Below are 227,959 nucleotides of genomic sequence, written 5' to 3'. Positions count from 1 at the left end.
GGACCAAAGACGTCTTTGCGGGCCGCACGTATGAGGCTTCCGACTATGTTGTGGATGCGCTTTTGGTTTGGTGGCTCCCAGGTTCCGGGTAGGGGGGTAAGCCATAAAATGGAGTGCTCCATTCGGATATCGTCAAGCCTGACGATTGGTTGATGCCCTGCAGCCTCATAGGTGTCTAAGAATCGGAAAAAGTCTCTCAGTGCTGAGATGGCGCTGAGAAATGCACTTGGCTTTCTGCCTGCCAAATGGTGGCGTAGAGGGTGCCATAGGGCATTCGCAAGCTCTGGGCGACCCAAGATGTCACCCTTCCAGTTGAATCTACGTTCAGGCCCCATCTTTGATGTGCCATTCCAGAACTCGGAAAAGTCCATGGAATGGCTCAGGTGATCCGGATGTGTGCACTGAATGAATTTTGCTGGGAATAGCGGTTGGCCAGTGATGTGCATTGGCTAATCGCTCGCTTGGTCACAGAAGTTTTGCCAACGAATCGCGGGGTGCCCGTACTCTTGCGCCAGGCGTGAATGTGCTGCTTTCAGATACAGGAGAGTCGTCTCTGCGCTAACGTGTCCCATCTTTGGGGCGAGTATCAGGCTGATCTGATCTCTTGCAACTGCCAAGAGCCAGGACATCTCCGGAACGTCTGATGTTCGCCGGGAGGCTAGATCATTGCGCAACCATTCGACGACAGTTTCCACAGCGAAGAAGTGTCGGCCGCGGTGAGGGTGCCATCCTCTGGGGCGGCCTGGAGCGGTGGTCCAGGCGTTGTATAACTGATTCTTGTCAAATGGCTGGTTGGAAAATTCGGATAGCCAAAGATGGATGGGCTTTTGTGCGCGGATGCGCCTTGTGCGACCGTCAGGGGTTTTATCTGCCTTTGTCCAGCGTAACAGCTGAGTTGGGCGAGTGACGGTGGCGTAGTGATTGATTCGGAGCGCGAGTTCAATGGGAATCTCAATGTCTCGAGGTCTAGCCGAAAGCGTGCTTCCTGGGGTGACCTTGGGTCCTTTGATTCCATGGCGAAGGACTACGGTGACCTTGCCGTCGCGAATCGTCCATAGTTCCTTGTGTGGAAGTGTGTCGATGCGCCACTCGCAACATTCGCTGAGCCTTATGCCAGTGGCAAGGATGAGCTCAGCCATCAATGCCTTGACCGGGTAGCGTGATCGCATGCCCAGCATCCAGATCCCCACCTCCTCCGGAGTCGGAAGAAGGAACTGGCCTCTAGTAGAGGCTAGGGCCCCTACGCGCGATTCCACGCTGCGCCTTCTGTCACCGCTGGCGCTTGTTCCTCTTGACGTCGAGACCGAAACACTATTGGTCACCACGTTGAATGGTTCTCTCAGGCCACGAAGTGGATCGCCGGCCCAAGTTAGGAAATAGCATGCCTCGCTAATCAAAACGTTTGCAGCGTCGTGACTAAGTGGTTTGCCCGATTTGCTTGCCTCACCAGAAAGAAGTTTAGGCTGCCATGCCAGTATTAGGTCATCAAAATAGCTGGCTTCTCGCCAATCACGTTTGGTCTCTTCACACCAATCTAGAAACGCTCCGATACGCCAGGCGACGGCATGGGACGTTTGGGCTGTCAGGAATCGCCTGCCGGATCGAGATGGCGCAGACTCGTTCCCCATTTGCAACTGCCATTCACATAACGAACGGACGCGAATGTACCTGTTCGCTTCATCAGGGTAGGTCCCGTCTTCGTGAATTAGAAATGGGACGTGGACCAGCGACGGATAGCCGGCAGCTTCTAGCTGATGTGGATCACGAGCTATTACACGCATGCCGGCGGTCCCGCGGGATGTCGACCGATCCTAGGCCACCGGGACGGATGGAGCAAGTGGCATCACATCTTAGTTGCCATGATTGATCCCACGTAGTTGCGGTTCCACGGGCGCATGCGCAGCTCGACGTCGATCTGCCGGTAGTCGGCGGTGATGCGGGTGACATGGATGCCGGTGAACAGGAACGGCGGCCACAGGTTGATGCCGAGACGGAAGGTGCTGGCTTTCATGCAGGTGCGGGGCAGGGGGCGAGGTCTTGAGTCTAACCATTCGCTACCGTATGTTGAACCCCGGGGCCTTGTCGGGTCGCGCGGGATGGCCGTCTGCCGAGCGTCCTCCTGCTTTCGTGGCATCGCGCCCGCTCCACGGCTTTGCATTTGACCCCGCTTTGGTAGCGTCGAGCTTGCTCGACGGCTTTTGATCCCGCTTTGGTAGCGTCGAGCTTGCTCGACGGCCCCTGTCGGGAAAAGACAGTCGAGCAAGCTCGACCCTACGAAAGCGGCCAGCGACACCATGCATGGGGATATTCCCCCAACCGTTGCGCCAATCCTGCCCGCACGGGATTGGCGATCACGTACAGGGCCTGCTGGCGGACATCGCGCTCGTCACGAATCCAATGGTCGTAGTACCCCCGCTGCCACACCGACGCATGGCCGCCCAGCGCAGCATTGATGGCAATGGCCGACTGCGATTTCAAAGCCTGCACGCATCGCCCCAGCGAGCCCTCGCGCAGTTGCATGACCCAATGGAAATGGTCGGGCATGACCACCCAGGCACAGGAGCGTGTCAGCCCCTGTCGGTCGCTGTGGCGGAAGGCGTCTTCCAGCAGGGCGGCGCGAGCAGGGTCGCGAAACAGGCAGTGGCGATCTGCCGTCACGCTGGTGATGACATAGAAGTGACCGATGGCTGAGCGGCGATGGCGCAGGAGCGCTGGGCTGGGCATGTCCCAGAATGCTTGACGCCGGCGGGGCACTGCTGTCAGGCAGCTCTGATTCTTCCGTCGGTAGAGTCGAGCTTGCTCGACTGCTTTTCGCCGACATCGCGCGCAGAGCAGTCGAGCAAGCTCGACTCTACGGGGATGGCGCAAAGAGCAGTCGAGCAAGCTCGACTCTACGGGGATCGCGCGAGGGGCAGTCGAGCAAGCTCGACGCTACGAGTATCGGGCGGGGGGGGGTCAGGCGCCGTCCATGGCGTAGCCGTCGCGGCCGTTGGCCTTGGCGCGGTACAGTGCGGCGTCGGCGCCTTCGACGAAATGGTGCGGGTGCAGCTGGCTGTCCGGTACCCGCGTATAGACGCCGATGGTGAGGGTGATGCGGCTGTCGTCGCCTGCTGCCGGCGCGGGCAGGGCGCGTACGTCGGCAATCAGGTCTTCGATCACCTGGCGCGCGCCGCTGGTTGGCGTGTCCGGCAGCACCATCGCGAATTCGTCGCCGCCGTAACGCGCGGCCATGTCGCGCGGGCGTCGCGCATGGGCGGCGATCAGCGCGGCCACGTCGCGCAGCACGCGGTCGCCCAGCTGGTGGCCATGGCGGTCGTTGTGCCGCTTGAAATGGTCCACGTCGATCAGCACCAGGCTCAGCGGTTTGCCACTGCGCCGTGCGGCGTCGCATTCCTGTTGAAGCGATTGTTCGAAGCGCAGGCGGTTGCCCAGCCCGGTCAGCGCGTCGCGGTTGGCCTGGCGGTGCCAGGCAGAAATGCGCCAGACCGCCCATACCAGCAGCACCATCAGGATGCCGAAGGTGGCTGCGGCCGGGGCCCACCACAGGCTGGCCGTGCGCAACAGCAGCCAGCTGGTTGCCAGGCCCATCGGCAGCGAACACAGGGCGGCCAGCCAAGGCAGGCGCAGGCCCAGCAGCAGCACGCACAGCGCGGCCAGCAGACCGGCCACCAGGTCCTGCACCAGCGGCGGAACTACCTGGATCTGCTTGCCCTGCAGCAGCATCGAGGCGATGTTGGCCTGGTATTCGCTGCCGCTCATCCAGTACTCGCGCGTGGTCGGGGTCAGCAGCCGCGGGGCAATGCCACTGGCGGTCATGCCGACCACGATGCGGCGGTCGCGCAGCAGGGCGGCATCCACCTGGCCATCCAGTACATCGGCATAGGACACCTGCGGCAACTGCTCCGGCGGGCCGGCGTAGCGCACGCGCACGTAGTCATCGCGGCGCCACTGGTACGGCGATTCCAGCGCCGGATCGGGGTCGGGCAGCCCGCGCGCGGCGTGCACCGGCAGGTCGGCCAGGGCCAGCCCTAGCGCCGGCCAATGCGGTTGGCCGATGCCCGCATGCAGGTAAACCCCGCGGGCCACGCCGTCGCCATCCACTTCCACATCGCTATGGCCCAGCGCCGCAGCGCTGTCGGCAATGAGCGGGATGGGCAGCAGCTCTTCGGCCATGCGATCGCCGGCGGCGGGCGCCGCCAGCACCGGCAGCACCACGCGTCCATTGCGGCGGATGGCGGCGGCCAACTCGGCATCCTGGCGGCTGTCGCGCCGGTCGGGCTCGGTCAGCATCAGGTCCAGCGCCACGCGTTCGGCACCGGCATCGGTCAGGCGGTCCAACAGGCGTGCGTGCACCGAACGCGGCCACGGCCACTGGCCGATGCGCGCCAGACTGTCTTCGTCGATGGCCACCACCAGCACGCTGGGGTCGGGGCGGTAGGTCCAGTCGCCGACCATCAGGTCGTAGGCCGCTTCATCCTGCCGCCACAGCCACTGCCCGTGGCTGGCCACGGCGGTGGCCACGAAGGCCAGCACGGCCAGCATCAACCGCCGCGACCAGGGCAGCGGCGAGCGCCTCACAGCAGCAGCCAGAGCAGGGCGGCACCACCGCCGGCGCCGTAGCACAGCCGGCACGGCAGGCTGACCTGCTGCGCGGGCGAGAACGGGCCGGCGTGGCCGTCATCATCAATGTACTGCACGCGCACGTGCAGGGTGCCGTGCCAAGGGCGCTTGAAACTCACCTGGGGCTGCTCGACGGTCTGGTCCAGCCATGGTGCCTCGAATGCACCGTTGCGGGAAACCTGCACGCGGTAGGTCTGGCCCGCGCTGCCCGGTTGCCAGCGCAGGGTCAGCGCCTTGCCGTCCGCTTCCGGCGGCTGCAGGGCCGGGTCCACCGGCAGGTCGGTCAGCTGCAGGGGCAGCGCGTCCCCGTACGGCCCTTGCCGGCCCTGGCCGTCGCGCGAGGCCACGCGCCAGAAATACTGGCCCGGCGGCAACGGCTGGCGCAGGCGCAGATCGGTGCCGGTGGTGGCCTGCTCCTGCAGGGGCGACAGGAACTGCGGTTCGCTGGCGATCTGCAGCACGCTGGCCTGCGCGCCCGGGGCCCGGGTCCAGCGGAATCGCGGGCGGTCGCTGTTGACGTCCTGTCCGTGCAGCGGTGCGACCGTCAGCGGCGGTGGCGGCTGGTCGTCCAGGCTGAAATCGGCGCTGGCGTCCAGGCCTTCCACGCCCTGCGCGTCGACCGCGCGCAACAGCAGGCGGTGTTGGCCGGGCGGCAGCGCGGCAATGGTCAGCCGCGGGTCGGTCGTGGTCGTGGCGAACAGCAGAATCTCGGCCATCGCCGCCTGCACCACTTCAATGCGGTAGTGGTCGGCGCCGTCCACCGGTTGCCAGTGCAGCTGCAGCGGCAGGCCGGGGCGCTGCAACGTATCTACAGCCAAGGACGGGGCGGGCAGCAGTGCCGACGCCGCCATCGGCGCCGCATCCATATCCGGCGCCATGCTGGCCTGGCCGGGGTGCACCAGTTGCTGGCCGCGTCGATTGCCGACCTGCACCTTGCCTTCCAGCACTTCGGTGGCGGCCGGCTGCCCGGCCTGGCCGGCGCTGACCCGGAACACGGTGCCGCGCACGCTGCTGGTCGCGGTGGGTGCATCGATGATGTAGCGCGATGCCGGGCCGCGTGCGGGGGTGACGCGGTTGCTGGCACGGCCCTGCTGCAGGCGCATGCGGGTGTCGACCATGCCGGTACGGCCGTAGCGGCTGAGCTGGTCCAGCCGCAGCCGCGAATGCTCGCGCAGCTGCAGGCGCGAGGCATCGGCAAATTCCAGGGTCAGGCTGGCATCGGCGCCGGTCTGCACCACATCACCGATATGCAGGTTCTCACCGGCCTGCAGTGCGCGGGTGGCGGCGCCAGTGCCGGCGGCCAGCTGCACCGGGCCGCGCACGGCCAGTACCCGCGCCGGCGCCGGTTCCACGCGCAGCCAGCCGATCGGGAAGCGCAACGGCTGGCCCGGGGGCAGGCGGTAGGGGTTGTCGATGCGGTTGTGCTGCTGCAACTGCTGCCAGGGCACGCTGGGTTTCAGGTACGCCCCGCCCAGATCCCACAGGGTGTCACCGGGGCGCACCCGGTAGGTCCAATCCTGCGCGGCTGCGCTGGCGGGCAGCAGGGTGGCGGCGGCAAGCAGCGTGGCGAACACGCGCACAACGACAGACGAGATCCCAACGGTCACGGCATGCAGTCCCGGCAATGCGGGGGCCAGCGTGCAGACCCCATGGCCCTGACTTATTCCCCCCGGAATGGATGCCGGCTGCGCAAAAATGCGGCCGGCATCACATTATTGCCCGGTGCGTGGCTGGAATCCTGAACGAAAACAGCGGCCTCAGAACAGCAGCGACGCCATCTTGCGACGGTAGCGGCCCACCAGGTCTTCGTCGGCGATGACGTTGAAGGCGTCGATCAGCGTGCGGCGCGGCAGGTTGTCGTCATAGCCGCGGTCGATGCGCAGCATTTCCAGGAACTGTTCCAGCGCGGCTTCATCGTGGCCGCCCAGCAGCAGCTGCACGCCGCGCAGATGGCGCGCCTGCAGGTCCTTGCCGTCGGCGGCAATGCGCGCGTCCAGCGCATCGGCGGCCGGCGCATCCTTCAGTGCGGTGGCGAAGGCCAGGCGGGCGCGGCCACGCACGGCGCGGTCATCGGTGGCCAGGTTGGCCGGCAGGGCGTCGATCAGCTTGCCTGCTTCGTCCACCCCGCCGATCTGCAGCAGGGCCAGCGCCAGGTCCAGCTTCAGTTCGTCCTTGTCCGGCTCGGCGGCGATCTGCGCGCGCAGCACGTCCACCTGACCCTGCGGGTCCAGCGGTGCCTCTTCTTCGCTGCTGGTATCGCCAACGTCGGCCGGCACGATGCCGTGCTGGGCCAGGAATTCGCGCAGCTGGCCTTCCGGAATGGCACCGGGGAAGCCGTCCACCAGCTGGCCGCCCTTGACCAGGAACACGGTGGGCACCGAGCGGATCTGGAAGGCCGCAGCGATCTGCTGCTCGGCATCCACGTCCACCTTGGCCAGCTCGAAGGCGCCGTTGTACTCGGCGGCCAGCTTTTCCAACATCGGCCCCAGGGTCTTGCACGGGCCGCACCAGGTCGCCCAGAAGTCGACCAGCACCGGCGTCTGCAGCGACTTCTGCAGGACTTCGGCCTCGAAGGTCGCGGTCGTGGCGTCGAATACGTAGGTCGTCTCGGTCATGGGGGCACATCGTTCGGCAACAGGAGACCGATTCTATGGTGTCGATCGATGACGGTCTCAACCCTTTCCTCACGTCGCGGCTTGGCGCCCCGCGTGCCGGCCGCGACAATGGGCGCTTCTTCTGTCGTACGGGTAGGCACCATGTCGTGGGTCCGGATTGATCGTTGGCTGGGGCTGTGCGCCGCACTGCTGTTCATTGCCGCGGTGGTCGGCTTCGGTGCGGGCCTGGGCGGCTATGCGCAGGCGGTGCACCCGGTTGCCCTGCTTGGCGCGCACGGGGTGCCGCATGCCTGGGCGTTCAACCTGCTGGGCTTCGTGGCGCCGGGCATGCTGGCGATGGTGGTGGCCGAGCGCCTGCGCCGGCGACTGCCGGCCACCGAAGGCTGGGCGGGCCGGGTGGGCAGCCAGATGCTGCTGCTGGCCGGTCTGGCCTTCGCGGCCATGGGCGTGCTGCCGCTGGACCTGGACGATCTGCATGGCGGCGCCAGCCAGTTGCACGCCAGCGCCTGGATGGTCTGGGTGCTGGGGTTCGTGGCCGGCGCCTGCATGCTGGGCGCCAGCCGCCTGCGCGACCCCGGCGCACGGGCGCCGGGCGTGCTGGCGCTGGTGGTCGGCATTGCCGCGGCGGTGGCCGCTTTCGGCCTGCAGGGGGTACTGCCGGCGCCATTCGCGCAGCGCCTGGCGTTTGCCTGCTGGGCGGTCTGGCTGGCGCTGGCGCTGCCCCTGTCGCGGGGGCGCTGAGACTGCCACCGATGAGCGGGATTGGAGACGTTTGCCGCACTGCGGTACGCTGTACCGCTTTGCCGCCGCATCCGCGTGTTCCATGACCAGCGCTGAACCCATCGCCTACGACCCGCAGCAGGTTGAATCCGCCGCCCAGCAATACTGGGACGCCACCCGTGCCTTCGAGGTCAGCGAGACCTCGGACAAGCCGAAGTACTACTGCCTGTCGATGCTTCCGTACCCGTCCGGTGCGCTGCACATGGGCCACGTGCGCAACTACACCATTGGCGACGTGATCAGCCGCTACAAGCGCATGACCGGCCACAACGTGCTGCAGCCGATGGGCTGGGACGCGTTCGGCCTGCCGGCGGAAAACGCGGCCATCAAGAACAAGACCGCGCCGGCGGCGTGGACCTACAAGAACATCGACCACATGCGCAGCCAGCTGAAATCGCTGGGCTATGCCATCGACTGGTCGCGCGAGTTCGCAACCTGCCGCCCGGACTACTACGTCCACGAGCAGCGCATGTTCACCCGCCTGATGCGCAAGGGCCTGGCCTACCGCCGCAACTCGGTGGTGAACTGGGACCCGGTGGACCAGACCGTGCTGGCCAACGAGCAGGTGATCGACGGCCGCGGCTGGCGTTCGGGCGCGCTGGTGGAAAAGCGCGAGATCCCGCAGTGGTTCCTGCGCATCACCGATTACGCCCAGGAACTGCTGGACGGCCTGGATGAACTGGACGGCTGGCCGGAATCGGTCAAGACCATGCAGCGCAACTGGATCGGCCGTTCCGAAGGCCTGGAAATCCAGTTCGACGTGCGCGATGCCGATGGCAGCGCGCTGGACCCGCTGCGCGTGTTCACCACCCGTCCGGACACCGTGATGGGCGTGACCTTCGTGTCGATCGCCGCCGAACACCCGCTGGCCCTGCATGCGGCCAGGAGCAACCCGGCGCTGGCCGCGCTGCTGGCCGAGCTGAAGCAGGGTGGGGTGACCGAGGCCGAGCTGGAAACCCAGGAAAAGCGCGGCATGGACACCGGCCTGCGCGCGATCCATCCGGTCACCGGCGAACAGGTGCCGGTGTGGGTGGCCAATTTCGTGCTGATGGGCTACGGCACCGGCGCGGTGATGGCCGTTCCCGGCCACGACCAGCGCGACAACGAGGTGGCCAACAAGTACGGCCTGCCGATCGTGCAGGTCATCGCGCTGAAGGATGCGCGCAACGACGACGAGCGCACCTGGGACGCCACCCGCTGGCAGGACTGGTACAGCGACAAGAGCCGGCAGACCGAACTGGTCAACTCGGCCGAATTCGACGGCCTTGATTTCCAGGGCGCCTTTGAAGCCCTGGCCGAACGGTTCGAGCGCAAGGCCCAGGGCCAGCGCCGGGTGAACTACCGCCTGCGCGACTGGGGCGTCAGCCGCCAGCGTTACTGGGGCTGCCCGATTCCGGTGATCTACTGCGACAAGTGTGGCGCGGTGCCGGTGCCGGAAGAGCAGCTGCCGGTGGTGCTGCCGGAAGACGTGGCGTTCTCGGGTACCGGTTCGCCGATCAAGACCGACCCGGAATGGCGCAAGACCACCTGCCCGGACTGCGGCGGCGCGGCCGAGCGCGAAACCGACACCTTCGATACCTTCATGGAATCGAGCTGGTACTACGCCCGCTACACCTCGCCGGGTGCGCGTGATGCGGTGGACAAGCGCGGCAACTACTGGCTGCCGGTGGACCAGTACATCGGCGGCATCGAGCACGCGATCCTGCACCTGATGTACTTCCGCTTCTACCACAAGCTGCTGCGCGACGCGCGCATGGTGGACAGCAACGAACCGGCGCGCAATCTGCTGTGCCAGGGCATGGTGATCGCCGAAACCTACTACCGCCCGAACCCGGACGGCTCGAAGGACTGGATCAACCCGGCCGACGTGGACGTGCAGCGCGACGAGCGCGGCCGCATCACCGGCGCCACCCTGGTGGCCGACGGCCAGCCGGTGGTGGTGGGTGGCACCGAAAAGATGTCCAAGTCGAAGAACAACGGCGTGGACCCGCAGGCCATGGTCGGCAAGTACGGCGCCGACACCGTGCGCCTGTTCTCGATGTTCGCCGCGCCGCCGGAACAGTCGCTGGAGTGGAACGAGGCCGGCGTGGACGGCATGGCCCGCTTCCTGCGCCGCCTGTGGACCCAGGTGCACAAGCACGCCGAAGAAGGCGTGGCACCGGCCCTGGACGTGGCTGCGCTGGATGCCAACCAGAAGGCGCTGCGCCGCAAGACCCACGAAACCATCGGCAAGGTCGGTGACGACTACGGCCGCCGCCACAGCTTCAACACCGCCATCGCGGCGGTGATGGAGCTGATGAACGCACTGGCCAAGTTCGACGATGCCAGCGCGCAGGGCCGTGCGGTGCGCCAGGAGGCCCTGCAGGCCGTGGTGCTGCTGCTGAACCCGATCACCCCGCACGCCAGCCATGCCCTGTGGCAGGTGCTGGGCCACGGCGAAACGCTGCTGGAAGACCAGGCGTTCCCGCAGGCCGACAGCACTGCGCTGGTGCGCGATGCGGTCACCCTGGCGGTGCAGGTGAACGGCAAGCTGCGCGGCACCATCGAGGTTGCCGCCGATGCCGCGCGCGACCATATCGAAACGCTGGCACAGGCCGAGCCGAACGCGGCCAAGTTCATGGAAGGCCTGACGGTGCGCAAGATCATCATCGTGCCCGGCAAGATCGTGAACATCGTCGCTGCCTGATGTGTCCGGCACCGGCCGCCCGTGTGGCGGCCGGTGCGTGTTCCCCACGCCGGCGTCAGCGGCCGATGGCCCTGCGTTCACGCGTGATCGGGCAGGCTGTCTGTTGCCGTGATCGCCCGGCTCCGCCAGACTGTTCCCATGACCCGAATCCTGCTTGCCCTCGTCCTTGCCCTCGGCCTTGCCGGCTGTGGTTTCCATCTGCGCAACAAGCTGATGCTGCCCACCGATACGGCACCGGTGAAGGTGGTCTCCACCGCGCCGTACAGCGAACTGGTCAAGCTGCTCAACCGCAGCCTGCTGGCGTCCGGGGCCAAGCTGGCCGACGACGAAAGCATCGGGCCGAGCACCCAGCTGCAGGTGTTGTCCGAGCGCTGGGGCGATCTGCCCATCGCCATCGATGCACAGGGCCGTGCCCAGGAATACAGCCTGCGCTATGCGGTCATCTTCATCTTCCGCCGCGAAGACGGCAGCGAACTGGTGCCGCAGCAGGTGATCGAGCTGTCGCGCGATTACGTGTCGCCGCCGACCGACGCCACCGGTACCACCACCGAACGCGAGATCCTGGCCGATGAACTGCGCCGGGAAATGTCGGCGTCCATCATCCGCCGCATCGACAGCGTGGTGCGCGCCGAACTGGAACGTGGCGGCAGCCTGGCAGCGCCCAAGCCGGCCGCGGCCCAGGACGTGCAGCCCACGCCGGCACCGCCGGTCGAGCGCTGAGCCGGCGCAGCGATGGAACTGCGTCCGGAGCAGTTGGCCAGCCAGGGCGGTGATACCGCGCTGGCGCCGGTGTACCTGATCGCCGGGCCGGAAACCCTGCGTGTGCTGGAAGCGGCCGATGCCGTGCGCGCACGCGCGCGCGCCGCCGGCATTGGCGAACGTGAAGTGTTCGATGCCGATGGCCGCGACTTCGACTGGAACCAGCTCGACGCCAGCTTCAATGCGCCCAGCCTGTTCAGCGCCCGCCGCCTGGTGGAAGTGCGCCTGCCCAGCGGCAAGCCGGGCAAGGACGGCGCCGAAGTGATCAGCCAGTTCTGCGCCAACCCGGCGCCGGACGTCGTACTGCTGATCACCGCCAATGAATGGAGCAAGGCCCACCAGGGCAAGTGGGCCGAAGCGGTGAACCGCGTCGGCGTGCTGTCGGTGGCCTGGGCGATCAAGCCGCACGAACTGCCCGACTGGATCGAGCGCCGCCTGCGTGGCAAGGGCCTGCGCGCCGATCCCGCCGCGGTGCAGCGCCTGGCCGAACGCGTGGAAGGCAACCTGCTGGCGGCCGCGCAGGAGATCGACAAGCTGGCACTGCTGGCCGACGGCCAGCCGCTGGACGTGGAACGGATGGAATCGCTGGTGGCCGACGCCGCCCGCTACGACGTGTTCCGTCTGCTGGAAGCCACGTTCTCCGGGCAGCCGCAGGCAGTGTTGCGCATGCTGGCCGGGCTGCGCGGTGAAGGCGAGGCGGTGGCCGCGCTGATGCCGATGGTCATTCGCGAACTGCTGGCCGGTGCCGGCCTGGCCCGGGTGCAGGCGCGCGGCGGCAATCTGGCCGCGGAAATGAAGTCGCGCGGTATCTGGGAATCGCGCCAGGCGCCCTACAAGCGCGCGTTGCAGCGCCACCCGGAAGGCAAGCGCTGGGAACGTTTCGTGGCCGAAGCCGGCCTGGTGGATCGCATTGCCAAGGGGCGCGCCGACGGCGATGCCTGGCTGGCGCTGGAGCGGTTGCTGGTGGCGGTGGCCGAGGCCCGCGCCGTGCGCCTGCTGGCCCGGGCCTGAGCCATGAGCCTGCGCATCTATTACGGGGGCACCTTCGATCCGGTGCACCTGGGCCATCTGGCAATCGCCCGCGCCGCCCGCGATGAACTGCAGGTGGCGGTGCGGCTGCTGCCGGCGGCCGACCCGCCGCACCGCGCGCCGCCTGGGGCCACCGCCGAGCAGCGCTGTCGCATGCTGTCGCTGGCCATCGGCGACGAGCCGGGCCTGCTGCTGGACCGGCGCGAGCTGGAACGGGCCAAGCGCTTCCCGGGTCGCCCTTCCTACACCGTAGACACCCTGCGCGAACTGCGCGCCGAGCTGGGGCCGAGCCGGCCGCTGGCCTGGCTGGTCGGCGCCGACAGCCTGCTGGCCCTGCCGGCCTGGCACGAGTGGCAGGCCCTGTTCGACCTGGCCCACTTCATCGTTGCCGAGCGCCCGGGCAGCCCGCTGCAGGATTCGGTGGATGGCGCCCTGGGCCAGGCCCTGGATGGCCGCTGGGCCGACAACGAGCAGGCCCTGTTCGCCAGCCCCGGCGGGCGGGTATTGCGCCTGCACCACCCGTTGCGCTCGGAATCGGCCAGCGCGGTGCGTGCGCAGATTGCCGCGACCGGCCCGTGGCGGGCCCTGCTGCCGCCGGCGGTGGCCGATTACGTGGTCGACCACGGCCTGTACCGGCCGGCCACCCCGTGAATGCCGCGGGCGCGCCTTGCCCGTATAATCGCCCCCACGTTTATCGAGTCGATCCGTTTTGAGCAACCAGACCCAGCCCCAGACCATCAAGGTCGAACTGCCCAGCCCGCCGCCTTCGGTGCCGGAACTGCTGGCCAGCGTCCGCCAAGCCACCGAAGACCTGAAGGCCAAGGACCCGGTCGAGATCGACGTGCGTGGCAAGTCCAGCGTCGCCGACTACCTGGTCATCGTCTCCGGTACCTCCACCCGCCACGTGAAGTCGATCGCCGATGAAGTCGTGCGCTTCGCCAAGAAGATCGACGTGATGCCGCTGGGCGTGGAAGGCGAGCGCGAAGCCGAATGGGTGCTGGTGGACCTGGGCGACGTGATCGTGCACGTAATGCTGCCGCGCGTGCGCGAGTTCTACGCGCTGGAGCGCCTGTGGACCGTGGGCGACCAGCCGCCGACCAGCGACGACGAAGTGGCCTGAGCCGCGCGTTGACGCACCCCTTCGACGGCGCCGATGGCGCCGTCGACGTTTGTGGAGGACTGTTTGATGAAAGCCCGTCTGATCGCCACCGGCGAACGTGCCCCCAGCTGGGTGGCGCAAGGGTTTGCCGAATACCAGAAGCGGCTCTCGCACTGGTTGCCGTTTGAACTGGTGGAAATCGAACCCGGCCTGCGTGGCAAGGGCCGCGATGCGCGCCGTGCCACTGAAGACGAAGGCAAGCGGGTGATCGCGGCATTGCCGAAGAACGCCTACGTGGTGGCGTTGGATGTGCCCGGTCGCCAGCTCAGTTCAGAGCAGCTGGCGCAGCGCCTGGAGCACTGGCGCGGGCAGGGCAGGGACCTGGCTTTCCTGATCGGCGGCCCGGAAGGGCATTCGTCGGAAGTGTCCGCGCTGGCCGACGAGAAATGGTCGATCGGCCCGCTGACCCTGCCGCACATGCTGGTACGGCTGGTGGTGGCCGAGCAGTTGTATCGGGCTGCGGCAATGATTGCCAATCACCCCTACCATCGCGCGTGAAGAGTGGTTATACTAGTCGTCTGCCCGAATAGCTCAGCCGGTTAGAGCACTTGACTGTTAATCAGGGGGTCGTTGGTTCGAGTCCAACTTCGGGCGCCACCTTTGAAAACCTGCATCGCGAGATGCAGGTTTTTTTTTGTGCGTGATGGCTGCACTTCGTAGAGTCGAGCTTGCTCGACTGTTGTGTGCACGATGAAAGAGCCAGTCGAGCAAGCTCGACTCTACAACGTCAGTGCGCCGCGCCAGAATGCGACCAGGGTGGCGATCGCTACCACCACGATCGCGCCGAACAATACCGCTTCCCAGCGGGTGAACACGGCCTGCCCATGCTGGCGCCGCGTCAGCGCGAATAGCACCACGCCGGGCACATACAGCAGCACCGACAGCAGCAGGTTGTCCACGCCGCCGGCATAGACCAGCCACAACGCGTAGGCGCTGGCCAGCAGCGCAACGCCGAAGTCGCGCCAGCGGACTCCGGTTTCGCCGGCATAGGCCTGGCCACGCCAGGCCAGCTGCACGGCGAAGGCCGCCGACAGGAAATACGGCACCAGGCTCATCGATGCGGCCAGCAGCACCAGGCTGGTGTAGCTGCCCGAATTGAACAGCACCAGCAGCAGGAACAGCTGGATCAGGCCGTTGCTCATCCATAGCGCATTGGCCGGTACGCCGCGCGCGTTCTCGCGGCCCAGGAAGGCAGGCATGGTGCCATCGCCGGCGGCGGCATACAGCACTTCACCGCACAGCAGCACCCAGGCCAGCAGCGCGCCGAGCACGGAAATGATCGAGCCGATGATGATCACGGTAGCGCCCCATTCGCCGACGATGGCGCGCAGCACATATGCCATCGAGGGATTGGGCAGGCCGGCCAGCTCGGCCTGCGACAGCACCCCCATCGACAGCAGGCTGACCAGCACCAGCAGCAGCCACACCCCGACGAAACCGATCACGGTGGCGCGGCCGACGTCGGCGCGGCGGGCCGCCCGCCGCGAATAGATGCTGGCCCCTTCGATGCCGATGAACACCCACACCGTCACCAGCATCATGCCGCGCAGCTGCGCGCCCAGGTCGCCCAGCGCAGGTGTGCCGAAGAAGTCGGCGCGGAACACGTCCATGCGGAACGCCCCGGCGGCCAGCACCAGGAACAAGGCGATCGGGACCAGCTTGGCCACGGTCACCAGGCCGTTGATGATGGCGGCGGTGCGCAGGCCCCGCAGCACCAGCAGGTGCACCGTCCACAGCAGCAGCGAAGAGGCGGCGAAGGCCACGGGGGTGTTGCCCTCGCCGAACACCGGCAGGAAGTGGCCCAGGCCGCTGAAGATCAGCACGAAGAAGCTGGCATTGCCCAGCACCGAGGCCACCCAGTAGCCCCACGCGGCGGAAAAGCCGATGTAGTTGCCGAAGCCCTCGCGCGCATAGGCGTAGATGCCGGTGTCCAGATCGGGCCGGCGGTTGGCCAGCGCCTGGAACACGAAGGCCAGCATCAACATGCCGGCGCCGCTCAGGGCCCAGCCGATCAGCGCTGCGGCCGGCCCGGCGCTGCGGGCCACGTTCTGTGGCAGCGAGAAAATGCCGGCGCCGACCATCGAACCGACGACAAGCGCGGTCAGCGCGGCCAGGCCCAGGCGTTGCGTGGAAGACGGCATGCGGTCGTGCCTCGCGCGGTAGGCCTTCATCATGGCCGCGCGCATGTGGTGAAAAAGCAAAGGCCCGGGACATGCCCGGGCCTCTGCAGTGCGGTTGACCTTCGTGGATCAGTTGAAGGTGTACTTGGCGCCGACGGTGAAGTAACGACCAATGGCACCGCTGAAGTGCAGCGGGTTGTAGTTGACCGCGCCGTAGGTGGACGGGTCGAGCGGGGCGATGCGGTCGAACACGTTCTGCACCGAAGCGTTCAGTTCAAACGCATCGGTGATGTTCCAGCGACCGGACAGATCGAAGGTGGTGAACGAAGAGATCTTCTCCACCGGCGAGCCGTCTTCATAGAAGGCCAGGTAGTCGCCACCGCGGCGATCCTTGTTTTCCATGCTGTCGATGTAGTTCACCACGCCGCTCACGCTCCACGGCCCCTGCTTCCAGGTGGTGCCGAAGTTGATGCGGTCCTGCGGGGTGCCGATGCAGTTGGTCACGTCGCAGTTGCCGTGCGTGCCCACGTAATCGACGGTGGTGTCACCCTCGGTGCGCTCGAACTTCAGCAGATGGCTCCACTGCAGGTCCATTTCCAGCTGGCCCGGACCCAGGTCGAAGGTCTGGCGGATATCGGTATCGATACCGCGCACACGCGACGAGTTGGCATTCACGTACTGCGTGTTGACCGCCAGGATGGTGCCGCTGTTGGCCACGCCGCCGATGTTGTTGCTGTCGCGCAGGACGTTGCCGGCGGCGATGGCGTCGGCGGTGCTGCCCTGGGCGATTTCGTTGGTGCGCTTGATTTCCCAGGCATCAACCGTCAGCGAGGTGCTGGAGGTCGGCTGCAGCACGATACCCACCGAGTAGCTCTTCGACTCTTCCGGCTTCAGGCCGGAATTGGGGCGGGTGATGATGGCCACCGAACGCGCGGTGCACTCGTTGTCCGGGTCGATGGCGCAGCGCACCGGATCGCGGGCATTGGAGAAGGCGGCCAGGCCACCGTCGCCGTTTTCGGCCGGGTTCGGCGCACGGAAGCCTTCGGCGTAGCTGGCGCGCAGGGCGATCCAGTCGGCCGGGGTGAACTTCACGCCCAGCTTCGGGGTGGCCTTGCCTTCACCGCTTTCGTACTTGTCGTAACGCAGTGCGGCCGACAGTTCCAACTGCTCCAGCACCGGCGCGGACAGTTCGACGTAGCCGGCGTACACGTTCTGGGTACCGTCATAGGCCGAGTAGCCCAGGCCGATGATGTCACCCTGGTCGGTGTAGGTCTGCGGGGTCAGGCTGTTGCTGGTCTTGCGCCATTCGGTACCCATGGCCAGGCCGAGCGGGCCGCCCTTCAGATCCATCAGGCTGCGGGAGACGGTGAAGTCGAACATGTCCAGGCTGGACTTGGCGCGGGCACTGATGGTGGGCGAGATGTAGTCGTACAGCGCCTGCGAATTCAGGCCGGCGTTGTCGCCGATGCGCCACACGCCGCCGGCGCAGGCCGGGTCACCCAGCGCGCACTGCACGGCGCTGTAGCGCAGGAAGCCGGTGCGCTTGTTGACCAGGTCGGTGCCCGAATGCAGGTAGGCGGTGTCGTAGCTCCAGTCGCCCCAGTTGCCCTTCACGCCCACCAGGAAGCGGTTGAACTCGTTGGTGTTGTTGGTGACGCGCGGGCCGACATCCCAGGCCGAATAGCGCAGGCGCGACGCCTGGCCCGGAATCGGGTTGTCCGGATGGGTCGGGCTGAGCACCACGGCACCGTCGCCGCTGCTGGCGTTGACCGGGCCGCCGGGGTAGCCCCAGCCACCGGAAACCCCGGACGGCGTGTTACTGAAGATCGTTTCCTTCTTCGAGTAGCCGATCTCGGTGTACACCTCGCCGCCTTCGCCGAAGGCAAAGCTGGCGCGGCCGAACACGTTCACGTACTTCTCTTCCGGGCTCAGGTCGCGGTACAGCTGGGCCGGATTCCACAGGCAGCCCTGCGCCTGTGCGGTGGCATCGCTCTGGCCGGGAATGGTGGTCAGGTCGGCGCAGCCCGGAAGTGCGACCAGGAAGGCCGGGTTTTCATCGTCCACGTTGCGGTCATCGAACACCGAACCGTTCGGGCCCACGCCACCGGCGGTGCCGCCGGACAGGTAGGCGCCGCCAAGGAACTGCGCATCGGCGGCGTCGTATCCCCAGCGACGGATGTCACCGGTGCCGATCCACTTGCGGTTCTTGCGGTCGCTGATCTTGATCGCGTCGGTCTTGCCGACGTCCAGGCTGAAGAACGCATTCCAGCCGTCGCTGGACAGGTCACCGGTACCGGCGGTCAGCGTGGCCTTCTTAGCATCGCCGTCGCCATCGCCGGATACGCCGTAGGAACCGCGCAGGATCGCACCCTGGAAGTCGCTGCGCAGGATGATGTTGACCACGCCGGCGATCGCATCGGAACCGTAGATGGCCGAGGCGCCGTCCTTCAGCACTTCCACGCGCTCGACGGCGTCAAGCGGAATGGTGCTGAGGTCGGTGAACACCTTCTGGCCGTCATCGGCCAGGCCGTAGGTGGCCATGCGGCGGCCGTTCAACAGCACCAGCGTGGAGCCGGCGCCCAGGCCGCGCAGCGAGATGCCGGCGCCACCGCCGGCAAAGCCGTTGCCGAAGGTCTTGGGAATGGAACCTGCACCGTCGGAGGTGAGCGTCTGCAGGTATTCGGCCACGGTGGTCTTGCCACTGCGGTCGATTTCCTGGCGGGTCACCACCTGCACCGGCGAGGGCGTTTCGGTGTTGGTGCGGGGAATGTTCGAACCGGTCACGGTGATCCGGTCGAGGTTGGTGGCCTGGTCCTGTGCGAAGGCAGGGGAGACCACGGCGCCGGCCAGCAGCAGAGCGCCGCCGGTGAGGATGTGGGTAATGGAAAATGCCAGGTGGTTTTGGCGGCGGCTGGCGGGCCGTTGGATCGGGTGTTTCACAGCTTCTCTCCTGACTGGAAAACTCGAGCATCGAGGGCTGTCACCGGTGTGCCCCGGGACGCGTCAATCTAGGTTTCTGTCAGGTGACGGCGTTGTGAAGTTTCACTGAATTCGTAACAGAAATGTGATCGCGACTGAAGAATTGGAGGGTCATGGCCGGGTTGTGGCGCAGCCCGCGTTGGAGCCGGCCCGGCAGGTCGCCGGGCCGGTCCATGGCTCAGTCGGGCAGGCTGAACTGCACCGGCACCATGCCGATGGCGGACACCGCCTGGCCATCACGCTCGGCTGGGACGAAGCGCCAGTGGCGCAGCACCTGCTGGCGGGCGGCCTGGTCCAGGCTGCGCGAGCCACTGCTGCGTTCAATGCTGACGTTCACCGGCTGCCCATTCGGGTCCACTTCCACCCGCAGCAGCACCGTGCCCTGTTCGTGGTTGCGCAGGGCCGGCACCGGATAGCTCGGCGGCGGCGCGCTGCGGTACTGCAACTGGGCGCCGGTGACCGGTGCGCCCGGCTGCAGCGTGGGCGGCGCTTCCACCGCCACCTCGGCGGCCGCCGGCAGGATGATGCCCTGGGCCTCGTCCAGTGTGGCGGTGGGCGCAGGCAGGGGCGGGGTCACGGTCGGCACCGGCTGCGATTTCGGCACCAGCTTCACCACTTCCGGCTTGGGCGGCAGCGGGGTGGGCTCGAGCGGCTTGGGATCTTCCTTGGGGATGAAACGCACCGTGGTGTCGTCGCGGGGCAGGGCGCTGATGGCCTGGTAGGTTGCCGGGATCAGCAGCAGCAACAGCGCGAGCAGGTGCAGGGCAATGGCCGCGCTCCAGGCGGCAATGCGGGCGGGGTCGAAGTGCAGGGATGCAGCGGGATACGTACGAACCATGGTCCACCTCCATGCCAGTGTTGAAGTCCTCAACGCACCAGGGCCGCCATCGGGGTTGCCGCACGCGGCTGGCAGTTCATCATTAGCTCCAGCCACCGGCCACTGCCTAGAGTCAGGTGCGACGCCGTTGGGCTGGGCTTCATGAAGCTGCGCTCGCGGGGCATGGCCCCGCGCTACCGGTGGGTCGTGTGCTTCGTCAGGTAGCGCCGGGCCATGCCCGGCGGCGGTTGCGGTGCCGCTGCGCTCGCGGGGCATGGCCCCGCGCTACCGGTGGGTCGTGTGCTTCGCCAGGTAGCGCCGGGCCATGCCCGGCGGCGGTTGCGGTGCGGCTGCGCTCGCGGGGCATGGCCCCGCGCTACCGGTGGGTCGTGTGTTTCGGTAGGTAGCGCCGGGCCATGCCAGGCGGCGGTTACCGCCCCAGTTCGAAAACGACGTCCAGGTTCACCGACACGGTCGATTCGCCCGGTGCCACCGGGGTGGCCTTGTCCATGGCGGCGCCGGCGGCCATCGCGCGCATCATCGGCATCGGGCGGAAGCCGCCATTGCTGTTCTCGGAAATGCTGACGATGCGGCGCACCTGCAGGCCCAGCGACTTCGCATAGGTCTGGGCACGAGCCTGGGCCTTCTTCAGCGCGGCCAGGCGGGCTTCGTCGTAGACCGGCTCGGGCTGGTCGATCTCGAACTGCGGGCCGTTGATCTGGTTGGCGCCCTGTGCGGCCAGGGCATCGAGCACCTTGCCCAGCTTGGCGATGTCACGCACCTTCAGGCTGACTGTGTTGCTGGCCTGGTAGCCGGTGATCTTCGGCGCTTCGTTGTCGGCGTAGCGGTACTGCGGGTTCAGGCTGACGCCGCTGGTCTGCACGTCGCGCTCGGCAATGCCGGCGGCCTTGATCGCGGCCAGCACCTTGTCCATCTGCTGTGCGTTCTGGCGCATGGCGCTGTTGCCGTCGGCGGCCTGGGTGACCACGCCGGCCGACAGGGTGGCCACGTCCGGCACGCGGGTGGCTTCGGCGTTGGCCGAGATGTTCAGCAGGGTGCCTTCGGCGGCGGCGACCGCGGGCGGCGGCGGCGGGGCAGCATGGGCGGTCATCGAAGCTCCAAGAGCGAGGGACAGGGCAAGCAGCAGCGGGGTGGCGGTGCGGCGCATGGGATCTCCTTGGTGTGCCGGTGAGGGTGGTGTCGTAGCGATGAACGCGCTGTGAGTCCGTTCGGGGTTGAAGCCGTTCAAGGCGGGGTTGCCGACGATTCAGGTGGCGGCCTCAGGTTATGCTGTGCCGATGCTCTATCTCGCTTCCCGCTCGCCCCGACGCAACCAATTGCTGGCCCGACTCGAACGCCCCTTCCAGGCCCTGGACCTGGAGGTGCCCGAGCAGCGTGCGCCGCAGGAAAGTGCCGAACAGTATGTATGCCGGGTGGCCGCCGACAAGGCGCGCGCCGGGCTGGCCCGGGTGCTGGCCACCGACCCGCAGGCGCGGGTGCTGGGCTCGGACACCGAGGTGGTGCTGGACGGCCAGGTGTTCGGCAAGCCGGCCGACGCGGCCGAGGCCTGCGCGATGCTGGCGCGCCTGGCCGGGCGTACCCACCAGGTGATGACCGCCGTGGTGGTCGTGCACGCGCAGGGCCTGGAGACCGAGCTGGTGGTCTCCGAGGTCACCTTCGCGCCGATCGCCGCGGCCGACATCGCCGCCTACGTGGCCACCGGCGAACCGCTGGACAAGGCCGGCGCCTATGCCATCCAGGGCGGCGCCGAGCGCTGGATCGAACACCTGTCAGGCAGCTATTCCGGTGTGATGGGGCTGCCGTTGCTGCACACTGATCGCCTGCTGGCCCGCTGCGGCGTGCCGGCCCCCACTGCCCATGCCGCCAGGGAGGCTGCCGATGTCTGAGGAAATCCTGGTCAATGTGACCCCGCGCGAAACCCGGGTCGCGGTGATCGAAAACGGCATGCTGCAGGAACTGCACATCGAGCGCGGCTGGCGCCGGGGCGTGGTCGGCAACATCTACAAGGGCAAGGTGCAGCGGGTGATGCCCGGCATGCAGGCCGCGTTCGTGGAAGTGGGCCTGGAGCGCGCCGCGTTCCTGCACGCCAACGACGTGGTGCGGCCGGCCCCGGTGGCCAGTGCCGATACCGAGAACACCACCCTGCCGCCGCCGTCCAGCGTGCCGATCGTGGAACTGCTGCGCGACGGCCAGGACATCGTGGTGCAGGTGGTGAAGGACCCGATCGGCACCAAGGGCGCGCGCCTGACCACGCAGATCAGCATTCCCTCGCGCTACATGGTGCTGCTGCCGCAGTCGAAGGTGGTGGGCGTTTCGGCGCGCATCGAAGACGAAGGCGAGCGTGCGCGGCTGAAGGCGCTGGTGACCGAACTGTCGGCGCAGCACGGTGGCTACGGCTACATCGTGCGCACCAATGCCGAAGGCCAGCCGGCCGAAGCCATTGCCGAGGACATCGCCTATCTGTCGCGGGTCTGGAACGTGGTCGAGCGCCGTGGCCGCGAGGCGCCCTCGTGCAGCAACATCTATGAAGACCTGAGCCTGCCGCTGCGTTCGGTGCGCGACCTGATCCGCAAGGACGTGGACAAGGTGAAGGTCGATTCCAAGGAAACCTTCGCCCAGCTGCAGGCGTTCGTGGCCAAGTACATGCCGGTGCTGGCCGAGAAGATCGAGCTGTACAGCGGTGATCGCCCCATCTTCGACATGTTCGGCGTGGAAGACGAGATCGGCCGCGCGCTGGACAAGCAGGTGCCGCTGAAATCCGGCGGCTACCTGGTGATCGACCAGACCGAGGCGATGACCACCATCGATGTGAACACCGGTTCGTTCCTGGGCCAGCGCAACCTGGAAGAAACCGTGTTCCGCACCAACCTGGAGGCCGCGCAGGCGGTGGCCAGACAGCTGCGGCTGCGTAACCTGGGCGGCATCATCATCATCGATTTCATCGACATGGACGATGCCGAGCACCGCCGCCAGGTGCTGCGCACGCTGGAAAAGGCGCTGGCCCGCGACCATGCCAAGACCACCGTCTACGATTTCTCGCCGCTGGGCCTGGTGGAGATGACCCGCAAGCGCACCGTCGAAAGCCTGGAGCGCCAGCTGTCGGAAACCTGCCCGCAGTGCAGTGGTCGCGGCAGCATCAAGACCACCGAAACGGTGACCTACGAAATCTTCCGCGAGATCACCCGCGCCGTGCGCCAGTTCGATGCCGCGCGCCTGCTGGTGATCGCCTCGACCAAGGTGGTGGCACGCATCACCGAAGAGGAATCGGCCGCCGTGGCCGAGCTGGAGGAATTCCTCGGCAAGAGCATCCGTTTCCAGGCGGACGAGCAGTACCTGCAGGAGCAGTTCGATGTGGTTCTGCTCTGATCCACGCCGGCTGCGGTCCGGCGCTGGCCGATGAGCGCTCCGCCGCGCCTGCGACTGCGAAGGATCCGCCGTCATCTGATTGCCGCGTGCGCGGTAGGCCTGGTCGTGCTTGCCCTGCTGGTGGGCACGCTCAGCCAGCTGTTGCCGCTGGCCGAGCGCCACCCGCAGCAGATCGCCGCGTGGCTGAGTGCGCGGGCCGGCCAGCCGGTGCGCTTCGAGCGCCTGCAGACCGCCTGGACGCGGCGCGGTCCGCTGCTGCAGTTGCAGGGGCTGCGTATCGGCGCCGGGCAGGGGTTGGCCATTGGCGAAGCCGAAGTATTGGTATCGATGTACAGCGGGTTGCTGCCGGGGCGCTCGTTGACCGAACTGCGCCTGCGCGGGCTGTCGCTGGACCTGCAGCAGGCCGCTGACGGCCGCTGGAGCGTGCGTGGCCTGCCGCAGTCGAGTGGTGCGGGCGATCCGTTGGATGCGCTGCGCCGCCTGGGCGAGTTGCAGGTGATTGGCGGACAACTGGCCGTGCATGCGCCCGCGCTGGGCATCGACGCCACGCTGCCGCGCATCGATCTGCGCCTGCGCGTGCAGGGCGATCGGCTGCAGGTGGGCGTGCGTGCCTGGGCCCAGCCCGAGGCCTTGCCGCTGACGGCGGTGCTGGAACTGGACCGGCGCAAAGGCAACGGCCAGGCGTGGCTGGGGGCCGACCCGGTGGACTTCCAGGCCTGGGCGCCGCTGCTGGCCGGTGCCGGCGTGCGCCTGCGCGAAGGCAAGGGCGAGTTGAACCTGTGGCTGACCCTGCGCGATTTCGCGCCGGTGGCGGTCACCACCGATTCGGACCTGCGTGGGCTGCGTATTGAAGGCGCATCGATGCCGGGCGTGGCGCACCCGCAGGTGCAGCTGCAGCGCCTGCAGGCACGGCTGCGCTGGCAACGCCAGGCCGATGGCTGGGTGCTGCAGGTGCCGAAGCTGCGCCTGCAGGGCGAAGACGGCGCCCAACAACTCGATGGCCTGCAGGTGCGCCTGGGCCGGCAGCTGCAGATCAGCAGCGGTGCGGTGCAGGCCGGCACGGCCGTGCGCGCGCTGGCCCTGAGCGACCGGCTGGACCCGGGCCTGCGCCGTTGGCTGTACCTGGCCCGGCCACAGCTGGACGTGGCCGCGCTGCAGGTGCGGGGTGAACGCGATGGCCCGCTGTGGGCGCAGGGCGAGCTGCAGTCGCTGGGCTTTGCCAGCGTGGCCGGCGCGCCGGGCCTGCGCGGCCTGGGCGGGCGTTTCGAAGGCGATGCCAATGGCTTCAGCCTGCAGCTGCAGCCGCAGCGGCAACTGCAGTTCGATTGGCCCAGCGGTTTTGGCGTGCGCCACGACCTGCACCTGGCCGGGCAGGTGGTCGGCTGGCGCGATGAAGCCGGTGGTTGGCGCATCGGCACCCCGGCCCTGCGCGTGCAGGGCACCGATTACGCGGCCGACGTGCGTGGCGGGCTGTGGTTCCAGGGCGACGGCACGCGGCCGTGGATGCAGCTGGCGGCGAAGCTGGACGATGTGCCGATGACCGCCGCCAAGCGCTTCTGGATCCATTCCAAGATGAGCAAGGGCGCCACCGACTGGCTGGACATGGCCCTGGCCGGCGGGCAGGTGCGGGGCGGTATCGGTCTGGTCAGTGGTGACCTGGATGACTGGCCGTTCGACAACAACGATGGCCGTTTCGAGGCCACCGGCCACATCAGCAACGGGCAGATCCGCTTCCAGCACGACTGGCCGTTGATGGGCCAGGTGGATGCCGATGTCGCCTTCATCGGGCCGGGTTTCCATATCCAGGGCCGTGGCGACCTGGCCGGGGTGGCGGTGCAGCACTTTGAAGCCGGCATTCCCGATTTCGGCCAGCAGCCGCTGTACGTGCGCGCCGACAGCCGCAGCGAAGCGGGCGCGCTGCTGGCCATGCTGCGCCAGAGCGGCCTGCACAAGGAATACGGCGACACCCTGGACAACCTGAGTGCCAGCGGCCCGGCCAACGTCCACTTCGATCTGCTGCAGCCCCTGCACCATGACGAAGGCGGTGGCCACCTGCAGGGCACGGTGGATCTGGCCGGGGTGAAGCTGGCCGACAAGCGCTTCGATGTGGCATTCGATGGCATGCACGGCCAGGCCCGCTACAGCAACGCCGGGTTCGCCGCCGAATCACTGGCGGTGCGCCACCTGGGCCAGGACGGCACGCTGAGCCTGCGCGCCGGTGGCTTCGTGCGCGATGCGCGGCTGGCCTTCGAATCGGAGTTGTCGGCCAGCCTGGATGCGGGCGTGCTGATCGACCGCGCGCCGGAAATGGCCTGGCTGAAGCCTTACATCAACGGCACCTCGCCGTGGACGATCGCGGTCAACCTGCCGAAGGTCGCCCCCGGCAGTGCCGCCCCGCCCAGCGAGCTGCGCCTGCGTTCGGACCTGGTGGGCACCCGCCTGGATCTGCCGGCACCGTTGGACAAACCGGCCGCCGAGCCGCTGGCCACCACCGTGGCCGCACAGCTGCCGATGGGGGCCGGACGCATTGATGTGGCCTTTGGCGACCGGCTGGCGCTGGCTGCGCGCAGCCACAACAACCAGACCGGTGTGCAGGTCACCCTGGGCAGCAGCCAGGTGGACCGCGAGCCGCCGCCCAGCGGGCTGACCATCAATGGCCGCAGCCCCACCCTGGACGCGCTGGAATGGATCGGCCTGGCCCGTGGTGCGGGCGGCGATGGCGACCCCATGCCGCTGCGCACGGTGGATGTGCAGGTGGGCCAGCTGATGCTGATCGGCGGTGTGTTCGCGCAGACCCGGCTGCAGCTGCACCCCGGGCCGCAGGCGCTGGATGTGCGCATGGACGGCCCATCGCTGGCCGGCCGCCTGAGCGTGCCCAATGCCGACGGTGGCACCATCAGCGGCACGCTGGACCGTGTGTACTGGCAATCCCCGCCTGCCGCCGCCGGCGCGGCAACGCCACCCGCCGCGAACGTGCAGGCCGGTGCCGACGACATGGACCCGGCCAAGCTGCCGCCGTTCGCGCTGGACATCGCCGACCTGAAGTTCGGCAAGGTGGTGCTGGGCCAGGCGGTGCTGCGCACCCGCCCGCTGGCGCAGGGCCTGAGCGTGGACGAGCTGCGCTTCCGCGCGCCGGACCAGGAAATCGACATCACCGGCCGCTGGCTGGGCAAGAGCGCCGGCGCCCGTACCGAACTGAACGCCCAGGTGCGCAGTGAGGATCTGGGTGGTCTGCTGCAGAACTTCGATTACGCCGGCCAGTTGCGGGGCGGCTCCGGCCAGGCCCAGCTGCAGGCCTCGTGGGCCGGCGGCCCGTCCGACTTCCAGCTGGGCAACCTGCAGGGGCAGCTGGACATCCATGCACGCAACGGCCAGCTGCTGGAACTGGACCCGGGGGCCGGCCGCGTGCTGGGCCTGCTGAGCGTGGCCCAGCTGCCGCGCCGGCTGATGTTCGACTTCCGTGATTTCTTCTCCAAGGGCTTTGCCTTCAATCAGATCGAGGGCGGCATGCAGTTCGGCAACGGCATGGCGCGCACCGACAAGGTGCTGATCGAAGGCCCCGCAGCGAACATCACCATCCGCGGCCAGACCGACCTGCGCCAGCAGCAGTTCGACCAGACCATTGATGTGAACCCGCGCGCCGGCAACCTGCTGACCGTGGTCGGCGCGGTGGCCGGTGGCCCGGTGGGCGCCGCCCTGGGCGCGGCCACCAATGCGGTATTGTCCAAGCCACTGGGTGAGATCGGCGCGCGCACCTACCGGGTGACCGGGCCGTGGAAGGAGCCCAAGGTGGAAGTGATCGAGCGCAACCGTGACCGCAGCCCCGCGCCGGCCCCGGTGCCCGTGCCGGTTCCGCCGCCGACCGTGACCGACCTGCCGCGCCCGCGCTGAGCGCGGCGCCCCTGTTCATCGCGTGGCCTTGCCTGGCCACGCCAGCACCCCCAGATCGAGACCATGACTGATACTGCCCTGACCCTTGCCCACGACCGCCTGCTGCGCCCCGGCGGCCTGGATACCGCTGGCCTGGAGCGCGCCTTCGGCCAGCTGCTCGGCCCCGGCGTGGACTTCGGCGACCTGTACTTCCAGCACGCCCGGCGCGAGAGCTGGAGCGTGGAAGACGGCATCGTCAAGGACGGCGCCCATTCCATCGAACAGGGCGTGGGCGTGCGCGCCATTGCCGGGGAAAAGACCGGCTTCGCCTATTCCGACGATATCCATGCCGATGCACTGCTGACCGCGGCACAGTCGGCGCGCGCGATTTCCCGCGAGGGCGGCGCACAGCAGGGCCGTTCGCTGCTGCGCGGCAACGCCCGCGCGCTGTACCCCACGCTGGACCCGATCGACAGCCTGGGCAATGAAGCCAAGGTAGACGTGCTCAAGCACCTGGATGGCTACCTGCGCGCGGCCGACCCGCGGGTGAAGCAGGTGATGGTCAGCCTGTCCGGCGGCGTGGACACCGTGCTGGTGGCCCGCACCGACGGCGTGCTGGGCGCCGACGTGCGCCCGCTGGTGCGCCTGAACGTGCAGGTGATCGTGGAACAGAACGGTCGCCGCGAATCCGGTTATGCCGGTGGCGGCGGCCGCTATGGCTACGCCGAACTGTTCGCCGATGGCCGCCCCGAAGCCTTCGCCCGCGAAGCGCTGCGCCAGGCGCTGGTGAACCTGGAAGCGGTGCCGGCCCCAGCCGGAGTGATGCCGGTGGTGCTGGGCCCGGGCTGGCCCGGCGTGCTGCTGCACGAGGCGGTGGGCCATGGCCTGGAAGGTGATTTCAACCGCAAGGGCACCAGCGTGTATGCCGGCCGCATCGGCGAACGCGTGGCCGCGCCGGGCGTGACCATCGTTGACGACGGTACCCTGGACGGGCGCCGCGGTTCGCTGAACATCGACGACGAAGGCCACCCCAGCCAGTGCACCACGCTGATCGAGGACGGCATCCTGGTGGGCTACATGCAGGATGCGCTGAACGCGCGCCTGATGGGCATGGCCCCGACTGGCAACGGTCGCCGCGAATCGTTCGCGCACCTGACCATGCCGCGCATGACCAACACCTACATGCGTGCAGGCCAGCACGACCCGCAGGAAATGATCCGTTCGGTGAAGAAGGGCCTGTATGCGGTCAACTTCGGCGGCGGCCAGGTGGACATCACCAGCGGCAAGTACGTGTTCTCGGCCACCGAGGCCTACCTGATCGAAGATGGCCGCATCACCGCACCGGTGAAGGGTGCCACGCTGATCGGCAACGGTCCGGAAACCATGCAGAAGGTGCGCATGGTCGGCAACGACCTGGCCCTGGACGAGGGCGTGGGCATCTGTGGCAAGGATGGCCAGAGCGTGCCGGTCGGTGTCGGCCAGCCCTCGCTGCTGATCGACGGCCTGACCGTGGGCGGTACCCAGGCCTGAGCGCGGCGATGGCCAGCGCCCATGCCCGGACCGGCGGGGACTCAGTCCTCGTCGGCTTCGTCGGTGCCGACGTCGTCGGCCTCGTCGGCCGCGGCCTTCAGGCCCAGCGCCGCCGGCAGCATCAGCGCGCGCAGCACCTGGAAAATCTCGCGGTAGGCGCGCGGCGGCTTGTTCTTGGCCTTTTCGGCCTGGGCGTTGCGCACCAGCGTGCGCAGCTGCTGGCGGTCGGCCTGCGGGTAGTCGTCCAGCAGGGCGGCCAGCGCCTTGTCGCCCTCGGCCAGCAGGCGCTCGCGCCAGTCTTCGGCGCGGTGCATCATCGCCACTTCGCGGCGGCCGGTTTCACTGTTGGCGTCCAGCGCATCGCGGATCGCGTCCAGCGTGGCCTCGTCCTCGCGACGCATGTGCTTGGCCAGGAACGCCAGCTGTCGCTTGTGGGCGATGTGGGCAGTAATGCGCTTGCACTCGGCGATGTGCGGCAGCAGGTCCTCCGGGATCGGCAGGCGCGCCAGCTGGGCCGGGGTCAGCGACACCAGCTTCTCGCCCAGGGCCAGCACGTCAAGTGCATCGCGCCGGTTCTGGCTGCGGCTCTTGTCGTGGAATTCACCGGTTTCTTCGTCGCGTCCGCGCATCGTTCCTACCTGATCTCAAAAAAAGTCGCCCGGCGTGATGCCGGGCCCAACCTGTACAGGATAAAGCATTGAACGTGATCGCCCCTGAAGTCGCCACCGGCGACGACAGCCTGGCCCGGCTGGAACGGCTGGCCGACCTATCCCAGCAGCTGATCGACCGCGCCCGCGCGCTGGGCGCCAGCCAGACCGAGGTGAGCTGCAGCGAGGACCGCGGGCTGGAGGTCAATGTCCGCCTTGGCGAGGTGGAGACCGTGCAGTCCACCCGCGACCGCGGCATTGCCGTGACCGTTTACTTCGGCCAGCGCAAGGGCAGTGCCAGCACCGCCGACCTGAACGAAGCGAGCCTGCAGGCCACGGTCGAGCAGGCCTGCGCCATCGCCCGCCATACCGAGGACGACCCGGCCGCCGGCCTGGCCGACGCGGCGCTGATGGCCCGCGATTTCCCCGATCTGGACAGCTGGCACCCGTGGGCGCTGCAGGCTGACCAGGCGGTGGACCTGGCCCTGGCCTGCGAGGCCGCCGGCCGCCAGGCCGATGCGCAGATCCGCAATTCCGACGGCGCCTCGGTGTCGAGCATGCAGAGCGTGTCGGTGTACGCCAACTCGCATGGCTTCATCGGTCGCGAGCGCGGCACCCACCATTCGATCGGCTGCGCGCTGATTGCCGGCACCGGCGATGGCATGCAGCGGGACGGCTGGTACACCGGCGCGCTGGCCCGCGAAGATCTGGAAGACCCGGCCCACGTGGGCCGTCGCGCTGCCGAGCGCACCGTGGCCCGGCTGCAGCCGCGCTCGCTGCCCACCGGCAGCCTGCCGGTGCTGTTTGCCCCGGAAGTGGCGCGCAGCCTGGTCGGCCACCTGCTCTCGGCCGTGTCCGGTGGTGCCCTGTACCGCCAGGCCAGCTTCCTGCTGGACAGCGTGGGCCAGCGCCTGTTCCCCGAGTGGATGCAGATCGAAGAGCTGCCGCACCTGCGCCGCGGCCTGCGCTCGGCCGCCTTCGACGGCGATGGCGTGGCCACCCGCGCCTCGGCCCTGGTGACCGACGGCGTGCTGCAGCGCTACGTGCTGGGCAGCTATTCGGCGCGCAAGCTGGGCCTGCAGACCACCGCCAATGCCGGCGGCGTGCACAACCTGCAGCTGGCCGCCAATGCCGGCTCCCTGCACGAGATCGCCCGGCAGATGGGCAATGGCCTGCTGGTGACCGAACTGATGGGGCAGGGCGTGAACGGGGTGACCGGTGACTACTCGCGCGGTGCCGGTGGCTTCCGGGTCGAGAACGGCGAGATCCAGTTCCCGGTCGATGGCATCACCATTGCTGGCAACCTGCGCGACATGTTCGCCAGCATTGAAGCGGTGGGCAGCGACGTCGACCCGCGCTCGCACATCCGCACCGGCTCGATCCTGGTGGGGCGGATGACGATCGCCGGTAATGATTGATGGCGTTGATGGCGTAAGCTATGCGCGCCTGACGCGACCGGCCCGCAGCTGGTCGCGCATGACCACCCAAAAAAAAGGAGTTTTGTCGTGAGCGATTTCGATAACGTCCCGGCGGCCGGCAACGCGCCGTCCGACCAGCGCACCATGGCGCTGGCCGCGCACCTGCTGGGCATCTTCACCGGTTTCATCGGTGCCCTGATCATCTGGCTGATCAACAAGGACGACGCAGGCAAGTCCTTCGTCACCGACCAGGCCAAGGAAGCGCTGAACTTCCAGATCACCATCGCCATCGCGATGTTCATCTGCATCATCCTGACCTTCGTGATCATCGGCGCCATCCTGGCCCCGATCGTCGGCCTGCTCAGCCTGGTCTTCAGCATCATCGCTGCGGTCAAGGCCAATAACGGCGAGCTGTACCGCTACCCGTTCGCGCTGCGCCTGATCAAGTAAGCTGCAACGATCCATCGCGCACAAAGAAGCGCCCGGCAATGCCGGGCGTTTCCATTTGGGGCGCGAAGGTAGCGCCGGGCCACGCCCGGCGAGCGTACAGCGCGATCAATGATCGCGTTCCACCGCCAGCGTGGCCAGCGCACGCAGCGCGTCGGCTTCTTCGTGGTAACCGGCCAGTGCCGCCTGCATGCGCGCGGCCAGGTCGCGCAGGTGCGCCTTGGCCCCGTCCATGCCCAGCAGCGCCGGGAAGGTGCTCTTGTCCTGGGCCTGGTCCTTGCCGGCGGTCTTGCCCAACTGCTCGGAACTGGCCTCGACATCAAGGATGTCATCGCGCACCTGGAAGGCCAGGCCCAGCGCATCGGCGAAGCCGTCCAGCTGCGCCAGCACCGGCGCCGGTGCCTGGCCACACAGCGCGCCCATGCGTACCGCCGCGCGGATCAGCGCACCGGTCTTCAGCGCGTGCATGCGGGTGAGCGCGGCCAGCGACTGCTGCTGGCCAGTGGCGTCGATATCCAATGCCTGGCCGCCGCACATGCCGGCCGCGCCGGAGGCGTGGGCCAGGGTCTGCAGGCAGGCCACGCGCAGGCTGGCCGGCAGCGCGGCATCGGCCAGCAGGCCGAAGGCGCGGGTCTGCAGGGCATCGCCGGCCAGGATCGCGGTAGCTTCGTCGAATGCGATGTGCGTGGTCGGCTTGCCGCGGCGCAGGGCGTCATCGTCCATCGCCGGCAGGTCATCGTGTACCAGCGAATAGGCGTGGATCAGCTCCACGGCCATCGCGGCCGCATCCAGTTGCTCCAGCGGCGCGCCGAACAGGCGGCCACTGGCGTAGACCAGCAGCGGGCGCATGCGCTTGCCGCCGCCCAGCACCGAATAGCGCATGGCTTGGTGCAGACGCTGCGGCGCATCGGCCGGCGAGGGCAGGGCGGCGTCAAGCTGGCTTTCAATACGGTCGCGCCAGTGCGCGAACAGCGCCTCAACCGTCATGGCTGGGCGGGTCGAACGGTTCGGCGGTGTCTGGCTGGGCCGGATCGCTGAGCAGGCGTACGCGCAGTTCGGCCTGCTCCAGCGCCTGCTGGCACTGGCGGTACAGACCCACGCCACGTTCGTAAGCACTGAGCGAGGCTTCCAGACTGAGCTCGCCGGTTTCCATCTGCTCCACCAGCTGTTCCAGCGATTCGAGCGACTGCTCGAACTGGGCGACCGGGGAGACGTTTTCGGGGGACTTCTTGGCCATGCGACAAGTGTGGACGGCAGCCGCGCGGGGGTCAATTCACCAGCCGCCGGGGCGCCACTGCAACTGCGCGTCGTGGGCCTGCAGCCACGCCTGCAGGGGGGCGGAAACCACCACGTCGGCGGCGGCCAGCAACTGCTCGCCGTCGAACAGCAACGGCAGCTGCGCGCGCCGCCAGGGCGCCAGGTGCTCACGCTGCAGGCAGTCCTTCAGCGCGTGTGAATGGGTGCGGCCGGGCAGCAGGATGCGCTCGCCGCCCTGCCGTGCGCGTACCTGCAGTGGCTGGGAAAAGGCCTCGCAGCCCATCAGGCGCAGTTGCCCGCCGTCGGGCAGCAGCAGCGGCGCGCGGCCATCCCAGGTGACCTGCCAGTCGGTCGGCAGCGTGGGCAGCACGGCCGGCAGCAGATAGGCATGTCCTCGCCATTGCTGGATCGCGTGGTCCTGCCAGCGCACCTGCGCCTGCCGATCACTGGGCGCTGCCAGCAGTTCCTGCTGCAGCTGCTGCAGCACCGTGGCCGGCAGCGGTGCGGCGCCGTGCGCGCGCACCCAGGCACGCAGCACGCGTGCGCCGCGCGCAGGCGACACCTGGCGCAGCAGCTCCAGCGACAGCACGCGCGGTGCCACTTCCAGGTGCGCGATCAGTTCGGCATCTTCTTCGTCCAGCATCACGCGGGTCTGCGCGCAGTGGTCGGCGCTGCCGGCCAGCGCCGCGGCTGCGTGCGGCCAGCGTTGGCGCAGCAGCGGCAGCACCTGCAGGCGCAGGAAATTACGGTCGGCGTGGTCGTGGTCGTTGCTGGGGTCTTCGATCCAGCGCAGGGCATGCTGCTGCGCGTAGTCGTGCAGCGCGCTGCGCGCGGTGTGCAGCAGGGGCCGCCACAGGCGGTGGCCGTGCAAAAAGCTGTCGGCCGCGATCGCCGCCAGGCCATCGATGCCGGAGCCGCGCAGTGCGCGCAGCAGAAACGTTTCGGCCTGATCATCCTGATGGTGGGCCAGGGCGAGGTTTTCGCCCGGCCGCAGTTCGGCAGCAAAGGCGGCGCGCCGGGCCTGGCGCGCGGCACCTTCCAGCCCCAGGCCGTCGGCCGTAGCGACCTGTACGCGATGCACGGCCAGGTCGATGCCCAGGGCATCGCACTGCTGCTGGCAGTGCCTGACCCAGGCATCGGCATCGGCCTGCAGGCCGTGGTGGACATGCACCGCGCGCAGCGGCGTGACGCTGGCCTGCGCGCAGCGCCAGAGCCAATGCAGCAGCACGGTCGAATCCAGCCCGCCGCTGTAACCGACCAGCAGCGGTGCATCCAACGGGACAGGGGCAGGGAAGTGGCTCACGGCGGCAAGTATAGGGTGGGGGGCTGGCAGGGCTGCGCCCTGCACCTGCTCAATGCAACGTCAACGTCAACGTCAAAAGCCGGGTTTCCGTGGGATGGCGGGGTGGGTCCGGTTGCGGGGGACGCCGTGAATCCGTCCGTGGAGGCTTGGCCGCGGCATCCATGCCGCGGACACCCCCGCAACCGGACCCACCCCGCCTTCGACAGTTTTCCGCGATCTTCCGGAACGGCGTTCCGCTCTGGTAGGTGTCGACCTTGGTCGACACAGTAGATCCACGCCATGCGTGGATGAAATTGTCAGATATCGAAGAATGTGGGGTCAGAGCCCGTTGCGAAGCAACGGGATCCGACCCCATGCCCTCTGTCGGAACGGCGCTCCGCTCTGGTAGGTGTCGACCTGGGTCGACACAGTAGATCCACGCCATGCGTGGATGAAATTGTCAGATATCGAAGAATGTGGGGTCAGAGCCCGTTGCGAAGCAACGGGATCCGACCCCATGCCATGCTCTGGTGGGTGTCGACCTTGGTCGACACAGTAGATCCACGCCATGCGTGGATGAATCTGTCAGATATCCAAAAGAATTCTGGGGTCAGAGCCCGTTGCGCAGCAACGGGATCCGACCCTATGCCATGCTCTGGTGGGTGTCGACCTGGGTCGACACAGTAGATCCACGCCATGCGTGGATGAATCTGTCAGATATCCAAAAGAATTCTGGGGTCAGAGCCCGTTGCGCAGCAACGGGATCCGACCCCATGCCATGCTCTGGTGGGTGTCGACCTCGGTCGACACAGTAGATCCACGCCATGCGTGGATGAATCTGTCAGATATCCAAAAGAATTCTGGGGTCAGAGCCCGTTGCGCAGCAACGGGATCTGACCCCATGCCATGCTCTGGCAGGTGTCGACCTGGGTCGACACAGTAGATCCACGCCATGCGTGGATGAATCTGTCAGATATCCAAAAGAATTCTGGGGTCAGAGCCCGTTGCGCAGCAACGGGATCCGACCCCATGCCATTCCGACAGGTCGCGGGAATCTGTCAGAGGTGGGGCGGTGTCGGATTGCGGGGTGTCAGCCGCATGGATGCGGCTGCCAAGCCTACACGGACGTACTTGCGGCGTCCCCGCAATCCGACACCGCCCCGCCATCCCACGGAATGCCGCTTTTGACGTTGACGTTGACGTTGACGTTGCATTGAGCAGGTGCAGGGCGCAGCCCTGCCGAAAACCCTACTTCAGCCGACGGCCGCTGCGGTCGATGCGGAACCAGTCGCCGCCTTCCATCGGGGTGTGCCCGTCAGCAGCGGGCGTGCCGCGCCGGCAGCCGTTGCAGACTTCGGCCACGCCGTCCTGGAACGGCCAGGCAAAATCGAAGGTCGGTTCGATCACCTGCCGCAACGCCACGTCGAAGTAACCGATGCGCTCACCCACGCGGCCACGCAGCAGACCTTCCTGCAGCGTGTCCGGGCCGTTGTCCCAGGTGATGACCGCCAGGCTGCGACCAGTGCGCTCCACGTAATGGAAACTGCCGCCGGCATGAACTACCGCCAGCCCCTGCGCGTCGTAAGGCAGGGCGGCCAGCGCAGTGGCGTCCAGCCGCGGCTGACCTTTGGCCACGGTGCAGCCGGGCAGTGCCACCAGCCCTTCGCTTTCAGTCAGCAGTTGGCACGCAGGCGGCTGTGCCTGCGCACCGGCACTGGCCAGCACGCCCAGCAGGGCCAGCCACCGCGCAACGCGGCGACCGGCCCAAACGGCAGGGGCTGGCTGCGGCCTCACTTGGCCTCGGCCTTGCGCTCGAAGGCGTTCGGCGCCGGCAGCTGCACCGGCACGCCCTGCGCATCGCAGGTGCCGGCCTGGCACAGGCGTGCGCGCAGCGCAGGGGCCGCCTGCACGATCATGTGGTAGATCGCGTTCTGCTCCAGCGTGCCGCGGATCGCCTGGCTGCCCGGGCCACGGGCCCAGATGCCCACGTCTTCGCCGCCGTGCGATTCGGACTTCATCGGCACCAGCGCTTCCTGCATGTAATCGGGGTGCTCGGTGTCCACCGCGTGCAGGTCGGGGCGGCCCTTGGCCTGCTCGAATGTGCTGGGGTTGTGCGGGTAGCGCTTCGGTCCGGCCGGCTGCTGGTTGGTGGCGCCGGTGTGGCCGGGGCCGTTGGCGTAGCTCAGCGTGGTGTAGGGCTGGCCATTGCCGTCCAGGGCGTTGTCCAGCTTGCCGGCACCGTCTTCGCCGCCCTTGTCCTTCACCTTGCCCAGGATCGGGTTGCCACGCGCCGGATAGCCGACGAAGTTGAGGGTGTGCGAGTGGTCGGCGGTGACGATGATCAGCGTGTCATCGGCCGAGGTCAGTTCGTTGGCCACGCGCACGGCATCGGACAACGCAACGGTTTCGGTCAGCGCGCGGTAGGCGTTGCCACTGTGGTTGGCATGGTCGATGCGCGCGCCTTCGATCATCAGCACGTAGCCTTCCTTGTGCTGGGCCAGGTTCTTGATCGCCGCGGCGGTCAGTTCGGCCAGGCTCGGCTCGCCGGACGGATCCTGCGGGCGTTCATACTCGTAACGCATGTGGTCCGGCTCGAACAGACCGAGCAGGGCGGGGGCGTTGGCGGCGGCGGCCAGCTGCTTGCTGTTCCACACGTACGCACCCTGCGGATGCGCCTGCTGCCATTCCTGCACCAGGCTGCGGCCGTCCAGGCGCTGGCCGACCTTGTCGTCATACTCGGGGTCGCGCTCTTCCACGGTGGTGAACTCGCCACGACCGCCGCCCAGGGCGACCAGCGGACCGCGCCCATAGCGCGAGGTGGACAGCAACTGCTGGGCGATGTCCTGGCAGCCGGCGGCCTCGGCTTCCTCGGTCAGGTCGGTGTCGTTTTCCCAGTTGCGCTCGGGCGAATGGGCATAGGTGGCGGCCGGGGTGGCGTGGGTCAGGCGCGCGGTTGAAACGATGCCGGTGGCCAGGCCGGCGCTGTCGGCCAGCTGCAGCCAGGTCAGCAGGCCCTTGGACAGGCTGTCGGCGCAGTCGGTGCGGCTGCCAGCGCTGACGCCGATGGCGCCCATGTGGGTCTTCACGCCGGTGGTGATGGCGGTCATGGTGCCGGCCGAATCCGGCGTCTGCGAATCGGTGTTGTAGGTCTTGCTGAACGCCGTGGCCGGGAAGCGCTCCCACGACAGCAGGTTCTCTTCGCCGGCGCTGCCCTTGCGCTGGCCTTCATAGATGCGCGCGGCGGCCACGGTGGTCAGGCTCATGCCATCGCCCAGGAACAGGATGACGTTCTTGGCCTTGCCGGCCATCGCGCCGTTGGCTGCGGCCTGTGCGGCGCCACTGCGGTACCACCACTGCGGGGTTTCGCCGGCCGGATGGGCGACCGGATCGACGGCGACCTTCAGGCCGGCCGGGGCAGTGGCGGGGGCGGTGCTGGCGCAGGCGCCCAGCAGCAGGGTGGTGGCGCAGGCGGCCAACAGGGAGACGGAACGACGCATGGACGCTGGGATCTCACAAACTGTAACGGGACGTTCATTATGCCCGGCCCAGCAAGGCACGCCGATGACACACTGATTTGCCGGTGCGGCGGTCGTTCCCGCGGCGGGCTTGGGCTATCGTGGAACCATCCCTTCCTTCCCCTCTGGATTGCCTATGAAGCTGGTCTCTGCCTGGCTGCGGATTCCATTCTGGCAGCGCGTGGTCGGTGGCTTCGTGCTCGGCGCGCTGGCCGGCTGGGCGCTGGGCCCGGCCGCGGAAACGTGGTTCGGCCCGCTCGGCGAACTGTATGTCACCCTGATCAAGATGATCGCGGTGCCGCTGGTGTTCTTCGCGGTCATCAACGCGATCTCGTCGCTGCATGGCCAGAAATCGGTCGCCGCGCTCAGTGGCCGCACCTTCCTGTGGTTCGTGATCACTGCGGCGCTGGCCGTCTGCGTGGGCCTGGGCGTGGGCACGGTGCTGCAGCCTGGTGCCGGTGGCCTGCAACTGTCGATGGCCAGCAACTACGTGCCGCGCGAAGTGCCCAGCGTGGTGCAGGTGCTGCTGGACGTGGTGCCGTCCAACGTGTTCTACGCGTTGTCGGGCATCGGCACCAAGGTCAACGCGGCCGGCGAGACCGTGCTGGCGGCCGGTCGCGGTTCGATCTTGCCGGTCATCTTCTTCGCCGGCCTGGTGGGCTTTGCCATCGTCAAGCTGGGCGAGAAGGTGACCGAGGCGCGCAAGCTGGTCGGGCAGATGAGCGACATCATGATCCAGGTGACCCGCTTCGTGCTGGAAGTCACCCCGATCGGTACGTTCGGCCTGATCGCCGGCCTGGTCGGCAGCTACGGCTTCGAGAAGCTGCTGCCGCTGGGCCATTTCGTGCTGGCCCTGTACGTGGCCTGCGCGCTGCACATCGTGGTGGTCTACAGCGCGCTGCTGCTGTCGCACGGCCTGAACCCGCTGAAGTTCTTCCGCGGCGCGGCGCCGGGCATGCAGGTGGCCTTCGTCAGTTCGTCCAGCTTCGCGGCGATGCCGGTGGCGCTGCGCTCGATCACCCACAACCTGGGGGTGAACAAGGACTACGGCTCGTTCGCCGTTCCGCTGGGCGCCAGCATCAAGATGGACGGCTGCGGTGCGATCTACCCGGCGCTGTGCGCGGTGTTCATTGCCCAGTACAGCGGCGTGCCGCTTACCCCGGAACAGTACGTGGTGGTGCTGATCGCTTCGGTGCTGGGCAGCTTCGGTACCGCCGGCGTTCCGGGTACCGCGGTGATCATGGCCACCGTGGTGCTGAGCGCGGCCAACCTGCCGCTGGAAACCATCGGCTACCTGTATGCCATCGATCGCATCCTGGACATGATGCGCACGATGACGAATGTGACGGGGCAGATGCTGGTGCCGGTGCTGGTGGCCAAGGAAACCGGGCTGCTGGACCAGAGCGTCTACGACAACCCCAGCACGAATGTCGGTATCGACGATCCCGACCCGACCCCGCCGCGCAGCTGAAGCGGGGCTGCAACGGGCTGTATCAGCCCCTGTAACAGGACTGATACAGCCCCCGCGCAGCCCGTGAATCCTGCGTTTCGCGCGCGTTAAGCCCAACGAAATCCCAACGCCGCTGTAACACCGCGGCATCAACCGGCGCCCTTGCGCGCACGCGCAGGCCTTGTGCAACGGGCCTGCGGAAGTTGGCACGGAAACTGCTCCCTCCCTGCGCATACGCAACGGGAGAGCGGCATGGACGGCAGCAGCATCCTCATTGGTAGCCCGGTCCGGCAGATGGCACTGCTGCTGGCCCTGGCCTGCCCGCTGGCCGCCGCCGCTTCCGGTGCGCGCCAGGGCGTCAAGGCGCAGCCTGGCGAAATCGTGCTGCTGCGCGATGTGTCCACGCGCCCGGCCTACCGCATGGCCCCGCCCGGCGTGGCGTTGATCGCCGACCCCAAGCCACAGCGCGAGATCGCCGGTGCACTCGGCAGCAGCGGCGCGCACGGTGGCATGGATGAACTCAGCGACGATGACTACGCCGGGCTGGGCGCTGGGCAGACCCAGCAGCTGGCCGCGCCCGGTGGCACCACGGTGGAACGGGTGACCCACCAGGCGCTGGGGGGCACGCTCGGGCGTTCCGGCGACAGCATGATGAGCGGCAGCAACCTGAGCGGGGCGATGAGCGGCCCGCTGGGTGCGGTGGGCAACACCACCCGCGGCATCGGCGATACGGTGCGCGGCGCGCTGTCGCAGTTCCCGCTGGGCGCACCGGCGCCGGGCGGTGGCAAATGATGCGTCGCACGCGGGGCCTGCTGCTGGTGGTGGTGCTGCTGCCGGCCACCGCGCTGGCCGACGACTACAGCGGCATGCTGGCCTACCTGGATATCGCCCGCATCGACGGCCGCGCCCTGGCCGGGGCCAGCGGCGCCATCGCGGTGAACCAGGCCGCGGGCGATCTGAACATCCAGGCCAATCTGCAGGGCATGGCCAGCGGCGACCAGGCCAACGTGGCCGTGGCCGCACGCCAGCAGCGCGGCGGCAACGTGGTGCTGTCGGCACCGTTGCAGGCCAGCGCACATATCGCCGGGGAAGCATTGGCCGGCGCCAGTGGTATCGCATCGATCAACCAGGCCAGCGGCATCGCCAACACGACGCTCAACGTCGTCAGCGCGACGCTGGCCCGGCAAGGGATACGCGAATCCGATGACGCGGCATTGGCCGCAGCGGATATCGCGTCAGCAGGGGGGCAGGGCGACACCGGTGACGGTGTTGCGGCGGGTATCCGCAGTGTCGGCGTCGCTTCGACGGCACTGCGGGGCTTCGACGGTGTCCTGCAACTCAATCAGATCGCGGGAGCGCGCAATGACACGGCCAACGTGCTGACCATGGCCGTGCAGGGCAACCCGTGAGCAACAACCACCCGATGTATCACCTGATGAGAGAGAGGGCACCATGAACGCGAACCTGAAAAGGACCGTGCTTGCGATGGCGATTGCCACGGCCTCCACTGCGGCTGCGGCCAACGGCTGGGACAACCAGAACGCCAACGCCAACATCAACCACAACCATGTCGTGACCGAAACCCGCAACGACACCCACAACCACACCGACAACGAGGTCCGCAACTGGACCCGTACCAGTACCACGGTACGCAGCAACACCGACAGCTCCAACATCACCCGCAACCGCACGGTGAACGAGCAGGTACAGAAGAACAGCAACATCCAGGCCGACGAGCGCAAGGAAAAGAACAACCACGGCGTCGACGTGAACCTGGAAAAGGACCTGCGCCTGAGCTCGGACATCAGCTTCTCGGGTGACCCGGAAGTGACCGGCACGATCGACCTGGATTCGGCCGCCATCGCGGTCATCGACAACCGCCAGTCGATCAGCAACAACCTGGGCTCCAACAGCCTGGTCACCAACAGCGCGTCCATTGCCGATGACGTCGGCGCCGGTGCGTCGGGCAACCTCGGCTTCAACGTGGTGGCCGGTGACAACAACGCGCAGGACAACGCGGCCTCGCTGTCGGCGGCCGACGCATCCTTCAGCTTCGGCATGGCCGATGCGGAAGTCTTCGTCAACCAGGCCGGCTTCAACAACACCACCATGAACTCGGGCGTGACCAACGCCGCCAGCCTCGGTGGCAATGCCTTCGGTGGTGCGTCGGGCAACATTGGCGTGAACATCGCTTCGGGCAACAACAACGAGCAGAAGAACGCGCTCGCTGCTTCGGTGGCCACCAGTGCCATGGCCCAGTCCAGCATCAGCTCCAACCAGGTGTCCAGCGGCAACGCGGTATCCAACGCTGGCTATGTGCAGTCCTACACCGACACCGTGGAAGTGGGCATGAGCGGTGGCGTGGGCGGCCTGACCCTGGCCTACGGCGCCGGCACCTACAGCGGCCGTGGCAACGCTTACCAGATGGCGAACTACTACCTCGACAGCTGGGATGGCGACCTGCCGCATCCGGACGGCAACAGCACCGGGCACATCGATCTGGACAACGAGATCCAGAACGCAACGATGAACCCGTACCGTCAGGGCGTGGGTGGCCTGGGCTTCGACACGCGTGAAAGCGGCACCAGCCAGTTCGTCGAACTGGGCATTGCCGACCTGTACGCCAGCCTGAGCGGCACCGTCACCACCACCCGTTGGGTGAACGTCAACGCCACCAACACCTCGGCGCTGTCCGGCAGTGCCTTCTCCGGGGCGTCGGGCAACATCGGCGTGAACGTGGCGTCCGGCACCGGCAACCTGCAGGCCAACAGCCTGGCCCTGGCCGTGGCCCAGCCCAGCACCGGCGGTGGCGGCGGTACCGGTGGCGGCGAGTAACACCGCGCGTGACCGCTTTCGCAGCTGACCTGCGTTGAGCGCAACAAGCCCGGCCGTCCGCCAATGGCCGGGTTCCCCGGGAGCCCCTGTCCCTCCTCCCCCTTGGGGCAGGGGCTCCTTCCTTTCCGTGGAGAGCACCATGGCCGGTTCCCGTTGGTGGTTGCGTGTTCTGACCTGCCTGCTGCTGCTGGGCAGCGCCGGTGCCTGGGCGGGGGACGTCGCCTTCAGCGGCGTGCTGCCCAACGGTGCGCTGATGCAGCAGAAGGTGGAAAGCATGCAGGAGCGGCGCTACCGCAACCTGGTGCGGCAACACACCGACTACAGCTGTGGGGCTGCCGCGCTGGCCACGATCCTGCGCTACGCCTACCACCTGGATACCACCGAAGCCACGGTGATCGAGGGAATGATGGGGGTTTCCGATCCACAACTGGTCAAGGAGCGCGGTTTCTCGCTGCTGGACATCAAGCGCTATGTCGAATCGCTGGGCATGCGCGGCCGCGGCTACCGCATTGATGAAACGCGCCTGCGCACCCTGCGGGTGCCGGGGCTGGTGCTGATGGATGTGCGCGGCTTCCGCCACTTCGTGGTGCTCAAGCAGGTGCGGGGCGGCGTGGTGGAAGTGGCCGACCCGATCCTGGGCAACCGTGCGCTGCCGCTGCCGGAGTTCCTGGAAGCCTGGCCGTCGCGCGCCGTTTTCGTCGTCATCGGCAGCGACTTCGATCGCAATACGGTCCTGCTGCAACCGAGCGAACGGCCCAGTGCACGCGCGCTGTATGCGCGGCAGGGACCGATCACCGATGCCGAGCTGGTCGACTTCGGCTTCAGCCATGCCGACCTGTTCTGAAGGAGGCACGATCATGTTCTACCAACGAGTACTGATTGCTGCGCTGCTGGTACTTCCTGCGTTGCCCGCCTGGGCGGCAGACGGTGCACCGGGGCGCGGCCTGAAGGAAATCCCCGATCCGGAGCTGAACCTGATGCGTGGCCGCTACACCGTGGGCGGCAACAACGTGGCCTGGTTCGGCGTCACCATGATTTCGCAGTGGAAGGGCAATGACGGCGGCGCGGTGCAGGGTGCGCTCACCCTGGGCATGGATTTCCGCCAGGGAAGCACGCCCAAGCTGACCTTCCAGCCCAGCGTGCAGGTCACCGCCGCCGATGCACCGCTGCCCGATACCAGTGGCCGCAGCATCGACAGTACCGGCCTGGCCAATGCCAGTGGCCTGGTGCAGAGCGTGCAGGTGGCGGGCGATGGCAACACCGCGCGCAATGTCACCTCGCTCACCATCCGTGATGGCGCCGTGCCCGTGGCCGGCAGTGACGACGGCACGCGCATCGCCCAGGTGCAGCAGGGTGGCGCTAGCGCCAGTGCGGTGCTGGACGGCAACCAGGCACGCCTGCTGTTGCAGGTCGATGGCCAGGGCATGGTGCAGCAGTGGATCCGCAATGGCAGCGTCGGCCAGGGCATTGCCCTGAGTGGCGACGGCCAGAACGCCAGCAACCGGCTGCAGCTGGAGCTGGTACGCAATTCCGTGGCCGGCAACCTGCCGTTGAGCCAGAACGTGGCCCAGGCAATCGCGCTGAACCGCGGCATGGGCCCGGGCCAGTAAACCGGTCCGGTCAAGGGGGACGAACGTTCAACGCAGGTCACTGACATGCATACCTATTTGCGGCTTACCCCGCTGGCGCTGGCGGCGCTGGCGGCCAACGCCTTCGCCCAGCAGCCGGCGGCCAACGATACGGCCGACGTGCAGGCACTGATCGGCCAACTGGAACAACTGAAAGCCAACTACGCGCAGGAGGTACGGCGCCTGCGCGAACTGGACATGCAGGTGCAGGCCATGCAGGCCCGCCTGAACGGTCGTGCCGGCGCGGCATCCACACCGGCGGCGCCACTGGCCCCGGCGGCCGCAGCCGCAGTACCGCCCAGCAGCGAGGGCTATGCCAGCACCGCCGCCGAAGCGCAGCAGGCCAAGCAGGAAGCGCGACGCAGCGTGGACGATGTGAAGCAGCAGCAGGCGGCGCTGTTCTCGCGCAGGTTCACCCTGGAAAACAGCCTCACCTATGCCCGCTACGACAGGAAGCAGCTCACCCTCAATGGCTTCCTGGCGCTGGATGCAATCTTCCTGGGCAACATCGCCATCGAGAACGTCGAATCCGATTCGCTCACCTACAACCTGGCCGCGCGCTGGGGCGTGAGCCCGAACCTGACCCTGAACGCCGATGTGCCCTACCTGGCCCGGCGCACGGTGTACCAGAAGGGCGGTGCCGGCGGTGCCGCCGCTGCGATCGCGCAGGAAGAGACCAACGGCAATGGCCTGGGCGATGTGAGCGTGAGCGCGAACTACCGGTTGTTCGGTGAACGCGGCTGGCGGCCGGAAACCGTGCTGACCGGCGGGGTGACCGCGCCGACTGGGCGTGCCCCCTACGGGCTGGACTGGAAGGTGATCGAGCGCGACGACGATGACTACATCCGCTTTGCGGTGCCGCGCGAACAACCCACCGGCAATGGCGTGTGGCAGGCCAACCTGGGTGTGTCGATGGTCAAGACCGCCGACCCGGCGATCCTGTTCGCCAATGCCGGTTACATCCATTCGTTCCCGCGTGGTTTCAGCGACATCGACAGCAACCCGGACACCACCAACCCGGGTGACGTGAAGCTGGGCGGATCGGTGTACTTCGGCGCGGGTGTGGCATTTGCCTTCAACGAGCGCACCAGCCTGAGCATTTCCTTCAGCGACAAGATCACCGCGCGCGCCTCGACACGGTTCAAGGGCGGGCAATGGGTGAAGGTGATCGGCAGCGATGCCAATGCCGCCTCGCTGAACCTGGGCGTGACCTATGCGTTGAACCAGAACACCACGCTGGTCACCCTGCTGGGCATCGGCCTGACCCCCGACGCGCCGGACTTCACCCTGGCGTTCAAGGTGCCGTACATGCTGTAGCGAAGGGCTGACGCCATGCATCGGTAGCGCCGGGCCATGCCCGGCGTTTCTTGTTGTGGTGGCGCTCACGCATGGTAGAGCCGGGCCACGCCCGGCTGCTGTTTTCCGCGACCGCGGAGGGTTGTCACTTTCTTTGCTTGTGCACCGTGCTGCAGGAGCAGCGCGGAACGGCGCAGCCGGCCCGTAGGGTGGCGCACATGGATGTGCGCCATCAAGAAAGTAACCAAAGAAACACACCGCCGTCGGCGAGCCGGCGCTGCGCGCCGGTACCCTGCGCTCCTGGGCTCGCTTCAAGGCGGATCCAAATCACCGTCAACGGCAACGGCAACGGCAGCCGGGCATCAGCGCTCCGGGGGCAGTTCCAGGCGGTGCTTGCGGCACAGCCGGTAGACGGTCACGCGCGATACCTGCATGTGCCGGGCGCAGGCGGAGACGTTGTAGCCGTGCTGGCGCAATGCCTGCAGCAGCAGATCGCGTTCCACCTGGCCACGGGCATCCTGCAGCAGCGCACGGGGTTCGGGCAGTGCGTCGTCGGCAAGTTCGAGGTCGGCGGCGGTGATCAGTTCGCCCTCGGCCACGATCGCCGCGCGCTGCACGCGGTTCAGCAGCTCGCGCACATTGCCGGGCCAGCCGAAACCACGCATCGCTTGTCGGGCGCCGGTGTCGAACCCCCGCGCGCGGCCGGGATGGCGCTGGCGGAAGCCGCGCAGGAAATGATCGGCCAGCAGCAGCACGTCGCTGCCACGCTCGCGCAGCGGGGGCATCGGCAGGCGCAGCACGTTCAGGCGGTAATACAGGTCGCGGCGGAAGCGGCCCTGGGCCACCGCCTGCTCCAGTTCGACATGGGTGGCGGCCAGCACGCGCACATCCACCCGCAGCGGCTGGTTGCTGCCCACGCGTTCGAGCGTGCCTTCCTGCAGCACGCGCAGCAGGCTGGTCTGCGCATCGCCGGGCAGGTCGCCCACCTCGTCCAGGAACACGGTGCCGCCATGGGCCGATTCGAACAGGCCGATGCGGCGCTGGGCGGCGCCGGTGAACGCGCCGCGCTCATGGCCGAACAGCTCCGACTGCACCAGGTTGGCGGGAATGGCGCCGCAGTTCACCGCCAGGAAGGGTTTGCCGGCCCGGCCAGAGAGTGCATGCAGGGCCTGCGCCGCCAGTTCCTTGCCGGTGCCGGTTTCGCCGGTGACCAGGACCGGCAGATCCACCGGCGCGAATTTGTGCAGGGCCGCGCGCACGGCCAGCACGCGCGGGCTGTCACCGATCAGGGCGGGCAGGCCGCCGCCATCGCAGGCGCGTGCCGGGTCGGCTGTGTCACCGTCGGCCTGGCGCTGCATGGTGGACACCATCGCGCCCAGTTCAAGCGGCAGGGTGAACTGGTTCTGGCAGGCCAGCAGCACGTCGGTCCAGGCGGGGGGAGGGCTGTGTACGTCCGCCGGCAGCACCGCCAGCCAGGGCAGGTGCTGGTGCTGCTGCACCCAGGGCAGCAGCGCCTGCAGCGCGTCCAGATCGAGGTGGCGCAGGTCGATCACCGCGACCAGATGGTCGCGACCGCGCAGGCCGACGGCCATCGCCGGCCCGGGCGCCACGCAGCGCAGCTGCCAGCCGGCGGCGGCCAGCGCGCCACGCTCGGATGCCTGCGGCTGTCCGAACCAGATCACGCAACGTGATGGAACTTCCAGGCTTGCTGCCATTCCTTTCCCCCCGGCACGCAGACAGCGCGGGCGGGGTCTGGCTGGGTATCCCGGCATGCCGCCCCACGCCGGGTTACGCAGGCCGCGGGCTGGCGGCCGGCCGCGGCCCAACGGACCGTGACATCAAGCACCAACGCACGGGGCGGCGGCCAGCGGCCAGCGGCGCAACAACGAAAAAGCCGCTGCAGGGCAGCGGCTTGGTCGTTCAGACGGTGACGGGGCGGGCGGCGGTCAGAGATCGACCCGGCGCGCCTGCATGAACTTGTTGCCCCAGTAGCCGCTGAGCAGGGTGTCCACGCGCACGTCCTTGCCGGTGCTCGGGGCGTGCAGGAAGCGACCTTCGCCCACGTAGATGCCGACATGGTCGACCCGGCCCTTGCGGCCGAAGAACACCAGATCGCCGGCGGCCAGCGAGGCGCGGTCGTTGATCAGCTGGGCGTTGTTGTCGTGGGCCATTTCGCGCGAGACGCGCGGCAGTTCGATGCCCAGTGCCGAACGGAACACGTAACCCACCAGACCGCTGCAGTCGAAGCCGCTGTCCGGGTTGCTGCCGCCCCAGCGGTACGGGGTGCCCAGCAGGGTCATCGCGCGGCGCAGCAGCGACTGCACCTTGCCGTTGTCGGCTTCGCTGCCGACCACGACGCTGCCATTGGCGGCGCTGCTGGTGTCGTAGTTGGCAAGCAGGCGGCTGAGGTCGCCGGCAACCATGGCCGAGCGGTCCATCAGCGGAATGGTGTCGTTCGCGGCCAGGTGCGGCAGCAGGGCGGCCAGGGTGGCGCTGGCGGCGGCATCGGCGCGGCTGCGCTGGGCGGCCGGTTCGGCCTTGGCGGCCGGCTTGGCGGTGGCTTCCACGGAAGCCGGTGCCGGTGCGTCGGAACGGTTCGGAGCGGTCTGCGCCCAGGCCGGAAGGCTGGAGAGGCAGAGTGCCAGGCCCAGCAGCAGCGGGCGGACACGATGTGAAGGAACGGCGGTCTGGCCTTGGCCTTGCAGGTCGTCAGTCGTCACGCGTCGGTCACAGAAAAAAAACGATGGGGCATCATGCCCTGTAAAAGCCGCGATAAGTTAAAAATTCCGTTATAAAAACGTTATTTTCATAGTGATGCGCGTCACAGTTTTGAACATATCGCCTGTTCAGTTTAGCGAAGGACGCGTTTCGCTCCTGTGTAGTGGTCTTTCCAATAGGCGCCGCTGAGCGAATCCAGGCGCACCGTGCCGCCGGTGCTGGGCGCGTGCACGAAGCGGCCTTCGCCGACGTAGATGCCCACGTGGGTCACGTTGCCGCGACTGCCGAAGAACACCAGATCGCCAGTGGCCAGGCGCTGCGGGTCGATCTTCGGGCCCTGTACGGCGGCCAGGTCGCGCGAGGTGCGCGGCAGCTTCAGGTCGACCATTTCCCGGTACACATAGGTGACCAGGCCGCTGCAGTCGAAGCCCGAATCGGGGGTGTTGCCGCCATAGCGGTAGGGCGTGCCGACCAGACTGATCGCGCGCATCAGCACCGAATTGGCGGCCTCGGGGTTGTCCGGCGTGGTCGCCGGCCAGTGCGCCGAGGGTGGCGGCGGGGCGGGGCGAGTGGCCTTGCCGCCGCCGCAGGCGGACAGCAACAAGGGCAGGGCCAGCAGCAGGGCGGGCGCGAAGAGCCGGCGCGGGCCGGACGAAACTGGCGTGATGTGCATGATCTCCGGATAATGCGCCACCTTGGATTGGCCGTCATGATGGCGGCGTCCCCGCCGGGCGACAACCCGCCCCAACCCGCCTGCCTCCGGCAGATCCAGACAGAGTTGCGCATGAAGATCGAAAAAGACCGCGTTGTCCGCTTCCACTACACCGTTTCCGAAGTCGGCCAGGCGCCGATCGAGTCGTCCAAGGACCGCGGCGAGCCGCTGGCAATCCTGATCGGCCACGGCAACATCATCCCGGGCCTGGAAAACGCCATGATGGACCAGGAAGCCGGTGCGACCTTCAGCGTCGACGTGACCGCTGCAGACGCCTACGGCGAACGCCGCGAGGGCCTGTCCCAGCGCGTGCCGAAGAAGCACTTCGGCAATGCCAAGCTGGCCCCGGGCCAGCAGGTCGTGCTGCAGACCAACTTCGGCCCGCGCGCGGTCACCGTGCAGAAGGTCGGCATGAGCGTGGTCGACGTTGACCTGAATCATCCGATGGCCGGCAAGGACCTGCATTTCGACGTGGAAATCGTCGAAGTGCGCGAAGCCGGCAAGGAAGAGATCGAACACGGCCACGTGCACGGCGACGGCGGTCACCAGCACTGATCGCTGCGCGATCGTGATGCCCGCAACGGCCCGCTTCGGCGGGCCGTTGTGTTTCCGGGCCGGGCTGCGGGCAGGCCCGCAGTGCGCCCGGCAGCGGCATAATGACGGACCTGTCCACCGGATGTTCCGTGAACGCCGCACTTCCTCCCCTGCAGCCGGTTACCTCCGGCGAACGCATCGCCGTGCTGGATGTGCTGCGCGGGGTGGCCCTGCTGGGCATCCTGCTGATGAACATCGAGGCCTTCGCCGGCCCGCTGGAGTTGGCCTTCACCGGCATCGACACGCACTGGCAGGGCATCGACTACTGGGCCGATGCCTTCGTCTACGTGTTCGTGCAGGGCAAATTCTTCACCCTGTTCTCGCTGCTGTTCGGTGCCGGCTTCGCGGTCATGGCCCAGCGCGCCGAAGCGGCCGGCCGTGATTTCGCCCCGTTCTACCTGCGCCGCAGCGCGGGCCTGCTGCTGATCGGGCTGTGCCATGCGCTGCTGGTCTGGTCCGGCGACATCCTGGTGCTGTATGCGCTGGCGTCGCTGCCGCTGCTGGCCTGTCGTGAAGCCCCGCGCAGCTGGCTGCCCTGGATGGGGGCCACGGTCTATCTGGGCGGCGTGCTGCTGATGCTGCTGGTGGGTGCCATCGTGTCGATGGCCACCCCGCAGGACGTGCAGAAGATGCTGGCCGACGCCCAGCAGAGCATCGACCAGCAACGCCTGGTGTACGGGCAGGGCAGCTGGCTGCAGGCCAATGGCCAGCGCCTGCACGAGTTCGGCGTGGCGCTGGGCGGCATGATCATTTCCGGGCCGCAGGTACTGGGCATGTTCCTGCTCGGCAGCTGGTTCGCCAGCAGCGGTGCACTGGCCGCACCGGAACGTTTTGCGCGCCTGTACGCACTGCTGCGCTGGGTCGCACTGCCGCTGGGCCTGCTGCTGACGCTGGCCGGCACGTACTGGAAGCCCTACCTGCAGCCCGGTGCCTACGATCTGCCCACCACCGCCGCCATGGCCCTGGTGGCGATAGGTGCGGTGCCGATGTGCCTGGGCTATCTGGCGTGGATCGTGCGCTGGCGCGTGGCCCTGCGCGGCCTGGCCGCGGTGGGGCGCATGGCGCTGACCCATTACCTGCTGCAGTCGCTGCTGTGCACGCTGCTGTTCTACCACTATGGGCTGGGGGCGTTCGAGCAGGTGCCGCGCGCCTGGCAGCTGCTGCTGGCGCTGGCGCTGTTCGCGGCGCAGGTGGCGATCAGCCACGTGTGGCTGCGTCGTTTCCGCTTCGGGCCGGTGGAATGGCTGTGGCGGGCGATGACCTATCGGCAGTGGCCGGTCATGCGCCAGGCCCGCGCGGCCGACTGACGTGCCGTATCACTCACGCTGAACCGCCGGCCTTCCGTGGCATGCTGGCCGCGTGCGCGTGGCGTACCCCGATGATGTTGTTGTTTCCCCAGACTGCGAGCGATTGCCATGAGTACTGCGCCCTTCGACTATGACCTGATCGTGCTGGGCGGTGGTTCTGCCGGCTTGGCCGGCGCGATCCGCGCCGCGCAGTACGGCAAGCGGGTGGCGCTGCTGGAACCGGGCGAGCTGGGCGGTACCTGCGTGAACATCGGCTGCGTGCCGAAGAAAGCGATGTGGCTGGCGGCCGATCTGGCCGAGCGTATCGGCCTGGCGCACGCAATGGGTTTCGATGTGCCGGCGCGTCCTGCGCTGTCCTGGAAGGAGCTGGTGATCCACCGCCAGGCCTACATCACCAACATCCACAAGAGCTACCACGCGCGCCTGGACGAGACCGGCGTGGTGCGCATTCCTGCGCGCGGCCACCTGTTGGATGCGCACACCGTGGCCTGCACCGATGGCGTGCGCTACAGCGCCCAGCACATCCTGATCGCCACCGGCGCGCACCCGCAGCGGCCCGACGTGCCCGGCGCCGAGCTGGGCCTGGTATCGGATGATTTCTTCGATCTGCGCGCGGCGCCGGCCGAGGTGGCGATCGTCGGTGGTGGCTACATCGCCGTGGAACTGGCCGGCCTGCTGCAGGCACTGGGCAGTCGGGTCAGCCTGCTGGTGCGCGGGCAGCGCCTGCTGGACCGGTTCGACCACGAACTGACCGAGCAGCTGGCCGAAAACCTGCGCCAGCAGGGCGTGCGCATCTGCTTCGAATTCGACCTGAAGGCACTGCAGCGCGACGGCCAGCAGGTGCGCGTGGTGGGCGCGCAGGGGGCGCTGGACTGCGCCTTCGATGCGGTGTTCTTCGCTACCGGCCGCCGCGGCAACAGTGCGGATCTGGGCCTGGAAGCGCTGGGCATCGGCATCGGTGAGCACCGCCAGGTGCAGGTCGACGAATGGCAGACCACGGCGGTGCCGAGCGTGCACGCGGTGGGCGATATTGCCGGCAAGGTCGGGCTGACCCCGGTGGCAGTGGCTGCAGCGCGGCGCCTGATGGACCGCCTGTTCGGTGGCAAGCCGGAATCGAAGATGGATTACGAAACCGTGCCCAGCGTGGTGTTCTCGCACCCGCCGCTGGGCGCGGTCGGAATGAGTGAACAGCAGGCGCGCGAATGCTTCGATCAGGTAACGGTCTACCACAGCCGGTTCCGGCCGATGCTGCAGGCGCTGGCCAACGGCACCCAGCGCAGCCTGTTCAAGATGGTATGCGCGGGCCCGGAAGAACGCGTGGTCGGCATCCATCTGCTGGGTGAGGCCGCCGATGAGATCCTGCAGGGCTTTGCGGTGGCGGTGAAGATGGGGGCGACCAAGGCACAGTTCGACGCCACCGTGGCGATCCATCCCACCTCGTCGGAAGAAGTGGTGTTGATGCGGTAACGTCGTAGAGTCGAGCTTGCTCGACTGATCAACCTTGCTCGACTGATGGATCGCGCATAGTCGAGCAAGCTCGACTCTACCGCGGGCGGCCCGCCGCGCGTGCGACAATGGGTGCCCCACGATTGCCCTTGGCCGCCCCGCGCGGCCTGTTGCCGTTCCCATGTCCAGCCCGTCTTCGCGCATCGCCACCGCTTCGCCCCGCATCGCGCTGGGCGGCATCGGGCTGGCCGCGATAGGTGCCGTTGCGGCCTCCGGCAAGGCAATCATCGTCAAGCTGGGCCTGCGCCATGGCGTGGATGCGACCACGCTGCTGGCCCTGCGCATGCTGATGGCGCTGCCGCTGTTCGTGCTGATGGCGCTGTGGAGCGCACGCCGCGCCGAACCGCTGTCCTGGGCGGACCGTGCGCGCGTGTTGTGGCTCGGCTTCACCGGCTACTACCTGTCCAGCCTGCTCGATTTCCAGGGGCTGCAGTACATCAGCGTGACCCTGGAACGGCTGATCCTGTACTTGAACCCGACCCTGGTGCTGCTGATCAACGTGCTGCTGGCACGGCAGCGGCCGGGGCGCTGGCAGATCGCCGCGCTGGTGCTCAGCTACCTGGGCGTGCTGCTGGCCTTCGGCCATGACCTGCAGCGCGAGGGCGGGCAGATCATCATCGGCAGCCTGCTGGTGCTGGGCAGTGCGCTCAGCTATGCGCTGTACCTGTTCGGCAGCGGGCAGGTGGTGGCGCGCGTGGGCGCGGTGCGGCTGACCGCCTATGCCAGCTGCGTGGCCAGCGTGCTGGTGCTGCTGCATTTCACGGCAACCCACCCGCTGCCGCTGCTGTGGCAGGCACCGGCGCCGGTGCAGTGGTTGTCGCTGGTCAATGCCACGGTGTGCACGGTGCTGCCGGTGCTGGCGATCATGCTGGCGGTGCAGCGCGTGGGTTCGTCGCTGGCCGCGCAGGTGGGTATGCTGGGCCCTGTTTCCACCATCGTGATGAGCCTATGGCTGCTCGACGAACCGATGGGGCCGGCGCAGATCGCCGGCACCGTGCTGGTCCTGCTCGGCGTGCTGCTGGTGACGCGCCTGCGGCGCTGACCCCGGAGCAGGCGCGCGCGCGCATCCTGCAGGTGATCCATGCCATTCCGCCGGGCCAGGTGATGGGCTACGGCCAGGTCGCCATGCGTGCCGGTCTGCCCGGTCGTGCCCGCCTGACCGCACGCGTGCTGGGCCAGAACGACGATCCCAGCCTGCCTTGGCACCGCGTGCTGCGTTCGGATGGTCGCATCGCCATGGCCGAAGGCTCGGCGGGCTGGCGCGAACAGGCGCAGCGCCTGCGTGCCGAAGGCGTGGTAGTCACCAACGGCCGCGTGCGCATGCCGGCGATCGACCCGGCCGCCGCCTTGGACGCGGCGCTGTGGGGCCCGGCCTGATCATCGCCGCCGGCTGAACCGGCACGGCGGCGGCGTCGTCAAACCCACACCCTGCACCGGCTATGATGGAGTTCGTTCCATGCCGGTCATCCCATGTTCCCGCGACTGCCCACCGTTACCAAGGCCCTGCTGATCGCCAACGCGATCCTGTTCCTGCTGCAGCAGCCGTTCCTGCTCGGCATGCAGACCTTTGCCCCGTTCATGCTGCAACCGCTGCAGCAGGGCTTCGATGCGTTTTCGCCAGGTGGCAATTTCCAGCCCTGGCAGCTGCTGACCTATGGTTTCCTGCACGGCAGCTTCGGACACCTGTTCTTCAACATGCTGGCCGTCTTCATGTTCGGCGCGCCGCTGGAACAGACCTGGGGCGAGAAGCGGTTCCTGATCTATTACCTGGTGTGCGTGGTGGGCGCCGGCCTGTGCCAGCTGCTGGTCGGCTCGCTGCTGGAAAACCCGGCACCGGTGCTGGGCGCATCCGGCGGTGTGTTCGGCCTGCTGCTGGCCTACGGCATGCTGTTCCCGAACCAGCGGGTGATGCTGCTGTTCCCGCCCATTCCGATGAAGGCACGCACCTTCGTGATCCTGTTCGGCGTGGGTGAACTGGTGCTGGGCATGACCGGCTGGCAGCCGGGCGTGGCCCACTTCGCACACCTGGGCGGCATGCTGTTCGGCTGGCTGCTGATCCGCTACTGGCGCGGCCAACCGCCGTTCAACAAGCGCCGCCCGCCCGGCCCGCCAAAGCGCCCGAACCACCTGCGCAGCGTCAAATGATCCGAAGGATCATTTGACGCGGGTAGGTGCCGACCGTTGGTCGGCACGAAACGTCCGGTAGGTGCCAACCTTGGTTGGTACACGCAAAGGCGTGCCAACCAAGGTTGGCACCTACCCATGCGGGCCACCTCACAGATCCTGCAACACCACCTGCGCAGCATTGTGCCCCGGTGCACCAGTCACGCCGCCACCGGGATGGGTGCCCGACCCACACAGATACAGACCGGGCAGGGCGCCGCGATAACCGGCCTGGCCCACCATCGGCCGCGCTGAAAACAGCTGGTTGGCGCTGAGCGCGCCATGGAAGATGTCGCCGCCGATCAGCCCGAAGGTGCGCTCCAGATCCAGTGGAGACAGCACCTGCCGGCCCAGCACGCTGGCTGCGAACCCCGGTGCATGGCGATCGACGGTGGCGATCATCAGATCGGCCACGGTGTCACGGTGATCATCCCAGTGCATGCCGCCTGGCAGCACCGGCGCGACGTGCTGGCAGAACAGGCTGGCTACGTGCTGCCCCGGCGGCGCCAGCGAATCATCCAGGGTGCTGGGAATCAGCATCTCCACGATCGGCTCGCGCGACCAACCATCGCGGCGCGCATCCAGCCACGCGCGATCCATGTAGTCCAGGCTGGGGGCCAGGATGATGCCCGCGCTCAGGTGTGGGCCGGGACCGGGCAGGGCACGGAAGTCGGGCAGCGCAGACAGCGCCACGTTCATGCGGAAGGTGCCCGAGCCACAGCGCCACTGCGCCATGCGCTCGCGCGTGGGCGACGGTACCTGCTGCGGTTCCAGCAACTGTTCGTACAGCAGTTTCGGGTTGACGTTGGCCACCACCGCATGGGCGCGCTCGCTGCTGCCGTCGGCCAGCACCACGCCGACCACGCGCCCGTGTTCGACCTGCAGGTGGCGCACGCCGGCATCGACCCGCAGTTCGGCGCCGGCCTCGCGTGCGGCCGCGGCAATGGCCTGGCTGATCGCACCCATGCCACCGATCGCGTGGCCCCAGGCGCCCTTCACCCCGTTGCACTGGCCGAACACGTGGTGCAGCAGCACGTAGGCGCTGCCCGGCGTATACGGGCTGGCGTAATTGCCGACGATGCCGTCGAAGCCGAACAGCGCCTTGATCGGTTCGCTCTCGAACCAGCGGTCCAGGTACTCGGCGGCCGACAGGGTGAACAGGTCCAGCAGTTCCTGCCGCAGCGCCGGGTCCAGCGCCGCCAGCTCGCGGCCCAGCCGGCCCATCTGCCACAGGGCCGGCAGCGCACGCCAGCCGGCGTCCACGCCCAGGTCGGGCGGCGCGCGCAGTGCCCAGGCGCGCAGCACGTCGGCGAAGATTTCCAGGCGGGCTTCATAGGCGGGCAGGGCCTGCGCATCGCGCGCGGAAAACTTCGCCACCTCGGCCTGGGTGCGGCCCGGTGCTGCCAGCAGATAGCGGCCATCGGCCAGCGGCAGGAAGTTGTTCACCGGCCGCGCAACGATGCGCAGCCCGTGCTGGTGCAGCTGCAGGTCGTCGATCACCTTCGGCTGCAGCAGCGACACCGTGTACGAGGCCACCGAGTTGCGGAAACCCGGGTGGAATTCTTCGGTAACGGCGGCCCCACCCAGCACCGCGCGTCGTTCCAGCACCAGCACCTTGTGCCCGGCGCGGGCCAGATAGGCCGCGCAGACCAGGCCATTGTGGCCGCCACCGACGATGATCGCGTCCCAGTGGTTCATGCCTGCGCGATGGCCGCTTCGATGGTGGCGATGTCGATCTTCTTCATCGGCATCATGGCGTTGAACGCGCGTCGCGCCAGCGCCTTGTCGCTGCTGGTCACCGCGTCCATCAACACGCGCGGGCTGATCTGCCAGGACACGCCCCAGCGGTCCTTGCACCAGCCACATTCGCTTTCCTGGCCGCCGTTGCCGACGATGGCGTTCCACAGCCGGTCGGTTTCGGCCTGGTCCTCGGTCTGGATCTGGAACGAGAACGCTTCGCTGTGCTTGAACGCCGGGCCGCCATTGAGGCCCACGCAGGGAATGCCGTACACGGTGAATTCCACCATCAGCACATCGCCCTCGCGACCGTCGGGGTAGTCACTGGGTGCGGCATGCACGGCGGTCACCGCGCTGTCGGCAAAGGTCTGGGCATAGAAGGTGGCCGCCGCCAGGGCGTCCTTGTCGTACCACACGCAGATGGTGTTCTTGTGGGCCATGGTCGGGCTCCGCAGCGGACGGTGGCGCAGCGATAGCACGGCGCCCGTTAACACCGGATCGTGCTGCGCTGCAGGAGCGGCAGGCAGCGCGCTACCATGGCGCGACGACACGACAGGGAAGGCGCGTGAAGATCCTGGTTCTGGGTGGGTATGGTGTGTTCGGTGGGCGCTTGGTGCGGTTGCTGGCCGATCTTGCGCAGTTGGAGCTGTTGATTGCCGGCCGTAACCTGGCGGCGGCGCAGGCGTTCTGCGCGGCCCACCAGGGGCAGCCGCGGGTACGCCCGCTGCAGGTGGACCGGCGGCAACTGGCCCCGGTACTGCAGGCCGAGCGCCCCGACCTGGTGGTCGATGCCTCCGGCCCCTTCCAGGATTACGGCGAACACCGCTACAGCGCGGTGGAAGCGTGCATCGCCGCCGGCATCGATTACCTGGATTTCGCCGATGCCGCCGACTTCGTGTTCGGTGTGTCCGCCTACGATGCACAGGCCCGGGCGGCCGGTGTGTACGTGCTGTCCGGGGTCAGCAGTTTCCCGGTGCTGACCGCTGCGGTGCTGCGGCAGATGGCCACGCGCATGGACATTGTGCGGGTGGAAGGTGGTATCGCGCCGTCGCCGTTCGCAGGCATCGGCCTGAACGTGATGCGCGCGGTGGTGGGCTATGCCGGTTCGCCGGTGAAATTGCGCCGGCAGGGCCGCGAGGGCCACGGCGTTGGTCTGGCCGAGAGCCGCCGTTTCACCGTCGCGGTGCCGGGGCGCCTGCCGCTGCGCAACCTGCATTTTTCGCTGGTGGACGTGCCGGACCTGCAGGTGCTGCCGCCCGAACACCCGGCCATGACCGATATCTGGATGGGCGCCGGCCCGGTGCCGGAAGTGCTGCACCGGGTGCTGAACCTGCTGGCGAAGGCGCGCTGGCGCTTCAAGCTGCCGTCGCTGGAGCCGTGTTCGCGCCTGTTCTACACCGTGCTGAACCTGATGAAGTTCGGCGAACACCGCGGCGGCATGATCGTGCGTGCGCAGGGCACCTGCAACGGCGCGCCGATGGAACAGAGCTGGCACCTGCTGGCCGAAGCCGATGATGGTCCCTACATTCCGTCGATGGCGATCGAAGCGGTGATCCGCAAGCAGCTGGCCGGTGAGCGGCCGGCACCGGGCGCGCGCGCGGCCACCCACGCGTTGGAACTGTCCGACTACGAACAGCTGTTTGTCGGCCGCACCATCCACACCGGGTTCCGCCGCGACATGCCCGGCGCCAGCCTGTACCAGCGCGTGCTGGGCGATGCGTATGCGCGATTGCCGGCCACCGTGCAGGCGCTGCACGCGCCGGGTGCGGCGCAGCGCTGGGTGGGGCAGGCGCAGGTGGAGCGCGGGCGCGGCGTGTTGTCGCGTATGCTGGGCAGCATCTTCGGTTTCCCCGCCGCCGCTGCGAACGTGCCGGTGACCGTGCAGTTCAGCCCCGAAGCGGGCGGCGAGCGTTGGTCGCGCACCTTCAACGGGCAGCGCTTCTCTTCGCTGCAGACCGAAGGCAAGGGGCGTGACGAGGCGCTGCTGGTCGAGCGCTTCGGTGCCGTGGCGGTCGCCTTGGCGCTGGTGGTGGACGGCGGACGGCTGCAGCTGGTGCCGCGCAGCTGGTCGGTGCTGGGCATCCCGCTGCCGCGCGCACTGCTGCCCGGTGACCAGAGCTTCGAGTACGAGGCGGATGGACGTTTCGTGTTCGACGTGGAGATCGGCGCGCCGGGGGTGGGGCGCATCGTGCATTACCGGGGCACGTTGCAGCCGGGTTGACGGGCATCCACGCATGGCGTGGATCTCCCTTCGGCACATGCGGAAAAGGCGCCCGAAGGCGCCTTTTCCGTTACTGCATCACCGCTGCCTTCAACGCCAGACCTTGATCTGTTCGGCGTCGGTGCGCTGCATCGGCTGGCCGGCCTTGCAGCTGAAGGTCGCGCCGAAGGCCGGCAGGTTCGACAGCGGCCCGTTGGTGCGCCAGCGGCCCGGTGCACGGATGTCGGCGGTCAGGCGGCGCGCGGCTTCGTTCGGCGACAGCTGCTGCGGCCACAGCGCGGCCCAGGCGCGGAAGAAGCCCTGCTGCTGGGCCGGCTTGGCCTTCGGTTCCTGCGCGGTGTAGGCGGCCCAGGCCAGTTCCAGGCCGGCGATGTCGGCCAGGTTTTCTTCCTGGGTCAGCGTGCCGTTCACCTTGGCACCCTTCACGCCGGGGAATTCATAGGCGCCGTACTGCGCGGCCACGCGGCTGCCCAGCAGGGTCCAGGCGGTCTTGTCAGCGGGCGTCCACCAGCTGCGCAGTTCGCCCTTGGCATCCACCAGCGCGCCCTTGGCATCGATGGCGCGGTTCAGCTCGTGGCCGACCAGGCCGCCGAAGCTGCCGAACTTGTCGGCGGCGTCGGCCTTGGCGTTGAACACCGGGCCCTGCAGGATGGCGGCGGTGACGATCAGGCGGTTCTGCGCCAGATCGTAGGCCAGCGACGGCTGCTGCGGCAGCACGTCCCAGCGGCGGTCGGCGTTGCCCTTGCCGATGCGCTTCATTTCTTCGCGGTGGCGCCAGGTCGAGGCGATCAGCATGTTGCCGCCGAACGAGCCACGGCCCATCGGCTGCACGCTGTAGTCCAGGTCGCGCAGCGGGGTGCCGATCTCGATCTTCAGCGCGGCCAGCTTGGCCTGCGCTTCGGTCTTGGCCTCGGCGCTCATCCAGGTGCTGTTCTTCACCGCCTCGATCTGCACTTCACGCACCTTGTCGACAATCCACGCCGCCTGGCGGCGGTCTTCGGCCGACAGGTAACGCGCGGCATATTCGCGGCCGACCATCGGGCCGGCGGCCACGTTGATGGCGTCCAGCACGCTTTCCCAGCGCTGCGGCGGCAGGGTTTCACCGCGCAGCACGCGGCCGCGGAATTCGAATTCCGCATCGCGGTAGGCCTTGGACAGGTACGGCGCCATCGAATCACCCACGCGCCAGCGCAGGTAGGCCTTCCACTGGTCCGGCTTGAGCTTGGTGACCATGCCGTCGAGCTGCTTGAACAGCTGCGGGTCGGCCAGCGAGACCAGGTCGTCGTTCACACCCTGCGCCTTCAGGAAGGCATCCAGCTGCAGGTTGCGGTAGCGGCTGTTCAGATCCTTGGTGGAGATCGGCGCGTAGTTGTTGAACGGGTTGTTGATGCCGGCCAGCGACTGCGCGTTGCGCGCCAGTTCGGTTTCCAGCGCGATGACCGACTGCGCTTCGGCATCCAGCTTGGCGGCCGGGGTGCCGGTCAGGGCCAGGATCTGCTTCACGTAGTTGCGGTAGCGGCCCATCAGGGCCACGGTGTCGGCGTCGGTGCGGGTGTAGAACGCCGGATCGGGCAGGCCCATGCCGCCCTGCATGAAGTAGCCGATGTGGCGGTCCAGCGCCTTCAGGTCCACGTCCGGGCCGAAGTTGAAGGCCACCGGGATACCGACCTGGTGCAGCGCGGCGATCGAGGCCGGTACATCCTTGGCCTTCTTGATGGCATTGATGCGGGTCAGCAGCGGGGCGATCGGGTTCGAGCCGTCCGCTTCCACGGCGGCTTCGTCCAGGCCGCTGGCCCAGAAGTCGCCCAGCAGCTTCTGCACGTTGCCCTGCGGCGCCTTCATCGAGGCTTCCAGCAGGTCACGCTGCTGCTGGCGGCTGCGGTCGACCAGCTGGCCCAGCGCGGTCGCAGCACCGGTCTGCGGGGCCGGGTTGGCCTTCAGCCAGCCGGCGTTGGTGGCGTCGTAGAAATCGCTGCACTGGGCGCTCACGGCAGGCGCGCGCGCGGCCTTCTTCTTGGCGGCGAATGCATCGTGGGTCGGGACCAGGGTCGCCAGGCTGATGCCCAGGGCGACGGCAAGCGGACGGAAGTTGGGCATGTAGAACGAATCCGTGATGGATTGAGGGCGGGCGAACTATAGCAAGCCGTGCATGGGCACGGCATGCACGCGTCACGCGGTGTGCGCCGGGCATGGCCCGGCGCTACCGGGGGTCATGGCATGGGCACGGCATGCACGCGTCACGCGGTGCTGCGTTTGCCCACATGGGGTCGGAGCCCTGGCGCTGCGCGCAAGGGATCCGACCCCGGCAGTAGATCCACGCCATGCGTGGATGGGGTTTGCGTGCATGGGGTCGGAGCCCTCGCGCTGCGCGCAAGGGATCCGACCCCGCGGCAGTAGATCCACGCCATGCGTGGATAGCGTTGCCTGCAAGGGATCCGACCCCCGGAAAAACAAAGGCCCGGGACGTCCCGGGCCTTTGCAGGTCTACCGCAGCCTCAGCCGTGGCTTACCAGATCACGACCTGCTGATCGCCGCTGCGGGCCATCGGCGAACCGGCCTTGCACTGGAACGCTGCGGCGAAGGTCGGCAGGTTCGACGGCGCACCCATGGCGCGGAACTGCGCCGGGGCGTGCGGGTCGGTGGCCAGGCGGACCTTGGCGTTTTCCGGGGTGTACTTGGTGCGCCACACGGTGGCCCAGTTGAAGAAGAAGCGCTGGTCGCGGCTGAAGCCATCGACCTTCGGGTCTTCCTTGCCGGCGCTGGCCTTCTGCAGGGCGTCGTAGGCCGTGGCCAGGCCGCCCAGGTCGGCGATGTTCTCGCCCAGGGTCAGCTTGCCGTTCACCGCCTGGCCGTCCACCTTGTACTGGTCGAACTGCTTGACCAGCTTGCCGGTCAGGCCCGCGAAGTTCTTCGAATCGCCTTCGGTCCACCAGTTCTCGAAGTTGCCGGTCGGCCCGAAGCGGCTGCCCTGGTCGTCGTAACCGTGGGTCATTTCGTGGCCGATGACCGCGCCGATGCCGCCGTAGTTCAGGGCGTCGTCGGCCTTCGGGTCGAAGAACGGCGGCTGCAGGATGGCGGCCGGGAACACGATCTCGTTCTGCAGCGGGTTGTAGTAGGCGTTGACCGTCTGCGGGGTCATGCCCCACTCGGTCTTGTCCACCGGCTTGCCGATCTTGGACAGGTTGTACTGGTAGTTGAACGCGGTGGCCGCGCGCACGTTGCCCAGGTAGCTGTCACGGTTGGTCTGCAGGCCCGACCAGTCGCGCCACTTGTCCGGGTAGCCGATCTTCGGGGTGAAGGTTTCCCACTTGGCGATGGCCTTGGCCTTGGTTTCATCGCTCATCCAGGACAGGCCCTGGATGCGGTCCTTCAGCGAGGCGGCCAGGTTCTTCACCAGGTCTTCCATCTTCGCCTTGGCTTCCGGCGAGAAGGCCACCTTCACGTACAGCTGGCCGAAGGCTTCGCCGGCGTCGCTTTCAATGGTGCCCAGCACGCGCTTCCAGCGCGGCTTCTGTTCCTTCTGGCCGTTCAGGGTCTTGCCGTAGAAGTTGTAGCTTTCCTGCACGAAGGCTTCGGACAGGTACGGCGAGGCGCCATCCACGGTGTGGAAGCGCAGGTAGGCGCGCCAGATCGACGGATCGGTATCGGCCAGGGCCTTGCTCACTTCCTGGTGGAAGGTCGGGATGGCCAGCGAGAACTTCTCCGGCGCGGCGACGTTCTGCGACTTGAAGAACTCGGTCCAGCTGAAGTTCGGGGTCAGCGCGTCGGCCTCGGCCAGGGTGACCGGGTGGTAGAACAGGGACACGTCGCGCGACAGTTCTTCGCTCGACTTGGAGGCCTTGGCCAGGCGGGTTTCGAACTTCACCACGTCCTCGGCCTGCTTGGCCGCATCGGCCGCAGCCACGCCGGACAGTTCCAGCACCTTGGCCACGTGGGCCTGGTAGGCCTTCAGCTTGTCGGCGTTCTTGGCGTCGGTGTAGTAGGTGGTATCGGGCAGGCCCAGGCCGCCCTGGCTGGCGTAGGCCATGTTCATGGCCGAGTTCTTGAAGTCGGCTTCGGCGCCGAAGCCGAACAGCACGTTCTCGCCCTTGGCCGCGCTGCTGCGCAGGTAGTCGGCGATGGCGGCCTTGTCCTGCAGGCCATCGATGGCGGCCAGGTCGGCCTTCAGCGGCTCGATGCCCTGGGCGTTGATCTTGGCCTCGTCCATGCCGGTGGCCCACAGGTCACCGACCACCTTCTCAATGTGGTCCGGGTTCTTCACCTGCGCCACCTGCTCGACCAGCTGGTGCTGCACGGCCACCGAACGCTCGTCCAGGATGGTGAAGGCGCCCCAGCTGGTGCGGTCGCCCGGAATTTCGTTGGCGGCCAGCCACTTGCTGTTCACGTAGTCGCCGAAGGCGGTGCAGGCGTCCTTGCTGGCGTCCAGGTCACCGGGCTGGAAGGCGTTGTAGGCCGGCAGCTTGCTCTCGTCCAGCTTGTAGGCGGTGGCGGCTTCGGTGGCGGCCGGCGTGGAGGCGGTGGCGTCCTTTGCCGGGGTATCAGTCTTGCCGCAGCCGACCAGCGCGGCCGAAACGGCCAGGGTCAGCAGCACGATCTTGGGAGTACGGGTCACTTGAATGGCCTCCAGGCCGAGTGAGTCAGGGAAAGGCCGCATGGACGGCCGTGGGCCGAACAATACGCCTGCGGCCCGGCCTGCAAGGGTGTCGAAGGTCATGGCCGATTGCAAACCCCCCAGCCGTTGGCCGGACCGCCAGATACGGAAAAGGAAAGGGCGGCTTGCGCCGCCCTTTCCGGGTACTGCCTGAAGCGCTATCAGAACTTGTAGGTCACGCCCAGGTACATGTAGCGACCAATGCTGTCGTACAGCGCAGCACCGGCGTCAGCACCGAAGTAGTTGACCGGCGGATCCTTGTCGAACACGTTGTCCACGCCCAGGTAGACGTCGATGCCCGAGCCCGGGAACTTATAGCCAACCTGCATGTTGTGGTACAGGTACGACGGGTTGCGGATCGGGCTCTGCGAACCCGGGTTGGAGTTGTAGCTGTCCGGGGTCACGCGCAGGTTGCCGTCAACGTAGGTCATGTCCCACGACGCGCGCCAGTCACCACGCTTGTAGGTGGTGCTGAACTGACCGCGCCAGCGCGGATCGGTGTAGTAGGTCACGTATTCGGTGAACTCGTCCGGGAACGACTGGAACGCCCATTCACGCGACTGGATCAGACGGGTACCGACCAGGCGCAGGGTGGTGAAGCCACCCAGCAGATCGAAGCGGTAGTCCATTTCCAGATCGACGCCGACGCGACGCGACTTGGCCAGGTTCTCGGAAATAGCGGTCCAGTTGTAGATGCTGTATTCCGGGAACGGGGTGCCGGTGGGCGAGGTGTAGCCACCGACCGGTGCGCGCTTGATCGCATCGCAGAACGGGTTGTTCTGCACGCCCCCCGGCGAATCCACGCAGCGGGTGGCCAGGGTCTGGGCACTGACCGAACCGATCGCGTCGGTCAGGGTGATGCGCCAGTAGTCCATCGACATGCCGAAGCCCGGCAGGAATTCCGGCTGCCAGACAAAGCCCAGCGACAGGGTCTTGGCTTCTTCCGGCTTCAGGTTCGGGTTACCACCGCTCACGCCCGGGCGGTTCGCGCTGTAGGTGTCCACCCAGTTGTTCGGAATGCCCAGCGCGGCGCAGTTGGCGGCACGCAGGCTCGGATCCTTGGCGGTCGCCGGACGGTTGGCGTTGGTCGACAGCGTGTTGCAGGGATCGGAGATGGCGGCGAAGTTCTGCGACTGCGGGTTGTACAGCTCACCGATGCTCGGTGCGCGCACCGCGCTGGCGTAGGTACCGCGGATACGCAGCGAGGTCAGCACTTCCCAGTCCAGGCCGACGTTCCAGGTCTTGGTGTCGCCCACCGAGGTGTAGTCCGACCAACGGCCGGCCAGGTCCAGGTTCAGGCGGCGGATCAGCGGGATGTCAGCCAGCAGCGGGATCGAGGTTTCAGCGAACACTTCGCGCACGCTGTACTCACCACCACGGCTGGGGATGGCGTTGAGGAAGGTCAGGCCCAGCGCGGACAGCGCGTCGGTGTTTTCCTGGCTCTGTTCCTTGCGGTACTCGACGCCGCCGGCGAAGCCGACGTCACCGGCCGGCAGCGAGAACAGCGAGTTGTTGGCCACCGAGGCACTGAACACCTGCTGCTTCAGCTTGGACTGGTTCAGCGAACGGGTGTTGAACCAATCAGCTGCTTCCTGCGAGATCGCACCGTTGCCGAACACGCTGAACGGCACGCAGCCAGCGATCAGGGCCTGGTTGTAGCGCTGCCCGGTGTTCGGGTTGATCGCATTCGGGTCCAGCGATGCGCGGCAGACGAGGTTGCCGCTGGCATCACGGGTCACGTCCATGCCCGCATGCCAACGCTCGTTGATGCGGTTGTTCACGTTGATGCGGTCGATGGTGGTCTGGCCGAAGTTGGCCGAGGTCTCGTAGGTCCAGTCCTCGCCCAGGTTGCCTTCCAGGCCGAACACCACGCGGCTGGTCTGGCGCTCGATCTGTTCACCGCGACGACCTGCGTCGACGTTGAAACGGTTCATGACCAGGTTGCTTTCGGCGGCATTCGGGTCGCGCGAAACGGCACGCACGGTGCTGGTGCCATCGCGGTTCTGCACGCGCACGGTGCGCGCATCGAGCACGGCGCCCAGCTCGTTGGAGATGTAGGCGTTGTCGCGACGGATGCGCAGGCCGGTGTCGAAGGCCGGCTGGCCATAGAACTCCGACTCGGTCTTGGTGTACTTGCCTTCGAAGAAGAAGCGGTGATCGTCATTCAGATCGAAGTTGACGATGGTGTTGAAGCTGAAACGGTCGAACGACGGCTGCAGGTCGGCCACGGCGTTCAAGTCGGCGAAGTCGCAGTCCACGCAGCTGCTGGTGCTGACGATGGTGCCGTCGTAACGGTTGCGGCGGAACGTGCCGTCATCGTTGAACAGGTAGCGGCTGTTGCGGTTGAAGGCGATCGAGCGGGTGCCGGTGGGCGAGATGGTGATCTGGCCCAGGTCCATGGTGCCGCCGTAGGACGTGGAATGGTTACCACCCGGGCTGGCCAGGACCGTCTGCGGATTGCGCTCGCTCGGCGGCTGGCTCGGATCGAAGTTCGGGTTCGGTACCGAGACCTGGTAGCGGCGGCCGATTTCACGATCACCACGGCCAAAGCGGCCCTGGTCGCTGTATTCCATTGCGATGGCGGCGTTACCACGGCCATCGGCAAACGGCTTGCCAGCGGAGAAGCTGGCGAAGCGGCGGTCGAAGCTGCCTTCGTCAGCCTTGCCGGTCTGGCCACGGAATTCGTAGCCGTCGAACGACTTCTTCATGATGAAGTTGACCACGCCGGCCACGGCGTCGGCGCCGTACACGGCCGAGGCGCCACCGGTGATGACTTCCACGCGCTCGATCCATTCCACCGGAATGGTGTTGACGTCGACCGAGGTCGAGCCCGGGCTGGCGCCAACGTGGCGGCGGCCATTGACCAGCACCAGGGTGCGCGACGGGCCCATGCCACGCAGGTCCATCAGGCCCAGGCCGGCGGTGCCGATGAAGCGCGTGGAGTTGCCCAGCGAGTAGCTCGGGGTCAACTGCGGCATCTTGTTCATCAGGTCGCCGATGTTCAGCGCGCCGGTGGTGCGGATTTCTTCGGCAGTGATGGCCGTCACTGGAGAGGGGGTGACGAAGCCGGTGCGCGCGATACGCGAGCCGGTCACGCTGATGCGATCCAGATCAACCGGGTTGGAACCCGGGGCGGCTTCCTGTGCCAGGACGGGTGCGGCGGCGGCGAACATCAGGCCGGCCAGCAGTGCATTGGTCAGCGGGTGGCGACCGGGCAAGCGATGGTGCGTCATCAAGTGAATCCCCCTAAGAAGTGTGAAACGCCGGACTTCCCTGCCGACGTTCTGCAAATGTTCATGCGTCATCCTGACGTCACCGGAACCTAACACGGTCTTAACGGGAAATGTACGGTTGTGTCACAAGAGTTTGCTAAATCAATCGGTTCGATACACAAAACTGCAACAAATACAGCGTCTTAGTCTCAGTTTCCTTTGCAACTTCTGGCGGCCTGAGTGGTCGATGAATGGGGGTCTTCGCTTAACAATGCGCAGCACAACCGGTCCTGCGCTCCGATGGCCCTGGCGTCAGGCAAAAAAAAGACCCCGCCGAGGCGGGGTCTCCAGTCAACGCGTTATGGGTGTGGCTTACTTCGCGCCGAAGTCGTACTTGGCCTGCACGTAGATCGCACGCCCGTAGGCGCTGTACAGGTAGTTGTTGTACGGCTGGCCGCTGGTGCCGGCGTAGCTGAAGCGCTGGTTGTCAGGCAGCTTGTTGAACACGTTGTTGACCATCAGCGACAGGGTCAGGTTGTCCATCGCGCGGTAGTTCACGCTCAGGTTGTAGGTGGTGTAGGAACCCCACTTGCCGGCCTTGTAGCCCGAGCTGTGCACGTAGTCGTAGCCGTTGCCCGCGTAGGCCATGTAGTTCGGCGTCTTGCCGATGTAGTTGGCGTACAGGGTGGTGGTCCACTTGTCCTTGGCCCAGGCGATCGAGCCATCGGCGCGCACCTTGGCGTAGGAATCGTAGACCCACATCGCGTACGGGTCACGCAGCAGGTCCAGGTACTCGTCGCCCGGCTGCGGCTGCAGTTCGCGCTTGAGCATGTTGGTGTAGTTGCCCGAGAACTGCAGCGAACCGAAGCGACCCACGTCCTGCACGTACTTGAAGCTGGCCGTCAGTGCCTGCAGGTTCTGCCGGGCGACGTTCATCTTCGGCGTGTAGATCTCATCCAGCACGCCCGAGGCATCGCGGGTGATCCAGTCGCTCACGTTCTGGCAGCTGGCCGAGGTGTTGTTGGTCTGGCCGTTGCGGCAGTAGTACTCAGCCAGCAGCAACTGGTCGGAGCTGAGGGTGTTGACCTCGTTCTCGATCTTCCAGTTGTAGTAGTCCAGCGACACCGACAGGTTGTTGATCGGTGCCCAGACCACGCCCGCGTTCCAGACGTCGGCGGTGATCGGTTCCAGGTCCGGGTTGCCGGACTGGGTGCCGAACACCGACACGCTGTCGTACGGGCAGCCGGTGGTGTCAACCGGGTTGAAGCCCAGCTGGCCGCAGCGGTAGTAGTCGGTCGAACCGTTGGCGTAGTAGCCGCTCTCGCCCTGGAAGGCGTCGGACAGGGTCGGCGCGCGGAAGGCGGTGCCGTACTTGCCGCGGAACAGCAGGCTTTCGATCGGACGGAATTCCAGGCCCACGCTGTAGGTGGCCTTGTCGATGGTGTTGCCACCGATCTTGAAGGCGTCATAGCGGCCCGAGCCGGTCACGGTGAGCGAGTCGAGCAGCGGCAGGCGCAGTTCGCTGGTCACCGCGTAGCTGCTGCGGTGGCCGGCGCCGGACACCGCCGTGGTGCCCCACACGCTGCCATCGACCAGACGGGCATCGGGGGTGTAATCCCAACCTTCGCTGCCGCCTTCCACCACCACCGCGAAGCCGGCATCACCGCCGGGCAGGCTGAACAGCGAGCCGTTGGTGACCTGCGCGCGCAGCAGGTTCTGCCAGGTGCGGCTCTGGCTGTAGGTGTAGCCGGTGAAACTCTGGAAATCACCCGACGGCAGCGGCGAGTAGAACGCATCCCAGTCCGGGCTGTAGATGTTGTAGCCCGTGCTGGTGGTGCCCAGCACCGGACCCAGCACACGGTTTTCGAAGTAGTCGTTGATCGGGTCGGCCCAGCGCACGAAGTTGCGCTCGGTCAGCTTGTACTCGCCACGGGTGAAGCTGGCGCTGTAATCCCAGTTGCCCGCCGTGCCACGACCGCCCAGGGTGACCTGGTAGGCCTTGTTGCGGTCGGTGTTCATGATGTCGCGGTAGCCGGCGCCGCCGATGTCCTCCGGCGCGAACACGCGCTGCAGGTTCATGTACTGGCCGCTGTCCTGGTCGTAGAAGCGACCCCAGCCGGAGGACGTGCCCCACCAGGTGTAATTCGAGCCGGTGGCGTACTTCACTTCTTCCAGGCTGTACAGCGCGTCGCCGAACAGCTGGAAGTTGTCAGTCACATCGAAGGTGGCCGAGCTGTAGATCTGGCCGCTTTCCTTGCCGTTCTTGATGGTCTTGTAGCCGGTGCCGTAGACCGAGCCGCAGGCCTGGCCGGTGGGGCGGGTGCCCAGCACGGTGGTGCCACCGAACTGGCCCGCCACGTCGGCGCACAGGTCCGGGTCCATCATCGCGTAGCGGTTGCCGTTGGCCGGCAGCAGCACCAGGAAATCGTTGGACACGTACTGCGGGCTGTAACCGTCGGGGTTGTTGACCTTGGTCAGGTCACGCTGGTAACCCCAGATCGGGCTGGTCTTTTCGTACTGCACGTTCACCAGCGCGTTGAAGCGGTCATCCTTGGAATTGAAGCCGCGCGCCGCGCTGAAGCGGAAGCTGTTGCCGCCGCCTTCGCTGTAGGCACCGCCGCGCACGCTCACCGTGCCGCCGTCCATGCGCTCCTTCAGGATGATGTTGACCACGCCGGCGATGGCGTCCGAACCGTACAGCGAGGACTGGCCGCCCGGCAGGATCTCGATGCGCTCGACGATGTCGATCGGGATGCCGCTGATGTTGTTGAACGTATCGCTGCCGTTGTACAGCGCCGGATACGAAAGCATCGGGCGGCCGTTGATCAGGTACTTGGTGTAGCCCGGGCTGAGGCCGAACATGCCAGCCGCTTCAGCGCCCTGGGTGAACGAGGCCGAGGTCTGGCCGCCCTGCAGGCCGCCGGTGGACAGCGAGGACTGCTGCAGCACATCGGCCACGCTGGTGAAGCCGCGGGTCTGGATGTCTTCGGCAGTGACCGTCAGGACCGGGGTGTGGTTCTCGATCTCGGTCTGCGGAATCAGCGAGCCGGTAACCGTCACGCGGTCCAGCTGGGTGGTGGCGCCGTCCTGCGCCGCGGCGGCGCCGCTGGCCAGCAGGGTGCCGATCAGGGCGAGAGTCAGTGGGTGACGCGAAAACGCATTGCGGTGGCTGTGCATGAAGGATCCCCATCGAAACAGATCAAGGCGGTGTCATCCATGACGGCTTTAAGGTGTGTTCAGTTGCATTCCATTCATCTGGACCGTAACACGGCTTTAACAAGCTCCACACGTGCCTGTCACAGCTGTTCGGCAGCGGCGTCTTGAAAACGTTTTATCAATCAATGACTAAGCGGATTATTTGGAAGTGTGTCAGTTTGTTGCGGTGCGCAATACTGTGTTGCGGCTTCAATAAAAGGCTTATTGTTCAATGGCTTGCGTATGTAGCCAAGCGTGCGGTCGCCGCCGCCAGGGAGCCGGGTGGCCCAGCTTGTATGATGGCTGGCTCTCAATTCAGATCTCTTCGGAGTCCGCAGTGAACAGTCCGACCCGCCGTCCCCATGCCAGCCAGGTCCAGAAGGGCCTGACCCCGCATGCGCGCATCCGCAACGTGATCGCGGTGGGCTCTGGCAAGGGCGGGGTGGGCAAGTCCACCACCTCGGTGAACCTGGCCGTGGCGCTGCAGCAGCTGGGCGCACGCGTGGGCGTGCTCGATGCCGATATCTATGGCCCCAGCGTGCCGGCCATGCTGGGCCTGTCCGGTCGCCCGGAAAGCCCGGACAACAAGAGCATCGAACCGATGCGCGCGTTCGGCGTGGACACCATGTCCATCGGCTACCTGGTGGAAGACGAGACGCCGCTGATCATGCGCGCGCCGCGTGCCACTGCAGCGCTCACCCAGCTGTTCGAAGACACGCTGTGGGATGACCTGGATTACCTGCTGATCGACCTGCCGCCGGGCACCGGCGACATCCAGCTGACCCTGGTGCAGAAGATTCCGCTGGCCGGTGCGGTGATCGTCACCACCCCGCAGGACATCGCCACGCTGGATGCGAAGAAGGCACTGAAGATGTTCGAGAAGGTCGAGGTGCCGGTGCTGGGCGTGGTCGAGAACATGGCCGTGCACACCTGCAGCAACTGTGGGCATGTGGAGCACCTGTTCGGTGAAGGCGGCGGCGAGCGCATGGCCGCGCAGTACGGCGTGCCGCTGCTGGGCTCGCTGCCGTTGCAGATCGATATCCGCGAACAGGGCGATGCCGGTACGCCGATCACCGCCGCACAGCCCGATTCGGCCACCGCCCAGGCCTACCGCCAGGCCGCGCAGCGGTTGATCGAGGAAGTGGGCAAGCGCCCGCGCGGTTCCATTCCGATCCTGTCTTCGCTGCTGTAAACCTGCATGCCCTCGCGCAGAAAAAGAACCGCCGGCGCAAGGCCGGCGGTTCCGTAGGTTCAACGCCTGGGATACGGCTTACCAGTCGTACTGCACCTGGAAGCGCACGTAGCGCGGGTCGTTGAAGTACTTCGGGGTGTTGTAGTTGTAGTAGGTACGGATGGTCGGTGCCGAGCTCGGGCGACCGTACTTGGTTTCGTACACCTGCACCGGCTTGATGTTGTTGAATGCATTGAGCACCGACACCTGCATGCTCAGGCCTTCCAGCCAGTTGGGCGTGTAGGTGATGTTCGGGCTGACGGTGAACTGCCACGGCGTGCGGCCCGCGCTGCCGACCTTGGCGATCTCGTCGGTGCCCTGTTCGCAGGTGTGGAATACGCCGTTATAGCCGTACTCGGTGTCGAAGCTGCCCCAGCCGCCGCCCAGGCAGCTCTTGGGCGCGCCGGACTGGGCCAGCACGTTCACGCCCACCGACCACTCATCGGTGAACTTGAAGCCGCCGTACAGCTTGAAGCTGTGGCGATGGTCGTTGAACAGATAGCCGTTGGCGCCGTACATGATCTCGGCGAAGTCGAAGTCCGAGGTCGTGCCGGTGTCGTCCTGGCCGTTGGTGCTCTTGACCAGGCCCTCGTAGTTGCCTTCCAGCTTCGACCAGGTATAGGACAGGCTGGCGTACCAGCGCTCGGTCTGCTTGTCGGCGCTGAGGGTCACCGCCTTGTAGCTGCGCTTGGCCTTCGGGCCCAGGGTTGCACCCGGCACCGTGATGTCGTCTGCGTTGCCGTCGCCGTCCACGTCCAGGGTGACGTTCAGATCGCTGCCCGGGTTGTAGATCCAGCAGCCCGGCAGGCCTTCGGGCACGGTCCAAGGATCGGACCAGTTGGACAGGTCGTAGCCCGCCGCCACCGCCGCGTTGTACAGCGAACGCGAATCGCAGGTGTCATCGATCACGTTGTTGATACGACGGTAGGTGGCCTTGATGCCCACGGTCCAGTCGTTCAGGAAATCGATCGACGAGCTGATCTGCTGCTGGTAGCCCAGGATCACTTCATCCTGGGTGTACGGCTTCAGGCCGCGCGAGGCCACCGCACGCGGATCCGGGGTCGCACCGCTTTCGCCATTGATCACCGCGTCGTAGGCGCCGTCCTCGTAGCTGCCGGTGATGATCGGCGAGCCATTCGGGTTGATGCCGCTATAGGTGAAGTATTCGTCCAGGTAGTAGGACGCGCTGGCCGCGCGCAGTGCCACGTTGGCCGCGATGGGCAGCGAGTAGCGGCCGACCGAGGCAAAGAGCTTGCTGCGGCCATCGCCCAGGATGTCCCACGAGAAGCCGGCACGCGGCTGCCAGATGTCATCCTGCTTGACGAAGGAAATGCCGTCGGAGTTCTTGTTGTCGAACGAATCGTTGCGGATGCCCGCGTACAGCATGAAGTTCGGCGTGATCTGCCAGTTGTCCTGCAGGTACCACGACTGCTGCTTGATCTTGATCGAACCACCGTTGCGGAAGTTCACCCGCTCGGCGTAGTCGTCTTCCAGGTACCACAACGCGCCGCCCGAGTACGAGGTGCCCTGCACCGAGGTCCACTTCTCGTCGCTGTAACCGAAGCCGATCTTGTGGTCGCCCAGCTGCCAGTCGAAGTCCAGGCGGGTGCCCTTGCGTTCGTTGCTGCCACCGAAGATGCCAACCGTGCTGGCCACGGCGCAGCCGATGCGACGGCCGGTGCCGCCGGTCTCGGTACGGTAGTCCAGTACGTAGGGGCAGCTGCCTTCGGGGCTGTTGATGTCACCGTTGTAGGTGCCCATCACGCCATCGGGGCTGATCGTGTGCTCCGAACTGCGGTTGCGCATCTGCCCGTACTGGACCGAGGCGGTCAGGTTGTCGGTCAGGTAGCTGGTCCACTTGAACACGTCGGTCTGGCCGCCGGTCTTGCCCACCAGTTCGCCCAGGTAGCTGGTCTTGGCCGGCTCGCCGCCGCTGCTGGCATCGTCGTAGGCGGCGTTGTAGTAGTCGTAGTTGTAGCGGCGGCTGTTGTCGAAGCCGGTGTATTCCAGGTGGTTGCTTTCGTTCAGGTACCAGTCCAGCTTCAACAGCCAGTACGGGGTCTTGGACTCGTAGTCGTAGGCGGTGGTGGACAGCGCTGCGGCGGTGGGCGGTCGGCCGTTGGTCGTGTACTGCGAGCCGCGGCTGCTGTAGCTGCCGGTCTTGGAATTGCTGAACTGGCCCATGGCGAACACGAACAGCTTGTCTTCGATCAGCGGGCCACCGGCCCACACGCTGTAGACGTTGGAACTGCTGCTGTTGCGATCGTAGGAGCGGAAGATCGAGCCGTCGTTGTAGTAGGTGTCCGGCTCGTTCTCGCGCAGCGAATCCGGTGCGCCGGTCCAGCTGAAGCCGCCCTTCCACTCGTTGGTGCCGCGCTTGACGTTGACGCTGGTCACGCCGCCGGTGGAGAAGCCGTACTGCGCGCCGTAGCCGCCGGTCTGCACGTCCAGCTGGTCGATGGCCTGGTACGGCACCTCGGAGAACGACAGGCTGTCGTACAGATTGGTGACGTTGAAGCCGTTGACGTAGTAGCTGTTTTCCGCCGCCGAGGCGCCGCCGAACGAGGCCGGACCGAAGTAGCCACTGGCCGCGACGGTGCCGGGGGTGAGCAGCGAGATGCTGGTGATGTCACGCGCCACCGGCAGCGAGTTGAGCTTGTCGGCGGTGAACGTGGTGCGCGATTCAACGCTGCCCAGGTCGATGGTGTTGGCCGCGCCCAGGGCGCGCACGTTCACCGTATCCAGCGAGGTGGCCGCACTGCCGTTGGTGCTGGCGAAAGTGGTGACCGACGACTGGCCGGCAACCACGGTCACGCGGGTGGTGGCGGTGGGCGTGCCGTTGCTGACCGTGGTGACCTCGTAGGTGCCGGTGGGCAGCTGTGAGACGCGGAAGCGCCCATCGGCGCTGACGTTCACTTCACGGGTGGCGCCGGAGGACAGGCTTTTCACCTGGACCTTGTCGGCTGCAGTGACGCTGCCGATGATGTCGCCGGAAGTGCTCTGTGCGTAGCTGGTGCCGGCCAGTGCGCTGAGCATTACCGCCAGGGCGGTGCGCTTCAGGCTGCGCCGTTTGTTGTTCACAGTCATCGTGTTCCTTGGCTGGAGAGCGGGGACGGATACCGCGTTGAGTTGCCTGAACGGGTTGTTCAGGCTGAATGGAAACGTAACGAGCACGTCTTCTTCACGCAACATTGCTGCGGCAGTGCAGCACGCCAGGGTCCGGAAATACCTGTGCAACACGTTGAAAATACAGGTGATTTCAATTTGCAACGAAATGTATCGAATGGCCTTGCGGTACTGGCGAACACGACATATTCGTGCTAAGTGAAAATATATGGGAGAATAAGTATCACTTGTTAAGCGTCGTTCGCGGCGCGCGCCCGCCGTGGCCGCCATGCGGAGGCGGGCTGTAGAATCGCCGCCTCGGGTGGCGTCCCGAATTTCTCGATCAACCAGGACAAAGCATGAGCATCAAGAGTGACCGTTGGATCCGCCGCATGTCCGAGCAGCACGGCATGATCGAGCCCTTCGAGGCCGGGCAGGTGAAGCAGGCCAACGGCGAGCGCATCGTCAGCTACGGTACGTCCAGCTACGGCTACGACGTGCGCTGCTCGCGCGAGTTCAAGGTGTTCACCAACATCAACTCCACCATCGTCGATCCCAAGCACTTCGACCCGGGCAGCTTCGTGGACATCGTTGGCGATGAGTGCATCATTCCGCCCAACAGCTTCGCGCTGGCGCGCACCGTCGAGTACTTCCGCATTCCGCGCGACACCCTGGTGGTGTGCCTGGGCAAGAGCACCTACGCGCGCTGCGGCATCATCGTCAACGTGACCCCGCTGGAGCCGGAATGGGAAGGGCACGTGACCCTGGAATTCAGCAACACCACGCCGCTGCCGGCGCGCATCTATGCCAACGAAGGCGTGGCGCAGATGCTGTTCTTCCAGGCCGCTGCCGATGACGTCTGCGAGACGTCCTACAAGGACCGTGGTGGCAAGTACCAGGGCCAGACCGGCGTGACCCTGCCGCGTACCTGATCAAGATATCGGTAGCGCCGGGCCATGCCCGGCGTTTTCGTATGGGCCGCGTGGTTCATTCGCCGGGCATGGCCCGGCGCTACCTTACTTGCCGCGCCCGAACAGCATGGCGATGCCCACGCCCACCAGTGCCACCGGCCACCAGGTCAGCAGCAGCTTGGACAGGTTCAGATGCGTCCAGCCCAGGTTGCTGGCAAGCATGAACAGGCCGATCAGGATCAGCAGGATGGCGGCGACGAGGTTGAATCGCATCGGGTCGGCACTGTCTCAGGAGTGGGCCGGATATCCTAGCCGTTCCTTCCAGTAGGCGACATGCTGGTCCAGTGCCGCCGGGTCGTAGCGGTGGGCCGGGCCGCTGCCCCAGACCGGGCCAGGCCAGGCCGGATCACCGTCGTGGCGGCCGATCACATGGAAATGCAGCTGGCGCACGATGTTGCCCAGCGCGCCGATGTTGATCTTCTCCACCCCGTCCGAGCCCTTCAGGGCCTTGCAGGCGCGGTTGAGTTCGGTGCGCAGCTTGTCCTGCTGCTCGCCGTCCAGCTCGATCCACTCGGTCACCCCGGCCAGGCGCGGTACCAGCACCAACCAGGGGAAGCGTTCATCGTTCATCAACCGCACTTGCGACAACGGGCCTTCGGCGACCAGCACGCTGTCGGTGGCCAGGCGTGTATCCAGTTCGAACTCGCTCATCCAAGATGCTCCGTGAAGAAGTCCAGGGTGCGTTGCAGCGCCAGGGTGGCGCTGTCTGGATCATACGCATGTCCGACGTCGCGGTTGAAGGCGTGGTCGGCCGGATAGACGTAAGTGGGCATCTGCGGCAGCTTTTCGCGGTGGGCCTGCACCGCCTCCGGCGGAATGCTCTTGTCCTGCGCGCCGAAGTGGAAGATCACCGGGGCCTTGGGCGTTTCGTCCAGATAGTGCACGTTGCGGCCGCCGTAGTAGCTCACCGAGGGCAGGCCCAGGCGCATGGCCGCCAGCAGGGCCACGCTGCCGCCCCAGCAGTAGCCGACGGTGCCGACCTTGCCGTACGGGGCCAGCCGGGTGGCAGCGGCGCGCACCACTTCCAGGGCCTTTTCCATGCCCAGGGTGTTCACCCGTTCCAGCCCGTCCTTCACGCCTTCGGCGGTGTAGGGCAGGGCATCGGTGTCGGCCTCGGCGCCATCGACCAGATCGAAGAACGACGGCGCCAGCACCGCATAGCCCTCGGCGGCGAAGCGTTCGGCCACGCTGCGGATATGCGGGTTGGCGCCGAAGATCTCCTGCACCACCACCAGGCCGGCGCGGGGCTTGCCGTCGGGCAGGGCCTGCCAGGCGCGAACCGGGCCGTGGTGCGTATCCAGGGTGATCCATTCGGACATCGTCGGGAACCTCGTTGCAGGGGACAGGCCTGCATTGTCGGTGCTGGCCGGGTTAGCGGCGCGTCAGCGGCTGTGCCCGATCAGGCGGCTGGCCGTTCAGGCGCAGGCGCCAACCCCGGTATACTGGCGCCCTTTCAGGCCCCGGCCCCCAGGTCCCCCTGCCATGCCGGCAGGGGCCCAGGCCCCCAGAGTCCCGCGATTTCCATGTCCCAGCTGAACCCCAAAGTCGGCTTCGTCAGCCTTGGCTGCCCGAAGGCCCTTGTCGATTCCGAGCGCATCCTCACCCAGCTCCGCTCGGAAGGCTACGACATCGTCCCGTCCTACGATTCGGCCGACGTGGTGGTGGTCAACACCTGCGGCTTCATCGATTCGGCGGTGACCGAATCGCTGGATGCGATCGGCGAGGCCATGAACCAGAACGGCAAGGTGATCGTCACCGGCTGCCTGGGCAAGCGCCCGGAACAGATCCGCGAGGCCTACCCGAACGTGCTGGCGGTCTCTGGCCCGCAGGACTACCAGAGCGTGATGGAAGCGGTGCATGAAGCGCTGCCGCCCAAGCACGACCCGTTCGTGGACCTGGTGCCCGACTACGGCATCAAGCTGACCCCGCGCCACTACGCCTATCTGAAGATTTCCGAAGGCTGCAACCACCACTGCAGCTTCTGCATCATTCCCTCGATGCGCGGCAAACTGGTCTCGCGCCCGGTGGATGACGTGCTGCGCGAAGCCGAGCGGCTGGTGCGCGGCGGGGTGAAGGAACTGCTGGTGGTTTCGCAGGACACCTCGGCCTACGGCGTGGACGTGAAGTACGCCGAAAAGATGTGGCGCGACAAGGCCTACCAGACCCGCCTGAAGGCGCTGTGCGAAGGCCTGTCCGAGCTCGATGCCTGGGTGCGCATGCACTACGTCTACCCGTACCCGCACGTGGACGAGGTGGTGCCGCTGATGGCCGAGAACCGCATCCTGCCGTACCTGGACATCCCGTTCCAGCACGCCAGCCCGCGCATCCTGCGCCTGATGAAGCGCCCCGGTGCGGTCGAAAAGACCCTGGAGCGCGTGCAGAACTGGCGCCGCATCGCCCCGGACATCACCGTGCGTTCGACCTTCATCGTCGGTTTCCCCGGCGAGACCGAGGCCGAGTTCGAAGAGCTGCTCTCGTTCCTGGACGAGGCGCAGCTGGACCGCGTGGGTGCCTTCGCCTATTCGCCGGTGGAAGGTGCCACGGCCAACGCTCTGCCGGACCCGGTGCCGGAAGAAGTGAAACAGGAGCGCCTGGCGCGCTTCATGGAAAAGCAGGCGCAGATTTCCGCTTCGCGCCTGGAAGCCAGGATCGGCACCGTGCAGCAGTGCCTGGTCGATGCCATCGAGGGCGATATCGCCGTGGCCCGTTCGCGCGCCGATGCGCCGGAAATCGACGGCCTGGTGCATATCCAGAACGCCGACCAGGTGGCGCTGCGCGTGGGCGAATTCGTCGACGTGGAGATCACCGAAAGCGACGACCACGATCTGTACGGCGATGCGCTGCCGCCGAGCACGCGCCCGGCGTTCGACCTCAAGGTTCTGTGACAACAGCGATGGCCGCCGACGCCGGCCATCGACGCTTCGTGCCGCCGCCGCGTGCGGCGGTGACCGCAGCGGTCTTCCAGCATCCTCTGTATGCCGGCTTGGCGGCTTTCGCTGACCTGCTGGCCGCACCTGGTTGGCCCGGCGTGCCTGCGCTGGATGCGCGCCTGGTCGTGCCGGGCCTGCAGCTGGTGGAACAGGACGCCGCGCTGCTGGCCGATGGCCTGCACTACGAAACCCGCATTGCCCAAGGCCGCCTCGCCACCCGTGCGCAGAACTGGCATGACCTGTTCAACGCCCTGGTCTGGGCCAGCCAGCGGCCGTTGAAGCGGGCACTCAATCGCCAGCAGTGCCGGCACATCGCCGCGATGGCGCCCGGCCAGCGCAACCGCGCGCAGGCCGCGCTGACCCAGTTCGATGAAACCGGCGTGGTGGTGCGGGTGCGCGACCCTGCGCTGCTTGCTGCGTGGGACGCGCATGACTGGTCGGCACTGTTCGCGCCCGCACCCTGGAAGGCGGGCGCTATCGCGGTGGCGACCGTGTTTGGCCATGCGTTGATGGAGCAGGCACTGCTGCCCGGGCGGCGACTGGTGGGCAAGTGCGTGGTGGTGCGTGGCGATGAAGACAGCGCCTGCATCGAAGCGGTGGTGCAGGCAATCGAACACGGCCAGGCGCTGACTGATCCATTGCAGCTGCGCCCGCTGCCGCTGGCCGGCATTCCCGGCTGGCACGGCGTGCAGGACGCCGCCTTCTACGCCGATGTCGATTACTTCCGCCCGCTGCGCGCAGGGCGCCAGTACCCACCGCCGCTGCACAGCGCCGGGTAGAGTCGACTGTCAGTCGACTGTTTTTCCTGCAATCTGCATCCACGCATGGCGTGGATCTACTGTCGTTGCTTTTCCTGCAATCTGCGAAAGCCCCGCGCTGCGCGCTAGTCGACTGACAGTCGACTCTACCGGGGCGGGTATTCCACCCCGATCACCGCAAACGTGAATTGCCCGCCGGGCAGCTCCACCGAAAACTCATCGTCGATGCGCTTCTTCAGCAACGCCCGCGCCAGCGGCGAATCAATGCTGATCCAGCCCAGTCCGGCATCGGTCTCGTCCGGGCCGACGATGCGATAACGGCTGGTCTGCCCGCTGTCCACGTTTTCCAGCTCCACCCATGCGCCGAAGAACACCGCCTGCGGGTCGGTCGGGGTGGTGTCCACCACGCGCAGTGCGTCCAGGCGCTTGGTCAGATAGCGCACCCGGCGGTCGATCTCGCCCAGCTGCTTCTTGCGGTAGGTGTATTCGGCGTTCTCGGAACGATCACCCTCGGCCGCGGCCGCGGCCAGCGCCTTCACCACCTCGGGGCGGCGCACGCGCCACAGCTCATCCAGTTCGACTTTCAGCCGGGCATGGCCGGCGGCGGTGATCAGGGCAGTGCTTTTTTCTGCGGGGGGACGCCAACGGGACATGCAGTACGGATTCTTTTCAGGAGTAAGGAATGGGGTCGGAGCCCTCCCTGGCGGGAGGGATCCGACCCCGGGGTCAGATCCCTTTCCCACGGAAAGGGCTCTGACCCCGGCAGCGAACGCTCAGCGCTTGCCGCCGAAAATGCCGCCCAGCAGCCCGCGCACGATCTGGTTGCCCAGCTTGGTGCCCACGGTGCGGGTGGTCTGCTTGGCCATGGTTTCAATCATGCCCTGGCGGCGCTTGGTGCCGAAGATCGCATCCTTGATCGCCTGGCCGAAGCCGCCTTCCTGCGCCTCGTCCTGTTCGCGGCTGCGTGCGGCCGGGGCCTCGACCTTCTCCACCGCCTTCTGCGCGCGCTGGGCCAGCAGCTCGGCGGCCGATTCGCGGTTCACTGCCGTGTCGTAGCGGGTGCCCACCGGGCTGCCGGCGCGCACCTGCGCGCGTTCGGCCTCGGTCACCGGCCCCATGCGGCAGCGCGGCGGGGCGATCATGGTCTGCTGCACCGGCATCGGCACGCCCTTGTCCTGCAGCGTGGACACCAGCGCCTCGCCGGTGCCGAGCTGGCCCAGCGCCTTGGCCACGTCCAGCTTCGGGTTCGGCACGAAGGTCTCGGCGGCGGTCTTCACCGCCTTCTGGTCGCGCGGGGTGAACGCGCGCAGCGCGTGCTGCACGCGGTTGCCCAGCTGGCCCAGGATGTTGGCCGGCACGTCGTCGGGGAACTGCGAGCAGAAGTACACGCCCACGCCCTTGGAGCGGATCAGCCGCACCACCTGTTCGATGCGCTGCACCAGCGAGGCCGGCGCGTCGTCGAACAGCAGGTGCGCCTCGTCGAAGATGAAGACCAGCTTGGGCTTTTCCAGGTCGCCCACTTCGGGCAGCTGTTCGAACAGCTCGGACAGCAGCCACAGCAGGAAAGTGGAATACAGCTTGGGCTTGAGTACCAGCTGGTCGGCGGCGAGGATGCCGATCACGCCGCGCCCGTCGTGATTGACCCGCATGATGTCGGCCAGCTCCAGCGCCGGCTCACCGAAGAAGCCTTCGCCGCCGTCCTGGGCCAGGCGCAGCAGCGCGCGCTGGATGGCGGCGATCGACTGCGCGCTGACCAGGCCGTACTCGGTGGAAATGTCCTTCCGCTCTTCGGCCACCAGGCCCAGCAGGGCGCGCAGGTCGTCCATGTCCAGCAGCAGCAGGCCGCGGTCGTCGGCCAGCTTGAACACGATGTCCAGCACGCCGGACTGGGTGTCGTTCAATTCCAGGATGCGCGCCAGCAGTGTCGGGCCCATTTCGCTGACGGTGGTGCGTACCGGGTGTCCCAGCTTGCCGTACAGGTCCCATAACACGGTGGGACTGCCTTCCGGGGCGTAGTCGGCCACGCCGATCTGCGCGGCGCGCTGCAGCAGGCTCTCGCTGCCCGTGCCGGGCACCGCCAGGCCGGAGACATCGCCCTTCACATCGGCCAGGAACACCGGCACCCCGCGCCGTGAGAAGCCCTCGGCCAGGGTCATCAGGGTCACCGTCTTGCCGGTGCCGGTGGCGCCGGCCACCAGGCCGTGGCGGTTGCCCAGTTTCGGCAGCAGGGTAACGGCCACATCGTCGGTCATGCCTTTTCCCAGCAGAATCGGATCCATGGTCCAGCCCTTGTGGTGAATGCGGTCAATGTTAACCGGCGGCGGCAGCCGGTCGCCGGCCGGGTTGCCCGGACCTTGGCGGCACCGCTACTCTGCCTGCCTGTTTCGCACACAGTGCCACCAATGCCCGTTCCTGTCCTGATTTCCCGCACCTGGCCGCTGCTGGCCCTGGTTGGCCTGGTTTCCCTGGCGCCCGACGCCCATGCGCAGCGGGTGTCGGCGCGGGACAAGGTGAAAGTGGACGCGCTGCAGCAGCGCATGGCCGCGGCCGAGAAGCGCTATGGCGACGCCCTGCTGCTGGTGGCCAATGCCGATCCCAAGGGCAGCAACGAGGCCGATGCCGCGCTGGAGGACATGGAAGATGTCATCAGCGAATGCGTGAAGCAGAAGGGCTGCCAGATGGGCAGCATGCTGGCCACCTACAAGCGCCTGCTGAAGCGCGATGCCGACGCCGCCAGCGATGATGACGCCACCGCCGACGCCGGCGACCGCCTGGAGGCCGACCCGGACCACGTCGGCCCGTTGGCTGCCGATGTGCCCGAGGCGGCGCGCGCGGCCGCCCTGCTGAACGACAAGCGCCATGCCTTCGACAACATGGTCGAGTACAACCCGGCCGTGCAGGCCGGCATCCGCCGCTGGCTGACCGACATGCGGCCGGCGCTGATGACCACCTACGAAAACTACCAGAACCTGCGCGCGGTGATGTGGCCGGAATGGGAAAAGCGTGGCCTGCCCGAGGCCCTGCTGTTCGGCATCATGGCCAAGGAATCCAATGGCCGCGTGCATGCATCTTCGCGTGCCGGTGCGGCCGGGTTGATGCAGTTCATGCCGGCCACCGGCCGCCGCTTCGGCCTGGGCCCGGATGGCACCGGCTTCGATACCCGCTTCGATGCACGCAGCGCGGCTGAAGCCAGCGCGACGTACATCAACGAGCGCATGCGTGAACTGAACAACAGCGTTGAGCTGTCGCTGGCCGGTTACAACGGCGGTGAAGGCCGCGCCGCACGCGTGGCCCGCGAAAACCCGGGGCAGAGCTTCTGGGTGGACCGCGTGTACAACCAGTTCCCCGGTGAAACCAAGGATTACGTGCCGATGGTGATCGCCGCGGCATGGATCTACCTGCACCCGCAGCAGTACGGCGTGGAATTCCCGAAGATCAACGCGCAGCCGGCCACGGTGCGCCTGGCCCGTTCGACCACCATCTATGAACTGACCATCTGCCTGGGCAGCCACGGCACCCGCGATGGCTACATGCGCGCGCTGCGCAACCTCAACCCGCGCTACGAGGCCGACGGCTGGATTCCGGCCGGCACCCTCATCAATGCCACCACGCGCATCGCCAGCCTTTACCAGCGCAACTGCGTCAGCGGCCCGCGCGCGGACCTGGCGCGCACGCTGATCACCGCCGATCTGAACGCGGCCATCGTGCGCCCCAGCGCGACCACCTACACCGGCAGCGTCGCGGTGGGTGGGCTCGTGCCGGTGGCCGATCCGAACGCGGCCAGCCCGGTGGCCACGACCCCGAGCGCGCCGGTGGCCGCACCGCGTCCGGCCCCCGCGCCGCGCGCCAAGCCGGCACGCAGCTACAAGGTCGGCAAGGGTGACACCCTGGGCCGCATTGCGGCCAAGTTCCAGTGCGACGTGCCGGTGCTGGCCCGCGCCAATGGCCTGAAGGCCCCTTCCTACAGCCTGCGCCAGGGCCAGACCCTGAAGCTGCAGGGCTGCGACAAGTAACTGCCCGGAGACCCCACCGCATGGACCTGCAAGCCACCCGCGACCTGTTCGAGAACCTGCGTGAGAACACCGACTGGGATCTCAGCGTGCCCCTGCTGTGGGGTTACTACTTCGTGCATTCCACCCCCGAGCGCCTGCAGGCGCTGGCAGCCAGCCTGCAGGAGCAGGGCTACACGGTGGTGGACCAGTTCGAGCAGGAGCCGGAAGAGGGCGATGCGCCCTTCCACGTGCTGCACGTCGAGCGCGTCGAGGTGCACGACGAAGCCTCGCTGGACCTGCGCAACCAGGAGCTGGCCGCACTGGCCAGCCAGCTGGGCGTTGAAGACTACGACGGCGTGGACGTCGGCCCGGCCCCGACCCTCCAGTAGCGTCGAGCAAGCTCGACTGCTCGGGTTTTGTAGAGTCGAGCTTGCTCGACTGCCTTGGCATGGCGTCAGTCGAGCAAGCTCAACTCTACGACGGCATTCCCGGCATTCCGGGAATGCCCGGGATTCCGCCGCCCACCACCCTCAGCGCAGCGTTGCCAGCGCCTGGCCCAGCTGCACCGGGCTTTCCGCGCCCAGCTGCGGGGCGAACTCGGCCACGCCCGGCGGCAGCAGCACGATCACCGTCGAGCCGTAGTTGAAGCGCGCCATCTCGGCGAAGCGCTCCAGCACGATGCCCTGGCCGCGGTAATCCTTGCGGGTAATGCGATCGCCGTAGGCGGGAATTTCTTCACCACTCCAGACCGTTTCCACGCCCGACACCAGCAGTGCGCCGACCATCACGCTCACCATCGGGCCGAAGCTGGTGTCGAAATGGCAGACCAGGCGCTCGTTGCGGGCAAACAGGCGCGGCACGCCGTTCACCGCCGCCGGGCCCACGCTGAACAGTCGGCCCGGCACGTGCACGGTTTCGCGCAGGGTGCCGGTCCAGGGCATGTGCACGCGGTGGTAGTCGCGCGGCGACAGGTACACCGTGGCGAACAGACCTTCGTTGTACGGCTTGGCATCTTCAGCGCTGCCCAGCAGTTCGGCGGCGGTGAACGACTGGCCCTTGGCCTGGAAAATGCGGCCGGCCTCGATCTTCCCCAGCTGGCTGATGCGGCCGTCGGCGGGCATCACCAGGCGGCGCGGATCGGCATCGGCCACGCGCGCGCCCGGCTTCAGTGCACGGGTGAAGAACTGGTTGAAGGTGGCGTAGCTGCGCGGGTCGGGGTTGGCCGCTTCGTCCAGGTTGACGTCGAACTTGCGGGTGACTGTGTCGATCAACCAGCGTGATACGCGCGGATCGTCCGAGTACGCCAGCGAGCGCGCCATCGAAGACAGCAGGCGGTGGGGCAGGGCATACGTCAGGGCGGTGGTCAGGCTCATGGGGCGGATTTCTCGGTCAGCTTCTGCAGGTCGCGGGCAATGGCCGGCGCGTTGAACGGGGGGCGCACCAGGCCGGCAAGGCGGCCCTGCGGGTCAAGCACGGCCAGGCTGGCCGAATGCTCGACGGTGTAATCCTCGGGGTTTTCGTCGAAGTGCTTGCCCGGCACCTTCTGGAACACGAAGCCCAGCGAGGTGGCAAATCGCTCCAGTGAGGGAATGTCGGCGCTGGCGGCCAGGGTGTCCTTGTGGAACCCGTGCACGTACTCGCCCAGGCGGGTGGCGTTGTCACGGTCCGGGTCAACCGAGACGAACAGCACGCGCGGGCGCAGCGTGTCCGGCAGATTCTCCCACTGGTTCTGCGCGCCGGCCAGCTCGGCCAGGGTGGTCGGGCACACGTCCGGGCAGAACGTGAACCCCAGGAACACCAGTGTCCAGTGGCCCTTCAGCTCGCCCGGAATCAGGCGGGTGCCGTCGGACTGGGCCAGGTTGAAGTCGGGCAGGGGGCGCGCCTGCGGGTACAGGGTGATCGCCTCGGTGGCCGGCTGGTTGGCCGCCGGCTTCGGCGCGAACACCTGCTGCGCGGCCAGCAGGCCCAGGCCCGCGGCCAGGGCGATCAGCAGGATGATGCCGACGTTGCGATTGAACATGGGGGCTCCCGCGCGAAGTGGGCCCCATCATACCGGCTGTGGCCGGATCGTTTCCGTCGCAACGGATGCCGGCGCAGGCCGCAAGCCCTATAATCGTGGGCCACTTTGCCCGCAGTACCGCCATGACCGCTGAAACGGCCGCCGAACTCCACACGATCATCGACCTGATCCGCTACGGCACCAGCCGTTTCAACGCCGCGGGCCTGACCTTCGGGCACAGCTACGACAACGCCCTGGACGAGGCCACCCAGCTGGTGCTGCACAGCCTGCACCTGCCGCACGACCTGGGCCCGGCCTACGGCCAGGCGCGCCTGCTGCAGGAAGAAAAGCTGCGCGTGCTGGAGCTGTTCCAGCGCCGCATAGACGAACGCATCCCCGCCGCCTACCTGACCGGCGAGGCCTGGTTTGCCGGGCTCAGCTTCAAGAGCGACAAGCGCGCTCTGGTGCCGCGCTCGCCCATCGCCGAGCTGATCGAGTGCGGCTTCGAACCGTGGCTGGCCGGCCGCGATGTCAGCCGCGCGCTGGACCTGTGCACCGGCTCGGGCTGCATCGCCATTGCCATGGGCCACTACTACCCGAACTGGGAAGTGGATGGCGTGGACCTGAGCGATGACGCCCTGTCGCTGGCCGAAGAGAACAAGGAGCGCCTGCAGGCGCACAACGTCACCCTGCTGAAGTCGGACCTGTTCAACGGCCTGACAGGTCGCCACTACGACCTGATCGTCACCAACCCGCCCTACGTCACCAACGACGAGACCGATGCCCTGCCGCAGGAATACTCCTACGAGCCGGAAATGGGCCTGCGCGCCGGCGACGACGGTCTGGACCTGGTGCTGAAGATCCTGCGCGACGCGCCGCTGCACCTGAGCGAAGACGGCCTGCTGATCTGCGAAGTGGGCGAGTCCGAACAGCACCTGATCAAGCTGCTGCCGGAAGTCGACTTCGCCTGGATCGAATTCAAGGTCGGCCAGATGGGTATCTTCGCGGTCGAATGCCGTGAACTGATCGCCCACAGCGCCCGCATCACCGAACTGGCGGCGCAGCGCCCGTGAGCTCCAATTCGTTCGGCAAGCTGTTCACCGTCACCACGTTCGGCGAATCGCACGGGCCGGCCATCGGCTGCGTGATCGATGGCTGTCCGCCGGGGCTGGCGCTGGATGCGGCCGAATTCGCCCACGACCTGCAGCGTCGAGCCACCGGCAAGAGCCGGCACACCTCGGCGCGGCGCGAGGCCGATGAGGTCGAGATCCTGTCCGGCGTGTACCAGGGCCTGACCACCGGTACCCCCATCGCGCTGCTGATCCGCAACACCGACCAGCGCAGCAAGGATTACGCCAACATCGGCCAGCAGTTCCGTCCGGGCCATGCCGACTACAGCTATTGGCACAAGTACGGCATCCGCGATCCGCGCGGTGGTGGCCGTTCCTCTGCGCGCGAAACCACCATGCGCGTGGCTGCCGGCGTGGTCGCCAAGAAGTGGCTGGCCGAGCGCTTCGGGGTGACCGTGCGGGGCTACCTGTCGCAGTTGGGCGAGATCCGTCCGGCCGGTTTCGACTGGTCGGCGGTGGAAGACAACCCGTTCTTCTGGCCGCACGCCGAACAGGTGCCGCAGCTGGAGGCGTACATGGATGCGCTGCGCAAGTCCGGTGATTCGGTCGGTGCGCGCGTGGACGTGGTGGCCGACAACGTGCCGCCGGGCTGGGGTGAACCCATCTACGGCAAGCTCGATGGCGACCTGGCCGCCGCGCTGATGAGCATCAACGCGGTCAAGGGCGTGGAGATCGGCGACGGTTTCGCCAGCGCCGCGCAGAAGGGCACCGAACACCGCGATCTGCTGACCCCGCAGGGCTTTGCCAGCAACCATGCCGGCGGCATCCTCGGCGGCATTTCCACCGGCCAGCCGGTGGTCGCCTCCATCGTGCTGAAGCCCACCTCCAGCCTGCGCCTGCCGGGTCCGTCACTGGATACCGAAGGCAATGTGGTGGAAGTGGTCACCACCGGCCGTCACGATCCCTGCGTGGGCATCCGTGCCACCCCCATCGCCGAGGCCATGATGGCCCTGGTGTTGATGGACCAGGCACTGCGCCACCGCGCCCAGTGTGGTGACGTCGGTACCATCACCCCGCGCATTCCCGGGCAGATCGATGGCTGATACGCGGCCGACGGTATGGGTGAGCCAGCCGCTGATCGACGCGGCCATCGCGCCGCTGCGCGATCGCGTGCGGCTGCTCGCCACCGAAACCGTCACCGCTTGGTCGCCGCAGCAGATCGCCGAACAGCTGGCCTCGGTCGACGGCGCCATCATCACCCTCAACGAGCGCATCGGCGCGGCCCAGCTGGCCGATGCCGCGCAGCTGCAGGTGATCGCCAACGTCGGCGTGGGCTATAACAACCTGGACGTGGACGCGCTCAGCGCGGCCGGCATCCTGGCCAGCAATACCCCCGATGTGCTGACCGAAACCACGGCCGACCTGGGCTTTGCCCTGCTGATGGCCACCGCACGTCGCATCACCGAATCCGAGCGCTGGCTGCGCGAGGGCAAGTGGGGGCAGTGGTCGTTCCAGACCATGCTCGGTGCCGATATCCATGGCAGCACCCTGGGCATCCTCGGCATGGGCCGCATCGGCCAGGGCATTGCCCGCCGTGGCGCGCACGGGTTCGGCATGAAGGTGCTGTACCACAACCGTTCGCGCCTGCAGGCCGACACCGAGGCGGCACTGGGCGCGACCTACGTGGACCTGGACACGCTGCTGGCGCAGTCCGACCACCTGGTCACCGTGCTGCCGTACACCCCGGCCTCGCACCACATCATCGACGCCGCCGCGCTGGCGAAGATGAAGCCCTCGGCCACCCTGGTGAACATCGCCCGCGGCGGCATCGTCGATGAACTGGCCTTGGTCGATGCCCTGGCCAACGGCCGCCTGGCCGCCGCCGGGCTGGATGTCTACGAGGGCGAGCCCAAGGTGCGCCCGGAACTGCTGGCGCTGCGCAACGTGGTGCTGACCCCGCATATCGGCAGCGCCTCGCTGGCCACGCGCACGGCCATGGTGCAGCTGGCGGTGGACAACCTGCTGGCCGGCCTGGGTCTGTCGGGTAGCCCGACCGCCATGCCGAGCGCGATCAATGCCGACGCAGCCCTGGCTGCGCGTGCCGTGCTGGGTAAAAAAAGCGGGAAACGATAGGGAACCTCCACGCGCCCCGTCCGAGGAGGTTCCCCGAACCCAGCTGTCGTGCGTGAGTTTTCCCCTTCCCGTTTTTCGTGAGAGTTCCCCCATGAGCAATGCACAACGCAGCTTCCACGTCGCCATCGTCGGCGCCACCGGTGCGGTCGGCGAGACCATGCTATCCATCCTGGCCGAGCGCGGCTTCCCCGTCGGCACCCTGAGCCTGCTCGCCTCCGAGCGCTCGGCCGGTGGTGAAGTCGAATACGAAGGCCAGAAGATCAAGATCCAGGACCTGGCTACCTTCGATCCCAGCGGCGTTGAAATCGCCCTGTTCTCGGCTGGCGGCAGCGTGTCCAAGGAATATGCACCGAAGTTCGCCGCGGCGGGTGCCGTGGTGATCGACAACTCCTCGGCCTTCCGTTACGACGACGACGTGCCGCTGGTGGTGTCCGAGGTCAACCCGGACCAGGTCGGCAATCGTCCGCGCGGCATCATCGCCAACCCGAACTGCTCGACCATGCAGATGCTGGTGGCGCTGGCGCCGCTGCACCGCAAGTACGGCATCGAGCGCATCAACGTGTCCACCTACCAGTCGGTGTCCGGCGGTGGCCGTTCGGCGATGGAAGAGCTGGGCAAGCAGACCGGCCAGCTGCTCAGCTTCCAGGACATCGATCCGCAGCGCTTCCCGGTGCAGATCGCCTTCAACCTGATCCCGCACATCGACGATTTCCAGGACAACGGCTTCACCAAGGAAGAAATGAAGCTGGTCTGGGAAACCCGCAAGATCCTCGGTGACGACAGCATCCTGGTGAACCCGACCGCGGTGCGCGTGCCGGTGTTCTACGGTCATTCCGAATCGGTGGCGATCGAAACCCGCGACAAGGTCACCGTGGCCGAAGCGCGTGCGCTGCTGGAACAGGCGCCGGGCGTGGAAGTGGTGGACCGCCATGAAGCCGGCGGCTACCCGACCCCGGTCACCCATGCCTCGGGCACCGACGCGGTGTACGTCGGCCGCATCCGCGAAGACCTGTCGCACCCGCGCGGCCTGAACCTGTGGATCGTGTCGGACAACGTGCGCAAGGGCGCCGCCCTGAACGCCGTGCAGCTGGCCGAGCTGGTCGCCGCCGAACAGCGCTGACACCTGCTGTCCTGTAGAGCCGGGCCATGCCCGGCTGCTTCTGCCCTTCGTAGAGTCGAGCTTGCTCGACTGCTTCTGCTCGCCTGCGTTCAAGGCAGTCGAGCAAGCTCGACTCTACGGGGCATCGCCGCCACCCGATGGGCGCGTATCGCCCCACCCGATGGGCGCGTATCGTCCCATCCGGTGGGTGCGGCCCGTCCCATCCGGTGGGTGCGGCCCGCCTCAATCGGTGGGTGCGGACCTTGGTCCGCACGCTTTATAGTGTCGCCCATGAACAAACGGGCCAAGGGCGCGCGCCGCCCGCTCACCTATCTTTCCGCAGCGCTGCTGGCCCTGGCCAGCAGTTCGGCCATGGCCCTGGGTCTGGGCGACATCCGCGTGCTGTCGCGCCCCGGCCAGCCCTTGCTGGCCGAGATCCCCGTCGTATCGGCCGATCCCTCCGAACTGGAAAACCTGCGGGTGGCGCTGGCCTCGCCGGTCACCTTCGAACGCGTGGGCCTGCAACGGCCGACCGGGCTGGTCAGTGAACTGCAGTTCGAACTGACCACCAATGCGCAGGGCAGGGCAGTGGTGCGGGTGACCTCGCAGACCCCGGTCGAGACCCCGTCGCTGAGTTTCCTGATCGAAGCCGACTGGGGCCAGGGGCGCCTGGTGCGCGAATACTCGGCCCTGGTGGATGCGCCGGCCAATGCCCTGGCGGTGGCCGAACCGGAAATCGTGGCGCCGGCCGGCATGTTGCCGGACACCATCGTCCGCGACGCCCCGGCACCCACGCCGCCTGCCGCTGCGCCGTCTGCGCCGTCTGCGCCCGCCAAGGCGCCCACGCGTGCGACTGCGACGGCGGCACCGCGCGCGGCAGCGCCGGCCGCCAATGGCAGCGTGACCGTGCAGCACGGTCAGACCCTTTCGCAGATTGCCGACGCGGTCGCGCGTGGCAACCAGGTCAGCCGTGACCGGGCGATGATCGCCCTGCTGCGCGCCAACCCCGAAGCCTTCATCCGCGGCAACGCCAACCTGCTCAAGCAGGGCGCGGTGCTGCGGGTGCCGGACGCGGCCGCGCTGGCTGCCGTCGATGCGGCCGAAGCGGCGGCCATGCTGCGCGAACACGCCGCGCAATGGCGGCAGGCACGCACCGTGCCGCAGCCGGCCGGCGCGCCGGCGGCGGTCGCCACTACCGCATCGGCTGCACCGGCCCCCGCCACCGGGGCGCGTCTTGAGATTGCTCCAGCGCTGGCGGCCGATGCCGCCCACGCGGGCACAACGACCGGCACCGCTGCCGGCAGCGAGGGTGACATGCTGGGCAATGAACAACTGCGACAGGCCAAGGAAGACATCGCCACGCGCGATGCCGAGATCGGCGAGTTGAAGCAGCGCGTGGCCGAACTGGAAAAGCTGAAGGACCAGCAGCAGTCGCTGATCGCCCTGAAGGACAACGACCTGGCCGCTGCGCAGCAACGCCTGGAACAGCCGGCGGGCGCAACCAGTGCAGGCACACCGTGGTACTGGCTGGGGCTGCCGTTGCTGCTGCTCATTGCAGGTGCGGCCTGGCTGATGCGCCGGCGCAAGCCTTCGCCCCTGCCGCCGCTGCGCGACGAGAGCGATGCGGCCGCCCTGGCCGCAGCGGTACCGGCCGGTGCAGCGCTGGACACCCTGGCCGAGCAGTCGGCGTGGGCGTCCCCGGCGTCCGGCGATGCCCGCCAGGAGCCGGCGATGCCGGAATGGGCCACCGCGGCCGACACCCACCAGGACGCAGAGGACACCGTCTCCGCGCAGGCCGACGCGTCCGACGCGACCACGCCGCTTGAGGACACCGAAAGCGAACTGCCGGCGGCCGTGGCCACGCCGCCGCAATGGGATGCGCTGGAGCCGGAACCGGAACCGGAAGCACAAGCTGAGGCCGCGCGGCTCGATGCGGTCCCTGCGGAAACCCAGGCCGTGGGCGTACCCGACTACGCCCTGCATGCCGAGCAGCAGCCGCAGTTCCGCGGCGTGTTCGACCTGCCGGCCGAGCCGCACGAAGACCCCGCCGTCGCAGCGTCCGACGCCGCTGATGACGTGGAGGAAGTGCCGGTTGCCGCGCAGCCCGATGCACACGACTGGGCGCCGCGCCCCGGCCAGGAGCGGCTGGAACTGGCCATCGCCTATCTGGACCTGGGCGATGCGCAGACCGCGCGCACCCTGTTGCAGGAAGTGGCCGAGCAGGGCGACGTGCACTGCCAGGCGCAGGCACGTGAACTGCTGGCACGCTTGGATTGATTCCCCATGACGGACACTGCCATGACCCGCGAGCGCCGCATCGACTACGTTGAATTCGCCTCCAGCGATCCCGCCGCCAGCCGTGCGTTCTTCGAAGCGGTATTCGGCTGGTCGTTCGTCGATTACGGCAGTGATTACACCGCGTTCGATGATGGCCGCCTGCAGGGCGGCTTCTTCCGCGCAACGCCGCAGCAGGCCAGCACCGGCGCGCCGCTGCTGGTGCTCTACGCCGACCAGTTGCTGCCGGTGCAGAGCGCGGTCCAGCAGGCCGGTGGCCGCATCGTGCGCGAGGTGTTCTCGTTCCCGGGTGGCAGCCGCTTCCAGTTCATCGAACCGGGTGGCAACGAACTGGCGGTCTGGTCCGAACGCGATCCGGCCTGACCGCACCCCCCAAGGCAAGATCGAGGTAGCACATGCGTTACGCGCTTGGCGTCGAATATGACGGCAGCGATTTCAGGGGCTGGCAGAACCTGGGCGAAGGCGGTCCCAGCGTGCAGGCCAGCCTGGAACAGGCCCTGTCATCGGTTGCCGATGCGCCGCTGCAGGTGGTCTGTGCCGGGCGCACCGACGCCGGCGTACACGGCCAGTGCCAGGTCGTCCATTTCGACACCGATGTCGTGCGCGATCCGCGCGCGTGGATGCTGGGCACCACCACCCGTCTGCCGCGGTCCATTGCGGTGCGCTGGTGCGTACCGGTGGCCGACGATTTCCACGCCCGCTTTTCGGCCCGGGCACGGCGTTACCGCTACCGCCTGCTGAACCGCGAGGTGCGCCCCGCGCTGGACCGGCAGACCCTGAGCTGGGAGCGGCGCGCGCTGGATGCTGGCCTGATGCACCTGGCCGGCCAGGCCCTGCTGGGCGAGAACGACTTCAGCGCCTTCCGTTCGGTGCAGTGCCAGGCCCTGCATGCGCGGCGCGAGCTGCAGTCGCTGCAGGTCAGCCGCCAGGGCGAGGTGATCGAGGTAGCGGTGCAGGGCAATGCATTCCTTCATCACATGGTTCGCAATATCGTCGGTTCGCTGATCCTGGTCGGCAGCGGCGAAAAACCGGTGGAATGGATCGCCGAACTGCTGGCCGGACGCGACCGCACCGTGGCCGGGCCCACCGCTCCCCCGCAGGGACTGGTGTTCCTGGGGCCACTGTACCCCGACAACTGGCACCTGCCCGCCGAGGTCACTCTATGAGCCGCTCGTACTACCGCACCCGCATCAAGTTCTGTGGCATGACCCGCGCCGGCGACGTGCGCCTGGCCGGTGAACTGGGCGTCGATGCGGTGGGGTTCATCTTCGCCCGTGAAAGCAGCCGCCGCGTGGCCCCGGCCGAAGCCCGGGCGATGCGCCAGGCGATCGCGCCGATGGTCGATGTGGTGGCCTTGTTCCGCAACAACAGCAAGGAAGAGGTGCGCGAGGTGCTGCGCACCGTGCGACCGACCCTGCTGCAGTTCCACGGCGAGGAAGACGAAAGCTTCTGCCGCAGCTTCAACATGCCCTATCTGAAGGCCATTGCCATGGGCGGTCGTGAGGAGGTCAACGCACGCACGCTGCAACTGCGTTACCCCAGTGCGGCCGGCTTCCTGTTCGACAGCCATGCGCCCGGTGGCGGCGGCGGTACCGGCGTGGCCTTCGACTGGGCGCGCATCCCCACCGGCCTGCACCGTCCGTTCCTGCTGGCCGGCGGCCTGACCCCGGAGAACGTGAAGGAAGCCGTGCTGGCGACCCTGCCCTGGGGCGTGGACGTATCCAGCGGCATCGAAGTCGAGCCGGGCATCAAGGACGGCTACAAGATGCGCACCTTCGTGGAAGAAGTCCGCAGCGCCGACTGCACCGTGCTGGATTGACCGCCACGGGGCGGGGGCGGCCGCAATGGCCGCTGCCCCGCGTCTTCACATTTGTCCCTGCACGTCCTCTTCACATAGGATAAAAGGGAACGCTGCGGCCATGAGGGCCGCGGCGGGGATCGACGGGGCCGCCACCGGCGGTGTCCGAACGGGCGTATCGCGCCCACAGCCCTGGAAGGCAAGCGATGCAGGAGTTCCTGACCGTAGTGTTCGGTTACCCGACCCTGCCGTACAGCGTGGTGCTGTCGGTGGCGCTGGTGTATTGGGGGCTTGCTGCCTTTGGCCTGGTCGATGACGGGTTTGGCGATCTCGGCGCCGATGGCGCGCTCGACGGTGGCACCGATCTGCATGGCCTGTCGGCCCTGCTGCAGCGCTTCGGCCTGGGCGGGGTGCCGGTCATGGTGGTGGTCACCCTGCTTGCCCTGTTCGGCTGGGTACTGACCTATTTCGTCCATCTCTATCTGCTGCTGCCGCTGCCGGACCTGCTGCGCTGGTCCATCGGCACCGGCGTCGCCCTGCTGGCACCGCTGCCGGCCGTGCCGCTCACCGCCCTGCTGCTGCGCCCGATCCGCCGCTTCCTGCTGCGCCTGCGCCCGGTACCGCAGGCCTCGCTGCTGGGCCGCATCGGCGTGGTGGCCTCGCCCAGGGTGGACGCACGCAGCGGCCACGCCACGGTCGATGACGGCGGTGCCGGGCTGGTCCTGCAGGTGCGCAGCGACATCGAACTGCAGCGTGGCGAGCGCATCGTGCTGGTCGAGCACGTGGCCGAACAGCATTACTACCGGGTGGTCCGCGCCGAAGCGGTCGCCCTCGATTTCCAGGACAACCTGCTTCCGGGCAACAAGGAGAATCACCCATGAGTTTCAGTGGCGCGGCCCCGTTCCTGATCATCCTGATCACCGTCGTGGTGGGCCTGCTTGGCCTGGCGGGTCTGTTCAAGGCGTTCTACCGCAAGGTTGACCAGGGCGTGGCCCTGATCGTCAACGACATGAGCTCCACGCCCAAGGTGCACTTCACCGGCGCGCTCATCATTCCGGTGCTGTACCGCGCCGAGCTGATGCGCATCAGCCTGATCACCCTGCAGATCGACCGCCGCGGCAAGGAAGGCCTGATCTGCCGCGACAACATGCGCGCCGACATCGCCGTGGCCTTTTACCTGCGGGTGAACGAGACCCAGGCCGACGTGCTGCGCGTGGCCAAGGCCATCGGTGCCGACCGTGCCTCGGACAAGCACGCGGTGGACGAACTGTTCAACGCCAAGTTCTCCGAGGCGCTGAAGACGGTGGGCAAGAAGTTCGACTTCACCGAACTGTTCGAAAAGCGCCAGGAATTCCGCGACGAGATCATCGCGGTGATCGGCAACGATCTGAACGGCTATGTGCTGGAAGACGTGGCCATCGATTATCTGGAGCAGACGCCGAAGGCGCTGCTGGACCAGTTCAACATCCTCGACGCGCAGGGCATCCGCAAGATCACCGAGCTGACCGCCGCGCAGAACGTGGTGACCAACGAGCTGGAGCAGAACGAAAAGCTCGCCATCACCAAGAAGAACGTGGAAGCGCGCGAAGCACTGCTGGCCCTGGAGCGCCAGCAGGCCGAGGCCGAGGCGCGGCAGAAGCGCGAGATCGAAACCATCCGTGCACGCGAGGAAGCCGAGACGGCCAAGGTGCAGGAAGAGCAGCGCCAGCTGTCCGAGAACGCGCGTATCGAAGCACAGCAGCTGATCGAGATCCGCGACCAGAACCGCCTGCGCGAAGTGGAAGTGGCCGAGCAGAACCGCCAGCGCGCGGTGGCCATCGAAGCCGAGCGCGTGGAGCGCGCCCGCCAGCTGGAGCAGGTCACCACCGACCGCGAAGTGCAGCTGCAGGGCGTGGAGCGTGACAAGGTGGTCGAGCAGGGCAAGATGGACGTGGCCAACATCACCCGCGAACGCATCTCCATCGACAAGACCGTGGCCCAGGAAGAAGAACGCATCAAGGAAGTGCGCGAAGTCTCCGAAGCCGACCGCCAGAAGCAGGTGCTGATCCTGGAAGCCGAAGCCAAGGCGCAGGAAGCGCTGGTGCGCGAAGTGAAGGAAGCGCAGGCGCGCGAAACCGCCTCCAAGCACCGCGCGGTGGAACTGACCACCCTGGCCCAGGCCGAGCACGAAGCAGCCGGCAAGCAGGCCGAGGCCAAGCGCCTGCTGGCCGATGCGTTCCGCGCCGAACAGGCCGCGCCGGGCCTGGCCGAAGCGCAGGTGCGAGAAGCCTCGGCGCTGGCCATCGAGAAGGTCGGCATTGCCGAGGCCCGCGTGATCGAGGCCAAGGCCGATGCCACCCTGAAGCAGGGCAGCAACGAAGCACGCGTGCTGGCCGAGACGCTGCAGGCACAGGCGCAGGGCGAAGAGAAGATGGGCCTGGCCCGTGCCACCGCCACCGAATCGCTGGGCAATGCCGAAGCCGGCGTGGTGCAGAAGAAGCTGCTGGCCGAGGCCGAAGGCCTGGTGCGCAAGTTCGAGGCCATCGCTTCGCTCAGCGACCAGGCACGTGGCCACGAAGAGTTCCGCATGATGCTGGACAACAGCCTGAAGCAGGCGTTGGCGTCGATCGAGGCAGGCAAGGAAGTCTCGCGCGAGAACGCCAACGTCATCGCCAGCGCCCTGCGCAACGCCGACATCGATCTGGTCGGCGGCGACGGCGGCATGTTCGAGAACCTGGTCAAGGCGGTCTCGCTGGGCAAGTCGATCGAAGGCTTCGCCGGCAAGAGCCCGATCGTGCAGGAGCTGATGCAGCGCTACCTGGGCGTGGCCGTGGCCGAACCGGCAGCGCGGCAGATCGCCGAGGACGCCGACGCGGTGCCGACCGTGTCGGCCACCGTGGTCGACAGCGCCCGTTGATGCACCGTGCGGTGGCCGTCCTGGCCACCGCACGTCCACGATGGCCGCCGCAGCGGCCGTCCATCCGTGAGCGGGAAGCCTGCTGATGTCCGAAACGAATTCAACCGCCGACAGCGCCACCGCGGCGGCGGCCGACACCGTCGACCAGGCCGTGGCCCAGGGCGGTGCCTACGAAGTGCTGCGCCGCCGCCTGGTGGAACAGGGCCAGCGTCTGCAGGCCCTGGCCGACACCCTGAACCGCCAGCGCCTGGCCGAGTTCGGCGACAGCCGCCTGGAGGTGGTCGGTCGCTTCCGCATCCGCAGCGAGAACAACTGCGTCGGCCGCGACATCGTGCAGGTCGGCCCCGATCGCCTGCTGTTCGGCTACAACGTGTTCATCGGGCTGAAGACCCAGACCCGCATCGAGGATGTGTTCGGTCTGTACCGCCTGGTGCAGGGTCCCGATGGCTACGACGTGGCTGCGCTGGAGCTGAAGGGCAGCTTCCTCGACCAGCCCGGCTTCGTGCACGACTTCAACGAACTCTATGCCTACTACAAGCACGCGCGCCTGCTGCAGCTGATCGTGGTGGGCGACAAGCTGCTGGCCTCGTTCCAGATCGGCGAACGCAGCAGCGATGTGCGCGTGTTCCGCTGGGCGCTGTCGCGCGATGGCGAACTGACCTACCTCGATGCGCGCGGCGAGCGTGACATCGCCCTGCCGCCGCCGTTCGATTTCGAATGGACCAAGGCCACCCGCGACCTGGCGGTGAACGGCCGCCATTCGCACCTGAACATCCTCGACACCCTGTTCGTGGAAACCACCGGTGGCGACCTCACCATCAAGGTGGAAAACAACACCGAGACCGGGCAGGGCATCTACAGCGAGCCGGTGGAAGACAGCACCCAGTCGCTGGACGATGCGCAGTTCGAGTTCGCCCGGGTCGGCTCGCTGCTGCTGCTGAAGGTGCTGCCGTACCGCGAAACGGTCTGGCGCGGCCTGATCTACAACACGCTCACCGGCGCCATCGTGCGCAACGATGCCATCGTGCAGGCCTGCGTGCAGCTGCCCGAAGACCACGGCGTGATCTTCCCCGGCGGCTATTACCTGCAGGGCGGCGAGCACAAGGCCTTCGATGCCTCCATGGCCGGCATGCAGTTCAAGCGCAGCATCCGTTCGCCCAACGGCGAGGACGTGCTGTACATCTTCTACGAGCGCGAAGGCGGCCGCTCGGCCCTGTTCGTGTACAACACCATCCAGCGCGTGCTGCAGAACCCGGTGTTCGGCCACGGCTACGCGTTCATGCAGGATGGGCGCATGGTGCTGTTCAACGCCGAAGGCACCGAACCCACCCGCATCCATCCAATGCAGGTCTGGCAGACGCCCTTCAGCAGTGACGAATTCGCTGCCAGCCGGCCGCCGGGCAACACCTTCATGGGCCGCATCGGCAACGCCGAACTGGTGCGTGGCATCTCCAACCTGTTCAACCTGGCCCGCGAGATCGACGGCCAGGACGTGTCGGTGCAGCGCTACCAACGCCTGGTGGCCGATACCCGCCGCCTGTTCGACGCCCACCACTGGCTGGGTGACGAGGCCTGCGACGGCGCCGAGGCCCTGCTGCGGCAGATCAGTGCCACCGGCGAGTCGGTGCTGGACGAATACGAGAAAGTACAGTCGATCCGCCAGCAGTCGGCGCAGGCCATGGCCGAGGCGGAAGCCGCCTACAAGGCGCTGCTGGGCCGCCTGCAGCCGGAGAACTGGAACGAGGTGCAGGCCTTCGTTGAGGCGCTGAACGCGATCACCGCGCTGCGCGGCCGCCTGCTGACCCTGCGTGAACTGCGCTACATCGATACCGACCGCATCGAAGCGATGGGCGCCGAACTGGTGCAGGCCCACGAGCGGGTGGGTGCGGCTACCGGCAGCTTCCTTGCCGGCGATGCGGCCCTGGCACCGCTGGCCGCGCGCCTGCAGGCGCTGGATGAAGCGGCCCAGCAGGCCGCCAGTGCGCGCCAGCTGGACGAACAGTTGCAGGGGCTGCGTGACATGGCCGCCGACCTGGACATGCTGTCGCAGCTGATGGCGGGCCTGAAGGTGGACGACGCCACCGCACGCACGCGCGTGGTGGAAGCCATTTCCACCCTGTATGGCCGCTTGAACCAGGCCCGCGCGCGTGCCGAACAGCGCAGGAAGACCCTGGGCAGTGCCGAATCGGTGGCGCAGTTCGCCGCGCAGTTCGCCCTGTTCTCGCAGTCGATCACCAGTGCGCTGGCCATGGCCAGCGATCCGGAAAAGGCCGACGACCAACTGTCGCGCCTGCTGGTGCAGCTGGAAGAACTGGAAAGCCAGTTCGGCGAGCACGAGCAGTTCCTCGGCGACATCCTGAGCAAGCGCGAAGAGCTGGTGGAAGCCTTCGACACGCACAAGCAGGCGCTGCTGGATGACCGCCAGCGCAAGGCGCGCTCGGTGCTCGATGCGGCCAACCGCATCCTCGACGGCCTGGCCAAGCGCACCGAGCGCTTCGCCAGTGCCGACGAACTGAATGCCTTCTTCGCCGGCGACTCGCTGATCCTCAAGCTGCGCGAACTGGCCGAGCGCCTGCGTGCGCTGCGCGACAATGTGAAGGCCGACGATATCGAGGCGCGCCTGAAGGGCGTGCGCGACCAGGCCGTGCGCCAGTTGCGTGACCGCAGCGATCTGTACGAAGCCGGCGGCAATGTGGTGCGGCTGGGGCCGCGCCATCGCTTCAGCGTGAACACCCAGGCATTGGACCTGACCCTGCTGCCGCGCGGCGACACGCTGGCCATCCATCTCACCGGCACCGACTTCCTGGAGACCCTGCACGACCCGGAACTGGACGCGCTCAAGCCGTTCTGGCCGGTCACCCTGGATTCGGAATCCGACGCGATCTACCGCGGCGAATACCTGGCCGGTTGCCTGCTGCGCGCCGCCGAAGAAGGGCGCGACGGCCTGGATCTGCCGCAGCTGCTGCACGATGCTGCCGAACCGGATGCGCTGGACCAGCGTGTGCGCGCGTTCGCAGCGCCGCGCTACCGCGAAGGCTACGAACGCGGCATCCACGACCACGATGCCGCACTGATCCTGCGTGCGCTGCTGCCGCTGCAGCAGGCGGCCGGGCCGTTGCGGCATGCGCCGCGCGTGCGCGCGCTGGCCCTGTTGTTCTGGGCTGCGCAGCAGCGCGAGGACACCGTGGCGCAGTGGCCCAGCCGCCAGGCCGGCGCCGACACCATTGCCCGTCTGTTCGGTTCGGACGAAGGGCGGCTGGCGCTGCGCGCGGAAATGGCGCAGGCCCTGCATGACCACGCACAGGCACACGGCCTTCCGTTCGACGCCGACATGGCCGCCGATGCCGCGGCCTACCTGGCCGATGAGCTGCACAATGGCGAGCCGGTGTTCAGCATCAGCCGCCACGCCCAGGCCCTGCTGGACGCGTTGTCCCAACAGTTGGAGCAGGCCGGCCAGCGCGATGCGTTCGAGCGCGCGCTGCAGCGCAGCCAGGACCCGCTGGCCACGCGCTGGGCATTGGCCGGGCAGTGGCTGCGTGCCTTGGCCGGGCTGCCGGCGCAGTCCGCGCATGCCGGTTACGTCGACGAAGCCGCGGCACTGCTGCTGGTACAGCGGCAACTGCGCACGCGTGCCAGCGAGGCCATCCTGCGCGCCGAAGTGAAGGGGCTGCTGGGCGAGCATCCGCGCATCCACGGCGGCACCCTGGTGCTGACCCTGGACGATTTCCAGTCGCGCCTGCAGCACCACCTGCAGCGCTTCGTGCCGTCCTTCCACGCCTACCAGAGCGTGCGCCAGGGCATCATCACCCGCGAACGCGACACCCTGCGCCTGTCTGAGTTCAAGCCGCGGCCGCTGTCCTCGTTCGTGCGCAACAAGCTCATCAACGACGTCTACCTGGGCGTGATCGGCGACAACCTGGCCAAGCAGATGGGCACGGTGGGCGAGAACAAGCGCAGCGACCTGATGGGCCTGCTGATGATGATTTCGCCCCCCGGCTACGGCAAGACCACGTTGATGGAATACGTGGCGCACCGCCTGGGCCTGGTCTTCATGAAGATCAACGGTCCGGCGCTGGGCCATGAGGTGCGTTCGCTGGACCCGCAGCAGGCGCCCGACGCCACCTCGCGGCAGGAACTGGAAAAGCTGAACCTGGCGCTGGAAATGGGCAACAACACCATGCTGTATGTCGATGACATCCAGCACACCCATCCCGAGTTCCTGCAGAAGTTCATTTCACTGTGCGATGGCACGCGCCGCATCGAAGGCGTGTGGCGTGGCAGGACGCGCACTTATGACATGCGCGGCAAGAAGTTCTGCGTGGTGATGGCCGGCAACCCGTACACCGAGTCCGGCGAAGTGTTCAAGATTCCGGACATGCTGGCCAACCGCGCCGACATCTACAACCTGGGCGATGTGCTGGGTGGCATGGAAGCGGCGTTCACCCTGAGCTACATCGAGAACAGCCTCACCTCCAACCCGGTGCTGGCGCCGCTGGCCACGCGCGACATGGCCGATCTGTACCTGCTGGTTGATCGGGCAATGGGCAAGGACGTGTCCACCAACGGTCTCAGCCATGCCTACAGCGGGGCCGAGGTGAACGAGATCACCGCCACCCTGCAGCGCATGCTGCGGGTGCGCGACGTGGTCTACCGGGTCAACCAGCAGTACATCGCCAGTGCCGCGCAGGATGATCGCTACCGGACCGAGCCGCCGTTCCGGCTGCAGGGCAGCTACCGCAACATGAACAAGCTGGCCGAGAAGATTTCGCCGGTGATGAACGAGGACGAGCTGCAGCAGCTGGTTTCCGACCATTACCTGGGCGAGGCGCAGCTGCTGACCACCGGTGCCGAGGAGAACCTGTTGAAGCTGGCCGAACTGCGTGGCGTGCTGGATGACGCGCAGGCGCAGCGCTGGGCGCAGATCAAGCGCGATTTCCTGCGCAACAAGGCCATGGGCGCCGACGAAGGGGATGTGGGTGGGCGGGTGGTGGCGCAGTTGGCCGACATCGCCAGCGCGCTGCAGCTGCCGCCGCCAGCGCCCGCGCAGGCCCCGGCGGCGCCCGCCGATCCGGCACCGTGGCCAGCATTGCTGGAGGCGCTGCACCGCCTGGCCGAGGCGCGCCCCGCGCCTGCGCCAACCAACGCGCCAACGGCCGCGCCGGCCGTGGTGCAGGCCGCACCGCTGGCCGAAGACCTGCAGGCCGGTCTGGCACCGCTGCTGCAGGTACTGGTGTCCTCGCAGGAACAGCAGGTGCAGCTGTCGCAGACCCTGGCGGCCTTTGCCGGCTGGGCGCGGCAGCAGGTGCAGGCCGAACCGGTGGCCGACCTGCGCCGGCGCCCGCGCGTACGCCGCGCGTCCACGCCGGAAGAACGCGCGTTGGACGAAGCCCTGATGCGCCACTTCTATGGTGAATCGCTGCCACCGGAAAGCGGTGCCGACGATACGCCGCGGCCACCGCCGCTGCCGTGAGCCAGCCCCTGCCCACGCCGCAGTTGCCGGCCAGCGCCGATGCCACGGCGCTGGCCGACTATGGCGCGCCGCTGCTGCGTGCGCTGCAGGCCGGCGAGCCGATACTCGCCGTCGGTGATGCACACGGCCTGGTGCAGGCGCTGGCGCGCATCGCACTGGCGGTACAGGGCGCCGATCCGGCGCGGCTGCGACGCCAGGAAAGCTGGTGGGGCAGGTTGCTGGGCCGCGACGTCACCCGCCAGGCGCAGGCGCAGGCACTGCAGTCGCAATTGGGGGTGCTGGTGCTGCAGGCGCGCGAACAGGCGCAGCGCCTGCAGGGGCACCTGCAGCAGCGCCAGGCCGCCATCGCCCACGCCCAGACCGCTGCACAGGCACTGCAGCACTGGGCCGATGCCGCGCAGCCATTGCTGGCGACGCTGCCCGCACACGCGCAGGCCGGGCTGGCCGCGCGCGTGGACCACCTGCAGCGCCTGTCGGCCCTGCGCGCGCTGGATGCAGGGCAATGGCAACTGTTGAACGAGCAGGACCAGGCGCTGCTGCAGCGATTTGCCCACATCCACGACACCCTGCTGCCGGCCTGGCGGCAGGCCGCACTGGCCGGCCAGGCCCAGGCCCGTGCCGCGCAGGCCGCACAGGCCGCCGACCTGCAGGCACAGATCGACCACGAAGTGGCCGCCGCTCAGGCTAGACTGCGCTGAGCCGGCCGCCGCTGCCGCTTACCCATCTGCAAGGAGACTGCCCGATGACCCAGGACAGCCACATCAACGGCGGCCTCGTGCCGAGCGCCGCCACCCCCGCCACGATCGATGAAAGCACGCTGCAGGCCCTGGGCCTGGTGGCGGACGACCTGCCGCGCATCGCGCAGATCCGCCAGGAACTGGACGACCTGCGCCCCGGCAACCTGCAGGTGTTCGGTCGTGAAGCCGCCACCCGCACCGCGGCGTTCTCCAGCCAGCTGCTGGACCAGGTGCGCAACCGCGATCTGGATGCCAGTGGCGAGAAACTGGGCGAAGTCGTGCGCATCGCGCGCAGCCTGAAGCTGGATGGCTTCGCCCAGCGATCAAAGGTGCCGATCATCGGCGGCCTGATCGACCGCCTGCGTGCGTCCAAGGGCGAGCTGGTGCAGAAGTTCAGCGACACCAATGCGCAGATTGAACAGCTGCTGGGCGATGTCGGCGCGCAGCAGACGCTGATGGGCAAGCGCGTGGGCGAGTTTGACCGCATGCACGACATCGTGCGCGAAGAACGCCATGCGTTGGGCCTGTACGCCGCCGCCGGCAAGCAGCGGCTGGCCGAGCTGCAGGCCGAACAGCTGGCCGGGCAGGGCACTGACGACCCGCAGCAGCGCATCCGCCAGAGCGAGATCGACAACGCGATCCGCCTGATCGAAAAGCGCGTGTCCGACCTGCTGCTGATGCAGCATGCCGCCGACCAGTCGCTGCCGATGATCCGCCTGATCCAGGCCAACGCGCTGCAGCTGATCGAGAAGTTCAACACGGTGCGCGAGATCACCATTCCTTCGTGGAAGCGCCAGTTCGCGATCCAGCTCTCGCTGGGCGAACAGAAGAACGCGGCCGAACTGGCCACCTCGATCGACGATGCCACCAACGAGCTGATGCGCCGCAATGCCGATCTGCTGCGCCAGGCCTCGGTGGATACCGCGCGCAGCAACCAGCGTGGGGTGATCGATGTGGCCACCCTGCGCCACGTACACGACCAGTTGATCGCCACCGTGGAAGAAGTGCGCAGCATCCATCGCGAAGGCATGCAGCAGCGCCAGCAGGCCGAAGTGGAACTGTCGCGCCTGCGCGAAGACCTGCAGCAGCGCCTGGCCGCGCCGACCGCGCCCTGACGTCGAGCCCGCTCGACTGCCGTCGCGCTCTACCGTCGAATTCGCTCGACTGCGGCCGCGCTCTACCGTCGACCTCGTTCGACTGCGACCGCGCCCTACGGTCGAACTCGCTCGACTGCTTGGGTCGTAGAGTCGAGCTTGCTCGACTGCCTTGGCCGTAGAGTCGAGCTCGCTCGACTACCGTCGCCGTAGAGTCGAGCATGCTCGACTGCCTTGGCTCTGCCTTCGCTCCAGTCGAGCAAGCTCGACTCTACGATCTGGAGCAGTCGAGCAAGCTCGACTCTACGATCTGGAGCAGTCGAGCAAGCTCGACTCTACGATCTGGAGCAGTCGAGCAAGCTCGACTCTACGATCTGGAGCAGTCGCGCGCGCTCGACGCTACAGCTGCTGCATGGCCCACTCGGCCAGCGCTTCCACGCGCGGGTCAACTGGACCGTCCGGCCAGGCCAGCACCCAGAACCCGCCGGTTGCTGAGAACCCCCACGGGGCAATCAGTCGCCCGGCGGCCAGGTCTTCGGCTACCAGCGGTTCCGGCGCGATCGCCGGGCCCAGCCCAGCCACCGCTGCTTCCAGCAGGTAATACAGATGTTCGAAGCCGGTGCCGAACTGCAACTGGTCCGCATCCAGCCCATGTGACCGCGCCCAGCCCGGCCACGCCTGCGGGCGCGAATGGGTGTGCAGCACGCGTTCGAGCAGCAGGGCCGACGGCGCGGCATGGCGCAGGCGCTGCGCGGCCGGGTGCGAAGGCGCCACCACCACACCCACCCGTTCCGGCGCCAGTTCGCGTACCTGCCAGCCGCGCGGCCAGGGCCCCTCGGCCAGCAGCAGCACCGCGTCCAGTGCCGCCTGTGCCTCGGTGAAGGCCCCGTCCAGCGCCGACCATTGCAGGTTCACCCCGGGCAGCGCCGCCTGCAGCGCGGGCAGCCGTGGAATCATCCAGCGCGCCAGCACGCTGCCGCTGCAGCCGAGTACCAGGGCAGGGGAGGCGGCGGGCCGGCGCAGTTCGCGCACGCAGCGTTCGATGCCGGCAAACGCCTCCCCGCACGCCGCCTGCAGGCGCTGCCCGGCCTCGGTCAGGCGCAGCCCGCGCCCGGAGCGCTGGAACAGCGCCAGACCCAGGTGGTCTTCCAGCAGTTTCAACTGCCGGCTCACCGCGCCATGGGTCACATGCAGGGCCTGCGCAGCGCGGCCCACCCCGCCCAGGCGGGCGGTGGCTTCGAAGGCGCGCAGGGCGTTGAGCGGCGGCAGCAGGGAGGTGCTCATGTGAGATTTCCTGACGGTACACGCCAGATAATATCGATATTCCGGTCAGGATCCGTGCGCTAGAGTATCCACCTGTCTCGAACCAGCGGTCGCTTCCATGTCTGCCTCCCCCATTGCCGACTACCACGCCTTCCCGGATGCCCAGGGCCACTTCGGCCGCTACGGCGGCAGTTTCGTTGCCGAAACCCTGGTCGGCCCGCTGCAGGAACTGGCCCAGGCCTACGACCAGGCCCGCCAGGACCCGGAATTCCAGCGTGCCTACGACCGCGATCTGGCCCATTACGTGGGCCGGCCCAGCCCGATCTACCACGCCCAGCGCCTGAGCGACCACGTCGGCGGTGCGCAGATCCTGCTCAAGCGCGAAGACCTGAACCACACCGGCGCGCACAAGATCAACAACACCATCGGCCAGGCGCTGCTGGCTGCTCGCATGGGCAAGAAGCGCATCATCGCCGAGACCGGTGCCGGCCAGCACGGCGTGGCCAGTGCCACCGTCGCCGCGCGCCTGGGCCTTGAATGCGTGGTCTACATGGGGGCCACCGACATCGAGCGGCAGAAGATCAACGTCTACCGCATGAAGCTGCTGGGCGCCACGGTGGTGCCGGTCACCTCCGGTTCGGCCACGCTGAAGGATGCACTCAACGAAGCCATGCGCGACTGGGTGACCAACGTGCAGGACACCTTCTACATCATCGGCACCGTGGCCGGCCCCGATCCGTACCCGCGCATGGTGCGTGACTTCAACGCCATCGTCGGCCGCGAGGCGCGCGAGCAGATGCTGGCCGAATACGGCCGCCTGCCGGACGCGATCACCGCCTGCGTGGGCGGCGGCAGCAATGCCATCGGCCTGTTCCATGCGTTCCTCAACGATCGCCAGGTCGAGATCGTCGGTGCCGAAGCCGCCGGCGACGGCATCCATACCGGCCGCCACGCCGCGTCCATCGCTGCCGGCCGCCCGGGCGTGCTGCACGGCAACCGCACCTATGTGCTGTGCGACGATGATGGCCAGATCATCGAAACCCATTCGGTGTCGGCCGGCCTGGATTACCCCGGCGTCGGTCCGGAGCACGCGTTCCTGGCCGACAGTGGCCGCGCGCGCTATCTGGGCATCACCGATGAAGAAGCGCTGCAGGCGTTCCACCTGCTGGCGCACACCGAGGGCATCCTGCCGGCACTGGAATCCAGCCATGCGCTGGCGCAGGCGATCAAGCTGGCGCGCGAGCGCCCGCGCGACCAGATCGTGCTGTGCAATCTGTCCGGTCGTGGCGACAAGGATGTGCACACCATTGCGGCGCGCGAGGGTCTGGTGCTGTGAACGGCGTGCTGCGCCATGGCGGCGTGCTGGCGCTGGCCGTCGGCCTGGGCGGCTGCGCGCCACCCGAGCCGCCGGTGCTGGCGCCGGCAGCGGCCACCCCGGCGGCGATCGCCGCCGCGCAGCACCCGGCCAGCAACGATGACGACCTGGCGCATCGCCCCATCGATGACGCACCCCCTCCCGCACCCGCCGCCGCGCCGGCCGCAGACGAAGCACCTGCGGTGGTGTCCGTAGCGTTGGACCATGCCGGTGATGTGCTGGTCGGCCAGCGCTTCAGCGAGCTGCAGGGGGAGAGCGAATGGCACTCCGCCGGCCTGCACGAAGCCACCCAGGGGCGCTGCGAGTACTACGAGCGTGGTCTGTTGCCCGAAGGGGTGTCGATGCTGGTGCAGGACGACGATGTGGTGCGCTTCGACCTGGCGCCCATCGATGATTCCGGCCAGGTCGTGCTGCAGCCCGGCCCGTTCGGGCTGCACCTGGACATGCCCCGTGCGCAGGCCCTGCAGCGGCTGCCCGCCGGCACCAGCGCCCAGCCTTACGGGGCCGATGCGGAAGCCGGCGAAAGCCTGCTCTGGCAGGACCCGGGGTCGGACCTGGCGATCCGCGTGGAGATCGTCGATGGCGTGGTATCGAGGATGTACTGGGGCGCCAGTGGCGCCGTTGAATTGATTGAAGGATGTAGCTGAAATGTCCGTTGAACGTATCGATGCCTGCTTTGCCCGCCTGCGTGCCGCCGGCCGCAAGGCACTCATTCCCTTCATTACCGCCGGTGACCCGTCGCTGGAAGCCACCGTGCCGGTCATGCATGCGCTGGTCGAGGCCGGTGCCGATGTGATCGAGCTGGGCGTGCCGTTCTCCGACCCGATGGCCGACGGCCCGACCATCCAGCGCAGCTCGGAACGCGCGCTGGCGCGTGGCGCAGGCAGCCGTTACGTACTGCAGGCAGTGGCCGAGTTCCGCCAGCGTGACACGCAGACGCCGGTGGTGCTGATGGGCTACCTGAACCCGGTGGAGATCCACGGTTACGCGGCGTTCGCGCAGGCGGCCGTGCAGGCCGGCGTGGATGGCGTGCTGCTGGTCGACCTGCCGCCGGAAGAGGCCGGCGAGGCGAAGCAGGCCTTCGATGCGGCCGGGTTGGCGCTGGTGCTGCTGGCCTCGCCCACCACCAGCGATGCGCGTGCGCAGACCCTGCTGTCGCTGGCACGCGGCTATCTGTATTACGTCAGCTTCGCCGGCGTTACTGGCGCCTCCGAGCGCCTGGACAGCCAGGCCGCAAGCGCGCGCCTGCAGGCCCTGCGCGCCGGGGCGACGGTGCCGGTGGTGGCCGGCTTCGGCATCAAGGATGCCGCCAGTGCCGCGGCCATGGCCGTGCAGGCCGACGGCGTGGTGGTCGGCAGTGCGCTGGTGGCAGCGTTGGCCGATGCCGCCTCGCCGGAACAGGCGGCGCAGCAGGCGCATGCGTTCCTGGCCCCGCTGCGGCAGGCCCTGGACGCCTGACAGCATGGCCCGGTGCTGCGCGCACGGCGTTGCCGCGCTAAACGTACGTCACAGCATGGTTTTTTCCCGAACCCCCGGCAGCCACGCGGGGGTGCACGGGCAGGGGGAGCGGCGCTAGACTGTCGGCCTTTGCGGCCTTCGGGCCGCCCTGAACGGAAGTGTCCTCCCGCATGAGTTGGCTCAGCAAGTTGATGCCGTCCGGCATCCGCACCGACAACACCCCCAGCAAGAAGCGCAGCGTCCCCGAGGGCCTGTGGGAAAAGTGCAGCAGCTGCGGCAGCGCGCTGTACCGCCCCGAGCTGGAAGAAAACCTGGAGGTCTGCCCGAAGTGCGGCCACCACATGGCGATCCGCGCGCGCGCGCGCCTGGCCGCGCTGTTTGACGCCGACAGCACCACCGAGATCGCGGCGCGCCTGGGGCCGACCGACCTGCTGAAGTTCAAGGACCAGAAGAAGTACAGCGAGCGCATCAAGATCGCGCAGAAGAACACCGGCGAGTACGACGCGCTGATCGCCATGCGCGGCCTGCTCAAGGGCCGTCCGCTGGTGGCGTCCTCGTTCGATTTCGCCTTCATGGGTGGTTCGATGGGCTCGGTGGTGGGTGAGCGCTTCGCGCTGGCCGCCGAAACCGCGCTGGAAATCGGCGCCCCCTACGTGTGCTTCTCCGCCAGTGGCGGCGCGCGCATGCAGGAAGGCCTGTTCTCGCTGATGCAGATGGCCAAGACCTCGGCCGCGCTGGGCAAGCTGCGCGAGGCCGGCCTGCCGTACATCTCGGTGCTGACCCACCCGACCACCGGTGGCGTGTCGGCCTCGTTTGCAATGCTGGGCGACATCAACATCGCCGAACCGCAGGCCCTGATCGGCTTCGCCGGCCCGCGCGTGATCGAACAGACCGTGCGCGAAAAGCTGCCCGAAGGCTTCCAGCGTTCGGAGTTCCTGCTCGAGCACGGCGCCATCGACCAGATCTGCGACCGCCGCGAAATGCGTGACCGCCTGGCCGACCTGCTGGCCATGCTCGGCCGTCAGCCGCGGCCGGAGGTGGCTTGATGGGAGGCCGCAAGTACTTCGGTACCGACGGCATCCGCGGGCGCGTCGGCCAGAGCCCGATTTCGGCCGATTTCGTGCTGCGCCTGGGCAATGCCCTGGGCCGCGTGCTGGTGGCCCAGCGCGGCGCGCATGGGCGTCGTCCGATCGTGGTGATCGGCAAGGACACCCGCATTTCCGGCTACATGTTCGAAGCCGCGCTGGAAGCAGGCCTGGTCGCCGCCGGTGCCGACGTGCAGCTGCTGGGCCCGATGCCCACGCCGGCCGTGGCCTTCCTTACCCGTACCCTGGGCGTGGATGCCGGCATCGTCATCAGTGCCTCGCACAACCCGCACTACGACAACGGCATCAAGTTCTTCTCCGCCCAGGGCGAGAAGCTTGATGACGCCACCGAACTGGCGCTGGAAGCAGCGCTGGACGTGCCGTTCACCACCGCCGAATCGGAGCAGCTGGGCAAGGCCTCGCGTGCCCGTGAAGCGGTGGGCCGCTACATCGAGTTCTGCAAGGCCAGCGTGCCGCGCTCGTTCGATCTGCGTGGCGTGCGCCTGGTGCTGGACTGCGCACACGGCGCTACCTACCAGATCGCGCCGCTGCTGTTCCGCGAACTGGGTGCCGATGTCATCGGCATCGGTGCCGAACCCAACGGCGTGAACATCAACGACGGCGTGGGCTCGACCCACATCGACAACCTTGCCGCCAAGGTGCGCGAGACCGGCGCCGACCTGGGCATTGCCTTCGACGGCGACGGCGATCGTGTCCTGATGGCCGACGACCAGGGTACCCCGGTCGACGGTGACGACCTGCTCTACATCCTGGCGCGCGCGTGGCAGGCCGAAGGCCGCCTGCGTGGTCCGGTGGTCGGCACCCTGATGAGCAACTACGGCCTGGAAAAGGCGCTGGCCGAGCTGCAGATTCCGTTCCAGCGCAGCAACGTGGGCGACCGCTACGTGCACCAGGCGCTGATCGAAGGCAATGGCGTGCTCGGCGGCGAAGCCTCCGGCCACCTGCTGTGCCTGGACCGCGCCACCACCGGCGATGGCATCGTCAGTGCGCTGCAGGTGCTGGTGGCGCTCAAGCGCAGCGGGCAGACCCTGCGTCAGGCGCTGCAGCCGCTGTCGAAGGTGCCGCAGAAGACCGTCAACGTGCGCCTGGGCGATGTCTCGGCCAAGGCCACCGTGCAGGCCGACAGCGTGCAGTCGGCACTGGTGCAAGCACAGCAGGCCGTCAGTGGCCGGGGCCGTGCGTTCCTGCGTCCCTCCGGCACCGAGCCGGTGGTGCGCGTCACCGTGGAAGCCGACGACGCCACCCTGATGCAGGACACCCTGGACCGGCTGTCGGCCGCGGTGAAGTCCGCTGCAACCGCCTGACCTTCGGCTCAGCCTGCACAATGCGGAACGCCCCGGGATACCGGGGCGTTTTCGTTTCCACCGCGCACGATCGCGGGCAATGCCTAGGGCCCGGGCACCATCTTCTTCTGGCGTGCCTTGAAGCCGTTGAACAGCGGCCCCAGCAGCGGGTGGTAGCTCTGCGCGATGCGCTTGCGCAGCCAGCTGGCCGGGCGGTTGCGGATCGCGAAGCGATAGATGCGTTCCGGATCGCCACCGACCACGTTGCGGCCGAACGGATGGGTGGTGTGCAGGTAGCGGAACCCGTGTGCGCGGGCGACCTCGATATGGTCCTGGTCGAAATCGCCATACGGCCAGCACAGGGTGTCGGACACTTCGCCCAGCTGCGCCTGCAGCACCTGCCGCGCCCGCGCCAGGTCCTGGTCGATGCCATCGCGGCGCTGCGCGCGGTCCAGGTCCTGCCGCTGCAGCCAGCGGGTATGGGTGTGGGTATGGCAGTGCACCTCGAAGGTGCCGGCCTCGATGGCGGCGCGTGCTTCGCTCCAGCGCATCATCACATCGTCGCAGCGGTTGTCCTGGAAGATCGCCGTCTCGCAGCCACGGTGGTCCGGCGTCGGCGGCAGCACGGCGTCGGCCACACCAGCATGCGCGCGCACCGGGCCTTCGCCCATCCAGCCGGTCACCACGAACACCACCGCGTGCATGCCGTACTTCTGCAGGATCGGGTGCGCATACACCCAGTTGTCCAGGTAACCGTCATCGAAGGTGATCACGATCGATTTGCGGGGCACCGGCTTGCCGGCCAGGAAGCCGGCGTACTGGTCCAGCGTCAGCGACGTCCAGCCTTCGCGCGCCAGCCAGGCGATCTGGCTCTCGAAGTTTTCCGGCGACACGGTGATCATGCCCGGCGACGGGCTTACGTGATGGTGCATCAGCACCGGTACGGTTCGTGCGTCAGCCATGTCCCAGCTCCTTCAGCCACTGGTGATAATAGTATTCGGTGGTTTCGCCGTGGCCGGCAGGGGTGAACCGGTGCGCGCTGCGCATCCAGTCCCAGCCGGCACGGCCCATCAGGCGGCGGCGTTCGGGGTCGTCCACCAGCAGGCGCAGCGCGGCAGTCAATGCGGCGCGGTCGCCCAGCCGGGTCAGCAGCGCGTTGCTGCCATCGACCACCATTTCCGGAACACCCCCCACGCGCGTGGCGACGATCGGCACGCCCACGAACGCCGCTTCCAGGAACACCGTGCCCGCCGCTTCCTTGTGCGAGGCCAGGGCGAAGATGTCGAAGCCGGCCATCAGCCGGCAGGCACCATCGCGGTAGCCCAGCAGGTGGACCTGCTGCTGCAGGCCCAGTGCATCGCGCAGGGCCTGCAGGCGGGCCATCACCGGTTCGCCATCGCCCACCACCACCAGGTGCAGGTTGCGGTTGGCCTGGCACAGCGGTGCGATGGCCTGCAGCAGGTCGGCATGGCCCTTGGGTTCGCGCAGCACGGCCACGCAGCCCACCACGATATCGTCGGCGCTGAAGCCCAGTTCGCCGCGCACCTCGGCGCGTACGTCCTGCAGGCACTGCCACGGGTCGGGCTTGCGGATGTCGCTCCACTGCGGCGGCACCGCAATCGGCGGCACGATGCCGATGCTGGCCGCCGGAACGCCGCGCTCGGCCAGCAGCTGCTTGACGAAACTGCTGACGGTCAGCACCCGGTGCGGCAGCCCGGTGTAGGTCAGCAATGAATTGACCGGGCTCATCAGGTGGCGCGAGCGCACCACCAGCGGCGTGCCGCCCAGGCGTGCGCCGGCGGCGGCGATCAACGCATCGCGACGGCTGGTGGTGTTGACCACGTCGTAGCGTTCACGACGCACCAGGCGTGCGACTGACCAGATGCCGCGCAGCAGGCGCGCCAGACCGCCCATGCGCAGGGTATGTACGGTGAATCCCGCATCGCGGGCCAGCCCGGCCAGGCGCGCCCCGGGCTGGCACAGCAGTGCCACCTCGTGGCCGCGCGCACGCATGGCCTGCATGTGGCGGAAAATGTAGATCTCCTGGCCGCCCATTCCGGTGGCGGCCTCGGTGTGCAGGATGCGCAGCGGGCGAGTCATGGTTGAATCCGTCCTGTGGTTCAACGATTGCGGAAGCGGGTCAGCGCTTCCCAGGCCGCGCGCAGGCTGGCCGGGTCCGGCGCCTGCTGCGGCAAGGGGTGGTAGCGGCGATCCAGCGTGGTGGCGTTGCCGAACTTGTCGAACACGTGGATCGCATCGCCGTGGCGCACCGCGCGCTGCGACCAGCTTTCCACCACCAGCGAACGTGTGCCCTGCGGTTCGGCCAGCAGGTCCTGGCCGGTGCTGTAGTCGGCCAGCGCGTTCTCGCAGCCCAGGCCGTGGCGCATCAGCGTCGGTACCCAGTCTTCGTGCGAGCTGGTGCGGGCGTCCTGCGCGGCCGCCTGCCCGGGCCAGTGCAGCACGAACGGCACCTGCAGCTGGTAGTCGGAGAAGTTGCCGTTGTGGCCCCAGTAGTTCAGGCCCAGGTCGTTGAACTCTTCGGCGTGGTCACCGGTGACCAGCACGATGGTGTCCTCGTCCAGCCCCTGCGCACGCAGCGTTTCCAGCAGCCGTCCGACCAGGCTGTCGGCGTAGTGCACCGCGGTGTGGTAGCGGTTCAATTCGGGGGTCGGGTCGTGGTCCGGGCCGAACTTCAGGAAGTCGATGTCCTCGGCCATGGGCTGGGCGACCGCCGGGTAGTCGGCCGGCATGTGGTACGGCGCATGGGTGGAATCGAGGAAGACAAAGCCGAACCACGGGCGTTTGCCCGCCTGGCTGGCCACGATGTCCTGCTGCAGCGATTCGACGATGGCGCGGTCACGCCCGGCCGAATCGCGATCGCGCGGGCCCTGGTGCAGCTGGCTGCGCACATCGGAAAACACGGTGCGGTCGAATTCGGGGCTGTACAGCGGCGCACTGCCGTACAGGTGCAGGTCGTAACCCTGCTGCTGCAGCACCTTGAACAGCTGCGACCCGCGCTGCTCGGCCAGCATGGTGGGCCAGTAGCCGCCGGGCAGCCCGTACATCAGGCCGAACAGCCCGTAGCGGGTGGCATTGCCGGTGCTGAAGTGCTGTTGGTACACGCGCGAAGACTGCGCCAGCGCAGCCGTATTGGGCATGAACTGCGGCGTCAGTGCGTCCTTGCGCAGCGATTCCAGCACCACCATCAGCACGTTCGGGCGCTGGTGGCTCTGGCAGCGCAGCGGCTGCAACGGGTAGTTCAGCTGCGCATGGCGCGGGTCGGGCAGGCCGGCCTGCGGCTGGCTGACCACGCCCAGCCGGCGCATGAAGCTCTTGGCGGTGATCGGCTGGGCCCAGGGCAGGTAGTTCCACTGGCTGATGACCGCACGTTCGCCCAGCGCGTCGTAGTAGGCCGTGGCCACCTGGCCGCCGGCCATCAACAGCGCCACCAGCGCCCAGGCCTGCAGCACCCGGCGCCGCAGTCGCGCCGCCGGCAGCAGCTTCCAGCAGGCCCAGGCCAGCAGGGCCTGCGCGCCGAACAGGGCGCTGATCATCGCGATCGCCTGCAGCCAGGTTTTCCAGGACAGGCTCACCTGGTCGTGCAGGGCGCCGCCGAACACCATGTTGGCGACCATGGCATTGAGGTGGAAGCGGTACAGGGCGAAGACCTTGGCATCCACCAGCAACAGGCACAGCCACAGGCCCTGCATCACGATGGCCGAAACCGTCAGAACGCGCGCGCGCCGCGGCCACAGGCCCAGCGCCAATGGCAGCAGGCCGGCCAGCGCGCCCAGCGCCAGCAGGTGGCCGGGCAGGGCAACCGACAGGTAGGTCAGGCCCAGTGCGCCGCCGGGGTTGTCGCGCACGGGAATGTTGCCCAGTGCGATCAGCGCCGCCAGCACGGCATTGCCGGCAATGAACAACGACCACCAGGCCAGCCGCTGCCAGCGGCGTTCGGCGCCCGGGGCGGGAGTGTTGAAGGAAGCAGCATCCATGGCGGCGACGGGTTGGGCGAACGAGGGAGGGCGCGTGTGACGAGGGCGTCAAGACGCGAAGGGCGGCGCATTGTATCGGTTTGTTTCAATGTATCGGTGTGGGAATTGGGCCGATCTGTCACAATGTTCAGGTGGCCCACAGACAGCTGTCGGGCCGAACAGACCCACGACAAGCCAGGAACCGCTGTGAGCCAGATCCCGACCCTCGACATCACCCGTTTCGACAGCGACCGCGAGGCCTTCGTGGCCGAGCTGGGCGCGGCCTACCGCCAATGGGGATTCGCGGGCATCCGTAACCACGGCATCGCGCAGGCCGACATCGACGCGGCCTACGATGTCTTCAAGGCCTTCTTCGCCCTGCCGGACGAGGTCAAGCGCAAGTACCACGTGGCTGGCAGCGGCGGCGCCCGCGGCTACACCCCGTTCGGCGTGGAAACCGCCAAGGGCTCCAAGCACTTCGACCTGAAGGAGTTCTGGCACATCGGTCGCGAGATCGCCGATGACTCCAAGTACCGTGATGTGATGGCGCCGAACCTGTGGCCGACCGAGGTCGAGGGCTTCCGCGAGCGCGGCTACGGCCTGTACCAGGCGCTGGACAACCTGGGTTCGCGCGTGCTGTCGGCGCTGGCCCTGCACATTGGCCTGCCGGAGGACTTCTTCGCCGACAAGACCAACTTCGGCAATTCGATCCTGCGCCCGATCCATTACCCGCCGATCACCACCGACGACATTCCGAACGTGCGTGCCGGCGCCCATGGCGACATCAACTTCATCACCCTGCTGGTCGGTGCCAGTGCCGCGGGCCTGGAAGTGCAGTCGCATGATGGCCAGTGGGTGCCGTTCACTTCGGACGCTGACACCATCGTGGTCAACATCGGCGACATGCTGCAGCGCCTGACCAACCACGTGTACCCGTCCACCATCCACCGCGTGGTGAACCCCCCGGGCGAGCTGGCCCGCCAGCCGCGCTACTCGGTGCCGTTCTTCCTGCACCCGAACCCGGATTTCCTGATCGACGTGCTGCCCTCGTGCATCACCCCGGAAAACCCCAGCCGCTACCCGGAGCCGATCACCGCCCACGGCTTCCTGGAAGAGCGCCTGCGCGAGATCAAGCTGAAGTAATGAGAAGGCCGCCGAAAGGCGGCCTTTTCATTACAGGTAGCGCCAGGCCATGCCCGGCGAGCGCAGCGGAGGGTGTCCGGCAGGGTTGCACCCTGCACCCGCAGAGGCCAGAGCCAGAGCGGCTCTGGTTTTCTGCTGGTCGGGTGGGGCGGTGTGGGTGGGCAGGACACGCCGCAAGTACGTCCCTGTAGGCTCGTAGGCGCCATCCATGGCGCCTGCGGTCCTGCCCACCCACACCGCCCCACCCCCGACAGTTTCCCGGTGACGGTGGGCAAACCCCGCTTCCGGTAGATCCACGCCATGCGTGGATGAAATCTGTGAGGGGGCGAACGGGGAGGGGTCAGATCCCTTTTCCTGCGGAAAAGGGATCTGACCCCGGAACCCAGCCACACCGCCGCCCCCCTGACAGTTTCCCGGTGACGGTGGGCAAACCCCGCTTCCGGTAGATCCACGCCATGCGTGGATGAAATCTGTGAGGGGGCGAGCGGGGTAGGGGGCAGATCCCTTTTCCTGCGGAAAAGGGATCTGACCCCGGAACCCACCCGGAATGCCGCTTCTGCTCTTGCTCCTGCTCTTCTTTTTTCTTTCCGTGGCGGGCGGAACCGCCGCAATGTGTCAGGGGCCGGGCGGGTGGGGTGCGCAGGGGCGCAGGCGCCATGGATGGCGCCTACGAGCTTACATGGACGTACTTGCAGCGTCCCCTGCGCGGCCCACCCGCCCGGCCAACCCAATAAAACCCACCGGGCCGTTCGCGACCAACCCCGCCACGAGGGGCTGCGCCGTTGGCTGAAAATCCATGTAACCGCTTACACGGAAACGGATTTTTGCCATAGCGGGTATCATGGGCGGCTGAGTTCATACAGGAGCCACCGCCATGCGCCGCAAGATCGTCGCCGGAAACTGGAAGCTGCACGGCAGCCGTCAATTCGCCACCGAGCTGCTCGGCCAGGTGGCCGCCGGGCTGCCCAAGGCCGGGGTGGATGTGGTCATCCTGCCGCCGCTGCCGTACCTGGGCGAACTGGTCGAGGACTTCGGCGAGACCGGCCTGGTGTTCGGGGCCCAGGATGTCAGCAGCAATGAAAAGGGCGCCTACACCGGCGAAGTCTGTGCAGCCATGCTGCACGAGGTCGGCGCCCGCTACGGCCTGGTCGGCCACTCCGAGCGCCGCCAGTACCACCAGGAAAGCAGCGAGCTGGTCGCCCGCAAGTTCGCCGCAGCCCTGCACGCCGGCCTGGTGCCGGTGCTGTGCGTGGGTGAAACCCTGGAGCAGCGCGAAGCCGGGCAGACCGAGGCGGTCATCGCCAGCCAGCTGGCACCGGTGCTCGAGCGCGTCGGCGCCGAGGGGTTTGCCAATGCCGTAGTGGCCTACGAGCCGGTCTGGGCCATCGGTACCGGCAAGACCGCCAGCAAGGAGCAGGCCCAGCAGGTGCACGCCTTCATTCGTGGCGAAGTCGCGCGCATGGATGCTAGAATCGCCGATTCACTGCCCATTCTTTACGGCGGTAGCGTGAAACCCGACAATGCCGGGGAACTGTTCGCGCAGCCGGATGTCGATGGTGGGCTGGTCGGCGGCGCCTCGCTGGTGGCCGCGGATTTCCTGGCCATCGCGCAGGCGGCGGCACACATTTAGTCAAGACAGCCGGCTCAGCGTCGGCATAACAGTCCGAGGGCGGGTTTCCAATGCTGATGTTGATCCTCAATGTCGTCTACGTGCTGGTGGCCGTAGCCATGATCGCGCTGATCCTGATGCAGCGTGGCTCGGGCGCGGCGGCGGGCTCGGGCTTTGGTGCCGGCGCCTCGGGGACTGTGTTCGGCGCGCGCGGCGCGTCCAACTTCCTGTCCAAGTCCACCAAGTGGCTGGCCGTGGTGTTCTTCGGCATCAGCCTGTTCATGGCCTGGTACGCCGGCCATGGCACCCGTCCGGCGGCCGACCAGGACCTGGGCCTGATGTCCGCCCCGGCGGCCAGCGCCCCGGCCGTCCCGGCGGGTGAACTGCCGGCCGCGCCGAAGGCTGCGGAGGTCCCGGCGGCACCGGTTCCGGCCGCCACTGTGCCGGCTCAGGCGGAAACTTCCACTTCTGGTGAAGAAAAGCCGTCCGAAGGCTCCCAGAAAGACTGAAGCCGGTTACAATACGCGGCGCATCGGGATGTTGGTCTGATGTGATCGTTTGCCCAGGTGGCGGAATTGGTAGACGCACTACCTTGAGGTGGTAGCGACTTAGGTCGTAGGGGTTCGAGTCCCCTCTTGGGCACCATTTGTAAGTAAAGCGGGTTCTCCTGGCGCGCAATGCACCAGCCGTTTCCCGTCCACTCCCCCATGCCAAAGCGCCTGCAGGCGCGGCGGCAGAGGCAAGAGAGAATCGCTGTGCTGGCCGAATATTTGCCGTCTCTGCTGTTTCTGATCGTCGCCACCGGTATCGGCATCACGCTGATGCTGATTGGTCGATTCCTCGGCCCCCGCCGCCCCGATCTGGAAAAGCTGTCGCCGTACGAATGCGGCTTCGAGGCCTTCGAAGACGCGCGCATGAAGTTCGACGTGCGCTACTACCTGATCGCGATCCAGTTCATCGTCTTCGACCTGGAAATCATCTTCATCGTGCCGTGGACCCAGGTCTTCATGGAGCTGGGCGCCCGTTCGCTCGTCACCATGGGCCTGTTCGTCGGCATGCTGTTCCTCGGTTTCATTTACGTCTGGAAGAAGGGAGCGCTGGAATGGGAGTGATTCAGACTCTCGATGGCCTCATGAACAACCCGGTCCCGGAAGGGCGGGTGGATGACATCCTGCGGCCGGAAGGCGACAACCCCCTGCTGGAAAAGGGCTTTGTCACCACCAGTGTCGATGCTCTGCTGAACTGGGCACGCACCGGCTCCATGTGGCCCATGACCTTCGGTCTGGCCTGCTGTGCGGTGGAAATGATGCACGCCGGTGCGGCGCGTCTGGACCTTGACCGCTACGGCGTGGTGTTCCGTCCGTCGCCGCGTCAGTCCGACGTGATGATCGTGGCCGGCACCCTGGTCAACAAGATGGCCCCGGCGCTGCGCAAGGTCTACGACCAGATGCCGGACCCGAAGTGGGTCATCTCGATGGGCAGCTGCGCCAATGGCGGCGGCTACTACCATTACTCCTATTCTGTCGTGCGCGGCTGTGATCGCGTGGTGCCGGTGGACGTCTATGTCCCGGGCTGCCCGCCGACCGCCGAGGCGCTGGTGTACGGGATCCTGCAGCTGCAGAAGAAGATCTGGCGTACACAGACCATCGCCCGCTGACCCTTTTCACCTGACAAGAGCGCGCCAAGCCCCCATGGCAGAGCAAGCATCCTTCATCGACCGACTCTCCGCACGTTTCGCTGGTGCGAAGGTCATCGTGGTCGAACCCCGCGGCGAAGTGACGCTGGAGGTGCCTGCGGCTCAGTGGCACGCCACTGCCCTGGCGCTGCGTGACGAGTTTGGTTTCGAGCAGGCCGTGGACCTGTGCGGCGTCGATTACCTGGGCTACGGCTCGGACGAATGGGACACCGCCGACGTTTCCTCGCAGGGCTTCAGTCGTGGCGTGGAAGGCAAGGCGCAGGGCCGCTTCGCCTGGGGCGAGTTCCCCAGCGAAGAAAACGGTGCCGATGGCGCCCGCCCGCAGCACATGCCGACCCAGCGTTTCGCCGTGGTCGCCCAGCTGCGCTCGTACCAGCACAACCTGATGTTGCACCTGCGCTGCTTCGCCCCTGACGAAGCACTGCCGGTGGTGTCCTCGCTGACCGGCATCTGGCCGGGCCTGAACTGGTTCGAGCGCGAAGCGTTCGACCTGTACGGCGTGATCTTCGAAGGTCACCCGGACCTGCGCCGGATCCTGACCGACTACGGTTTCGTCGGCCATCCGTTCCGCAAGGACTTCCCGCTGATCGGCAACGTCGAAGTCCGCTACGACGAAGAAAAGAAGCGCGTGATCTACGAACCGGTCACCTCGGTGGAGCCGCGCGTCGGCGTGCCGCGCGTGATCCGCGACGACGCCCGTCTGCAGACCGCAGAAGGTGAGCGCGCGCAGGAGGCAGTGAAGTGAGCCACGTACACCAGGCTGGCGAAGCCTTCGCCAGCAACCCCGCCGAAAGCCGGCAGGAAATCCGCAACTACACCATGAACTTCGGCCCGCAGCATCCGGCCGCCCACGGTGTGCTGCGCCTGATCCTGGAAATGGACGGCGAAACCATCATGCGTGCCGACCCCCACGTGGGCCTGCTGCACCGTGGTACCGAAAAGCTGGCCGAGTCCAAGCCGTTCAACCAGTCGATCGGCTACATGGATCGCCTGGATTACGTGTCGATGATGTGCAACGAGCACGCCTACGTGCGCGCGATCGAAACCCTGATGGGTATCGAAGCGCCCGAGCGCGCGCAGTACATCCGCACCATGTACGACGAAATCACCCGCATCCTGAACCACCTGATGTGGCTGGGCTCCAACGCGCTCGATCTGGGCGCCATGGCGGTCATGCTGTACGCCTTCCGCGAGCGCGAAGAGCTGATGGACTGCTACGAAGCGGTCTCCGGCGCGCGCATGCACGCGGCGTACTACCGTCCGGGCGGTGTTTACCGCGACCTGCCGGACCACATGCCCAAGTACAAGGAATCGCGCTGGCACAAGGGCAAGGCGCTGAAGCAGCTCAATGCTTCGCGTGAAGGCTCGCTGCTGGACTTCCTGGAGAACTTCACCAACGAGTTCCCGGGTCGCGTTGACGAATACGAAACCCTTCTGACCGACAACCGTATCTGGAAGCAGCGTACGGTCGGCATCGGCGTGGTCAGCCCGGAACTGGCCCACCAGTGGGGCATGACCGGCGTGATGCTGCGCGGCTCGGGCGTTGCCTGGGATCTGCGCAAGAAGCGTCCGTACGCCAAGTACGATGCCGTCGATTTCGACATCCCGCTGGGCAAGGAAGGCGACTGCTACGACCGTTACCTGGTCCGCGTTGCCGAAATGCGCGAATCCAACCGCATCATCAAGCAGTGCGTGGCGTGGCTGAAGGCCAACCCGGGCCCGGTGATGGTGAAGAACTTCAAGGTCGCTCCGCCCAAGCGCGAGGACATGAAGGACGACATGGAAGCGCTGATCCACCACTTCAAGCTGTTCAGCGAAGGCTATTGCGTGCCGGCCGGTGAAACCTATTCGGCGGTGGAAGCCCCGAAGGGTGAGTTCGGCTGCTACCTGGTCTCCGACGGCGCCAACAAGCCCTTCCGCGTGCACCTGCGTGCCCCCGGCTTCGCCCACCTGTCCTCGATCGATTCGATCGTGCGCGGCCACATGCTGGCCGACGTGGTGGCCATGATCGGTACCTACGATCTGGTGTTCGGCGAGGTTGACCGGTAATGCCGTCCGCCACGCCAACGCCCGCTGCAGGCAGCCGGCGCAAGCCGGCGCCGCAGTCTCTGGAATTTCACGTTATGCATTTCGCTGAGGTCGGCCGATGAAGGCGACAGGTAATTTCGAGGCGGCGCGCGACGTCGACCCGATGGTGGTGCTGAGCGACAAGACCCGCGCTCACATCGATCACTGGCTGTCCAAGTTCCCGCCGGACCGCAAGCGCTCTGCCGTGCTGCAGGGCCTGCATGCGGCCCAGGAGCAGAACGAGGGCTGGCTGACCGACGAGCTGATCGCCGGCGTGGCCAAGTACCTGGACCTGCCGCCGGTGTGGGCCTACGAAGTGGCCAGCTTCTACTCGATGTTCGAGACCGAGAAGGTGGGCCGCAACAACGTGGCCATCTGCACCAACATCAGCTGCTGGCTCAATGGCGCCGAAGACATCGTGCGCCATTGCGAGAAGAAGCTGGGCATCAAGCACGGCCAGTCCACCCCGGACGGCCGCGTCTACCTCAAGCGCGAGGAAGAGTGCCTGGCGGGCTGCGGTGGCGCACCGATGATGGTCATCAACGGTCACTACCATGAGCGTCTGACCCTGGAAAAGGTCGACGAGCTGCTGGACGGGCTGGAGTAAGGGCATGGCACATCACCACGAATCCAAGGGTCCGGTCGGCCCCGCGCCGCTGCCGCACCAGGTGGTCTACACCACCCTGCATTACGACACCCCGTGGTCGTACGAAAGCTACCTGAAGACCGGTGGCTACGCCGCCCTGCGCAAGATCCTCGAAGAGAAGATCCCGCCGGAGCAGGTCATCGAGATGGTCAAGGCCTCCGGCCTGCGCGGCCGCGGTGGCGCTGGCTTCCCGACCGGCCTGAAGTGGTCCTTCATGCCCAAGGGCAACATGCAGAAGTACATCCTCTGCAATTCGGACGAATCCGAGCCGGGCACCTGCAAGGACCGCGACATCCTGCGCTACAACCCGCATTCGGTGGTGGAAGGCATGGCGATCGCTTGCTACGCCACCGGCTCGACCGTGGGTTACAACTACCTGCGCGGTGAGTTCCACCACGAGCCGTTCGAGCACTTCGAACAGGCCCTGGCCGACGCCTATGCAAATGGCTGGCTGGGCAAGAACGTGATGGGCTCGGGCGTGGACATCGACATCTACGGTGCCCTGGGCGCCGGCGCCTACATCTGCGGCGAAGAAACCGCGCTGATGGAATCGCTGGAAGGCAAGAAGGGCCAGCCGCGCTACAAGCCGCCGTTCCCGGCGAACTTCGGCCTGTACGGCAAGCCGTCCACCATCAACAACACCGAAACCTACGGCTCGGTGCCGGCGATCATCCGCAACGGCCCGGAGTGGTTCAAGGGGCTGAGTCTGACCGGCAACGGCGGCCCGAAGTGCTTCTCGGTGTCCGGTTGCGTGCAGAACGGCGGCAATTTCGAAGTGCCGCTGGGCACCACCTTCGACGACCTGCTGGAAATGGCCGGTGGCCTGCGTCCGGGCCGCACCCTGAAGGGCGCGATTCCGGGCGGCGTGTCCATGCCGGTGCTGACCGCGGCCGAGCTGAAGGGCCTGCCGATGGACTACGACACCATCCGTGCGCTGGGCTCCGGCCTGGGTTCGGGCGCCGTCGTGGTGCTGGATGACAGCGTGTGCTGCGTCAAGTTCGCCTGCCGCATCAGCCAGTTCTTCCACAAGGAATCCTGTGGCCAGTGCACCCCGTGCCGCGAAGGTACCGGCTGGATGCACCGCGTGCTGGAGCGCATCGTCGCCGGCAAGGCCACGATGGAAGACCTGCACCAGCTGAAGGCAGTGGCCGGCCAGATCGAAGGCCACACCATCTGTGCGTTCGGCGAAGCGGCTGCATGGCCCATCCAGGGCTTCCTGCGCCAGTTCTGGGACGAGTTCGAGTACTACATCGTCAACGGTCATTCGATGGTTGACGGCAAGAAGGTGGAGGCAGCCGCTGCATGAGCGCGCAACCCGTAAATCCGAGCGTCCCACCCGATCACGTCACCATCGAGATCGATGGCAAGTCGCTGGTCGTGCCCAAGGGCTCGATGATCATCCAGGCCGCCGACAAGGCCGGCATCTCCATTCCGCGCTTCTGCTACCACGAGAAGCTGCCGATCGCCGCCAACTGCCGCATGTGCCTGGTGGACGTGGAGAAGTCGCCGAAGCCGGCGCCGGCCTGCGCCACCCCGGTGATGGACGGCATGAAGGTCGCCACCCGCAGTGAGAAGGCGCTCAAGTTCCAGCGTTCGGTGATGGAGTTCCTGCTCATCAACCACCCGCTGGACTGCCCGATCTGCGACCAGGGCGGCGAATGCGAGCTGCAGGACGTTTCGCTGGGCTATGGCCGTTCGGTCAGCCGCTTCAACGAGCGCAAGCGCGTGGTGCCCGACGAGGACATGGGTCCGCTGGTCGCCACCGAAATGACCCGCTGCATCCAGTGCACCCGCTGCGTGCGCTTCACCGCCGACGTGGCAGGCACCTATGAACTGGGTGGCATGTACCGCGGCGAGAACCTGCAGATCGGTACCTACGACGGCAAGCCGCTGACCACCGAGCTGTCCGGCAACGTGGTTGACGTCTGCCCGGTTGGCGCGCTGACCAACAAGGTGTTCCAGTTCCGCGCCCGCCCGTGGGAACTGACCGCGCGCGAATCGCTGGGCTACCACGACGCGATGGGTTCGAACCTGTTCCTGCACGTGCGTCGCGGCGAAGTGCTGCGCACCGTGCCGCGCGACAACGAAGCGGTGAACGAGTGCTGGCTGTCCGACCGCGACCGCTATTCGCACCAGGGCCTGTACAGCGAAGACCGTGCGGTCAAGCCGCTGCGCAAGGTCAATGGCGAGTGGAAGGAAGTGAGCTGGGCTGAAGGCCTGGCCGCGGCTGCCGAGATCCTCAAGGCCCACCAGGGTGACCACCTGGGCGTGCTGGTGCATCCGTCCACCTCCAACGAGGAAGGCGCGCTGCTGGCCCGCCTGGCCAAGGGCCTGGGCTCGAACAACATCGACCACCGCATCAACAACCGCGACTTCTCCGACGCCGCCACCGCGGAAGTCTTCGGCCTGCCGCTGGCCGAGATCGAAGGCGCCGACCGCATCGTCGTTCTGGGCAGCAACATCCGCCACGAACTGCCGCTGCTGCACGCCCGCCTGCGCAAGGCGCAGACCACCAAGGGCGCGAAGATCCACGTCATCAACCCGGTTGATTTCGATTTCGCCTTCGGCATCGCCGGCAAGCAGATCGTGGCCCCGTCGAAGTTCGTCGAGGCGCTGGCCGACCCCGAGCTGCGTTCGGCAGTGCAGGGCGGTAGCAACACCGTGCTGATCGTCGGTGGCATCGCCGAAAACCACCCGCAGGCCGCCGCGATCCGCGCCGCTGCGCGTGATTTCGCTGCCGCCACCGGCGCCAAGCTGTGCCGCATCCCGCAGGGCGCCAATGCCGTGGGCCTGACCCGCGCCGGCGTGCTGCCGGCCGGCAAGGACGTGGCCGCCATGCTGGCGCAGCCGCGCCAGGCTTACGTGGTGTACGGCCTGGAACCGGGCCTGGACTTTGCCGACGCCCCGGCCGCGCGCAAGGCGCTGGTCGGTGCCAAGGTGGTGGCTTTCAGCCAGTTCGCCTGTGTTTCCACCCGCGACGTTGCCGACGTCATCCTGCCGATCGGCGCGCTGCCGGAAATCGACGCCACCCTGACCAACCTCGATGGTCGCGAGCAGTCGGCCCGTGCCGGCGGCAAGCTGCCGGGCGAGGCCCGTGAAGGCTGGCGCGTGCTGCGTGCGCTGGGCGGTGACATGGCCCTGGCCGGTTTCGACTTCACCGACCTGGCCGGCCTGCGCGCCAGCCTGGCCCCGGTGTCGGTCGCCGTGGCCGCTTCGGCCCAGCCGGCCGTTGCCGGCGAAGGCCTGGAAGTGGCTTCGACCGCTGCGATCTACCGCACCGATGCGGTGGTCCGCCGCGCGCCGGCGCTGCAGTCGCACCCGCTGAACAACGCCCCGCGCATCGTGCTGAACGCTGAAGATGCCGCGCGCCTGCAGCTGCAGGAAGGGCAGATGGCCAAGGTCGGCACCGATGCCGGCAAGGCCACCCTGCCGGTGGTGGTCGACGCCCGCGTCGCTGCGGGTTCGGTCTGGATTGAATCGGGCCACGGCGCGACCGCGCCGCTGGGTGCCGCTCGCGTATCGGTGGTGGCTGCATGAACGAATTGCTGTTGAACGCGGTCGACCCGCTGCACCAGTGGCTGCTTGCCCTGGGTGACATCGGCGCGCTGATCTGGATCATCCTGAAGATCCTGGTGATCGCCGTGCCGGTGATCGTCTCGGTGGCCTTCTACGTGGTCTGGGAACGCAAGCTGATCGGCTGGATGCACGTCCGCCACGGCCCGATGTACGTGGGCATGGGCATCTTCCAGGCCTTCGCCGACGTCTTCAAGCTGCTGTTCAAGGAAGTGCTGCAGCCGAGCAGCGCCAACAAGGCGATCTTCCTGCTGGCGCCGCTGATCACCCTGGCCCCGGCTTTCGCGGCCTGGTCGGTGGTGCCCTTCGATTCGCAGATCGTGCTGTCCAACGCCAATGCCGGCCTGCTGTACCTGCTGGCGATGACCTCGCTGGGCATCTACGGCATCATCCTGGCCGGTTGGGCATCCAATTCGAAGTACGCGTTCCTGGGTGCCATGCGCGCCTCGGCGCAGATGATCAGCTACGAAATCGCCATGGGCTTCGCCCTGGTCGGCGTGATGATCGCGGCGGGCAGCCTGAACCTGAGCAACATCGTGATGGCGCAGGCCGGCAGCTCCGGCTTCTTCGACTGGTTCCTGCTGCCGCTGTTCCCGCTGTTCGTCATCTACTGGGTGTCGGGCGTGGCTGAAACCAACCGCGCGCCGTTCGACGTGGTGGAAGGCGAATCGGAAATCGTGGCCGGCCACATGGTCGAGTACTCCGGCGGCGCCTTCGCGCTGTTCTTCCTGGCCGAATACGCGAACATGATCCTGATCAGCTTCCTGATCTCGATCTTCTTCCTCGGCGGCTGGCTGAGCCCGATCCAGGGCTGGGTCGACCTGGGCAACATCTCGCCGCTGGTCGACTGGATCTGGAAGGGCGGTGCACCGTGGCTGTTCGTCAAGGTGTTCTTCTTCGCCAGTGCCTACATCTGGTTCCGTGCCAGCTTCCCGCGCTTCCGCTATGACCAGATCATGCGCCTGGGCTGGAAGGTCTTCATTCCGCTGGCCATTCTGTGGATCGCGGTTACCGCCGTCATGGTGTTCTTCGGCGTGATTCAAAAGGGCGTCTAAGTGATGAACAGGATTACCCATTACTTCAAGAGCCTGCTGCTGCTCGAACTGCTGGCCGGTCTTTGGCTGACGCTGAAGTACAGCTTCAAGCCGAAGTACACGATGATGTACCCGATGGAGAAGTTCCCGCAGTCGCCGCGCTTCCGTGGCCTGCACGCGCTGCGCCGTTACCCCAACGGCGAAGAGCGCTGCATCGCCTGCAAGCTGTGTGAGGCGGTCTGCCCGGCGCTGGCCATCACCATCGACTCGGCCAAGCGCGAAGACGGCACCCGCCGTACCACCCGCTACGACATCGATCTGTTCAAGTGCATCTTCTGCGGCTTCTGCGAAGAAAGCTGCCCGGTGGACTCGATCGTCGAAACCCACATCCTCGAGTACCACTTCGAGAAGCGTGGCGAAAACATCGTTACCAAGCCGCAGCTGCTGGCCCTGGGCGACCGTCTCGAAACCGAGATCGCCGAGCGTCGTGCCGCCGATGCCGCTTACCGCTGAGGTCGAGAGATGGATTGGGTAAATATCGCTTTCTGGGTGTTCGCCATCGCGGCAACGGTTTCGGCCGGTGCGGTGATCAGCGTGCGCAACCCGGTTCACGCCGTGCTCTGCCTGGTGTTGACCTTCTTCTCCATTGCCTGCGTGTGGCTGCTGGTGGGCGCCGAATTCCTCGGCGTGGCGCTGGTGCTGGTCTACGTGGGTGCGGTGATGGTGCTGTTCCTGTTCGTGGTGATGATGCTGGACATCGACCCCAGCAAGATGCGCGAAGGCTGGGTGCGTTACCTGCCGGTGGGCCTGGTGGTTGCCGTGGCCATGCTGGTGCAGATGCTCATCCTGATCGGCGTGAAGGGCAGGGCGGTCAACGCCTTCCCGGCCGACAACGCCGCCGCGCTGGCGGCTGACAGCTCCAACATCACCTGGCTGGCACGCACGCTGTTCACCGAATACCTGCTGCCGTTCGAGTTCGCCGCCGTCATCCTGACCGTGGCCGTGGTGGCCGCCGTCATGCTGACCCTGCGCCGCCGTACCGGCGTGAAGAGCCAGAACCCGGGCGACCAGACCATGGTCAAGGCCGGCAACCGCCTGCGCATGGTCAAGATGGGCGCAGAGCAGCCGGTCGTGCACAGCAACAGCAAGCCGGCCGCCGGCGAGGAGACCCAGCCGTGATTACCCTTGGCCACATGCTTGCGCTGGGCGCGGTGCTGTTCGCCATCAGCCTGGCCGGCATCTTCCTGAACCGGAAGAACGTCATCGTGCTGCTGATGTCGATCGAACTGATGCTGCTGTCGGTGAACGTGAACTTCGTTGCGTTCTCCCGCCAGCTGGGTGATCCGTCCGGCCAGCTGTTCGTGTTCTTCATCCTGACCGTCGCCGCTGCCGAGGCCGCCATCGGCCTGGCGATCCTGGTGACCCTGTTCCGTACCCGCCGCACGATCAATGTCGGCGAAGTCGATTCGTTGAAGGGCTGATCCACAGATGGAAATCACTCTCTCCAAGAGTCTGTTGATCGCAGTGGTGCTTGCACCGCTGTTCGGCAGCATCATCGCCGGCCTGTTCGGTCGCCAGGTCAAGCGCTTCGGCGCGCAGACCGTCACCATCCTCGGCGTGGCCATCAGCTGCGCCCTGTCGATGTACACGCTGTACCAGCTGCTGTGGGGCGGCGCGCAGCCGTTCAACCAGAACCTGTACACCTTCTTCGAAGTCGGCCAGTACTCGGCCCACGTCGGTTTCATGGTCGACAAGCTCACCGCCATGATGATGGTGGTGGTCACCTTCGTGTCGCTGCTGGTGCACATCTACACCATCGGCTACATGGAAGAAGACCCGGGCTACCAGCGCTTCTTCAGCTACATCTCGCTGTTCACCTTCTCGATGCTCACCCTGGTGATGAGCAACAACTTCCTGCAGCTGTTCTTCGGCTGGGAAGCGGTGGGCCTGGTGTCGTACCTGCTGATCGGTTTCTGGTTCAAGCGCCCGACCGCGATCTTCGCCAACATGAAGGCGTTCCTGGTCAACCGCGTCGGTGACTTCGGCTTCCTGCTGGGTATCGCCGGCGTGCTGTGGGTGTTCGGCACCCTGGACTATTCGCAGGTGTTCTCGCAGGCCGGCGTGCTGGCCAGCCCTGAAGCCAAGATGCAGATCTGGGACGGCACCCTGTTCGGCATGCAGCTGCTGAGCGCGCCGGTGGTCTGGTCGATCGCCACCGTCATCTGCATCAGCCTGTTCATCGGTGCCATGGGCAAGTCGGCCCAGGTTCCGCTGCACGTGTGGCTGCCCGATTCGATGGAAGGCCCGACCCCGATCTCGGCACTGATCCACGCCGCGACCATGGTCACCGCGGGTATCTTCATGGTCACCCGCATGTCGCCGCTGTTCGAGCTGTCGCAGACCGCGCTGAACTTCATCCTGTTCATCGGTGCCACCACGGCCTTCTTCACCGGCCTGATCGGTATCGTGCAGAACGACATCAAGCGCGTGGTCGCGTACTCGACCCTGTCGCAGCTGGGCTACATGACCGTGGCACTGGGCGTGTCGGCTTATTCGGCCGCCGTGTTCCACCTGATGACCCACGCCTTCTTCAAGGCGCTGCTGTTCCTGGGTGCCGGTTCGGTCATCATCGCCATGCACCACGAGCAGGACATGCGCAAGATGGGCGGCCTGCGCAAGTACATGCCGATCACCTTCATCACCATGTGGATCGGTACGCTGGCCCTGGTCGGTACGCCGTTCTTCTCCGGCTTCTACTCGAAGGACACCATCATCGAGGCGGCCGAGATCCACGCCCACATGCAGCACACCTGGGTGGCCACCTACGGTTACTGGGCAGTGCTGGGTGGCGTGCTGGTCACCAGCTTCTACAGCTTCCGTCTGCTGTTCCTGACCTTCCACGGTCCGGAGCGCTTCCGTGACGCGCACCACGACGACCATGGCCACGGCCATGACGATCACCACGCGGCCGATGCCCATCATGCTGATGCGCACCACGGCGATGCCCATGACGACCACGGCCATGGCCACGGTCCGCATGAGCCGCACGAAACCCCGTGGGTGGTGACCCTGCCGCTGATCCTGCTGGCCATTCCGTCCATCGCCATCGGTTTCTTCAGCATCGGTCCGATGCTGCATGGCACCGACTGGGCCGGCCACCACGCGCACGCGGCCATCAAGGGCCAGGTCAACACGTTCTTCACCGGCATCGTCGATTTCTACGATCCGGCCAAGAACACCGTGGCCTTCCTGGGTGAAGAGTTCCATGGCCCGGTGGCGTTCGCGCTGCACGGCATGATGCTGCCGCCGTTCTGGCTGACCCTGGCGGGCTTCCTGCTGGCCGCGCTGTTCTACCTGTGGAAGCCGGACCTGTCGGGCAAGGCACGCAAGACCTTCGCCCCGCTGGTGTCGGTGCTGGAAAACAAGTACGGCTTCGACAAGCTGTGGATCGATGGCTTTGCCGGCGGCAGCGTCAAGCTTGGCAAGGTGTCGCGCTGGATCGACAGCAACATCGTCGATGGCGTGGTCAATCTCTCGGCACGTGTTGTGGACGTCGCAGCCGGCGTGCTGCGTCGTACCCAATCCGGTTTCCTCTATCACTACGCCTTCGCGATGATCATCGGCCTGATTGCCCTGCTGGGCGTGCTGATGCATTACCTGCGTTGATGACCTGTACGGAATAAGAAGACGTGTCGAACTGGCCCCTACTCAGTGTCCTCATCTGGCTGCCGATCATCGGCGGTGCCCTGATTCTTGCGATCCGTGATGCGCAGACCGCCCGCTGGGCGTCGCTGGGCGTCGCGCTGCTGACCTTCGCGGCAAGCCTGCCGCTGCTGGCCGGCTACGATCCGGGCATCGATGCCCTGCAGTTCGTCGAGACCCACGCGTGGATCCCGGCGTACAACATCGGCTACAACCTGGGCGTGGACGGCATCGCCGTGGCGCTGATCCTGCTGACCACGCTGGTCAGCGTGCTCGCCCTGATCGGTGCCTGGAGCGCGATCAACAAGCGCGTGAACCAGTACGTGGCGGCCTTCCTGATCCTGGAAGGCGTCACCGTCGGCATCTTCGCTGCCACCGACGCGATGCTGTTCTACGTGTTCTTCGAAGCGATGCTGATCCCGATGTTCCTGATCATCGGTGTCTGGGGCGGCCCGCGCCGCATCTACGCAGCGCTGAAGTTCTTCCTGTACACCTTCCTCGGCTCGGTGCTGATGCTGGTGGCGCTGATCTACCTGTACATGAAGGGCGGCAGCTTCCAGCTGGCCGACCTGTACGCGCTGCAGCTGTCGGCCACCGAGCAGACGTGGATCTTCTTCGCCTTCCTGATCGCCTTCGCGGTGAAGGTGCCGATGTTCCCGGTGCACACCTGGCTGCCGGACGCGCACGTGGAAGCGCCGACCGCCGGTTCGGTCATCCTGGCCGCCATCGCCCTGAAGATCGGTGGCTACGGCTTCCTGCGCTTCAACCTGCCGATCGTGCCGGACGCGTCCAACGAGTGGGCCTGGCTGGTCATCGCCCTGTCCCTGATCGCGGTGATCTACGTCGGCCTGGTCGCCCTGGTGCAGGACGACATGAAGAAGCTGATCGCCTATTCGTCGATCGCGCACATGGGCTTTGTCACCCTGGGCACCTTCATTGCACTGTGGCTGGTGCGTGAGGCCGGCAACGCCGACGCCGCCCGCCTGGGCCTGCAGGGTGCGATGGTGCAGATGATCTCGCATGGCTTCGTGTCCGGCGCGATGTTCTCCTGCGTGGGCGTGCTGTACGACCGCATGCACAGCCGCCGCATCGCCGATTACGGCGGCGTGGTGAATGTCATGCCCTGGTTCGCCACCTTCGCCATGCTGTTCTTCATGGCCAATGCAGGCCTGCCGGGCACCAGCGGTTTCGTCGGTGAATTCATGGTCATCCTGTCGGCCTTCCAGCGGAACCCGTGGATTGCCCTGGGCGCGGCCACCACCCTGATCATCGGTGCGGCTTACACCCTGTGGCTGTACAAGCGCATCTTCTTCGGTGAAGTGGCCAACAGCCACGTGGCCGAACTGAAGGACATCAACGGCCGCGAATGGCTGGTGCTGGGCGTGTTCGCCGTCGGCGTGCTGGCTCTGGGCATCTACCCCAAGCCGCTGACCGACCTGATGGAGCCCTCGATCGCCAAGCTGGCCATGCAGATCGCATCCAGCAAGCTGCTGTAATTCCAGGATTTGATGATGACCACCTCGCCGCTGCTGCCATTGACCGCCGCCGACCTGCCACCGCTCGCCCCCGAGCTGGTGCTGATCGGCAGCGCCTTCGCCCTGATGATCCTCGACCTGTTCGTCAGCAACCGGAACAAGATCGTCACCCATCTGTTCTCGCTCGCGGCGCTGGCCGTGGTGCTGTTCATGCTGGCTACCGGCGTGGGCGGGCAGGGCGAGGTCTTCCACGGCATGTTCGTGCGCGACACGGCGGCCGACGTCATGAAGACCGGCATCGTGCTGCTCAGCGGCCTGACCCTGGTCTACGGCTGGCGCTACCTGCGTGACCGCAACCTGTTCCAGGGCGAAATCCCGGTGCTGATCCTGTTCGGCACCGCCGGCATGATGATCCTGGTCTCGGCCGGCAGCCTGCTGATGGTCTACCTGGGCCTGGAACTGCTGGCCCTGTGCTCCTACGCCCTGGTGGCCAGCAACCGCGACAACGGCCTGGCCTCGGAAGCGGCGATGAAGTACATCGTCCTCGGTTCGCTGGCCTCTGGCCTGCTGCTGTACGGCATGTCGCTGATCTACGGCGCCACCGGCAGCCTGCACCTGGATGTCATCCGTGACGCCATCCCGCACTCGGAAGAGCGCGTGCTGCTGATCACCGGTGCGGTGTTCATGATCGCCGGCGTCGCCTTCAAGCTCGGTGCCGCGCCGTTCCACATGTGGCTGCCCGACGTGTACCAGGGTGCCCCGGCCCCGATCGCGCTGTTCATCAGCTCGGCACCGAAGCTGGCCGCGTTCGGCATGGCCTACCGCCTGTTGGAAATGGGCGTGGGCCCGCTGTCCACCGAGCTGCAGATGCTGATCGGCGGCCTGGCCGCGGTGTCGCTGGTGCTGGGCAACCTGATGGCAATCGCGCAGAGCAACCTGAAGCGCATGCTGGCCTTCTCCACCGTCTCGCACATCGGCTTCCTGCTGATGGGTATTGCCGGTGGCGGTGCGCAGGGCTATGCCGCCGCGCTGTTCTACGCACTGGCCTACGCCATCATGTCCACCGCCGCCTTCGGCGCGATCATCGCCCTGTCGCGTGCGGGCTTTGAAGCCGAGAACATCGAAGACTTCAAGGGCCTGAACGCCCGCAACCCGTGGATGGCCGGCCTGGTGCTGTGCATCATGGCGTCGCTGGCCGGCATTCCGCCGTTCCTGGGCTTCTGGACCAAGCTGGCCGTGCTGGGCGCTGCCATCAACGGCGGCCTGCTGTGGCTGGCCATCCTGGGCGTGCTGTGCGCCGTGGTGGGCTGCTTCTACTACCTGCGTGTCATCAAGGTCATGTACTTCGATGAGCCGGTGGGCGAGGCCATGCCGCGCAGCAACGACCGCGTGCTGGGCGTGGTGCTGGGCGTGAACGCCCTGGCACTGCTGGCCCTGGGCCTGTCCTGGAACCCGATCATGCTGTGGTGCCAGAAGGCTTTTGCGCATCTTGCATAAAAGTTGACACAAAGCTGCGCGATTCGTGTAATATGCGCAGCCTGAGTTGTCACTGCAGCGGTTCAGCCAGAACATCGTTGCGGTAGCCCTCCTCGAAAGAGCAGGGCAGCAGTTCAAACACTTCCGGTGCGGGGTGGAGCAGTCTGGCAGCTCGTCGGGCTCATAACCCGAAGGTCGCAGGTTCAAATCCTGCCCCCGCTACCAACTTCATATCGGCGCCAACCGGTTTGATGAACGAGGGAAGGCTTGCATGTTTTGAAGTCATCGCTCATAATTCCGCTTCTGATGCGGGGTGGAGCAGTCTGGCAGCTCGTCGGGCTCATAACCCGAAGGTCGCAGGTTCAAATCCTGCCCCCGCTACCAAGTAAAGAGATCGCCTTCGAAGTCCTGCTTCGAAGGCGTTTTTCTTTGGTGGTCTGCGTCGTTTTCGCTGGGTTGGGGTCAGATCCCTTTTCCAGAGGAAAAGGGATCTGACCCCTGGCCCGAACCTTGCACCAGCGCGGTGCAACCGCTATCATCAGCGGCCTAGCATTACCCCTGAAGGCGGTCTCCCATCGGGAGTCCGGACCCGGAAGGAGGGCCGCAGCTCGCTGACACACGGTGCTGCAACCGGAATCCAGTCACCGGAGTCTTTCCGGAAAAGGGGCCCTGCGGGCCCTTTGTCGTTTCCGGGGCGTCATGTTTCCCCGCCGGCCGTGGCCGGCACCCAACCAAGAGATCAAGGCAGGCTGTGAGCGACAAGGCAACCGACATCGCGAATCTGCTCGCCCCGACCGTTGTGTCGCTGGGCCTGGAGCTGCTGGGCGTTGAATATCTGCCGGCCCCCGGCGGTGCAACCCTGCGTCTTTACATCGACGTGCCGCTGGCTGAGCAGCCCGAGCGCATCATCAACGTGGACGACTGCGAGCGCGTCAGCCGCGAAGTGTCCGCACAGATGGACGTGGAAGACCCGATCAGCGGCAACTACACGCTGGAAGTATCTTCGCCGGGCGTTGATCGCCCGCTGTTCAACCTGGAACAGTTCGGCCGTCACCTGGGCGAAATGGCCAAGGTCGTGCTGAAGCTGCCGCAGGACAACCGTCGTCGCCTGCAGGGCCGCATCGAGGCGACCGACGAGGCCGCAGACACCATCACCTTCATCGTCGACAAGACGGAAGTGGTGGTCTCGGCCGACAACATCGACAAGGCCCGGATCATGCCGGACTGGGTTGCCCTGGGCCTGGCCCCGAGCAAGCCGACCGGCCCGGCGCCGAAGCGTCCGAAGACGGACAAGAATTCTTCTTCCAACGAGCCGGCGGCAAAGAAGCCGCGCGCGGAGTGAGCCAATGAGCAAGGAACTGTTGCTGGTAGTGGACGCGGTCGCCAACGAAAAGGGCGTGCCGCGTGAAGTGATCTTCGATGCCATCGAGGCCGCCCTGGCCTCGGCAGCGAAGAAGCGCTATCCCGACGAGGAAGTGCTGACCCGCGTGGTCATCGACCACAAGGATGGCAGCTACGAAACCTACCGCCGCTGGGAAGTGGTGGCCGATGACGTGGTCATGGAGTCGCCGGACCGGCAGATCCGCCTGATGGACGCCGTCGACGAAGCCGAAGGCGTGGACGTCGGCGACTACATCGAAGAGCAGATCGAAAACCCCGATTTCGGCCGTATCGCCGCCCAGGCCGCCAAGCAGGTGATCGTGCAGCGCGTGCGCGAAGCCGAGCGCCAGCAGGTGGTCGATGCGTGGAAGGACCGCGTGGGTGAGCTGATCACCGGTGTGGTCAAGCGCGCCGAGCGCGGCAACATCTACGTGGACCTGGGCGGCAACGCCGAAGGCTTCATTCCGAAGGACAAGGGCATTCCGCGCGACGTGCTGCGCGCCGGCGACCGCGTGCGCGGTTACCTGGCCGAAGTGCGTTCGGAGCCCCGCGGCCCGCAGCTGTTCATCAGCCGCGCCGCACCGGAATTCATGATCGAGCTGTTCAAGCTGGAAGTGCCGGAAGTCGGCCAGGGCCTGGTGGAAATCAAGGCCTGTGCCCGCGATCCGGGCGACCGCGCCAAGATCGCCGTGCTGGCTCACGATACCCGTACCGATCCGATCGGTGCCTGCATCGGCATGCGCGGTTCGCGCGTGCAGGCCGTGTCCAACGAGCTCAATGGCGAGCGCGTGGACATCGTGCTGTGGAACGAGAGCCCGGCCAACTTCGTCATCAACGCCATGGCGCCGGCCGAAGTGCAGTCGATCATCGTCGATGAAGACAAGCACTCGATGGACCTGGCCGTGGCCGAAGACCGCCTGGCCCAGGCCATCGGCAAGGGTGGCCAGAACGTGCGCCTGGCCAGCCGCCTGACCGGTTGGCAGCTGAACGTGATGACCCAGGACCAGGTCACCGCCAAGTCGGAAGCCGAGCAGGCATCGGCCCGCCAGCTGTTCATGGACAAGCTGGAAGTGGACGAGGAAATCGCCGGCATCCTGGTGACCGAAGGCTTTGGCACGGTCGAAGAAATTGCATATGTCCCGGTCGGCGAACTGCTGGCCGTGGAAGGTTTCGACGAAGACATCGTCGAAGAGCTGCGCGCTCGTGCCCGCGATGCGCTGCTCAATGAGGCCCTGGCAGTCGAAGAAGGCCTTGAAGACGGCCAGCCGGCGCAGGACCTGCTGTCCCTGAAGGGCATGGACGAAGCCACCGCGTATGCGCTGGCCGGCCACGGCGTGCGTACCAGCGAGGAGCTTTCCGACCTGGCCGCCGACGAGGTCATGGACTTCGGCATTGAAGGGCTGGACCAGGAGCGCGCCGCGGCGCTGATCCTGGCCGCGCGTGCCGAGGAGATCGCCCGACTGGAACGCGGCGAATGAGCCGGCAATGAACAGGGCCCTGAGCCGATCAGGGCGTAGAATCCGCGCCACCTCCATCTGCGGGGGGGCGCCCACAAGATCATAGGATCCGAATGTCGCAGCAAACCACCATCCGCAAGCTTGCCGAACTGGTCAACACACCGGTCGAGAAACTGCTGGAACAGCTGGCCGGTGCCGGCATGAAGTTCAGCGGTCCCGACCAGGTCGTGACCAGCACCGAGAAGGTGAAGCTCCTGGGCTTCCTTCGTCGTTCGCACGGCAAGCCCGAGCAGGCCCCGGAAGAGACCGATCAGTCTGCAAAGAAGATCACCCTCAACCGCCGGAAACAGCAGGAAGTGACGGTCAATTCCGGTCGCAGCAAGACGACCGTGAATGTCGAGGTGCGCCAGAAGCGTACCTACGTCAAGGATGGTGCTCGCCCGATGACGCCGGACGAAGAGCGCGCCGACATCCTGCGCAAGCTGGAAGAGTCGCGCGCCCGCAACCTCGCCGAACAGCAGGCCCTGGCCGAGAAGGATCGTCTGCGCGACGAAGCCATCGTCCGTGCCCGTGAGGAAGAGATTGCGGCCAAGGAACGTGCAGAGGCCGAAAAGAAGGCTGCCGAAGAAGCGGCGGCCGCCGCCAAGGCTGCCGAGGCGGCTGCCGCCACCAAGCCCAAGCGCGCGCCGATCGACGAAACCGCGCCGCGTCCGCCGCGTACGCCGGCCGCCGCTCCGGCTGCGCCGCGCAGTGCGCCGCCGCCGCCGCGCAGCGACGACCGCAACAACCGCAACGCGCCGCGCAACGAGCGTGGCCCGGGCGATCGCTTCGCCGGCCAGATGCATCTGTCGGCGGCCGACCGTGCGCGTCGTGGCAACAGCAACAACAGCAACAACCGGGGTCGTCCGGGTGGTCGCAACCAGAGTGGCGGCCGTCGTGACATGTCGCGTGGCGGCAACAACGCCGGTCCGCACGCCTTCGAGCGTCCGACCGCACCGGTCGTGCGTGAAGTGGCGATCGGCGAGACCATCACTGTGGCCGACCTGGCGCAGAAGCTCGCGCTGAAGGGCGGCGAGGTGGTGAAGGCGCTGTTCAAGATGGGCGTGATGGCCACCATCACCCAGTCCATCGACCACGACACCGCGGCGCTGGTGACCGAAGAACTCGGCCACAAGGCGATCCGTGCCAATGACAACGACGCCGAAGACGCACTGCTGGCCTCGACCGGTGAAAACCAGGGCGAAGCCGTGCAGCGTCCGCCGGTGGTCACCATCATGGGCCACGTCGACCACGGCAAGACCTCGCTGCTGGATTACATCCGTCGTACCAAGGTTGCCCACGGCGAAGCCGGCGGCATCACCCAGCACATCGGTGCGTACCACGTTGATACGCCCAAGGGCGTCATCAGCTTCCTGGATACCCCGGGCCACGCCGCGTTCACCTCGATGCGTGCCCGCGGTGCCAAGCTGACCGACATCGTGGTGCTGGTGGTGGCGGCCGACGACGGCGTCATGCCGCAGACCAAGGAAGCGATCCAGCACGCCCGCTCGGCCGGTGTGCCGCTGATCGTGGCGATCAACAAGATCGACAAGTCCGGCGCCGACCCGATGCGCGTCAAGAACGAGCTGCTGTCCGAGCAGGTCGTGGCCGAAGAGTTCGGCGGTGACATCCAGATGGTGGAGATCTCGGCCAAGACCGGCCTGGGCATCGACGACCTGCTGGACGCCGTGTCGGTGCAGGCCGAACTGCTGGAACTGAAGGCCGTCGACGAAGGCCGCGCCTCGGGCGTGGTGATCGAATCGTCGCTGGACAAGGGCCGTGGCCCGGTCGCTACCGTGCTGGTGCAGCAGGGCCGCCTGAAGAAGGGCGATTACCTGGTGTGCGGCATCCAGTACGGCCGCGTGCGTGCGCTGTTCGACGAAACCGGCAAGCAGCCGGAATTCGCTGGCCCGTCCATCCCGGTGCAGGTCCTGGGCCTGTCCGGCGTGCCGGAAGCCGGTGATGACTTCGTGGTGGTCGAGGACGAGCGCCTGGCCAAGGACGTTGCCCAGCAGCGTGAGACCAAGCGCCGTGAATCGCGCCTGGTGGCCACCGCTGGCAGCCGCATGGAAGACATCATGGCGACCCTGGGCAAGGGCGAGGGCCAGCAGGTCCTCAACCTGGTCATCAAGGCCGACGTGCAGGGTTCGGTGCAGGCGCTGAGCCAGGCACTGGTCGCGCTGTCCAACGAAGACATCCGCATCAACGTGATCCACTCCGGCGTGGGCGGCATCACCGAATCGGACGCCAACTCGGCGGCCGCTTCGAAGGCCACCGTCATCGGCTTCAACGTGCGTGCAGATGCTTCGGCCCGTCGCATCATCGAATCCAACGGCGTGGATCTGCGTTACTTCTCGATCATCTATGACGTGATCGACCAGGTGAAGCAGGTGGCCTCCGGTCTGCTGGGCGTGGAAATCCGCGAAGAGATCATCGGTATCGCCGAAGTCCGCGACGTGTTCCGCAGCTCCAAGCTGGGCGCCGTTGCCGGCTCGATGGTCATCGAGGGCGTGGTCAAGCGCAACAAGCCGATCCGCGTGCTGCGCGACAGCGTGGTCATCTTCGAAGGCGAGCTGGAATCGCTGCGCCGCTTCAAGGAAAACGTCGAGGAAGTCCGCAACGGTACCGAATGCGGTATCGCGGTGAAGGCCTACAACGACGTGAAGCCGGGTGACCAGATCGAGTGCTTCGAGCGTATCGAAGTGCCGCGCACCCTGTAATGCTGCAAGGTGGCCGGTCTTCACGGACCGGTCCGCCAACCCGGTGGGGCCCGACCTTGGTCGGGTTACCATCCCTGGTAGTGCCCGACCTTGGTCGGGTCACATTCAAATCAAGAGCCTGACCGCGTGCCCAAAACCTTCCATCGAACCGACCGTGTCTCCGCCCAGCTGCGCCGTGAACTCGGCACCCTGGTGCACAACGCCGTGCGCGAGCATGGGTTGCCCTCGGTGAGCGTGTCCGACGTGGAAATCACCCGCGACATGGCCCATGCCAAGGTGTTCGTCACCGCGCTGATGCCGGAACGTTCGGCCGAAGCAGTGAAGGGCCTGCGCGAGCTGGGCTATCGCCTGCGCATGGACCTGGCCCGGGCGATGAAGCTGCGCCACGTGCCTGAGCTGCATTTCCACTACGACGACTCGGTCGATCGTGGTGAGCACATCGACAACATCCTGCGCGACCTGCCCGATACGCTGGCCGCAGAGAAGCGTCGCAAGAGCGACGAAGAATAACCGCGCATTGCGCGCACGCCGGGCATGGCCCGGCGCTACCGGCGGCGTCCGCCGACATCAACGTCATGACCCGAATTCAGTTCCGCCGTCTGGATGGCATCCTGCTGCTCGACAAGTCGACCGGCATGAGCTCCAACGCCGCCCTGCAGGTGGCGCGCCGCCTGTTCCGTGCCGAGAAGGGTGGCCACACCGGCAGCCTGGACCCGCTGGCCACCGGCCTGCTGCCGCTGTGCTTTGGCGAAGCGACCAAGATCGCTGGCCTGCTGCTGGGCTCTGCCAAGGCCTATGACGCCGAGGTCGTGCTCGGCCAGACCACCGACACTGATGACGCCGAAGGCCAGGTGCTGCTGCAGCGCCCGGTGCCGGCCATCAGCGCCGACGCCCTGCAGGCCGCGCTGGCCCCGTTGACCGGCAGCATCCGCCAGCGCGCACCGATCTATTCGGCGCTGAAGCAGGGCGGCGAGCCGCTGTATGTGAAGGCCCGCCGCGGCGAGGCCATCGAAGCCCCGGAGCGTGAGGTCCAGGTGCATGCCATCGAGGTGCTCGAGCAGCAGCCCGAGCGCCTGCGCCTGCGCGTGACCTGCGGCTCGGGCACCTACATCCGCAGCCTGGCCCGTGACCTGGGCGAGGCCTTGGGCTGCGGCGCGCATATCAGTGCGCTGCGCCGGCTCTGGGTCGAACCGTTCCGTGATCCGGTGATGGTGACCCTGGACCAGCTGCGCGCCATGGTCGAGGCCGGCGACGAGGCCGGCATGGAGGCGCTGCTGCTGCCGCTGGCGGCCGGCCTGGCCGAGTACCCCCGGGTCGAACTGGATGCCGAACAGGCCCACCGCTTCTGTGTCGGGCAGCGCCAGCGCGATGCCGCCTGGCCCCCGGGGCTGGTGGCCGTATACGGGCCCGATGGCACCCCGCAGGGCCTGGGACAGGTGGATGCCGGTGGCCTGCTGGCGCCGCAGCGCCGCTTCAACCTGTAACCGGGGCGGGGCGCATTCAGCCCCGGTCCTTGTTCCGCCGGGCCCCGACCGTTACAATTTCGCGGCCGTTTTCCGGCAGCCTGCTCCGGCAGGTTTCATCCTCGTAGTCCACGGCGAGCCTGGCGGTGCGCGAAGCGCGTTCCTGCCGGCCACGCATCACAGAGAAAAAAGAAATGTCGATCGACACCCAGAAGGTCATTGAAGACAACAAGCGCAGCTCGGCTGACACCGGCTCCCCGGAAGTGCAGGTCGCCCTGCTGACCGCCCGCATCGAGCTGCTGACCGGCCACTTCAAGACCCACAAGAAGGACCACCACAGCCGCCGCGGCCTGCTGCAGATGGTCAACCGCCGTCGCAGCCTGCTCGACTACCTGAAGAAGAAGGACGTCGAGCGTTACAAGGCCCTGATTGAAAAGCTTGGCCTGCGTCGCTAAGCAACGAATCCCCCGCGGCGCAGCGATGCGCCGCGGTTTTGTTTTGTAGCACCGCAATCCCCGATTCAGGCCGGAACGATCCGGCCACCCGCAGGCGGCAAGGGTCGCCGACGGTCCAATTCGCAGACAGCATCCCCAAGGACACCCTCCGTGGCAAAAATCACCAAAACCTTCCAGTACGGCAAGCACACCGTCACGCTTGAGACCGGCGAAGTCGCCCGCCAGGCAAGCGGCGCCGTCATCGTCAAGATGGACGACACCGTACTGCTGGTCACCGCCGTCGCCGCCAAGAGCGCGCGCGAAGGCCAGGACTTCTTCCCGCTGACCGTCGATTATCAGGAAAAGTTCTACGCCGGCGGCCGTATCCCGGGTGGTTTCTTCAAGCGTGAAGGCCGTGCGACCGAGAAGGAAACCCTGATCTCGCGCCTGATCGACCGTCCGATCCGCCCGCTGTTCCCGGAAGACTACAAGAACGAAGTGCAGATCATCGCCACGGTCATGTCGCTGAACCCGGACGTGGACGGCGACATCCCGGCCCTGATCGGCGCCTCGGCTGCCCTGGCTCTGGCCGGCACCCCGTTCATGGGTCCGATCGGCGCTGCCAAGGTCGGCTACAAGAACGGCGAGTACATCCTGAACCCGACCGTCAGCGAACTGGCTGACTCGCAGCTGGAACTGGTCGTCGCCGGTACCTCCAACGCCGTGCTGATGGTTGAATCCGAAGCCGCGCTGCTGTCCGAAGAAGTGATGCTGGGCGCCGTGACCTTCGGTCACCGCGAAATGCAGAAGGTCATCAACGCGATCAACGAGCTGACCGTCGAAGCCGGCACCAAGCCGTCGACCTGGGAAGCCCCGGCCAAGAACGACGTGCTGATCGGCGCCCTGAAGGAAGCCATCGGCCCGCGCCTGGGCGAAGCCTTCCAGGTGCGCGACAAGCTGCAGCGCCGCGACGCCATCTCGGCGATCAAGAAGGACGTGGTCGAAAGCCTGGCTGGCCGCGTGGCCGCCGAGGGCTGGAACCCGGCCGAGCTGTCGAAGGAATTCGGCGAGCTGGAATACCGCACCATGCGTGACTCGGTGTTGGACACCAAGGTCCGCATCGACGGCCGTGCGCTGGACACCGTCCGCCCGATCGCCGTGAAGACCGGCGTGCTGCCGCGTACCCACGGTTCCTCGCTGTTCACCCGCGGCGAAACCCAGGCCATCGTGACCATCACCCTGGGCACCGCCCGTGACGGCCAGGTCATCGACGCCGTTGCCGGTGAGTACAAGGAAAACTTCCTGTTCCACTACAACTTCCCTCCGTTCTCGGTGGGTGAGTGCGGCCGCATGATGGGCCCGAAGCGCCGTGAAATCGGCCACGGTCGCCTGGCCAAGCGCGGCGTGCTGGCTGTCATGCCGTCGCTGGAAGCCTTCCCGTACACCATCCGCGTCGTCTCGGAAATCACCGAGTCGAACGGTTCCTCGTCGATGGCCTCGGTCTGCGGCTCGTCGCTGGCCCTGATGGACGCCGGCGTGCCGGTGAAGGCCCCGGTGGCCGGTATCGCCATGGGTCTGGTCAAGGAAGGCGATCGCTTCGTCGTCCTGTCCGACATCCTGGGTGACGAAGATCACCTGGGCGACATGGACTTCAAGGTGGCCGGTACCGCTGAGGGCATCTCCGCCCTGCAGATGGACATCAAGATCGAAGGCATCACCGAAGAGATCATGAAGCAGGCGCTGCAGCAGGCCAAGGCTGGCCGTCTGCACATCCTGGGCGAAATGGCCCACGGCCTGACCGCTCCGCGCGAAGAGCTGTCGGACTACGCGCCGCGTCTGCTGACCATCAAGATCCACCCGGACAAGATCCGCGAAGTGATCGGCAAGGGTGGTTCGACCATCCAGGCCATCACCAAGGAAACCGGCACCCAGATCGACATCCAGGACGACGGCACCATCGTCATCGCCTCGGTCAATGCCATCGCTGCCCAGGCCGCCAAGGCCCGCATCGAGCAGATCACCTCGGACGTCGAGCCGGGCCGCATCTACGAAGGCAAGGTCGCCAAGATCATGGACTTCGGTGCGTTCGTCACGATCCTGCCGGGCAAGGACGGTCTGGTCCACGTGTCGCAGATCTCCAGCGATCGCGTCGAGAAGGTCGGCGACGTGCTGAAGGAAGGCGACGTGGTCAAGGTCAAGGTGCTGGAAGTCGACAAGCAGGGCCGTATCCGCCTGTCGATGAAGGCCGTGGAAGAAGGCGAAGGCGCCAGCGCCGAGTAATCGACCTCCGGTCGATGACGGTAGGTGTCAACCGTGGTTGACACCCCACCGCCGCCACCCCGGTAGGTGTCAACCTTGGTTGACACCCCACCGCTGGCATCGCAATCATGAAAAAGCGGGCTTCGGCCCGCTTTTTCTTTGTCTGCGCTCCGCCCCGTTCTTGCCGCTATGCTGCGGCCATGGACAGCCTGCGCCTGCTCGACCTGGAGATCGATCGCCCGTCGCAACGGGTCAGTCGTGACGGCGAGGTACTGCCCGTCAGCGGCCTGAGCTGGACCCTGTTGGACGTGCTGCTGGCCCATGGCACCGACGTCGTGGATTTCGACACCTTGGCCGCCCAGGTATGGGCGCCGGCCGTGGTGGGCGAAGACGCGATCAGCCAGCGGGTGAAGCTGCTCCGCCAGGCGCTCGGTGACGACGGCCGCAATCCCCGTTACATCCGCTCGGTGCGCGCGCGCGGCTACCAGCTGTGTGCGCCGCCGCTGCCGGTCCAGGCCCCCACGCCGCGCGCCCGCTGGCGCCGCTGGGCCGCGCTGTTCGCCTCGATGGCCGCGTTGCTGGCGGTCGCTGTCGGACTGTTGTTCTGGTCACGGCCTGCGCCGCAAGGCGCCGCGCAGTCGCTGCTGCAGCGCGCCGACTATTACGCCGGCATCGGCCAGGCCAGCAACAACGAACGGGCGATCAGTCTGTACCGGCAGGCCCTGCAGGCCGATCCGGAATCCACACCGGCCCGGCGCGGCCTGTCACGCGCGCTGTCGGCGCAGGGCTGCCTGTTCAATGGCAGCCCTGCGCAGATGAGGGAGGCGCTGGCATTGGCCGAGCAGGAGCGCCGGCGCGCGCCGCGCGAGGCCGCCACGCATGCACTCTGGGGCTACGCGCAGGATTGCCTGGGTGACATGCGCCAGGCCATGGCCGGCTACCGCCACGCCATCGAGCTGGACCCTGGCGACGAACGCAGCCGCGCGTCGCTGGCCTACCTGCAGCAGGAGCGCGGCGAGCTGGCCACCGCACTGCGCCAGAACCTGTCGTTGAAGGCGCCCGAACGCGTGCGCTTCCGTGACGTACAGGTCGCGCGCGAACTGGAACTGCTCGGCTTCACCCAGGCGGCGGGGCAGCGTCACGCGCGCAACTTCCAGCTGTACCCGGACAATGTCTTTTCGAACATCGCCTGGCCGCGCAGCCTGTACCTGGCCGGCGCACCGCAGCAGGCGCGGCAGGCGCTGGACGAAGCCCTGGCACGTGGCACGCCGCACCCGCAGCTGCGCCGCCTGCAGGGGGAACTGGCGCTGTTGGCCGGTGACCCCGCAGCAGCGGCCCAGGCCTTCGAGCTGGGCCGGCAACTGCGGCCGCAGCAGTCGCTCGGCCAGACCCTGGCGGCCCTGCATGGCGCGCAACCGGCGCAGGCGGCATGGATCAGCCAGCGCCTGCAGCAACTGGGTGACCAGGCAGGGGCAGGGGATGGCTGGCCCGATGCCGCCATCGAGCGGGCGCTGCTGCTGCAGGCCCTGGGCCAGACGGACCACGCCGTGGCGGCACTACAGCAGGCCGTCGACGACGGTTTCCGCGACGTGGCCTGGCTGCGTACCACGCCGCTGTTCGTGCCCCTGCGCGGCGCACCCGGCTGGCCGGCACTGCTGCAGCGCCTGGAAACCGACATCGCCCGCCAGCGCGCGCAGGTACTGGCCGCCGCCTGGCGGCCAGATGACCTGGCCAGCCTCAGTGCAGCGCCGGCAGCAGGAACTCGGTAAGGATGCGCCGCGATTGCGGGTGGGCGAAGCTGCGGTTGAACGCTTGGGTCGTGACGACCGCCACCGCGCGTTGCTCGGGCAGCACGAACACGTAGTTACCGCCGTTGCCGGACATCGCCCACACCGTGCGCGGTGCACCCTGCGCGTCCAGTTTCAGGCCCCACCACTGGTAGCCGTAATCGCTGCCATCGGAGGTGGTCGCCTGCGCCTGCACCATCGCCTCGATGTAGTCCTGCGGAACCAGCTGCTGGCCCTGCCAGCGGCCCCGGTCGAGCACCAGCTGCCCAAGCCGGGCCAGATCGCGGCTGCGGTAGCGGGTCCCGCCGCCGCCCATGCCGATGCCTTCCGGTGAACGGTTCCAGTGGCGCTCGGTAATGCCCAGCGGGCGCTCCAGCGCAGTGGCGGCAAAGTCGGCCAGCGGCTGCCCGGTGGCCTGTTCAAGCACCGCGCCCAGCACGAAGGAATTGGCGGTGCAGTAGGCGAACGCGCGGCCGTGCGGGCTGTCCTGCGGGCGCTGCATCCACGGCGCGAAGCCTTTCACCGGCAGGCCCAGGGCAAAGTCCAGCCAGCGTTCGCCCACGTACATGCGTTCCTCGTTGCCGGCCGAGAACGGATTCTCGTCGTCGCATTCCCACAGGCTGCTCATGGTCAGCAGGTCCTGCACGGTGGTGGCGCGCAGGCGGGGGTCAATGCTGTGGCTGGCGGTGTAGGCCGGGAAGTAGTCGTACACGCGGGCCTGCACGCCCGGAAGCCGGTGCTGGCCGATGGCCGCGCCGACCAGCAGTGCGGTCACGCTCTTGCTGGCCGAACGCACGTCATGCAGGGTCTGCGCGTCGGCACCGTTGAAGTAGCCCTCGTAGACCACCTTGCCTTCGACCTGCAGCAGCACGCTGCGCACCTGCTTGAGCTCATCGCTGGCGATGGCCTGTTCCAGCGCCTTCAGGCGCGCCGTATCCAAGGGGGCTGCGGTGCAGGGCAGGGTGGTGCACAGCAGCAGGACGAGAAGGGTGATCGTGCGCATCGGCAAGGCTCCGTTGAAGGGAGCCCTGATTCGGCCAGCGTGCCGTCTGAAGTGCTGGAAATCCGGCTGAAGAATTCTGAAAGCCCGGTGTGGCGGGCCTCTGCAGGTAGCGTAGAGCTTGCTCGACTGCCCTTGAGATTGCGCCGACAGCAGTCGAGCAAGCTCGACGCTACGCGTCCTCCCCCAGCCACCAGACCTGGCCCGGCGCGGGATCACTCAGCGACTGCTCGCGCTGTTCGATGGCCTCCAGCACGCGCCCCGGCCCCGCCGCCGTCCACGTTGCCAGCAGCTTCTCCACCGCAGCCCGACCCTGCGCGGCGACGCCCAGATCGCGCTCGCGCTTCCAGGTGCCGTCATCAGCTGGCGTTGCCTCGCTGTCGTGCTGGTGCGGGGTGCCGTAACTGCAGCGGCGGCACAACCGACGGATGTTGGCAGTCCAGTCCTCGACCATGCCGATGCCAGGCAGCGTCATCGCCTCCAGGGCAGCGATGTCATCGGCTGAATCGCAGTGCACGAACACGGTGAAGGTCGCCATGTCCGACCGCTGCAGGCGCTGCATGGCGTTGAACACCGGCACGTCCTGTCCGCCGTAGGTGCGATGGCCGGTCGATGCGCCGTCATGCAGCACGATGTCGCCGAAGCGGAAGCCGCTTTCGGGCAGTGGAACGTTGTCGATGCGTGCCCGCACCGGATCGATGCGCGTCATGTACACCACTTCGGCGTCCGACCAGGGCGCCAGGCGTACGCAGGCCACGCCGAAGTTGCCTTCGATCGGGCCTTCGCCTTCCGGCAGGGTGATGCCACAGCGGTTCCACTGCCGGCGTGCTTCAACCCAGTCGCCGGCGCCGGTCGCGGCAATAGCGGCATTCCACGCAGTGGCTTCGTCAAACGCATCGCGCCGTTGTTCCGACTGCAGGTTGTCGCGCAGCGACGCGTGCCAGTCACGCAGGTATTTGTGGGCCAATCCGCGCATGTAGTGCAGATGGGAAATCTCGGGCGTCTGTTCGACGAGTTCGCCGAACAGGCTGGCTGCATAGCGCAGGTCGCCGTCGTCGAACGCTGCATAGGCACGCGCTTCCAGTGCCTGCAGCTTCTCCAGGTTTTTGTCGTCCAGCAGTTCGCCGTCTGTGGGGTGGTCTGCGGTCATGTCCATGTGCCGTTGAAATTCCAGCGCCACCATAGCGCAGGCGGGTCGCATGCTGTCCTGCAGTGACCGGTTTTCTGCGCGGGCCGGCCCCGCCTCTGGCTGCTCGCGGCAACCCGCGCATGTCCAGCGGACGACATCACCGGACATCCGCGCTGCAGTGCCAAGCGTTTGCTAACGTGGCTGCGTCATTGATCCGGGAGATTCCATGTTCCGCCAGTCCGTCGCCGTCCTTGCCGTGCTGATTGCCGGCGCACTGCCCACGGTTGCATGGGCCGCGCCCGCACAGCCGCCTGTTCTCGGCGCGTACTATCCCGGTGGCTCGGCCGAGCGCTACCCGGTGTCGCGCATTCCGGCCGAGCGCCTGACCCACCTGTTCTACGCGTTCTCCACCATCGAGGACGGGCGCTGCACGGTCGGCGCGGAAGCGCCGCAGAACTTCGCCGCACTGGCCGAGCTGAAGAAAGCCCATCCGCACCTGCGCACGCTGATCTCGATCGGCGGCTGGGGCGCGGGCGGGTTCTCCGACGCGGCGCTGACCGCGGCCAGCCGCAAGCGCCTGGTCGATTCATGCATGGCGCTGTTCTTCGAACGCCATGCAGGCAGCTTCGATGGCGTGGACATCGACTGGGAATTCCCGGTCAGCGGTGGACCGAAGGAGCTGGCCCATCGCCCGCAGGATCGCGCCAATCTGACCCTGCTGGCGCAGGCCTTCCGCGTGGCGCTGGATGCGCGCGGCCGCAAGGCAGGGCAGCCGATGCTGCTGACCGCGGCGCTGGCCGCCGGTCGCCTGCAGACCGATGGGCCCTACGACCCGGCGGCGAGCTATGACCTGCCGGCGTTGGCCGCGGTGTTCGATTTCATCAACCTGATGAGCTATGACATGGGCACGGGCTTCTCGGCGGTGTCCACCTTCAATGCGCCGTTGCATGAAGTGCCGGCCGACCCGCTGGCACCGGAACTGCGGCGCTGGAACAACGTGGCCGGCGCGGTGCAGTACTACCGCGAACACGGCGTGCCGGCGCACAAGCTGGTGCTGGGCGTGCCGTTCTATGGTCGCGGCTTCAAGGTCACCGGCGATGCCGCCGACGGCCTGTACCAGACCTATAGCGCACCGGCCGATGCCGGCGACTGGCGGGTGATCAAGGCGCGTTATCTGGACCAGCCCGGGTGGGCGAAGCACTGGCAGCCGCAGGCACAGAGCCCCTGGTTGTACAACGCCGAACAGAAGGTGTTCATCAGCTACGAAGACCCGCGTTCGATCGGCCTGCGCGCGCAGTTCGCGCGTGCGCAGGGCCTGGCCGGCGTGTTCATGTGGGAGCTGACCGGCGACGACGAACAGGCCAGCCTGCTCAATGCCATGCTGGCGCCGTGGCAGAAGGCCCGCGTCGGCGATTGAGCCGCCCCGGCAGCGAATGGACGCGCCCTCGGACCCGGCGTGCCGTCTGATGCTTCTGGGCCACGAACGCGCCTTTGTAGAGTCGAGCTTGCTCGACTGCTCTTGGCGCGATGTGTATCGAATGCAACAGCAGTCGAGCAAGCTCGACTCTACCGGGGCATCGCCGTGGCAGAAGGCCCGCGTCGGCGATTGAGCCGGCGCTTGTGGTGATCGCGCTCTCGGACCCGGCGTGCCGTCTGATGCTTCTGGGCCACGAACGCGCCTTTGTAAAGTCGAGCTTGCTCGACTGCTCTTGGCGCGATGTGTATCGAATGCAACAGCAGTCGAGCAAGCTCGACTCTACCGGGGCATCGCCGTGGCAGAAGGCCCGCGTCGGCGATTGAGCCGCCCCGGCAGCGAATGGACGCGCCCTCGGACCCGGCGTGCCGTCTGATGCTTCTGGGCCACGAACGCGCCTTTGTAGAGTCGAGCTTGCTCGACTGCTCTTGGCGCGATGTGTATCGAATGCAACAGCAGTCGAGCAAGCTCGACTCTACCGGGGCATCGCCGTGGCAGAAGGCCCGCGTCGGCGATTGAGCCGGCGCTTGTGGTGATCGCGCTCTCGGACCCGGCGTGCCGTCTGATGCTTCTGGGCCACGAACGCGCCTTTGTAAAGTCGAGCTTGCTCGACTGCTCTTGGCGCGATGTGTATCGAATGCAACAGCAGTCGAGCAAGCTCGACTCTACCGGGGCATCGCCGTGGCAGAAGGCCCGCGTCGGCGATTGAGCCGCCCCGGCAGCGAATGGACGCGCCCTCGGACCCGGCGTGCCGTCTGATGCTTCTGGGCCACGAACGCGCCTTTGTAGAGTCGAGCTTGCTCGACTGCTCTTGGCGCGATGTGTATCGAATGCAACAGCAGTCGAGCAAGCTCGACTCTACCGGGGCGAGCCGTAGCGCGCCGGGCCATGCCCGGCAGAATGGCGCAAGGCCAGCGGCCCAACCGCGCACATCGGACCTGCGGCCGTCGCGCTAAGCTGCGGGCATGATCACCATCGACCGCCTCGACCATCTGGTCATTACCGTTGCCGATATCGAGCACAGCTGCGATTTCTACCAGCGCGTGCTGGGCATGGACGTCGTGCGCTTCGGTGCCGGCCGCACGGCGCTGCAGTTCGGCCAGCAGAAGATCAATCTCCACCCTGCCAGTGCGCCACTGCAGCCACATGCCGCACAACCCATGCCGGGCAGTGCCGACCTGTGCCTGGTCACGCGCGTGGCAACGGCCGATGTACTGGCCCATCTGCAGTCACAGGCCGTTGTCGTGGAGGAGGGGCCGGTTGCACGGACCGGCGCGCTGGGGCCGATCGAGTCGGTGTACTTCCGCGATCCGGACGGCAACCTGATCGAAGTCAGTCGTTATCCCGACGCCGGATGACCGGTAGCGCCGGGCCGCGCCCCGGACCCGATATGCCGTGTAATGCGTGTGGGCCACAAACCCGCCTTTGTAGAGTCGAGCTTGCTCGACTGCTCTTGGCGCGATGTGTATCGAATGCAACAGCAGTCGAGCAAGCTCGACGCCACCGGGGCGAGGCGTGGCGCGCCGGGCCATGCCCGACGGTTTCATCCATTCGCCCAGACGCTGTTGGGGTCGCCGCTGCGGGCGCGGCGTTGGCTGGCCACTGCCAGCCGCGCAAAGCCGGCGGCCATGGCCAGGGCCACCACGTCGATCCAGAACAGCGGCCAGTGACCGCGCCCGGCGGCCAGCCACAGCCAATCGCCGTTGAGCGCGCCATGCGCCACCGGTACCAGCGCGGTGCTGATCGCCGCGGCCCACAGCAGTTCGCGCGCGGCCTGTGCCGGGCGACGCAGTGCCGCCCACAGTGCGCACGCCGCCCAGGTGCCGAAGCAGGCCCAGCGGATACCGTGGTCCACGCTGGCCGGGGCCACCCGTTCCAGCACCAGCGCGGTGATGAAGGCGACCGAGATTGCCACGCACAGGCCGATGCACACGCCCACCGTCGCCCGCGCCATGTTCACCCCCGAACGCGGCTGCTCGACCTGGCGCCGCTTGCGCCGCGATTCGATCCACAGCAGGTTGCCCGAATAGAACAGGAACGCGCCGCCCAGCCCCAGCAGGAAGTACAGCCAGACCACCACGCCGTTGCCGAATTCGCCGAAGTGCAGGGCATAGGCCGCGCTCAGCGTGGCGTGGTTGGCATCGCGACGCCCCGGCAACTGGGTGGCCAGGACCTCGCCGCTGGCCACGTCCAGCGCGACCGAACCCAGCGGGCCCAGGGTGCCGCTGGATTCGCCGGTGATCTCGATAGTGGCCCGGCTGTCGCCACCGTTGGCCAGCTTCAGGTACGCCGGTTCGAAATCGGTCACGCCCTGTGCGCGTGCCGCTTCCACGGCGCGCGCATGCAGCAGGCGCAGGCTGCCCGGCGCGGCCGGCACGCCGCTGGCCTCGCGCACCGGCGCCGTATCCATGGCCGCAGGCACCGCCTGCAGCGCCTTGCCGTCGTAGATCAGCGGATTGAGCAGCGCAATCTGGATGAACACCAGGCACAGCAGGGCGCCGGTCACCGCGAACATCAGATGGAAGGGCAGGCTGAGCACGCCGATCACGTTGTGCGCGTCCTGCCACATCTGCTTCAGGTTGCGGCCCGGCCGCAGCGCGAACAGATCGCCCAGCAGCTTGGGCAGGTGGATGACCAGGCCGCTGAGCAGGGCCATGCCGTACAGCAGGCTGACGATGCCCATCACGTACAGGCCGGCCACCGGCAGGCCCAGGCTGTAATGCAGCTCGTTCACCAGCTCGGCCAGGCCGGTCTGTGGCGGCGTGGCGCTGCCGCCGGTGTGGCCCGGCCAGGCATAGCGCCAGCTGCCATCGCCGGCCTGCCAATAGGCCAGCGGCCGCGGGTGGTCGTCACCGGGGAAGGTCATGCCGACATGGCGTCGGGCCTCGGCGTGCTGGGCCAGCACGTCATCGAGCAGGTACTGCGCATCGTCCAGCCCGGCCGGCAGGGCCGAGGCGGCGCCCGGTGTCTGCCACAGCGGCAGATCGTGGTGGAACAGGGTCAGTGCGCCAGCGTAGAAGGCCACGAACAGGCCGAAGCCGGCCACCAGGCCGACCCAGGTATGCAGCGTGGTGAAGGTGCGCAGGGTCTGCGAACTGAATTTCATGCGGGAAGTCTCACTGCACCGCGCCGGTCAGGCGCAGCAGCCACAGGGCAAGGAAGCCGGCGGCGGCGCACGCCGACAGGACCAGCCAGGCGCGGGTGGGCGAGCGGAAGCTGAAGGCCCACAACGCCGCCAGCATCCACAGGGGCACGAAGGCGATCAGGCCTGGAACCAGCGCACTGGTCCACGGCCCGGGCGGCAGCCAGGTCAACAGGCCGGTGGCCGCGGCGGCCAGCAGGAATCCGGCCAGCAGTCCAGCGAAGGCGCGCATCCACATCAGCGCGGCTCCACGCCGGGCCGGTGCCAGGCGGCCAGCGCCGGCAGCAGCAGGGCGGTCAGAATCCACGCGCACAGCATTACCACCAGTCCGGTGGCGAAGCCCAGTTCGGCCATCCACAGCCACAGCGCGGCAGCGGCCGCCACCAGGCCGATCTGCCGGCCCAGTCGCCCGGCGCGGCGCAGGCGCGGCCAGCGGCAGTGCGGCGAGGCGGCGTAGAAGGCCACGGCAGAGAACATCGACGCCAGCAGGCCCAGGCTGCAGAAGCCCAGGCTGGACAGAGCCACGGTGATCATCGGCGGCTCCCGTGCTGGCGCGGGACCGACAGCTGCGGGACACTGGCGGGGCCGGCGACGGCCGGTCGAGGCGGGTGGCGCATCACGGGGTCCTGGGCAAGCGGGGCGGGCGGGCATCGGCTGCGCCGACCGCACATGGTAATCATTGCTATTTCACCCCGCCAGCAGGTCCCATTCAGTCCAGCGCGCAGGCGCTTGGGCTTTGTCGTGCGCTGGTTTAAGATCAGTGCCTGACCCTCTGGAACAAGGTGGCCCGCGCCCATGCGCCGGCCGAGCGTGCGACATGAGCACTACCACCGCCCATCGCTGATCTGCCCCCGAAGGCCCTGTTCCAGGCGCCCTCGTGGCGCTTTTTTATTGCCCGGGCGTCCGCCCGGGACTGCATTCCAGCCCGCAGCGCGGGCCCCGCACGAAGCCCTATCGATGATCAACATCACCCTTCCCGACGGCAGCCGCCGCGAATTCGAAAACCCCGTCAGCGTCATGGACGTCGCCCAGTCGATTGGCGCCGGCCTGGCCAAGGCCACCATCGCCGGTTCGGTCGATGGCGTGCTGGTCGATGCCAGCGACGTGATCGCCAAGGACGCCAGCCTGCGCATCATCACCGCCAAGGACGAGGAGGGCGTGGAAATCATCCGCCACTCCTGCGCCCATCTGGTCGGCCACGCGGTCAAGCAGCTGTACCCGGACGTGAAGATGGTGATCGGCCCGGTCATTGCCGAAGGTTTCTACTACGACATCTATTCCGAGCGCCCGTTCACGCCGGAAGACATGGCCGCCATCGAAAAGCGCATGGGTGAGCTGATCGCCCAGGATTACGACGTCATCAAGAAGATGACCCCGCGCGCGGAAGTGATCGAGATCTTCAAGGCGCGTGGCGAGGACTACAAGCTGCGCCTGATCGAGGATATGTCCGACGACATCCAGGCCATGGGCATGTACTACCACCAGGAATACGTGGACATGTGCCGCGGCCCGCACGTGCCGAACACGCGCTTCCTGAAGGCCTTCAAGCTGACCCGCATTTCCGGCGCGTACTGGCGCGGCGATGCGCAGAACGAACAGCTGCAGCGCATCTACGGCACTGCCTGGGCCGACAAGAAGCAGCTCGAGGCCTACATCAAGCGCATCGAAGAAGCCGAAATGCGCGACCACCGCCGCATCGGCAAGCAGCAGGACCTGTTCCACCTGCAGGAAGAAGCGCCGGGCCTGGTGTTCTGGCACCCCAAGGGCTGGGCACTGTGGCAGGTGGTCGAGCAGTACATGCGCAAGGTCTACCGCAGCAGCGGCTACGGCGAAGTGCGCTGCCCGCAGATCCTGGACGTGAGCCTGTGGAAGAAGTCCGGCCACTGGGACAACTACCAGGACAACATGTTCTTCACCGAATCGGAGAAGCGCACCTACGCGGTCAAGCCGATGAACTGCCCGGGCCACGTGCAGGTGTTCAACCAGGGCCTGCACAGCTACCGCGACCTGCCGATCCGCTACGGTGAATTCGGTTCCTGCCACCGCAACGAGCCGTCCGGCGCGCTGCACGGCATCCTGCGCGTGCGTGGTTTCACCCAGGACGACGGCCATGTGTTCTGCACCGAAAGCCAGATCGAATCGGAAGTGACCGCGTTCCACCAGCAGGCGCTGGCGGTGTACCAGCACTTCGGCTTCGACGAGATCCAGATCAAGATCGCGCTGCGTCCGGAATCGCGCCTGGGCGACGACGCCACCTGGGACAAGGCCGAAGGCGCGCTGCGCTCGGCGCTGTCCAGCTGTGGCGTGGAATGGCAGGAGCTGCCGGGCGAGGGTGCCTTCTACGGCCCGAAGATCGAGTACCACCTGAAGGACGCCATCGGCCGCACCTGGCAGCTGGGCACCATGCAGGTCGATTTCATGATGCCCGGCCGCCTGGGTGCCGAGTACGTGGACGAGAACAGCCAGAAGAAGCACCCGGTCATGCTGCACCGGGCCATCGTCGGTTCGATGGAGCGCTTCCTGGGCATCCTGATCGAGCACCACGCCGGCCAGTTCCCGGCCTGGCTGGCGCCGACCCAGGTAGTGGTGGCCAATATCACCGATGCCCAAGCTGAATACGTCACGGGCGTGACCCAAACCCTTGCGGAGCAAGGCTTCCGCGTCAGCTCGGATTTGCGTAACGAGAAGATCGGCTATAAAATCCGCGAGCATACGTTGCAGCGCGTGCCTTACCTGCTGGTCATCGGTGACCGCGAGAAGGAAAATGGGGCTGTGGCGGTGCGTACGCGTTCTGGCGAAGACCTGGGCAGCATGAGTCTGCAGGCCTTCATCGAGCGGCTGCAGGCCGAGGGCGCGTAAGCAAAGGTCCGGTCCGGGGGCATAGGCACCCGGGCCGGTTCGATACCCTTGGGAGAACGTAATATCAGCACCCCTGACAACAAACAGAACCGCAGGAATCAGGAAATCCGTGTGCCGCGCGTCCGCGTGATCGGCAGTGACGGAGAAATGATCGGCGTGTTGTCGCGCGACGAAGCGCTGTCCATGGCCGAAGATGAAGGCCTGGACCTGGTCGAAATCCAGCCGCAGGCCGATCCGCCGGTCTGCAAGATCATGGACTTCGGCAAGTTCAAGTTCGAAGCGCAGAAGAAGGCCAGCGAGGCCAAGAAGAAGACCAAGCAGGTCGAGATCAAGGAAGTGAAGTTCCGTCCGGTCACGGACGAGGGCGACTACCAGATCAAGCTGCGCAAGATGCGTGGTTTCCTTGAAGACGGTGACAAGATCAAGGTCAACATCCGTTTCCGTGGCCGTGAAATGAGCCACCAGGAACTGGGTCGTGAAATGGCCAACCGCATCGAGGCCGATCTGGGCGAGGACATCGTCATCGAAAGCCGTCCGCGTCTGGAAGGGCGCCAGATGGTGATGATGATCGCGCCGAAGAAGAAGACCTGAGGCCTGGCAGGCCGCCCTTCGGGGCGCCTGGCTGAACGGTTCAGGGTAAAGGGGCGCCGCGGGCGCCCCTTTGCTTTTGCCGCAAGGTACGGAAACGGTTGAAAGGGCTGGTGGCGGGGCGGATTTGCCTGTATCATGCCCGGCTCGACCCACCCAGGACGGGTCGTACGCCGATCATGGCAGGACGGAAAGAGTGGCAATGGCCACCGCCAGATCAGTCAGAAACCAGGGTCACCCCCATCAAGGACATTGCAATGCCCAAGATCAAGACCAACCGGGCAGCGGCCAAGCGTTTCCGCAAGACCGCCTCGGGCAAGTACAAGTGCGGCCACGCCAACCGTAGCCACATCCTCACGAAGAAAGCGACCAAGCGTAAGCGTAACCTGCGTCAGACGAACCACGTCCGTGCAGAAGACGCCGGCCGTCTGGATCGTATGCTCCCTTACCTCTGAGGAACTGAAAAATGGCACGAGTTAAGCGTGGCGTACAGGCGCGTCGCCGCCACAAGAAAATTCTGGATCTGGCCAAGGGCTATTACAACGCCCGTCGCAAGGTCTTCCGCGTTGCCAAGCAGGCCGTCATCAAGGCACAGCAGTACGCCTACATCGGCCGTAAGCAGAAGAAGCGCAACTTCCGTTCGCTGTGGATCACCCGTATCAATGCGGCTGCCCGCATCAACGGCCTGAGCTACAGCCGCTTCATGAACGGCCTGCTGAAGGCCGGCATCACCCTGGACCGCAAGGTCCTGGCTGATATCGCCGTGCACGACGCAGCCGGTTTTGCTGCGCTGGCCGAAAAGGCCAAGGGCGCACTGGCGGCATAAGTCCTTCCCGATGCCGTTTCCGTTCACGGTGAACGGTGTCAGGTAGAGGCAATGCATGGGGAAGGGCGCAAGTCCTTCCCCATTCTTTTTTGGGTTCCGGCAATGCCGCAGGCGCGCGTTGCGGGGACCGGCGGTGGCGACAGGGGTCGGCCCTTCGCGCATCGCGATGGCAGACCGACTGGAGTTCCGGCCCCCCATGAGCGACATCCAATCCCTCACCACCCAGGCGCTGGCCGACGTGGCCGCCGCACAGAGCCCCGACGTGCTGGAACAGCTGCGCGTGGCCCTGCTCGGCAAGAGTGGCAGCATCACTGCGCAGCTGAAGCAGCTGGGCACCCTGCCGGCCGAAGAGCGCAAGGCCGCCGGTGAAGCCATCAACCAGGCCCGTGACGCGCTGTCCAGCGCGCTGGGCGAGCGCAAGGCCGTGCTGGAGAACGCCGCACTGGATGCGCGCCTGGCCGCCGAAGCCATCGACATCACCCTGCCGGGCCGCAACGGCGACCGTGCCGGCCTGCACCCGATCACCCGCACCCTGGAGCGCATCACCGGCATTTTCGGCCGGCTGGGCTACGAGCTGTCCGAAGGGCCGGAAATCGAGGACGACTGGCACAACTTCGAAGCGCTGAACTTCCCGCCGCACCATCCGGCGCGCGCCATGCACGACACCTTCTACTTCGGTGATGGCCGCCTGCTGCGCACGCATACCTCCGGTGTGCAGGTGCGTTACATGGGCCAGCACCAGCCGCCGCTGCGCATGATCGCCGCCGGCAAGGTGTACCGCAGCGACAGCGACCAGACCCATTCGCCGATGTTCCACCAGGTGGAAGGCCTGCTGGTGGACGAGCATTCGAACTTCGCCGACCTGAAGGGCACGCTGGCCGAGTTCGTGCGCGCGTTCTTCGAGCGCGATTTCGAAATGCGTTTCCGCCCCAGCTACTTCCCGTTCGTGGAACCGGGCGCGGAAGTGGATATTGCCTGGCAGCAGCCCGACGGTAGCACCCGCTGGCTGGAAGTGCTGGGCTGCGGCATGGTGCACCCGAACGTGCTGCGCAACGTGGGCATCGATCCGGAACGCTACACCGGCTTCGCCTTCGGTCTGGGCGTGGAGCGCTTTGCGATGCTGCGCTATGGCGTGAACGATCTGCGCGCGTTCTTCGAAAACGACGTGCGGTTCCTGAAACAGTTCGCGTAAGCGCCGGCCCGTAGAGTCGAGCTTGCTCGACTTTTCCTGAATCGACTGCTCCTAAATTCGCAGGCCCAGGCGCATGCGCCGGGCCCACCAGGGTGACACCATGAAATTCTCCGAAAACTGGCTGCGCAGCCACGTCCCGACCTCCGCCTCGCGCGATGAACTGAGCGCGGTGCTGACCGCCATCGGTCTGGAAGTGGAAGAGGTGACCGCGCTCGGCAACGATCTGCAGCACGTGGTCGTGGCACGCATCGTCGAGGCCGTGCGCCATCCCGAAGCCGATCGCCTGCAGGTGTGCAAGGTCGATGCGGGGCAGGGCGAGCTGCTGCAGATCGTCTGCGGTGCGCCCAACGCGCGCCCGGGCCTGGTTGCGCCGCTGGCGATGGTCGGCGCGCAGATCGGTGACCTGAAGATCAAGCCGGCCAAGCTGCGCGGCGTGGAATCCAACGGCATGCTGTGCTCGGCCAAGGAACTGGGCCTGGACAACGATGCCTCGGGCCTGCTGGAACTGCCCGATGACGCGCCGGTCGGCCAGACCCTGGTCGAGTACCTGGGCCTGCCGGACGCCAGCATCGAGATCAAGCTGACCCCCAACCGCGCCGACTGCTTCAGCGTGCGCGGCATCGCCTACGACGTGGCCGCCGCCACCCGCAGCGAAGTGCTGGCGTTCGCCGCCGAGGCGATTGCCCCGGTTGGCAGCCGCGAACTCGCCATCACCCTTGCTGCCGGCGCTGAAGCGCCGCGCTACCTGGGCCGCGTGATCGAAGGCGTGAATGCCGCCGCCAAGACCCCGCTGTGGATGGCCGAGCGCCTGCGCCGCAGTGGCGTGCGCCCGGTGTCGCTGCTGGTCGACATCACCCAGTACGTGATGCTGGAACTGGGCCAGCCGATGCATGCCTACGACCTGGGCACCCTGCAGGGCAGCATCGGCGTGCGCCGTTCGCGCGCCAATGAAACGATCAAGCTGCTCGATGGCCGCGATGCGGTGCTGGACGACAGCTTCCTGGTGGTGACCGATGCTGACCGCGCGGTCGGCCTGGCCGGCCTGATGGGCGGCTTCGACACCCGCGTGACCGACGACACCACCGCGGTGTTCCTGGAGGCCGCGCACTTCGCCCCGGCCGCCATCATGGGCCGCGGCCGCAAGCTGGGCCTGCACACCGATGCCGGTCACCGTTTCGAACGTGGCGTGGACCCGGCACTGCCGCGCACCGCCATCGAGTACGCCACCCGTCTGGTGCTGGATCTGGCCGGCGGTACCCCGGCACCGGTCACCGAGGCAGTCAACCAGGCGGACCTGCCGCAGGCGGCAACGATCACCCTGCGCCGCGCACGCATCACCCGCGTGCTGGGCATCACCATTGAAGACGCCGAAGTCGAGCGCATCCTGCGCGCGCTGGGCATGGGCGTGACCGCGGCCGGCGAAGGCTGGCAGGTGACCGCGCCGAGCCGCCGCTTCGACATCGCCATCGAAGAAGACCTGATCGAGGAACTGGCCCGTATCCACGGTTACGAGCAGATTCCGACCACCCTGCCGGGCGGTGCTGCACGCGTGGCCATGCCGACCGAGACCCAGCTGGACGTGCTGAGCGTGCGCCGCCAGCTGATCGCCCGCGACCTGCAGGAAACCCTGAATTTCGCCTTCGTCGACGATGCCCTGCTGACCCAGTGGCAGCTGCGCGAGAGCCTGGTGCCGCTGGCCAACCCGCTGTCGGCCGAGCTGGCGGTGATGCGCCCGGCGCTGCTGCCGGGCCTGGTCGCCACCCTGGGCCGCAATGCCGCCCGTCAGCTGGCGCGCGTGCGCCTGTTCGAAGTGGGTCGGGTGTTCGCCCAGCAGGACGGCGAAGGCCAGCCGGCCCCGCTGGAAACCCCGCGCGTGGCCGCCGCCGTGTGTGGCGATGCGCAGGCCGTGCAGTGGGGCCTGCCGACCCGCAAGGTCGACTTCCATGATCTGAAGGGCGACCTGGAATCGCTGGCGGCCGCCAGCGGCGCGGTGCTCGAATTCCGTCCGTCACAGCGCCCGTTCGGCCATCCGGCCCGTTCGGCCGAGATCCATCGCGACGGCGTGGCGATCGGCTGGATCGGCCAGATCCACCCGCGCCTGGCCAAGGCCATGGACATCGAAGTGGATGTCTATGCGTTCGAGCTGGACCTGGAGCCGCTCAGTGCCCGTGCACTGCCGCGGGCCGGCGAGCTGTCGCGGTTCCCGGCGGTGCGCCGCGACCTGGCGTTCCTGGTGCCTGAACAGGTGGCCTGGAGCGACCTGGCTGCCACCATCCGCCAGGCCGCCGGGCCGCTGCTGCGCGAGCTGAACCTGTTCGACCGTTACGTCGGGCAGGGGGTCGAGCCGGGGTTCAAGAGTCTCGCTATGGGCTTGATTTTGCAGGACAAGTCGCGCACTCTGACGGACCGCGACGTGGAAGCGGTGGTGGCCGAGGCGGTCACTGCCATCGAGCGTGAACATCACGCCCGGATCCGCGGCTGAGCGGGCAGCACTCGGGGGTAGCAGGCAATGGCATTGACCAAGGCGGAGATGGCGGAAAAGTTGTTCGACGAAGTCGGTCTGAACAAGCGGGAAGCCAAGGAATTCGTCGACGCGTTTTTCGATGTGCTGCGTGAAGCATTGGAACAGGGACGTCAGGTGAAGCTGTCGGGCTTCGGTAATTTCGATCTGCGGCGCAAGAGCCAGCGCCCGGGTCGCAACCCCAAGACCGGCGAGGAAATTCCCATTTCCGCCCGTACGGTGGTCACCTTCCGTCCGGGCCAGAAGCTCAAGGAGAGGGTGGAAGCTTATGCTGGATCCGGGCAGTAACCGCGAACTTCCGCCGATCCCGGCCAAGCGCTACTTCACCATTGGTGAAGTAAGCGAGCTGTGCGACGTCAAGCCGCACGTGCTGCGCTACTGGGAAACCGAATTTCCCAGCCTTGAGCCGGCCAAGCGCCGTGGCAACCGCCGCTACTACCAGCGCCACGACGTGCTGATGGTGCGGCAGATCCGCAGCCTGCTGTACGAACAGGGTTACACCATCGGCGGCGCGCGCCTGCGCCTGGACGGTCCGGATGCGCGCGAGGAATCGGCGCTGAGCAACCAGATCATCAAGCAGGTGCGGATGGAACTGGAAGAAGTGCTGCAACTGCTGCGACGCTGAACCTTTTTTCCAAGTAATCCGCTATACTTCACGGCCCGCCACACAGGCGGGCACATTGCAGCATCAGTCGGGGCGTAGCGCAGCCTGGTAGCGCATCTGCCTGGGGGGCAGAGGGTCGTCGGTTCGAATCCGGCCGTCCCGACCATTACTGCAATGAACCGAAAAGCCCGCGCATCACAGCGTGGGCTTTTTTGTTGCGCCGGTGTATGCTGCGCGCCACTCGTATCACCGCGGCTGCTGACCCCGGTCCTTACGAGAACACTGCATGTACCACCCCCGAAACCGCGCCTGGCGTCGTGCCACGGCGCGCCTGCATGGCGGCGATCGCGCAACGCGCGTGGCGCTGATCAAGCCCGAAAAGAACTGGAAGCTGATGTACCTGCGCAGCGCAAAGCTTGCGCGTGCACGGCAACTGGGCTTCGTCTATCCCATCCAGAGCGTGCGCCAGCAGCTGGAGCAGCCATGATCAACCTGCTCTTCGTCTGCAGCCGCAACCAGTTGCGCAGCCCCACCGCCGAAGCCATCTGGCGACGGCGGCCGGGCTTCAACGCGCGCTCGGCCGGCACCAGTCCGCATGCACCGCGGCCCATCAGCGTGCAGGATCTGCGCTGGGCCGATGTGATCTTCGTGATGGAAGCCAAGCACCAGCATCGCCTGCACGCGCAGTTCGCGCGTCTGCTGCTGCACACGCCGCTGCACTGCCTGGACATTCCTGACGATTACGCCTGCATGGAGCCGGCATTGATGGCGCTGCTGGAAACGCGCGTGGGCGCGTGCCTGGCCGAGCGGACAGGCCAACGCGCGTAACCGCCTGCCGTTCAGCGTGCAGACCCATACGCTCGGGTACTTCCCGTATCATCATCCGCACATCCGATCGCATCGGTATTCCTTCGCGTTCTTCGCCGCGCCAGCGGGCTGGAGCTTCCAGCCCCGGGTTGCGGCGTAGTGGCGTGCAGGCGGTGTGCGGACCACGACGACCACAGGGGGTTGCGTTGATCAGCAGTATCGTCATTCATCGCTCGGCCGGCGAAGGCACGGCCGGCGTGCAGGTCCTGGACACCACGTTCAAGGGCAAACGCGTGTTCGTGTCCTGGGGCCTGCGCGGCGTCGAGCTGAGCCGCGAGGCAGAGCCAGCCGACACCGTGGCCGCGCGCCGGGCCCTGCAGCACCTGTCACGGCAGGTGGAGGGCCCGCGCAGTGGCGAAGTGTTCATTGCCAGCCAGTCCGGCGTGGCCATCAGCGTGTACCGGTTGTTGACCGAAGCGCGCAGCGGCGATGCGCTGTTCTTCCTGTGCGATTCGCCCGCCGTGATGGAGTGGCTGGAAACGGCGCTGGAAATCCAGGCGCCGTAGCGTCGAGCTCGCTCGACGCTACAAAGCGTCGGCCAGCGCGGCGTCCACCGCGGCACGGGCGTGCAGGGTGGTGGTATCGAACAGCGGTACCGGGCTGTCCTGTTCCCGTACCAGCAGCATGATCTCGGTGCATCCCAGGATGATGGCTTCGGCGCCGCGCGCCACCAGGCGTGCGATCACCTCCACATAGCGCTGCCGCGAGGCTTCACTCACCACGCCGGCAATCAGCTCGCGGTAGATGATGTCGTGCACGTCGCGGCGGTCGTCGGCGTCCGGCACCAGCACCTGCAACCCGAAGCGCTCGCTCAGCCGCTTGCGGTAGAAGTCTTCTTCCATGGTGAAGGCGGTGCCGAGCAGGCCGACCGTGCGCAGGTCGGCGCGTAGGATGGCGTTGGCGGTCGGATCGGCGATATGCAGCAGCGGCAGCGGGCAGGCCGCTTCCAGTTGTGGGGCCAGCTTGTGCATGGTGTTGGTGCAGACCACCAGCAGGTCGGCCCCACCTGCCTGCAGCCGGCGGGCGGCGTCGATCATCTCCGCGCCCAGCGCGTCCCAGTCGCCGTCGTGCTGCAGCTGTTTGATGCGGGCAAAATCCACCGACCACAGCAGCAGCTGCGCCGAGTGCGCGCCGCCCAGCCGCTGGCGGACATCCTCGTTGATGAGGCGGTAGTACTGCGCCGAGCTTTCCCAGCTCATGCCGCCAATCAGGCCCAAGGTCTTCATGCGTGTCTCCGTGCTGGAAGCCGCATTGCAGCACAGACCGGCCCTCGCCTGCCGGCTGCCTTCTGTAACCGTCGATCACGCCCCGGGCTGTACGTACTGCCGCGCGGCGCCAACCCTTAAGCTGGTGGGCTTCCCGCGTCGAGAACAGCAATGGCACTGCAAACCTGGTGGTGGTTCCTGGCCACCGTATTCGTGCTGTGTGGCACACCCGGTCCGAACATGCTGCACATCCTCGGCCGCAGTGTCGGGCTGGGCTTCCGCCGCAGCGTGCCGGCCATGGCCGGTTGCCTGTTGGCCATGCTGCTGGTGCTGGCCGCGTCGGCAGCAGGCCTGAGTGCGGTACTGCGCTCATCGCCGCTGGTGTTCGACGTACTGCGTTACCTGGGCGTGGCCTACCTGGCCTGGCTGGGCATCAAGGCCTGGCGTGACAGCCTGCAGGTGAGTGCCGAAAGCACTGGCGACGCGCCGCTGCCGGCGCTGGTGCACGGCCACGCGGCGGTGTTCCGCGGCGGCCTGCTGGTGGGCCTGAGCAATCCCAAGCTGCTGCTGTTCGCCGCAGCATTCCTGCCGCAGTTCATCGATCCGGCACGTGCGCAGGGCATGCAGTACGCGGTGCTGGTGGCCACCTTCGCTGGCTGCGAACTGTTCTGGTATGTGATGTACGCCGCCGGTGGCCATGGCCTGCGCCGCTGGCTGGCCAGGCCGTTCGCGCAGCGCTGGTTCGAACGCCTGGTGGGCACCGTGTTCCTGGCGTTCGCCGTGGCCCTGCTGCGCTTCCGGCCGCGCTGAGCCGCGGCGATTTCACGCTGCAGGTGCGGCCTGTTCACGTACCTGGCATCGGCGTTTGCCTAGCCTGATCACACCAATGAACGCCCCGCAGGGGAAAGGTTTGACATGATCAAGTGGGCCATCATTTTCGCCATCATCGGCCTGATTGCCGGCGTGCTGGGCTTCGGCGGCATCGCCGGTGCGGCCGTGGGGATCGCCAAGTTCCTGTTCTGGGCCGGCATCATCATCGCCGTGATCCTGTTCGTGCTGGGCATGAAGGTGGCCAAGAAGGTCGCCTAGGCTGCCGCCGACAGGGTCTCCGACGGCGAGCGGCACAGCTTCAGTGCTTCCTGCGCCATGGCCAGGGCACTGCGGCGCTCTTCCTCGCCGAGCGGTTGCCCGTAAGCCGTGGCCCAGTAGCCATCGGCCACGCAACGTGCGGCGTACAGACGTGCGTCGCACGCCTCGGCGGGGAATTCGGCCAACAGGCGCCGCATCCACGCACGCCAGTGCGCCAGCAGGGCCGGTTCAAGCAGATGGGCCAGGCTCAGGCCGATATCGTTGGCCTGTTCCTGCTGCAGCAGGTGATCGAAGCAGGCGCGCACATAGGCGCGGCTGAAGCGGCCATAGGCGATGTCATCCTGCTCGAGCAGGAAACGTACGTGCACTTCGAAGTCGTCGGTGAGTGCGGCCAGGGCAGCGTCGATCAAGGCCTGCTTGTTGGCGAAGTGGTGGAACAGCGCGCCCTTGCTGACACCGGCGGCATCGGCCACGTCCTGCACGGTCAGCGCAGCCAAGCCGTGCTGGGCGATCAGGCGGGCGGTGCACAGCAGCAGCGCCTGGCGCACGCTGTCCGGCGCGTTGCGGCGGATACGGGGAGAAGGGGCGGACATACGGAAGAAACCGACTGGACGGTATGCATGATACCGCGCGGCATCGCCGCACCGCCGTGCGGGTCAGTCGAAGTAGACCGCCAGACCGGTGCCCACCTGCAGATCCGGGCTGTCGGCATCCAGGCCGGCGTCGAAGGAGGCGTCCAGCTGCACGCGCGGGCGCAGCATCCAGGTGATCCCCGCACCGGCCACGCGCTGGTCCGGTGCGCCGCGGCTGTGGGTCAGGCCGGCTTCGACAAACAGACTCAGGCGGTCAGTGGCCGCCTGCGACAGGCTGGGTGACCAGGTGGTGCTGCGCTCGCCGTCGCCACGCTGGTGGCTGGCATACAGCGCCGCGCTCCAGCGTTCGCCCAGCGCCTGTTCCACGCTGAGCGCGAGCGCATACTGGCGTCCATCGCTGAAATCGGCATCGCCACGTGCCACCACGGCACTGGCCAGCAGCGCCCACGCGGTGCGCTCGGTGCTGCCTGGGCCGGCCCACTTCACGGCAAGCTGGGTATCGCCGCTGCCGTGCTGGCGCTGCGCCGGCAGGTCTGCGCTGCGTACGCTCTGGCGCTGCCATGGGGTGGTCGACACCTGCAGTTCCAGGTGCTCTGAAAGCCCGGTGCGCAACAGTACGTCGCCCGCCAGCGAGCGGGTGCGCACGCCGTCGCGGTCGCGGTCGCGTTGCCAGGTGGGCAGGCCGACTTCCACTGCCAGCGCGCCGCGCGGCACCGTATCGGTGCCGAAGCCCAGGCCGGGACGATCAAAGGCCGGCAGTTCGTCGGCCAGGGCCGGCATGGCCAGCAGCCACAGGCACGGAATCAGGAGGCGGCGCATGGGCAGGGCGATCCGGCAGGAAGTCGCCTGCAGCATGCGCGGCGCGCCCGTGCGCAGCGCGTGAGGTCGCGGCGATCAGTCGCCGATGCGGGCGAAGCGCGGCTGCGGGCCGTCGGCGCCGGGCACCTGCTCGACGAACATCGGGTAGGGCCGCACCCACAGTCCGCCTTCGCCGTACAGCGCGCGGTACAGCACCATCGGTTCCAGGGTTTCGCTGCTGCGCACGATATCCACGACCTGGTACAGGCCGCCCTTGAAGTGGCGGTAGCGGCCCGGGGCCAAGGCGGGCAGGGGGGACAATTCGGTCATCGGGAATCTCGTGGGGGGCTGCTGTCAGGGGCGGGCCGGGCGCGGCGGCGCGGCACACCAGGCATCGATGGCCTCGGCCGTGTTGGCCAGACCCTGTGCCTGGGCCAGTTCCCACGGGCGTTCGCAGCGCTGGCTGCGCGCGCACCACTGGTAGCCGGCCGAGCCGATGCAGCCGTGCTCGTCGCGATCGCCACCTACCCGCGCGGGTGCCGGCGGCGCGGCGGTGTTTTCGGCCGGGGTGGTCGATGGCGGCGCACAGGCCACCAGCAGCGCGCACAGCGCTGGGATCAGCAAGGCGAGACGCATGGTGATGGCCCTAGGCTTGAAAGCGTCATTTTCAGGCGCTTTCAAGCCAATCGGCAAGCGCTTATGTCAACGAAGCGCGCAGCAGTTCTTCAATCAGCACGACGTAGCAGGCAACGAAATAGAACTTCAGCAGCGTGGAACGCTGGGTGGAAAGCAAGGTGCGCATGTGGAAGGGGCCCCCGTTGGTGAGGATAGTGTGAAACGACTGCGACTTCGTGACAAGGGTCACGAATTTTCTTCACTAAACGTCCTCAGGGATGTGACGGGGCCGCCATCCCGCGCTTTGCGTACGGATTTTTCGGACAAATCTGATAGGCGTCCCCGGAACCGCTGGCTACCGTATCCCCCATAGCACCGGTCGGGGTTCCCCGACCTGGATTTTCCAACTGCAGGAGCTCGAGATGGTCATCACCGTCCAATGCCACGCCCAGCGCTGGTCGTTCATCGATCCCCGCTCGCAGGAAGTGCAGGCCTTCGACAGCGGCGCAGTCGCCTTCGACACGGCCGCCGCCCACGCCAGCGAGCACCACCACCGGACCGGCCAGAGCAGCACGGTGCGGGTGGCCGCGCTGGGCAGCGCGGTCGACGCCCTGCGCTTCGGGCACTGAGCGGGCCAGCGGGCGGTCAGGTCGCGTTCGGTTGTTTGAACGCATCAGGAACCGCTGCCGTTTCCCCCTCTGTGCGCGCCGGGCCGAATCCCCGATGCTTGGCTCCATCGTATTCAGGTGGAGAAAGGTGGATGGGCAAGGAACTGCGTGGTTGGACGCTGGGCGCTCTGCTGCCCCTGCTGGCGCTGGCCGGCACGGCGCAGGCCCAGCGCTATGGCTACGACGAGCGTTACGACGATCGCGGCAGCAGTGGCATCGTGCGCTGCGAGTCGGTGAAGGGCCGCAGCAACGAATGCCGTCTGGACGGGCGGGCGCGCTTGATCCGCCAGCTGTCCGGCTCGCCCTGCGTGGAAGGTGATACCTGGGGCCAGTCGCGGTCGGGCGTGTGGGTGACCCGCGGCTGCCGTGCCGAGTTCGTCGGTGAATCCCGCGGTGGATGGGGCGGCGGCCATGGCTGGGGCGGTGGTAACGGCGGCGGCCAGGTGATTGCCTGCCATTCCAACGATCATCGCCAGCAGTACTGCGATGCGCGGGTGCGCCGCGGCGTGCGCCTGGTGCGGCAGGAATCGCGCAGCGCCTGCATTGAAGGCCGCAGCTGGGGCTGGGACCGTCGCGGGGTCTGGGTGAGCGATGGCTGCCGGGCGCAGTTCCAGGTGAACTGACGCGCGTGCCGGATCGCGAGCGAATCAGAAAAATCTGATAGCGATCACAGTTTTTTCATCGTATTGTCGGCAACCGGGGCGTCATGGACGCCCCGGCCCGCGTCGCTGCCCGGCCCAGGAAGGGCCCGCCTCCGTCGCGGTTTCATACGCTGTTCCAAGGAGTGAGCAACGCATGTTGATCCGACTGCAATGCGAGCAGCGCCAGTGGCGCGTGCTGCACCCGGACAGGCCCGAACCGATCGGGTTCCGTGATGGCGTACGCGCCTTTGATTTCGCCGAAACCCTGGCCCGCCTGCATTTCACCGACACCGGCCAGCGCGCCGCCGTGCGCGTGGAAGCCAGCGGCGCATTTGTCGAGGCGATCAGCTACGGCTGAGGGCGGCCATCCACGCATGGCGTGGGTCTACCGGGGCGTCGAGGTTGGGGTCAGAGCCCTTTCCTGCGGAAAGGAATCCTACCCCTTATCCACGCATGGCGTGGATCTACTCAGCTGGCCGCGCTCAACGGCGCCGCGCCATTGGCCAACTGCGGCCAGCGCTTGAGCACCGCCGCGCGAATGCCGGCCGCGTCGATCCCGGCCTCGGCCAGCAGGTCTTCGCGGCTGGCATGGTGCTGGAAGGCATCGGGCAGGCCCAGGTGCAGGATCGGGCGCAGCACGTCTTCTGCATTCAGCAGCTCGCCCACGGCCGAGCCGGCGCCGCCGGCCACCACGTTGTCCTCAATCGTCACCAGGCCGTCGTGCTGGGCGGCCATGGCCAGCACCAGCTCGCGGTCCAGCGGCTTGATGAAGCGCATGTTGACCACGCTCAGGCCCAGTTCGCGGCCCACCTGCTCGGCGGCCGGAACCGTGCTGCCGAAGGCGAGCAGCGCGATGCGGCTGCCCTGCACGCGCAGCTCGCCCTTGCCGATCGGCAAGGTGGACAGATCGGTGCCGGCGGCAACGCCGGTGCCGCTGCCACGCGGGTAGCGCACCGCGGCCGGGCCCGGGTGCTGCAGGCCGGTGCTGAGCATCTGCCGGCATTCGGCCTCGTCAGACGGTGCCATCACCACCATGTTCGGCACGCAGCGCAGGAAGCTCAGGTCCAGGTTGCCGGCATGGGTGGCACCGTCCGGGCCGACCACGCCGGCGCGGTCGATGGCGAACAGCACGTCCAGGTCCTGGATGGCCACGTCGTGCACCAGCTGGTCGTAGGCGCGCTGCAGGAACGTGGAATAGATCGCCACGACCGGCTTGCCGCCCTGGGTGGCCATGCCGGCGGCCAGGGTGACCGCGTGCTGCTCGGCGATGGCCACGTCGAAGTAGCGCTGCGGGTATTCCTTGCTGAAGCGCACCAGGCCCGAGCCCTCGCGCATGGCCGGGGTGATGCCGTACAGGCGCGGTTCGGCGGCGGCGGCATCGCACAGCCAGTCGCTGAACACATCGGTGTAGGTCGGCTTCTTGGCGCCGGCCTTGGCCACCAGGCCCTTGTCCGGATCGAACGGCCCCACGGCGTGATAGCCGATCTGGTCGCCTTCGGCGGGCTCGTAGCCCTTGCCCTTGGTGGTCATCACGTGCAGCAGCTTCGGCCCCTTGGAGGCGCGCAGCGTCTTCAGCGTGGACAGCAGGGCCGGCATGTCGTGGCCGTCGATCGGGCCGGTGTAGTGGAAGCCCATTTCCTCGAACATCGTGGAGGGCACGAACATGCCCTTCCAGTGTTCTTCCCAGCGCTTGACGAAGCGCGCGGGATTGTTCTTCTTGTCGCCCAGGATCTTCTTGCCGCCTTCGCGCAGTGCGTTCAGCGTGCGGCTGCCGGTGGCGCGGCCGAGCATCTTGGTCAGCCCGCCGACAGCCTCGGAAATCGACATGTTGTTGTCGTTGAGGATCACCAGCAGGTTCGGTTCGGGGTCCATGCCACCGGCGTGCATCAGCGCTTCGAAGGCCATGCCGGCGGTCATGGCGCCATCGCCGATCACCGCCACCACCTGGCGTTCATCGCCGGCGGCCTGGCGCGCGATGGCCATGCCCAGCGCCGCAGAAATGGAGGTGGACGAATGGCCGACCCCGAAGGTGTCGTACTCGCTTTCCTCGCGCTTGGGGAACGGCGCGACGCCGTCCTTCTGCTTGACGGTGTGGATCTCGTCGCGGCGGCCGGTGAGGATCTTGTGCGGGTAGGTCTGGTGGCCCACGTCCCAGACCAGCTGGTCGTGCGGGGTCTTGTACAGGTAATGCAGCGCCACGGTGAGTTCGATCACGCCCAGGCCGGCGGCGAAGTGGCCACCGCTCTTGCCCACCGATTCGATCAGGTAGGCGCGCAGTTCATCGGCGACCGCGCGCATCTCGGATTCGTCGAACGTGCGCAGGTCATCCGGGGTGCGGATGCGCGCGAGGCGGGGATAGCGGGCAGAGTCGATCATCGTGTTCGCACTTGTTCTGAACGGCCATTTTCGCCCTCAATCGGGGGTGGGGCAAGCAAACGCCGCTATCCGTGACAGGACAGTGACGGCTGCCGGTGGCGGTGTTCAGGTGCTGAGCTTGGAACGCTTGGGCAACTGTGCCTTCAGGAAGGCCATCTGGTCGGCCAGGATGTTGCGGTTGGACAGGATCAGGTGCTCGATCCAGCTGGGCCGGTACGGTACTGCCAGCAAGGGCATGCCGGCCTGTTGCGGGGTGCGGTCGCTCTTGCGCGAATTGCAGTGGAAGCAGGCGGTGACTACGTTTTCCCAGCAGTCCAGACCGCCCTTGGACAGCGGAATGACGTGGTCGCGGGTAAGCGTGGGACGGTTGAACTGCTGGCCGCAGTACAGGCACAGGTGTGCATCGCGGGCGAACAGGGCCGGGTTGGTCAGGTTCGGCGTGGGGTCGATGGCGCGCGAACGGGCGTGGCCACGTGCGGCGATGATCGGGTGCAGGTCCATGCCGCTCTGCGTGCCGCTGAGCCGGTTGGTGCCACCGTGGATATGCAGGCAGGGATCGCCCAGGGTCCAGGCCACGGCGTCGCGGGCGTAGAGACAGGCTGCGTCCTGCCAGGTGATCCAGTCCAGTACACGGCCGTGGGCGTCCAGGGACAGCAGCCGGACCGTTCCCGGGCGGTGCAGGGTGCCTGCGTTGGGCGATGCTTCGGCGCCCGGAGCAGAAAACGAGGCTCCGGTATCGATCAGACCCAAGCGTGTAGTGTCTGTCTCCATCGGGAAAACAGCTTATACCTGAATCATTGCAATTTGGGTATCGCCCGTTGGGCGATGCCCGAATTGCAATGATTCAGGTCCGCGCATTCCACCTATTCCCCGCGCCTGTCGGCGCGCCCCCTTTAACAAAAGGGGGCTTTTCTCCAGACACAGGGTCGGGGGCTGCCGGGCCGGGGTCGGATCCCTTTCCGCAGGAAAGGGCTCTGACCCCAGATCCAATCGCCGCGGGGCGCGGTCGGGGTCGGAGCCCATTCCCGCAGGGAAAGGGCTCTGACCCCAAGGGCTCAGGCGCCGAAGCGTTCGTCGTCCATGGCCATCAGCGGGGCGGCGCCGGCCTGGATGGCGGCGGCGTGGCTGAGGGTGCGCGGCAGCACGCGGGCGAAGTAGAAGCGTGCGGTTTCGCGCTTGCCCTGGGCGAAGGCGGCGCCGTGTGCGCTGGCATCGGCGGCGGCCACGCTGCGTGCCCACCAGTAGGCCAGTACCACGTATCCGGAATAGAACAGGTAGTCGTAGCTGGCCGCGCCCAGTTCGTCCGGGTTGCCGGCCGCGCGCTGCAGTACGTCCATCGTCAGCTTGCCCCATTCGGCGGCCTTGGCGCGCAGCGGGCCGATGAACTCGGCCAGGGCCTCGTTGCCTTCGTGTTCCTTGGCGAAGGCTTCGATCTCGGCCAGCATCAGCTTCAGGCCGGCGCCCTGGCTGGAGGCGGTCTTGCGGCCGATCAGGTCCAGCGCCTGGATGCCGGTGGTGCCCTCATACAGCGTGGTGATGCGGGCGTCGCGCGCCAGCTGCTCCATGCCGTGTTCGCGGATGTAGCCGTGGCCACCGAAGCACTGCAGCGCGTTGTAGGTGTTCTCGATGCCCCATTCGGTCTGGCAGGCCTTCGAGATGGGGGTGAGGAAGCTGACCAGGGTGTCAGCGCGCTCGCGCTCGGCCGCATCGTCGGCGCTGTGTGCCACGTCGATCAGGGTGGCGGCATGCAGGGCCAGCAGGCGGCTGCCTTCCACCAGCGACTTGATGGTCAGCAGCATGCGCCGCACGTCCGGGTGTACCAGGATCGGATCGGCGGCCTTTTCCGGGAATTTCGGCCCGCTCAGGGCGCGCGACTGCAGGCGCTCGCGGCTGTACTTCAGCGCGTTCTGGTAGGCGCGCTCGGACAGGCCGATGCCCTGCAGGCCAACGCCCAGGCGCGCAGTGTTCATCATGGTGAACATGGCCTGCAGGCCCTTGTGCGGCTGGCCCACCAGATAGCCCTGTGCACCATCGAAGTTCATCACGCAGGTGACCGAACCCTTGATGCCCATCTTGTGCTCGATCGAGCCGCAGCGCAGTGCGTTGCGCTCGCCGACATTGCCGTCGCGGTCGACCTTGAACTTGGGGGTGACGAACAGCGAGATGCCCTTGGCGCCGGCCGGTGCGTCGGGCAGCTTGGCCAGCACCAGATGCACGATGTTTTCGGTCAAGTCATGTTCGCCGGCGGTGATGAAGATCTTGGTGCCAGTGATCGCGTAGCTGCCGTCGGCGTTCGGCTCGGCCTTGGTCTTCAGCAGGCCCAGGTCGGTGCCGCAGTGCGGTTCGGTCAGGCACATCGTGCCGGTCCAGCGTCCTTCGATCAGCGGCTTCAGGAAGGCGTCGTGCTGCCACGCTTCGCCGTGCTGCTTCAGCGCTTCGATGGCGCCATGCGAGAGCAGCGGGAAGTTGCCCCAGGCCAGGTTGGCGGCGTTGATCATTTCATTCAGCGGCACGCCCAGGGTGTGCGGCAGGCCCTGGCCGCCCAGTTCCGGCGATGCGGTCAGGCCGGTCCAGCCGCCGTCCACGAACTGGTCGTATGCCTGCTTGAAGCCGGGCGGGGTGGTTACTTCGCCGCTGGCCTGGTCGAGCACGCAGCCGATTTCATCGCCCACGCTGTTCAGCGGCGCCAGCACGCTGGCACTGAAACGGCCGGCTTCTTCCAGCACGGCATCGACCACGTCGGCGGTGGCGTCGGTGAAGCCCAGGCGGGCGAACAGCGGTTCCACCTTGAGCACGTCGTGCAGGGCGAAACGGAGGTCGGAAAGCGGTGCGGTATAGCTGCTCATCGGGTACGTCTCGATCAGGGAACGGGGAGCGGCGACGGGCGCCGCGGCAGGGAAGGACTCAGCGCAGCACGCCGGGCAGGCCGGGGGCCTGGTTCAGGGTGCTGCGGCCGGAAATATCGAAGCTGCGCTGCTTCTTGTCTTCGGGCGTGGCCGCGACCGTGCCCTTCAGGCTGTAGGCCAGGGTGCGGTTGCCGGCCAGCGCGTCGGCCACCACCAGGCGCGCGGCGGCGCTGGGGGTGAATTCAAGGGTGACCACATCGGCCGACACCCCGCCGATGGAAATGGCCGGGCGGGCCTGCAGGGTGCCCGCCTCGGTGTCGCCGACGGTCAGTGCCAGGGCCACGTCATCGAAGGTCATGGGCATGGAGCTGAAGTTCTGCAGGCGCAGGGCCACGGTCCAGCCGCCGTCGGCGCGCACGGTCAACTGCTGCAGGCTGGCCGCCGGTTCCGAAACACGCTTGACGATGCCATCGCTGCAAGCAGCCAGGGCCAGGGTGCACAGGATGATCAAGGCGATACGGAAGCGGTGGAGCATGGGCGCAGGTCCTCTGGGAGCAGTGCGTGGAGTAAGCATACTACGGCGTATGGTTGAATGGATCGCCGCTGGCGACCTTCACAAGGGTAGCGCGTGAAGATGGCGCGCTGCGGTCACCGCCACGCTCAGGGCGATGCGGTCTCAACCAGGGGCGCCATCATCCGCAGCGGCGCCAGGTCGTAGCCCATCTGCTCGGCCCGCGCCTTCAACTGCTCGAACAGGGCGCGGTCCATGCGCGGTTCGCGCGACAGGATCCACAGGTACTTGCGGTCCGGTTCACCGACCACGGCCCACTGGTAGTCCGGGTCCAGGGCGATCACCCAGTAATCGGCCCAGACCAGCGGCACCCAGCTCAACCAGTCCGGAGCGAAACGCACTTCCAGCTGCCCGGGCTGGCCGGCCACCGGGCGTGCAACGCCATCGGCCTGCAGGTAGTCGCCTTCGCCGGTGCGGCAGCGGTTGCGCACGCTGATGCGGCCATCCTGGCGCAGGCCGTAGGTGGCGGTGATGTCGGCCACGCACTTCTTCTGGAACGACACCGGCAGGTGGGCGATTTCGTGCCACTGGCCGGCATAGCGATCGATATCCAGCGCATCGACCGCGCGCACCGGTTCGGCCGCAAGGGCAGCGGGCGTAGTAATAAGCAACAGGCAGGCAAGCAGGGCAGGGCGCAGGTGCATCGGCGGGCTCCGGCAGGGAACCCCGAGCGTAGGCGGCGCGATGCACGGCGGTGTAAATGTTTCGTCAACCGCGCGCGGGCAAAAAAAAAGACCTGCATTTCTGCAGGTCTTCATACATGGTGGCCGAGGACGGAATCGAACCGCCGACACGGGGATTTTCAATCCCCTGCTCTACCAACTGAGCTACTCGGCCCTGTATCTGGAAAAAAAAGACCTGCATTTCTGCAGGCCTTCGAAAGTGGTGGCCGAGGACGGAATCGAACCGCCGACACGGGGATTTTCAATCCCCTGCTCTACCAACTGAGCTACTCGGCCACTTGTTTCGTTGCAGCGAGGTCGCTGCCGAGGACGCGCATGTTACGGAGGTAGACCGCATTCGGCAAGCGTTTTGGCAAAAAACCTTCACATTGCCGTCTGCGCGCGCGCAAGTGCTTGATCCTGCGTGCGCGGCGGAATGCAGGCCGCCGGTGGGCGGGGGATGCGGGCTTCCGCCTGCTGCAGGGGCGCAGCTTCGGCAAGCGGGTGGTGAAGCTTGATTGAGCCTGCCAAGGCGATTCGGCCGGGCAGGGCGGTGCACTAGCGGTAGGACAACCCACTGCTGGCCATGAAGCCCTTCGGGTCGAACACCGCCCAGGCCTCGCCCCAGTCGAAACGGGCGCGACCGGCGTTGAGCGGGCGTCCCAGTGCTTTGGCCAAGGCGCGGCGCATGAACGCGACTTCGGCATCGATGGCGGCCTGGGTGGGCCAGCCGTCTTCCATCGGCGCGCCGGGCAGCTGCACGCCGATGGACAGCATCGACAGCGCCTGCCCGTGGAAGCACAGGGCGACTGCCGCCGGCACGCCCTGCAGCTGAAGGGCGTGCAGGTGCAGCCACTGGTAGCCGTTGCCGAGGTCGCGGCTGTGCTGCAGCAGCGCGGCAAAACCCGCGCATGCCTGTGCCAGCGTGAGCGTCGGCCCGATCCTCAGCGGCAGCTCACCCAGGCCGATGCTGCCGTCGGCGGCGTCGAAATCAAGCGCCCGAAGTGCGCTGCCAAGCGTACTCACGGTGCGAAACGCACCTGTCGTGGATCGCTGACGCTGATCTGCGTCTGGTAGTAGTACTTGCCGCTGGGCTGGCCGTTGGCATTGATGAAGTCGATGCGGACCCGGCGCGCGGTGCCGCCCACCAGCAGGCGGCGGTTCTGCAGGTAGTCCAGCTTCAGGCCCAGCGCTTCTTCCAGTGCGGGGCGCAGCGCGGCATCCATGCTGAGGGTGATGTTCAGCGGGTGCCGGTAGTCGCGTTCGCTGTTGAGGTAGATGCGGCCATCGTCGCTGCCGACGGCCTGCACGCTCATGGCGAAGGTGCCGGAAATGCCGCGCGCTGGATCGTCCTGCGCGGCACGCACGGCTTCGTAGTTGCCGATGTAGCCGGGCACCGGCGGCGCGGCAGCCAGGCGATGGGCGCAGCCGGTCGTCAGCACCAGTGGGACCAGCAGTGAGGCCAACAGGGCGGGGCGATTCATGGCGCTTCCTTGTGCGTCGGTGGATGTGCCGATTGTGGCCGCGCGTAGGTTGCAGCTACAAGCGCGCTGTCCAATCGGCCCGATGATCGGGCATGCTGGGCCGCGTACCACATCGACCAGCGAAGGACATGCCGAGGACCGCCGACGTTCATGCCATCGATTGGGGCGCGCTGCAGTGTGCCTATGGCGACGCCTCTGAAGCGGGTGCACTGCTGGCCGCACTGATGGACCCGCAGCACCAGCAGGACTGGAACGACATCTGGTCGCATCTGTGCCACCAGGGCACGGTCTACCCTGCCAGCCACGCTGCGCTGCCGGTGCTGCTGTCAATCGCGCGGCAGACCGGGCGCAGCGACGGTGATGACGCGCTGCTGCTGGCCGGTGCGATCGTTGCCGGCTCGGACGTGGGCGACCCGGGCCTGGCGCCGCACGGCGATGTCATCCAGGCGCTGCGCAGCAAGGTGCTCAAGCGCCTGCAGGGCAGTGGCAGGGAGGCGGTGCCGCTGTCCGGGGATGGGCATGGCCCGCGTGGCTGGCTGCGCCAGGCGTGGCTGGGGCTGAGTGGTGAAAAAGCCTGGTCGCAGCACCTGGACCGGCTTGCCGAGGGCGAGCTCGTGGGTGAGTGCGTGGCCTGTTCGGCCGACCTGTACTGCACGCTGGATGTTGAAAGCCCGTATGTCTGCCATGAGGATCCGGTATTCGGTGCCCCGTCGGCGACGTCGGCGCTGCTGCCCGGTGAACCGGTGGGCGTGGCCGAGGAGTGGCTGCTGCAGCAGGTGCGCGGCGATGGCGATATCCGCGCCGAACAGCTGCTGGAACTGGCCTTCGGTCATTCCGAATGCAGTGCCTGCGGACACCCGTTCGCGGTACGCGAGTGCGTGCAGGCCTGAGCCGTAGGCGCCTGCACGCGGCGGTTGGGCAGTTGTTGCAGAATCACATCGCGCGCTGCAGCGCCAGCAGCAGGGTGTCGTAGTCCCAGCTGTCATCGTGGCGCACGCCGTTGATGAAGAAACAGGGCGTGCCATTCACGCCGCTGCGCACGCCGCCCATGAAGTCGGCCTCGATGCGTGCATCGTCGGCGCCGGCCAATGCGGCGCGCACGCGTTCCGGCGGCAACTGCAGCAGTTCGCCATAGCGCTGCAGGTCGTGCGGCGCCAGCGCACCCTGGCGTTCGTACAGCAGGTCATGGGCGCTCCAGAAGTGTCCGGCGTCGGCCGCGGCTTCGGCCAGGCGCGCGGCATTCAAGGCATCCGGGTGCATTTCGCTGAGCGGGAAGTTGCGGAACACCAGCCGCAACGAATCGCCCAATGCCTGCTGCAGGGCCTTCACGATGGGGTAGGCCTGGCCGCAGTACGGGCACTGGTAGTCGCCATATTCGACCAGGGTGACCGCCGCATCGGCCGGGCCACTGGCATGGTCGCTGGCACTGACGGGAACGTGCAGGCGGCTCATGGGGTCACCTCCGCTGCCGCCGTGCGCGGCAGGCGTGACAAGGCATCCAGAATGCCATCGGCACCGGGATTGATGCCCAGTGGCGACAGGTAGCTCCAGCGCACGATGCCCTGCGCATCGATCACGAACAGCGCGCGTTCGCAGACCCCATCGTGTTCGCGATAGGCACCGAACTGCCGGGCGACGGCGCCCTTGGGTTCGAAATCAGCCAGCAGCGGAAAATGCAGGTGGCGCTGTTCGGCGAACGCGGCGTGGCACCAGACACCATCCACGGAGATGCCGATCAACTGCGCGCCCTGTCGCTGGAACTCGGGCAGCAACTGGTTGTACAGGGCCATCTGGTCGCCGCAGACCGGGCTCCAGTCAGCGGGATAGAAGGCAAGGATGACCGGGCGGCCACGCAGCTCTGCCAGGGTGACGGTCTGGTCGGGCGTGGCGGGCAGGCGGAAGTCGGGGGCGGGCGTTCCCGGCGGCAGCGGGGCATGCGCAGGTTCGGGGCGGGGCAGGGAGGACATGGCGGGCTCCTGGCGGGATGGGATGGCGCGCGGTGGGTTCTGCATCGGCAGCGCCATCGTCGGCCGGTAGCGACGGGTTGCCCATTGCGCCTTGGTTTCCGCCGCTCATACCAGGGTATGCACGCGCCGCTCGCGGCAGCGCGACCATGGACTCACGGCCGCGCCGCTAGGGTGGTCGTGCAAGCCCGGCACGGTGCCGGTGCGGAGCCCGCCATGACTACTCCCCGCACGCCTTCAGCCGCCGAAAAGGATGCCGGTACCCAGGAAAGCCGCCAGGACCAGCACCAGGACGACGTGGCCAAGCGCCGCCCTGGCCAGAACGATCAGAAGGTGCATGACGAGAACACGCGGCGACCACAACGCAAGGATGGGGGCCAGGAGCCGGGTTGAGCCGGAAATCGGCGGGTCGAGGCTCAGTCAGCCAGGGTCACGCGGACGGCGTCGTCTGCGCGGCGCGGCCCACGTCTGCGAACCAGTCCGCGAGTTCGTGCATGTCGATCTGTTGGATCAGCGCAGGATTGATGGGATCGGCGGGTGCGGTCGGCAGGATGGCGGCCGCGACCTCGATCGCGCAGTACCCCGTACCGTCCCAGGGGCCTGCCAGATAGGAGGAGAGAGGGACGCCCTCCCACAGCCTAGCTGCTGATGGCCATGATTGCTGATCTTGCATCGGGCGCCAGCAACCGTAGGGGCGCACCTCGCTGCTGCGCTGTGCAAGCCAGCGGAGTGCCGCGTCCTTGGCCACGCGCGCGGCGTCAGTTCCCGGTGCCCGGACACGATCCTGATCTTCTCCCGGATGCCGTCGTAAGACAGTTCGCGAAGGCGCAGAACGACGAGCAACTGACTTCCCTGCAGCCGCACCTGTTCAAGACCCAGCCCATGAGTGACGTCAGCGACGTAGCTGGGAATGTATTGACCCTTCCAGCCGGGAATGAGGGTTGAAATCAGATGTGGATCGGATAGCGAGGCATGGTCCATGGGACCCCTTCCTGCATGTGGCGCTCCGCGCCGCGGGTACCCTCATCCTATCGGTCCCGGCAGTCCGTGCCCAAAGAAAAAGCCCGCAGATCACTGGGATCTGCGGGCTTCTCTGAAAATGGTGGAGCCAAGGAGGATCGAACTCCTGACCTCGTCATTGCGAACGACGCGCTCTCCCAGCTGAGCTATGGCCCCACGGCGAAGCCAGTGTAGCGCCGCCGCCGGGGGCTTGCCAAGCCGCGTGGGCGGCAGTCGTGGCAGGCTGGGCGCCTTGACTGCCGGAAGACGCCCCATGACCGACTACCGTCCCATCGCGTGCGACCTGCACGACGTACTGGAAATCGCCTGCCTGCACCGCGCCCTGCTGCAGGTGGAACTGACCGATGGCCGCACCTTCGTGGCCCGCGCGCGGACCACACTGAGCACGCCTGGCAAAGAGGAATTCCTGCTGCTGGACGCCGATGACGGCGAGCAGCGCATCCGCCTGGACCATCTGCTGGCGGTGACCATGCTGGGCGCAGACGGCCTGCGCGGACCGCGTACCGTGCTGGCCGTGTCGGGCCCCAATGAAGCTGAACGGGGTTTGTGAATCAAGGGCTTGGCGCTGTCAATAACCTGAAGCGGCTAAGCCGGGTGGCGTAAAGAGGACCAGAACGGTGCCGTTAAGAGGGTGCGCCTCGCGCGCTCCCTTCCACGGATATTCCCCCTGATGATGACCCCGGCTGCATCCCGATTCTCCGCCTCGCCGCCGAAGCGGACCCTGACCATCGCAACCCGCCTGGCGCTGCTGATGGTGGCGATCACCACCGTGGCCTTCGCCGCGCTGGCGATCCTGATCTACCGCGATACCGCGGACAGCTACCAGCAGCGCGTGGTTGCAGGCCTGGATACCAGCACGGTGCTGATGCGCGATTCGGTGCAGCTGTATGACCGCAGCCTGGGCGAAAGCACCCAGCGCATCGCCGGTACCTTCCGCGCGATGCTGCCGCAGGGCGAGGCGCTGGCCGATGCCACCGCGCCCATCGACGTGGCCGGCCGCAGTGCGCCGTCCCTGCGCCTGGGCACGCAGGTGATCGGCCCGGCATCGACCGAGGTTGATCGCTTCGCCGAGGCGACCGGCGGTGTTGCCACCGTGTTCGTGCGTGACGGCGAAGACTTCGTCCGCGTGGCGACTTCGTTGCGCAACGCGCAGGGCGAACGCGCGCTGGGCACCGTGCTGGACCACGCCAACCCGGCCTATGCGCGGGTGCGCGCGGGGCAGGGCTACACGGGGCCGGCACACCTGTTCGGCACCGATTACATGACCCACTACATGCCGATCCCGGCGGCCGATGGCAGCGTGGCTGGCATCGCGTTCGTCGGGCAGGACTACTCGCAGGGCCTGGCCGCGCTGAAGACGCGCCTGCGCGAGGCGACGCTGGGCCGCGAGGGCCGCTTCATCGTGGTCGACACGCGCCAGGGCAAGGACCATGGCCGCGTGCTGGCCGCCGCCGATGGCGAAGGTGGCCTGCTGCAGGAACGCGTTGCCGCGGCGGATCTGCCGGCTTTGCGGGCGCTGCTGGATGGCCGCAGCACGCAGGCGCGTCTGCATCTGCGCCCGGCCGATGGTGGCGCCGAGCAGGCCTGGTTCGCGGCGGCGCAGCGCTACGGCGCCTGGCAATGGCTGGTGATCGGCCTGGAGCCGGAATCGGTGCTGGCACAGGTGCTGAATGGCCTGATGCTGCGCATCGCGCTGATTTCCGTGCTGGCGCTGACCACCGTGGTCGTGCTGATCGTGCTGGTGGTGCGGCGCCTGCTGGGTCGTCCGCTGGCCGCAGCGGCGCAGGTCGCCCGCGATGTGGCCAGCGGGCGCCTGGACCGCGAAATCGACAGCAGCCGCGATGACGAGGTCGGTCGTCTGCTGGGGTCGTTGCAGCAGATGCGCGCCAAGCTGCGCGAGATCCTGCAGGCGCAGGCCACCATGAGCGAACGCCATGCGGCGGGCGCGGTCAGCCACCGGATCGACGAGCAGGCCTTCGAGGGTGAGTTCCGCGCCATGGTGGCCGGCACCAACGCGCTGGTGGCGGCGCACCTGCAGACCCAGCAGCGCATGGTGGCCCTGGTCCAGCGCTACGCCGAAGGCGATCTGCAGCAGACCATGGACGTACTGCCCGGCGAACAGGCGGCGATCACGCAGGCGCTGAACGGCGTGCGCGGCAAGCTGCAGGGCATCAACGGCGAGATCAAGCGCCTGGTTGCGGCGGCGGCGAGCGGTGATTTCAGCGTGCGCGGCGATGCGCAGGCCTTCGCCAATGACTTCCAGCAGATGGTGCAGGGCCTGAACAGCGTGATGGCTACTGCCGATGACAACCTGCTGGCGCTGTCGGGCCTGCTGCGCAACCTGGCCGAAGGTGACCTGCGGCACCGCATCGACGGGCAGTCGCAGGGGGTGTTCGCGCGCATGCGCGAGGATGCCAATGCAACGGTGGGCGCCCTGGCCGGCATCGTCGGCCGCATCCAGCAGGCCGCCGCTGCGGTCAGCACGGCCGCTGCGGAAATCGCTGCCGGCAACGATGATCTGTCCCGCCGTACCGAACAGCAGGCTGCCAACCTGGAAGAGTCTGCCGCCTCGATCGAGGAAATGACCTCGGCCGTGCGGCAGAACGCCGACCACGCACGCCGCGCGGACCGCCTGGCGACCGAGGCGGCGCAGGTGGCCGGGCGCGGGGGCGCGGCCATGGCCGCGATGGAAGCGACGATGGGCCAGATCGATGCGGCCTCGCGGCGCATCGCCGAGATCATCACGGTGATCGATGGCATCGCCTTCCAGACCAACATCCTGGCCCTGAATGCCGCCGTCGAAGCGGCACGCGCCGGTGAGGACGGCCGCGGCTTCGCGGTGGTCGCCAGCGAGGTGCGCGCACTGGCACAGCGCTCGACGCTGGCGGCGGCGGAGATCAAGGGGCTGATCGAAGAATCGGTGGCCCGCGTGGCCGAAGGCAACGTACTGGCCGGCGATGCCGGGCGCACCATCCAGAACGTGGTTGCCTCGGTGACCGAACTGGGCGGGCTGGTGGGCGAGATCGCCCATGCCTGCCAGGAACAGGCGGCGGGCATCGAACTGGTCAACCAGAGCATCGTGCAGATGGATGGCGTGACCCAGCAGAACGCCGCGCTGGTGGAAGAGGCGTCCGCTTCGGCCCGTTCCATGAGCGAACAGGCCCACGCGTTGCAGGACGCCGCCGGCCGTTTCGTGCTGCAGCGGCGCCCGACACTGGCCACGGCGTAAGGGAAGGTGGGGCCGGAAGGCGGTGGCGCAGGCTGCCGCCTTCCATCGGTGCACTTTGCCGCAGCGGGCGGGACGCGGACTGCGACGGGATGCGCAACGAAATCGTAACAATTCGGGCGATAATGGGCGCTTGCGCAGTGGTTCCCCCTCTACCGCCCGGCTTGCGCAGGCCGCCCGGACGTCTCCCAAGAGCTTTCGATGCCTTCCCATATCGCTTCCCGTCGTTCGACGGGCATGTCGTCTTCCTCGCTTTCCTTCCGCCGCCACCCGCTGGCTCTGGCCTGTGCCGGCCTGGCCCTGGCCGCCAGCTTCGGCGCCGCCGCGCAGGACAGCGCACCGACCCCGACCGGCCTGGACACGATCACCGTGACCGCCGAACACCGCGAGCAGAACCTGCAGGAAGTGCCGGTGTCGGTGGGCGTGGTGCAGGGCGAGCGCATGCGTGATTTCACCGCTGGCGGCGATGACACCCTGCTGGCGCTGTCCGGCCGCGTGCCCAGCCTGTATGCGGAAACCACCACTGGCCGCATCTTCCCGCGCTTCTATATCCGCGGCCTGGGCAACATCGATTTCTACCTGGGTGCCTCGCAGCCGGTGTCGATCATCCAGGACGACGTGGTGCTGGAACACGTGGTGCTGAAGTCCAACCCGGTCTACGACGTGGACCAGGTGGAAGTGCTGCGCGGCCCGCAGGGCTCGCTGTTCGGCCGCAACACCACCGCCGGCATCGTCAAGTTCGACACCCTGAAGCCGACCGATGAGTACACCGGCCGGGTCAGCGCCAGCTACGCCACCTACAACAGCGTGTCGGTCGATGGCGGCTTCGGTGGCCCGATCAATGACATCGCCTCGTTCCGCGTGTCGGCGCTGTACCAGCACCGCGATGATTACGTGGACAACACCTACCGTGGCCCCAGCGCCGACGGCACGGTCAGCCCGAAGAAGAACGCCATGGGCGGCTTCGATGACCGCAACGTGCGTGCGCAGCTGCTGCTCAAGCCCAGCGACCAGTTCTCGATCCTGGCTTCGGCCCACGCCCGCGATTACGACGGCACCTCGACCCTGTTCCTGCGCGGTGCGCTGACCAAGGGCTCGAACCAGACCGACGTGCCGCGCGACAAGGTGGCCTACGACGAAGCCGACAACAACCCGCAGGCCTACAAGACCTACGGCGGTTCGGTGAAGGCGATCTACGATTTCGGCGCGGTCGATTTCACCTCCATCACCGCCTACGAAACCACCTCCGGCTACAGCCGTGGCGATACCGACGGTGGCGCCGCGGCGGACTTCCCGTTCAATGGCGTGGCCAATGGCTACGGTCAGTCGATGGGGCAGATCCGTGACCTGGACCAGTGGACCCAGGAATTCCGCCTGGCCAGCCACGATGACAGCGCCCTGCAGTGGCAGGCCGGTGCGTTCTACTTCAACGGCAGCGATACCACCGATTTCTACCAGCGCGGCTGGTTCCTGCAGGGCGCGGCGCGCAACCCGAACAACTGGGTGCGCCTGCGCAACAAGAACACCTCGTGGGCCGGTTTCGGCCAGCTCAGCTACGCCTTCACCGACAAGTTCAGCGTGACCGCCGGCCTGCGCCAGACCCGCGACGAGAAGCACACGCGCCTGCTGAAGACCGCCGACACCGCCGCCGGCGTGGTGACCTACAAGGGCCGTACGGATGTGAAGATGTCCGACACCACCCCGAGCTGGGACGTCAGCGCGATGTACCAGTTCAACCCGAACGTGAGCGTCTACGCCAAGGTTGCACGTGGCTTCCGCGGCCCGACCATCCAGGGCCGTTCGGCCGTGTTCAACGCTGATTTCACCACCGCCGACTCGGAGACCATCCTGTCCTGGGAAGCCGGCGTGAAGAGCAGCCTGTGGGACAACCGCCTGCGCCTGAATGCCACCGCGTTCACCTACACGGTCAACGACATCCAGCTCAACGGCAACGATTCGGACGGCAACGGCGTGTTGTTCAACGCCGACAAGGCCAAGGCCTACGGCTTCGAAGCGGACATGGAACTGCGCCCGGTTCCGAACCTGACCCTGAGCGCCGGTGTCAGCCTGCTGCACAGCGAGATCCAGGACAAGCGCGTGTATGCGCAGGTCTGCGGCCTGAACGGCCAGGTGGTGTGTACGGTGAACGACCCGACCATCAAGGTCGGCGCCAACACCTTCGCCCAGATCGATGGCAACCCGCTGCCGAACGCGCCGAAGTACAACATCAACTTCGCCGCGCGTTACGACATGCCGGTCAGCGACGCGGGCACGATGTTCGTGTCCACCGACTGGAACAAGCAGGGCTACACCAGCTTCGTGCTGTATGACAGCCAGGAGTTCAACTCCAAGGGTGATTTCGAAGGTGGCCTGAAGCTGGGTTACTCCGGCAACTACGGTGCCTACGAAGTGGCGCTGTTCGCGCGCAACATCACCAACGAAAAGAACCTGAAGGGTGTGATCGAAAACTACATGGCCGCGGTCTACAACGAACCGCGCACCGTGGGTGTTTCGTTGAACATGAACTGGTAAGGCCTGCTTGATCGGTTAACGAGAACGGCGCTCTTCGGAGCGCCGTTTTTCGTTGGGAAGGCCTGGCAAGCCGCCGCTGCATGCTAGGCTGCCGCGCTGTGTTGAACGGACCTCGACCATGATCCAGACGCTGTACCAGCAGTACGCCGATGCTCGCGCCGCCGAGACCCTGATTGAACAATGCCGGGCGCAGGTAGTGCGCTGGCGTTGGGCCAGCGGTGACATGGCGCACGACGCGCCGTTCATGGCCGAAAAGTATGGCGTGCGCCGCAGTCGCTGGCTGGACGATGCCAAGGCGGACCCGGATGCGCACGTGCACCATGGGTTCGACGCGCAGGACCGCATCGTGATTGCTGTGGCCGACAACGGGGCGAGTACCACCGTGTGGCTGCATGGCAACGAGCAGCGGCACAGCCTGAGCTTCTACCGCGGTGGGCGCATTGCCTCGGCCCGCGCGTGGCATGAACCCCGCGGGCGCCTGCAGAACACTGAGCTGACCGTTGGCCATCGCGGCCATGACAGCGCCTACCACTGGGACGGCGAAGTGCTGCTGCGCGTGGTGGTGCGCAACTGGGAGGACGGGCGCCCGACCTGGTGGTGCCAGGATTTCTACAGCTACGATGAGGCCGGCGTCCTGGACCGCATCGAACTGCAGTATCTGCATGAGGACGGCACACCCACCGGCAGCCAGCGGCTGCAGTACCAGCGCCCGCGCCGCGGCGAAACCTTGGCCGCCGCCGCTGCCGATGTGGAGCCCCGGCTGATGCAGGCCATCGCCACGCAGTTGCCGCTGATTCCTCGCGACGAGCCGCTGTATTGCCTGCTGCTGTGCTTCACCGATGGCGATTTCAGTTCGGCCTGGCCACCGTTCATCACCTGGGGGCGCCAGTCCTACCGGCAGGCGGTGCTTGAACGCGGTGAGGACGTTGCCTACTACCTGTGGGCACCGGACGAGATGCGTGCCGGCCAGCGCGACGAGGATGAGTGCTGGTTCGACGATCCGGCCCTGCTGGACGCGTGCAAGCGCCATGGCCGGTTGATGGAGCTGCGTGGCAGTACCACCTCGGCAATGCGCTTGCTCACGCGGGTGGCGGCGTGGCTGGATGCGCCGGAACAGCGCGCCGTGCTGCACACCACCGACGACTTCGTGGTGGCGGTGGCCGACAACACCGGCGCGGTGGACCCGCTGCCGGCGATGCGCAAGGCGATTGGTGCGCAGCGCTGGGCGCGCCTGAAGGCGGCCGGCTACGTGTGATGCGGTGTGCCGCGCCGGTCAGGCGCGGCGGCGTGTCATGCAGGCAGCAGGGCCTGCAGGCGGGCTTCCAGTTCCTGCTGGCGCCAGCCGGCCAGCGCAGCCGGCCACTGGCGACGTTCCAGATAACTTTCCAGGTGCTTGCGCGAGGCCAGCACGCCATCGGCCAGACCCAGCTCGCGGCTGCGTTCGGCCACCGCATCCTGCAGCTTCTTGATGGTCTTCTTGTCCGCGTCGGTGGCCTGCACGGCCAGCGGTGCTTCGGCCTCATCGGGCAGCGGCGTTTCCAGCGCCTGCCAGACGGCGGCGGTCAGCTTGCGCGGCGCTTTCGGGAACTGCTCGAACAGCTTGCCCAGCGCGGCCAGGTCGGCAGGCGGCGTGCGTGCCAGGGTGGCGGCCAGTTCGTTGTCCAGGATCCAGCTGCGCGGGCGGTCGCTGCTGCGGGCCTGTACGTCGCGCCAGCGCAGCAGACGCAGCAGGCGGCGCTGCGCGGCCGCATCGAGGAACTGTGCCGCGCGCATGCCCAGGTGCGGCCAACGGTCTTCATCGTTGGCAACGTTGGCCAGCAGGCGTTCGGCATCGTCCTGCAGCCACTGGCGGCGGCCCAGCGCCTGCAGCTTGGCTTCGATCGCATCGTGCAGGGCAAACAGATGCTCGACATCGTCAGCGGCATACTGCAACTGCGATTCAGACAGAGGGCGGCGCATCCAGTCCGAGCGCGTTTCACCCTTGGCCAGGGTTACCCCGGTGATTTCCTGCACCAGCTTCTGGTAGCCCATGCCACCGCCGATACCGGCCAGCGCCGCGCCGATCTGGGTGTCGAACAAGGGCCGGGGCAGCACGCCGCAGGTCCACTTGAAGGCCACCAGGTCTTCGCTGGCGCTGTGCATGACCTTGATGATCGATTCATCGGTCAGCCACGGCGCCAGCGCTTCGGGCATGCCGGGAATCAGCGGATCGATCAACAGGATGTCGTTGCCCACGGCCATCTGCACCAGGGCCAGCTGCGGCCAGAAGGTGCGTTCGCGGATGAATTCGGTGTCCAGGCCGATACGGGCCGGGCGCTGCTGGCGGTAGGCGTCCAGCTCGGCGGGGGTGGTGATCCAGATTGCCACGGGTGGGGGCCTGCTACTCGGGTTTGCTCAGGCAGGGGAGAATAGCCTAACGTCGGTGCGCACCCGTACCGAAGGAGCCTCCGTTTGCGTTTTGCCCTGCCGATTGCGCTGTGTACCGCCCTGGGCCTGGCCCTGGCCGCGTGTACGCCGTCGCCACCTGCAAGCCCGTCGGCCGGCGAACCGGAACGGCCGCGGCCCAAGGTGGACGACACGGCTGTTGCGGCGGCGAAGGGCACGGTGACCATTGCCGGCGAGGATGCCAGCGAGGACGTGCAGCGCTGGACCCCGGTACGGGTGGATCGGCAGGGGCGAACGCTGGCGCAGCTGCGCCGTGCCGCCGAGCAGGCGTTCAGCGACGGGCGGCTGTACGAGGACGGCGAGGCGGCCATTCCGCTGTGGCTGGCGGTGCAGGAAGAAGCCCCGGACGACCGCGCGGCCCGCGCCGGCCTGCAGCGTGCTCGGCAGCGCCTGCAGCAGCAGGCCGACGCCCTGCTGGCGCGGCCGCTGCAGCAGCGCGAGGCACTGGCCGAGGCAGGGCGGCAGGCGCTGGTGCTGCTGACCCTGGCACCCAATGACCCGAAGGTACGCGCGCTGCAGAGCCGGGTGGAGACCGCCCAGCGTGTGGTGGCCTACAACCGCTCGGGCGAGGACGATCTGCGCGCCGGCCGGGTGGGCGAGGACGGTGACGGGGCCATTCCGGCCTTCCGCGAGGCGCTGGCGCTGGATGCCAACAACCGCCGTGCCCGACAGGGCCTGGCCGCCGCCGAAAGCGCGCTGATCCGGCGTGCCGAAGACGCCGCGCGCAGCCGTGATTTTGCTTCCGCCGGGGCCTGGCTGGCCGAAGCCAGCAAGGTGCGGGATTCGTCGCCGACCATCGCCGATGCCTTCGAGCGCATCGAGCAGATCCGCGCCGCGACCCTGGTGCAGTTGCGTGACGGCGGGCTGCGCGACCTGGAAACGCCGCAGGGCCTGAAGCCGGCCCGCGAAAAGCTGGCCGAGGCCTTGCGCATCGCCTTGCCGGGCGATGCCGTGGTCGCGCAGTTGCGCGAACGCATCGACCTGGCCACCCACTACGGCAGTTTCCGCCCCGGGCAGGTGTTCAGCGACCCCCTGCGGGATGGCGGGCGGGGGCCGCAGATGATCGTGGTGCCGCATGGCGGCTTCCAGATGGGCGCCGGTGACACCGAGCCGGGCGCCAGCGACGCCGAGCGACCGTCACACTATGTGCGGTTTGAACGTGGCTTTGCCATGGCGATCACTGAAGTGACCGTCGCCGATTTCGAGCGTTTCGTGAAGGCCACCAACGCGCGCCCGCGTGCGACCCGTCGCGGCCACTCGGTGGTGTATGACGAGCGCAGCGGCAACTTCATCCGCCGCAGCGGCGTGGACTGGCGCTCGGACTACGATGGCAGTCGCGCGATGGGCAATTCGCCGGTGATGCACGTGAGCGTGCGCGATGCGGAAAACTACGCCAGCTGGCTGTCCGAGCAGACCGGCCGCGCCTACCGCCTGCCCAGCGAAGCCGAGTTCGAGTACGCCCTGCGGGCCGGCGGCAGTGGCCGCTACCCTTGGGGGGATGCTGGGCTGCCGCCTGCCGGCAGTGGCAACTACACCGGCAGCCAGGATGTTTCCCCTTCAGGCCGGCACTGGCACAACGCCTTCGTGGGCTATGGCGATGGCTGGTGGGGGCCGGCGCTGGTGGGTAGCTTCCAGGCCAATGCCTTCGGCCTGCACGACATGGGCGGCAACCTGAGCGAATGGGTGGCCGATTGCTGGCATTCCAGCTATCGCCGCGCGCCGTCCGATGGCGTGGCTTGGTACAACCCGGGCTGCCGTGCGCGGGTGATCCGTGGCGGCAACTGGGCCAACGCGCCCGAGCAGACCCGTGCGGCGTGGCGGCAATCCCAGGATTCGGACACCACCAACGCCCGCATCGGCTTCCGCCTGGTGCGCGGCATCTGATGCGCCTGTTTCACCCCGCGCAGGCGGCGTGGCACTAAGATTGCAGCGTGCCCGCCGGCCGGCGGGGTCCGCCGGAAGACCTGCCGATGCGCAACGATCCCTTCTCCCGCTCGCCGCAACAGGGCTCGCCACGGCGCGGCCTGTTCGGCAACATCCGCTGGTGGGTACTGCTGCTGGCTGCCGGCTATGCAGCGTACTACTGGTTTTCCAACCGCACCGTGGACCCGTACACCGGCGAGAAGGTGCTGATCGACAGCAGCCTGGATGCCAGCGAAGAACGTGCGTTGGGCTTGCAGGCCTACCAGCAGATCCTGGCGCAGGAGCGTCCGCTGGACCCCAACGCGCAGATCTCGCGCGATATCCGCGCCATCGCCCAGCGCCTGATCGCCAAGGTGGACGTGGTGGAAACCGCGCTGGCGCAGGAACACGGGTTGCAGCCGGGGCACTTCTCCCGCGATTTCGAGTGGGAAGTGAACGTCATTCCCAGTGACCAGGCCAACGCCTTCTGTCTGCCCGGCGGCAAGATGGCCGTGTACACCGGGCTGGTACCGGTGGCGCGCACGACCGATGCCATGGCGGTGGTGATGGGGCACGAGATCGCCCATGCGCTGCTGCGCCATGGTGCACAGCGCATGGCCCAGCAGAAGCTGACCCAGATCGGGCAGATGGCCGGTGCGGCCAGCGGCATGGATGCGCAGCAGCAACAGATGATGATGTCGGCGATGGGCTATGGCTATCTCTTGCCGTACGCTCGCAGCCACGAAACGCAGGCCGATGAAGTGGGGCTGATGCTGGCGGCGGCGGCGTGCTTTGACCCGCGCGAGGCGATTCCGCTGTGGCAGCGCATGGGGCAGGCCAGTGGTGGCCAGTCGCCGCCGGAGTTTTCGTCGACCCATCCCAATCCCGGCACCCGCATCCAGAACCTGCAGGCGCTGATGCCCAAGGCCCTCGAGTACCGGCAGAAATTCTGCGAGCAGGCCCGGTAGGGGGTGTTCGGCAGGGCTTGCAGCCCTGCACCTGCTGGAAGCCAGGGCAACGGCAACGTCAAAGGCGGGTTTCCTGGGGATGGCGGGGTGGTGTTCTGCTCTGGTAGGTGTCGACCAAGGTCGACACAGTAGATCCACGCCACGCGTGGATGATTCATTCGACATCTGACAGACGTGTCGACCAAGGTCGACACCTACACACAGCCGCCTTCGACACGGCGTTCTGCTCTGGTAGGTGTCGACCTTGGTCGACACAGTAGATCCACGCCATGCGTGGATGAATCATTCGACATCTGACAGACGTGTCGACCAAGGTCGACACCTACCCACAGCCGCCTTTGACACGGTGTTCTGCTCTGGTAGGTGTCGACCTTGGTCGACACAGTAGATCCACGCCATGCGTGGATGAATCTGTCAGATATCCAAAAGAATTCTGGGGTCAGAGCCCGTTGCTACGCAACGGGATCCGACCCCATGCCATTCCGACAGATCGCGGGAATCTGTCAGAGGTGGGGCGGTGTCGGATTGCGGGGTGTCAGCCGCATGGATGCGGCTGCCAAGCCTACACGGACGTACTTGCGGCGTCCCCGCAATCCGACACCGCCCCGCCATCCCACGGAATGCAGGCTCTAGACGTTGACGTTGACGTTGCCGTTGCTTCAGTCGAGCATGGCTCGACTCTACAGGGGTGCAGGGCGCAGCCCTGCCGGACAACCCCTCACTTGACCTGTACGTCGATCACGCCGTCGCCCACGCGGGCCTGCAGCGCATCGCCCGGCTGCACCTGGTCGACCTGCCGCACCAGCGCGCCGTCGTCAGCACGGGTCAGGATGCTGTAGCCACGCGCCACGGTGGCCAGCGGACTGACCGCCTCAAGTGATCGGGCCAGCCCGCGCAGGCGCAGGGCATCGCGTTCCAGCAGCCGCTGCAATGCGGCCTGCGGACGCCCGCGCAATACGAGCAGGCGCCGCTGCATCTCGTCCAGCTGGCGCTGCGGATGGTGCGCGCGCAGCACGGCCGCGGCATGGCGCAGGCGCGCCGCACGACGCTCCTGCTGTTGATTGAACGCGGCATGCAGGCGTCGGCCCAGGTCCACCTGGCGGCGGCGCAGCAGGTCCAGTCGCGCCTGCGGGCTCTGCGCGTTCAGACGCAACAGCGCACGGTCGGCGCGCTGCATCGCCTGCTGCATCGTATGCCGCTGCAGCTGCACCATGCGCGCCGCGCTGCGGCGCAGGCGCAGGGCCAGTTCGCGCTGGTCCGGCACCAGCAGCTCGGCGGCCACCGACGGGGTGGGTGCGCGCAGATCGGCGGCGAAATCGCTGAGGCTGAAGTCGGTCTCGTGGCCGACGGCCGAGACCACCGGCGTGCCGCTGGCAGCGATCGCGCGGGCCAGCGCCTCGTCGTTGAAGGCCCACAGGTCTTCCAGTGAACCACCACCACGGGTCAGCAGGATCACATCGTAGCGGCCGCTGGCATCGGCGGCCTGCAGCAACCGGGTGATCTGCGCGGCAGCACTGCCGCCCTGTACCAGGGTCGGCAGCAGATCCACTTCCAGCAGCGGGAAGCGCCGCGCCAGCACACTCAGCACGTCGCGCACGGCGGCACCGGTGGGTGAGGTGATCACCGCCAGGCGTTGCACGTGCGCGGGCATGGGCCGCTTGCGCGCGGGGTCGAACAGCCCCTCGGCCTGCAGCCGTGCCTTCAGTTCCTCGAACGCGCGGCGCAGGGCGCCTTCGCCGGCCTCTTCCATATGGTCGAGCACCATCTGGTACTCACCGCGCGCGTCATACAGCGTCACCTTGCCGCGTACCAGCACGCGCATGCCCTCGCGTGGCACGAACTTCAGGTACTGCGCCTTCATCCGGAACATGGCAGCCCGCAGCTGCGCGCGTGCATCCTTCAGGGTGAAGTACAGGTGCCCGGAGGCGGGACGGGCCACGCTGCCCAGTTCTGCCTCCACCCAGATGGCCGGGAAGCTGCCTTCCAGCAGATCGCGGGCCAGCGTGTTGAGCTGGCTGGGGGTGAGGATGTCGTTGTTGCGAGATTGCATGGATGCGGCGCGTGGCGGGTGGAACGGGGGCTCAGGATCGCACGTCAGGCTGCGCCGTGCTGGGCCAGGGCCCACTGCACGTGCTCGCGCACCACGGGCGAGGGATCGTTGGCGCGGGTATGCAGTGCGGCCAGTGCCTCGGCCGATGCCGGCGCATTGCCCAGCGCCACGGCAATATTGCGCAGCCAGCGTTCATGGCCGCTGCGGCGGATCGGGCTGCCCTCGGTACGGCGCAGGAACTCCGCTTCGTCCCACGCGAACAGCTGGTCCAGGCGCGCGGTATCCAGGTTGTTGCGCACGCGGAAATCGGCTTCGTCGGTGCGCTTGGCGAACTTGTTCCAGGGGCAGACCAGCTGGCAGTCATCGCAGCCATAGATGCGGTTGCCGATCAGCGGCCGCATGTCTTCGGGAATGGCGCCGTCGTGCTCGATGGTCAGGTAGGAAATGCAGCGACGTGCATCCAGTCGATGCGGCGCGGTGATGGCCTGGGTGGGGCACACGTCGATGCAGCGCGTGCAGGTACCGCAGTGCGCCGTGGCCGCTGCGTCGATCGGCAGCGGAATGTCGATGTAGATTTCGCCGATGAAGAACCACGAGCCGCCATGGCGATCGATCAGACAGGTGTGCTTGCCGATCCAGCCCAGCCCGGCGTTGCGCGCCAGCGCACGTTCCAGCACCGGTGCGGAATCGACGAAGACGCGGTAGCCCAGCGGCGCCACTTCATCGTTGATCTGGGTGGCCAGCTTCTGCAGCCGGTTGCGCATCAGCTTGTGGTAATCGCGGCCCAGCGCGTAGCGCGCCACGTAGGCGCGGCCGGGGTCGGCCAGGGTCGCCCAGGCTTCGGTGTCGTCCTTGTGGCTGTAATCCATGCCCACCGAAATCACCCGCACGGTGCCGGGCAGCAGTTCAGCGGGGCGGGCGCGCAGCGTGCCGTGGCGGGCCATCCAGTCCATGGTGCCGTACAGGCCCTGGCCCAGCCAATCGGCCAGGTGCGCTTCATCCTCGCCCAGCTCGATGCCGGCAATGCCGCAGCGCTGGAAGCCGTGCGCGCGCGCCAGATCGCGGATGCGCTGCACGGCCAGGGCCGGATCGAGGGGGGCAGGGGCAGGGGACATGCGCACCAGTATAAAATCTCCGCATGGCCAACCTTGCCGATCTGTTCGATTCCGCTGCCGCGCGTGCGCTCGATGCGCAGGCGTCGGCGCTCGCCGGCGATGGCGGCTGGGAGCTGATGGCCCAGGCCGGGCTGGCCGCCTGGCAGCGCCTGTTGCGGCACTGGCCGCAGGCGCTGCATGTGGGCGTGGTGGTGGGCAGTGGCAACAATGGCGGCGATGGCTTGGTGCTGGCCCGCCATGCGCAGCTGGCCGGGCGCCGGGTGAGCGTGCTGACCCAGCCGGGCAGACCGCCGGGCACCCTGCTGGCTCGCCGCGCCGCATCGGATTTCAAGTCCGTCGGGGGCGCCATGGCCGAGTTCAACGGAACGTTGCCTGACGCCGATATCTGGGTCGATGCCCTGTTCGGCCTGGGCTTTGACCGTGCGCCGGAAGGCGTGGCCAAGGCGCTGATCGACGCGTTGAACGCGCAGGGCTCACCGGTGCTGGCACTGGATGTGCCCAGCGGCGTGGACGCCGACCGTGGCAGCGTGCCCGGTGTCGCGGTGCATGCCGCGCTGACGCTGCAGTTCATCGTGCCGCACCGCGGTCTGTATACCGGCAGCGCATTGGAGCATGTGGGCGAACACGCCCTGGCGGCGCTGCAGTTGCCCAAGGCGGCCTGGCAGGGCGTGGAAGCGGCCGCTGAATGTTGGACGGCTGATCGCCTGGCGGCGCTGCTGCCGCCGCGGCGGGCCAACACACACAAGGGGGATTCGGGCCACGTCCTGTGCGTGGGCGGCAACCATGGCAGTGGCGGCGCCATCGCCCTGGCCGCCGAAGCCGCCCTGCGCGCGGGTGCGGGCTTGTTGAGCATCGGCACCCGTCGCGATCACGTGGGCCCGTTGCTGGCCCGCCTGCCCGAAGCCATGGCCCATGCGCTGGAAGACGGTGACGCGCTGCCGGCGCTGCTGGGCCGGGCCGGCGTGGTGGCGATCGGTCCGGGCCTGGGCCAGGACGACTGGGCGCGCGCGCTGTTTGCGCGGGTAACGGCCGGCGGCAAGCCGCTGGTGATCGACGCTGATGCCCTGAACCTGCTGGCCCAGGACCCGCACAGCATTGCCGACGCCATCCTGACCCCGCACCCCGGCGAGGCAGCCCGCCTGCTGGAGACCACTACCGCGGCCATCCAGGTCGACCGTGCCGGCAGTGCGCAGGCCCTGGCGCAGCGTTATCACGCCGTGGTGGTGCTGAAGGGCGCCGGCAGCATTGTTGCTGCGCCGGGGCAGACGCCGCGCCTGATCGCCGCGGGCAACCCCGGCATGGCCGTGGGTGGCATGGGCGACCTGCTGACCGGCATCATTGCCAGCCTGCGCGCGCAGGGGCTGTGCGCCTTCGACGCGGCGGCGGCCGGTGCGCTCCTGCATGCCCTGGCCGGCGATGCCGCGGCGGCCGATGGTGCGCGCGGCCTGCTTCCTACTGATCTGCTGGCGCCCCTGCGGCGGCTGGCCAACCCGGAACACCCCCGATGACTGAATTCTTCCTGGCCGATCCCGAGGCCACCGACCTGCTGGGCCAGTGGCTGGCCGCGACCCGTCCGCCGCAGGCGGTGGTTGAACTACGTGGCGACCTGGGGGCGGGCAAATCCACCACCGCTCGCGCGCTGCTGCGTGCACTGGGCGTGCAGGGGGCCATCCGCAGCCCGACCTACACCCTGGTCGAGCGCTATCCGCTGGCCAGCGGTGGCGAGGCCTGGCACCTGGACCTGTATCGCATCGGCCAGGCCGGCGAGCTGGATTTCCTGGGATTGGACGAGGGCAGTGCGGTGCTGTGGCTGGTGGAATGGCCCGAGCGCGGCGCTGGTGCGCTGCCGCCGACTGACCTGGTGGTGGCGCTGGAAATCGAAGGCCATGGCCGGCGCGTCCGTCTCACCGGCGTCAGCGACGCAGGCCGGGAGTGGCTGGATCGGCTTCCCGATGGGGGCGACTTGCAGGCCATTTCTGTCGCCTGACGAGAACAAACATCGGCAGGTTACGGATTATTAAGGAAAAAGGTGTTGCATTCCGTTCAGCGCGGTGATTGAATCCTGAGCCATGCGCCTGGGGAACCGTCTCATCGCCATCTGTGCCGCCGTCGGACTGGGTCTGACGAGCGCGGCTGCGTGGGCGGGCGAGGTTCGCCAGGTGGTGCTGAACACCGGTTCGACCGGCACCCGTGCCGAGATCGCCCTGGTTGGCAGTGGCGGCTACAAGACCCTGTCGCTGTCCTCGCCGAACCGGCTGGTGGTCGATTTCCCCGACTCCAGCGCGGTGCGCAACCTGAAGATGCCGGCCGCACAGGGCGTGGTTACGGCCGTGCGTACCGGCCAGCCGGTGCCCGGTACCTTCCGCGTGGTCTTCGACCTGGCCGAATCGGTCGCGCCGTTCCGCCCGCAGATGCAGCGCGAAGGCAATGAATCCAAGCTGGTGATCGAGTGGCCGGGTGACGGTGCCGCACCGGTTGTCAGTGCGCCGTCCGCGCAGGCTCCCGTTGCCAGCCCGGCGGCGGCGCCCACGCATGCAGCGCAGAGCGCGCAGACCCGCGGCGATGCGGCCCGCGCCACCGCGCTGCTGACCGCGCAGGTGCAGCAGCAGGCCAGCGCCAGTGCGGCGGCTCCGGTGGCACCGGCGCCCGCACCCACCACCACGCCGGCACAGGTCGCTGCAGCGGGCACCGTGGCCGCCAGTACACCGCCTGCCGGTTCCCCAGCCGCCATTCTGGCCGGGCAGCCGACCCGCGCCGTGGTCAGCACGCCGGCCGCACCGGCGCCGACGCCTGCAGCTCCCACCGAGGCGCCGCGCCCGGCCATGCCCAGCGATGCCTCGCGTATCCGCATGCAGCCCGGTATGCGCCAACTGGTGGTGGCGATCGACCCGGGGCACGGTGGCCAGGATCCGGGCGCGATCGGCCCGACCGGCAAGCGCGAAAAGGACGTGACCCTGGCGGTTGCGCGTGAACTGGCGCGCCAGGTCAACGCAACGCCGGGCCTGAAGGCCTTCCTGACCCGCGACAGCGACGTCTTCATCCCGCTGCCGATGCGTGCGCAGAAGGCGCGTGCGAACAAGGCCGACATCTTCATTTCGATTCACGCCGACGCGGCGGAGAACCGCTCGGCCACCGGTTCGTCGGTCTACGTGCTGTCCACCAAGGGCGCGTCCTCGCAGCGTGCGCGCTGGCTGGCAGACAAGGAAAACGCGGCCGACCTTGTCGGCGGCGTGCGCCTGCAGCAGACCGAAGGCACCCTGGCCAACGTGCTGCTGGACCTGGCCCAGAGTGGCTACATGAAGGCATCCGAAGACGCGGCCGGGCACGTGCTGGGCGGCCTGAAGCGGATCGGCAACAACCACAAGCCGAACATCGAGCGGGCCAACTTCGCGGTGCTGCGTACCTCGGACATGCCGGCCATGCTGGTGGAAACGGCCTTCATCTCCAACCCGGACGAAGAGCGCCGCCTGACCGACCCGGCGTACCAGCGCAAGGTTGCCGGCGCCGTGCTGGATGGCGTGCACACCTTCTTCAGCCGCCAGCCGCCGCCGGGCACGCTGTACGCCGCCCGCGCCCAGGCCGAGATCGACGCCGCCGCCACCATGGCCGGCGGCAGCAAGTAACCCGCGGTTTGCGCGACCGGTAGCGCCGGGCCGTGCCCGGCGGACGTGTGCCTCCGTTATCATCGCTGGATGAAGTCTGATGCTCATCCGCGCCCGATCCGGCCGTTGCCGGAAATCCTGATCAACCAGATCGCCGCCGGCGAAGTGGTCGAACGCCCTGCGTCGGTCGTGAAGGAACTTGTCGAGAACGCCATCGATGCCGGCGCCAGCCGCGTCGACATCGATCTGGAAGAGGGCGGCGTGCGCCTGATCCGCATCCGCGACAACGGCAGCGGCATCGCGCCGGAACAGTTGCCGCTGGCGGTATCGCGGCACGCCACCAGCAAGATCGCCGATCTGGACGATCTGGAATCGGTGGCCACGCTGGGCTTCCGCGGCGAAGCACTGCCGTCCATCGCCTCGGTCAGCCGCTTCACCCTGGCCTCGCGCCGCGCGCATGACGAACATGGTTCGGCGCTGCAGATCGAAGGCGGCAAGATCGGTGAAGTGACCCCGCGCGCGCATGCGCCGGGCACCACGGTGGAAGTGCGCGAACTGTTCTACAACGTGCCGGCACGACGCAAGTTCCTGCGCGCCGAGCGCACCGAACTGGGCCATATCGAAGAATGGCTGCGTTCGCTGGCGCTGGCACGGCCCGATGTCGAGCTGCGCGTGTCCCACAACGGCAAGGCATCGCGGCGCTACAAGCCGGGTGATCTGTACTCCGATACGCGGTTGGCGGAAACCCTGGGCGAGGATTTCGCCACCCAGGCGGTGCGCGTGGACCACAGCGGTGCCGGCCTGCGACTGCACGGCTGGATCGCGCAGCCGCATTATTCGCGGGCCAGCGCCGACCAGCAGTATCTGTACGTGAACGGCCGTTCGGTGCGCGACCGCAGCGTGGCGCATGCGGTGAAGATGGCCTACGGCGATGTGCTGTATCACGGCCGCCAGCCGGCGTATGTGCTGTTCCTGGAACTGGACCCGACCCGGGTGGACGTGAACGTGCATCCGGCCAAGCACGAGGTGCGCTTCCGTGATTCGCGGCTGGTGCACGATTTCGTCTACCGCACGCTGAAAGACGCGCTGGCCGATACCCGCGCCGGCGTGTCCGCGCAGGAGATCGGTGCCGGTGCGGCCCACCCCGTAGACCCCGCGGGTGGGCCGGTGCTGTCCAGTGCCGGGGCGTCGGGCTTTGGCCTGGTGCGCGGCCCCGCGCCCGGTTCGGGCGGTGGCGGTGGTGGTTTCTCCGGCTGGCGCCCGCAGCAGCCGCTGGGCCTGCAGGTGGCCGATGCGCCAGCCGCCTACGCCGCGCTGTATGCCGCACCCGGTGCGGGCGAGCGCAGCGGCGCGCTGCCGCCCATGCCCAGCGAGAACGGCCTGCCGGTAACCAGTGCCGATGCCGGCGTGCCGCCGCTGGGCTACGCCATCGCCCAGTTGCACGGCATCTACATCCTGGCCGAGAACGCCGAAGGCCTGATCGTGGTGGACATGCATGCCGCCCACGAGCGCATCGGCTACGAACGGCTGAAGAATGCGCACGACGGCATCGGCCTGCAGTCGCAGCCGTTGCTGGTGCCGATTACCCTGGCCGTGGGCGAGCGCGAGGCCGATACCGCTGAAACCGAAGCGGAAACGCTGGCCGCGCTGGGGTTTGAAGTGACCCGTGCCGGCCCGGGCGCGCTGCATGTGCGCAGCATTCCGGCACTGCTGGCCAATGCCGAGCCGGAGGGCCTGCTGCGCGACGTGCTGACCGATCTGCGTGAGCACGGCCAGAGCCGGCGCATTGCCAGTGCGCGTGACGAACTGCTGTCGACCATGGCCTGCCACGGCGCGGTGCGCGCCAACCGGCGCCTGACCGTGCCGGAAATGAACGCGCTGCTGCGCGACATGGAGATCACCGAGCGATCCGGCCAGTGCAACCACGGCCGGCCGACCTGGGCCCGTTTTTCGCTGGCGGAGATCGACCGCTGGTTCCTGCGCGGCCGCTGAGCCGCGCTACCTGGAGGGGAGCATCGATGCGTTACTGGGGAGCGGGCGGCCTGCTGGTCGCCCTGGCGCTGGCAGCCTGCAGTCCGGCCCCCGCGCCGGCGCCGGTTCAGGCCGAAGATCCGGCCTTTGCCGCGCAACAGCAGCAGTGGCGGGTGCAGCGCTACCAGGATCTGGTGCGGCCCGATGGCTGGACCGCGCTGGTGGGCCTGCACTGGCTGCAGAACAAGTCGCATTTCATCGGCAGCGGTGCCACCAGTGGCATCCGCCTGGCGGTGGGCCCGGCCAAGCTGGGCCTGCTACGCCGCGAAGGCAGCCAATGGTGGTTCACCCCCGAAGCCGGCACCGACGTGACCCATGAGGGTCAGCCGGTGCGGGGCCGCATCCGCATGGACACCGACAAGGACGCGCAGCCCACGTTGCTGGCCTTCGATGGCGGCAAGGGCCAGTTGAGCCTGATCCGCCGTGGCCCGCGTGACGCGCTGCGGGTGAAGCACGCCGATGCGGTGGCCCGGCGCGATTTCGCCGGCCTGCAGTACTGGCCGGGCGGTACCCAGTGGCAGGTACCGGCGCGGTTCATCGCCCACCCGGCCGGCAAGACCCTGCCCATCGTCGATATCACCGGCCTGACCACCGAGATGCCCAATGCAGGGGCGGTGGAGTTCGAGCGTGACGGACGGCAATGGCGCCTGGAAGCGATCGGTGAACCGGGCCAGCCGCTGTTCCTGATCTTCGCCGACCGCACCAGCGGCCATGGCAGCTATCCGGCCGGCCGCTACCTGGATACCGCCGCGCCCGCCGCGGACGGCAGCCTGACCCTGGACTTCAACCACGCCTACAACCCGCCCTGTGCCTTCACCGCCTTCGCGACCTGTCCGCTGTCGCCGCCGGAAAACCGGATGGACCTGCGCGTGGATGCGGGCGAGAAGGCCTACCACCTGCCCCCGGGAGAGGGCTGACCATGTCGATCAGAACCCTGTTGCGAAATGCTGCACTGTTGCTGGCCTGTGCCGTTGCGCCCCTGGCGGCCGCGCGCGGTGCGCCTGCCGAGAGCGGCGCCAGCAAGCCGCCGGTGCCGCTGCTGTGGAAGGTGACCGGCGCCGGTGATGCGCGGCTGTACCTGCTCGGCTCGTTCCACCTGCTCACTGCGCAGGACTATCCGTTGTCGGCCGATGTCGAGAAGGCCTTCGACGCCTCGCAGCGCGTGGTGTTCGAACTGTCACCGGAAGACATGCAATCGCCGCAGCTGGCCAGCCGCATGGTGCAGGCCGCCACCCGCACCGACGGCAGCGAGCTCAAGCGTGACCTGGACGAGGCGACCTGGCAGAAGCTGCAGGCGTTTGCGGCCAGCAACAATCTGCCGCTGGCGCAGTTGCAGGGCATGAAGGCCTGGTTCGTGGGCCTGACCATTTCGGTCGGGCAGATGCAGAAGATGGGCCTGGACCCGGCGCTGGGCCTGGACCGCCATTTCATGGAGCGCGCGCAGAAGACCGGGCGCAGGACCGCGGGCCTGGAAGACATCGATACCCAGATCAGCATGCTGGACGGCATGAGCGCCACCGAACAGCGGCAGATGCTGGCCGAGGCGCTGGACGAGGTGGCCAAGGGTGATGCGCAGGCGCGCCAGCTGCACGATGCCTGGCGCCGTGGCGATGAGCGCCTGCTGTGGAACAAGATGGCCGTGGAGATGCGCCAGCAGTACCCGCAGCTCTACCAGCGCATCAACACCGGCCGCAACGACGCCTGGGTGCCCAAGCTGGTGCCGTACCTGCAGGCCGGGCAGGGTGGCACCCTGGTGGTGGTGGGCGGGCTGCACCTGCTGGGCAGCGATGGCGTGGTGGAAAAGCTGAAGGCCAAGGGCTACAAGGTCGAGCGCGTGTGCACGGGGTGCAAGCGGTAGATCCACGCCACGCGTGGATGCCGCGGCAACGACGGCTGCAACAAAAACGGCGCGCCAGGGGCGCGCCGTTTTCGTTGCAGCCGATGGCCGGACTCAGCGCCGGGTCTTGCCGCCGGTGCCGGTGCTGGCACCGCCCTCGTTCGGCTTGCTGCCGGTACCGGTACCGGTGCCGCCCGGGCGCGGGCCGCCGAAGCCGGCGCCCATGTTGCGCTGGAACTCCTGCCACAGCTCCAGGTTGCGTTCGGTCAGCTGGTTCATCATCGCCCACGGGGTCTGCCCCAGCAGGTTGCCCATCTGCTGGCGGAACTGCTGCTGCTGGTCCAGGAAGACCTGCATGCTGCGTTCCAGGTAGTTGCCCATGAAGCCCTGCAGCGAATCGCCATAGAAGCGGATCAGCTGGCTCAGCAGCTGGGTGGACAGCATCGGTTCGCCGTCCTGTTCCTGGTCGGCAATGATCTGCAGCAGCACCGAGCGGGTCAGGTCGTCGCCGCTCTTGGCGTCGCGGACCTCGAAATCCTCGCCATCCAGGATCAGCTGGCGCACGTCTTCGATGGTGATGTAGCTGGAAATCTCGGTGTCGTACAGACGACGATTCGGATACTTCTTGATGATGCGGGTCGCAGCCATGAAGCGGTACTCGTCACAGTAGATGTGCAGCATGGCGCAGTGCACAAGCCTTGGCAACCGCCCCAGCCCCCGCCGGGCTTGGCTTTGCACGCCGATCATGTTGCGCAGCAAGGGTTTGCGTGCTGCGCAGCATGAGCGCGCAGCGACCGCTCCGGAGCGGCGCGGTCGCCCGGGTTGCGCGGCTTACCAGCCCATGTGGTGGCCGCCGTTGATGTCCAGGTTGCTGCCGGTGATCCAGGCCGCCTCGTCGGCTACCAGGAACGACACGCCATAGGCGATTTCTTCCGGCTTGCCCAGGCGCCCGGTGGGAATGTCGGCAATGATCTTGGCGCGCACCTCTTCGGGCACGGCCATCACCATGTCGGTGGCCACGTAGCCCGGAGAAATGGTGTTGACGGTGATGCCGAAGCCGGCGTTCTCGCGTGCCAGCGAGATGGTGAAGCCGTGCATGCCGGCCTTGGCCGCGGCGTAGTTGGCCTGGCCATACTGGCCCTTCAGGCCGTTGATCGAACTGATCTGGATGACCCGGCCCCAGCCGCGGCGGCGCATGCCTTCGATCACCGGGCGGGTGACGTTGAACACCGAATTGAGGTTGGTGTTGATCACATCGTGCCACTGCTCGGCGCGCATGCGATGGAAGGTGGTGTCGCGGGTGATGCCGGCGTTGTTGACCAGGATCTCGACCGGGCCCAGTTCGGCTTCCACCGCGCGCACCATGGCCTCGGCGCTGGCCGGGTCGGAGACATCGCCGGGGAAGATCGACACGTTGTAGCCGCACGCGGTCATGGCCTGCTGCCAGGCGCGGGCCTTGGCTTCGTCACGGTAGTTGGTGGCGACCCGGTGGCCCTGGTCGGCCAGGCGTTGGCAGATGGCGGTACCGATGCCGCCGGTTCCGCCGGTGACCAGTGCGACGCGAGATGTCATGGAATGCTGTCCGGGTTTCAGGTGGGGGAAAGGGGATTCTGCAACATCGGCGCGGAAAGTGCGCCGTCGGCCAGCAGGATGTCCTGCCGTGGCAGGCGCGCCGGATCGAAGGCGTGCCGGGCGGCCTGCAGCAGCGTGTGCAGGTCTGCGCAGTCGTCCAGCGCCGCCGGCGGCTGCCCCAGCAGTGCCCACAGCTGGCGCAGCACTGGCAGCGGCCGCGCGCTGTCCACCGGCAGGGCCGCCAGCGATTTGGACAGCTTGTGGCCCGGTGAATCCAGCAGCAGCGGCAGGTGCCAGTAGCGCGGCACGGCCAGGCCCAGGGCCTGCTGCAACAGGATCTGGCGGGCGGTGGAATCGAGCAGGTCGGCGCCGCGCACCACCTCGGTCACGCCCTGTGCGGCATCGTCCACCACCACCGCCAGCTGGTAGGCCCAGCAGCCGTCGGCGCGGCGCAGCACGAAATCGCCAACCTCGGCGTGTACGTCCTGCTGCTGCGGGCCGCGCAGGCCGTCGATGAAGCGGACCACGCTGCCCGGCGGCACCCGGAAGCGGACGGCCGGGTCCGGTCGCGGCGTGCGGGCCACGCAGCGGTGGTGGATGCCGCCGCTGGCTGCCAGATCGCTGCGGCTGCAGTGGCAGACGAAGGCCAGGTCGCTGGCCAGCAGCACATCCAGCGCGGCCTGGTAGACAGCGTTGCGCTCGCTCTGCCAGAGCACCGGGCCATCGTGGGCCAGGCCGAAATCGGCCAGGGTGCGTAGCTGCGCCTGCGCGGCACCTGGCACGGTGCGCGGCGGATCCACGTCTTCAATGCGCAGCCGCCAGAGGCCGCCGGCGTGGCGCGCGAGCAGCCAACTACCGAAGGCGGCAAGCAGGGAACCGGGGTGCAGCAGGCCGGTGGGCGAGGGCGCAAAGCGGCCGCAGGGAATGGGGGAGGTCATGCTGGCTGAATCGTCGGTCAGGTTGGCGCTTGAATTCAAGCTGACTGCACCGCAAATTGGCAGATATCGACCCCTTCCGAGCCGGAATTTCCCATGTTCACCCGCATCGCACTCTTTCTAGCCACGAACTTTGCCGTGCTTATCCTGGCCAGCATCGTGATGTCGCTGCTGGGGGTCAATCCCAGCCAGATGAGCGGCCTGCTGGTGATGGCCGCGATCTTCGGCTTCGGCGGCTCCTTCATTTCGCTGCTGCTGTCCAAATGGATGGCCAAGCGCTCCACCGGCGCGGTGGTGATCACCGAGCCGCGCAACCCGACCGAGCGCTGGCTGCTGGCCACCGTTGAACGCCAGGCCAAGGCCGCCGGCATCGGCATGCCGGAAGTGGCCGTGTATGACGGCCCGGAAATCAATGCGTTCGCCACCGGTGCCAACCGCAACAACGCGCTGGTGGCGGTGTCCACCGGTCTGCTGCACAACATGAGCGAAGACGAGGCCGAGGCCGTGCTGGGCCACGAGATCGCCCACGTGGCCAACGGTGACATGATCACCATGGCGCTGCTGCAGGGCGTGCTGAACACCTTCGTGATCGTGCTGGCCCGCGTGGTGGGTGGTGTGATCGACAGCGCGCTGTCGGGCAACCGCGAAGGCGGCGGCCGTGGCTTTGCGTACTACATCATCGTGTTCGTGCTGGAGATGGTGTTTGGCCTGTTCGCCACCATGATCTCGATGTGGTTCTCGCGCCATCGCGAGTTCCGTGCCGACGCTGGTGGTGCATCGCTGGCCGGTCGCCAGAAGATGATTGCCGCGCTGGAACGCCTGCAGCTGAACCATGGCCAGAGCACGCTGCCCAGCCAGATCGCCGCCTTCGGCATTGCCGGCTCGACCGCCAAGAAGCTGTTCATGAGCCACCCGCCGCTGGAAGAGCGCATTGCCGCGCTGCGGGCTTCGACGGTGGCGTAAGCCTCGGCTTTCAAGGTAGTGCAGGAACGCCTGGCCCCGCGCCGGGCGTTTTTGTTTGCGGCAATGTATGCGTCGGTAGTGCCGGGTCATGTCCGGCGGATCATTTCCGCGCCTGCGGAGAGGTGTCACTTTCTTTGCTCGTGCAAAGAAAGTAACCAAAGAAACACGCCGCCATCCGCGAGCCGCCGTGCTGCGCACGACGGTTCCCTGCGCTCCTCGGTGACCCAGGGGACGGCGCGGAACTCGCTGCGCTCAGACACCCGCGCCTCTTCGCCCCTGGTTCCCCTGCGGTGCTCGGCTCGCTACAAGGCGGACCCACGTCAAGGTCAAGAGCCACAGCCGCCCGTACCTGGCAGCGTGTAGATCCATGACACATCGCCGCCTACACAAACGAAAACGGCACCTTCGCAGGTGCCGTTTCAGTGAATCGCGTTACGTGGACGCTCAGAACTTCGCGTCGAACTCGGCGGCGTAGGCGGTGTTCACCAGCACCTTCTGCAGGGCCTCGGCCACCTTCAGGTTGCCGGCTACGATCTGGTGGGTGTCCGGGCCGCGGTTGTCCATGCGGCCCAGGGTGGCGCCCTTGAAGTCGCACACCTTGCCGCCGGCTTCGCGCACCAGCAGCAGGCCAGCGGCCACGTCCCAGGCCTTCACGCCGGCTTCGAAGTAGGCATCGGCGCGGCCGCAGGCCACGTAGGCCAGGTCCAGCGCGGCCGAACCGGTGCGGCGCACGTCTTCGGCATGCACCAGCAGTGCGTCCAACGCCTTCAGCTGTGCGCTGGCGCGGCTGCGCTCACGCGGCGCGAAGCCGGTGTGGATCATGGTGCCTTCCAGGTCCTTGCGGTCGGCCACGCGGATGCGGCGGTCGTTGAGCACGGCGCCTGCACCGCGGCTGGCAGTGAACAGTTCATTGCGCAGCGGGTCGAAGATCACCGCGTCGGTCGGTTCGCCGTTCTCCACCAAGGCGATGGACACGCAGTAGTGCGGCACGCCGCGCAGGTAGTTGCTGGTGCCGTCGAGCGGGTCGATGACCCACATCTGGCGACGCTCGCCCTGCACGCCACCTTCTTCACCGAAGATGCCGTAGTCGGGGTAGGCGCGCTTGAGTTCCTTGACGATCACCTTTTCCGCATCGGCATCGACTTCGCTGGCGTAGTCCATGCGGCCCTTCTGCACCACATTCAGCGCCTCGAGCTTGTTGATGTTGCGCAACAGGACGTTGCCGGCGAGGCGGGCGGCCTTGACCATGACGGTGACGGCGGGTTTCTGCATGGCGTGGGCTCCCGGAAAGGCAGAAGAGAAGGGCTGGCGGGGGAAAAGAGCGGGTCCGGCGCAGTGGCCGGCCGCACAGTTTACCATTGGTCTTCGTCCAGCTCGACCTTTTCCCTGTTCATGTCCCAGTTTCCCGCCGCCACCCGCATCCGTTTCGTCCTTGTTGGCACCCAGCACCCCGGCAACATGGGGGCCGCCGCGCGCGCCCTGAAGACCATGGGCCTGGCCCGGCTGGTGCTGGTCGCCCCCGAAAAGCCGCTGGACGAGGAGGCCTTCCGCCGCTCGGCCGGTGCCGAAGACGTGCTGGGTGACGCGCCCGTGGTGTCCACCCTGGCCGAGGCCGTTGCCGACTGCACCCTGGTGCTGGGCTGCACGGCCCGCGCGCGCCGGGTGCAGCTGGAAGAGTTCCTGCCGGTCGATGCCGCCGCCCGTGCGGTGGACAAGGCCGGGCAGGGCGCCGAGGTGGCGCTGGTGTTCGGCCGCGAGCGCACCGGCCTGACCAACGAAGAGCTGCAGCTGTGCCACGCCGCCGTGCATATTCCGTCCGACCCGGCGTTCAGTTCGCTCAACCTGGCCGCAGCGGTGCAGGTGCTGGCCTATGAAACGCGCATGCGCCTGCTGGGCCAGCAGCCGGTGGTACAGGCTGAAGAAGGCCTGCGCGAACAGGCGGCCAGCCATGAACAGCTGGAGAGCTTCTTCGGCCAGTTGGGGCAGACCCTGGATGAGATCGATTTCCACAAGGGGCGGGCGCCCGAATCGGCCATGCGCAAGCTGCGCCGCCTGTTCCTGCGCGCCGAGCCCAGCGAGCAGGAAGTGCGCCTGCTGCGCGGCATCCTGGCCGACGCCCAGCGCATGGCCCGGCTGGCGCAGCCGAAGGATGCGCAGGGCTGACGAAGTTCTCATTTTTTCAGGTAGTCTGTCGCGATTACCTGGGGGATGAATCGTGCTGTCGGGTCTGCGGAAGGCAATGCAGGGGGGACTGCTGAGCCTGGCCTGGGTGCTGCTGGCCGGGATGGCGCATGCTGCGCCGGCGCCCGACCCGGTGCTGGTGCTGGGGCGGATCAGCGACAACCCGAAGGCGCATTACGAACAGCTGCAACCGTTGCTGGACTATGTGGTGGCCCGCATGCACGACGTGGGCATCCGCGAAGGACGGATCCTGATGGCGCGCGATCCGCAGCAGATGGCCAGCTATCTGCGCCGCGGCCGGGTCGACTGGGTCACGGAAACGGCCGGGACCGCGGTAGCGCTGGGCCTGCGCAGCGGTGCGCAACCGCTGCTGCTGACCGAGCGCAGCGGCGTGCGCGAGTACCACACGGTGTTCTTCGTGCGCCGCGACAGTGCGCTGCAGCGTGTGGAAGACCTGCGCGGGCATCGCCTGGCCCTGCAGAACACCGCGTCCACCAGCGCCTACCTGGTGCCGGTGATGACCCTGCTTGAGCGCGGGGTGACGCCGCAGATCCTGGCCGGCAACTGGGATGTGCCCGGCCCGGACGCGGTGGGCTATGTGTTTGCCCGCAGCGAACTGAACGTGGCGACCTTCGTGCACAAGGGGCTGGCCGACGGCGGTGCGGTCAGCAGCGTGGACTGGGAGGATGAGGCGCGGGTGCCGGCAGCGTTCCGCCGCGACTTCCGCGTACTGCTGCGCACCGAGCCTTACCCGCGCGCGGTGGAGGTGGTGCGTGGCGACCTGGACCCGCGGGTGCGCGAGCGCCTGCAGCAGGTGCTGCTGCAGGCCGCCTCCGATCCACGTGCGCAGGTGGCATTGCAGCGTTTTTTTGGTACTTCCGGGTTCCACCGCGTCGATGCGCATGCGCAGCAGCGGCTGGATGAATTGAAACAAGGGTTGACGCGCGTGCGGATGGAAGTTGAATGAAATGGCTCGGCTCCGGGATGCAGGCCCGATTCCTGCTCGCCATGGGCGGAGCAATGCTGGTGGTGATCGCGATCCTGGCCGTGGTGCTGGGGCGCCAGGCATCGATGCAGAGCGAGGTGAAGAGCCTCAGCGGCGGGGTGATCCACGAGCTGTTCGATCGCAGCGTGCGCAGCCGCGGCGAGGCACTGGCGCGTGAACTGTCCGATTCATTGGCCAACCCGCTGTATTACAACGACCTGGACCAGGTTGGTGCGCTGGTGCGCGGTACGGCGCGGCAGCCGGTGGTGCGCTATGTGCTGGTGTTCGACGAGCGCGGGCGCCTGGTGCACGACGGCTCGCTGGACGTGGCCGGCTTCGGTCGCGAAATGGACGACCCGCTGGCGCGTGGCGCGGTGAAGGCACAGACCCTGGTGGTGCAGCAGTCGCCCACCGTGCTGGACAACGCCATGCCGATCACCGTGGGCAAGCAGCGCATCGGCGGCGTGCGTGTGGGCATGGCGCTGGACGAGGTGCATGAGCGCGAAGTGGCCGCCAACGCCACCCTGGGCCAGCGCCTGCAGCAGGTCGGCAGCCGCCACCTGGGCTGGCTGCTGCTGATGCTGGGCCTGCTGGTGGTGATCGGGGTCGTGGTGATCATGTACGTGCAGCGCACGCTGGTTACGCCGATCCGCGAGCTGGCGGCGGCGGCACGCCGTATCGAAGCCGGCGATTACCAGGCGCCGCTGGCCGAGAACACCCGCGACGACGAGGTGGGTGAGCTGGTGCGTGGTTTCGCCCGCATGCGCGATGCGATTGCCCGCCATGACCGCGAAGTGCGGCACATGGCCTATACCGATGCGCTGACCGGGCTGACCAATCGGCTGGCCTTCCGCGAAGCGCTGGACCACCGCTTGATGGCGGCGCGCGCGTCCGGGCATCGCCTGGGGCTGCTGTTTGCCGACATCGATGACTTCAAGCGGGTGAACGACACCCTGGGCCATGAGGCCGGTGACGAGGCGCTGCTGCAGTTCGCCCAGCGCATTTCCAGCGCGGTGGCCGAAGCCGGCGGTGACGAAGCCTTGCTGGCGCGGTTCGGTGGCGACGAGTTCGTGATCCTGGTCGGCGACGGTGATGTGGCGGCCAATGCCCGCCTGCTGGCCGAAGTGCTGGTGCGCGAGCTGGGCAAGCCGCTGGTGGTGCAGGGGCGCGAGCTGTTCCTGGGCACCTCCATCGGTGTGACCCTGTTCCCCGACGATGCCGCCGATGCCACCACGCTGTTGAAGAACGGCGACATCGCCATGTACCAGGCCAAGATGGCCGGCAAGAACTGCTTCCGTTACTACAGCCGGGCCATGGACCACGCGGTCGAACGCCGCGTGCACATGGAACAGGAACTGCGCGGCGCCTGGGAGCGCGGCGAGCTGCGCCTGGCCTACCAGCCTATCTTCCGCATGCGCGACCGCCGCCTGGTGGGCGTGGAAGTGCTGCTGCGCTGGCAGCACCCCACGCTGGGCACCATTCCGCCGTCGGTGTTCATTGAAGTGGCCGAACAGAGCGGGCTGATCGAGATCATCGGGCCGAAGGTGCTGCGCGCCGCCTGCATGGAGGCCTCGCAGTGGCCACGCGGGGCGGCCGGCGATGAACTGTTCGTATCGGTGAACGTGTCGCCGCGGCAGCTGCGCGGCGGCGAACTGCCCGCCCTGGTGGCGCAGTGCCTGCACGAATCCGGCCTGCCGGCATCACGCCTGCACCTGGAGCTGACCGAAACGGCGGTGATCGGCGATGAAATGGTTGCCGCGCAGTTGCTGGACAAGCTGCACCGCACCGGCGTGAAGGTGTGGCTGGACGATTTCGGTACCGGCTTCTCCGGTCTCAGCCATCTGCGCCAGGTGCCGGTGGACGGGGTGAAGATCGACAAGAGCTTCGTGGCCGACATGCAGCGCGACCCGGATGACCTGGCCCTGACCACGGCGATCATCGCCATGGCCCATGCACTGGGCATCACCGTGGTGGCCGAAGGCATCGAGCAGGAAGCGCAGTTCGAGCTGCTGGCCCAGCGCGGCTGCGACCTGGGCCAGGGCTACCGCTTGAGCCACCCGGTGACCGCCACCGAAGTGGTGCGGATGATCGAATCGGGGTTGTAAACGCCTATCCACGCATGGCGTGGATCTACCGGGGCGGGCGTGAGGCGTAACCAGTAGATCCACGCCATGCGTGGATGCCGGGTTACACCGGGCGCTTGCTTGGGTCGCCGGGCAGTTCGCGCACCAGCTTCGGCACCAGGTAACCGGACAGCCGCGCGGTCAGGCCGGCCACCAGCGCCTTGGCCTGCGCATCGTCCACTTCGAAGTGGGCCACGCCTTCCACCCGGTCCAGCTGGTGCAGGTAGTACGGCAGCACGCCAGCGGCGAAGCTGCGTTCGCTCAGGTCCTGCAGGGCCTGCACGCTGTCGTTCACCCCGCGCAGCAGCACGGCCTGGTTCAGCAGCTGCGCGCCGGTGCCGCGCAGGCGCGCCATGGCGCCGTCGACGCTGGCATCGAACTCGTTGGCATGGTTGGCGTGAACCACAATCGCCAGCGGCCAGGGCAGGCTGCCCAGCCAGGCCAGCAGTTCATCGTCCACGCGCTCGGGCAGCACGATGGGCAGGCGGGTGTGGATGCGCAGGCGGCGCACATGCGGAATCCGCCGCAGCGCGTCGGTCAGTTCCACCAGCTTGTGGGTGGCCAGCGACAGCGGATCGCCGCCGGACAGGATCACCTCGTCGATGTCCGCATCGTCGGCAATGGCCTGCACCGCCTCCTGCCAGCCGCCCTTGGCCGCGTTTTCCGCGCCGTAGTCGAAGTGCCGGCGGAAGCAATAGCGGCAGTTGATCGCGCAGCTGCCGGTGGCCACCAGCAGGGCACGGCCACGGTACTTCTGGATGACCCCGGTGGCCTTCCTGGCCGCGCCATCGCCCACGGCATCGAAGCTGAACCCGGGGACCACCTGCATTTCCGCATCGATCGGCAGCACCTGGCGCAGCAGCGGGTCGCTGGCATCGCCGTGGCGCATGCGGGCGACGAACCCCTGCGGCACGCGCAGCGCGAACTGCGCCATGGCCGCTTCGGAAACCCCCAGCGCCGCCGGGTCCAGGCCCAGCTGGGCCAGCAGCTGCTGCGGGTCACGCAGTGCCTGCCGCCAGAGCTGCTGCCAGCGTGCGGGCGCGCCCGGAGACTGGGGCCGGGGGAAGGCGGAAAGCTGCATGGAGAGGGGGCCTGCGGTTATCATGGGGGCATAAATCAGTTGCCCACCGGGGTTCCGGTGGGCTTTCCATTCTATCCGGCTCGCCGCACCCGCGGCGGTTTTGCCATTTGAGGAGCTTGAGCATGGCCACTGTGGGCATGAATGACGTCAAGAACGGGATGAAGATCCTGGTCAACAACGAACCGGCGGTCATCACGGATACCGAGTATGTGAAGCCGGGCAAGGGCCAGGCCTTCACCCGCGTGAAGTACCGCTTCATCCGTTCGGGCCGCGTGGTGGAACTGACCATGAAGGCGACCGACGACCTGGAAGTGGCCGACGTTGTCGACACCGACATGAACTACATGTACAGCGATGGCGAGTACTGGCACTTCATGGACCCGGAAACCTTCGAGCAGGTGCAGGCCGACAAGGCCGGCATGGGCGGCGCCGAAAAGTGGCTGAAGGGCGAAGAAGCCTGCATCGTGACCCTGTTCAACGGCGCGCCGATCTTCGTGCAGCCGCCGAACTTCGTTGAACTGAAGATCACCGAAACCGATCCGGGCGTGCGTGGTGACACCTCGGGCGGCGGCGGCAAGCCGGCCACCCTGGAAACCGGTGCCGTGGTGCGCGTGCCGCTGTTCGTCAACCAGGATGAAATCATCAAGGTTGATACCCGCTCGGGCGAATACTCCTCGCGCGTGAAGTAATACGGCGCAGCCGGATTACCTGTAGAGCCGAGCCCGCGCTCGGCTTTCCGGGCACCGCCCGGACCCGTTGCTGGCGCCCATGGCGCCGCAGCGGACAGCCGCCGGGCACGGCCCGGCGCTACCGCCTCCCGCCAGGCGCGCCCCTGCCATCACGTTCCCCAATAGCCAAGTGAGCCCGCATGAGCGATAGCCCGCACCTCCCCGAAGCCTGCGACCTGCTCATCGAAGCCGGTTATGTCGTTCCGATCGAGCCGCATGCGGTGGTGCTGGAAGACCATGCCGTGGCCGTGCGTGGCAGCGAAATCGTTGCCATCCTGCCGCGTGCCGAGGCCCGCGCGCGCTTCCGTGCTGCGCAGGTGGTCAGCCGTCCCGACGCGGCGCTGATGCCGGGGCTGGTGAACGCGCACACGCACAATCCGATGACCCTGCTGCGTGGCGTGGCCGACGATCTGCCGTTGATGACCTGGCTGCAGCAGCACATCTGGCCGGTGGAAGCGGCGGTGATCGGGCCCGAATTCGTGGCCGACGGCACCACCCTGGCCATTGCCGAGATGCTGCGCGGCGGCACCACCTGTGCCAACGAAAACTATTTCTTCGGTGACGTGCAGGCCGCGGTCTACAAGAAGCACGGTTTCCGCGCGCTGGTGGGTGCGGTCATCATCGATTTCCCCACCGCCTGGGCCAAGACCGATGACGAATACTTCGCCAAGGCCGGTGAACTGCACGACCAGTGGCGCAGCGACCCGCTGATCGGCACCGCGTTCGCGCCGCATGCGCCGTACACGGTGAACGACGCCAATTTCGAGCGCGTGCGCATGCTGTCCGACCAGTTGGACATGCAGGTGCACCTGCACACCCATGAAACCGCGCAGGAAATCACCGATTCGATCAAGCTGCACGGCCAGCGTCCGCTGGCGCGGCTGGATCGCCTGGGCCTGGTCAACGACCGCCTGATCGCGGTGCACATGACCCAGCTGACCGATGCCGAAATCCACCTGTGCGCCGAACGTGGCGTCAGCGTGGTGCACTGCCCGGAATCGAACCTGAAGCTGGCGTCGGGCTTCTGCCCGGCCTGCGCCCTCCAGCGCGCCGGGGTGAACCTGGCGATCGGCACCGACGGCTGTGCCAGCAACAACGACCTGGACATGTTCAGCGAGAACCGCACCGCGGCCATCCTGGCCAAGGCCGTGGCCGACGATGCCACCGCGCTGGACGCGGCCACCACGCTGCGCGCCTCGACCCTGGGCGGCGCACGCGCGCTGGGCTTCGGCGAGCGCATCGGTTCGATCGAAGTCGGCAAGCAGGCCGACCTGGTCTGCGTCGACCTGTCCGCGCTGGAAACCCAGCCGCTGCACAACGTGCTGTCGCAGCTGGTGTACGCCACCGGCCGCCAGCAGGTCAGCGACGTCTGGATTGCCGGCAAGCCCAAGCTGGTGCAGCGCGAGCTGGTCGGCATGGACCTGCCCGGCATCATCGCCAATGCGCGCCAGTGGCGCGAGCGCATCCGCCATATCCGCGCCTGACCGACGGCGCCGCAAGGATTTCCCATGAACGCCCCGCACGCATCCTCCAATTTCGATCAGGCCGAGCTGGACAAGTTCGCCGCGCTCGCCAACCGCTGGTGGGACGCTGACGGCCCGCAGAAGCCGCTGCACGCGCTCAATCCGGTGCGCCTGAAGTACGTGACCGACCGCGTGCCGCTGCGCGGTGCGCGCGTGCTGGACATCGGCTGCGGTGGCGGCCTGCTGAGCGAGGCGCTGGCCCAGGCCGGCGCTGACGTGACGGCCATCGACCTGGCCCCGGAACTGGTGAAGGTGGCCCGCCTGCACGCGCTGGAAAGTGGCGCGAAGGTGGATTACCGGGTGCAGGCCGCCGAGGACCTGGCCGCCGAACAGCCCGGCAGCTTCGATGTGGTCACCTGCATGGAAATGCTTGAGCACGTGCCGGACCCGGGGGCGATCATCGAAGCCTGCAAGCGTCTGCTGAAGCCGGGCGGCCACCTGTTCCTGTCCACCATCAACCGCACGGCCGCCGCGTTTGCGGTGGCCATTGTCGGCGCCGAGTACGTGGCACGGCTGCTGCCCAAGGGCACCCACCACTACCAGGAATTCATCAAGCCGGCCGAGCTGGCCCGCTGGCTGCGCGAGGCGGATGTGCAGCTGGTGGATGTGAGTGGCATGGCCTACGAGCCGTGGCGCAACCATGCCCGGCTGAGCAGCCGCACCGACATCAACTACCTGGCCTACGCGGTCAAGCCGGAATGAGCAGCGCGTCGTTCCCGCGCGCGGTGCTGTTCGACCTGGACGGCACGCTGCTGGACAGTGCGCCGGACTTCGTCGCCACCTGCGATGCGATGCTGGCCGAACGCGGCCGTGCGCCGGTAGACCCGGCGCAGCTACGCCCGGTGGTGTCCAAGGGGTCGCGCGCCATGGTCGGCGCCGCCTTCCCGGATCTGGACGACGCCGCGCGCGACGCATTGATTCCCGAGTTCCTGCAGCGCTATGAGGCGCTGATCGGCCGGCACGCGGTGCTGTTCGACGGCGTGGCCGGCATGCTGGCCGCGCTGGATGCGGCGGGCACGGTGTGGGGCATCGTCACCAACAAGCCGGAATACCTGGCGCGCCTGGTCCTGCCGCAGCAGGGCTGGCAGCAGCGCTGCGCGGTGCTGGTGGGTGGCGATACGCTGGCCGAACGCAAGCCGCACCCGCTGCCGTTGCTGCATGCCGCGCAGGCCATGGGCGTTGCCGCCGAAGACTGCGTGTACGTGGGCGACGACGAGCGCGACATCCTCGCCGCACGTGCGGCAGCCATGCCGTCGGTGGCGGCGCTGTGGGGCTACCGCCTGCACAGCGACGATCCGCTGGCCTGGCAGGCCGACGTGCTGGTGGAGAACGCCGAACTTCTGCAACTGGCCAGTCTGTGGCCGACCCGGCCGGCAGCCCCGGTCCAGTCGTAAGGAACAATGTAGTGAGCAGTACCGCGCTGGAAAGCTTCCTCGACAAGTGGCGCAGCCGCTGGCCGGAATGGTCGGTGGCCGCACCGTTCGTGGCCGAGCCACAACGTGACCTGGCCGTGGCGTGGTTCGCGCTGCTGCAGGAATTCGATGACATGCTCAACACCAGTGGCGACCCGCTGCCGGCCGACGCCAAGCTGGCGTGGTGGGGCGAAGAGCTGCGCAGCTGGGCCGGGCAGCGCTCGCGCCATCCGCTGGGGCGCCTGCTGGAGCCGGTGCGCGCGCCGTGGGCACAGTTGGCCGAGGCCCTGCCGGACCTGGTCGAGGCACGCACGGTCGCGCTGGACGCCGCCGGCGCCGAGCGCGCGCTGGCCCAGTACGCTGAGGCCGTGGCGGCGGTGGAGGCCGTGCTGTTCAACGACACCCCGCGCAAGGGCGCTGGCCGTGCCGTGCAGCTGCAGACCCTGGCCCAGCGCCTGCAGGACGCTGGCGTGGCCGGTGTGCCGCGCAGCCTGCTGGACGAGGACGCCAGCACGGCCAGCCAGCGCTGGGCGCAGCATCTGCTTAAGGGGTGGGGCACCCGTGTGCCAGGCCCGCGCCCGCGCCGTATCTGGTCCAGCCTGGCCCGCGCCCGCGTGGCCGCGCAGGCCGCAGGCAAGCCGATTGAAGCCACCCCGGTACGCACGCTGCTGCGCGTGTGGTGGGCCGCACGCGGCTGATCGCTGCTGGTGGGTGCGGACCGTGGTCCGCACGCTCTACGGGATCGTGCCGAATCGCATGGCGGTAGATCCACGCCATGCGTGGATGAATGCCCGGTTCGCGCGCGCTGCTGGATTGTGCCGACCAAGGTCGGCACCTACCAAATCGCATTGCAGTAGATCCACGCCATGCGTGGATGAATGCCCGGTCCGCGCGCGCTGCGGGATCGTGCCGACCAAGGCCGGCACCTACCAAGGCACATTGCGGTAGATCCACGCCATGCGTGGATGAATGCCCGGTCCGCGCGCGCTGCGAGATCGTGCCGACCAAGGCCGGCACCTACCAAGGCGCATTGCGGTAGATCCACGCCATGCGTGGATGAATGCCCGGTCCGCGCGCGCTGCGGGATCGTGCCGACCAAGGTCGGCACCTACCAAATCACATTGCGGTAGATCCACGCCATGCGTGGATGAATGCCCGGTCCGCGCGCGCTATTTGCGTTCCAGCACCAGCAGCGGGTCGATGCGGGTATCGAACCAGTTCATGCCCCAGTGCAGGTGCGGGCCGGTGGCGCGGCCGGTAGCGCCGACGGCGGCAATCACCTGGCCCTGCTCGACACGATCGCCCACCTTCACGTCGATGCGTGACAGGTGCAGGAAGTTCGAGCTGATGCCGTAGCCATGGTCGATCAGCAACGTGCCGCCGGTCAGGTACAGATCCGGGCCGGCGAAGGTGACCACGCCGGCGGCCGGTGCCTTCACCGGGGTGCCGGTGGGTACCGCGATATCCATGCCGGAATGGCCTGCGCCGGGCTGGCCGTTGTACACGCGTGCATTGCCGAAGCGGCCGCTGATGCGGCCCTGCACCGGCCAGATGAAGGTCTGGGTGAAATCGGTGCGGTTGTCATCGCGGGCGCGCGCTGCGGTCACCTGCGCCTGTTCGCGCTTGATGCGCTCGGCAATCGCCGGTGGCGGATTGACCGTCTTCGGCGGCACGCCGTTCACGCGCTCGGTCGGCCAGTCGCGCGGGGTCACCGAAATCGTGGCCGTCTCGCTGCCGCCATCCGGGCGCTGCACCTGCACCTGCAGCGGGCCTTTCTCGTCGCGGCCGATGCCGAACACCACGCTGCCGTAGTTGCTCACGCGCAGGTCGCGGCCGGCGTAGCGCACGCGGCTGCCAGCCGGCACCTTGCCGATCACCATGGCACCCTGCGAAGCGCTGGGCGGGAACACCACGCGGCTGTCGATCAGGCTGCCGATGCCATCCTGCGCCTGTGCCGGCGGTGCGTTGAGCAGGGGCGCGGCCAACAGCAGCGCCCCCAACAGAAGTGTCGAACGCATCAGCGGTCGTAGGTCATGCGCTGGCCGGCCGGTTCGCCCACCAGCCTGCTGCCGTCCCACACCAGCTGGCCGTTCACCCAGGTCGAGGCCACGCGCGAGCGGAAGGTGGTGCCTTCAAACGGCGACCAGCCGCACTTGGACAGCACGTCCTCGCGCTTGACGGTGAACGGCACGTCTTCCACCAGCACCAGGTCGGCGAAGTAGCCTTCGCGCAGGAAGCCGCGCTCTTCCACGTCGAACAGCTGCGCCGGGGCGTGGGCGAACTTCTGCACCACCTGCTCGCGGGTCAGCTTGCCTTCGTGCACGCGCTCCAGCGCGGCCACCAGGGCGTACTGCACCAGCGGCAGGCCCGACGGCGCCTGCGCATAGGGCTTCTGCTTCTCTTCCCAGGTATGCGGGGCGTGGTCGGTGGCCAGCACGTCCAGCACATCGTCAGCCAGCGCGGCGGTGATCGCCTCGCGGTCGGACACTTCCTTGATGGCCGGGTTGCACTTGATCAGGTTGCCCTTGGTCGCGTAATCAGGGCGCGCGAAGTGCAGGAAGTGCACGCAGGTTTCGGCGGTGATCTGCTTGCGGCTGCCGTCGGCACGGATCAGCGGGCCCTTCTCGAACAGCGCCAGTTCGTCGGCGGTGGAAATGTGCAGCACGTGCAGGCGGGTGCCGTGCTTGCGTGCCAGCGACATGGCCAGGCGGGTCGATTTGATGCAGGCCTCGCGCGAGCGGATGTCCGGGTGCATGTCCGGGGTCAGCGCATCGCCGTACTTTTCCTGGAATGCCTTCAGGTTGGCATCGATCATCGGCGTGTCTTCGCAGTGCGTGATGATCGGGGTCGGGCATTCGCGGAAGATCGCATCCAGCGTGTCCGGGTCGTCCACCAGCATGTTGCCGGTGGACGCGCCCATGAACACCTTCACGCCCGGCGCCTTCTTCGGGTCCAGTGCGCGGATCGCTTCCAGATTGTCATTGCTGGCGCCGTGGTAGAAACCATAGTTGGCCCAGGCGCGGCCGCGGGCCAGTTCGTACTTGGCCTCCAGGATGGTCGAATCCAGCGTGGGCGGGTTGGTGTTGGGCATGTCCATGAAGCTGGTCAGGCCTCCGGCCACGGCCGCCGCCGATTCGCTGGCGATGTCGCCCTTGTGGGTCAGGCCCGGTTCGCGGAAATGCACCTGGTCGTCGATCATGCCGGGCAGCAGCCAGCGCCCCGCCGCGTCCACCACCTGTTCGCCGTCGCGCGGGGCCAGCCCGCTGCCGATCTGCGCGATGCGGCCGTTCTCGATGCGCAGGTCGCCGTCGAAGGTGCGGCCTTCGTTGACCATGCGGGCATTGGTGATGAGGGTGGAGGACATGTCAGTGTTTTCCTGTGCAACGGCAAGAAGGGGCGTGGGAAGACTCGGGCACTGGATCGAAGCCGCCGGGATGGAAGGGATGGCAGCGGCCCAGCCGGCGCGCGGCCAGCCAGCTGCCGCGCAGCGGGCCGTGGCGGCCGATGGCCTCCATCGCGTATTCAGAACAACTGGGCACGAAACGGCAGCGCGGCCCCAGCAGGGGGCTGATGAAGCGCTTGTAGAAGCGCAGCAGGGCGATGAGCAGGCGCGAGATCACCCAGTCATCTTATGCCAGTTGGCATGAAGGCCGCATTTGTGCAGGATGGGCCGTTGGTCGCATGTCGCCGATGGCCTGCGACCGGTGCTGGCACCCTTGCAGGTGCCGGCCAGGTTCCGCACCGCGCAGGGCGGCCAGGTTGTTCGGACCGCCACGTTGGGCCCGCTGGCTCCAGGACTGAATGGAGCAGGCCCCCAAGGTTGCTGCTGCCGGTCGGGTAGGCTATAAAGGCCCGCTTTCCCGGGCCCCGGGGAATCCAAGGAAGAGCGTTTCGTGGCTGCTAAAAAAACTGCAAAGAAGGCCGTCAAGGCCGCCAAGAAAACCGCCAAGCCTGTTGTGAAGAAGTTGGCGGCCAAGCCCGTTGCCCCGAAGTCGGCCAGCAAGCCGGCAGCGAAGGCGGCGTCATCGCAACCGGCGGCCAGGAAGGCCACCGCAAAGAAGACCCCGGCCAAGGCCGCCAAACCCGCCGTGGCCAAGAAGGCAGCGCCGGTGAAGGCCAAGCCTGCGGCCGCGGCGAAGAAGGCCCCGGTGGCGAAGAAGACCGCTGCCAAGGCCGCTCCGGTGAAGAAGGCTGCCGCCAAGCCGGCGCCCAAACCGGTTGCCAGGAAGGCCGCGCCCAAGCCGGCACCGAAGCCGGTGGCCAGCAAGGGCGCTGCCAAGCCCGCCGCGAAGAAGGCGGCTGCCGCTAAACCGGCGCCCGCACCTGCCGTTGTAAAGAAGGCCGCAAAGAATGTTGCCAAGCCGGCTGCAAAGCCGGCCCCGGCCCCCGTAGTGAAGTCCGCACCGAAGCCTGCCGCAAAGCCTGCTCCGGCCAAGCCTGTCCCGGCCAAGACCGCCCCCGTGGTTGCTGCCCCTCCGGCCCCCAAGCCGGCTGCGGCCGCCGCCCCGGTTGCTTCGAAGGCCCCGCAATCCAAGAATCCCGTGCCCGTTTCGAAATCGCCTGCCAAGACCGCCGTGAAATCCGCCGTGAATCCTGATACCGCTCCGAAGACCGTGTCGCGCCCCGTCGGCAAGGTTGCCGTGGCTGTGACCGCCCGTTCGGCGGCGCCGGCCCCGCGCAGCAAGTACAAGGTCATCGAATACAAGACCGACGAGGCCACTGGCCGCCCGATCCTGCCGGCTGGCTACAAGCCGTCCTCGGAAGAGGAATACATGAGCTCGCTGCAGCAGGAATACTTCCGTCAGCGCCTGCAGAACTGGCGTGGTGACCTGGTGGAAGAGTCCAAGCAGACCATCGAGAACCTGCGCGAGGAAGTGCGTGACATCGGCGACGAAGCCGAGCGTGCGACCCGCGAGACCGAGAACTCGCTGGAACTGCGTACCCGTGACCGCTACCGCAAGCTGATCGGCAAGATCGACAGCACCCTCAAGCGCCTTGAAGCAGGTGACTACGGCTACTGCGTGGACACTGGTGAAGAAATCGGCCTGGAGCGCTTGGAAGCGCGCCTGACCGCCGAGCGCACCATCGACGCCCAGGAGCGTTGGGAGCACCTGCAGAAGCAGCAGGGCGACTGATTCCAGAGCATTGTGGGGTCATGCGAAAAACCCGGCCTTGGCCGGGTTTTTTGTTGGGTGGTCGCCGGATCCGGAAACATGCATCCACGCATGGCGTGGATCTGCCGGGCGCCGCCGCGGACGTTATTGCAGGTCGCGCAGATTCAACTTCCGCAGCGTCGGGTTCTTCCAGGCGGTGATGCCGGCCACGCCCAGCACCGCGCAGCCGCCCAGCACCACCGCTGGCACCAGGCCCAGCAGCTTGGCCATCGTGCCGGCGTAGAACGCGCCCAGTTCGTTGGACGAGCTGATGAAGATGCCATTGATGGAAGACACCCGCCCGCGCATTTCCTCGGGCGTGGCCAGCTGCAGGATGGTCGAGCGCACCACCACAGACACGCCATCGAACGCCCCGTAGAACAGCAGGATCAGCGCCGACAGCCAGAAGTGCTGGGACAGGCCGAAGCTGACCACGCACAGGCCGAACCCGGCCACGGCGAACAGCAGCACGCGCCCGGCGTTCTTCTGCAGCGGGTGGCGGGCCAGCCACAGGCCCACCGCAATCGAACCCAACGCCGGCGCCGCGCGCAGGATGCCCAGCCCTTCCGGGCCATGGTGCAGGATCTCCTGCAGGAAGGCCGGCAGCATCGCCACCACGCCGCCCAGCAGCACCGAGAACATGTCCAGCGCCATCGCGCCGACCATGATGCGGTTGCCGACCACGAAGCGCGCACCTTCGGCGATGCTCTTGAAGATCGGCGCGGCCGGGCCGTCATGCACCGGTTCGCTCACTTTCAGCGTGGCCAGGCAGCCCAGCGCGACCAGCGCGAAGCCGGTGGCCACCGCGTAGGAGAGCCCCTTGCCGCCCCAGCCAACCAGGATGCCGCCCAGCGCCGGGCCCACCACCATGCCCGACTGGAACACCACGCTGCCCAGCCCGGCGCCGCGCGCGAACTGCTCACGGGCCAGCACGCGGGCGAACAGGGCGTTGTAGATGGGTGACAGGAAGGCACGCACCATGCCGGTCAGGGCGATGGCCGCATAGATCGGCCAGACCCCGTGGAACGGCAGCCAGCCCTTTGCCACGCAGGTCAGCACGATGGCCGTGGCCACCAGCCCGGCGCAGGCAACCATGCCCAGCCGGCGCCGCGGCAGGTGGTCCACCAGGTAGCCGGCAAACGGCGCCACGCAGAAGAACGGCAGCACCTCGGCCAGGCCGACCAGGCCCAGCGAGAACGGATTGCGGGTGACTTCGTAGATGTGCCAGCCGACGGTGACGGCCACCACCTGGTAGGACAGCATGGCGAAGATGCGGTAGGCCAGCAGCTTGGCAAAGCCGGGCCGGCCCAGCAGGGCCAGCGCGCCTTCCTCTCCAGTGGCGGCGGCGTTCACGGCTGTTCGCGCTGCAGCTGGGCCTGCGCGGTCTCGCGGATGAAGGCCAGCATCGCGGCCACGCCATTACTGCGGGTGGGCGAGAGGTGGCGGGCCAGGCCGATGTCCTGGATGTAGCTGGGTTCGGTGGCCAGGATTTCCTGGGCCGAGCGGCCCGAGTACACGCGCAGGGCCAGGAAGATCAGGCCCGAGACGATGGCCGAATCGCTGATGGCGTGGAAGCGCAGCGACTGCGCGTTGCCTTCCGGCACGATCCACACCATCGACTGGCAGCCCAGCAGGCGGTGCTCTTCGGTCTTCCACTCTTCCGGGAAGGTCGGCAGCTTGCGGCCCAGATCGATCAGGTACTGGTAGCGTTCGGACCAGTCGCCAAAGAAGGCGAATTCTTCGGCAATGGCGCTCTGCGCCTCGGCGGCGGTGGGTTCAAGCGGGAACGGGGAGTCGGTCACAACGGTCTCTGCAGTGGGGGCGTGGCCGGGGGCGCCGGCCACGGGGCAGGGCGGTCAGGCGCGCTTGCGCACCCAGCGCACGCCCTGCGGGGTGTCTTCCAGCACGATGCCCTCGGCGGCCAGCTGGTCGCGGATGGCGTCGGAGCGGGCGAAATCGCGGGCCTGCTTGGCCGCGGCACGTTCGTCGATCAGGCCCTGGATGCGCGCATCGTCGTCGCCTTCGCTGGCGGCGGTGCCGAACCACTGCGCCGGGTCGGCCTGCAGCAGGCCCAGCGCCAGGCCGGCGCCGAGCAGCTCGCTCTTCAGGCGCGCGCGCTCGGTCGGGTCGGTGGCACGGCGGGCCTCGCCGGCAATGCGGGCGACCTCGGCCAGCGCCTGTGGGGTGTTCAGGTCATCGTCCAGGGTGGCTTCCACCGACGCCGGAATGACGGCCGCAGCATCCACATCCACCAGGTCGCGCAGGGTGCCGTACAGGCGGTCCAGGGTGCGCGCGGACTGTTCGATGAGTGCATCGGACCAGTCCAGCGGCTGCCGGTAATGGGCCGACAGCAGGGCCAGGCGCAGCGCTTCGGGCGGGTGCTGGCGTACCAGGTCGTGCACGCGCTCGATGTTGCCCAGCGACTTGCTCATCTTGGCGCCGCCGAAGTTGAGCATGCCGTTGTGCAGCCAGAAGCGGGCGAAGACCTTGCCACCGTGCGCGCATTCGCTCTGCGCGATCTCGTTCTCGTGGTGCGGGAACTGCAGGTCCACGCCGCCGGCGTGGATGTCGATGGTCTCGCCCAGGTGGGCGGCGGCCATCGCCGAGCATTCGATGTGCCAGCCCGGGCGGCCGCGGCCCCACGGCGATTCCCAGCCGGGCAGGTCGTCGCTGGACGGCTTCCACAGCACGAAATCGCCGGCGTCGCGCTTGTACGGGGCCACTTCCACGCGGGCGCCGGCCAGCATTTCTTCCGGGTCGCGGCGCGAAAGCTTGCCGTAGCCATCGAAGCTGGCCACTGCGAACAGCACGTGGCCCTCGGCGGCGTAGGCATGGCCGTTGTCGATCAGCTGCTCGATCATGGTGATGATCTGCGGCATGTGCGCGGTTACTTCCGGCTCGATGTCCGGCGGCACCACGCCCAGCGCGGCCATGTCTTCACGGTAGGCGGCGGCGAACTTGTCGGTGATGGTGCTGATCGGCACGCCCTGCTCGCGCGCGGCGGTGTTGATCTTGTCGTCCACGTCGGTGATGTTGCGGGCGTAGCGCAGCGCGCCGAAGCGGCGCCGCAGCAGGTCGGCCAGCACCCCAAACACCACCGGGCCACGGGCGTTGCCGATATGCACGTAGTTGTAGACCGTGGGGCCGCACACATACAGGGTCGGACAGGCCGGATCGATCGGGGTGAACGGTTCGAGCTGGCGAGTCAGGTTGTTGTGCAGGCGCAGGGTCATGGGGATCGGGGTGGGGGACAAGCCTGTGATTTTAGAACGTGTCGGGGCCCTTTGGGGGCGCCGGAGCCCACTGGCGGGTGGGGTGGGGTGGGCAGGAGCGGCGCGGACGGGTAATGTTCAGCCCCTTGCGGTCGTCACTGCCTACACTATTGCCGTGTCCTTCCTTCCGTCGCCAATGAAAACCACCGCGTTGCTGACCCTGGCCTGCCTGTCGGCGGCGCCGTTCGTGGTCCGGGCCCAGGAGGCCGAGCCGCGCAACCGTGTGGTGATCGTGGAAAACGTGAAGTTCGACTACGCCCAGGTGCTGAACGTCGAGCCGGTGTTCCAGACCCTGCGCGCCACCCGCACCGAAGAACACTGCGAGCCAGTGTCCACCCGGACCCTGGCCCCGGTGAACGTGACCGGCGAGGAGCCGGTGGAGGACAAGGGCAGGATCGGCCGCTTCTGGGACTCGGTGCGCTCGATGTTCAAGCGCAGCGACGAGGAGGCCGCCGCCGAGGTGGCCGCCGAGAACCCGGCCCCGGCCCCGGCCAACAATGGACCCATGCTGACCCGCGACTGCCGCATCGTGCCGGTGGGCCGTGAATTCCGCCGCCCCATCGCCTACGACGTGGATTACGTCTACAAGGGCACCAAGTACCGCTCGCGGCTGCCAGAAGACCCCGGCAACCGGCTGAAGATCCGGGTGTCGATCACCCCCTGGGTGGGCGCCGACCAGACCGCTGGCGCTTCGCCCTGATTCTGCGACGCCTGCCCCTTGCGCAGGCCCCCCGCCCATGCAAAGATGTTCGGCCATGAAGCTCACCGACTTCCAGCACGACAGCAGCGCCGCCCGCCAGGCCACTGGCATGACGTCGCGTGCCCGTCGACCGGAACCCCACATTTCCGCTGGGTAACCGGAGCTTTCTGCTGTTCGTCCGAAAAAAACCCAGCCCGCCGGCTGGGTTTTTTCGTTTCCGCGTCCTGAAAGCTTCATCTGCAACCATTTCGCACCACCCTGTTTGCCGGTTTTCCCTTCCACCGCGCCGCAGCCCGGCGCCGCCACGCAAGGAAAGATGATGTCCCCCAAGCACTTCCTGAACACCCAGGACTGGAGCCGCAGCGAGCTTGACGCCCTGCTGACCCAGGCCGAGCTGTTCAAGCGCAACAAGATCGGCGACCAGCTCAAGGGCAAGTCGATCGCGCTGGTGTTCTTCAACCCGTCCATGCGCACCCGTACCAGCTTCGAACTGGGCGCCTTCCAGCTCGGTGCCCACGCGGTGGTGCTGCAGCCGGGCAAGGATGCGTGGCCGATCGAGTTCAACCTCGGCACGGTGATGGATGGCGATACCGAAGAGCACATCGCCGAAGTGGCCAAGGTGCTGGGCCGTTACTGCGACATCATCGCCGTGCGCGCGTTCCCCAAGTTCGTGGACTGGGCCTACGACCGCCAGGACATCGTCCTCAACAGCTTCGCCAAGTACTCCCCGGTGCCGGTCATCAACATGGAGACCATCACCCACCCGTGCCAGGAGCTGGCCCACATCATGGCCCTGCAGGAACACTTCGGTACGCAGGACCTGCGTGGCAAGAAGTACGTGCTGACCTGGACCTACCACCCCAAGCCGCTGAACACCGCGGTGGCCAATTCGGCGCTGACCATCGCCACCCGCATGGGCATGGACGTGACCCTGCTGTGCCCGACCGCCGATTACATCCTGGACGACCGCTACATGGGCTGGGCCGAGCAGAACGTGGCCGAGAGCGGCGGTTCGCTGAAGATCAGCCATGACATCGACAGCGCCTACGCCGGTGCCGACGTAGTGTACGCCAAGAGCTGGGGCGCGCTGCCGTTCTTCGGCAACTGGGAGCCGGAAAAGCCGATCCGCGACCAGTACAAGCACTTCATCGTCGACGAACGCAAGATGGCGCTGACCAACAACGGTGTGTTCAGCCACTGCCTGCCGCTGCGCCGCAACGTGAAGGCCACCGACGGCGTGATGGATTCGCCGCAGTGCATCGCCATCAACGAAGCCGAGAACCGCCTGCACGTGCAGAAGGCGATCATGGCCGCGGTTGCCGGTCGCTGATTTTTTCTCCGATTCAATCATTTCCGCCGGGCACGGCCCGGTGCTACCAGGACATACCCTCCCCATGAGCAACAAAGACGTCGTTCTCGCCTTCTCCGGCGGCCTGGATACCAGCTTCTGCGTGCCCTACCTGCAGGAGCGCGGCTACAACGTGCACACCGTGTTCGCCGATACCGGCGGCGTGGATGATGAAGAGCGCGATTTCATCGAAAAGCGCGCCGCCGAACTGGGCGTCACCAGCCACGTGACCGTCAACGGTGGCCCGGCCATCTGGGAAGGCTTCGTCAAGCCGTTCGTGTGGGCCGGCGAAGGCTACCAGGGCCAGTACCCGCTGCTGGTGTCCGACCGTTACCTGATCGTAGATGCCGCGCTGAAGCGTGCCGCCGAACTGGGCACCAACATCATCGCCCACGGCTGCACCGGCATGGGCAACGACCAGGTCCGCTTCGACCTGGCCGTGAAGGCCCTGGGTGACTACCAGATCATCGCGCCGATCCGCGAGATCCAGAAGGAACACACCCAGACCCGCGCCTATGAGCAGAAGTACCTGGAAGAGCGCGGCTTCGGCGTGCGCGCCAAGCAGCAGGCCTACACCATCAACGAGAACCTGCTGGGCGTGACCATGTCCGGCGGCGAGATCGACCGTTGGGAAGCACCGGGCGAAGGCGCCCGCGGCTGGTGCTCGCCGCGCAGCGAGTGGCCGGAACAGGCGCTGACCGTCACCCTGAAGTTCGTGGAAGGCGAAGCCGTTGAACTGAACGGCAAGGCCCTGCCGGGCGACCAGATCCTGGCCCAGCTGAACAAGCTGTTCGCCCCCTATGGGGTCGGCCGTGGCGTCTACACCGGTGACACCGTGATCGGCCTGAAGGGCCGCATCGTGTTCGAAGCACCGGGCCTGGTTTCGCTGCTGGCCGCGCACCGCGCGCTGGAAGATGCGGTGCTGACCAAGCAGCAGAACCGCTTCAAGCCGGACGTGGCGCGCAAGTGGGTGGAGCTGGTGTACGAAGGCTTCTACCACGACCCGCTGAAGACCGACATCGAAGCGTTCCTGAAGTCCTCGCAGGCCAAGGTGAACGGCGAAGTGGTGCTGGAAACCCGTGGCGGCCGCGTCGACGCGGTGGCGGTGAAGTCGCCGCACCTGCTCAACACCAAGGGTGCCACCTACGCGCAGTCGGCCGACTGGGGCGTGGAAGAGGCCGAAGGCTTCATCAAGCTCTTTGGCATGAGCTCGACCCTGTATGCGCAGGTCAACCGCGGCTAAGCCGCGATCGATGCGCACGTGCGCCCTTCACTGCGAAGGGCGCGCGGCACCAGACGCGATTCGGTAGCGCCGGGCCATGCCCGGCGGAATTCCACAGGAACTGTTGATTCATGCTTGAACAGACGCTCGACCACCTGCAGGCCCTGGTGTCCTTCGACACCCGCAACCCGCCGCGTGCCATCACCACCGGCGGCATCTTCGATTACCTGCGCGACCATCTGCCCGGCTTCAACGTCGAGGTGATCGACCACGGTGCCGGTGCGGTCAGCCTGTACGCGGTGCGCGGTACGCCGAAGTACCTGTTCAACGTGCACCTGGATACCGTGCCCGATTCGCCGCACTGGACTGCCGATCCGCACGTGATGCGCCGCCTGGACGACCGCGTGGTCGGCCTTGGCGTGTGCGATATCAAGGGCGCGGCGGCGGCACTGGTGGCCGCGGCCAACGCCAGCGATGGCGATGCGGCGTTCCTGTTCTCCAGTGACGAAGAAGCCAACGATCCGCGCTGCATCGCCGCGTTCCTGGCCCGTGGCCTGCCTTACGAGGCGGTGCTGGTGGCCGAACCGACCATGAGCGAGGCGGTGCTGGCGCACCGTGGCATCAGCTCGGTGCTGATGCAGTTTGCCGGCCGCGCCGGCCATGCCTCGGGCAAGCAGGATGCCGCCGCCAGCGCGCTGCACCAGGCCATGCGCTGGGGCAACCGCGCGCTGGACCACGTGGAATCGCTGGCCTCGGCGCGCTTCGGCGGCCTGACCGGCCTGCGCTTCAACATCGGCCGCGTGGAAGGGGGCATCAAGGCCAACATGATCGCGCCCGCCGCCGAGGTGCGCTTCGGTTTCCGCCCGCTCCCGTCGATGGACATCGATGCGCTGCTGGCCACCTTCGCCGGTTTCGCCGAGCCGGAAGCGGCCGTGTTCACCGAAACCTTCCGTGGCCCCAGCCTGCCGGCCGGTGACATTGCCGAAGCCGAGCACCGCCGCCTGCTGGCGCGCGACGTGGCCGATGCGCTGGACCTGCCGATCGGCAACGCAGTGGATTTCTGGACCGAAGCCTCGCTGTTCTCCGCCGGTGGCTACACCACGCTGGTGTTCGGCCCGGGCGACATCGCCCAGGCGCATACCGCCGATGAGTTCGTGACGCTGGACCAGCTGCAGCGCTATACCGACGCCGTGCACCGCATCATCGCCGCCGGCGCCTGATTCCTCCTTTCCGACGAAACCGAAATGTCTCCTGCCCTCCAGCCCCACCGCCAGACCCGCCAGACCATCGTGCGCCTGCTTTCCAGCATGGCCAGCGCGAAGGAGATCAGCCAGTACCTCAAGCGCTTTTCGCAGCTGGATGCCAAGCGCTTCGCTGTGGTGAAGGTTGGCGGTGCCGTGCTGCGCGACGACCTTGAAGCGCTGACCTCCTCGCTGTCCTTCCTGCAGGAAGTGGGCCTGACCCCGATCGTGCTGCACGGCGCCGGCCCGCAGCTGGATGCGGAACTGTCCGCGGCCGGCATCGAGAAGCAGACGGTCAACGGCCTGCGCGTGACCTCGCCGGAAGCGCTGGCCATCGTGCGCCGGGTGTTCCAGCAGTCCAACCTGCGCCTGGTCGAAGCGCTGCAGCAGAACGGTGCGCGTGCCACGTCCATTACCGGCGGCGTGTTCGAAGCCGAGTACCTGGACCTGGACACCTACGGTCTGGTGGGCGAAGTGAAGAAGGTGAACCTGGCGCCGATCGAAGCCAGCCTGCGCGCCGGCTCCATTCCGGTCATCACCAGCCTGGGTGAAACCGCCGGTGGGCAAATCCTGAACGTCAACGCCGACTTCGCCGCCAACGAGCTGGTGCAGGAACTGCAGCCCTACAAGATCATTTTCCTGACCGGCACCGGCGGCCTGCTGGACGAGCAGGGCACGGTGATCGATTCGATCAACCTGTCCACCGAGTACGACCACTTGATCGCGCAGCCGTGGATCCACGGCGGCATGAAGGTGAAGATCGAACAGATCAAGGACCTGCTGGATCGCCTGCCGCTGGAATCGTCGGTGTCGATCACCCGTCCGGCCGACCTGGCCAAGGAACTGTTCACCCACAAGGGTTCGGGCACGCTGGTGCGCAAGGGCGAAAAAGTGCTGCGCGCCACCGAATGGAGCGAGCTGGACCTGCCGCGGCTGAAGGGGCTGATCGAATCCAGCTTCGGCCGCACCCTGGTGCCCGATTACTTCCAGAAGACCCGCCTGCTGCGCGCATACGTGAGCGAGAACTACCGCACCGCGGTCATCCTCACCGACGAGGCCGAGGGCGTGTACCTGGACAAGTTCGCGGTGCTGGACGATGCGCAGGGCGAGGGCCTGGGTCGGGCGGTGTGGAACGTGATGCTGGACGAAACCCCGCAGCTGTTCTGGCGCTCGCGCCATGGCAACCCGATCAACCACTTCTATTACGCCGAATCCGATGGCTGCTACAAGCAGGACCAGTGGAAGGTGTTCTGGTTCGGCGCCGATGGCATCGACCGCATCAAGACCTATGTCGACCACTGCGCCCAGCGCACGCCGAGCCTGCAGGGCTGAGCCATGATGCCTGCCGATGCCTGGAACAGCGTTCCCACCCTGCGCGGCCAGCACGTACTGCTGGAACCGTTGCAGCGTGCGCACGTGCCTGGCCTGGCCGCGGCTTTGGAAGGCAGCGGCCTGGACCAGCTCTGGTACACCCAGGTGCCTGCGCCGCGGCAGGCAGGGCACTACGTGCAGGCCGCGCTGGATGCACAGGCCGAAGGCAAGGTGCTGCCGTTCGTGATCCGTGATGCGGCCGGCGCCATCGTCGGCAGCACCCGCTTCTATGGGCTGGAAGCGGACGTTCCCAGACTCAGCCTGGGGTACACCTGGTATGCACCGCGCGTGCAGCGCACCGGGGTGAACACCGAGGCCAAGCTGCTGTTGCTGCAGCACGCCTTCGAGGTGATGGGCTGCATCAGCGTGGTGCTGGAAACCAGCTGGTTCAACCATGCCTCGCGCGCCGCCATCGCCCGCCTGGGTGCCAAGCAGGACGGCGTGCTGCGCAACCACAAGCGGCATGCCGACGGCACGCCGCGTGACACTGTCATCTTTTCCATCATCGACGCGGAATGGCAGGGCGTGAAGCGCCACCTGCAGCACCGCCTGGACCAACACGCATGAACGATTCGACTTTCACCCTGGGCATTGTCGGTGCCCGTGGCCATACCGGCGCCGAGCTGATCAAGCTGGTGGCCGCCCACCCGCGCTTGAAGCTGGCCTTCGTGTCTTCGCGCGAGCGTGCCGGCCAGCGCCTGGCCGACCACCATCCGGAAGTGCAGGGCGACCTGCAGTACGAAAGCCTGGATGCCGATGCCGTGGCCGCCAAGGGCGTGGATGCGGTGATCCTGGCCCTGCCCAATGGCCTGGCCGCCCCGTTCGTGGCCGCGCTGGACGCCGCCAGGCCTGACACGGTGATCGTCGATCTGTCGGCCGATTACCGCTTCGACAACGGCTGGTACTACGGCCTGCCCGAGCTCACCCGCAGCCGTTACAGCGGCCAGAAGCACATCAGCAACCCGGGCTGCTACGCCACCGCGATGCAGCTGGCCGTGCACCCGCTGCTGGACCTGCTGGCCGGCCCGCCGCAGTGCTTCGGTGTGTCCGGCTACTCCGGCGCCGGCACCACGCCGTCGGACAAGAACAACGTCGAGCTGCTGGCCGACAACCTGATGCCGTACGCGCTGACCAACCACGTGCACGAGCGCGAGGTGTCGGTGCAGCTGGGCGTGGCCGTGGAGTTCATGCCGCACGTGGCGCCGCACTTCCGTGGCATCACCCTGACCGCGAACCTGTGGTTGAACCAGGTGCAGACCCGCGAGCAGATCGTCGCGCGTTTCCAGCAGGCCTACGCCGGCGAACCGCTGGTGGAGGTGGTGGACGAAGCACCGTGGGTCAGCCGCATTGCCGGCCGCCACGGCGCCCAGGTCGGTGGTTTCACCCTGGCACCCGGTGGCAAGCGGGTGGTGGTGGTGGCCACCCTGGACAACCTGCTGAAGGGTGCGGCCACCCAGGCCATGCAGAACCTCAACCTTGCGCTGGGCATCGACGAACTGACGTCGATCCCGCACTGAACACGTATTACGGAGCCCCCCCATGGCAGACCTTCTTTGGCAGAAGCCGGGCGTCGCGGTAGACGCACAGATCCAGACCTTCCTCGCCGGCGATGACGTGATCCTCGACCGTGAGTTCTTCCTGCACGATATCGCCGCCAGCGCCGCGCACGCCGAAGGCCTGCAGCACATCGGCATCCTCAGTGCCGACGAACTGGCCGGCCTGCTGCGTGAACTGGACCTGCTGGCGCAGGACTTCCGCGCTGGCCGTTTCGTGCTGGACACCCAGTACGAAGACGGGCATTCGGCCATCGAAGCGCGCCTGACCGAACGCCTGGGCGATGCCGGGCGCAAGATCCACACCGGGCGCAGCCGCAATGACCAGATCCTGGTGGCCACCCGCCTGTGGCTGAAGGAAAAGCTGCAGCGCGTGGCCCATCTGAGCGCCGAAGTGGCCAAGGTGGCGCTGGACCGCGCGCAGGCCGAGAAGGACCTGCCGATTCCCGGCTACACCCACATCCAGCGTGCCGTGGTGTCTTCGGCGGGCATGTGGTGGGCCGGTTGGGCCGAAGCCTTCATCGACAACGCGGTGCGCGCGCGCGACACCCACGCTCTGGTGGATGCCAACCCGCTGGGCACCGCCGCCGGCTATGGCGTGAACCTGCCGCTGGACCGCGAACACACCACCGCTGCGCTGGGCTTTGCGCGCATGCAGGTGTCGCCGATCTACGCACAGCTGTCGCGTGGCAAGTTCGAACTGGCCGCGCTGGAAGCGCTGGGTGGCGCCACGCTGGACCTGCGTCGCATCGCCTGGGATCTTTCCCTGTTCACCAGTGCCGAATTCGGTTTCGTCGCACTGCCGGCGCAGTACACCACCGGCAGTTCGATCATGCCGAACAAGCGCAACCCGGACGTGATCGAATTGATGCGCGCCACCCACGCCAGCGTGGCCGCGGCGCGTACCGAGATCGAGCAGCTGCTGTCGCTGCCGTCGGGCTACCACCGCGACCTGCAGTCGTCCAAGGGCGCCATCTTCCACGGCTTCGGTCGCGGCCTGGCCGCGCTGGAACTGCTGCCGGCGCTGCTGGCCAACCTGGAGTGGCGCGACGACAAGCTGCGCGCAGCCATCGATTCGGGCATGTATGCCACCGACGTTGCGGTGGAAGCGGCCGTGGCCGGCGTGCCGTTCCGCGAGGCCTACAAGGCCGCCGCTGCCGGCGCCGACAGTGCAGGGCAGGGGCGTACCCCGGAAGGCAGCCTGGCCGCGCGCGTGTCGCCCGGTTCGGCCGCCGACCTGCGCCTGGACGAACTGCGCGCGCGCTGGCTGGCGCTGGCCTGATGAGCGCGGTCAGCACCGCCAGCGCGCGGCACTACACCTGGGGTGGCAGCTGCGATGGCTGGCACCTGCTGGACGTGCCGGACCTGAGCGTGATCGAAGAGCGCATGCCGCCGGGCAGCGCTGAAGCCCGGCACCGCCACCAGCGCTCGCGGCAGTTCTTCCGCGTGCTGGAAGGCGAGGCGCAACTGGAGCTGGATGGCGTAGTGCACTGCCTGCAGGCCGGCGATGGCCTGCACGTGCCGCCCGGCGCGGCGCACCAGATGCGCAACGCCTCGGCCGCCGATGTGCGCTTCCTGGTGGTGTCTGCGCCGCACAGCCACGGTGATCGCGAACCTGCACCTCTGGAGCCCCTGCAATGAACACCCACTACCTGGTCATGGCCCTGCGCCTGCCGACGTTCACCCAGGCCGCGGTGCAGCCGCACCTGGATTTCCTGGACGCGCTGCGCGAGCAGGGCCAGTTGCAGCTGACCGGTGGCTTCACCGATGGCAGCGGCGGCGCCTACGTGCTGTGCAACGTGGACAGCCTGGCGCAGGCCCAGGCCATCGTCGCCACCGATCCGCTGGTGACGATGCAGGCCTCGCAGTTGACCGTGCACGAATGGCGTACCCGCTGAGACCCCGCTGATGACACACCCCGCCGCCCACGTCGCCTCGCCGTTCCCCGAACAAGCGCTGCCGCCGTGGCGGCGTGCGGTGCTGAAGGTGGGCAGCAGTCTGCTGGCCGCCGATGG

The 227,959-nt window shown here is 67.3% G+C and carries 199 protein-coding genes, 8 tRNA genes and 1 pseudogene (2 of these 208 cut by a window edge); 134 read left to right on the top strand and 74 right to left on the bottom strand.

All coding sequences use genetic code 11. From position 1 onward, the window contains the following. The 6 genes and pseudogenes from C1930_RS20320 to trxA all read right to left on the bottom strand — a co-directional run. A protein-coding gene (locus tag C1930_RS20320; protein ID WP_159093609.1) for a hypothetical protein crosses the window boundary here: on the bottom strand, nt 1–446 show its 5' end (the start). 1,558 nt of this gene lie to the left of the window's left edge; 446 of the gene's 2,004 nt are visible here — the first part of the coding sequence; its start codon is at nt 444–446; its stop codon lies off the left edge, out of view. Nucleotides 447–1,864: 1,418 nt separating this feature from the next. Beyond that, a pseudogene (locus tag C1930_RS14130) lies at nt 1,865–2,011 on the bottom strand (tetrameric acyl-CoA thioesterase); the annotation flags it as partial. A 260-nt stretch (nt 2,012–2,271) separates the two neighbouring features. Further along, complete coding sequence (locus C1930_RS14125) at nt 2,272–2,724, bottom strand: transposase (RefSeq protein ID WP_108771991.1); 453 nt, start codon at nt 2,722–2,724, stop codon at nt 2,272–2,274. Nucleotides 2,725–2,955: 231 nt separating this feature from the next. Further along, nucleotides 2,956–4,578, bottom strand: coding sequence for a CHASE2 domain-containing protein (locus tag C1930_RS14120; protein WP_108771990.1), 1,623 nt, complete (start codon nt 4,576–4,578; stop codon nt 2,956–2,958). Then, a complete protein-coding gene (locus C1930_RS14115; protein ID WP_108772604.1) occupies nt 4,575–6,215 on the bottom strand; it encodes a FecR domain-containing protein in 1,641 nt (546 codons plus the stop codon). The genes C1930_RS14120 and C1930_RS14115 overlap by 4 nt, the downstream gene beginning before the upstream one ends. A 162-nt stretch (nt 6,216–6,377) precedes the next feature. Further along, a complete protein-coding gene (gene trxA / locus C1930_RS14110) occupies nt 6,378–7,235 on the bottom strand; it encodes a thioredoxin (RefSeq protein ID WP_108756833.1) in 858 nt (285 codons plus the stop codon). A gap of 141 nt (nt 7,236–7,376) precedes the next feature. Here trxA and C1930_RS14105 point away from each other — a divergent pair, with 141 nt between their 5' ends. From C1930_RS14105 to C1930_RS14070, 8 genes are all read left to right on the top strand, one after another. Continuing rightward, nucleotides 7,377–7,976, top strand: coding sequence for a DUF998 domain-containing protein (locus C1930_RS14105; RefSeq protein WP_108756832.1), 600 nt, complete (start codon nt 7,377–7,379; stop codon nt 7,974–7,976). A gap of 82 nt (nt 7,977–8,058) precedes the next feature. Then, nucleotides 8,059–10,701 carry a leucine--tRNA ligase gene (gene leuS / locus C1930_RS14100; protein ID WP_108756831.1) on the top strand — a complete coding sequence of 881 codons (2,643 nt, stop codon included), beginning with the start codon at nt 8,059–8,061 and terminating at the stop codon, nt 10,699–10,701. Nucleotides 10,702–10,839: 138 nt separating this feature from the next. Then, entirely contained in the window at nt 10,840–11,421 is a 582-nt protein-coding gene (gene lptE / locus C1930_RS14095; protein ID WP_108771989.1) for an LPS assembly lipoprotein LptE, read from the top strand. Nucleotides 11,422–11,433: 12 nt separating this feature from the next. Further along, nucleotides 11,434–12,471 carry a DNA polymerase III subunit delta gene (gene holA / locus C1930_RS14090; protein ID WP_108753754.1) on the top strand — a complete coding sequence of 346 codons (1,038 nt, stop codon included), beginning with the start codon at nt 11,434–11,436 and terminating at the stop codon, nt 12,469–12,471. Nucleotides 12,472–12,474: 3 nt separating this feature from the next. Next, on the top strand, nt 12,475–13,140 hold the full coding sequence (nadD, locus tag C1930_RS14085) for a nicotinate-nucleotide adenylyltransferase (RefSeq protein WP_108753753.1): 666 nt from the start codon (nt 12,475–12,477) through the stop codon (nt 13,138–13,140). A 58-nt stretch (nt 13,141–13,198) separates the two neighbouring features. Continuing rightward, a complete protein-coding gene (rsfS, locus tag C1930_RS14080; protein WP_108750646.1) occupies nt 13,199–13,609 on the top strand; it encodes a ribosome silencing factor in 411 nt (136 codons plus the stop codon). A 66-nt stretch (nt 13,610–13,675) separates the two neighbouring features. After that, nucleotides 13,676–14,146, top strand: coding sequence for a 23S rRNA (pseudouridine(1915)-N(3))-methyltransferase RlmH (gene rlmH / locus C1930_RS14075; RefSeq protein WP_108756830.1), 471 nt, complete (start codon nt 13,676–13,678; stop codon nt 14,144–14,146). A gap of 22 nt (nt 14,147–14,168) precedes the next feature. Beyond that, nucleotides 14,169–14,245: transfer RNA gene (locus tag C1930_RS14070), tRNA-Asn, on the top strand. Between the two features lie 122 nt (nt 14,246–14,367). Here the strand turns inward: C1930_RS14070 and C1930_RS14065 are convergent. The 4 genes from C1930_RS14065 to C1930_RS14050 form a co-directional block, all read right to left on the bottom strand. Next, a complete protein-coding gene (locus C1930_RS14065; RefSeq protein WP_108772603.1) occupies nt 14,368–15,789 on the bottom strand; it encodes a basic amino acid/polyamine antiporter in 1,422 nt (473 codons plus the stop codon). Nucleotides 15,790–15,897: 108 nt separating this feature from the next. Then, complete coding sequence (locus C1930_RS14060; protein WP_108753750.1) at nt 15,898–18,708, bottom strand: TonB-dependent receptor; 2,811 nt, start codon at nt 18,706–18,708, stop codon at nt 15,898–15,900. A 217-nt stretch (nt 18,709–18,925) separates the two neighbouring features. Further along, nucleotides 18,926–19,585: an energy transducer TonB gene (locus C1930_RS14055; protein ID WP_108756829.1), complete on the bottom strand. Its 660-nt coding sequence runs from the start codon at nt 19,583–19,585 to the stop codon at nt 18,926–18,928. A gap of 409 nt (nt 19,586–19,994) precedes the next feature. After that, entirely contained in the window at nt 19,995–20,732 is a 738-nt protein-coding gene (locus tag C1930_RS14050; protein WP_108753748.1) for an SIMPL domain-containing protein, read from the bottom strand. Nucleotides 20,733–20,862: 130 nt separating this feature from the next. Between C1930_RS14050 and C1930_RS14045 the strand changes: the two genes are divergently transcribed. From C1930_RS14045 to tldD, 4 genes are all read left to right on the top strand, one after another. Next, nucleotides 20,863–21,471, top strand: coding sequence for a Maf family nucleotide pyrophosphatase (locus C1930_RS14045; protein ID WP_108756828.1), 609 nt, complete (start codon nt 20,863–20,865; stop codon nt 21,469–21,471). Next, complete coding sequence (gene rng / locus C1930_RS14040; RefSeq protein WP_108750641.1) at nt 21,464–22,951, top strand: ribonuclease G; 1,488 nt, start codon at nt 21,464–21,466, stop codon at nt 22,949–22,951. Before C1930_RS14045 ends, rng begins: the two co-directional genes overlap by 8 nt. Before the next feature lie 30 nt (nt 22,952–22,981). Then, nucleotides 22,982–26,842 (top strand): YhdP family protein, encoded by a 3,861-nt coding sequence (locus tag C1930_RS14035; protein WP_108756827.1) that lies wholly within the window; start codon nt 22,982–22,984, stop codon nt 26,840–26,842. Nucleotides 26,843–26,905: 63 nt separating this feature from the next. Then, nucleotides 26,906–28,351: a metalloprotease TldD gene (tldD, locus tag C1930_RS14030; RefSeq protein WP_108771988.1), complete on the top strand. Its 1,446-nt coding sequence runs from the start codon at nt 26,906–26,908 to the stop codon at nt 28,349–28,351. A 41-nt stretch (nt 28,352–28,392) separates the two neighbouring features. On the opposite strand, the gene yjgA is transcribed toward tldD, so the two are convergent. After that, nucleotides 28,393–28,980 carry a ribosome biogenesis factor YjgA gene (gene yjgA / locus C1930_RS14025; protein WP_108756825.1) on the bottom strand — a complete coding sequence of 196 codons (588 nt, stop codon included), beginning with the start codon at nt 28,978–28,980 and terminating at the stop codon, nt 28,393–28,395. Nucleotides 28,981–29,048: 68 nt separating this feature from the next. Here yjgA and pmbA point away from each other — a divergent pair, with 68 nt between their 5' ends. Further along, the gene (gene pmbA / locus C1930_RS14020; RefSeq protein WP_108756824.1) at nt 29,049–30,416 is read left to right on the top strand and encodes a metalloprotease PmbA; all 1,368 of its coding nucleotides are present in this window, start codon (nt 29,049–29,051) and stop codon (nt 30,414–30,416) included. 87 nt (nt 30,417–30,503) lie between these two features. Next, nucleotides 30,504–30,866 (top strand): DUF4870 domain-containing protein, encoded by a 363-nt coding sequence (locus C1930_RS14015; protein WP_108750636.1) that lies wholly within the window; start codon nt 30,504–30,506, stop codon nt 30,864–30,866. A 105-nt stretch (nt 30,867–30,971) separates the two neighbouring features. Here the strand turns inward: C1930_RS14015 and C1930_RS14010 are convergent, their stop codons facing one another. The 5 genes from C1930_RS14010 to C1930_RS13990 all read right to left on the bottom strand — a co-directional run bounded on the left by C1930_RS14010 (nt 30,972) and on the right by C1930_RS13990 (nt 36,899). Beyond that, nucleotides 30,972–31,850 (bottom strand): farnesyl diphosphate synthase, encoded by an 879-nt coding sequence (locus tag C1930_RS14010; RefSeq protein WP_108756823.1) that lies wholly within the window; start codon nt 31,848–31,850, stop codon nt 30,972–30,974. Beyond that, a complete protein-coding gene (locus C1930_RS14005; RefSeq protein ID WP_108753741.1) occupies nt 31,840–32,100 on the bottom strand; it encodes an exodeoxyribonuclease VII small subunit in 261 nt (86 codons plus the stop codon). Before C1930_RS14005 ends, C1930_RS14010 begins: the two co-directional genes overlap by 11 nt. A 36-nt stretch (nt 32,101–32,136) precedes the next feature. Further along, nucleotides 32,137–33,423 carry a tRNA lysidine(34) synthetase TilS gene (gene tilS, locus C1930_RS14000; RefSeq protein ID WP_234412667.1) on the bottom strand — a complete coding sequence of 429 codons (1,287 nt, stop codon included), beginning with the start codon at nt 33,421–33,423 and terminating at the stop codon, nt 32,137–32,139. A 1,227-nt stretch (nt 33,424–34,650) separates the two neighbouring features. Next, nucleotides 34,651–35,196 (bottom strand): WG repeat-containing protein, encoded by a 546-nt coding sequence (locus C1930_RS13995; RefSeq protein ID WP_108771986.1) that lies wholly within the window; start codon nt 35,194–35,196, stop codon nt 34,651–34,653. After that, nucleotides 35,193–36,899 carry an alkaline phosphatase gene (locus C1930_RS13990; protein WP_108771985.1) on the bottom strand — a complete coding sequence of 569 codons (1,707 nt, stop codon included), beginning with the start codon at nt 36,897–36,899 and terminating at the stop codon, nt 35,193–35,195. The genes C1930_RS13995 and C1930_RS13990 overlap by 4 nt, the downstream gene beginning before the upstream one ends. Before the next feature lie 154 nt (nt 36,900–37,053). Here C1930_RS13990 and C1930_RS13985 point away from each other — a divergent pair, with 154 nt between their 5' ends. The 7 genes from C1930_RS13985 (at nt 37,054) to C1930_RS13955 (ending at nt 44,147) form a co-directional block, all read left to right on the top strand. Then, nucleotides 37,054–38,388: a dicarboxylate/amino acid:cation symporter gene (locus tag C1930_RS13985; RefSeq protein ID WP_108756819.1), complete on the top strand. Its 1,335-nt coding sequence runs from the start codon at nt 37,054–37,056 to the stop codon at nt 38,386–38,388. Nucleotides 38,389–38,661: 273 nt separating this feature from the next. After that, complete coding sequence (locus tag C1930_RS13980; protein WP_234412145.1) at nt 38,662–39,159, top strand: hypothetical protein; 498 nt, start codon at nt 38,662–38,664, stop codon at nt 39,157–39,159. After that, the gene (locus tag C1930_RS13975) at nt 39,159–39,776 is read left to right on the top strand and encodes a hypothetical protein (protein WP_108754850.1); all 618 of its coding nucleotides are present in this window, start codon (nt 39,159–39,161) and stop codon (nt 39,774–39,776) included. The genes C1930_RS13980 and C1930_RS13975 overlap by 1 nt, the downstream gene beginning before the upstream one ends. A 43-nt stretch (nt 39,777–39,819) precedes the next feature. Beyond that, nucleotides 39,820–41,202 carry an adhesin gene (locus C1930_RS13970; protein WP_108750276.1) on the top strand — a complete coding sequence of 461 codons (1,383 nt, stop codon included), beginning with the start codon at nt 39,820–39,822 and terminating at the stop codon, nt 41,200–41,202. A 139-nt stretch (nt 41,203–41,341) separates the two neighbouring features. Continuing rightward, nucleotides 41,342–42,046, top strand: coding sequence for a C39 family peptidase (locus C1930_RS13965; protein ID WP_108750275.1), 705 nt, complete (start codon nt 41,342–41,344; stop codon nt 42,044–42,046). A 13-nt stretch (nt 42,047–42,059) separates the two neighbouring features. Further along, nucleotides 42,060–42,812 (top strand): hypothetical protein, encoded by a 753-nt coding sequence (locus C1930_RS13960; protein WP_108756817.1) that lies wholly within the window; start codon nt 42,060–42,062, stop codon nt 42,810–42,812. A 45-nt stretch (nt 42,813–42,857) separates the two neighbouring features. Beyond that, the gene (locus tag C1930_RS13955; RefSeq protein WP_108750273.1) at nt 42,858–44,147 is read left to right on the top strand and encodes a transporter; all 1,290 of its coding nucleotides are present in this window, start codon (nt 42,858–42,860) and stop codon (nt 44,145–44,147) included. Nucleotides 44,148–44,488: 341 nt separating this feature from the next. Here C1930_RS13955 and C1930_RS13950 read toward each other — a convergent pair whose 3' ends face one another. From C1930_RS13950 to C1930_RS13940, 3 genes are all read right to left on the bottom strand, one after another. Continuing rightward, a complete protein-coding gene (locus C1930_RS13950; protein ID WP_108771984.1) occupies nt 44,489–45,841 on the bottom strand; it encodes a sigma-54 dependent transcriptional regulator in 1,353 nt (450 codons plus the stop codon). A gap of 231 nt (nt 45,842–46,072) precedes the next feature. Then, nucleotides 46,073–46,777 carry a C40 family peptidase gene (locus C1930_RS13945; protein WP_233614814.1) on the bottom strand — a complete coding sequence of 235 codons (705 nt, stop codon included), beginning with the start codon at nt 46,775–46,777 and terminating at the stop codon, nt 46,073–46,075. A gap of 200 nt (nt 46,778–46,977) precedes the next feature. Next, nucleotides 46,978–47,517, bottom strand: coding sequence for a C40 family peptidase (locus tag C1930_RS13940; protein WP_108757773.1), 540 nt, complete (start codon nt 47,515–47,517; stop codon nt 46,978–46,980). Nucleotides 47,518–47,628: 111 nt separating this feature from the next. Here C1930_RS13940 and C1930_RS13935 point away from each other — a divergent pair, with 111 nt between their 5' ends. From C1930_RS13935 to C1930_RS13910, 6 genes are all read left to right on the top strand, one after another. Continuing rightward, nucleotides 47,629–48,111 carry a peptidylprolyl isomerase gene (locus C1930_RS13935; protein WP_108753733.1) on the top strand — a complete coding sequence of 161 codons (483 nt, stop codon included), beginning with the start codon at nt 47,629–47,631 and terminating at the stop codon, nt 48,109–48,111. Between the two features lie 101 nt (nt 48,112–48,212). After that, entirely contained in the window at nt 48,213–49,457 is a 1,245-nt protein-coding gene (locus C1930_RS13930; protein ID WP_108771983.1) for a DUF418 domain-containing protein, read from the top strand. A 108-nt stretch (nt 49,458–49,565) separates the two neighbouring features. Continuing rightward, complete coding sequence (gorA, locus tag C1930_RS13925) at nt 49,566–50,924, top strand: glutathione-disulfide reductase (RefSeq protein WP_108771982.1); 1,359 nt, start codon at nt 49,566–49,568, stop codon at nt 50,922–50,924. A 160-nt stretch (nt 50,925–51,084) separates the two neighbouring features. Then, nucleotides 51,085–52,005 (top strand): DMT family transporter, encoded by a 921-nt coding sequence (locus C1930_RS13920; protein WP_108771981.1) that lies wholly within the window; start codon nt 51,085–51,087, stop codon nt 52,003–52,005. Beyond that, nucleotides 51,912–52,340, top strand: coding sequence for an MGMT family protein (locus C1930_RS13915; RefSeq protein WP_234412666.1), 429 nt, complete (start codon nt 51,912–51,914; stop codon nt 52,338–52,340). The genes C1930_RS13920 and C1930_RS13915 overlap by 94 nt, the downstream gene beginning before the upstream one ends. Nucleotides 52,341–52,433: 93 nt before the next feature. Next, a complete protein-coding gene (locus C1930_RS13910) occupies nt 52,434–53,108 on the top strand; it encodes a rhomboid family intramembrane serine protease (RefSeq protein WP_108750266.1) in 675 nt (224 codons plus the stop codon). Between the two features lie 129 nt (nt 53,109–53,237). On the opposite strand, the gene C1930_RS13905 is transcribed toward C1930_RS13910, so the two are convergent. Next, nucleotides 53,238–54,824, bottom strand: coding sequence for an NAD(P)/FAD-dependent oxidoreductase (locus C1930_RS13905; RefSeq protein WP_108771980.1), 1,587 nt, complete (start codon nt 54,822–54,824; stop codon nt 53,238–53,240). Further along, a complete protein-coding gene (locus C1930_RS13900; protein ID WP_108756811.1) occupies nt 54,821–55,303 on the bottom strand; it encodes a VOC family protein in 483 nt (160 codons plus the stop codon). The genes C1930_RS13905 and C1930_RS13900 overlap by 4 nt, the downstream gene beginning before the upstream one ends. A gap of 125 nt (nt 55,304–55,428) precedes the next feature. On the opposite strand from C1930_RS13900, the gene C1930_RS13895 reads away from it, so the two are divergent. Beyond that, complete coding sequence (locus C1930_RS13895) at nt 55,429–57,084, top strand: SDR family oxidoreductase (RefSeq protein WP_108771979.1); 1,656 nt, start codon at nt 55,429–55,431, stop codon at nt 57,082–57,084. A 90-nt stretch (nt 57,085–57,174) separates the two neighbouring features. Here C1930_RS13895 and C1930_RS13890 read toward each other — a convergent pair whose 3' ends face one another. From C1930_RS13890 to C1930_RS13875, 4 genes are all read right to left on the bottom strand, one after another. Further along, complete coding sequence (locus C1930_RS13890; protein WP_108756809.1) at nt 57,175–59,181, bottom strand: M13 family metallopeptidase; 2,007 nt, start codon at nt 59,179–59,181, stop codon at nt 57,175–57,177. A 409-nt stretch (nt 59,182–59,590) separates the two neighbouring features. Beyond that, nucleotides 59,591–61,738 (bottom strand): M13-type metalloendopeptidase, encoded by a 2,148-nt coding sequence (locus tag C1930_RS13885; protein ID WP_108757772.1) that lies wholly within the window; start codon nt 61,736–61,738, stop codon nt 59,591–59,593. 158 nt (nt 61,739–61,896) lie between these two features. After that, nucleotides 61,897–64,908 carry a TonB-dependent receptor gene (locus C1930_RS13880; protein WP_234412786.1) on the bottom strand — a complete coding sequence of 1,004 codons (3,012 nt, stop codon included), beginning with the start codon at nt 64,906–64,908 and terminating at the stop codon, nt 61,897–61,899. Between the two features lie 411 nt (nt 64,909–65,319). Beyond that, nucleotides 65,320–68,124 carry a TonB-dependent receptor gene (locus C1930_RS13875; protein ID WP_108771977.1) on the bottom strand — a complete coding sequence of 935 codons (2,805 nt, stop codon included), beginning with the start codon at nt 68,122–68,124 and terminating at the stop codon, nt 65,320–65,322. A 355-nt stretch (nt 68,125–68,479) separates the two neighbouring features. On the opposite strand from C1930_RS13875, the gene apbC reads away from it, so the two are divergent. Continuing rightward, on the top strand, nt 68,480–69,334 hold the full coding sequence (gene apbC / locus C1930_RS13870) for an iron-sulfur cluster carrier protein ApbC (RefSeq protein ID WP_108756806.1): 855 nt from the start codon (nt 68,480–68,482) through the stop codon (nt 69,332–69,334). A gap of 78 nt (nt 69,335–69,412) precedes the next feature. On the opposite strand, the gene C1930_RS13865 is transcribed toward apbC, so the two are convergent. Next, on the bottom strand, nt 69,413–72,460 hold the full coding sequence (locus tag C1930_RS13865; protein ID WP_108771976.1) for a TonB-dependent receptor: 3,048 nt from the start codon (nt 72,458–72,460) through the stop codon (nt 69,413–69,415). 377 nt (nt 72,461–72,837) lie between these two features. Here C1930_RS13865 and dcd point away from each other — a divergent pair, with 377 nt between their 5' ends. After that, a complete protein-coding gene (gene dcd / locus C1930_RS13860) occupies nt 72,838–73,410 on the top strand; it encodes a dCTP deaminase (RefSeq protein WP_108750257.1) in 573 nt (190 codons plus the stop codon). Between the two features lie 84 nt (nt 73,411–73,494). Here the strand turns inward: dcd and C1930_RS20450 are convergent, their stop codons facing one another. The 3 genes from C1930_RS20450 to C1930_RS13850 are packed head-to-tail and all read right to left on the bottom strand — an operon-like array spanning nt 73,495 to nt 74,768. Next, entirely contained in the window at nt 73,495–73,662 is a 168-nt protein-coding gene (locus tag C1930_RS20450; RefSeq protein WP_005410498.1) for a DUF5668 domain-containing protein, read from the bottom strand. Nucleotides 73,663–73,677: 15 nt separating this feature from the next. Continuing rightward, complete coding sequence (locus tag C1930_RS13855) at nt 73,678–74,100, bottom strand: HIT family protein (RefSeq protein WP_108750256.1); 423 nt, start codon at nt 74,098–74,100, stop codon at nt 73,678–73,680. Then, complete coding sequence (locus tag C1930_RS13850) at nt 74,097–74,768, bottom strand: dienelactone hydrolase family protein (RefSeq protein WP_108756803.1); 672 nt, start codon at nt 74,766–74,768, stop codon at nt 74,097–74,099. The genes C1930_RS13855 and C1930_RS13850 overlap by 4 nt, the downstream gene beginning before the upstream one ends. A 204-nt stretch (nt 74,769–74,972) precedes the next feature. Between C1930_RS13850 and rimO the strand changes: the two genes are divergently transcribed. Then, a complete protein-coding gene (gene rimO / locus C1930_RS13845) occupies nt 74,973–76,334 on the top strand; it encodes a 30S ribosomal protein S12 methylthiotransferase RimO (protein ID WP_108771975.1) in 1,362 nt (453 codons plus the stop codon). A gap of 8 nt (nt 76,335–76,342) precedes the next feature. Beyond that, on the top strand, nt 76,343–77,158 hold the full coding sequence (locus tag C1930_RS13840) for a DUF3025 domain-containing protein (protein ID WP_108771974.1): 816 nt from the start codon (nt 76,343–76,345) through the stop codon (nt 77,156–77,158). Between the two features lie 125 nt (nt 77,159–77,283). Here the strand turns inward: C1930_RS13840 and greB are convergent, their stop codons facing one another. Both greB and C1930_RS13830 read right to left on the bottom strand, forming a co-directional pair. Then, the gene (gene greB, locus C1930_RS13835; protein ID WP_108771973.1) at nt 77,284–77,790 is read right to left on the bottom strand and encodes a transcription elongation factor GreB; all 507 of its coding nucleotides are present in this window, start codon (nt 77,788–77,790) and stop codon (nt 77,284–77,286) included. 120 nt (nt 77,791–77,910) lie between these two features. Next, complete coding sequence (locus C1930_RS13830; protein WP_108756800.1) at nt 77,911–79,416, bottom strand: helicase HerA-like domain-containing protein; 1,506 nt, start codon at nt 79,414–79,416, stop codon at nt 77,911–77,913. A gap of 123 nt (nt 79,417–79,539) precedes the next feature. On the opposite strand from C1930_RS13830, the gene C1930_RS13825 reads away from it, so the two are divergent. Both C1930_RS13825 and C1930_RS13820 read left to right on the top strand, forming a co-directional pair. Further along, a complete protein-coding gene (locus C1930_RS13825; RefSeq protein ID WP_108756799.1) occupies nt 79,540–81,150 on the top strand; it encodes a transglycosylase SLT domain-containing protein in 1,611 nt (536 codons plus the stop codon). A gap of 20 nt (nt 81,151–81,170) precedes the next feature. Then, nucleotides 81,171–81,518: a ribonuclease E inhibitor RraB gene (locus tag C1930_RS13820; RefSeq protein ID WP_108753715.1), complete on the top strand. Its 348-nt coding sequence runs from the start codon at nt 81,171–81,173 to the stop codon at nt 81,516–81,518. Nucleotides 81,519–81,659: 141 nt separating this feature from the next. Here C1930_RS13820 and asd read toward each other — a convergent pair whose 3' ends face one another. Beyond that, nucleotides 81,660–82,502, bottom strand: a complete 843-nt coding sequence (gene asd, locus C1930_RS13815) for an archaetidylserine decarboxylase (RefSeq protein ID WP_108771972.1) — start codon at nt 82,500–82,502, stop codon at nt 81,660–81,662. After that, on the bottom strand, nt 82,499–83,149 hold the full coding sequence (locus C1930_RS13810) for an SCO family protein (RefSeq protein WP_108750247.1): 651 nt from the start codon (nt 83,147–83,149) through the stop codon (nt 82,499–82,501). Before C1930_RS13810 ends, asd begins: the two co-directional genes overlap by 4 nt. 122 nt (nt 83,150–83,271) lie before the next feature. Here C1930_RS13810 and prmB point away from each other — a divergent pair, with 122 nt between their 5' ends. The 13 genes from prmB to C1930_RS13745 all read left to right on the top strand — a co-directional run bounded on the left by prmB (nt 83,272) and on the right by C1930_RS13745 (nt 101,741). Further along, the gene (gene prmB / locus C1930_RS13805; RefSeq protein ID WP_108754847.1) at nt 83,272–84,201 is read left to right on the top strand and encodes a 50S ribosomal protein L3 N(5)-glutamine methyltransferase; all 930 of its coding nucleotides are present in this window, start codon (nt 83,272–83,274) and stop codon (nt 84,199–84,201) included. Further along, nucleotides 84,198–85,301, top strand: a complete 1,104-nt coding sequence (aroC, locus tag C1930_RS13800; RefSeq protein ID WP_108753713.1) for a chorismate synthase — start codon at nt 84,198–84,200, stop codon at nt 85,299–85,301. Before prmB ends, aroC begins: the two co-directional genes overlap by 4 nt. Then, complete coding sequence (locus C1930_RS13795; RefSeq protein ID WP_108771971.1) at nt 85,294–86,331, top strand: D-glycerate dehydrogenase; 1,038 nt, start codon at nt 85,294–85,296, stop codon at nt 86,329–86,331. Before aroC ends, C1930_RS13795 begins: the two co-directional genes overlap by 8 nt. Before the next feature lie 91 nt (nt 86,332–86,422). Next, a complete protein-coding gene (locus C1930_RS13790) occupies nt 86,423–87,451 on the top strand; it encodes an aspartate-semialdehyde dehydrogenase (protein ID WP_108771970.1) in 1,029 nt (342 codons plus the stop codon). A gap of 270 nt (nt 87,452–87,721) precedes the next feature. Beyond that, nucleotides 87,722–89,707, top strand: a complete 1,986-nt coding sequence (locus C1930_RS13785; RefSeq protein ID WP_108771969.1) for a FimV/HubP family polar landmark protein — start codon at nt 87,722–87,724, stop codon at nt 89,705–89,707. Nucleotides 89,708–89,728: 21 nt separating this feature from the next. Beyond that, nucleotides 89,729–90,088: a VOC family protein gene (locus tag C1930_RS13780; protein WP_108754846.1), complete on the top strand. Its 360-nt coding sequence runs from the start codon at nt 89,729–89,731 to the stop codon at nt 90,086–90,088. A gap of 32 nt (nt 90,089–90,120) precedes the next feature. After that, nucleotides 90,121–90,891 (top strand): tRNA pseudouridine(38-40) synthase TruA, encoded by a 771-nt coding sequence (truA, locus tag C1930_RS13775; protein ID WP_108771968.1) that lies wholly within the window; start codon nt 90,121–90,123, stop codon nt 90,889–90,891. Continuing rightward, entirely contained in the window at nt 90,888–91,544 is a 657-nt protein-coding gene (locus C1930_RS13770) for a phosphoribosylanthranilate isomerase (RefSeq protein WP_108756793.1), read from the top strand. Before truA ends, C1930_RS13770 begins: the two co-directional genes overlap by 4 nt. A gap of 185 nt (nt 91,545–91,729) precedes the next feature. Further along, nucleotides 91,730–92,404, top strand: coding sequence for an OB-fold-containig protein (locus C1930_RS13765; RefSeq protein ID WP_108771967.1), 675 nt, complete (start codon nt 91,730–91,732; stop codon nt 92,402–92,404). Further along, the gene (locus C1930_RS13760; protein WP_108753707.1) at nt 92,401–94,419 is read left to right on the top strand and encodes a hypothetical protein; all 2,019 of its coding nucleotides are present in this window, start codon (nt 92,401–92,403) and stop codon (nt 94,417–94,419) included. The genes C1930_RS13765 and C1930_RS13760 overlap by 4 nt, the downstream gene beginning before the upstream one ends. A gap of 85 nt (nt 94,420–94,504) precedes the next feature. Continuing rightward, nucleotides 94,505–99,889 (top strand): DNA repair ATPase, encoded by a 5,385-nt coding sequence (locus C1930_RS13755; RefSeq protein WP_108771966.1) that lies wholly within the window; start codon nt 94,505–94,507, stop codon nt 99,887–99,889. Further along, on the top strand, nt 99,886–100,587 hold the full coding sequence (locus tag C1930_RS13750) for a hypothetical protein (protein WP_108771965.1): 702 nt from the start codon (nt 99,886–99,888) through the stop codon (nt 100,585–100,587). The genes C1930_RS13755 and C1930_RS13750 overlap by 4 nt, the downstream gene beginning before the upstream one ends. Before the next feature lie 44 nt (nt 100,588–100,631). Continuing rightward, nucleotides 100,632–101,741 (top strand): toxic anion resistance protein, encoded by a 1,110-nt coding sequence (locus C1930_RS13745; protein WP_108753704.1) that lies wholly within the window; start codon nt 100,632–100,634, stop codon nt 101,739–101,741. Nucleotides 101,742–102,119: 378 nt separating this feature from the next. Here C1930_RS13745 and C1930_RS13740 read toward each other — a convergent pair whose 3' ends face one another. Continuing rightward, complete coding sequence (locus C1930_RS13740; RefSeq protein WP_108756787.1) at nt 102,120–103,004, bottom strand: LysR family transcriptional regulator; 885 nt, start codon at nt 103,002–103,004, stop codon at nt 102,120–102,122. Between the two features lie 97 nt (nt 103,005–103,101). Here C1930_RS13740 and trpB point away from each other — a divergent pair, with 97 nt between their 5' ends. The 5 genes from trpB (at nt 103,102) to glmM (ending at nt 108,226) form a co-directional block, all read left to right on the top strand. Continuing rightward, nucleotides 103,102–104,319 (top strand): tryptophan synthase subunit beta, encoded by a 1,218-nt coding sequence (trpB, locus tag C1930_RS13735; protein WP_108750233.1) that lies wholly within the window; start codon nt 103,102–103,104, stop codon nt 104,317–104,319. Continuing rightward, the gene (locus tag C1930_RS13730; protein WP_108771964.1) at nt 104,316–105,005 is read left to right on the top strand and encodes a hypothetical protein; all 690 of its coding nucleotides are present in this window, start codon (nt 104,316–104,318) and stop codon (nt 105,003–105,005) included. Before trpB ends, C1930_RS13730 begins: the two co-directional genes overlap by 4 nt. A 1-nt stretch (nt 105,006) precedes the next feature. Beyond that, nucleotides 105,007–105,816, top strand: coding sequence for a tryptophan synthase subunit alpha (gene trpA, locus C1930_RS13725; RefSeq protein WP_108753701.1), 810 nt, complete (start codon nt 105,007–105,009; stop codon nt 105,814–105,816). A 170-nt stretch (nt 105,817–105,986) separates the two neighbouring features. Next, nucleotides 105,987–106,862, top strand: coding sequence for an acetyl-CoA carboxylase, carboxyltransferase subunit beta (gene accD / locus C1930_RS13720; protein ID WP_108750230.1), 876 nt, complete (start codon nt 105,987–105,989; stop codon nt 106,860–106,862). After that, a complete protein-coding gene (gene glmM / locus C1930_RS13715) occupies nt 106,862–108,226 on the top strand; it encodes a phosphoglucosamine mutase (RefSeq protein WP_108756784.1) in 1,365 nt (454 codons plus the stop codon). The genes accD and glmM overlap by 1 nt, the downstream gene beginning before the upstream one ends. Nucleotides 108,227–108,309: 83 nt before the next feature. On the opposite strand, the gene C1930_RS13710 is transcribed toward glmM, so the two are convergent. From C1930_RS13710 to C1930_RS13700, 3 genes are read right to left on the bottom strand one after another with little or no spacing between them, the layout of a single operon-like run. Then, a complete protein-coding gene (locus tag C1930_RS13710) occupies nt 108,310–109,167 on the bottom strand; it encodes a polysaccharide deacetylase family protein (protein ID WP_108756783.1) in 858 nt (285 codons plus the stop codon). Continuing rightward, a complete protein-coding gene (locus tag C1930_RS13705; protein WP_108756782.1) occupies nt 109,160–110,305 on the bottom strand; it encodes a glycosyltransferase family 4 protein in 1,146 nt (381 codons plus the stop codon). The genes C1930_RS13710 and C1930_RS13705 overlap by 8 nt, the downstream gene beginning before the upstream one ends. Before the next feature lie 20 nt (nt 110,306–110,325). Further along, a complete protein-coding gene (locus C1930_RS13700; RefSeq protein ID WP_108771963.1) occupies nt 110,326–112,200 on the bottom strand; it encodes a sulfatase-like hydrolase/transferase in 1,875 nt (624 codons plus the stop codon). Between the two features lie 186 nt (nt 112,201–112,386). Here C1930_RS13700 and C1930_RS13695 point away from each other — a divergent pair, with 186 nt between their 5' ends. The 28 genes from C1930_RS13695 to C1930_RS13560 all read left to right on the top strand — a co-directional run bounded on the left by C1930_RS13695 (nt 112,387) and on the right by C1930_RS13560 (nt 142,121). After that, nucleotides 112,387–113,322, top strand: coding sequence for a 2-oxoglutarate and iron-dependent oxygenase domain-containing protein (locus C1930_RS13695; RefSeq protein WP_108771962.1), 936 nt, complete (start codon nt 112,387–112,389; stop codon nt 113,320–113,322). 874 nt (nt 113,323–114,196) lie between these two features. Next, entirely contained in the window at nt 114,197–114,952 is a 756-nt protein-coding gene (gene tpiA, locus C1930_RS13690; protein ID WP_108756779.1) for a triose-phosphate isomerase, read from the top strand. Nucleotides 114,953–115,002: 50 nt separating this feature from the next. Continuing rightward, entirely contained in the window at nt 115,003–115,440 is a 438-nt protein-coding gene (gene secG, locus C1930_RS13685; RefSeq protein ID WP_108750224.1) for a preprotein translocase subunit SecG, read from the top strand. A gap of 51 nt (nt 115,441–115,491) precedes the next feature. Then, nucleotides 115,492–115,576, top strand: a tRNA-Leu gene (locus C1930_RS13680). Nucleotides 115,577–115,686: 110 nt separating this feature from the next. Continuing rightward, nucleotides 115,687–116,043 (top strand): NADH-quinone oxidoreductase subunit A, encoded by a 357-nt coding sequence (locus tag C1930_RS13675; protein WP_079222613.1) that lies wholly within the window; start codon nt 115,687–115,689, stop codon nt 116,041–116,043. Beyond that, nucleotides 116,034–116,588, top strand: a complete 555-nt coding sequence (locus C1930_RS13670; RefSeq protein WP_079222612.1) for an NADH-quinone oxidoreductase subunit B — start codon at nt 116,034–116,036, stop codon at nt 116,586–116,588. The genes C1930_RS13675 and C1930_RS13670 overlap by 10 nt, the downstream gene beginning before the upstream one ends. 34 nt (nt 116,589–116,622) lie before the next feature. Then, a complete protein-coding gene (locus C1930_RS13665) occupies nt 116,623–117,372 on the top strand; it encodes an NADH-quinone oxidoreductase subunit C (protein ID WP_108753694.1) in 750 nt (249 codons plus the stop codon). Continuing rightward, the gene (locus tag C1930_RS13660; RefSeq protein WP_108753693.1) at nt 117,369–118,676 is read left to right on the top strand and encodes an NADH-quinone oxidoreductase subunit D; all 1,308 of its coding nucleotides are present in this window, start codon (nt 117,369–117,371) and stop codon (nt 118,674–118,676) included. The genes C1930_RS13665 and C1930_RS13660 overlap by 4 nt, the downstream gene beginning before the upstream one ends. Nucleotides 118,677–118,773: 97 nt before the next feature. Further along, nucleotides 118,774–119,301: an NADH-quinone oxidoreductase subunit NuoE gene (gene nuoE / locus C1930_RS13655; protein WP_108750221.1), complete on the top strand. Its 528-nt coding sequence runs from the start codon at nt 118,774–118,776 to the stop codon at nt 119,299–119,301. Nucleotides 119,302–119,305: 4 nt separating this feature from the next. Next, a complete protein-coding gene (gene nuoF / locus C1930_RS13650) occupies nt 119,306–120,646 on the top strand; it encodes an NADH-quinone oxidoreductase subunit NuoF (RefSeq protein ID WP_108750220.1) in 1,341 nt (446 codons plus the stop codon). Next, nucleotides 120,643–122,877, top strand: a complete 2,235-nt coding sequence (nuoG, locus tag C1930_RS13645) for an NADH-quinone oxidoreductase subunit NuoG (protein WP_108771961.1) — start codon at nt 120,643–120,645, stop codon at nt 122,875–122,877. The genes nuoF and nuoG overlap by 4 nt, the downstream gene beginning before the upstream one ends. Continuing rightward, complete coding sequence (nuoH, locus tag C1930_RS13640) at nt 122,874–123,968, top strand: NADH-quinone oxidoreductase subunit NuoH (protein ID WP_108753691.1); 1,095 nt, start codon at nt 122,874–122,876, stop codon at nt 123,966–123,968. Before nuoG ends, nuoH begins: the two co-directional genes overlap by 4 nt. 3 nt (nt 123,969–123,971) lie before the next feature. Continuing rightward, complete coding sequence (gene nuoI, locus C1930_RS13635; RefSeq protein WP_108750217.1) at nt 123,972–124,460, top strand: NADH-quinone oxidoreductase subunit NuoI; 489 nt, start codon at nt 123,972–123,974, stop codon at nt 124,458–124,460. A gap of 9 nt (nt 124,461–124,469) precedes the next feature. Beyond that, nucleotides 124,470–125,126, top strand: a complete 657-nt coding sequence (locus tag C1930_RS13630) for an NADH-quinone oxidoreductase subunit J (RefSeq protein ID WP_108771960.1) — start codon at nt 124,470–124,472, stop codon at nt 125,124–125,126. Beyond that, nucleotides 125,123–125,428: an NADH-quinone oxidoreductase subunit NuoK gene (nuoK, locus tag C1930_RS13625; protein WP_006381125.1), complete on the top strand. Its 306-nt coding sequence runs from the start codon at nt 125,123–125,125 to the stop codon at nt 125,426–125,428. Before C1930_RS13630 ends, nuoK begins: the two co-directional genes overlap by 4 nt. A gap of 7 nt (nt 125,429–125,435) precedes the next feature. After that, entirely contained in the window at nt 125,436–127,613 is a 2,178-nt protein-coding gene (gene nuoL, locus C1930_RS13620) for an NADH-quinone oxidoreductase subunit L (RefSeq protein ID WP_108756777.1), read from the top strand. A gap of 23 nt (nt 127,614–127,636) precedes the next feature. Beyond that, nucleotides 127,637–129,145 (top strand): NADH-quinone oxidoreductase subunit M, encoded by a 1,509-nt coding sequence (locus C1930_RS13615; RefSeq protein WP_108750214.1) that lies wholly within the window; start codon nt 127,637–127,639, stop codon nt 129,143–129,145. Nucleotides 129,146–129,160: 15 nt separating this feature from the next. Continuing rightward, nucleotides 129,161–130,621: an NADH-quinone oxidoreductase subunit NuoN gene (gene nuoN, locus C1930_RS13610; protein WP_108757771.1), complete on the top strand. Its 1,461-nt coding sequence runs from the start codon at nt 129,161–129,163 to the stop codon at nt 130,619–130,621. A gap of 127 nt (nt 130,622–130,748) precedes the next feature. Beyond that, nucleotides 130,749–130,825 (top strand) — tRNA-Met (locus C1930_RS13605). Nucleotides 130,826–130,907: 82 nt separating this feature from the next. Beyond that, nucleotides 130,908–130,984 (top strand) — tRNA-Met (locus tag C1930_RS13600). A gap of 367 nt (nt 130,985–131,351) precedes the next feature. Further along, nucleotides 131,352–131,942 (top strand): ribosome maturation factor RimP, encoded by a 591-nt coding sequence (gene rimP / locus C1930_RS13595; protein WP_108753687.1) that lies wholly within the window; start codon nt 131,352–131,354, stop codon nt 131,940–131,942. Between the two features lie 4 nt (nt 131,943–131,946). Then, on the top strand, nt 131,947–133,458 hold the full coding sequence (nusA, locus tag C1930_RS13590; protein ID WP_108750211.1) for a transcription termination factor NusA: 1,512 nt from the start codon (nt 131,947–131,949) through the stop codon (nt 133,456–133,458). Between the two features lie 92 nt (nt 133,459–133,550). Next, nucleotides 133,551–136,196, top strand: coding sequence for a translation initiation factor IF-2 (gene infB, locus C1930_RS13585; RefSeq protein WP_108771959.1), 2,646 nt, complete (start codon nt 133,551–133,553; stop codon nt 136,194–136,196). A gap of 126 nt (nt 136,197–136,322) precedes the next feature. Further along, nucleotides 136,323–136,706 (top strand): 30S ribosome-binding factor RbfA, encoded by a 384-nt coding sequence (gene rbfA / locus C1930_RS13580; protein ID WP_108750209.1) that lies wholly within the window; start codon nt 136,323–136,325, stop codon nt 136,704–136,706. A gap of 65 nt (nt 136,707–136,771) precedes the next feature. Beyond that, nucleotides 136,772–137,680 (top strand): tRNA pseudouridine(55) synthase TruB, encoded by a 909-nt coding sequence (gene truB / locus C1930_RS13575; protein WP_108756776.1) that lies wholly within the window; start codon nt 136,772–136,774, stop codon nt 137,678–137,680. Nucleotides 137,681–137,853: 173 nt separating this feature from the next. Next, nucleotides 137,854–138,114 carry a 30S ribosomal protein S15 gene (gene rpsO, locus C1930_RS13570; protein WP_005410445.1) on the top strand — a complete coding sequence of 87 codons (261 nt, stop codon included), beginning with the start codon at nt 137,854–137,856 and terminating at the stop codon, nt 138,112–138,114. A gap of 150 nt (nt 138,115–138,264) precedes the next feature. Then, a complete protein-coding gene (gene pnp / locus C1930_RS13565; RefSeq protein WP_108750207.1) occupies nt 138,265–140,373 on the top strand; it encodes a polyribonucleotide nucleotidyltransferase in 2,109 nt (702 codons plus the stop codon). Between the two features lie 179 nt (nt 140,374–140,552). Next, nucleotides 140,553–142,121 carry a winged helix-turn-helix transcriptional regulator gene (locus C1930_RS13560; protein WP_108756775.1) on the top strand — a complete coding sequence of 523 codons (1,569 nt, stop codon included), beginning with the start codon at nt 140,553–140,555 and terminating at the stop codon, nt 142,119–142,121. On the opposite strand, the gene C1930_RS13555 is transcribed toward C1930_RS13560, so the two are convergent. Beyond that, entirely contained in the window at nt 142,090–143,142 is a 1,053-nt protein-coding gene (locus tag C1930_RS13555; RefSeq protein WP_108771958.1) for a serine hydrolase, read from the bottom strand. The two genes, C1930_RS13560 and C1930_RS13555, sit on opposite strands and share 32 nt — an antisense overlap. Nucleotides 143,143–143,311: 169 nt before the next feature. Further along, nucleotides 143,312–144,295 (bottom strand): hypothetical protein, encoded by a 984-nt coding sequence (locus tag C1930_RS13550; protein WP_108771957.1) that lies wholly within the window; start codon nt 144,293–144,295, stop codon nt 143,312–143,314. A 199-nt stretch (nt 144,296–144,494) separates the two neighbouring features. Here C1930_RS13550 and C1930_RS13545 point away from each other — a divergent pair, with 199 nt between their 5' ends. Together C1930_RS13545 and C1930_RS13530 are read left to right on the top strand one after the other, a co-directional pair. Beyond that, a complete protein-coding gene (locus C1930_RS13545) occupies nt 144,495–145,685 on the top strand; it encodes a glycoside hydrolase family 18 protein (protein WP_108771956.1) in 1,191 nt (396 codons plus the stop codon). Between the two features lie 1,022 nt (nt 145,686–146,707). Then, nucleotides 146,708–147,100 carry a VOC family protein gene (locus tag C1930_RS13530; RefSeq protein WP_108756770.1) on the top strand — a complete coding sequence of 131 codons (393 nt, stop codon included), beginning with the start codon at nt 146,708–146,710 and terminating at the stop codon, nt 147,098–147,100. A 185-nt stretch (nt 147,101–147,285) separates the two neighbouring features. Here C1930_RS13530 and C1930_RS13525 read toward each other — a convergent pair whose 3' ends face one another. From C1930_RS13525 to C1930_RS13515, 3 genes are read right to left on the bottom strand one after another with little or no spacing between them, the layout of a single operon-like run. Next, the gene (locus C1930_RS13525; RefSeq protein ID WP_108756769.1) at nt 147,286–148,848 is read right to left on the bottom strand and encodes a PepSY-associated TM helix domain-containing protein; all 1,563 of its coding nucleotides are present in this window, start codon (nt 148,846–148,848) and stop codon (nt 147,286–147,288) included. Between the two features lie 10 nt (nt 148,849–148,858). Beyond that, nucleotides 148,859–149,122 (bottom strand): hypothetical protein, encoded by a 264-nt coding sequence (locus C1930_RS13520; protein WP_108753679.1) that lies wholly within the window; start codon nt 149,120–149,122, stop codon nt 148,859–148,861. Further along, entirely contained in the window at nt 149,122–149,418 is a 297-nt protein-coding gene (locus C1930_RS13515; RefSeq protein WP_108771955.1) for a hypothetical protein, read from the bottom strand. The genes C1930_RS13520 and C1930_RS13515 overlap by 1 nt, the downstream gene beginning before the upstream one ends. A gap of 423 nt (nt 149,419–149,841) precedes the next feature. On the opposite strand from C1930_RS13515, the gene thrS reads away from it, so the two are divergent. The 12 genes from thrS to C1930_RS13455 all read left to right on the top strand — a co-directional run bounded on the left by thrS (nt 149,842) and on the right by C1930_RS13455 (nt 158,847). Next, nucleotides 149,842–151,743 carry a threonine--tRNA ligase gene (thrS, locus tag C1930_RS13510; RefSeq protein WP_108750198.1) on the top strand — a complete coding sequence of 634 codons (1,902 nt, stop codon included), beginning with the start codon at nt 149,842–149,844 and terminating at the stop codon, nt 151,741–151,743. A 48-nt stretch (nt 151,744–151,791) separates the two neighbouring features. Continuing rightward, nucleotides 151,792–152,334 (top strand): translation initiation factor IF-3, encoded by a 543-nt coding sequence (infC, locus tag C1930_RS13505; protein WP_108750197.1) that lies wholly within the window; start codon nt 151,792–151,794, stop codon nt 152,332–152,334. A 254-nt stretch (nt 152,335–152,588) separates the two neighbouring features. After that, nucleotides 152,589–152,786 carry a 50S ribosomal protein L35 gene (gene rpmI / locus C1930_RS13500; protein WP_002811096.1) on the top strand — a complete coding sequence of 66 codons (198 nt, stop codon included), beginning with the start codon at nt 152,589–152,591 and terminating at the stop codon, nt 152,784–152,786. A gap of 11 nt (nt 152,787–152,797) precedes the next feature. Continuing rightward, nucleotides 152,798–153,157 (top strand): 50S ribosomal protein L20, encoded by a 360-nt coding sequence (gene rplT / locus C1930_RS13495; RefSeq protein ID WP_005410435.1) that lies wholly within the window; start codon nt 152,798–152,800, stop codon nt 153,155–153,157. A 196-nt stretch (nt 153,158–153,353) separates the two neighbouring features. Then, entirely contained in the window at nt 153,354–154,349 is a 996-nt protein-coding gene (gene pheS / locus C1930_RS13490; protein ID WP_108756768.1) for a phenylalanine--tRNA ligase subunit alpha, read from the top strand. A 100-nt stretch (nt 154,350–154,449) separates the two neighbouring features. After that, nucleotides 154,450–156,831, top strand: a complete 2,382-nt coding sequence (pheT, locus tag C1930_RS13485) for a phenylalanine--tRNA ligase subunit beta (RefSeq protein ID WP_108772602.1) — start codon at nt 154,450–154,452, stop codon at nt 156,829–156,831. Nucleotides 156,832–156,858: 27 nt separating this feature from the next. After that, the gene (locus C1930_RS13480; RefSeq protein ID WP_108750195.1) at nt 156,859–157,158 is read left to right on the top strand and encodes an integration host factor subunit alpha; all 300 of its coding nucleotides are present in this window, start codon (nt 156,859–156,861) and stop codon (nt 157,156–157,158) included. Then, on the top strand, nt 157,139–157,495 hold the full coding sequence (locus tag C1930_RS13475; RefSeq protein ID WP_005410431.1) for a MerR family transcriptional regulator: 357 nt from the start codon (nt 157,139–157,141) through the stop codon (nt 157,493–157,495). The genes C1930_RS13480 and C1930_RS13475 overlap by 20 nt, the downstream gene beginning before the upstream one ends. 68 nt (nt 157,496–157,563) lie before the next feature. After that, nucleotides 157,564–157,640: transfer RNA gene (locus tag C1930_RS13470), tRNA-Pro, on the top strand. Between the two features lie 120 nt (nt 157,641–157,760). Next, nucleotides 157,761–157,961 carry a hypothetical protein gene (locus C1930_RS13465; protein WP_108756724.1) on the top strand — a complete coding sequence of 67 codons (201 nt, stop codon included), beginning with the start codon at nt 157,761–157,763 and terminating at the stop codon, nt 157,959–157,961. Continuing rightward, nucleotides 157,958–158,302 (top strand): phosphotyrosine protein phosphatase, encoded by a 345-nt coding sequence (locus C1930_RS13460; protein ID WP_108771954.1) that lies wholly within the window; start codon nt 157,958–157,960, stop codon nt 158,300–158,302. The genes C1930_RS13465 and C1930_RS13460 overlap by 4 nt, the downstream gene beginning before the upstream one ends. Before the next feature lie 185 nt (nt 158,303–158,487). After that, complete coding sequence (locus C1930_RS13455) at nt 158,488–158,847, top strand: hypothetical protein (protein WP_199912361.1); 360 nt, start codon at nt 158,488–158,490, stop codon at nt 158,845–158,847. An 18-nt stretch (nt 158,848–158,865) separates the two neighbouring features. On the opposite strand, the gene C1930_RS13450 is transcribed toward C1930_RS13455, so the two are convergent. Continuing rightward, the gene (locus C1930_RS13450) at nt 158,866–159,567 is read right to left on the bottom strand and encodes an aspartate/glutamate racemase family protein (protein ID WP_108771953.1); all 702 of its coding nucleotides are present in this window, start codon (nt 159,565–159,567) and stop codon (nt 158,866–158,868) included. A gap of 150 nt (nt 159,568–159,717) precedes the next feature. On the opposite strand from C1930_RS13450, the gene C1930_RS13445 reads away from it, so the two are divergent. After that, nucleotides 159,718–160,356: a LysE family translocator gene (locus tag C1930_RS13445; protein WP_108756721.1), complete on the top strand. Its 639-nt coding sequence runs from the start codon at nt 159,718–159,720 to the stop codon at nt 160,354–160,356. A gap of 105 nt (nt 160,357–160,461) precedes the next feature. After that, nucleotides 160,462–160,635, top strand: coding sequence for a DUF1328 domain-containing protein (locus tag C1930_RS13440; protein WP_108750190.1), 174 nt, complete (start codon nt 160,462–160,464; stop codon nt 160,633–160,635). Here C1930_RS13440 and C1930_RS13435 read toward each other — a convergent pair. The 4 genes from C1930_RS13435 to C1930_RS13420 all read right to left on the bottom strand — a co-directional run bounded on the left by C1930_RS13435 (nt 160,632) and on the right by C1930_RS13420 (nt 162,662). Further along, on the bottom strand, nt 160,632–161,228 hold the full coding sequence (locus tag C1930_RS13435) for a TetR/AcrR family transcriptional regulator (RefSeq protein WP_108771952.1): 597 nt from the start codon (nt 161,226–161,228) through the stop codon (nt 160,632–160,634). The two genes, C1930_RS13440 and C1930_RS13435, sit on opposite strands and share 4 nt — an antisense overlap. Before the next feature lie 63 nt (nt 161,229–161,291). Further along, nucleotides 161,292–162,047, bottom strand: coding sequence for a transporter (locus C1930_RS13430; RefSeq protein ID WP_108771951.1), 756 nt, complete (start codon nt 162,045–162,047; stop codon nt 161,292–161,294). A gap of 75 nt (nt 162,048–162,122) precedes the next feature. After that, a complete protein-coding gene (locus tag C1930_RS13425) occupies nt 162,123–162,356 on the bottom strand; it encodes a DUF1653 domain-containing protein (protein WP_108756718.1) in 234 nt (77 codons plus the stop codon). Between the two features lie 24 nt (nt 162,357–162,380). Further along, nucleotides 162,381–162,662 carry a hypothetical protein gene (locus C1930_RS13420; RefSeq protein ID WP_108756717.1) on the bottom strand — a complete coding sequence of 94 codons (282 nt, stop codon included), beginning with the start codon at nt 162,660–162,662 and terminating at the stop codon, nt 162,381–162,383. A 401-nt stretch (nt 162,663–163,063) separates the two neighbouring features. Between C1930_RS13420 and C1930_RS13415 the strand changes: the two genes are divergently transcribed. The 3 genes from C1930_RS13415 (at nt 163,064) to C1930_RS13405 (ending at nt 164,308) form a co-directional block, all read left to right on the top strand. Further along, the gene (locus C1930_RS13415) at nt 163,064–163,270 is read left to right on the top strand and encodes a hypothetical protein (RefSeq protein ID WP_108756716.1); all 207 of its coding nucleotides are present in this window, start codon (nt 163,064–163,066) and stop codon (nt 163,268–163,270) included. A gap of 131 nt (nt 163,271–163,401) precedes the next feature. Further along, the gene (locus C1930_RS13410; protein ID WP_108756715.1) at nt 163,402–163,932 is read left to right on the top strand and encodes a DUF3011 domain-containing protein; all 531 of its coding nucleotides are present in this window, start codon (nt 163,402–163,404) and stop codon (nt 163,930–163,932) included. Nucleotides 163,933–164,104: 172 nt separating this feature from the next. Further along, a complete protein-coding gene (locus C1930_RS13405) occupies nt 164,105–164,308 on the top strand; it encodes a hypothetical protein (RefSeq protein ID WP_108750183.1) in 204 nt (67 codons plus the stop codon). A 110-nt stretch (nt 164,309–164,418) separates the two neighbouring features. Here C1930_RS13405 and dxs read toward each other — a convergent pair whose 3' ends face one another. The 9 genes from dxs to C1930_RS13360 all read right to left on the bottom strand — a co-directional run bounded on the left by dxs (nt 164,419) and on the right by C1930_RS13360 (nt 171,889). Beyond that, nucleotides 164,419–166,326, bottom strand: coding sequence for a 1-deoxy-D-xylulose-5-phosphate synthase (gene dxs, locus C1930_RS13400; protein WP_108756714.1), 1,908 nt, complete (start codon nt 166,324–166,326; stop codon nt 164,419–164,421). A gap of 105 nt (nt 166,327–166,431) precedes the next feature. After that, on the bottom strand, nt 166,432–167,097 hold the full coding sequence (locus C1930_RS13395; RefSeq protein ID WP_108771950.1) for an HNH endonuclease: 666 nt from the start codon (nt 167,095–167,097) through the stop codon (nt 166,432–166,434). A gap of 284 nt (nt 167,098–167,381) precedes the next feature. Further along, entirely contained in the window at nt 167,382–169,172 is a 1,791-nt protein-coding gene (locus tag C1930_RS13390) for an acyl-CoA dehydrogenase C-terminal domain-containing protein (RefSeq protein ID WP_108753666.1), read from the bottom strand. A gap of 58 nt (nt 169,173–169,230) precedes the next feature. Beyond that, on the bottom strand, nt 169,231–169,707 hold the full coding sequence (locus C1930_RS13385; protein ID WP_108771949.1) for an LEA type 2 family protein: 477 nt from the start codon (nt 169,705–169,707) through the stop codon (nt 169,231–169,233). Between the two features lie 125 nt (nt 169,708–169,832). Beyond that, nucleotides 169,833–170,387 carry a lipocalin family protein gene (locus tag C1930_RS13380; protein ID WP_108756710.1) on the bottom strand — a complete coding sequence of 185 codons (555 nt, stop codon included), beginning with the start codon at nt 170,385–170,387 and terminating at the stop codon, nt 169,833–169,835. 117 nt (nt 170,388–170,504) lie between these two features. Beyond that, a tRNA-Phe gene (locus C1930_RS13375) sits at nt 170,505–170,580 on the bottom strand. Nucleotides 170,581–170,626: 46 nt separating this feature from the next. Then, nucleotides 170,627–170,702, bottom strand: a tRNA-Phe gene (locus tag C1930_RS13370). Between the two features lie 261 nt (nt 170,703–170,963). After that, complete coding sequence (locus C1930_RS13365) at nt 170,964–171,431, bottom strand: hypothetical protein (RefSeq protein ID WP_108771948.1); 468 nt, start codon at nt 171,429–171,431, stop codon at nt 170,964–170,966. Beyond that, nucleotides 171,428–171,889: a hypothetical protein gene (locus C1930_RS13360; protein ID WP_108771947.1), complete on the bottom strand. Its 462-nt coding sequence runs from the start codon at nt 171,887–171,889 to the stop codon at nt 171,428–171,430. Before C1930_RS13360 ends, C1930_RS13365 begins: the two co-directional genes overlap by 4 nt. Before the next feature lie 128 nt (nt 171,890–172,017). Here C1930_RS13360 and C1930_RS13355 point away from each other — a divergent pair, with 128 nt between their 5' ends. Next, the gene (locus C1930_RS13355; RefSeq protein WP_108771946.1) at nt 172,018–172,779 is read left to right on the top strand and encodes a hypothetical protein; all 762 of its coding nucleotides are present in this window, start codon (nt 172,018–172,020) and stop codon (nt 172,777–172,779) included. 43 nt (nt 172,780–172,822) lie between these two features. Here C1930_RS13355 and C1930_RS13350 read toward each other — a convergent pair whose 3' ends face one another. After that, nucleotides 172,823–173,341 carry a thioredoxin domain-containing protein gene (locus tag C1930_RS13350; protein ID WP_108756706.1) on the bottom strand — a complete coding sequence of 173 codons (519 nt, stop codon included), beginning with the start codon at nt 173,339–173,341 and terminating at the stop codon, nt 172,823–172,825. Continuing rightward, the gene (locus tag C1930_RS13345) at nt 173,338–173,856 is read right to left on the bottom strand and encodes a peroxiredoxin (RefSeq protein WP_108751595.1); all 519 of its coding nucleotides are present in this window, start codon (nt 173,854–173,856) and stop codon (nt 173,338–173,340) included. The genes C1930_RS13350 and C1930_RS13345 overlap by 4 nt, the downstream gene beginning before the upstream one ends. 213 nt (nt 173,857–174,069) lie before the next feature. Between C1930_RS13345 and C1930_RS20445 the strand changes: the two genes are divergently transcribed. Further along, complete coding sequence (locus tag C1930_RS20445; RefSeq protein ID WP_199912360.1) at nt 174,070–174,246, top strand: hypothetical protein; 177 nt, start codon at nt 174,070–174,072, stop codon at nt 174,244–174,246. A gap of 37 nt (nt 174,247–174,283) precedes the next feature. Here C1930_RS20445 and C1930_RS13340 read toward each other — a convergent pair whose 3' ends face one another. Both C1930_RS13340 and C1930_RS13335 read right to left on the bottom strand, forming a co-directional pair. After that, entirely contained in the window at nt 174,284–174,601 is a 318-nt protein-coding gene (locus tag C1930_RS13340; RefSeq protein ID WP_108771945.1) for a hypothetical protein, read from the bottom strand. Nucleotides 174,602–174,953: 352 nt separating this feature from the next. Next, nucleotides 174,954–175,029, bottom strand: a tRNA-Ala gene (locus tag C1930_RS13335). A gap of 97 nt (nt 175,030–175,126) precedes the next feature. Between C1930_RS13335 and C1930_RS13330 the strand changes: the two genes are divergently transcribed. The 4 genes from C1930_RS13330 (at nt 175,127) to C1930_RS13315 (ending at nt 181,886) form a co-directional block, all read left to right on the top strand. Next, entirely contained in the window at nt 175,127–175,423 is a 297-nt protein-coding gene (locus C1930_RS13330; RefSeq protein WP_108756704.1) for a Rho-binding antiterminator, read from the top strand. Nucleotides 175,424–175,543: 120 nt separating this feature from the next. After that, the gene (locus C1930_RS13325; RefSeq protein ID WP_108771944.1) at nt 175,544–178,102 is read left to right on the top strand and encodes a Cache 3/Cache 2 fusion domain-containing protein; all 2,559 of its coding nucleotides are present in this window, start codon (nt 175,544–175,546) and stop codon (nt 178,100–178,102) included. Nucleotides 178,103–178,336: 234 nt separating this feature from the next. Next, nucleotides 178,337–180,631: a TonB-dependent receptor gene (locus tag C1930_RS13320; RefSeq protein ID WP_312253308.1), complete on the top strand. Its 2,295-nt coding sequence runs from the start codon at nt 178,337–178,339 to the stop codon at nt 180,629–180,631. Between the two features lie 118 nt (nt 180,632–180,749). Then, nucleotides 180,750–181,886, top strand: coding sequence for a hypothetical protein (locus C1930_RS13315; protein ID WP_199912359.1), 1,137 nt, complete (start codon nt 180,750–180,752; stop codon nt 181,884–181,886). A gap of 35 nt (nt 181,887–181,921) precedes the next feature. Here C1930_RS13315 and rnd read toward each other — a convergent pair whose 3' ends face one another. Beyond that, a complete protein-coding gene (gene rnd, locus C1930_RS13310; protein WP_108756700.1) occupies nt 181,922–182,998 on the bottom strand; it encodes a ribonuclease D in 1,077 nt (358 codons plus the stop codon). Between the two features lie 84 nt (nt 182,999–183,082). Between rnd and C1930_RS13305 the strand changes: the two genes are divergently transcribed. Together C1930_RS13305 and C1930_RS13300 are read left to right on the top strand one after the other, a co-directional pair. Then, on the top strand, nt 183,083–184,960 hold the full coding sequence (locus C1930_RS13305; protein ID WP_108771943.1) for a formylglycine-generating enzyme family protein: 1,878 nt from the start codon (nt 183,083–183,085) through the stop codon (nt 184,958–184,960). Between the two features lie 86 nt (nt 184,961–185,046). Then, nucleotides 185,047–185,946, top strand: coding sequence for a M48 family metallopeptidase (locus C1930_RS13300; protein WP_108757764.1), 900 nt, complete (start codon nt 185,047–185,049; stop codon nt 185,944–185,946). Between the two features lie 718 nt (nt 185,947–186,664). Here the strand turns inward: C1930_RS13300 and xseA are convergent. Both xseA and queG read right to left on the bottom strand, forming a co-directional pair. Then, nucleotides 186,665–187,996 (bottom strand): exodeoxyribonuclease VII large subunit, encoded by a 1,332-nt coding sequence (gene xseA / locus C1930_RS13295; RefSeq protein ID WP_108771942.1) that lies wholly within the window; start codon nt 187,994–187,996, stop codon nt 186,665–186,667. 44 nt (nt 187,997–188,040) lie between these two features. Then, the gene (queG, locus tag C1930_RS13290) at nt 188,041–189,111 is read right to left on the bottom strand and encodes a tRNA epoxyqueuosine(34) reductase QueG (RefSeq protein WP_108771941.1); all 1,071 of its coding nucleotides are present in this window, start codon (nt 189,109–189,111) and stop codon (nt 188,041–188,043) included. A gap of 23 nt (nt 189,112–189,134) precedes the next feature. Between queG and C1930_RS13285 the strand changes: the two genes are divergently transcribed. From C1930_RS13285 to C1930_RS13260, 6 genes are all read left to right on the top strand, one after another. Continuing rightward, nucleotides 189,135–190,619, top strand: coding sequence for an NAD(P)H-hydrate dehydratase (locus tag C1930_RS13285; protein WP_108771940.1), 1,485 nt, complete (start codon nt 189,135–189,137; stop codon nt 190,617–190,619). Then, nucleotides 190,616–191,098 carry a tRNA (adenosine(37)-N6)-threonylcarbamoyltransferase complex ATPase subunit type 1 TsaE gene (gene tsaE / locus C1930_RS13280; RefSeq protein ID WP_108756695.1) on the top strand — a complete coding sequence of 161 codons (483 nt, stop codon included), beginning with the start codon at nt 190,616–190,618 and terminating at the stop codon, nt 191,096–191,098. The genes C1930_RS13285 and tsaE overlap by 4 nt, the downstream gene beginning before the upstream one ends. Nucleotides 191,099–191,180: 82 nt before the next feature. Beyond that, entirely contained in the window at nt 191,181–192,734 is a 1,554-nt protein-coding gene (locus C1930_RS13275) for an N-acetylmuramoyl-L-alanine amidase (RefSeq protein ID WP_108771939.1), read from the top strand. Between the two features lie 69 nt (nt 192,735–192,803). Continuing rightward, nucleotides 192,804–194,705, top strand: coding sequence for a DNA mismatch repair endonuclease MutL (mutL, locus tag C1930_RS13270; RefSeq protein WP_108756693.1), 1,902 nt, complete (start codon nt 192,804–192,806; stop codon nt 194,703–194,705). Nucleotides 194,706–194,731: 26 nt separating this feature from the next. Beyond that, nucleotides 194,732–195,661, top strand: coding sequence for a DUF1684 domain-containing protein (locus C1930_RS13265; protein WP_108756692.1), 930 nt, complete (start codon nt 194,732–194,734; stop codon nt 195,659–195,661). 2 nt (nt 195,662–195,663) lie between these two features. Beyond that, on the top strand, nt 195,664–196,602 hold the full coding sequence (locus C1930_RS13260) for a TraB/GumN family protein (RefSeq protein WP_108756691.1): 939 nt from the start codon (nt 195,664–195,666) through the stop codon (nt 196,600–196,602). A 93-nt stretch (nt 196,603–196,695) separates the two neighbouring features. Here C1930_RS13260 and phaR read toward each other — a convergent pair whose 3' ends face one another. From phaR to gluQRS, 3 genes are all read right to left on the bottom strand, one after another. After that, complete coding sequence (gene phaR / locus C1930_RS13255; RefSeq protein WP_108772599.1) at nt 196,696–197,229, bottom strand: polyhydroxyalkanoate synthesis repressor PhaR; 534 nt, start codon at nt 197,227–197,229, stop codon at nt 196,696–196,698. A 183-nt stretch (nt 197,230–197,412) separates the two neighbouring features. Then, complete coding sequence (locus C1930_RS13250) at nt 197,413–198,153, bottom strand: beta-ketoacyl-ACP reductase (protein WP_108756690.1); 741 nt, start codon at nt 198,151–198,153, stop codon at nt 197,413–197,415. Between the two features lie 17 nt (nt 198,154–198,170). After that, a complete protein-coding gene (gene gluQRS, locus C1930_RS13245) occupies nt 198,171–199,091 on the bottom strand; it encodes a tRNA glutamyl-Q(34) synthetase GluQRS (RefSeq protein WP_108756689.1) in 921 nt (306 codons plus the stop codon). 93 nt (nt 199,092–199,184) lie between these two features. On the opposite strand from gluQRS, the gene htpX reads away from it, so the two are divergent. Continuing rightward, nucleotides 199,185–200,051 carry a protease HtpX gene (htpX, locus tag C1930_RS13240; protein WP_108750152.1) on the top strand — a complete coding sequence of 289 codons (867 nt, stop codon included), beginning with the start codon at nt 199,185–199,187 and terminating at the stop codon, nt 200,049–200,051. A gap of 444 nt (nt 200,052–200,495) precedes the next feature. On the opposite strand, the gene C1930_RS13235 is transcribed toward htpX, so the two are convergent. Further along, nucleotides 200,496–201,323 (bottom strand): inositol monophosphatase family protein, encoded by an 828-nt coding sequence (locus tag C1930_RS13235; protein WP_108753642.1) that lies wholly within the window; start codon nt 201,321–201,323, stop codon nt 200,496–200,498. A 120-nt stretch (nt 201,324–201,443) separates the two neighbouring features. Between C1930_RS13235 and C1930_RS13230 the strand changes: the two genes are divergently transcribed. The 3 genes from C1930_RS13230 to C1930_RS13220 all read left to right on the top strand — a co-directional run bounded on the left by C1930_RS13230 (nt 201,444) and on the right by C1930_RS13220 (nt 205,322). Further along, nucleotides 201,444–202,214 carry an RNA methyltransferase gene (locus tag C1930_RS13230; RefSeq protein ID WP_108771938.1) on the top strand — a complete coding sequence of 257 codons (771 nt, stop codon included), beginning with the start codon at nt 201,444–201,446 and terminating at the stop codon, nt 202,212–202,214. A gap of 76 nt (nt 202,215–202,290) precedes the next feature. Then, complete coding sequence (locus tag C1930_RS13225) at nt 202,291–203,199, top strand: phosphate/phosphite/phosphonate ABC transporter substrate-binding protein (protein ID WP_108756687.1); 909 nt, start codon at nt 202,291–202,293, stop codon at nt 203,197–203,199. Further along, nucleotides 203,196–205,322, top strand: coding sequence for an EAL domain-containing protein (locus C1930_RS13220; RefSeq protein ID WP_108771937.1), 2,127 nt, complete (start codon nt 203,196–203,198; stop codon nt 205,320–205,322). The genes C1930_RS13225 and C1930_RS13220 overlap by 4 nt, the downstream gene beginning before the upstream one ends. 82 nt (nt 205,323–205,404) lie before the next feature. On the opposite strand, the gene epmB is transcribed toward C1930_RS13220, so the two are convergent. Further along, complete coding sequence (epmB, locus tag C1930_RS13215) at nt 205,405–206,445, bottom strand: EF-P beta-lysylation protein EpmB (RefSeq protein WP_108756686.1); 1,041 nt, start codon at nt 206,443–206,445, stop codon at nt 205,405–205,407. A 98-nt stretch (nt 206,446–206,543) separates the two neighbouring features. On the opposite strand from epmB, the gene efp reads away from it, so the two are divergent. The 5 genes from efp to C1930_RS13190 all read left to right on the top strand — a co-directional run bounded on the left by efp (nt 206,544) and on the right by C1930_RS13190 (nt 210,782). Next, entirely contained in the window at nt 206,544–207,110 is a 567-nt protein-coding gene (gene efp, locus C1930_RS13210; RefSeq protein WP_108750146.1) for an elongation factor P, read from the top strand. A gap of 179 nt (nt 207,111–207,289) precedes the next feature. After that, nucleotides 207,290–208,633, top strand: a complete 1,344-nt coding sequence (locus tag C1930_RS13205; RefSeq protein ID WP_108756685.1) for a TRZ/ATZ family hydrolase — start codon at nt 207,290–207,292, stop codon at nt 208,631–208,633. 24 nt (nt 208,634–208,657) lie between these two features. After that, nucleotides 208,658–209,374, top strand: coding sequence for a bifunctional 2-polyprenyl-6-hydroxyphenol methylase/3-demethylubiquinol 3-O-methyltransferase UbiG (gene ubiG, locus C1930_RS13200; protein ID WP_108756684.1), 717 nt, complete (start codon nt 208,658–208,660; stop codon nt 209,372–209,374). After that, the gene (locus C1930_RS13195) at nt 209,371–210,066 is read left to right on the top strand and encodes a phosphoglycolate phosphatase (RefSeq protein WP_108771936.1); all 696 of its coding nucleotides are present in this window, start codon (nt 209,371–209,373) and stop codon (nt 210,064–210,066) included. The genes ubiG and C1930_RS13195 overlap by 4 nt, the downstream gene beginning before the upstream one ends. 11 nt (nt 210,067–210,077) lie before the next feature. After that, nucleotides 210,078–210,782 (top strand): squalene/phytoene synthase family protein, encoded by a 705-nt coding sequence (locus C1930_RS13190; RefSeq protein WP_108753634.1) that lies wholly within the window; start codon nt 210,078–210,080, stop codon nt 210,780–210,782. Nucleotides 210,783–211,253: 471 nt separating this feature from the next. Here C1930_RS13190 and C1930_RS13185 read toward each other — a convergent pair whose 3' ends face one another. Genes C1930_RS13185 through yidD form a run of 3 tightly spaced genes read right to left on the bottom strand, consistent with a single transcriptional unit; the run spans nt 211,254 to nt 213,704 of the window. Then, nucleotides 211,254–212,102, bottom strand: a complete 849-nt coding sequence (locus tag C1930_RS13185) for a M23 family metallopeptidase (RefSeq protein ID WP_199912358.1) — start codon at nt 212,100–212,102, stop codon at nt 211,254–211,256. Beyond that, entirely contained in the window at nt 212,102–213,448 is a 1,347-nt protein-coding gene (locus tag C1930_RS13180; RefSeq protein WP_108771934.1) for a dihydroorotase, read from the bottom strand. The genes C1930_RS13185 and C1930_RS13180 overlap by 1 nt, the downstream gene beginning before the upstream one ends. A 1-nt stretch (nt 213,449) precedes the next feature. Beyond that, complete coding sequence (gene yidD, locus C1930_RS13175; protein ID WP_108750139.1) at nt 213,450–213,704, bottom strand: membrane protein insertion efficiency factor YidD; 255 nt, start codon at nt 213,702–213,704, stop codon at nt 213,450–213,452. 273 nt (nt 213,705–213,977) lie between these two features. Between yidD and dksA the strand changes: the two genes are divergently transcribed. Continuing rightward, nucleotides 213,978–215,219 carry an RNA polymerase-binding protein DksA gene (gene dksA, locus C1930_RS13170; protein WP_108771933.1) on the top strand — a complete coding sequence of 414 codons (1,242 nt, stop codon included), beginning with the start codon at nt 213,978–213,980 and terminating at the stop codon, nt 215,217–215,219. Nucleotides 215,220–215,342: 123 nt separating this feature from the next. Here dksA and C1930_RS13165 read toward each other — a convergent pair whose 3' ends face one another. From C1930_RS13165 to cysS, 3 genes are read right to left on the bottom strand one after another with little or no spacing between them, the layout of a single operon-like run. After that, nucleotides 215,343–216,590 carry an MFS transporter gene (locus C1930_RS13165; protein ID WP_108756679.1) on the bottom strand — a complete coding sequence of 416 codons (1,248 nt, stop codon included), beginning with the start codon at nt 216,588–216,590 and terminating at the stop codon, nt 215,343–215,345. Continuing rightward, nucleotides 216,587–217,039, bottom strand: a complete 453-nt coding sequence (locus C1930_RS13160; protein WP_108753629.1) for a SufE family protein — start codon at nt 217,037–217,039, stop codon at nt 216,587–216,589. Before C1930_RS13160 ends, C1930_RS13165 begins: the two co-directional genes overlap by 4 nt. A 54-nt stretch (nt 217,040–217,093) precedes the next feature. Continuing rightward, entirely contained in the window at nt 217,094–218,470 is a 1,377-nt protein-coding gene (cysS, locus tag C1930_RS13155; protein ID WP_108756678.1) for a cysteine--tRNA ligase, read from the bottom strand. A 175-nt stretch (nt 218,471–218,645) separates the two neighbouring features. On the opposite strand from cysS, the gene C1930_RS13150 reads away from it, so the two are divergent. From C1930_RS13150 to proB, 11 genes are all read left to right on the top strand, one after another. Beyond that, on the top strand, nt 218,646–219,209 hold the full coding sequence (locus C1930_RS13150) for a hypothetical protein (protein ID WP_108750134.1): 564 nt from the start codon (nt 218,646–218,648) through the stop codon (nt 219,207–219,209). Nucleotides 219,210–219,528: 319 nt separating this feature from the next. Continuing rightward, on the top strand, nt 219,529–220,539 hold the full coding sequence (locus C1930_RS13145) for an N-acetylornithine carbamoyltransferase (protein ID WP_108750133.1): 1,011 nt from the start codon (nt 219,529–219,531) through the stop codon (nt 220,537–220,539). Nucleotides 220,540–220,603: 64 nt separating this feature from the next. Then, a complete protein-coding gene (locus C1930_RS13140) occupies nt 220,604–221,800 on the top strand; it encodes an argininosuccinate synthase (protein ID WP_014037860.1) in 1,197 nt (398 codons plus the stop codon). A gap of 110 nt (nt 221,801–221,910) precedes the next feature. Then, nucleotides 221,911–222,999, top strand: coding sequence for an acetylornithine deacetylase (locus C1930_RS13135; RefSeq protein ID WP_108750131.1), 1,089 nt, complete (start codon nt 221,911–221,913; stop codon nt 222,997–222,999). A gap of 24 nt (nt 223,000–223,023) precedes the next feature. After that, entirely contained in the window at nt 223,024–224,352 is a 1,329-nt protein-coding gene (locus tag C1930_RS13130; protein ID WP_108756675.1) for an acetylglutamate kinase, read from the top strand. Nucleotides 224,353–224,355: 3 nt separating this feature from the next. After that, on the top strand, nt 224,356–224,958 hold the full coding sequence (locus tag C1930_RS13125) for a GNAT family protein (protein WP_108771932.1): 603 nt from the start codon (nt 224,356–224,358) through the stop codon (nt 224,956–224,958). Beyond that, nucleotides 224,955–225,908 carry an N-acetyl-gamma-glutamyl-phosphate reductase gene (argC, locus tag C1930_RS13120; RefSeq protein WP_108771931.1) on the top strand — a complete coding sequence of 318 codons (954 nt, stop codon included), beginning with the start codon at nt 224,955–224,957 and terminating at the stop codon, nt 225,906–225,908. The genes C1930_RS13125 and argC overlap by 4 nt, the downstream gene beginning before the upstream one ends. Nucleotides 225,909–225,930: 22 nt before the next feature. Beyond that, on the top strand, nt 225,931–227,226 hold the full coding sequence (argH, locus tag C1930_RS13115; RefSeq protein ID WP_108756672.1) for an argininosuccinate lyase: 1,296 nt from the start codon (nt 225,931–225,933) through the stop codon (nt 227,224–227,226). Beyond that, nucleotides 227,226–227,585 carry a cupin domain-containing protein gene (locus C1930_RS13110; RefSeq protein WP_108756671.1) on the top strand — a complete coding sequence of 120 codons (360 nt, stop codon included), beginning with the start codon at nt 227,226–227,228 and terminating at the stop codon, nt 227,583–227,585. The genes argH and C1930_RS13110 overlap by 1 nt, the downstream gene beginning before the upstream one ends. Then, nucleotides 227,582–227,842, top strand: a complete 261-nt coding sequence (locus C1930_RS13105) for a YciI family protein (RefSeq protein ID WP_108756670.1) — start codon at nt 227,582–227,584, stop codon at nt 227,840–227,842. The genes C1930_RS13110 and C1930_RS13105 overlap by 4 nt, the downstream gene beginning before the upstream one ends. A gap of 10 nt (nt 227,843–227,852) precedes the next feature. Continuing rightward, a protein-coding gene (proB, locus tag C1930_RS13100; protein ID WP_108771930.1) for a glutamate 5-kinase crosses the window boundary here: on the top strand, nt 227,853–227,959 show its beginning. 1,051 nt of this gene lie beyond the right edge of the window; only the first 107 of its 1,158 coding nucleotides appear in the window; it begins with the start codon at nt 227,853–227,855; its stop codon lies beyond the right edge, outside the window.

The sequence above is a fragment of the Stenotrophomonas sp. SAU14A_NAIMI4_8 genome, from assembly GCF_003086695.1.
Lineage (GTDB): Bacteria > Pseudomonadota > Gammaproteobacteria > Xanthomonadales > Xanthomonadaceae > Stenotrophomonas.
The sequence above is the reverse complement of the archived record's forward strand: the minus strand, read 5'-3'. Positions and strand labels throughout refer to the sequence as shown.

What these genes read in the sequence shown, in the direction of transcription:
- C1930_RS14125 (WP_108771991.1), bottom strand. Translation starts at nt 2,724, where the DNA reads ATGCCCAGCCCAGCGCTCCTGCGCCATCGCCGCTCAGCCATCGGTCAC.
- trxA (WP_108756833.1), bottom strand. Translation starts at nt 7,235, where the DNA reads ATGACCGAGACGACCTACGTATTCGACGCCACGACCGCGACCTTCGAG.
- C1930_RS14105 (WP_108756832.1), top strand. Translation starts at nt 7,377, where the DNA reads ATGTCGTGGGTCCGGATTGATCGTTGGCTGGGGCTGTGCGCCGCACTG.
- leuS (WP_108756831.1), top strand. Translation starts at nt 8,059, where the DNA reads ATGACCAGCGCTGAACCCATCGCCTACGACCCGCAGCAGGTTGAATCC.
- lptE (WP_108771989.1), top strand. Translation starts at nt 10,840, where the DNA reads ATGACCCGAATCCTGCTTGCCCTCGTCCTTGCCCTCGGCCTTGCCGGC.
- holA (WP_108753754.1), top strand. Translation starts at nt 11,434, where the DNA reads ATGGAACTGCGTCCGGAGCAGTTGGCCAGCCAGGGCGGTGATACCGCG.
- nadD (WP_108753753.1), top strand. Translation starts at nt 12,475, where the DNA reads ATGAGCCTGCGCATCTATTACGGGGGCACCTTCGATCCGGTGCACCTG.
- rlmH (WP_108756830.1), top strand. Translation starts at nt 13,676, where the DNA reads ATGAAAGCCCGTCTGATCGCCACCGGCGAACGTGCCCCCAGCTGGGTG.
- C1930_RS14065 (WP_108772603.1), bottom strand. Translation starts at nt 15,789, where the DNA reads ATGCCGTCTTCCACGCAACGCCTGGGCCTGGCCGCGCTGACCGCGCTT.
- C1930_RS14055 (WP_108756829.1), bottom strand. Translation starts at nt 19,585, where the DNA reads ATGGTTCGTACGTATCCCGCTGCATCCCTGCACTTCGACCCCGCCCGC.
- C1930_RS14050 (WP_108753748.1), bottom strand. Translation starts at nt 20,732, where the DNA reads ATGCGCCGCACCGCCACCCCGCTGCTGCTTGCCCTGTCCCTCGCTCTT.
- C1930_RS14045 (WP_108756828.1), top strand. Translation starts at nt 20,863, where the DNA reads ATGCTCTATCTCGCTTCCCGCTCGCCCCGACGCAACCAATTGCTGGCC.
- rng (WP_108750641.1), top strand. Translation starts at nt 21,464, where the DNA reads ATGTCTGAGGAAATCCTGGTCAATGTGACCCCGCGCGAAACCCGGGTC.
- C1930_RS14035 (WP_108756827.1), top strand. Translation starts at nt 22,982, where the DNA reads ATGAGCGCTCCGCCGCGCCTGCGACTGCGAAGGATCCGCCGTCATCTG.
- tldD (WP_108771988.1), top strand. Translation starts at nt 26,906, where the DNA reads ATGACTGATACTGCCCTGACCCTTGCCCACGACCGCCTGCTGCGCCCC.
- yjgA (WP_108756825.1), bottom strand. Translation starts at nt 28,980, where the DNA reads ATGCGCGGACGCGACGAAGAAACCGGTGAATTCCACGACAAGAGCCGC.
- C1930_RS14010 (WP_108756823.1), bottom strand. Translation starts at nt 31,850, where the DNA reads ATGACGGTTGAGGCGCTGTTCGCGCACTGGCGCGACCGTATTGAAAGC.
- C1930_RS14005 (WP_108753741.1), bottom strand. Translation starts at nt 32,100, where the DNA reads ATGGCCAAGAAGTCCCCCGAAAACGTCTCCCCGGTCGCCCAGTTCGAG.
- C1930_RS13990 (WP_108771985.1), bottom strand. Translation starts at nt 36,899, where the DNA reads ATGCGTCGTTCCGTCTCCCTGTTGGCCGCCTGCGCCACCACCCTGCTG.
- C1930_RS13985 (WP_108756819.1), top strand. Translation starts at nt 37,054, where the DNA reads ATGAAGCTGGTCTCTGCCTGGCTGCGGATTCCATTCTGGCAGCGCGTG.
- C1930_RS13980 (WP_234412145.1), top strand. Translation starts at nt 38,662, where the DNA reads ATGGCACTGCTGCTGGCCCTGGCCTGCCCGCTGGCCGCCGCCGCTTCC.
- C1930_RS13975 (WP_108754850.1), top strand. Translation starts at nt 39,159, where the DNA reads ATGCGTCGCACGCGGGGCCTGCTGCTGGTGGTGGTGCTGCTGCCGGCC.
- C1930_RS13970 (WP_108750276.1), top strand. Translation starts at nt 39,820, where the DNA reads ATGAACGCGAACCTGAAAAGGACCGTGCTTGCGATGGCGATTGCCACG.
- C1930_RS13965 (WP_108750275.1), top strand. Translation starts at nt 41,342, where the DNA reads ATGGCCGGTTCCCGTTGGTGGTTGCGTGTTCTGACCTGCCTGCTGCTG.
- C1930_RS13960 (WP_108756817.1), top strand. Translation starts at nt 42,060, where the DNA reads ATGTTCTACCAACGAGTACTGATTGCTGCGCTGCTGGTACTTCCTGCG.
- C1930_RS13955 (WP_108750273.1), top strand. Translation starts at nt 42,858, where the DNA reads ATGCATACCTATTTGCGGCTTACCCCGCTGGCGCTGGCGGCGCTGGCG.
- C1930_RS13950 (WP_108771984.1), bottom strand. Translation starts at nt 45,841, where the DNA reads ATGGCAGCAAGCCTGGAAGTTCCATCACGTTGCGTGATCTGGTTCGGA.
- C1930_RS13940 (WP_108757773.1), bottom strand. Translation starts at nt 47,517, where the DNA reads ATGCACATCACGCCAGTTTCGTCCGGCCCGCGCCGGCTCTTCGCGCCC.
- C1930_RS13935 (WP_108753733.1), top strand. Translation starts at nt 47,629, where the DNA reads ATGAAGATCGAAAAAGACCGCGTTGTCCGCTTCCACTACACCGTTTCC.
- C1930_RS13930 (WP_108771983.1), top strand. Translation starts at nt 48,213, where the DNA reads ATGACGGACCTGTCCACCGGATGTTCCGTGAACGCCGCACTTCCTCCC.
- gorA (WP_108771982.1), top strand. Translation starts at nt 49,566, where the DNA reads ATGAGTACTGCGCCCTTCGACTATGACCTGATCGTGCTGGGCGGTGGT.
- C1930_RS13920 (WP_108771981.1), top strand. Translation starts at nt 51,085, where the DNA reads ATGTCCAGCCCGTCTTCGCGCATCGCCACCGCTTCGCCCCGCATCGCG.
- C1930_RS13915 (WP_234412666.1), top strand. Translation starts at nt 51,912, where the DNA reads ATGGCTGCTCGACGAACCGATGGGGCCGGCGCAGATCGCCGGCACCGT.
- C1930_RS13910 (WP_108750266.1), top strand. Translation starts at nt 52,434, where the DNA reads ATGTTCCCGCGACTGCCCACCGTTACCAAGGCCCTGCTGATCGCCAAC.
- C1930_RS13905 (WP_108771980.1), bottom strand. Translation starts at nt 54,824, where the DNA reads ATGAACCACTGGGACGCGATCATCGTCGGTGGCGGCCACAATGGCCTG.
- C1930_RS13900 (WP_108756811.1), bottom strand. Translation starts at nt 55,303, where the DNA reads ATGGCCCACAAGAACACCATCTGCGTGTGGTACGACAAGGACGCCCTG.
- C1930_RS13890 (WP_108756809.1), bottom strand. Translation starts at nt 59,181, where the DNA reads ATGCCCAACTTCCGTCCGCTTGCCGTCGCCCTGGGCATCAGCCTGGCG.
- C1930_RS13885 (WP_108757772.1), bottom strand. Translation starts at nt 61,738, where the DNA reads ATGCGGCCTTTCCCTGACTCACTCGGCCTGGAGGCCATTCAAGTGACC.
- C1930_RS13880 (WP_234412786.1), bottom strand. Translation starts at nt 64,908, where the DNA reads ATGTTCGCCGCCGCCGCACCCGTCCTGGCACAGGAAGCCGCCCCGGGT.
- C1930_RS13875 (WP_108771977.1), bottom strand. Translation starts at nt 68,124, where the DNA reads ATGCACAGCCACCGCAATGCGTTTTCGCGTCACCCACTGACTCTCGCC.
- C1930_RS13865 (WP_108771976.1), bottom strand. Translation starts at nt 72,460, where the DNA reads ATGACTGTGAACAACAAACGGCGCAGCCTGAAGCGCACCGCCCTGGCG.
- dcd (WP_108750257.1), top strand. Translation starts at nt 72,838, where the DNA reads ATGAGCATCAAGAGTGACCGTTGGATCCGCCGCATGTCCGAGCAGCAC.
- C1930_RS20450 (WP_005410498.1), bottom strand. Translation starts at nt 73,662, where the DNA reads ATGCGATTCAACCTCGTCGCCGCCATCCTGCTGATCCTGATCGGCCTG.
- C1930_RS13855 (WP_108750256.1), bottom strand. Translation starts at nt 74,100, where the DNA reads ATGAGCGAGTTCGAACTGGATACACGCCTGGCCACCGACAGCGTGCTG.
- C1930_RS13850 (WP_108756803.1), bottom strand. Translation starts at nt 74,768, where the DNA reads ATGTCCGAATGGATCACCCTGGATACGCACCACGGCCCGGTTCGCGCC.
- rimO (WP_108771975.1), top strand. Translation starts at nt 74,973, where the DNA reads ATGTCCCAGCTGAACCCCAAAGTCGGCTTCGTCAGCCTTGGCTGCCCG.
- C1930_RS13840 (WP_108771974.1), top strand. Translation starts at nt 76,343, where the DNA reads ATGGCCGCCGACGCCGGCCATCGACGCTTCGTGCCGCCGCCGCGTGCG.
- greB (WP_108771973.1), bottom strand. Translation starts at nt 77,790, where the DNA reads ATGTCCCGTTGGCGTCCCCCCGCAGAAAAAAGCACTGCCCTGATCACC.
- C1930_RS13830 (WP_108756800.1), bottom strand. Translation starts at nt 79,416, where the DNA reads ATGGATCCGATTCTGCTGGGAAAAGGCATGACCGACGATGTGGCCGTT.
- C1930_RS13825 (WP_108756799.1), top strand. Translation starts at nt 79,540, where the DNA reads ATGCCCGTTCCTGTCCTGATTTCCCGCACCTGGCCGCTGCTGGCCCTG.
- C1930_RS13820 (WP_108753715.1), top strand. Translation starts at nt 81,171, where the DNA reads ATGGACCTGCAAGCCACCCGCGACCTGTTCGAGAACCTGCGTGAGAAC.
- asd (WP_108771972.1), bottom strand. Translation starts at nt 82,502, where the DNA reads ATGAGCCTGACCACCGCCCTGACGTATGCCCTGCCCCACCGCCTGCTG.
- C1930_RS13810 (WP_108750247.1), bottom strand. Translation starts at nt 83,149, where the DNA reads ATGTTCAATCGCAACGTCGGCATCATCCTGCTGATCGCCCTGGCCGCG.
- prmB (WP_108754847.1), top strand. Translation starts at nt 83,272, where the DNA reads ATGACCGCTGAAACGGCCGCCGAACTCCACACGATCATCGACCTGATC.
- C1930_RS13795 (WP_108771971.1), top strand. Translation starts at nt 85,294, where the DNA reads ATGGCTGATACGCGGCCGACGGTATGGGTGAGCCAGCCGCTGATCGAC.
- C1930_RS13790 (WP_108771970.1), top strand. Translation starts at nt 86,423, where the DNA reads ATGAGCAATGCACAACGCAGCTTCCACGTCGCCATCGTCGGCGCCACC.
- C1930_RS13785 (WP_108771969.1), top strand. Translation starts at nt 87,722, where the DNA reads ATGAACAAACGGGCCAAGGGCGCGCGCCGCCCGCTCACCTATCTTTCC.
- C1930_RS13780 (WP_108754846.1), top strand. Translation starts at nt 89,729, where the DNA reads ATGACCCGCGAGCGCCGCATCGACTACGTTGAATTCGCCTCCAGCGAT.
- truA (WP_108771968.1), top strand. Translation starts at nt 90,121, where the DNA reads ATGCGTTACGCGCTTGGCGTCGAATATGACGGCAGCGATTTCAGGGGC.
- C1930_RS13770 (WP_108756793.1), top strand. Translation starts at nt 90,888, where the DNA reads ATGAGCCGCTCGTACTACCGCACCCGCATCAAGTTCTGTGGCATGACC.
- C1930_RS13765 (WP_108771967.1), top strand. Translation starts at nt 91,730, where the DNA reads ATGCAGGAGTTCCTGACCGTAGTGTTCGGTTACCCGACCCTGCCGTAC.
- C1930_RS13760 (WP_108753707.1), top strand. Translation starts at nt 92,401, where the DNA reads ATGAGTTTCAGTGGCGCGGCCCCGTTCCTGATCATCCTGATCACCGTC.
- C1930_RS13755 (WP_108771966.1), top strand. Translation starts at nt 94,505, where the DNA reads ATGTCCGAAACGAATTCAACCGCCGACAGCGCCACCGCGGCGGCGGCC.
- C1930_RS13745 (WP_108753704.1), top strand. Translation starts at nt 100,632, where the DNA reads ATGACCCAGGACAGCCACATCAACGGCGGCCTCGTGCCGAGCGCCGCC.
- C1930_RS13740 (WP_108756787.1), bottom strand. Translation starts at nt 103,004, where the DNA reads ATGAGCACCTCCCTGCTGCCGCCGCTCAACGCCCTGCGCGCCTTCGAA.
- trpB (WP_108750233.1), top strand. Translation starts at nt 103,102, where the DNA reads ATGTCTGCCTCCCCCATTGCCGACTACCACGCCTTCCCGGATGCCCAG.
- trpA (WP_108753701.1), top strand. Translation starts at nt 105,007, where the DNA reads ATGTCCGTTGAACGTATCGATGCCTGCTTTGCCCGCCTGCGTGCCGCC.
- accD (WP_108750230.1), top strand. Translation starts at nt 105,987, where the DNA reads ATGAGTTGGCTCAGCAAGTTGATGCCGTCCGGCATCCGCACCGACAAC.
- glmM (WP_108756784.1), top strand. Translation starts at nt 106,862, where the DNA reads ATGGGAGGCCGCAAGTACTTCGGTACCGACGGCATCCGCGGGCGCGTC.
- C1930_RS13710 (WP_108756783.1), bottom strand. Translation starts at nt 109,167, where the DNA reads ATGGCTGACGCACGAACCGTACCGGTGCTGATGCACCATCACGTAAGC.
- C1930_RS13705 (WP_108756782.1), bottom strand. Translation starts at nt 110,305, where the DNA reads ATGACTCGCCCGCTGCGCATCCTGCACACCGAGGCCGCCACCGGAATG.
- C1930_RS13700 (WP_108771963.1), bottom strand. Translation starts at nt 112,200, where the DNA reads ATGGATGCTGCTTCCTTCAACACTCCCGCCCCGGGCGCCGAACGCCGC.
- tpiA (WP_108756779.1), top strand. Translation starts at nt 114,197, where the DNA reads ATGCGCCGCAAGATCGTCGCCGGAAACTGGAAGCTGCACGGCAGCCGT.
- secG (WP_108750224.1), top strand. Translation starts at nt 115,003, where the DNA reads ATGCTGATGTTGATCCTCAATGTCGTCTACGTGCTGGTGGCCGTAGCC.
- C1930_RS13670 (WP_079222612.1), top strand. Translation starts at nt 116,034, where the DNA reads ATGGGAGTGATTCAGACTCTCGATGGCCTCATGAACAACCCGGTCCCG.
- C1930_RS13665 (WP_108753694.1), top strand. Translation starts at nt 116,623, where the DNA reads ATGGCAGAGCAAGCATCCTTCATCGACCGACTCTCCGCACGTTTCGCT.
- nuoE (WP_108750221.1), top strand. Translation starts at nt 118,774, where the DNA reads ATGAAGGCGACAGGTAATTTCGAGGCGGCGCGCGACGTCGACCCGATG.
- nuoF (WP_108750220.1), top strand. Translation starts at nt 119,306, where the DNA reads ATGGCACATCACCACGAATCCAAGGGTCCGGTCGGCCCCGCGCCGCTG.
- nuoG (WP_108771961.1), top strand. Translation starts at nt 120,643, where the DNA reads ATGAGCGCGCAACCCGTAAATCCGAGCGTCCCACCCGATCACGTCACC.
- nuoH (WP_108753691.1), top strand. Translation starts at nt 122,874, where the DNA reads ATGAACGAATTGCTGTTGAACGCGGTCGACCCGCTGCACCAGTGGCTG.
- nuoI (WP_108750217.1), top strand. Translation starts at nt 123,972, where the DNA reads ATGAACAGGATTACCCATTACTTCAAGAGCCTGCTGCTGCTCGAACTG.
- C1930_RS13630 (WP_108771960.1), top strand. Translation starts at nt 124,470, where the DNA reads ATGGATTGGGTAAATATCGCTTTCTGGGTGTTCGCCATCGCGGCAACG.
- nuoL (WP_108756777.1), top strand. Translation starts at nt 125,436, where the DNA reads ATGGAAATCACTCTCTCCAAGAGTCTGTTGATCGCAGTGGTGCTTGCA.
- nuoN (WP_108757771.1), top strand. Translation starts at nt 129,161, where the DNA reads ATGACCACCTCGCCGCTGCTGCCATTGACCGCCGCCGACCTGCCACCG.
- nusA (WP_108750211.1), top strand. Translation starts at nt 131,947, where the DNA reads ATGAGCAAGGAACTGTTGCTGGTAGTGGACGCGGTCGCCAACGAAAAG.
- infB (WP_108771959.1), top strand. Translation starts at nt 133,551, where the DNA reads ATGTCGCAGCAAACCACCATCCGCAAGCTTGCCGAACTGGTCAACACA.
- truB (WP_108756776.1), top strand. Translation starts at nt 136,772, where the DNA reads ATGACCCGAATTCAGTTCCGCCGTCTGGATGGCATCCTGCTGCTCGAC.
- rpsO (WP_005410445.1), top strand. Translation starts at nt 137,854, where the DNA reads ATGTCGATCGACACCCAGAAGGTCATTGAAGACAACAAGCGCAGCTCG.
- C1930_RS13560 (WP_108756775.1), top strand. Translation starts at nt 140,553, where the DNA reads ATGGACAGCCTGCGCCTGCTCGACCTGGAGATCGATCGCCCGTCGCAA.
- C1930_RS13555 (WP_108771958.1), bottom strand. Translation starts at nt 143,142, where the DNA reads ATGCGCACGATCACCCTTCTCGTCCTGCTGCTGTGCACCACCCTGCCC.
- C1930_RS13550 (WP_108771957.1), bottom strand. Translation starts at nt 144,295, where the DNA reads ATGGACATGACCGCAGACCACCCCACAGACGGCGAACTGCTGGACGAC.
- C1930_RS13545 (WP_108771956.1), top strand. Translation starts at nt 144,495, where the DNA reads ATGTTCCGCCAGTCCGTCGCCGTCCTTGCCGTGCTGATTGCCGGCGCA.
- C1930_RS13530 (WP_108756770.1), top strand. Translation starts at nt 146,708, where the DNA reads ATGATCACCATCGACCGCCTCGACCATCTGGTCATTACCGTTGCCGAT.
- C1930_RS13525 (WP_108756769.1), bottom strand. Translation starts at nt 148,848, where the DNA reads ATGAAATTCAGTTCGCAGACCCTGCGCACCTTCACCACGCTGCATACC.
- C1930_RS13520 (WP_108753679.1), bottom strand. Translation starts at nt 149,122, where the DNA reads ATGTGGATGCGCGCCTTCGCTGGACTGCTGGCCGGATTCCTGCTGGCC.
- C1930_RS13515 (WP_108771955.1), bottom strand. Translation starts at nt 149,418, where the DNA reads ATGATCACCGTGGCTCTGTCCAGCCTGGGCTTCTGCAGCCTGGGCCTG.
- thrS (WP_108750198.1), top strand. Translation starts at nt 149,842, where the DNA reads ATGATCAACATCACCCTTCCCGACGGCAGCCGCCGCGAATTCGAAAAC.
- rpmI (WP_002811096.1), top strand. Translation starts at nt 152,589, where the DNA reads ATGCCCAAGATCAAGACCAACCGGGCAGCGGCCAAGCGTTTCCGCAAG.
- rplT (WP_005410435.1), top strand. Translation starts at nt 152,798, where the DNA reads ATGGCACGAGTTAAGCGTGGCGTACAGGCGCGTCGCCGCCACAAGAAA.
- pheS (WP_108756768.1), top strand. Translation starts at nt 153,354, where the DNA reads ATGAGCGACATCCAATCCCTCACCACCCAGGCGCTGGCCGACGTGGCC.
- pheT (WP_108772602.1), top strand. Translation starts at nt 154,450, where the DNA reads ATGAAATTCTCCGAAAACTGGCTGCGCAGCCACGTCCCGACCTCCGCC.
- C1930_RS13480 (WP_108750195.1), top strand. Translation starts at nt 156,859, where the DNA reads ATGGCATTGACCAAGGCGGAGATGGCGGAAAAGTTGTTCGACGAAGTC.
- C1930_RS13475 (WP_005410431.1), top strand. Translation starts at nt 157,139, where the DNA reads ATGCTGGATCCGGGCAGTAACCGCGAACTTCCGCCGATCCCGGCCAAG.
- C1930_RS13465 (WP_108756724.1), top strand. Translation starts at nt 157,761, where the DNA reads ATGTACCACCCCCGAAACCGCGCCTGGCGTCGTGCCACGGCGCGCCTG.
- C1930_RS13460 (WP_108771954.1), top strand. Translation starts at nt 157,958, where the DNA reads ATGATCAACCTGCTCTTCGTCTGCAGCCGCAACCAGTTGCGCAGCCCC.
- C1930_RS13450 (WP_108771953.1), bottom strand. Translation starts at nt 159,567, where the DNA reads ATGAAGACCTTGGGCCTGATTGGCGGCATGAGCTGGGAAAGCTCGGCG.
- C1930_RS13445 (WP_108756721.1), top strand. Translation starts at nt 159,718, where the DNA reads ATGGCACTGCAAACCTGGTGGTGGTTCCTGGCCACCGTATTCGTGCTG.
- C1930_RS13440 (WP_108750190.1), top strand. Translation starts at nt 160,462, where the DNA reads ATGATCAAGTGGGCCATCATTTTCGCCATCATCGGCCTGATTGCCGGC.
- C1930_RS13435 (WP_108771952.1), bottom strand. Translation starts at nt 161,228, where the DNA reads ATGTCCGCCCCTTCTCCCCGTATCCGCCGCAACGCGCCGGACAGCGTG.
- C1930_RS13430 (WP_108771951.1), bottom strand. Translation starts at nt 162,047, where the DNA reads ATGCGCCGCCTCCTGATTCCGTGCCTGTGGCTGCTGGCCATGCCGGCC.
- C1930_RS13425 (WP_108756718.1), bottom strand. Translation starts at nt 162,356, where the DNA reads ATGACCGAATTGTCCCCCCTGCCCGCCTTGGCCCCGGGCCGCTACCGC.
- C1930_RS13420 (WP_108756717.1), bottom strand. Translation starts at nt 162,662, where the DNA reads ATGCGTCTCGCCTTGCTGATCCCAGCGCTGTGCGCGCTGCTGGTGGCC.
- C1930_RS13415 (WP_108756716.1), top strand. Translation starts at nt 163,064, where the DNA reads ATGGTCATCACCGTCCAATGCCACGCCCAGCGCTGGTCGTTCATCGAT.
- C1930_RS13410 (WP_108756715.1), top strand. Translation starts at nt 163,402, where the DNA reads ATGGGCAAGGAACTGCGTGGTTGGACGCTGGGCGCTCTGCTGCCCCTG.
- C1930_RS13405 (WP_108750183.1), top strand. Translation starts at nt 164,105, where the DNA reads ATGTTGATCCGACTGCAATGCGAGCAGCGCCAGTGGCGCGTGCTGCAC.
- dxs (WP_108756714.1), bottom strand. Translation starts at nt 166,326, where the DNA reads ATGATCGACTCTGCCCGCTATCCCCGCCTCGCGCGCATCCGCACCCCG.
- C1930_RS13395 (WP_108771950.1), bottom strand. Translation starts at nt 167,097, where the DNA reads ATGGAGACAGACACTACACGCTTGGGTCTGATCGATACCGGAGCCTCG.
- C1930_RS13390 (WP_108753666.1), bottom strand. Translation starts at nt 169,172, where the DNA reads ATGAGCAGCTATACCGCACCGCTTTCCGACCTCCGTTTCGCCCTGCAC.
- C1930_RS13385 (WP_108771949.1), bottom strand. Translation starts at nt 169,707, where the DNA reads ATGCTCCACCGCTTCCGTATCGCCTTGATCATCCTGTGCACCCTGGCC.
- C1930_RS13380 (WP_108756710.1), bottom strand. Translation starts at nt 170,387, where the DNA reads ATGCACCTGCGCCCTGCCCTGCTTGCCTGCCTGTTGCTTATTACTACG.
- C1930_RS13360 (WP_108771947.1), bottom strand. Translation starts at nt 171,889, where the DNA reads ATGAATCGCCCCGCCCTGTTGGCCTCACTGCTGGTCCCACTGGTGCTG.
- C1930_RS13355 (WP_108771946.1), top strand. Translation starts at nt 172,018, where the DNA reads ATGCCGAGGACCGCCGACGTTCATGCCATCGATTGGGGCGCGCTGCAG.
- C1930_RS13350 (WP_108756706.1), bottom strand. Translation starts at nt 173,341, where the DNA reads ATGAGCCGCCTGCACGTTCCCGTCAGTGCCAGCGACCATGCCAGTGGC.
- C1930_RS13345 (WP_108751595.1), bottom strand. Translation starts at nt 173,856, where the DNA reads ATGTCCTCCCTGCCCCGCCCCGAACCTGCGCATGCCCCGCTGCCGCCG.
- C1930_RS20445 (WP_199912360.1), top strand. Translation starts at nt 174,070, where the DNA reads ATGACTACTCCCCGCACGCCTTCAGCCGCCGAAAAGGATGCCGGTACC.
- C1930_RS13330 (WP_108756704.1), top strand. Translation starts at nt 175,127, where the DNA reads ATGACCGACTACCGTCCCATCGCGTGCGACCTGCACGACGTACTGGAA.
- C1930_RS13325 (WP_108771944.1), top strand. Translation starts at nt 175,544, where the DNA reads ATGATGACCCCGGCTGCATCCCGATTCTCCGCCTCGCCGCCGAAGCGG.
- C1930_RS13320 (WP_312253308.1), top strand. Translation starts at nt 178,337, where the DNA reads ATGTCGTCTTCCTCGCTTTCCTTCCGCCGCCACCCGCTGGCTCTGGCC.
- C1930_RS13315 (WP_199912359.1), top strand. Translation starts at nt 180,750, where the DNA reads ATGATCCAGACGCTGTACCAGCAGTACGCCGATGCTCGCGCCGCCGAG.
- C1930_RS13300 (WP_108757764.1), top strand. Translation starts at nt 185,047, where the DNA reads ATGCGCAACGATCCCTTCTCCCGCTCGCCGCAACAGGGCTCGCCACGG.
- xseA (WP_108771942.1), bottom strand. Translation starts at nt 187,996, where the DNA reads ATGCAATCTCGCAACAACGACATCCTCACCCCCAGCCAGCTCAACACG.
- queG (WP_108771941.1), bottom strand. Translation starts at nt 189,111, where the DNA reads ATGTCCCCTGCCCCTGCCCCCCTCGATCCGGCCCTGGCCGTGCAGCGC.
- C1930_RS13285 (WP_108771940.1), top strand. Translation starts at nt 189,135, where the DNA reads ATGGCCAACCTTGCCGATCTGTTCGATTCCGCTGCCGCGCGTGCGCTC.
- tsaE (WP_108756695.1), top strand. Translation starts at nt 190,616, where the DNA reads ATGACTGAATTCTTCCTGGCCGATCCCGAGGCCACCGACCTGCTGGGC.
- C1930_RS13275 (WP_108771939.1), top strand. Translation starts at nt 191,181, where the DNA reads ATGCGCCTGGGGAACCGTCTCATCGCCATCTGTGCCGCCGTCGGACTG.
- mutL (WP_108756693.1), top strand. Translation starts at nt 192,804, where the DNA reads ATGAAGTCTGATGCTCATCCGCGCCCGATCCGGCCGTTGCCGGAAATC.
- C1930_RS13265 (WP_108756692.1), top strand. Translation starts at nt 194,732, where the DNA reads ATGCGTTACTGGGGAGCGGGCGGCCTGCTGGTCGCCCTGGCGCTGGCA.
- C1930_RS13260 (WP_108756691.1), top strand. Translation starts at nt 195,664, where the DNA reads ATGTCGATCAGAACCCTGTTGCGAAATGCTGCACTGTTGCTGGCCTGT.
- phaR (WP_108772599.1), bottom strand. Translation starts at nt 197,229, where the DNA reads ATGGCTGCGACCCGCATCATCAAGAAGTATCCGAATCGTCGTCTGTAC.
- C1930_RS13250 (WP_108756690.1), bottom strand. Translation starts at nt 198,153, where the DNA reads ATGACATCTCGCGTCGCACTGGTCACCGGCGGAACCGGCGGCATCGGT.
- gluQRS (WP_108756689.1), bottom strand. Translation starts at nt 199,091, where the DNA reads ATGACCTCCCCCATTCCCTGCGGCCGCTTTGCGCCCTCGCCCACCGGC.
- htpX (WP_108750152.1), top strand. Translation starts at nt 199,185, where the DNA reads ATGTTCACCCGCATCGCACTCTTTCTAGCCACGAACTTTGCCGTGCTT.
- C1930_RS13235 (WP_108753642.1), bottom strand. Translation starts at nt 201,323, where the DNA reads ATGCAGAAACCCGCCGTCACCGTCATGGTCAAGGCCGCCCGCCTCGCC.
- C1930_RS13230 (WP_108771938.1), top strand. Translation starts at nt 201,444, where the DNA reads ATGTCCCAGTTTCCCGCCGCCACCCGCATCCGTTTCGTCCTTGTTGGC.
- C1930_RS13225 (WP_108756687.1), top strand. Translation starts at nt 202,291, where the DNA reads ATGCAGGGGGGACTGCTGAGCCTGGCCTGGGTGCTGCTGGCCGGGATG.
- C1930_RS13220 (WP_108771937.1), top strand. Translation starts at nt 203,196, where the DNA reads ATGAAATGGCTCGGCTCCGGGATGCAGGCCCGATTCCTGCTCGCCATG.
- epmB (WP_108756686.1), bottom strand. Translation starts at nt 206,445, where the DNA reads ATGATAACCGCAGGCCCCCTCTCCATGCAGCTTTCCGCCTTCCCCCGG.
- efp (WP_108750146.1), top strand. Translation starts at nt 206,544, where the DNA reads ATGGCCACTGTGGGCATGAATGACGTCAAGAACGGGATGAAGATCCTG.
- C1930_RS13205 (WP_108756685.1), top strand. Translation starts at nt 207,290, where the DNA reads ATGAGCGATAGCCCGCACCTCCCCGAAGCCTGCGACCTGCTCATCGAA.
- ubiG (WP_108756684.1), top strand. Translation starts at nt 208,658, where the DNA reads ATGAACGCCCCGCACGCATCCTCCAATTTCGATCAGGCCGAGCTGGAC.
- C1930_RS13195 (WP_108771936.1), top strand. Translation starts at nt 209,371, where the DNA reads ATGAGCAGCGCGTCGTTCCCGCGCGCGGTGCTGTTCGACCTGGACGGC.
- C1930_RS13185 (WP_199912358.1), bottom strand. Translation starts at nt 212,102, where the DNA reads ATGCGTTCGACACTTCTGTTGGGGGCGCTGCTGTTGGCCGCGCCCCTG.
- C1930_RS13180 (WP_108771934.1), bottom strand. Translation starts at nt 213,448, where the DNA reads ATGTCCTCCACCCTCATCACCAATGCCCGCATGGTCAACGAAGGCCGC.
- cysS (WP_108756678.1), bottom strand. Translation starts at nt 218,470, where the DNA reads ATGACCCTGCGCCTGCACAACAACCTGACTCGCCAGCTCGAACCGTTC.
- C1930_RS13150 (WP_108750134.1), top strand. Translation starts at nt 218,646, where the DNA reads ATGAAAACCACCGCGTTGCTGACCCTGGCCTGCCTGTCGGCGGCGCCG.
- C1930_RS13145 (WP_108750133.1), top strand. Translation starts at nt 219,529, where the DNA reads ATGTCCCCCAAGCACTTCCTGAACACCCAGGACTGGAGCCGCAGCGAG.
- C1930_RS13140 (WP_014037860.1), top strand. Translation starts at nt 220,604, where the DNA reads ATGAGCAACAAAGACGTCGTTCTCGCCTTCTCCGGCGGCCTGGATACC.
- C1930_RS13135 (WP_108750131.1), top strand. Translation starts at nt 221,911, where the DNA reads ATGCTTGAACAGACGCTCGACCACCTGCAGGCCCTGGTGTCCTTCGAC.
- C1930_RS13130 (WP_108756675.1), top strand. Translation starts at nt 223,024, where the DNA reads ATGTCTCCTGCCCTCCAGCCCCACCGCCAGACCCGCCAGACCATCGTG.
- C1930_RS13125 (WP_108771932.1), top strand. Translation starts at nt 224,356, where the DNA reads ATGATGCCTGCCGATGCCTGGAACAGCGTTCCCACCCTGCGCGGCCAG.
- argC (WP_108771931.1), top strand. Translation starts at nt 224,955, where the DNA reads ATGAACGATTCGACTTTCACCCTGGGCATTGTCGGTGCCCGTGGCCAT.
- argH (WP_108756672.1), top strand. Translation starts at nt 225,931, where the DNA reads ATGGCAGACCTTCTTTGGCAGAAGCCGGGCGTCGCGGTAGACGCACAG.
- C1930_RS13110 (WP_108756671.1), top strand. Translation starts at nt 227,226, where the DNA reads ATGAGCGCGGTCAGCACCGCCAGCGCGCGGCACTACACCTGGGGTGGC.
- C1930_RS13105 (WP_108756670.1), top strand. Translation starts at nt 227,582, where the DNA reads ATGAACACCCACTACCTGGTCATGGCCCTGCGCCTGCCGACGTTCACC.